Annotated in this window: 214 protein-coding genes, 2 tRNA genes, 1 other RNA gene, 2 pseudogenes and 1 other annotated feature (1 of these 220 running past the window's edge); of the genes and pseudogenes, 132 read left to right on the forward strand and 87 right to left on the reverse strand. The window is 50.9% G+C overall.

Annotation, left to right across the window (positions count from 1 at the left end; all coding sequences use genetic code 11):
* A protein-coding gene (gene pth / locus SK35_RS11275) for an aminoacyl-tRNA hydrolase (protein ID WP_048216236.1) crosses the window boundary here: on the reverse strand, window positions 1–444 show its 5' portion. 141 nt of this gene lie to the left of the window's left edge; the window shows 444 of its 585 coding nt (coding positions 1–444); it begins with the start codon at window positions 442–444; its stop codon lies beyond the left edge, outside the window.
* A gap of 274 nt (window positions 445–718) precedes the next feature.
* Here pth and ychH point away from each other — a divergent pair, with 274 nt between their 5' ends.
* Window positions 719–1000, forward strand: a complete 282-nt coding sequence (gene ychH, locus SK35_RS11280) for a stress-induced protein YchH (protein WP_003833480.1) — start codon at window positions 719–721, stop codon at window positions 998–1000.
* A 126-nt stretch (window positions 1001–1126) separates the two neighbouring features.
* Here ychH and lysC read toward each other — a convergent pair whose 3' ends face one another.
* Window positions 1127–2488 carry a lysine-sensitive aspartokinase 3 gene (gene lysC / locus SK35_RS11285; protein ID WP_048216237.1) on the reverse strand — a complete coding sequence of 454 codons (1362 nt, stop codon included), beginning with the start codon at window positions 2486–2488 and terminating at the stop codon, window positions 1127–1129.
* A 608-nt stretch (window positions 2489–3096) separates the two neighbouring features.
* On the opposite strand from lysC, the gene SK35_RS11290 reads away from it, so the two are divergent.
* Window positions 3097–4482, forward strand: a complete 1386-nt coding sequence (locus SK35_RS11290; protein ID WP_008784983.1) for a diaminobutyrate--2-oxoglutarate transaminase — start codon at window positions 3097–3099, stop codon at window positions 4480–4482.
* Window positions 4483–4497: 15 nt separating this feature from the next.
* Window positions 4498–5961 carry a pyridoxal phosphate-dependent decarboxylase family protein gene (locus tag SK35_RS11295; RefSeq protein WP_048216238.1) on the forward strand — a complete coding sequence of 488 codons (1464 nt, stop codon included), beginning with the start codon at window positions 4498–4500 and terminating at the stop codon, window positions 5959–5961.
* A gap of 97 nt (window positions 5962–6058) precedes the next feature.
* Here SK35_RS11295 and dauA read toward each other — a convergent pair whose 3' ends face one another.
* The 4 genes from dauA to lolB form a co-directional block, all read right to left on the reverse strand.
* Window positions 6059–7714 (reverse strand): C4-dicarboxylic acid transporter DauA, encoded by a 1656-nt coding sequence (gene dauA / locus SK35_RS11300; RefSeq protein ID WP_003833472.1) that lies wholly within the window; start codon window positions 7712–7714, stop codon window positions 6059–6061.
* Window positions 7715–7865: 151 nt separating this feature from the next.
* Window positions 7866–8813: a ribose-phosphate diphosphokinase gene (gene prs, locus SK35_RS11305; RefSeq protein WP_001518537.1), complete on the reverse strand. Its 948-nt coding sequence runs from the start codon at window positions 8811–8813 to the stop codon at window positions 7866–7868.
* 269 nt (window positions 8814–9082) lie between these two features.
* The gene (gene ispE, locus SK35_RS11310; RefSeq protein WP_048216239.1) at window positions 9083–9934 is read right to left on the reverse strand and encodes a 4-(cytidine 5'-diphospho)-2-C-methyl-D-erythritol kinase; all 852 of its coding nucleotides are present in this window, start codon (window positions 9932–9934) and stop codon (window positions 9083–9085) included.
* The gene (lolB, locus tag SK35_RS11315) at window positions 9931–10554 is read right to left on the reverse strand and encodes a lipoprotein insertase outer membrane protein LolB (protein ID WP_003833422.1); all 624 of its coding nucleotides are present in this window, start codon (window positions 10552–10554) and stop codon (window positions 9931–9933) included. The genes ispE and lolB overlap by 4 nt, the downstream gene beginning before the upstream one ends.
* Window positions 10555–10765: 211 nt before the next feature.
* Here lolB and hemA point away from each other — a divergent pair, with 211 nt between their 5' ends.
* The 6 genes from hemA to kdsA are packed head-to-tail and all read left to right on the forward strand — an operon-like array spanning window position 10766 to window position 16070.
* The gene (hemA, locus tag SK35_RS11320) at window positions 10766–12022 is read left to right on the forward strand and encodes a glutamyl-tRNA reductase (RefSeq protein WP_048216240.1); all 1257 of its coding nucleotides are present in this window, start codon (window positions 10766–10768) and stop codon (window positions 12020–12022) included.
* Window positions 12023–12063: 41 nt separating this feature from the next.
* A complete protein-coding gene (gene prfA / locus SK35_RS11325) occupies window positions 12064–13146 on the forward strand; it encodes a peptide chain release factor 1 (RefSeq protein WP_003020786.1) in 1083 nt (360 codons plus the stop codon).
* A complete protein-coding gene (gene prmC / locus SK35_RS11330; protein ID WP_048216241.1) occupies window positions 13146–13979 on the forward strand; it encodes a peptide chain release factor N(5)-glutamine methyltransferase in 834 nt (277 codons plus the stop codon). The genes prfA and prmC overlap by 1 nt, the downstream gene beginning before the upstream one ends.
* Window positions 13976–14368: an invasion regulator SirB2 gene (gene sirB2, locus SK35_RS11335; protein ID WP_048216242.1), complete on the forward strand. Its 393-nt coding sequence runs from the start codon at window positions 13976–13978 to the stop codon at window positions 14366–14368. Before prmC ends, sirB2 begins: the two co-directional genes overlap by 4 nt.
* A gap of 2 nt (window positions 14369–14370) precedes the next feature.
* Window positions 14371–15180, forward strand: coding sequence for an invasion regulator SirB1 (gene sirB1, locus SK35_RS11340; RefSeq protein ID WP_003020775.1), 810 nt, complete (start codon window positions 14371–14373; stop codon window positions 15178–15180).
* A 35-nt stretch (window positions 15181–15215) separates the two neighbouring features.
* Window positions 15216–16070: a 3-deoxy-8-phosphooctulonate synthase gene (kdsA, locus tag SK35_RS11345; RefSeq protein ID WP_003020772.1), complete on the forward strand. Its 855-nt coding sequence runs from the start codon at window positions 15216–15218 to the stop codon at window positions 16068–16070.
* 67 nt (window positions 16071–16137) lie between these two features.
* Here the strand turns inward: kdsA and bdcA are convergent, their stop codons facing one another.
* Window positions 16138–16851, reverse strand: coding sequence for an SDR family oxidoreductase (gene bdcA / locus SK35_RS11350; protein WP_048216243.1), 714 nt, complete (start codon window positions 16849–16851; stop codon window positions 16138–16140).
* A 72-nt stretch (window positions 16852–16923) separates the two neighbouring features.
* On the opposite strand from bdcA, the gene SK35_RS11355 reads away from it, so the two are divergent.
* Window positions 16924–17514 carry a TetR/AcrR family transcriptional regulator gene (locus tag SK35_RS11355; RefSeq protein ID WP_048216244.1) on the forward strand — a complete coding sequence of 197 codons (591 nt, stop codon included), beginning with the start codon at window positions 16924–16926 and terminating at the stop codon, window positions 17512–17514.
* 28 nt (window positions 17515–17542) lie between these two features.
* A complete protein-coding gene (locus SK35_RS11360; RefSeq protein ID WP_053069273.1) occupies window positions 17543–19234 on the forward strand; it encodes an amidohydrolase in 1692 nt (563 codons plus the stop codon).
* Window positions 19235–19288: 54 nt separating this feature from the next.
* Here the strand turns inward: SK35_RS11360 and chaA are convergent, their stop codons facing one another.
* Window positions 19289–20389 (reverse strand): sodium-potassium/proton antiporter ChaA, encoded by a 1101-nt coding sequence (gene chaA / locus SK35_RS11365; protein ID WP_048216245.1) that lies wholly within the window; start codon window positions 20387–20389, stop codon window positions 19289–19291.
* Between the two features lie 400 nt (window positions 20390–20789).
* Here chaA and chaB point away from each other — a divergent pair, with 400 nt between their 5' ends.
* Window positions 20790–21020, forward strand: coding sequence for a putative cation transport regulator ChaB (gene chaB, locus SK35_RS11370; protein ID WP_008784971.1), 231 nt, complete (start codon window positions 20790–20792; stop codon window positions 21018–21020).
* A gap of 196 nt (window positions 21021–21216) precedes the next feature.
* The gene (locus SK35_RS11375; RefSeq protein ID WP_016156738.1) at window positions 21217–21912 is read left to right on the forward strand and encodes a gamma-glutamylcyclotransferase; all 696 of its coding nucleotides are present in this window, start codon (window positions 21217–21219) and stop codon (window positions 21910–21912) included.
* A 54-nt stretch (window positions 21913–21966) separates the two neighbouring features.
* Here SK35_RS11375 and SK35_RS11380 read toward each other — a convergent pair whose 3' ends face one another.
* Window positions 21967–22212 carry a DUF1883 domain-containing protein gene (locus tag SK35_RS11380; protein ID WP_038641131.1) on the reverse strand — a complete coding sequence of 82 codons (246 nt, stop codon included), beginning with the start codon at window positions 22210–22212 and terminating at the stop codon, window positions 21967–21969.
* A gap of 261 nt (window positions 22213–22473) precedes the next feature.
* The gene (locus SK35_RS11385) at window positions 22474–22827 is read right to left on the reverse strand and encodes a DsrE/DsrF/TusD sulfur relay family protein (protein ID WP_048216246.1); all 354 of its coding nucleotides are present in this window, start codon (window positions 22825–22827) and stop codon (window positions 22474–22476) included.
* Between the two features lie 218 nt (window positions 22828–23045).
* Here SK35_RS11385 and SK35_RS11390 point away from each other — a divergent pair, with 218 nt between their 5' ends.
* The gene (locus SK35_RS11390) at window positions 23046–24431 is read left to right on the forward strand and encodes a YchO/YchP family invasin (RefSeq protein WP_048216247.1); all 1386 of its coding nucleotides are present in this window, start codon (window positions 23046–23048) and stop codon (window positions 24429–24431) included.
* A 21-nt stretch (window positions 24432–24452) separates the two neighbouring features.
* Here the strand turns inward: SK35_RS11390 and narL are convergent, their stop codons facing one another.
* Both narL and narX read right to left on the reverse strand, forming a co-directional pair.
* Complete coding sequence (narL, locus tag SK35_RS11395; protein WP_003833392.1) at window positions 24453–25103, reverse strand: two-component system response regulator NarL; 651 nt, start codon at window positions 25101–25103, stop codon at window positions 24453–24455.
* Window positions 25096–26892: a nitrate/nitrite two-component system sensor histidine kinase NarX gene (narX, locus tag SK35_RS11400; RefSeq protein WP_003833391.1), complete on the reverse strand. Its 1797-nt coding sequence runs from the start codon at window positions 26890–26892 to the stop codon at window positions 25096–25098. The genes narL and narX overlap by 8 nt, the downstream gene beginning before the upstream one ends.
* A 340-nt stretch (window positions 26893–27232) precedes the next feature.
* Here narX and SK35_RS11405 point away from each other — a divergent pair, with 340 nt between their 5' ends.
* From SK35_RS11405 to narI, 5 genes are all read left to right on the forward strand, one after another.
* Window positions 27233–28624, forward strand: a complete 1392-nt coding sequence (locus SK35_RS11405) for a NarK family nitrate/nitrite MFS transporter (protein ID WP_003833390.1) — start codon at window positions 27233–27235, stop codon at window positions 28622–28624.
* 395 nt (window positions 28625–29019) lie between these two features.
* Window positions 29020–32763: a nitrate reductase subunit alpha gene (locus tag SK35_RS11410; protein WP_008784960.1), complete on the forward strand. Its 3744-nt coding sequence runs from the start codon at window positions 29020–29022 to the stop codon at window positions 32761–32763.
* Window positions 32760–34298 (forward strand): nitrate reductase subunit beta, encoded by a 1539-nt coding sequence (gene narH / locus SK35_RS11415; RefSeq protein WP_003833388.1) that lies wholly within the window; start codon window positions 32760–32762, stop codon window positions 34296–34298. The genes SK35_RS11410 and narH overlap by 4 nt, the downstream gene beginning before the upstream one ends.
* On the forward strand, window positions 34295–35005 hold the full coding sequence (narJ, locus tag SK35_RS11420) for a nitrate reductase molybdenum cofactor assembly chaperone (RefSeq protein ID WP_048216248.1): 711 nt from the start codon (window positions 34295–34297) through the stop codon (window positions 35003–35005). Before narH ends, narJ begins: the two co-directional genes overlap by 4 nt.
* Window positions 35005–35682 carry a respiratory nitrate reductase subunit gamma gene (narI, locus tag SK35_RS11425; protein ID WP_003833386.1) on the forward strand — a complete coding sequence of 226 codons (678 nt, stop codon included), beginning with the start codon at window positions 35005–35007 and terminating at the stop codon, window positions 35680–35682. The genes narJ and narI overlap by 1 nt, the downstream gene beginning before the upstream one ends.
* A gap of 399 nt (window positions 35683–36081) precedes the next feature.
* Here the strand turns inward: narI and SK35_RS11430 are convergent.
* The 5 genes from SK35_RS11430 to SK35_RS11450 form a co-directional block, all read right to left on the reverse strand.
* Window positions 36082–36212, reverse strand: a non-coding RNA gene (locus tag SK35_RS11430) — RtT sRNA.
* A 44-nt stretch (window positions 36213–36256) separates the two neighbouring features.
* A tRNA-Tyr gene (locus SK35_RS11435) sits at window positions 36257–36341 on the reverse strand.
* 36 nt (window positions 36342–36377) lie between these two features.
* Window positions 36378–36462: transfer RNA gene (locus SK35_RS11440), tRNA-Tyr, on the reverse strand.
* Between the two features lie 156 nt (window positions 36463–36618).
* Complete coding sequence (gene purU, locus SK35_RS11445; protein ID WP_003020737.1) at window positions 36619–37461, reverse strand: formyltetrahydrofolate deformylase; 843 nt, start codon at window positions 37459–37461, stop codon at window positions 36619–36621.
* A gap of 55 nt (window positions 37462–37516) precedes the next feature.
* Window positions 37517–37972, reverse strand: a complete 456-nt coding sequence (locus SK35_RS11450; RefSeq protein ID WP_008784957.1) for a YchJ family protein — start codon at window positions 37970–37972, stop codon at window positions 37517–37519.
* Between the two features lie 111 nt (window positions 37973–38083).
* Between SK35_RS11450 and rssA the strand changes: the two genes are divergently transcribed.
* The 3 genes from rssA (at window position 38084) to galU (ending at window position 41212) form a co-directional block, all read left to right on the forward strand.
* On the forward strand, window positions 38084–38995 hold the full coding sequence (gene rssA, locus SK35_RS11455; protein ID WP_048216249.1) for a patatin-like phospholipase RssA: 912 nt from the start codon (window positions 38084–38086) through the stop codon (window positions 38993–38995).
* A 90-nt stretch (window positions 38996–39085) separates the two neighbouring features.
* Window positions 39086–40099, forward strand: coding sequence for a two-component system response regulator RssB (gene rssB / locus SK35_RS11460; RefSeq protein ID WP_032943688.1), 1014 nt, complete (start codon window positions 39086–39088; stop codon window positions 40097–40099).
* Between the two features lie 204 nt (window positions 40100–40303).
* A complete protein-coding gene (galU, locus tag SK35_RS11465; protein WP_003020727.1) occupies window positions 40304–41212 on the forward strand; it encodes a UTP--glucose-1-phosphate uridylyltransferase GalU in 909 nt (302 codons plus the stop codon).
* A gap of 136 nt (window positions 41213–41348) precedes the next feature.
* Here galU and hns read toward each other — a convergent pair whose 3' ends face one another.
* Window positions 41349–41762, reverse strand: a complete 414-nt coding sequence (gene hns / locus SK35_RS11470; protein ID WP_003020723.1) for a histone-like nucleoid-structuring protein H-NS — start codon at window positions 41760–41762, stop codon at window positions 41349–41351.
* A gap of 610 nt (window positions 41763–42372) precedes the next feature.
* Here hns and tdk point away from each other — a divergent pair.
* Window positions 42373–42990: a thymidine kinase gene (tdk, locus tag SK35_RS11475; RefSeq protein ID WP_008784954.1), complete on the forward strand. Its 618-nt coding sequence runs from the start codon at window positions 42373–42375 to the stop codon at window positions 42988–42990.
* Window positions 42991–43226: 236 nt separating this feature from the next.
* Here the strand turns inward: tdk and adhE are convergent, their stop codons facing one another.
* Entirely contained in the window at window positions 43227–45905 is a 2679-nt protein-coding gene (adhE, locus tag SK35_RS11480; protein WP_048216250.1) for a bifunctional acetaldehyde-CoA/alcohol dehydrogenase, read from the reverse strand.
* 487 nt (window positions 45906–46392) lie between these two features.
* Here adhE and ychE point away from each other — a divergent pair, with 487 nt between their 5' ends.
* The 7 genes from ychE to SK35_RS11515 all read left to right on the forward strand — a co-directional run bounded on the left by ychE (window position 46393) and on the right by SK35_RS11515 (window position 54427).
* Window positions 46393–47040: an NAAT family transporter YchE gene (gene ychE / locus SK35_RS11485; RefSeq protein WP_003020714.1), complete on the forward strand. Its 648-nt coding sequence runs from the start codon at window positions 46393–46395 to the stop codon at window positions 47038–47040.
* Window positions 47041–47811: 771 nt separating this feature from the next.
* Complete coding sequence (gene oppA, locus SK35_RS11490) at window positions 47812–49443, forward strand: oligopeptide ABC transporter substrate-binding protein OppA (RefSeq protein WP_048216252.1); 1632 nt, start codon at window positions 47812–47814, stop codon at window positions 49441–49443.
* 232 nt (window positions 49444–49675) lie between these two features.
* Window positions 49676–50596 carry an oligopeptide ABC transporter permease OppB gene (oppB, locus tag SK35_RS11495; RefSeq protein WP_048216253.1) on the forward strand — a complete coding sequence of 307 codons (921 nt, stop codon included), beginning with the start codon at window positions 49676–49678 and terminating at the stop codon, window positions 50594–50596.
* A 14-nt stretch (window positions 50597–50610) separates the two neighbouring features.
* Window positions 50611–51519: an oligopeptide ABC transporter permease OppC gene (oppC, locus tag SK35_RS11500; RefSeq protein WP_008784950.1), complete on the forward strand. Its 909-nt coding sequence runs from the start codon at window positions 50611–50613 to the stop codon at window positions 51517–51519.
* Window positions 51520–51530: 11 nt separating this feature from the next.
* Window positions 51531–52544 (forward strand): murein tripeptide/oligopeptide ABC transporter ATP-binding protein OppD, encoded by a 1014-nt coding sequence (gene oppD / locus SK35_RS11505; RefSeq protein ID WP_048216254.1) that lies wholly within the window; start codon window positions 51531–51533, stop codon window positions 52542–52544.
* Entirely contained in the window at window positions 52541–53545 is a 1005-nt protein-coding gene (gene oppF, locus SK35_RS11510; RefSeq protein ID WP_008784949.1) for a murein tripeptide/oligopeptide ABC transporter ATP-binding protein OppF, read from the forward strand. Before oppD ends, oppF begins: the two co-directional genes overlap by 4 nt.
* A gap of 45 nt (window positions 53546–53590) precedes the next feature.
* A complete protein-coding gene (locus tag SK35_RS11515; RefSeq protein WP_048216255.1) occupies window positions 53591–54427 on the forward strand; it encodes an ion transporter in 837 nt (278 codons plus the stop codon).
* A gap of 37 nt (window positions 54428–54464) precedes the next feature.
* Here the strand turns inward: SK35_RS11515 and SK35_RS11520 are convergent, their stop codons facing one another.
* Window positions 54465–54794, reverse strand: coding sequence for an HI1450 family dsDNA-mimic protein (locus SK35_RS11520; protein ID WP_003020691.1), 330 nt, complete (start codon window positions 54792–54794; stop codon window positions 54465–54467).
* 34 nt (window positions 54795–54828) lie between these two features.
* Complete coding sequence (gene cls / locus SK35_RS11525; protein WP_003020687.1) at window positions 54829–56289, reverse strand: cardiolipin synthase; 1461 nt, start codon at window positions 56287–56289, stop codon at window positions 54829–54831.
* 142 nt (window positions 56290–56431) lie between these two features.
* Here cls and SK35_RS11530 point away from each other — a divergent pair, with 142 nt between their 5' ends.
* Both SK35_RS11530 and SK35_RS11535 read left to right on the forward strand, forming a co-directional pair.
* Entirely contained in the window at window positions 56432–56605 is a 174-nt protein-coding gene (locus SK35_RS11530; protein ID WP_122984013.1) for a YciY family protein, read from the forward strand.
* 236 nt (window positions 56606–56841) lie between these two features.
* Window positions 56842–57456: a serine acetyltransferase gene (locus SK35_RS11535; RefSeq protein WP_048216256.1), complete on the forward strand. Its 615-nt coding sequence runs from the start codon at window positions 56842–56844 to the stop codon at window positions 57454–57456.
* Between the two features lie 277 nt (window positions 57457–57733).
* On the opposite strand, the gene SK35_RS11540 is transcribed toward SK35_RS11535, so the two are convergent.
* Together SK35_RS11540 and SK35_RS11545 are read right to left on the reverse strand one after the other, a co-directional pair.
* Window positions 57734–59743, reverse strand: a complete 2010-nt coding sequence (locus tag SK35_RS11540; protein WP_048216257.1) for an acyltransferase family protein — start codon at window positions 59741–59743, stop codon at window positions 57734–57736.
* A gap of 295 nt (window positions 59744–60038) precedes the next feature.
* Complete coding sequence (locus tag SK35_RS11545) at window positions 60039–60335, reverse strand: YciI family protein (RefSeq protein ID WP_003020675.1); 297 nt, start codon at window positions 60333–60335, stop codon at window positions 60039–60041.
* A 215-nt stretch (window positions 60336–60550) separates the two neighbouring features.
* On the opposite strand from SK35_RS11545, the gene tonB reads away from it, so the two are divergent.
* Complete coding sequence (gene tonB / locus SK35_RS11550) at window positions 60551–61279, forward strand: TonB system transport protein TonB (RefSeq protein ID WP_168978222.1); 729 nt, start codon at window positions 60551–60553, stop codon at window positions 61277–61279.
* A 64-nt stretch (window positions 61280–61343) separates the two neighbouring features.
* Here the strand turns inward: tonB and yciA are convergent, their stop codons facing one another.
* From yciA to SK35_RS26865, 4 genes and pseudogenes are all read right to left on the reverse strand, one after another.
* Entirely contained in the window at window positions 61344–61745 is a 402-nt protein-coding gene (gene yciA, locus SK35_RS11555; protein ID WP_008784945.1) for an acyl-CoA thioester hydrolase YciA, read from the reverse strand.
* A gap of 165 nt (window positions 61746–61910) precedes the next feature.
* On the reverse strand, window positions 61911–62450 hold the full coding sequence (locus SK35_RS11560) for a septation protein A (RefSeq protein WP_003020667.1): 540 nt from the start codon (window positions 62448–62450) through the stop codon (window positions 61911–61913).
* A gap of 54 nt (window positions 62451–62504) precedes the next feature.
* Window positions 62505–63248 carry a YciC family protein gene (locus SK35_RS11565; protein ID WP_048216258.1) on the reverse strand — a complete coding sequence of 248 codons (744 nt, stop codon included), beginning with the start codon at window positions 63246–63248 and terminating at the stop codon, window positions 62505–62507.
* Between the two features lie 28 nt (window positions 63249–63276).
* Window positions 63277–63354 (reverse strand): annotated as a pseudogene (locus SK35_RS26865) (YkgJ family cysteine cluster protein); the annotation flags it as partial.
* A 285-nt stretch (window positions 63355–63639) separates the two neighbouring features.
* On the opposite strand from SK35_RS26865, the gene ompW reads away from it, so the two are divergent.
* Window positions 63640–64278, forward strand: coding sequence for an outer membrane protein OmpW (gene ompW / locus SK35_RS11570; RefSeq protein ID WP_003833354.1), 639 nt, complete (start codon window positions 63640–63642; stop codon window positions 64276–64278).
* Window positions 64279–64706: 428 nt separating this feature from the next.
* Entirely contained in the window at window positions 64707–65423 is a 717-nt protein-coding gene (locus tag SK35_RS11575) for a YebC/PmpR family DNA-binding transcriptional regulator (protein ID WP_003020658.1), read from the forward strand.
* Between the two features lie 391 nt (window positions 65424–65814).
* Here the strand turns inward: SK35_RS11575 and SK35_RS11580 are convergent, their stop codons facing one another.
* Window positions 65815–66252, reverse strand: coding sequence for a hypothetical protein (locus SK35_RS11580; protein ID WP_223240868.1), 438 nt, complete (start codon window positions 66250–66252; stop codon window positions 65815–65817).
* Between the two features lie 259 nt (window positions 66253–66511).
* On the opposite strand from SK35_RS11580, the gene SK35_RS11585 reads away from it, so the two are divergent.
* Together SK35_RS11585 and SK35_RS11590 are read left to right on the forward strand one after the other, a co-directional pair.
* Window positions 66512–66787 (forward strand): hypothetical protein, encoded by a 276-nt coding sequence (locus SK35_RS11585; RefSeq protein WP_003833349.1) that lies wholly within the window; start codon window positions 66512–66514, stop codon window positions 66785–66787.
* Between the two features lie 186 nt (window positions 66788–66973).
* Window positions 66974–68446 carry a GGDEF domain-containing protein gene (locus SK35_RS11590; RefSeq protein WP_048216259.1) on the forward strand — a complete coding sequence of 491 codons (1473 nt, stop codon included), beginning with the start codon at window positions 66974–66976 and terminating at the stop codon, window positions 68444–68446.
* A gap of 32 nt (window positions 68447–68478) precedes the next feature.
* On the opposite strand, the gene trpA is transcribed toward SK35_RS11590, so the two are convergent.
* From trpA to trpL, 6 genes are all read right to left on the reverse strand, one after another.
* Window positions 68479–69285 (reverse strand): tryptophan synthase subunit alpha, encoded by an 807-nt coding sequence (gene trpA / locus SK35_RS11595; RefSeq protein WP_008784942.1) that lies wholly within the window; start codon window positions 69283–69285, stop codon window positions 68479–68481.
* Window positions 69285–70478: a tryptophan synthase subunit beta gene (gene trpB / locus SK35_RS11600; protein WP_003020645.1), complete on the reverse strand. Its 1194-nt coding sequence runs from the start codon at window positions 70476–70478 to the stop codon at window positions 69285–69287. Before trpB ends, trpA begins: the two co-directional genes overlap by 1 nt.
* Window positions 70479–70488: 10 nt before the next feature.
* Window positions 70489–71847, reverse strand: coding sequence for a bifunctional indole-3-glycerol-phosphate synthase TrpC/phosphoribosylanthranilate isomerase TrpF (gene trpCF / locus SK35_RS11605; protein ID WP_048216434.1), 1359 nt, complete (start codon window positions 71845–71847; stop codon window positions 70489–70491).
* Between the two features lie 3 nt (window positions 71848–71850).
* Window positions 71851–73446, reverse strand: a complete 1596-nt coding sequence (gene trpD, locus SK35_RS11610; RefSeq protein WP_048216260.1) for a bifunctional anthranilate synthase glutamate amidotransferase component TrpG/anthranilate phosphoribosyltransferase TrpD — start codon at window positions 73444–73446, stop codon at window positions 71851–71853.
* Window positions 73446–75008: an anthranilate synthase component I gene (gene trpE / locus SK35_RS11615; RefSeq protein WP_048216261.1), complete on the reverse strand. Its 1563-nt coding sequence runs from the start codon at window positions 75006–75008 to the stop codon at window positions 73446–73448. The genes trpD and trpE overlap by 1 nt, the downstream gene beginning before the upstream one ends.
* Window positions 75009–75031: 23 nt before the next feature.
* Window positions 75032–75126, reverse strand: a sequence feature (Trp leader region).
* Window positions 75103–75147: a trp operon leader peptide gene (gene trpL / locus SK35_RS11620; protein WP_012905981.1), complete on the reverse strand. Its 45-nt coding sequence runs from the start codon at window positions 75145–75147 to the stop codon at window positions 75103–75105. (Overlaps the previous feature by 24 nt.)
* A 135-nt stretch (window positions 75148–75282) precedes the next feature.
* Between trpL and rnm the strand changes: the two genes are divergently transcribed.
* The 3 genes from rnm to rluB all read left to right on the forward strand — a co-directional run bounded on the left by rnm (window position 75283) and on the right by rluB (window position 77754).
* A complete protein-coding gene (gene rnm / locus SK35_RS11625) occupies window positions 75283–76161 on the forward strand; it encodes an RNase RNM (RefSeq protein ID WP_008784938.1) in 879 nt (292 codons plus the stop codon).
* Window positions 76158–76778: an L-threonylcarbamoyladenylate synthase gene (locus SK35_RS11630; RefSeq protein ID WP_003833336.1), complete on the forward strand. Its 621-nt coding sequence runs from the start codon at window positions 76158–76160 to the stop codon at window positions 76776–76778. The genes rnm and SK35_RS11630 overlap by 4 nt, the downstream gene beginning before the upstream one ends.
* A 100-nt stretch (window positions 76779–76878) precedes the next feature.
* Window positions 76879–77754, forward strand: a complete 876-nt coding sequence (rluB, locus tag SK35_RS11635) for a 23S rRNA pseudouridine(2605) synthase RluB (RefSeq protein ID WP_003020625.1) — start codon at window positions 76879–76881, stop codon at window positions 77752–77754.
* Between the two features lie 83 nt (window positions 77755–77837).
* Here rluB and cobO read toward each other — a convergent pair whose 3' ends face one another.
* Entirely contained in the window at window positions 77838–78428 is a 591-nt protein-coding gene (cobO, locus tag SK35_RS11640; RefSeq protein ID WP_032943609.1) for a cob(I)yrinic acid a,c-diamide adenosyltransferase, read from the reverse strand.
* A complete protein-coding gene (locus SK35_RS11645; RefSeq protein ID WP_048216262.1) occupies window positions 78425–79186 on the reverse strand; it encodes a YciK family oxidoreductase in 762 nt (253 codons plus the stop codon). Before SK35_RS11645 ends, cobO begins: the two co-directional genes overlap by 4 nt.
* A gap of 221 nt (window positions 79187–79407) precedes the next feature.
* On the opposite strand from SK35_RS11645, the gene sohB reads away from it, so the two are divergent.
* A complete protein-coding gene (gene sohB / locus SK35_RS11650; protein ID WP_048216263.1) occupies window positions 79408–80454 on the forward strand; it encodes a protease SohB in 1047 nt (348 codons plus the stop codon).
* A gap of 108 nt (window positions 80455–80562) precedes the next feature.
* Here the strand turns inward: sohB and SK35_RS11655 are convergent, their stop codons facing one another.
* Entirely contained in the window at window positions 80563–80814 is a 252-nt protein-coding gene (locus tag SK35_RS11655; protein ID WP_003020616.1) for a YciN family protein, read from the reverse strand.
* 398 nt (window positions 80815–81212) lie between these two features.
* Here SK35_RS11655 and topA point away from each other — a divergent pair, with 398 nt between their 5' ends.
* From topA to acnA, 5 genes are all read left to right on the forward strand, one after another.
* The gene (gene topA / locus SK35_RS11660) at window positions 81213–83810 is read left to right on the forward strand and encodes a type I DNA topoisomerase (protein WP_003833325.1); all 2598 of its coding nucleotides are present in this window, start codon (window positions 81213–81215) and stop codon (window positions 83808–83810) included.
* Between the two features lie 208 nt (window positions 83811–84018).
* Window positions 84019–84993, forward strand: coding sequence for an HTH-type transcriptional regulator CysB (cysB, locus tag SK35_RS11665; protein WP_003020610.1), 975 nt, complete (start codon window positions 84019–84021; stop codon window positions 84991–84993).
* A gap of 322 nt (window positions 84994–85315) precedes the next feature.
* Window positions 85316–85456: a YmiA family putative membrane protein gene (locus SK35_RS11670; protein WP_213732144.1), complete on the forward strand. Its 141-nt coding sequence runs from the start codon at window positions 85316–85318 to the stop codon at window positions 85454–85456.
* A 2-nt stretch (window positions 85457–85458) separates the two neighbouring features.
* Complete coding sequence (locus SK35_RS11675; protein ID WP_165787407.1) at window positions 85459–85629, forward strand: hypothetical protein; 171 nt, start codon at window positions 85459–85461, stop codon at window positions 85627–85629.
* Window positions 85630–85937: 308 nt separating this feature from the next.
* The gene (acnA, locus tag SK35_RS11680; protein ID WP_048216264.1) at window positions 85938–88613 is read left to right on the forward strand and encodes an aconitate hydratase AcnA; all 2676 of its coding nucleotides are present in this window, start codon (window positions 85938–85940) and stop codon (window positions 88611–88613) included.
* A gap of 49 nt (window positions 88614–88662) precedes the next feature.
* On the opposite strand, the gene ribA is transcribed toward acnA, so the two are convergent.
* Window positions 88663–89253, reverse strand: coding sequence for a GTP cyclohydrolase II (ribA, locus tag SK35_RS11685; RefSeq protein WP_003020601.1), 591 nt, complete (start codon window positions 89251–89253; stop codon window positions 88663–88665).
* A gap of 201 nt (window positions 89254–89454) precedes the next feature.
* Between ribA and pgpB the strand changes: the two genes are divergently transcribed.
* From pgpB to yciH, 5 genes are all read left to right on the forward strand, one after another.
* Window positions 89455–90219 carry a phosphatidylglycerophosphatase B gene (gene pgpB, locus SK35_RS11690; RefSeq protein WP_032943604.1) on the forward strand — a complete coding sequence of 255 codons (765 nt, stop codon included), beginning with the start codon at window positions 89455–89457 and terminating at the stop codon, window positions 90217–90219.
* Window positions 90220–90368: 149 nt separating this feature from the next.
* The gene (locus SK35_RS11695) at window positions 90369–90677 is read left to right on the forward strand and encodes a LapA family protein (protein ID WP_003020595.1); all 309 of its coding nucleotides are present in this window, start codon (window positions 90369–90371) and stop codon (window positions 90675–90677) included.
* A 6-nt stretch (window positions 90678–90683) separates the two neighbouring features.
* Window positions 90684–91853 (forward strand): lipopolysaccharide assembly protein LapB, encoded by a 1170-nt coding sequence (gene lapB / locus SK35_RS11700; RefSeq protein WP_003833317.1) that lies wholly within the window; start codon window positions 90684–90686, stop codon window positions 91851–91853.
* 190 nt (window positions 91854–92043) lie between these two features.
* Window positions 92044–92781: an orotidine-5'-phosphate decarboxylase gene (gene pyrF / locus SK35_RS11705; RefSeq protein ID WP_156174809.1), complete on the forward strand. Its 738-nt coding sequence runs from the start codon at window positions 92044–92046 to the stop codon at window positions 92779–92781.
* Complete coding sequence (gene yciH, locus SK35_RS11710; RefSeq protein WP_003833315.1) at window positions 92782–93108, forward strand: stress response translation initiation inhibitor YciH; 327 nt, start codon at window positions 92782–92784, stop codon at window positions 93106–93108.
* A gap of 90 nt (window positions 93109–93198) precedes the next feature.
* Here yciH and osmB read toward each other — a convergent pair whose 3' ends face one another.
* The 7 genes from osmB to fabI all read right to left on the reverse strand — a co-directional run bounded on the left by osmB (window position 93199) and on the right by fabI (window position 101328).
* Window positions 93199–93417: an osmotically-inducible lipoprotein OsmB gene (gene osmB, locus SK35_RS11715; protein WP_003020583.1), complete on the reverse strand. Its 219-nt coding sequence runs from the start codon at window positions 93415–93417 to the stop codon at window positions 93199–93201.
* 268 nt (window positions 93418–93685) lie between these two features.
* Window positions 93686–94438 (reverse strand): DNA-binding transcriptional regulator YciT, encoded by a 753-nt coding sequence (yciT, locus tag SK35_RS11720; RefSeq protein WP_003020580.1) that lies wholly within the window; start codon window positions 94436–94438, stop codon window positions 93686–93688.
* A gap of 95 nt (window positions 94439–94533) precedes the next feature.
* Window positions 94534–94716 carry a YciZ family protein gene (locus tag SK35_RS11725; RefSeq protein WP_003833313.1) on the reverse strand — a complete coding sequence of 61 codons (183 nt, stop codon included), beginning with the start codon at window positions 94714–94716 and terminating at the stop codon, window positions 94534–94536.
* Between the two features lie 183 nt (window positions 94717–94899).
* The gene (pdeR, locus tag SK35_RS11730; RefSeq protein WP_048216266.1) at window positions 94900–96891 is read right to left on the reverse strand and encodes a cyclic di-GMP phosphodiesterase; all 1992 of its coding nucleotides are present in this window, start codon (window positions 96889–96891) and stop codon (window positions 94900–94902) included.
* Window positions 96892–97156: 265 nt separating this feature from the next.
* Window positions 97157–99091, reverse strand: coding sequence for an exoribonuclease II (locus SK35_RS11735; RefSeq protein ID WP_048216267.1), 1935 nt, complete (start codon window positions 99089–99091; stop codon window positions 97157–97159).
* Between the two features lie 89 nt (window positions 99092–99180).
* Window positions 99181–100326 carry a carboxymuconolactone decarboxylase family protein gene (locus SK35_RS11740; protein ID WP_048216268.1) on the reverse strand — a complete coding sequence of 382 codons (1146 nt, stop codon included), beginning with the start codon at window positions 100324–100326 and terminating at the stop codon, window positions 99181–99183.
* Window positions 100327–100539: 213 nt separating this feature from the next.
* Complete coding sequence (gene fabI, locus SK35_RS11745; RefSeq protein ID WP_020996373.1) at window positions 100540–101328, reverse strand: enoyl-ACP reductase FabI; 789 nt, start codon at window positions 101326–101328, stop codon at window positions 100540–100542.
* Window positions 101329–101770: 442 nt separating this feature from the next.
* On the opposite strand from fabI, the gene SK35_RS11750 reads away from it, so the two are divergent.
* Entirely contained in the window at window positions 101771–102463 is a 693-nt protein-coding gene (locus tag SK35_RS11750; protein ID WP_032943595.1) for an EAL domain-containing protein, read from the forward strand.
* Window positions 102464–102501: 38 nt separating this feature from the next.
* Here the strand turns inward: SK35_RS11750 and sapF are convergent, their stop codons facing one another.
* The 6 genes from sapF to SK35_RS11780 form a co-directional block, all read right to left on the reverse strand.
* A complete protein-coding gene (gene sapF, locus SK35_RS11755; RefSeq protein WP_003020558.1) occupies window positions 102502–103308 on the reverse strand; it encodes a peptide ABC transporter ATP-binding protein SapF in 807 nt (268 codons plus the stop codon).
* A 1-nt stretch (window position 103309) separates the two neighbouring features.
* Window positions 103310–104302 (reverse strand): peptide ABC transporter ATP-binding protein SapD, encoded by a 993-nt coding sequence (gene sapD, locus SK35_RS11760; RefSeq protein WP_003020556.1) that lies wholly within the window; start codon window positions 104300–104302, stop codon window positions 103310–103312.
* Entirely contained in the window at window positions 104302–105192 is an 891-nt protein-coding gene (gene sapC, locus SK35_RS11765) for a peptide ABC transporter permease SapC (RefSeq protein WP_048216269.1), read from the reverse strand. The genes sapD and sapC overlap by 1 nt, the downstream gene beginning before the upstream one ends.
* A complete protein-coding gene (gene sapB, locus SK35_RS11770) occupies window positions 105179–106144 on the reverse strand; it encodes a peptide ABC transporter permease SapB (RefSeq protein ID WP_003020545.1) in 966 nt (321 codons plus the stop codon). The genes sapC and sapB overlap by 14 nt, the downstream gene beginning before the upstream one ends.
* A complete protein-coding gene (gene sapA / locus SK35_RS11775; protein WP_003833288.1) occupies window positions 106141–107784 on the reverse strand; it encodes an ABC transporter substrate-binding protein SapA in 1644 nt (547 codons plus the stop codon). The genes sapB and sapA overlap by 4 nt, the downstream gene beginning before the upstream one ends.
* Window positions 107785–108122: 338 nt before the next feature.
* On the reverse strand, window positions 108123–108515 hold the full coding sequence (locus SK35_RS11780; protein ID WP_008784920.1) for a YdeI family stress tolerance OB fold protein: 393 nt from the start codon (window positions 108513–108515) through the stop codon (window positions 108123–108125).
* A gap of 248 nt (window positions 108516–108763) precedes the next feature.
* Between SK35_RS11780 and SK35_RS11785 the strand changes: the two genes are divergently transcribed.
* Window positions 108764–109672, forward strand: a complete 909-nt coding sequence (locus tag SK35_RS11785; RefSeq protein ID WP_048216270.1) for an SDR family oxidoreductase — start codon at window positions 108764–108766, stop codon at window positions 109670–109672.
* Between the two features lie 91 nt (window positions 109673–109763).
* On the opposite strand, the gene SK35_RS11790 is transcribed toward SK35_RS11785, so the two are convergent.
* Entirely contained in the window at window positions 109764–110408 is a 645-nt protein-coding gene (locus SK35_RS11790; protein WP_048216435.1) for a quinolone resistance pentapeptide repeat protein QnrB17, read from the reverse strand.
* A gap of 94 nt (window positions 110409–110502) precedes the next feature.
* Entirely contained in the window at window positions 110503–111492 is a 990-nt protein-coding gene (pspF, locus tag SK35_RS11795) for a phage shock protein operon transcriptional activator (RefSeq protein ID WP_161495982.1), read from the reverse strand.
* A 155-nt stretch (window positions 111493–111647) separates the two neighbouring features.
* On the opposite strand from pspF, the gene pspA reads away from it, so the two are divergent.
* From pspA to SK35_RS11870, 15 genes are all read left to right on the forward strand, one after another.
* Complete coding sequence (pspA, locus tag SK35_RS11800; protein ID WP_003020532.1) at window positions 111648–112316, forward strand: phage shock protein PspA; 669 nt, start codon at window positions 111648–111650, stop codon at window positions 112314–112316.
* Between the two features lie 54 nt (window positions 112317–112370).
* On the forward strand, window positions 112371–112595 hold the full coding sequence (gene pspB, locus SK35_RS11805) for an envelope stress response membrane protein PspB (RefSeq protein WP_048216271.1): 225 nt from the start codon (window positions 112371–112373) through the stop codon (window positions 112593–112595).
* Window positions 112595–112954, forward strand: coding sequence for an envelope stress response membrane protein PspC (pspC, locus tag SK35_RS11810; protein ID WP_040093158.1), 360 nt, complete (start codon window positions 112595–112597; stop codon window positions 112952–112954). The genes pspB and pspC overlap by 1 nt, the downstream gene beginning before the upstream one ends.
* Before the next feature lie 8 nt (window positions 112955–112962).
* The gene (gene pspD, locus SK35_RS11815) at window positions 112963–113193 is read left to right on the forward strand and encodes a phage shock protein PspD (protein WP_003833267.1); all 231 of its coding nucleotides are present in this window, start codon (window positions 112963–112965) and stop codon (window positions 113191–113193) included.
* Between the two features lie 163 nt (window positions 113194–113356).
* Window positions 113357–115063 (forward strand): sugar phosphorylase, encoded by a 1707-nt coding sequence (locus SK35_RS11820; protein ID WP_075551256.1) that lies wholly within the window; start codon window positions 113357–113359, stop codon window positions 115061–115063.
* 16 nt (window positions 115064–115079) lie between these two features.
* Window positions 115080–116372: an ABC transporter substrate-binding protein gene (locus tag SK35_RS11825; RefSeq protein ID WP_048216273.1), complete on the forward strand. Its 1293-nt coding sequence runs from the start codon at window positions 115080–115082 to the stop codon at window positions 116370–116372.
* A 20-nt stretch (window positions 116373–116392) separates the two neighbouring features.
* Entirely contained in the window at window positions 116393–117274 is an 882-nt protein-coding gene (locus SK35_RS11830) for a carbohydrate ABC transporter permease (RefSeq protein WP_042308518.1), read from the forward strand.
* Window positions 117261–118103, forward strand: a complete 843-nt coding sequence (locus SK35_RS11835) for a carbohydrate ABC transporter permease (RefSeq protein ID WP_003020474.1) — start codon at window positions 117261–117263, stop codon at window positions 118101–118103. The genes SK35_RS11830 and SK35_RS11835 overlap by 14 nt, the downstream gene beginning before the upstream one ends.
* A gap of 27 nt (window positions 118104–118130) precedes the next feature.
* Window positions 118131–119183: a zinc-dependent alcohol dehydrogenase gene (locus SK35_RS11840; RefSeq protein ID WP_048216274.1), complete on the forward strand. Its 1053-nt coding sequence runs from the start codon at window positions 118131–118133 to the stop codon at window positions 119181–119183.
* 16 nt (window positions 119184–119199) lie between these two features.
* Window positions 119200–119988: a sugar phosphate isomerase/epimerase family protein gene (locus SK35_RS11845; protein ID WP_048216275.1), complete on the forward strand. Its 789-nt coding sequence runs from the start codon at window positions 119200–119202 to the stop codon at window positions 119986–119988.
* A 10-nt stretch (window positions 119989–119998) separates the two neighbouring features.
* Window positions 119999–121054 carry a Gfo/Idh/MocA family protein gene (locus SK35_RS11850; RefSeq protein ID WP_048216276.1) on the forward strand — a complete coding sequence of 352 codons (1056 nt, stop codon included), beginning with the start codon at window positions 119999–120001 and terminating at the stop codon, window positions 121052–121054.
* A complete protein-coding gene (locus SK35_RS11855) occupies window positions 121051–123327 on the forward strand; it encodes a glycoside hydrolase family 65 protein (protein WP_156174799.1) in 2277 nt (758 codons plus the stop codon). The genes SK35_RS11850 and SK35_RS11855 overlap by 4 nt, the downstream gene beginning before the upstream one ends.
* Window positions 123324–123992, forward strand: coding sequence for a beta-phosphoglucomutase (gene pgmB / locus SK35_RS11860; RefSeq protein ID WP_048216277.1), 669 nt, complete (start codon window positions 123324–123326; stop codon window positions 123990–123992). The genes SK35_RS11855 and pgmB overlap by 4 nt, the downstream gene beginning before the upstream one ends.
* Window positions 123993–124002: 10 nt before the next feature.
* Entirely contained in the window at window positions 124003–125085 is a 1083-nt protein-coding gene (locus SK35_RS11865) for an ABC transporter ATP-binding protein (RefSeq protein ID WP_048216278.1), read from the forward strand.
* Between the two features lie 68 nt (window positions 125086–125153).
* On the forward strand, window positions 125154–126059 hold the full coding sequence (locus SK35_RS11870) for an OmpG family monomeric porin (RefSeq protein WP_048216279.1): 906 nt from the start codon (window positions 125154–125156) through the stop codon (window positions 126057–126059).
* 32 nt (window positions 126060–126091) lie between these two features.
* On the opposite strand, the gene SK35_RS11875 is transcribed toward SK35_RS11870, so the two are convergent.
* The gene (locus SK35_RS11875; protein WP_048216280.1) at window positions 126092–127102 is read right to left on the reverse strand and encodes a LacI family DNA-binding transcriptional regulator; all 1011 of its coding nucleotides are present in this window, start codon (window positions 127100–127102) and stop codon (window positions 126092–126094) included.
* A 228-nt stretch (window positions 127103–127330) separates the two neighbouring features.
* On the opposite strand from SK35_RS11875, the gene pspE reads away from it, so the two are divergent.
* The 4 genes from pspE (at window position 127331) to tyrR (ending at window position 131938) form a co-directional block, all read left to right on the forward strand.
* Window positions 127331–127648, forward strand: a complete 318-nt coding sequence (gene pspE / locus SK35_RS11880; protein WP_048216281.1) for a thiosulfate sulfurtransferase PspE — start codon at window positions 127331–127333, stop codon at window positions 127646–127648.
* 142 nt (window positions 127649–127790) lie between these two features.
* A complete protein-coding gene (locus SK35_RS11885) occupies window positions 127791–129188 on the forward strand; it encodes a YcjX family protein (protein WP_048216437.1) in 1398 nt (465 codons plus the stop codon).
* A complete protein-coding gene (locus tag SK35_RS11890; protein ID WP_032943592.1) occupies window positions 129185–130246 on the forward strand; it encodes a YcjF family protein in 1062 nt (353 codons plus the stop codon). Before SK35_RS11885 ends, SK35_RS11890 begins: the two co-directional genes overlap by 4 nt.
* Before the next feature lie 147 nt (window positions 130247–130393).
* The gene (gene tyrR / locus SK35_RS11895) at window positions 130394–131938 is read left to right on the forward strand and encodes a transcriptional regulator TyrR (protein WP_008784910.1); all 1545 of its coding nucleotides are present in this window, start codon (window positions 130394–130396) and stop codon (window positions 131936–131938) included.
* 53 nt (window positions 131939–131991) lie between these two features.
* Here tyrR and tpx read toward each other — a convergent pair whose 3' ends face one another.
* On the reverse strand, window positions 131992–132498 hold the full coding sequence (gene tpx, locus SK35_RS11900; RefSeq protein WP_003020437.1) for a thiol peroxidase: 507 nt from the start codon (window positions 132496–132498) through the stop codon (window positions 131992–131994).
* 115 nt (window positions 132499–132613) lie between these two features.
* Between tpx and ycjG the strand changes: the two genes are divergently transcribed.
* Window positions 132614–133579, forward strand: coding sequence for an L-Ala-D/L-Glu epimerase (ycjG, locus tag SK35_RS11905; RefSeq protein WP_048216282.1), 966 nt, complete (start codon window positions 132614–132616; stop codon window positions 133577–133579).
* Here ycjG and mpaA read toward each other — a convergent pair.
* The gene (mpaA, locus tag SK35_RS11910; RefSeq protein WP_048216283.1) at window positions 133554–134282 is read right to left on the reverse strand and encodes a murein tripeptide amidase MpaA; all 729 of its coding nucleotides are present in this window, start codon (window positions 134280–134282) and stop codon (window positions 133554–133556) included. The genes ycjG and mpaA overlap by 26 nt on opposite strands.
* Window positions 134283–134466: 184 nt before the next feature.
* Between mpaA and mppA the strand changes: the two genes are divergently transcribed.
* Window positions 134467–136080, forward strand: coding sequence for a murein tripeptide ABC transporter substrate-binding protein MppA (mppA, locus tag SK35_RS11915; protein ID WP_008784907.1), 1614 nt, complete (start codon window positions 134467–134469; stop codon window positions 136078–136080).
* A gap of 37 nt (window positions 136081–136117) precedes the next feature.
* On the opposite strand, the gene SK35_RS11920 is transcribed toward mppA, so the two are convergent.
* Window positions 136118–136681, reverse strand: coding sequence for a MarR family winged helix-turn-helix transcriptional regulator (locus tag SK35_RS11920; RefSeq protein WP_048216284.1), 564 nt, complete (start codon window positions 136679–136681; stop codon window positions 136118–136120).
* Between the two features lie 114 nt (window positions 136682–136795).
* On the opposite strand from SK35_RS11920, the gene SK35_RS11925 reads away from it, so the two are divergent.
* The gene (locus SK35_RS11925; protein ID WP_008784905.1) at window positions 136796–137026 is read left to right on the forward strand and encodes a glutaredoxin family protein; all 231 of its coding nucleotides are present in this window, start codon (window positions 136796–136798) and stop codon (window positions 137024–137026) included.
* 66 nt (window positions 137027–137092) lie between these two features.
* On the forward strand, window positions 137093–137377 hold the full coding sequence (locus SK35_RS11930; RefSeq protein WP_048216285.1) for a Rho-binding antiterminator: 285 nt from the start codon (window positions 137093–137095) through the stop codon (window positions 137375–137377).
* On the opposite strand, the gene SK35_RS11935 is transcribed toward SK35_RS11930, so the two are convergent.
* Window positions 137374–138144 (reverse strand): DeoR/GlpR family DNA-binding transcription regulator, encoded by a 771-nt coding sequence (locus tag SK35_RS11935; RefSeq protein ID WP_008784903.1) that lies wholly within the window; start codon window positions 138142–138144, stop codon window positions 137374–137376. The two genes, SK35_RS11930 and SK35_RS11935, sit on opposite strands and share 4 nt — an antisense overlap.
* 120 nt (window positions 138145–138264) lie before the next feature.
* Here SK35_RS11935 and SK35_RS11940 point away from each other — a divergent pair, with 120 nt between their 5' ends.
* The 4 genes from SK35_RS11940 (at window position 138265) to SK35_RS11955 (ending at window position 140987) form a co-directional block, all read left to right on the forward strand.
* On the forward strand, window positions 138265–138648 hold the full coding sequence (locus tag SK35_RS11940; RefSeq protein WP_048216286.1) for a VOC family protein: 384 nt from the start codon (window positions 138265–138267) through the stop codon (window positions 138646–138648).
* 173 nt (window positions 138649–138821) lie between these two features.
* Complete coding sequence (locus tag SK35_RS11945) at window positions 138822–139451, forward strand: carboxymuconolactone decarboxylase family protein (RefSeq protein WP_048216287.1); 630 nt, start codon at window positions 138822–138824, stop codon at window positions 139449–139451.
* 32 nt (window positions 139452–139483) lie between these two features.
* On the forward strand, window positions 139484–139891 hold the full coding sequence (locus SK35_RS11950) for a cupin domain-containing protein (protein ID WP_020996378.1): 408 nt from the start codon (window positions 139484–139486) through the stop codon (window positions 139889–139891).
* A gap of 43 nt (window positions 139892–139934) precedes the next feature.
* A complete protein-coding gene (locus tag SK35_RS11955; protein WP_032943579.1) occupies window positions 139935–140987 on the forward strand; it encodes an NAD(P)-dependent alcohol dehydrogenase in 1053 nt (350 codons plus the stop codon).
* A 38-nt stretch (window positions 140988–141025) separates the two neighbouring features.
* On the opposite strand, the gene SK35_RS11960 is transcribed toward SK35_RS11955, so the two are convergent.
* Window positions 141026–142057, reverse strand: a complete 1032-nt coding sequence (locus SK35_RS11960) for a mechanosensitive ion channel family protein (protein WP_020996379.1) — start codon at window positions 142055–142057, stop codon at window positions 141026–141028.
* A 245-nt stretch (window positions 142058–142302) separates the two neighbouring features.
* On the opposite strand from SK35_RS11960, the gene SK35_RS11965 reads away from it, so the two are divergent.
* Window positions 142303–142563, forward strand: a complete 261-nt coding sequence (locus SK35_RS11965) for a DUF2534 family protein (RefSeq protein WP_003020403.1) — start codon at window positions 142303–142305, stop codon at window positions 142561–142563.
* 48 nt (window positions 142564–142611) lie between these two features.
* On the opposite strand, the gene uspE is transcribed toward SK35_RS11965, so the two are convergent.
* The 4 genes from uspE to ogt all read right to left on the reverse strand — a co-directional run bounded on the left by uspE (window position 142612) and on the right by ogt (window position 146193).
* Window positions 142612–143562 carry a universal stress protein UspE gene (gene uspE, locus SK35_RS11970; RefSeq protein WP_003833229.1) on the reverse strand — a complete coding sequence of 317 codons (951 nt, stop codon included), beginning with the start codon at window positions 143560–143562 and terminating at the stop codon, window positions 142612–142614.
* A gap of 206 nt (window positions 143563–143768) precedes the next feature.
* On the reverse strand, window positions 143769–144584 hold the full coding sequence (locus tag SK35_RS11975; protein WP_048216288.1) for an APH(3')-I family aminoglycoside O-phosphotransferase: 816 nt from the start codon (window positions 144582–144584) through the stop codon (window positions 143769–143771).
* A 146-nt stretch (window positions 144585–144730) separates the two neighbouring features.
* Complete coding sequence (fnr, locus tag SK35_RS11980) at window positions 144731–145483, reverse strand: fumarate/nitrate reduction transcriptional regulator Fnr (RefSeq protein ID WP_003020397.1); 753 nt, start codon at window positions 145481–145483, stop codon at window positions 144731–144733.
* A 194-nt stretch (window positions 145484–145677) separates the two neighbouring features.
* A complete protein-coding gene (gene ogt, locus SK35_RS11985; RefSeq protein ID WP_048216289.1) occupies window positions 145678–146193 on the reverse strand; it encodes a methylated-DNA--[protein]-cysteine S-methyltransferase in 516 nt (171 codons plus the stop codon).
* A 225-nt stretch (window positions 146194–146418) separates the two neighbouring features.
* On the opposite strand from ogt, the gene smrA reads away from it, so the two are divergent.
* Window positions 146419–146982: a DNA endonuclease SmrA gene (smrA, locus tag SK35_RS11990; protein ID WP_048216290.1), complete on the forward strand. Its 564-nt coding sequence runs from the start codon at window positions 146419–146421 to the stop codon at window positions 146980–146982.
* 12 nt (window positions 146983–146994) lie between these two features.
* On the opposite strand, the gene SK35_RS11995 is transcribed toward smrA, so the two are convergent.
* Window positions 146995–148227, reverse strand: a complete 1233-nt coding sequence (locus SK35_RS11995) for a GGDEF domain-containing protein (RefSeq protein ID WP_048216291.1) — start codon at window positions 148225–148227, stop codon at window positions 146995–146997.
* 66 nt (window positions 148228–148293) lie between these two features.
* Entirely contained in the window at window positions 148294–150408 is a 2115-nt protein-coding gene (locus SK35_RS12000; protein ID WP_048216292.1) for a putative bifunctional diguanylate cyclase/phosphodiesterase, read from the reverse strand.
* A gap of 411 nt (window positions 150409–150819) precedes the next feature.
* Here SK35_RS12000 and SK35_RS12005 point away from each other — a divergent pair, with 411 nt between their 5' ends.
* The 4 genes from SK35_RS12005 (at window position 150820) to dbpA (ending at window position 154912) form a co-directional block, all read left to right on the forward strand.
* Window positions 150820–151929: a methyl-accepting chemotaxis protein gene (locus tag SK35_RS12005; RefSeq protein WP_048216293.1), complete on the forward strand. Its 1110-nt coding sequence runs from the start codon at window positions 150820–150822 to the stop codon at window positions 151927–151929.
* 154 nt (window positions 151930–152083) lie between these two features.
* Complete coding sequence (gene zntB / locus SK35_RS12010) at window positions 152084–153067, forward strand: zinc transporter ZntB (RefSeq protein ID WP_048216294.1); 984 nt, start codon at window positions 152084–152086, stop codon at window positions 153065–153067.
* A gap of 275 nt (window positions 153068–153342) precedes the next feature.
* Entirely contained in the window at window positions 153343–153510 is a 168-nt protein-coding gene (gene ynaL, locus SK35_RS27060; protein WP_095533097.1) for a proline-rich small protein YnaL, read from the forward strand.
* Between the two features lie 28 nt (window positions 153511–153538).
* Window positions 153539–154912 carry an ATP-dependent RNA helicase DbpA gene (gene dbpA / locus SK35_RS12015; protein ID WP_048216295.1) on the forward strand — a complete coding sequence of 458 codons (1374 nt, stop codon included), beginning with the start codon at window positions 153539–153541 and terminating at the stop codon, window positions 154910–154912.
* A 78-nt stretch (window positions 154913–154990) separates the two neighbouring features.
* Here dbpA and ttcA read toward each other — a convergent pair whose 3' ends face one another.
* From ttcA to nifJ, 5 genes are all read right to left on the reverse strand, one after another.
* The gene (gene ttcA / locus SK35_RS12020) at window positions 154991–155926 is read right to left on the reverse strand and encodes a tRNA 2-thiocytidine(32) synthetase TtcA (RefSeq protein WP_048216296.1); all 936 of its coding nucleotides are present in this window, start codon (window positions 155924–155926) and stop codon (window positions 154991–154993) included.
* Between the two features lie 198 nt (window positions 155927–156124).
* On the reverse strand, window positions 156125–156559 hold the full coding sequence (gene uspF, locus SK35_RS12025) for a universal stress protein UspF (protein ID WP_003833207.1): 435 nt from the start codon (window positions 156557–156559) through the stop codon (window positions 156125–156127).
* A gap of 81 nt (window positions 156560–156640) precedes the next feature.
* Window positions 156641–156853 carry a KTSC domain-containing protein gene (locus tag SK35_RS12030; RefSeq protein ID WP_048216297.1) on the reverse strand — a complete coding sequence of 71 codons (213 nt, stop codon included), beginning with the start codon at window positions 156851–156853 and terminating at the stop codon, window positions 156641–156643.
* Window positions 156854–156998: 145 nt separating this feature from the next.
* Entirely contained in the window at window positions 156999–158132 is a 1134-nt protein-coding gene (ompC, locus tag SK35_RS12035; RefSeq protein ID WP_048216298.1) for a porin OmpC, read from the reverse strand.
* 367 nt (window positions 158133–158499) lie between these two features.
* A complete protein-coding gene (nifJ, locus tag SK35_RS12040) occupies window positions 158500–162024 on the reverse strand; it encodes a pyruvate:ferredoxin (flavodoxin) oxidoreductase (protein ID WP_048216299.1) in 3525 nt (1174 codons plus the stop codon).
* A gap of 274 nt (window positions 162025–162298) precedes the next feature.
* On the opposite strand from nifJ, the gene SK35_RS12045 reads away from it, so the two are divergent.
* Window positions 162299–162565, forward strand: coding sequence for a putative hemolysin (locus SK35_RS12045; protein ID WP_003833199.1), 267 nt, complete (start codon window positions 162299–162301; stop codon window positions 162563–162565).
* Between the two features lie 13 nt (window positions 162566–162578).
* On the opposite strand, the gene hslJ is transcribed toward SK35_RS12045, so the two are convergent.
* Window positions 162579–162998, reverse strand: a complete 420-nt coding sequence (gene hslJ / locus SK35_RS12050; protein ID WP_048216300.1) for a heat shock protein HslJ — start codon at window positions 162996–162998, stop codon at window positions 162579–162581.
* Window positions 162999–163110: 112 nt separating this feature from the next.
* Window positions 163111–164100 (reverse strand): 2-hydroxyacid dehydrogenase, encoded by a 990-nt coding sequence (locus SK35_RS12055; RefSeq protein ID WP_003833196.1) that lies wholly within the window; start codon window positions 164098–164100, stop codon window positions 163111–163113.
* Between the two features lie 616 nt (window positions 164101–164716).
* On the opposite strand from SK35_RS12055, the gene SK35_RS12060 reads away from it, so the two are divergent.
* The 10 genes from SK35_RS12060 to SK35_RS12105 all read left to right on the forward strand — a co-directional run bounded on the left by SK35_RS12060 (window position 164717) and on the right by SK35_RS12105 (window position 173864).
* Window positions 164717–167356 carry a YdbH family protein gene (locus SK35_RS12060; RefSeq protein WP_048216301.1) on the forward strand — a complete coding sequence of 880 codons (2640 nt, stop codon included), beginning with the start codon at window positions 164717–164719 and terminating at the stop codon, window positions 167354–167356.
* Window positions 167353–167544, forward strand: coding sequence for a YnbE family lipoprotein (locus SK35_RS12065; RefSeq protein ID WP_008784882.1), 192 nt, complete (start codon window positions 167353–167355; stop codon window positions 167542–167544). Before SK35_RS12060 ends, SK35_RS12065 begins: the two co-directional genes overlap by 4 nt.
* 7 nt (window positions 167545–167551) lie before the next feature.
* Window positions 167552–167878 (forward strand): YdbL family protein, encoded by a 327-nt coding sequence (locus tag SK35_RS12070; RefSeq protein WP_048216302.1) that lies wholly within the window; start codon window positions 167552–167554, stop codon window positions 167876–167878.
* Window positions 167879–167985: 107 nt separating this feature from the next.
* The gene (locus SK35_RS12075; protein ID WP_048216303.1) at window positions 167986–168591 is read left to right on the forward strand and encodes a CDP-alcohol phosphatidyltransferase family protein; all 606 of its coding nucleotides are present in this window, start codon (window positions 167986–167988) and stop codon (window positions 168589–168591) included.
* A complete protein-coding gene (locus tag SK35_RS12080; protein ID WP_048216304.1) occupies window positions 168588–169505 on the forward strand; it encodes a phosphatidate cytidylyltransferase in 918 nt (305 codons plus the stop codon). The genes SK35_RS12075 and SK35_RS12080 overlap by 4 nt, the downstream gene beginning before the upstream one ends.
* 3 nt (window positions 169506–169508) lie before the next feature.
* A complete protein-coding gene (locus SK35_RS12085; protein ID WP_048216305.1) occupies window positions 169509–170150 on the forward strand; it encodes a lysophospholipid acyltransferase family protein in 642 nt (213 codons plus the stop codon).
* The gene (locus SK35_RS12090; protein WP_048216306.1) at window positions 170143–171903 is read left to right on the forward strand and encodes a bifunctional alpha/beta hydrolase/class I SAM-dependent methyltransferase; all 1761 of its coding nucleotides are present in this window, start codon (window positions 170143–170145) and stop codon (window positions 171901–171903) included. Before SK35_RS12085 ends, SK35_RS12090 begins: the two co-directional genes overlap by 8 nt.
* Window positions 171893–173197: a phosphatase PAP2/dual specificity phosphatase family protein gene (locus SK35_RS12095; RefSeq protein ID WP_251365190.1), complete on the forward strand. Its 1305-nt coding sequence runs from the start codon at window positions 171893–171895 to the stop codon at window positions 173195–173197. The genes SK35_RS12090 and SK35_RS12095 overlap by 11 nt, the downstream gene beginning before the upstream one ends.
* Complete coding sequence (locus SK35_RS12100; RefSeq protein WP_048216307.1) at window positions 173173–173574, forward strand: hypothetical protein; 402 nt, start codon at window positions 173173–173175, stop codon at window positions 173572–173574. Before SK35_RS12095 ends, SK35_RS12100 begins: the two co-directional genes overlap by 25 nt.
* Window positions 173575–173672: 98 nt before the next feature.
* A complete protein-coding gene (locus SK35_RS12105; protein ID WP_048216308.1) occupies window positions 173673–173864 on the forward strand; it encodes a hypothetical protein in 192 nt (63 codons plus the stop codon).
* Window positions 173865–173908: 44 nt separating this feature from the next.
* Here the strand turns inward: SK35_RS12105 and azoR are convergent, their stop codons facing one another.
* Window positions 173909–174514 (reverse strand): FMN-dependent NADH-azoreductase, encoded by a 606-nt coding sequence (gene azoR, locus SK35_RS12110; RefSeq protein ID WP_048216309.1) that lies wholly within the window; start codon window positions 174512–174514, stop codon window positions 173909–173911.
* A gap of 201 nt (window positions 174515–174715) precedes the next feature.
* Between azoR and hrpA the strand changes: the two genes are divergently transcribed.
* The 6 genes from hrpA to SK35_RS12140 all read left to right on the forward strand — a co-directional run bounded on the left by hrpA (window position 174716) and on the right by SK35_RS12140 (window position 186450).
* Window positions 174716–178618, forward strand: a complete 3903-nt coding sequence (gene hrpA / locus SK35_RS12115; RefSeq protein WP_032943558.1) for an ATP-dependent RNA helicase HrpA — start codon at window positions 174716–174718, stop codon at window positions 178616–178618.
* 475 nt (window positions 178619–179093) lie between these two features.
* Window positions 179094–181076, forward strand: coding sequence for a type VI secretion system Vgr family protein (locus SK35_RS12120; RefSeq protein WP_082193807.1), 1983 nt, complete (start codon window positions 179094–179096; stop codon window positions 181074–181076).
* On the forward strand, window positions 181073–181501 hold the full coding sequence (locus SK35_RS12125; RefSeq protein WP_187426954.1) for a DcrB-related protein: 429 nt from the start codon (window positions 181073–181075) through the stop codon (window positions 181499–181501). Before SK35_RS12120 ends, SK35_RS12125 begins: the two co-directional genes overlap by 4 nt.
* A gap of 23 nt (window positions 181502–181524) precedes the next feature.
* Window positions 181525–181872 carry a hypothetical protein gene (locus tag SK35_RS12130; RefSeq protein WP_053071032.1) on the forward strand — a complete coding sequence of 116 codons (348 nt, stop codon included), beginning with the start codon at window positions 181525–181527 and terminating at the stop codon, window positions 181870–181872.
* 2 nt (window positions 181873–181874) lie between these two features.
* Window positions 181875–186008 (forward strand): RHS repeat-associated core domain-containing protein, encoded by a 4134-nt coding sequence (locus SK35_RS12135; protein WP_187426955.1) that lies wholly within the window; start codon window positions 181875–181877, stop codon window positions 186006–186008.
* Window positions 186001–186450, forward strand: a complete 450-nt coding sequence (locus tag SK35_RS12140; RefSeq protein WP_020996382.1) for a hypothetical protein — start codon at window positions 186001–186003, stop codon at window positions 186448–186450. Before SK35_RS12135 ends, SK35_RS12140 begins: the two co-directional genes overlap by 8 nt.
* Before the next feature lie 47 nt (window positions 186451–186497).
* Here the strand turns inward: SK35_RS12140 and SK35_RS12145 are convergent, their stop codons facing one another.
* The gene (locus SK35_RS12145; RefSeq protein WP_020996383.1) at window positions 186498–186725 is read right to left on the reverse strand and encodes a SymE family type I addiction module toxin; all 228 of its coding nucleotides are present in this window, start codon (window positions 186723–186725) and stop codon (window positions 186498–186500) included.
* Here SK35_RS12145 and SK35_RS12150 point away from each other — a divergent pair.
* The 3 genes and pseudogenes from SK35_RS12150 to aldA form a co-directional block, all read left to right on the forward strand.
* A pseudogene (locus SK35_RS12150) lies at window positions 186724–186855 on the forward strand (ISAs1 family transposase); the annotation flags it as partial. The gene SK35_RS12145 and the pseudogene SK35_RS12150 sit on opposite strands and share 2 nt — an antisense overlap.
* 95 nt (window positions 186856–186950) lie before the next feature.
* A complete protein-coding gene (locus SK35_RS12155) occupies window positions 186951–187748 on the forward strand; it encodes a YdcF family protein (RefSeq protein ID WP_187426986.1) in 798 nt (265 codons plus the stop codon).
* 199 nt (window positions 187749–187947) lie between these two features.
* Entirely contained in the window at window positions 187948–189387 is a 1440-nt protein-coding gene (gene aldA / locus SK35_RS12160) for an aldehyde dehydrogenase (RefSeq protein WP_048214131.1), read from the forward strand.
* A 41-nt stretch (window positions 189388–189428) separates the two neighbouring features.
* Here the strand turns inward: aldA and SK35_RS12165 are convergent, their stop codons facing one another.
* Window positions 189429–190355: an alpha/beta hydrolase gene (locus tag SK35_RS12165; RefSeq protein ID WP_048214132.1), complete on the reverse strand. Its 927-nt coding sequence runs from the start codon at window positions 190353–190355 to the stop codon at window positions 189429–189431.
* 126 nt (window positions 190356–190481) lie between these two features.
* Window positions 190482–191483, reverse strand: a complete 1002-nt coding sequence (gene gap, locus SK35_RS12170) for a type I glyceraldehyde-3-phosphate dehydrogenase (protein ID WP_008784871.1) — start codon at window positions 191481–191483, stop codon at window positions 190482–190484.
* A 189-nt stretch (window positions 191484–191672) separates the two neighbouring features.
* Here gap and cybB point away from each other — a divergent pair, with 189 nt between their 5' ends.
* Entirely contained in the window at window positions 191673–192203 is a 531-nt protein-coding gene (gene cybB / locus SK35_RS12175; protein ID WP_008784870.1) for a cytochrome b561, read from the forward strand.
* Between the two features lie 38 nt (window positions 192204–192241).
* On the opposite strand, the gene SK35_RS12180 is transcribed toward cybB, so the two are convergent.
* A complete protein-coding gene (locus tag SK35_RS12180) occupies window positions 192242–193168 on the reverse strand; it encodes a DMT family transporter (protein WP_048214133.1) in 927 nt (308 codons plus the stop codon).
* A 260-nt stretch (window positions 193169–193428) separates the two neighbouring features.
* Between SK35_RS12180 and SK35_RS12185 the strand changes: the two genes are divergently transcribed.
* The 7 genes from SK35_RS12185 to SK35_RS12215 all read left to right on the forward strand — a co-directional run bounded on the left by SK35_RS12185 (window position 193429) and on the right by SK35_RS12215 (window position 200669).
* Window positions 193429–193848 carry a translesion error-prone DNA polymerase V autoproteolytic subunit gene (locus SK35_RS12185; RefSeq protein ID WP_003833182.1) on the forward strand — a complete coding sequence of 140 codons (420 nt, stop codon included), beginning with the start codon at window positions 193429–193431 and terminating at the stop codon, window positions 193846–193848.
* 2 nt (window positions 193849–193850) lie between these two features.
* Window positions 193851–195119 (forward strand): Y-family DNA polymerase, encoded by a 1269-nt coding sequence (locus SK35_RS12190; protein ID WP_048214134.1) that lies wholly within the window; start codon window positions 193851–193853, stop codon window positions 195117–195119.
* 150 nt (window positions 195120–195269) lie between these two features.
* Entirely contained in the window at window positions 195270–196316 is a 1047-nt protein-coding gene (gene ompA, locus SK35_RS12195; RefSeq protein WP_008784866.1) for a porin OmpA, read from the forward strand.
* A 185-nt stretch (window positions 196317–196501) separates the two neighbouring features.
* Window positions 196502–197290 (forward strand): hypothetical protein, encoded by a 789-nt coding sequence (locus SK35_RS12200; RefSeq protein WP_053071017.1) that lies wholly within the window; start codon window positions 196502–196504, stop codon window positions 197288–197290.
* Window positions 197291–197384: 94 nt separating this feature from the next.
* Entirely contained in the window at window positions 197385–197660 is a 276-nt protein-coding gene (locus SK35_RS12205) for a metal/formaldehyde-sensitive transcriptional repressor (protein ID WP_003833178.1), read from the forward strand.
* A gap of 32 nt (window positions 197661–197692) precedes the next feature.
* Window positions 197693–198811, forward strand: a complete 1119-nt coding sequence (locus tag SK35_RS12210) for an S-(hydroxymethyl)glutathione dehydrogenase/class III alcohol dehydrogenase (RefSeq protein ID WP_008784862.1) — start codon at window positions 197693–197695, stop codon at window positions 198809–198811.
* 169 nt (window positions 198812–198980) lie between these two features.
* Window positions 198981–200669, forward strand: a complete 1689-nt coding sequence (locus tag SK35_RS12215; protein ID WP_048214135.1) for a methyl-accepting chemotaxis protein — start codon at window positions 198981–198983, stop codon at window positions 200667–200669.
* Between the two features lie 40 nt (window positions 200670–200709).
* On the opposite strand, the gene pcaQ is transcribed toward SK35_RS12215, so the two are convergent.
* A complete protein-coding gene (gene pcaQ / locus SK35_RS12220) occupies window positions 200710–201633 on the reverse strand; it encodes a pca operon transcription factor PcaQ (RefSeq protein ID WP_003020288.1) in 924 nt (307 codons plus the stop codon).
* A 231-nt stretch (window positions 201634–201864) separates the two neighbouring features.
* Between pcaQ and SK35_RS12225 the strand changes: the two genes are divergently transcribed.
* The 4 genes from SK35_RS12225 to SK35_RS12240 all read left to right on the forward strand — a co-directional run bounded on the left by SK35_RS12225 (window position 201865) and on the right by SK35_RS12240 (window position 206471).
* Entirely contained in the window at window positions 201865–202767 is a 903-nt protein-coding gene (locus SK35_RS12225) for a manganese-dependent inorganic pyrophosphatase (RefSeq protein WP_048214136.1), read from the forward strand.
* Between the two features lie 120 nt (window positions 202768–202887).
* Window positions 202888–204231: a 2-oxoadipate dioxygenase/decarboxylase HglS gene (gene hglS, locus SK35_RS12230; protein WP_003020282.1), complete on the forward strand. Its 1344-nt coding sequence runs from the start codon at window positions 202888–202890 to the stop codon at window positions 204229–204231.
* 193 nt (window positions 204232–204424) lie between these two features.
* Window positions 204425–206080, forward strand: a complete 1656-nt coding sequence (locus tag SK35_RS12235; protein WP_047411098.1) for a glucan biosynthesis protein D — start codon at window positions 204425–204427, stop codon at window positions 206078–206080.
* Between the two features lie 166 nt (window positions 206081–206246).
* Window positions 206247–206471, forward strand: coding sequence for a YdcH family protein (locus SK35_RS12240; protein WP_048214137.1), 225 nt, complete (start codon window positions 206247–206249; stop codon window positions 206469–206471).
* Window positions 206472–206537: 66 nt separating this feature from the next.
* On the opposite strand, the gene alr is transcribed toward SK35_RS12240, so the two are convergent.
* Window positions 206538–207764 (reverse strand): alanine racemase, encoded by a 1227-nt coding sequence (gene alr, locus SK35_RS12245; RefSeq protein WP_048214138.1) that lies wholly within the window; start codon window positions 207762–207764, stop codon window positions 206538–206540.
* Between the two features lie 218 nt (window positions 207765–207982).
* Here alr and rimL point away from each other — a divergent pair, with 218 nt between their 5' ends.
* On the forward strand, window positions 207983–208528 hold the full coding sequence (gene rimL, locus SK35_RS12250; protein ID WP_048214139.1) for a 50S ribosomal protein L7/L12-serine acetyltransferase: 546 nt from the start codon (window positions 207983–207985) through the stop codon (window positions 208526–208528).
* Here rimL and ydcK read toward each other — a convergent pair.
* Entirely contained in the window at window positions 208520–209500 is a 981-nt protein-coding gene (gene ydcK, locus SK35_RS12255; protein WP_048214140.1) for a YdcK family protein, read from the reverse strand. The genes rimL and ydcK overlap by 9 nt on opposite strands.
* 113 nt (window positions 209501–209613) lie before the next feature.
* Between ydcK and tehA the strand changes: the two genes are divergently transcribed.
* From tehA to SK35_RS12270, 3 genes are all read left to right on the forward strand, one after another.
* On the forward strand, window positions 209614–210615 hold the full coding sequence (tehA, locus tag SK35_RS12260) for a dicarboxylate transporter/tellurite-resistance protein TehA (protein ID WP_008784854.1): 1002 nt from the start codon (window positions 209614–209616) through the stop codon (window positions 210613–210615).
* Window positions 210615–211211 (forward strand): tellurite resistance methyltransferase TehB, encoded by a 597-nt coding sequence (gene tehB / locus SK35_RS12265; protein WP_048214141.1) that lies wholly within the window; start codon window positions 210615–210617, stop codon window positions 211209–211211. Before tehA ends, tehB begins: the two co-directional genes overlap by 1 nt.
* Before the next feature lie 155 nt (window positions 211212–211366).
* Window positions 211367–212041, forward strand: coding sequence for a DUF3313 domain-containing protein (locus SK35_RS12270; protein ID WP_048214142.1), 675 nt, complete (start codon window positions 211367–211369; stop codon window positions 212039–212041).
* Window positions 212042–212078: 37 nt separating this feature from the next.
* Here the strand turns inward: SK35_RS12270 and SK35_RS12275 are convergent, their stop codons facing one another.
* Window positions 212079–212987, reverse strand: coding sequence for a DMT family transporter (locus SK35_RS12275; RefSeq protein ID WP_048214143.1), 909 nt, complete (start codon window positions 212985–212987; stop codon window positions 212079–212081).
* Window positions 212988–213171: 184 nt separating this feature from the next.
* Between SK35_RS12275 and SK35_RS12280 the strand changes: the two genes are divergently transcribed.
* Window positions 213172–214041: an AraC family transcriptional regulator gene (locus SK35_RS12280; RefSeq protein WP_048214144.1), complete on the forward strand. Its 870-nt coding sequence runs from the start codon at window positions 213172–213174 to the stop codon at window positions 214039–214041.
* On the opposite strand, the gene SK35_RS12285 is transcribed toward SK35_RS12280, so the two are convergent.
* Window positions 214024–215190 carry a benzoate/H(+) symporter BenE family transporter gene (locus SK35_RS12285; protein ID WP_048214145.1) on the reverse strand — a complete coding sequence of 389 codons (1167 nt, stop codon included), beginning with the start codon at window positions 215188–215190 and terminating at the stop codon, window positions 214024–214026. The genes SK35_RS12280 and SK35_RS12285 overlap by 18 nt on opposite strands.
* Window positions 215191–215295: 105 nt before the next feature.
* Between SK35_RS12285 and SK35_RS12290 the strand changes: the two genes are divergently transcribed.
* Both SK35_RS12290 and rlhA read left to right on the forward strand, forming a co-directional pair.
* Window positions 215296–215832, forward strand: coding sequence for a helix-turn-helix domain-containing protein (locus SK35_RS12290; RefSeq protein ID WP_048214146.1), 537 nt, complete (start codon window positions 215296–215298; stop codon window positions 215830–215832).
* A 79-nt stretch (window positions 215833–215911) separates the two neighbouring features.
* Window positions 215912–217873 carry a 23S rRNA 5-hydroxycytidine C2501 synthase gene (gene rlhA, locus SK35_RS12295; RefSeq protein ID WP_020996388.1) on the forward strand — a complete coding sequence of 654 codons (1962 nt, stop codon included), beginning with the start codon at window positions 215912–215914 and terminating at the stop codon, window positions 217871–217873.
* A gap of 3 nt (window positions 217874–217876) precedes the next feature.
* On the opposite strand, the gene SK35_RS12300 is transcribed toward rlhA, so the two are convergent.
* The 4 genes from SK35_RS12300 to SK35_RS12315 form a co-directional block, all read right to left on the reverse strand.
* Window positions 217877–218107 carry a DUF2554 family protein gene (locus SK35_RS12300; protein ID WP_003020233.1) on the reverse strand — a complete coding sequence of 77 codons (231 nt, stop codon included), beginning with the start codon at window positions 218105–218107 and terminating at the stop codon, window positions 217877–217879.
* A gap of 189 nt (window positions 218108–218296) precedes the next feature.
* Window positions 218297–218422 (reverse strand): DUF2474 domain-containing protein, encoded by a 126-nt coding sequence (locus SK35_RS12305; protein WP_003020230.1) that lies wholly within the window; start codon window positions 218420–218422, stop codon window positions 218297–218299.
* Window positions 218422–219432 carry a cytochrome d ubiquinol oxidase subunit II gene (gene cydB, locus SK35_RS12310; RefSeq protein WP_048214147.1) on the reverse strand — a complete coding sequence of 337 codons (1011 nt, stop codon included), beginning with the start codon at window positions 219430–219432 and terminating at the stop codon, window positions 218422–218424. The genes SK35_RS12305 and cydB overlap by 1 nt, the downstream gene beginning before the upstream one ends.
* Complete coding sequence (locus tag SK35_RS12315; RefSeq protein ID WP_048214148.1) at window positions 219432–220835, reverse strand: cytochrome ubiquinol oxidase subunit I; 1404 nt, start codon at window positions 220833–220835, stop codon at window positions 219432–219434. Before SK35_RS12315 ends, cydB begins: the two co-directional genes overlap by 1 nt.
* Before the next feature lie 213 nt (window positions 220836–221048).
* On the opposite strand from SK35_RS12315, the gene SK35_RS12320 reads away from it, so the two are divergent.
* The 7 genes from SK35_RS12320 (at window position 221049) to patD (ending at window position 229298) form a co-directional block, all read left to right on the forward strand.
* The gene (locus SK35_RS12320; RefSeq protein ID WP_048214149.1) at window positions 221049–222056 is read left to right on the forward strand and encodes a Stealth CR1 domain-containing protein; all 1008 of its coding nucleotides are present in this window, start codon (window positions 221049–221051) and stop codon (window positions 222054–222056) included.
* A 136-nt stretch (window positions 222057–222192) separates the two neighbouring features.
* Window positions 222193–223602, forward strand: a complete 1410-nt coding sequence (locus SK35_RS12325; protein ID WP_048214150.1) for an aminotransferase-like domain-containing protein — start codon at window positions 222193–222195, stop codon at window positions 223600–223602.
* Window positions 223603–223929: 327 nt separating this feature from the next.
* Complete coding sequence (gene ydcS, locus SK35_RS12330) at window positions 223930–225075, forward strand: putative ABC transporter substrate-binding protein YdcS (protein ID WP_008784842.1); 1146 nt, start codon at window positions 223930–223932, stop codon at window positions 225073–225075.
* A 16-nt stretch (window positions 225076–225091) separates the two neighbouring features.
* The gene (locus SK35_RS12335; protein WP_048214151.1) at window positions 225092–226108 is read left to right on the forward strand and encodes an ABC transporter ATP-binding protein; all 1017 of its coding nucleotides are present in this window, start codon (window positions 225092–225094) and stop codon (window positions 226106–226108) included.
* Window positions 226109–227053: an ABC transporter permease gene (locus SK35_RS12340; RefSeq protein WP_003833133.1), complete on the forward strand. Its 945-nt coding sequence runs from the start codon at window positions 226109–226111 to the stop codon at window positions 227051–227053.
* On the forward strand, window positions 227043–227849 hold the full coding sequence (locus SK35_RS12345; protein WP_003020204.1) for an ABC transporter permease: 807 nt from the start codon (window positions 227043–227045) through the stop codon (window positions 227847–227849). Before SK35_RS12340 ends, SK35_RS12345 begins: the two co-directional genes overlap by 11 nt.
* A 21-nt stretch (window positions 227850–227870) precedes the next feature.
* Complete coding sequence (gene patD / locus SK35_RS12350) at window positions 227871–229298, forward strand: aminobutyraldehyde dehydrogenase (RefSeq protein WP_003833127.1); 1428 nt, start codon at window positions 227871–227873, stop codon at window positions 229296–229298.
* A 193-nt stretch (window positions 229299–229491) separates the two neighbouring features.
* On the opposite strand, the gene SK35_RS12355 is transcribed toward patD, so the two are convergent.
* Window positions 229492–230619 (reverse strand): multidrug effflux MFS transporter, encoded by a 1128-nt coding sequence (locus SK35_RS12355; protein WP_048214152.1) that lies wholly within the window; start codon window positions 230617–230619, stop codon window positions 229492–229494.
* Window positions 230620–230686 lie beyond the last annotated feature (67 nt).

Below are 230686 nucleotides of genomic sequence, written 5' to 3' on the forward strand. Positions count from 1 at the left end.
TCCGACAACTTTGTTTTTATCGCCTGGATGGCCAATTCCAACGCGTAAACGATGAAAGTTGGGGTTATTACCTAACTTGCTAATGATGTCTTTCAGGCCATTATGTCCGCCATGGCCGCCGCCAAGCTTAAATTTGGCAACGCCTGGCGGCAGGTCTAACTCATCGTGTGCGACCAAAATTTCATCGGGGTTAATACGATAAAAACTGGCCATCGCACCGACAGCCTTGCCGCTCAGATTCATAAATGTGGTTGGCACCAGCAGACGGACGTCTTCACCTTCAAGCGTAACTCTGGAGGTGTAGCCGAAGAATTTCGGCTCATCGCGCAGGGGAGCGCGTAATCTTTCTGCCAGCAGATCGACATACCATGCGCCTGCATTGTGTCGCGTTGCCGCATACTCTGCGCCGGGGTTCGCCAGGCCGACAATCAATTTAATCGCCACGTGTTTTGTCCTGAGTGTTTCGATAAACGACGTGTAGTTTACTGTCTGACGCTGCTGTTGACAAAAAACTGCGTGCTTATCGCCAAAAGCTGAATAATTGCACAAATGGACTATTAGAAAATGAGTATGTTCAGTAGCTTATTTGTAAAGTTTTGTTGCATGAGTGTTTGTAATTGTGATCGCTCCCGCACTTGCGAACGGCAGTGTTGTCTATACTTTACACATAAGGATTAGGGGTATTCCCTGTAACAACCCAAAGTTCCGGAGGTGACACATGAAACGCAAAAACGCTTCGTTACTCGGTAACGTGCTCATGGCTTTAGGGTTGGTGGTGATGGTGGGTGGTGTTGGTTACTCTATTTTAAACCAACTGCCGCAATTTAATCTGCCACAGTTTTTCGCACATGGTGCCGTGCTCAGTATTTTTGTTGGTGGTGTCCTCTGGTTGGCGGGTGCCAGAGTGGGGGGGCACGAACAAATCAGCGATCGTTACTGGTGGGTGCGCCATTATGACAAACGCTGCCGTCGCGGTGATACCAATCATCGGCATAACTAAATAGCTCTCCCAGCTTGGAGGGCAGTTGTTTGAACACAAAGTCCTGGTTTAAAAACCAGGGCTCTGCTTGTTCGTCAGTACTGGGTTAAACGACTTCTACCCTTGGTGGCATACTACAAAGAAGCGTTATTCGAATAACCGATAATGTAACGCTTTGATCGCGCTGTCTGCATTGTCAGCCGGCAACAGGATGCTCAGGTTGTCGTTTGATGCCCCATGGCAAATCATTCGTACCGTATGCTCTTCAAGCCAGGCAAAAACGTCTTTGCAAACTCCCGCAGCCTGTGTGAGTTGATTCCCCACCAAAGTGACCAACGCCAGCCCGGTTTCCACTTCCACCCGACAGTGGGAGGACAATGCGGTAAACAATGCGGTGGTCAACACATGGTCTTCACCTGAGGTTGCATGAGTGGCGTCCAGCGCCAGCGCAATACTATTCTCTGAGGTTGTAACCAAATCCACCGTGACCGCATGGCGAGCTAAAATGGCGAAGGACTGCGCCAGGAAAGAACAGGAAGTTTGCTTCTCCAGACTGTGTAACCGCAACAGCGTCTGTTTACGACGCACGGCGAGCGCGCGATAGCGAGGTGGATTATCGGTGGTGTTGTGCACCAGCGTACCTCCGGCGGCAGTATCCTTACTTGAGCCAACAAAGACCGGAATGCTTTTACGCATTGCCGGGAGCAGTGTCGCCGGGTGGAGGACCTTCGCACCGTAGGCGGCCATATCGCTGGCCTCGGAAAATGAGATATGGTCGATTCGTTTGGCCCGCGGCGCAATGCGTGGGTCGGTGGTGTAGATCCCTGCGACGTCGGTCCAGATGTCAACGCGTGTGGCGTGAAGCGCCTCACCGAGAAGCGTAGCCGTGTAATCACTACCGCCGCGTCCAAGCGTTGTGGTGTGCCCTGCGGCATCACGCCCGATAAATCCCTGAGTCACCATAATCGCTTGCTCAAGACGAGGGCGCAGGTGAGTCTCCACCTGGTGGTGCAGTGTGCCAAGCTCGGGTTCGGCACAGCCGAAGTTCGAGTTAGTACGCATCACGCTACGGGCGTCAAACCACCCGGCCTCAGCATGCCGTTCACGTAACACTTCAGTAAACAGTAGCGAGGACATCAGCTCGCCATGGCTGACTAATTCATCGCTTAACGCATCAGACGGCGAAACCATCGCCGTTTGTGCAAGACGACGGATATTGTTTAGAAGATTATCGATTTCCGTGCTGATAACGGACGGCTGCTTCAGGCGGGAAATAATGTTGTATTGGATGGCGCGTAAAGTCTCAATCTTATCTAATTGTTGATGTGTTTCCAGACCTTCAGAAAGCTCAACCAGTAAGTTTGTCACGCCTGCTGAAGCAGACAAAACGACTAAACGGACATCTTGATCAGCAAGGACAATGCTGGCGCTGCGGTTCATCGCATCAAAATCAGCGACGCTGGTGCCGCCAAATTTGGCAACGACGGATGGTGGATAAATGCGAGTCATAACAATCTCATATCAGGGCGCCATAAAAGTATGGCTAGAAAATTTTCATTCTCGGCATAAGGGAACGAAGTTCGCCTTACGAAATGTCCGCCCGCGAACATTTCTGCTGACAACCCAGGGAATACCTGTTGTCGATAACGCGTGTCGCCTGTACGCGTTATCGGGTGCTGCGCATTAATTTTATCTACATAGCCTGCAAATAAGCGCGCCATACTAAGTGATTTATATTGAGGGATCGACTTTTTTATTCGATTTATCGACAAATAAGTGAAAAATCATGTCATCACAAGATATTGCGAGCATCATTAATGGTAAAAACGTGTAAAAAAATAATAAAAACACGAAAATTCCATGGTTTTTATTAGATTGTCTGCGTTGCAATTAGCTACAACATTGTTAATTAAATAGATATATTTCTTTAGGATTTAGTAATGGTAAATTGTTGTTACACTTTGAATTTAAAGGGGAAAGTTGTTATTTTTAATGCCGAAAAATAAATGATTGAGTCCTAAGCTAAAACAACATATATTAGCCGCGCTTTTTTACAGGTAATCCTTATAACCATTTATTCAATCAGGCGTTAATCTACACCTGGTTGTAGGAGTGATATGATGACGGATAAAGTCCGTATTGATACTTTAAGTGCTAATTCATTACCACAGAGCAATGATACCTTTTTAGCAAGACAGGCTGAGTTTGAATCTAATGTCCGCAGCTATCCACGTAAACTGCCATTAGCGATCGCTAAAGCGCAGGGCGTCTGGATTACTGATGTAGAAAATAATCAATATCTTGATTGCCTGGCAGGTGCCGGAACCCTGGCGCTTGGTCATAACCATCCTGAAGTGCTGCAGAGCATTCAAAGTGTCATCACAAGCGGCTTACCGTTACATACGCTTGACCTTACCACGCCGTTAAAAGATGAATTCTCATCTTATTTACTTTCTTTATTACCGGGTCAGGGCAAAGAATATTGCCTGCAGTTCACCGGTCCGTCCGGCGCAGATGCTGTTGAAGCGGCGCTGAAGCTGGCGAAGAAAGTCACCGGCCGTTCCAGCATCATCAGTTTCTCCGGTGGCTACCACGGGATGACCCACGGCGCGCTATCCGTGACCGGCAACCTGTCGCCGAAAGAAGCGGTCAGCAACATGATGGCGGAAGTGCAGTTTATGCCGTATCCGCATCAATACCGTTGTCCGCTGGGTATCGGCGGCGACGCTGGCGTTAAAGCATTAACCTACTACTTCGAAAACCTGATCAACGACGTTGAAAGCGGCGTGCGTAAACCGGCTGCCGTGATCCTCGAAGCGGTGCAGGGTGAAGGTGGCGTGAATCCGGCTCCGGTCGAGTGGCTGCAACGCATTCGTAAAGTGACGCAGGAACACGGCATTCTGCTGATCATCGATGAAGTTCAGGCGGGCTTTGCACGTACCGGTAAACTGTTCGCCTTCGAACACGCCGGTATTGAGCCAGATATCATCGTGATGTCCAAAGCGGTTGGCGGCGGTCTGCCACTGGCGGTGCTGGGCATTAAAAAGCAGTTCGATGCGTGGGCTCCGGGCCACCACACTGGTACTTTCCGCGGCAACCAGTTGGCGATGGCGACCGGTCTGACAACGCTGAAGATCCTCAAAGACGACAAGATTGCCGATAAAGTTGCTGCCCAGGGCGAGTGGCTGAAAGGCAAACTGGCTGACCTGCAGAAACGCTACCCGGTTATCGGCCAGGTGCGCGGTCTGGGTCTGATGATCGGCCTGGAAATCGTGAAGCCGAACGAAGCGCAGGATCACATGGGCTGCTATCCGGCCGATGGCGAGCTGTCCGCGTTGCTGCAGAAAAAATGCTTCGAAAATGGGCTGATTCTGGAGCGAGGTGGCCGCAACGGGTGCGTGCTGCGCCTGCTGCCGTCACTGCTGATCACCAACGCTGAGCTGGAAATCTTCCTCGATAAATTCGAAAACGCCCTGCTGGGCGCTGGCGTGAAGCCGGTTTAAACGGAGTTGGATCGAATGTCAGACGTAAACCCGATTCTGTCCGGCTCGGCGCAAAGCATTGCAGCTTATCAGGACGCTATCGAGCAGAGTACGCAAGCGGTCGTTGAATGGTTAAAGCAGCCTGAGATGTATCAGGGTAAAACCGTTGAGCAACTGCGTGAACGTATCAACCTGAATTTTACGTCTCAGGGCCTGGGCAACCAGGCCGCTATTGAGCGTGCGGTTGAATACTTTCTCAAAGACAGCTTGTTGGTTCACCATGCGCAGTGCGTGGCGCATCTGCACTGCCCGAGCCTGGTGATTAGCCAGGCGGCGGAAGTGCTGATCAACGCCACCAACCAAAGTATGGACTCCTGGGACCAGAGCCCGTCGGCCACCATCATTGAGATCAAGCTGATCGAGTGGTTGCGTGAGCAGGTTGGATACCCGGCAGGCGATGCGGGCGTATTCACCAGCGGCGGTACGCAGAGTAACCTGATGGGCCTGATGCTGGCGCGTGATGCTTTTTTCGCTCGCCAGGGGCACTCCATTCAGCAGGATGGTCTGACCGGTGATCTGAGTAAAATCAAAGTGTTCTGCTCTGAAAGCGCGCACTTCTCCGTGCAGAAGAACATGGCGCTGATGGGGCTGGGCTACCGTTCCGTCACCCAGGTGAAGACCGATGCGTTTTCACGCATGGATCTGGCTGACCTGAAAGACAAGCTGGCCCAGGCGAAAGCCAACGGTGAGCAGGTGATGGCAATCGTCGCCACTGCCGGTACTACCGATGCGGGCGCAATCGATCCGTTAGCGGATATTGCAGCGCTGGCTGCAGAACATCAGGTCTGGATGCACGTGGATGCGGCATGGGGCGGGGCGTTACTGCTTTCTGAGAAGTACCGTGACTTCCTGAACGGCCTTGAACTGGCAGATTCCGTGACGCTGGATTTCCACAAGCAGTTCTTCCAGACCATCAGTTGCGGTGCGTTCCTGTTAAAAGATGCGCGCCACTACGAGCTGATGCGTTACCAGGCGGCGTACCTGAACTCTGATTTCGATGAAGAGGCTGGCGTACCAAACCTGGTATCGAAGTCACTGCAGACCACGCGCCGTTTCGACGCGCTGAAGCTGTGGATGGGCCTCGAAGCGCTGGGCAAAAAGCAGTATGCCGAGATCATTGATAACGGTGTGACGCTGGCGCGTGATGTTGCTGAGTTTGTCAAAACCCAGCCACATCTTGAACTGGTGATGGAGCCGCAGCTGGCAAGCGTGCTGTTCCGCTTCCGCCCGCAACGTGACGACGTGGCGTTTGTCGCGCTGCTGAACCAGCGTATTGGTGACGTTCTGCTGGCTTCTGGTAGCGCCAACGTCGGCGTGACCGAAGCAGATGGTGTCACCTGCCTGAAGCTAACGCTGCTCAATCCGACGGTATGTCTGGAGGATGTTAAAGTCCTGCTGGCAAGCGTGAAGGCAACGGCTGAGCAACTGTTGAACGCGTAAGCAATAAGCTTGTTATAAAAATGGCTCCCAAGTAAGGGAGCCATTTTTTTGTCTGTCATTTGCAATCCGGCGGCGTTTCGCCTGGCCGGGCTACACGTTAGCGGATATCTGCTAGCGCAGCATCTTTATTCGGGAAGAACGTCAGGCGCCCGGCAATCGGCTGAATACCCGCGCGCGCCATGGTGCGTAGCGGCTGGAATTCCAGATTACTGATGCGTAATTCACAACCTTCCGGCAGACGTTTTACAAAGCGCTGGAAAGCGTCCAGACCACCGGCATCCAGTACCGGGACCGCGTCCCACTTCAAGACTACGATGCGTTTACCTTCAATACGCGACTCAAGATCGGTAAATAATCCTTCCGCCGCGGCAAAGAACAGCGGACCAATAACGCGCAGCACCAGCACATCGTCCGGTACGTCTACGTTGACCGGCGCCAGGCGAGTCATGCGCGCAATACGACGCATAAACAGCAGAGAGGCGAGAACGATACCGACGCTGATGGCAATAACCATGTCGAACAGTACCGTCAGCGACATACACATCAGCATGACAATGATGTCGTCTTTCGGTGCATGGCGCAGCAAATCCACCACTTTATGCGCTTCACTCATGTTCCATGCCACCATCAGCAGCAGGGCGGCCATGGCGGAAAGCGGTAACCAGGAAAGCAGCGGCGCAAGTACCAGCAGGGCAAGGATCACCAGAATCGCGTGGATAACCGCAGAGATTGGCGAGGTCGCCCCGGCGCGGACGTTTGCCGCAGAGCGGGCAATTGCCGCTGTGGCGGTGATACCGCCAAAGAACGGTGCCACGATGTTACCCAGCCCCTGGCCAATCAACTCGCTGTTAGCTTTATGCTTGGTGCCGGTCATCCCATCGAGTACGACGGCGCACAGCAGAGATTCAATTGCCCCCAGCATCGCCATCGAGAAGGCTGCCGGTAACAGCGCCTGTAACGAGCTCCAGCTCAGGGTAAAGTTTGATTCCGGCATATTCCACGGCAGGACCAGCTGCGGCAGCAACTGCGGGATACCATTACCCTGTGAGCCGTCAGCCAGAATGTAGTGGAACTGAGAACCAATGGTGGCGACATGGCCGCCGGTCAGGTTCACGATACCCATTACCGCACAGCCTGCCAGCAGTGCGGGAAGGTGACCCGGCAGTCGGATCCCCAGGCGCGGCCAGAAAATCAGGATCCCCAGCGTCACTACGCCAATGGCGGCATCGCCGAAATTGATGGTCGGCAAGGCCATAAACAGCGCACCAACCTTCTGCAGATAGTGCTCCGGGACATGGGCCATCTGCAGGCCAAGAAAATCTTTAATCTGCATGGTACCGATGGTGATACCAATACCCGATGTAAAACCTAACGTTACCGACACGGGGATATATTCGATCAGGCGGCCAAAACGAGCGAGGCCGAAAAGGATCAGGAATATCCCGGACATGAGCGTGGCAACCAGCAGGCCTGCCAGCCCAAACTGTTGCGACACCGGATACAGAATCACCACGAAGGCGGCGGTTGGGCCAGATACGCTAAAGCGCGATCCCCCGGTAAGGGCGATAACAATCCCAGCGACGGCTGAGGTATACAGGCCGTACTGCGGCGCAACGCCACTGCCTATTGCCAGGGCCATTGCCAGCGGAATGGCGATGATCCCAACGGTTATCCCGGCGATCAGGTCACGGGTAAAGCGAGAGGCAGTATATTTTTCTTTCCAACAAGCGTCGATGAGGGCGCGGAAAGGCATCACATGTGAGGAAAATAATCTGTTCACAATAATGTTTCATCCATGAGCGCATCATCTGTCAACTAAATGGCAGGTGAAGGAGGCATAAGTCATACAAATAAGTATTGCAGATAAAAAAACCCGCCGCAGCGGGTTTTTGAGCCGGGCTCGATTAATGCTCGAACATAGCAGAGATGGATTCTTCGTTGCTGATACGACGAATCGCTTCGGCCAGCATACCCGACAGGGTCAATGTACGCACGTTTGGCAGCGCTTTGATTTCGTCAGTCAGTGGAATAGTGTCACAGACAACGACTTCATCAATCACTGAGTTGCGCAGGTTGTTTGCCGCATTACCTGAGAAGATCGGGTGAGTGGCGTACGCAAATACGCGTTTAGCACCACGTTCTTTCAGTGCTTCTGCTGCTTTGCACAGCGTACCGCCGGTATCGATCATGTCATCAACCAGAACACAGTCACGACCTGCAACGTCACCAATAATGTGCATCACCTGAGAAACGTTCGCACGCGGGCGACGTTTGTCGATGATAGCCATGTCGGTATCGTTCAGCAGTTTAGCGATAGCGCGGGCACGCACGACGCCACCGATATCCGGAGAAACCACAATCGGGTTGTCCAGGTTCAGCTGCAGCATGTCTTCTAACAGGATCGGGCTACCGAATACGTTATCAACCGGTACGTCAAAGAAGCCCTGGATCTGTTCAGCATGCAGGTCAACGGTGAGGACGCGGTCAACGCCAACGCTGGACAGGAAATCAGCGACGACTTTAGCGGTAATCGGTACACGAGCGGAACGTACGCGACGATCCTGACGTGCATAGCCGAAGTAAGGAATAACGGCGGTGATACGGCCTGCGGAAGCACGGCGCAGCGCATCAACCATAACGACCAATTCCATCAGGTTGTCGTTAGTAGGGGCACAAGTGGACTGGATGATGAAAATATCACCACCGCGTACATTTTCATTAATTTGTACGCTGACTTCGCCGTCGCTAAAGCGACCTACAGCGGCGTCGCCGAGTGAAGTGTACAGGCGGTTGGCAATACGTTGTGCTAGTTCCGGGGTGGCGTTACCAGCAAAAAGCTTCATATCAGGCACGAGAAGAACCTCAGGCATGCGTCCATTGGTGGAAAGAATCTGCCGAAAACTGTGCGGGCCAGGCAGTATCCTCTCCATGCGGTGTATTAAAGAGCGCGATGCAACGTCTGGAACAGGGTGACGTTGTCACCGCAACTCAGCTTGCCCGGCTTACTCTTTATCTTTCGCGTTTCATTTGCGCTGGCATCAATTCCTCACACCAGTTACATACTGAAGTTGTATGCACCTGGCGATTCGTCATTTCGCCATCTTCCTGAAATCCGAAGGATTTAGAGTAACGCTCTGTGCAATGGGGAGAGGTTGACGCCTTTCGCCACAAAGCCTTTGAGCCATTCCGGGGCTTGCTCAAGCACCTGGCGAGCACGAGACTCAGTGTCAAATTCAGCAAAGACACAAGCCCCTGTACCAGTCAGGCGCGACGGCGCGTATTCTAACAGCCAGGAAAGCGCCGCATCAACCTCGCGAAAACGTTTTCTTGCGATAACCTCGCAATCATTGCCGAATTCACATTTTAGTAACGTTTTTATTGACCTTTTTGGCGTGTTGCGCGGGAGGTCGGGATCGTTAAAAATCACCGGTGTCGGAATACTGACTCCCGGATGAGCAACCAGATACCACTTTTCCTCAGGCTCGACCGGCGTCAGAATTTCGCCAACGCCTTCGGCAAAGGCCGCGTGGCCGCGCACGAATACGGGAACATCCGCCCCCAGCGTTAAGCCGAGTGCCGCCAGTTCATCAACCGAAAGTCCGCACTGCCAGAGATGGTTCAACGCCACCAGAACGGTTGCCGCATTAGACGAACCTCCGCCAAGACCGCCGCCCATCGGCAGGCGTTTGTCGATACTGATGTCCGCACCGCTCCCTTTGGGAAGGCAATTGCTTTCAGATGCCGCTTTCATCAGCAAACGTGCCGCACGGACGATCAGATTGTCTTCATGCGCAACGCCTTCCACTGGGGTTAACAGGTGAATTTCGCCGTCGCTACGCGGCGTAATATCTATCGTGTCGCCATAATCAAGAAACTGAAATAAGGTCTGCAGCGTGTGGTAACCGTCCGCACGCTGTCCGGTGATGTATAAAAACAAATTCAGTTTTGCCGGAGAGGGCCAATGGGTCATCATTTCACAATCCAGTTATCCATTTTCAGCTTAATACGCTGGGAGCCGTCGGACAGCTCCATGTTTGCTGGCATCGCTGGCTGGGTTTTGCTGTCGTAGGCGCTATAGACCACTTTCCAGTTTTTACCGTCTTTGCTGTAGTTCACTTCACTCAGACGATATTGGTCGTCGAGCTTATAATCGGTGGCGTCACCTGGCAGTCCAAGGATCCACTGGCGCAGGCTGTTTAATGGGATAGGCATGCCGGTCAGTTTGCCGATCATCTCTTCAGCATCGTCGGCGGTGTAATGCTTGCCTTTGTTATCGACCAGTTCGACGTTGCCAGGCTGCGCATTAAGTTCCAGTTCCGTGCTGCCCAGTGGGTTGGTCAGCAGGAGACGATAGCGATCCTGACCGGTTTGCTGCCAGAAAAAGCGGGCATACACTTTCTGTTGATCGGAAATATAGGCAAACGCACCACGCGTCTGATACTGGTTCAGGGCGCGAACTTCCTGTTGGTGCTGGCGCCACTGCGGAGAATCGGGGCTTTTACCGGGACCTTTAGGCGCGTTGAGCGTACAGGCAGTAAGAACCAGGGCCGCCAGCGGCAGCAGGCGAATCAGGCGAAAATCAGGCAGGGTCATAATGATGACAAATCCTTGAGATACGTTGCAGTTATAACTCTTAATGCTAGCGCCGCCATCAGACATCGTCTACGTTCAAGTTATCTTAAATCGCTTAAATTTGTGCACTAAGCTATTACTCCAAAAGGGGTCAGTCTCTTTTATTGACCGCACGCATCCTGTATGATGCACCCAGTCTAACCTTATCAACGCTGGTACTATTCCCGCACACATGACCCTTTTAGCGCTTGGTATTAACCATAAAACGGCACCTGTATCGCTGCGAGAACGCGTAACGTTTTCGCCGGATACGCTCGATCAGGCGCTGGACAGCCTGCTCGCGCAGCCAATGGTGCAGGGCGGGGTAGTGCTGTCGACGTGTAACCGCACGGAGCTGTACCTCAGCGTTGAAGAGCAGGATAACCTGCAAGAAGCGCTGGTTCGCTGGCTGTGTGAATACCATAACCTCAATGAAGACGATCTGCGCAACAGCTTGTACTGGCACCAGGACAACGACGCGGTCAGTCATTTGATGCGTGTTGCCAGCGGTCTGGATTCACTGGTGCTCGGTGAACCGCAAATTCTGGGGCAGGTGAAAAAAGCGTTTGCGGATTCGCAAAAAGGTCACCTGAACGCCAGTGCGCTGGAACGCATGTTCCAGAAATCATTCTCTGTCGCAAAACGTGTACGTACAGAAACTGACATCGGCGCCAGCGCTGTTTCCGTGGCTTTTGCCGCCTGTACGCTGGCGCGGCAGATATTTGAATCGCTCTCCACGGTAACCGTGCTGTTAGTCGGTGCAGGCGAGACCATCGAGCTGGTGGCGCGTCATTTGCGCGAACACAAAGTGAAGAAGATGATCATCGCCAACCGCACTCGCGAGCGTGCGCAGGTGCTGGCGGATGAAGTCGGCGCCGAGGTGATTTCACTGAGTGATATAGACGCGCGTTTACAGGATGCCGATATCATTATCAGTTCTACCGCCAGTCCGCTGCCGATTATCGGCAAAGGAATGGTGGAACGTGCGCTTAAAAACCGCCGTAATCAGCCTATGTTGCTGGTGGATATCGCCGTACCGCGCGATGTCGAGCCGGAAGTGGGTAAATTGTCTAACGCCTATCTGTACAGCGTTGATGACCTGCAAAGCATCATTTCGCATAACCTGGCCCAGCGCAAAGCGGCGGCGGTGGAAGCCGAAACGATAGTGGAGCAGGAAGCCAGCGAGTTTATGGCCTGGCTACGCGCCCAGGGCGCAAGCGACACTATCCGCGAGTATCGCAGTCAGTCAGAACAGATCCGTGATGAACTGACCGCCAAAGCGTTGGCCGCTCTTCAACAGGGCGGTGATGCGCAAGCCATTATGCAGGATCTGGCCTGGAAACTGACCAATCGCCTGATTCATGCACCAACCAAATCACTTCAACAGGCCGCCCGTGACGGGGATAGTGAACGCCTGAATATTCTGCGCGACAGCCTCGGGCTGGAGTAGCAGCACACCAATCTTATTTTTTACAGGGTGCATTTACGCCTATGAAGCCTTCTATCGTTGCCAAACTGGAAGCCCTGCATGAACGCCATGAAGAAGTTCAGGCGCTGCTCGGTGATGCGGGTACTATCGCAGACCAGGATCGCTTTCGTGCGCTGTCGCGCGAATATGCGCAATTAAGCGATGTATCTCGCTGTTTTACGGACTGGCAACAGGTTCAGGAAGATATCGAGACGGCTCAGATGATGCTCGACGATCCTGAAATGCGTGAAATGGCGCAGGATGAACTGCGCGAAGCAAAAGAGAAATGTGAGCAGCTGGAACAGCATCTGCAGGTCCTGCTATTACCTAAAGATCCCGATGACGAACGTAACGCCTTCCTCGAAGTGCGCGCGGGAACCGGTGGTGATGAAGCGGCGCTGTTTGCCGGCGATCTGTTCCGCATGTACAGCCGTTACGCAGAATCGCGTCGCTGGCGGGTTGAGATCATGAGCGCCAGCGAAGGCGAGCATGGCGGGTTTAAAGAAGTCATTGCCAAGATTAGCGGCGAAGGCGTTTACGGGCGACTGAAGTTTGAGTCTGGCGGCCATCGCGTGCAGCGCGTACCTGCGACGGAATCGCAGGGGCGTATTCATACCTCTGCCTGTACGGTCGCGGTTATGCCGGAACTGCCGGATGCCGAACTGCCGGACATCAACCCGGCCGATCTGCGTATTGACACCTTCCGTTCATCAGGCGCGGGCGGTCAGCACGTTAACACCACCGACTCCGCAATCCGTATTACCCACTTACCGACCGGTATCGTAGTGGAATGCCAGGACGAACGTTCACAGCATAAAAACAAAGCCAAAGCGATGTCGGTGCTGGGGGCGCGAATTCGTGCGGCCGAAGTGGCAAGACGTCAACAGGCGGAAGCCTCTGAACGCCGCAACCTGTTGGGCAGTGGCGATCGCAGTGATCGTAACCGTACCTATAACTTCCCGCAGGGTCGTGTGACCGATCACCGCATTAACCTGACGCTCTACCGTCTGGATGAAGCGATGGAAGGCAAACTGGATATGCTCATTGAGCCGATTGTCCAGGAATACCAGGCCGATCAACTGGCGGCATTGTCCGAGCAGGATTAATGGATTATCAGCACTGGCTGCGTGAAGCGATAAGCCAATTACAGGCAAGCGAAAGCCCGCGCCGTGACGCCGAGATTTTACTCGAGTTCGTTACTGGCAAAGGGCGCACCTTTATTCTGGCTTTCGGCGAAACGGAGTTAACCGAGGCGCAGCGTCAACAGCTTGATACGCTACTGGAGCGGCGTCAGCGGGGAGAGCCGGTGGCGCACTTAACCGGCGTGCGTGAGTTCTGGTCGTTGCCGCTGTTTGTGTCTCCAGCCACGCTTATTCCGCGTCCGGATACCGAGTGTCTGGTGGAGCAGGCGCTGGCTCGCCTGCCGGCCTCAGCGTGTCGTATTCTCGATTTGGGAACCGGCACGGGTGCCATTGCGCTGGCGCTGGCAACCGAGCGTCCGGATTGTGCAGTGACAGCTGTAGACCGCATGCCTGATGCCGTGGCACTGGCCATTCGCAACAAGCAGCAACTGGGCATCGACAATGTTTGCGTGCTGCAAAGTAACTGGTTCAGCGCATTGCAGGGACAGCAGTTTGACATGATTGTCAGCAATCCGCCGTATATCGACGAACAGGATCCGCACCTGGCGCAAGGCGACGTTCGCTTTGAACCGCTGTCGGCGCTGGTGGCGGGCGATCAGGGGTTGGCGGATATCGTGCATATCATCGACCAGTCTCAGCGCATGTTAACCCCCGGAGGCTATCTGTTGCTGGAACATGGTTGGCAGCAGGGCGAGGCCGTCCGTGATGCCTTTACTCGTGCGGGTTACCTGGCGGTTGAAACCTGTCGTGACTATGGCGGCAACGAGCGAATTACGCTTGGACGCATCCCATCATGAGTACCTTCGGTGTGTTACTCAACGTCCATCTCATCAGCATTGCGCTTTCGGTTGGTTTGCTGATGCTGCGATTTTGGTGGCGTTACACCGACTCGTGCCTTGCCTGCGCGCGCTGGACGCGCATCGTGCCGCCGGTTGTCGATACCGTTTTATTACTCAGCGGCGTAGCGTTAATGGTTAAAGCGCACATCCTGCCATTCACTGAGCACGGGACATGGCTGACTGAAAAGCTGTTTGGGGTTATCATTTACATCGTTTTGGGTTTTATTGCGCTCGATTATCGTCGGGCGCGCAGTCAGCAGGCGCGATTAATCGCTTTTCCGCTGGCGCTGGTGGTGCTGTACATCATCATTAAACTCGCCACCACAAAAATACCGTTACTGGGGTAAGCATGAGGTCGTTAGCTGATTTCGAATTTAATAAAGCGCCATTGTGTGATGGGATGATCCTGGCGTCGGAGTCTATCCGTCTGGATTTTCCAACACAAACTGTCTATGACGAACTGGAACGTCTGGTCAGTCTGGCGCAAGAAGAAATTAGCCAGCTCCTGTCTCAGGATGAGCAACTGGAAAAACTGCTGGCACTTTTTTACGGCGAATGGGGTTTTACGGATACCCACGGCGTCTATCGTCTTTCTGATGCACTATGGCTTGATCAGGTACTGAAAAATCGTCAGGGCAGCGCCGTATCCCTGGGTGCGATCTTATTGTGGATTGCCAACCGACTGGAGCTGCCACTGGTGCCGGTGATTTTCCCGACACAACTCATCCTGCGTATTGAATCGCTCGATGGCGAAATGTGGCTAATCAATCCGTTCAATGGCGAAACGTTAAATGAGCACACGCTGGAAGTGTGGCTGAAGGGGAATATCAGCCCGGTCGCGGAGCTGTTTAACGAAGACCTGGATGAGGCGGATAATGCAGAAGTAATTCGTAAGCTGCTCGACACGCTGAAATCATCGCTGATGGAAGAGCGGCAAATGGAGCTGGCGCTGCGTGCCAGCGAAGCACTATTACAGTTTAATCCTGAAGATCCGTATGAAATACGCGATCGTGGATTAATTTACGCGCAGCTGGAGTGTGAACATGTTGCGCTGACCGATTTAAGTTATTTCGTTGAACAGTGTCCGGAAGACCCGATCAGCGAAATGATTCGTGCGCAGATTAATACTATTTCGCACAAGCAAATTGTATTGCATTGATTAATGACACTTTACCTACCGTTTAAGGCGATCCTATGAAACAAAAAGTGGTTAGCATTGGCGACATCAACGTGGCAAATGACCTGCCGTTCGTGCTGTTTGGCGGAATGAACGTGCTGGAATCCCGCGATCTGGCGATGCGCATTTGTGAGCACTACGTAACCGTTACTCAAAAGCTGGGTATCCCTTACGTGTTCAAAGCCTCCTTTGATAAAGCCAACCGTTCTTCCATCCACTCTTACCGTGGGCCGGGCCTTGAAGAAGGGATGAAAATCTTCCAGGAACTGAAGCAGACTTTTGGCGTAAAAGTGATCACCGACGTTCACGAAGCCAGCCAGGCTCAGCCTGTTGCTGACGTGGTGGATGTGATTCAGCTGCCGGCCTTCCTCGCTCGTCAGACCGATCTGGTGGAAGCGATGGCGAAAACCGGTGCCGTTATCAACGTGAAAAAACCGCAGTTCGTAAGCCCGGGCCAGATGGGCAATATCGTGGATAAATTCCATGAAGGCGGCAACGACAAAGTAATTCTGTGCGACCGTGGCGCGAACTTTGGTTATGACAACCTGGTTGTGGATATGCTGGGCTTCAGCGTGATGAAGAAAGTTTCTGGCAACTCGCCGGTGATTTTTGACGTTACCCATGCGCTGCAATGCCGTGACCCGTTTGGCGCAGCAAGCGGCGGTCGTCGTGCGCAGGTTACTGAACTGGCGCGCGCAGGTATGGCGGTAGGTCTAGCCGGTCTGTTTATTGAAGCGCATCCTGATCCAGCCAATGCGAAATGCGACGGTCCATCCGCGCTGCCGCTGGCGAAACTGGAACAGTTCCTGACTCAGATTAAAGCGATTGATGACCTGGTTAAAAGCTTCGACGAGCTGGATACTGAGAACTAAGAAAGTGTTGCAGTCCGGAGAGATATCTCTTCGGACTGCTGTTTGAGAAAAGTGTTAAGGGTGGGCGTCAGGCGCCAAACGCACCATCAATTGTATGCATTGCCCCCGTCACAAATCCAGCCTCAGGGCCTGCAAGCCAGGCAACCATTCCCGCAACTTCCTCTGGACGGCCATGTCGTTTTAGCGCCATAAAACTGTGCATCACCTCTTTCAGCGGGCCATCTTCCGGGTTGGCATCGGTATCAATAGGGCCTGGTTGAACCACGTTTACCGTAATGCCCCGCGGTCCAAAATCACGTGCCAGCCCCCGGGCCAGCCCTTGCAGCGCTGATTTGCTCACCGCATAAGAGGCCAGGCCAGCAAGAGGCATACGGTCGCCATTCACAGAACCAATAATGATAATGCGTCCGCCGTCAGGCATCTGTCGTGCCGCTTCCACCGCCGCATAGTATGGGGAGTGAATGTTAATCCGGAACAGGCGCTCCACGTCATCCGGATCCTGCTCCAGCGCATCACCAAACAGAATAATGCCTGCATTAACTACCAGCACGTCCAGCGGGCCGCTTTCGCGTACCCGGTTGATGACGGCGTTACGATCGGCGCTATCGGTTTGCGCTGTCTGGGTACCCGTCTCATCAGCAAGCGCTTTGGCAGCGTCAGGGGAGCCTGAATAGGTAAAGGTAACCGATGCGCCATCCGCGGCAAAACGGCGCACGATAGCCGCGCCAATCCCACGACTGCCGCCAAGAACCAGAACTGACTTGCCATTAAAAGAAGACATGAGGTACTCCTTGAACAATTATGTAGTGATCGATATATAATAGGTGCACAGTTTTCTGTCAATGGATTTGTAATGAACACTACAAAATGCACTCGAGCACCTGGACGCCCACGTAATTTTGATCCAGAAATGGCCGTTGCCAAAGTACAACCCTTGTTTCACGCACATGGCTATGACGCCGTTAGCGTGGCGGATGTCACCGCAGCGTTGTCGATCAAGCCCCCCAGTTTCTATGCTGCTTTTGGGAACAAAATCGGTCTTTATGAACGCGTGCTTGGTCGCTATGTACAAACCGATGCGATTCCGTTTGATGATATTTTGCGCCCCGACAAACCCGTTTCTGCATGTCTTACCGATCTGCTTGAAGAGGCGGCGCGACGTTATGCCGCAGATCCGCATACGCCGGGATGTTTGGTCCTGGAGGGCACGCACAGTAACGATCCGCAGGCGCGGAAGGTCGCGCGGAATTTCTACTCGGCTGCCGAACATAAAATTCACGACTTTATCGCACAGCGGCATCCTAAAGAGGCTGACAGCCTGACTGATTACGTCAGTACCACAATGCTTGGCCTGTCGGGAAAAGCGCGTTGCGGGCATTCCTTCGAACGTCTGCTAGCCAGCGCGCGAATCGCCAGCGTAGCGGTGCGGCATCAGCTTTCCTGATTTTCATCACGTGAAAAGGTAGATAAATATGATGGGTAAACTGGGACTTCGCTTTAATACTCCCCCTCCGGCTATTCGCAAAGCAACGTTGGCCGCAATTCTGATCGGAACTTCATTTCTGGCGCATTCTCAGGACAAGGCCGATGTTATTTTGTATAACGGCAAGCTGATTACCATGGATGAACAACAACCCAACGCGCAGGCGCTGGCGGTAAAAGGGCGGCATATTATTGCGGTGGGTAATAATGAAACGGTGAAAAAATGGTCCGGACCGAACACGAAGGAAATCAATCTTACGGGGCAAACCGTTATTCCGGGATTAATTGATGCGCATCTGCATGGCATTCGGGGTGGGAGGACGTTTTTATTTGAAACCTACTGGTTTGATACTAAAAATTTACCCGATGCGTTAAATAAATTGTCGCAATCTGCGGCACAGAAAAATACTGCGCAATGGGTGGCGGTGGCTGGCTCATGGATACCTGAACAATTTGCTGAAAAACGGGATCCGACGGTTCAGGAACTGAATCAGGCGGTGCCTCAGCATCCTGCGTATATACAAAGCCTTTATGACTATGCCCTGTTAAATCAAAAGGCTATCGAGACCCTAAAACTTAATAGTCCACAGCCGGATGTTCCGGCAGGGATCGTGATAGAACGCGATGACAAAGGGCTGGCAACGGGGAAATTGCGCGGGACCATTGGCAGTTTTAACCAGCTTTTCGCCCAGATTAGCCAGACTTCCGATGTTGAAAAGAACCTTAACGCCTTTGTTCGTTATTTAAATAAACGCGGCGTGGTCGGGTTTATCGATCCTTCTGCCGGGCATGAGCAAGCTTATCGTGATTTCTTTAAACTTCAGCAGCAGCAACCTCTCAGGATACGTGTTGGATATCGTTTATCCGCACCGCCTGGTAATGAAACGGAATGGTTTAAACAACGTCTGGCATTTCGCCCGGCAATACACGATGACGGCAGAATAGCCTTTCTGGGCTTCGGTGAAAGCCTGGTGATGGCAATGAATGACGGCGTACGGATGTCATCTGGATTTAAGTCTTCTGCACAATCCCAACAAGAACAATTTAAGGTGCTCCAGCTTGCCGCCCAGGAAGGGGTCGCCGTAGAAATACATGCCTATACCGATGACAGTGCGGATGCGATTTTAGATCTCATTAGCGAGGTGGCTAAATCGTATGACATTGCTCCGTTACGCTGGTCTATTGCGCATCTCAATACCGGTACGCCAGAAACAATTACCCGCATGAAGAAACTCGGCTTGGCCTATTCTGTCCAGATGGGGCCATATTTTGAATCTCCCGCCATTGGACGCGCAAATGGTAAAACGGTGGCGGCACTCTCATCACCAGTTCAACCCGCGTTAGAGCAGGGGGTAATCGTTGCCGGCGGTACAGATGCGACGCGGATTGGCGTTGCGGGAGTGTGGCATGCCATTGAGTATCATGTCACAGGTAAAGCACTCGACGGCTCAGTACGCCATGACACCCGCCAATTAAGTCGGGAAGATGCGTTAAAAATGTATACCCGAAATGCCGCCTGGCTGGCTTTTGCAGAACAGCAGAGGGGTAGTTTGCGGGAAGGTAAGTTCGCCGATTTTGCGGTACTTAATCAGGATATTATGGCTATTCCGGCAGACAAATTGCACCAAACGGAGTCGTTATTAACGTTTGTCGATGGTCAACAGGTTTATCCGGAGCTGTGAGCGGTAAAAGAAAACGGCCCTGAGAAGGGCCGTGGGTTCTATCAGAAAGACTAATCAGGCAAATATCGTCATCAGATAGGCGATAAACAGCGCCAGATGCGCCGCACCGTTAAGCACGTTGGTGCGTCCGGTGGAGAAAGAGATGTGGCACAGTACCAGTGATGAAACCATCACAATCATCTCTGGCGCGCCCAGCGCAAAGACCAAATCATTCCCGGTTGCCCATGCGATCAGAGTCACTACCGGAACGGTCAGTGAAATGGTGGCTAATACTGAACCGAAAAACAAATTCATCGCCCGTTGTACCTGGTTGCTCAGAACCGCTTTCAGCGCACCCAGCCCTTCAGGAGAGAGGATCAGTAACGCTACCAGGAAACCGGTAAAGGCGACCGGCGCATTCAGTTCAGTCAGCAATGTCTCCAGCGGGCTGGCGTTCATCTTGGTCACAGCAATAACGGCGATCAGATGAATGATAAGCCAGGCAGCGTGCCATAAATTGCTATGTGCTGACGGTTTACCGTGATGCGGGTCGTCGTCGTCACCCTCGTCTTCATGCTCGTAAATGAACAGACTCTGGTGCGTTTTAGTTTGTATCAGCAAAAATACGCCGTACATCGCCGCAGAAATTAATGCCACTAATAGCGCCTGCGCGGTAGTGAAATTTGCACCCGGTAAAGCCATCGGGAACACCAGTACAATAATGGCCAGCGGAAACAGGGCGATTAAATACTGCTTAATACCAAACAGATTCATATACTGAGTGGCAAATTTACGGCCACCTAACAGTAATGAAAAACCGACCAGGCCGCCGGTTACGATCATAATGATTGAATATAGCGTATCGCGCATGAGCGTAGGCGCTGCATCGCCGGTCGCCATTAATGCGGAGATTAAGCTGACTTCAAGAATAACAACGGACAGGCTGAGGATCAGCGACCCGTAGGGTTCGCCAAGTCGATGTGCTAATACATCCGCATGACGGACAACACTGAATGCACTGCTTAATATACCAATAAGGGCCAGCGCATTAATGCCGATGACCACTGGTAGTGACTGACTGCTCCCCCATAAGAACAGTACTACCAGTGCCAAAATCGGGAAGACGAGAGAGGTCTCCTTGTGGCGGGTTTTTACCGCCTCATGTACGTGTGTCATTGAATTAATTCTCCGTCTCTGCAGGTATTTATACCCGTCATACTTCAAGTTGCTTATGCGTTGGCTACGCTCGCTCACCCCCGTCACATAGTTATCTATGCTCCTGGGGATTCACTCCCTTGCCACCTTTAAGCAACTCGAATTATTTAGGGTATATAATTATAAAAAGTATTAAAGAATGTAAAAAATAACAGAAAACCTGGTTTTGTAGGTGACATTTTACGAAATTTTACTACATCGCTTATTTTTCCTCTCAAAGCGGTCAAAAACAAAGTTCTAGTTTATAGACTGTTTAATTAACAGAAGGTTAGATGAAGAAATTTTCTATAAATGCCCATTATTGGCGCATCACCGCATTGTTAACCACACTTAAGGTTTAGCCTAAAAAGAGGAGTTCACAATGCCATATAAATCCAAAAGCGATCTGCCTGAAAGCGTGCAGCATGTTCTGCCAGCCCATGCTCAGGACATCTACAAAGAAGCTTTCAACAGCGCCTGGGAACAATATAAAGATAAATCTGACCGTCGTGATGATGCTACCCGAGAAGAGACAGCACACAAGGTGGCGTGGGCCGCGGTCAAAAATGATTATCAAAAAGGTGATGATGATAAATGGCATAAAAAGGCGTAACAGTATCAATTATAATGCCTTTATGAACTAGCTTGCATCAGGCGTTAGCGAATCGTGCTACGCCGCGCCGTTGCTGGCTTGCAAGCGAGCGGTGAATTGCCTATTGTCCAGCTATTGGTTTCAAAATGAGCAGTTAAAAAGCCCGGAAGGCGTCAAAAAAGTTGTCGCAGGGAAGCAGCAGTGGCGGAGGTGTAAGGTGTTAACGCGTGATTTTTTATTGAATGCCGACTGCAAGACGGCATTTGGTGCTATTGAAGAATCACTACTCTGGTCAGCGGAACAACGTGCAGCCTCACTGGCCGCCACGCTTGCATGCCGACCAGATGATGGACCGGTGTGGATCTTCGGTTATGGATCATTGATGTGGAACCCGGCCTTAGAATTTGAAGAGTCCTGTACCGGGACGTTAGTCGGCTGGCACCGTGCCTTTTGCCTGCGTCTGACGGCGGGGCGAGGAACGGCGTGTCAGCCAGGACGTATGCTGGCCCTGAAAGAGGGCGGACGCACCACCGGTGTGGCCTACCGTTTGCCGGACGCGTCCCTGGAACAAGAGCTTTCACTGCTGTGGAAGCGAGAAATGATCACCGGCTGTTATCTGCCGACCTGGTGTCAGTTGGCGCTTGATGACGGCAGGACGGTGAACGCACTGGTCTTTATTATGGATCCGCGTCATCCGCTGTTTGAGTCAGACACGCGCGCGCAGGTTATTGCGCCGCTTATCGCCGCGGCGAGCGGACCTTTAGGCACCAACGCCCAGTATCTGTTCTCACTGGAACAGGAGCTGGTCAAGTTGGGGATGCAGGATGATTGTCTTAACGATCTGGTGATCACGGTCAAACGATTGTTGGGAGAGAATCTGCCGGAAGGTGTTATGCGTCCAGGATTTGCCTAATATCGCCCGATGTTGTATGCCCGATAAGCCAGGTGCTTATCGGGCGTTTAACGCTTAGGCTGCAATAAAACTTATCGAATGCTCAAGCGACTGGCTATGGCTGTCGATCAGCACATTCCAGACGCCGGTATACGGTACGGTTAACCATGCGTTATCACGATCCTGCACGCTTAAGATGTCGGACTGCGTGTCTTTGACGTGATTTTTCTCGCTCATCAGGTGGATGTGGCAACGCTCAGAACAGCGCACGACTACCGTATCACCACCAAATAACTTTAAACTCGCCTTCACTAATGCCATTTTTCACCCCGTTCTTGAAAACAACGTACTTTCTGTCGAAAGTGCTGCGTGATGTTGTTCACATTTCACTCATTGCATAACACCAAAGGGGGGGCAACAGGATGCTGATTTTGATCAAAAAATGGCATAACGATTAAACAAAAGTGACAAAATCCCTCAAAAGGGTTGAAAAGGCGTGCTAACGTTCAACGAAACCGCGCCCATCTACGATTAAATCCGGAAATTATCGACACTTTCAGTGAGCTTGCCTGAAGCGGTGTATCAGAAGGTTAATACTTTATCTGCAGCCAACGTCCATTGAGCCAGTTCAACCAGCGTGCCGACGGCTACTCCGTCAATTAACGGTAGCGTCGTGATCCCACGGCCATCGGTACAGGTTTTACACAGTTTGACCGGCACATTTTGCGCTGTCAGGATCTCCAGCATTTGCTGAATATTATATCCTTCCGCAGGTTTTTGACCGCTAAGCCCCGCCGTTACCGCGTCCGACATTAAAAACAGACGCAGGTCGAGATCCGCTTCCTGTTCGCGCAGGGCGATGGCCAGACGCAGGCTATTAAATAACGATTCGCTTCCATAGGCCGCACCGTTCGCGACGATCACTATCTTTTGCATTATTACTCCTGTTGTCAGATGGAAGGGATAATTCCTGGCGTGTATGTTACTCCCTGTTCCTGATGTGGGAAAGAAAGCATGGTTGCAGGAGTGGGTACCTCTAATTATCCATGTCAGAAAATCCCGAAAACGGGGATAAAGGCTGCAATTAACAGCCGAAGACGTTATGGTTTAGGTTAAGTGTGTCTAATTAATTGATATAAGAGACAACTGACGATTTGAGCCGTAATATTTATTTTTCTCTCGCTGTATTCTCACTCTTGCCATTGGCAGGCGGTATTGCCAACGCACGGACATCTTTTATTCACCAGGCTGAAAACCCTTTCGATAACAATAGTGATGGCTTACCCGATCTCGGTATGGCGCCGGAGTCGCGGGCAGGCGAAAAGCACTTTGCTGAAATGGTCAAAGCGTTTGGTGAAGCCAGCATGACCGATAACGGGCTTGATACGGGTGAACAGGCGAAGCAGTTCGCGTTTGGTCAGGTGCGTGACACGGTCAGTGAACAGGTTAATCAGCAACTGGAATCCTGGCTCTCTCCCTGGGGAAACGCCAGCGTTGGATTGCAGATGGATAACGAAGGCAGCTTTACCGGAAGTCGGGGAAGCTGGTTTATCCCATGGCAGGACAATCAACGATATTTAACCTGGAGCCAGTTGGGGCTGACGCAACAGGACGAAGGTTTAGTCAGCAATGCGGGGATTGGGCAGCGCTGGGTACGCGACGGCTGGTTTCTGGGTTACAACACCTTTTATGACAACCTGTTGGATGAAAATCTGCCCCGGGGAGGACTTGGCGCCGAGGCGTGGGGTGAATTCTTGCGCTTATCCGCTAACTATTACCAACCGCTGTCCTCCTGGCAGGAGCGTTCCGCAACCCAGGAACAACGGATGGCCCGCGGCTACGACCTGACTGCGCAAATGCGCATGCCGTTCTATCAACACCTCAATACCAGCGTCAGCGTGGAACAGTATTTTGGCGACCGGGTGGATCTGTTTCATTCCGGAACCGGGTACCACAATCCTGTGGCGGTGAATCTGGGATTGAGCTATACCCCGGTGCCGTTGATTACCGTGACGGCACAACATAAGCAGGGCGAAAGCGGAGTCAGCCAGAATAACCTCGGCTTAACACTGAATTACCGCTTTGGCGTGCCGCTAAAAAAACAGCTGATGGTCAGCGAGGTGGCAAACAGCCGATCGCTGCGCGGCAGTCGTTATGACGATCCGCAGCGTAACAATCTGCCGACGCTGGAATATCGCCAGCGTAAAACATTGTCGGTATTTTTGGCCACGCCGCCCTGGGATCTCAAGTCTGGTGAGACGGTGGCGCTGAAGCTGCAGGTGCGTAGTTTGCATGGGATCCGCCATTTGACCTGGCAGGGTGATACTCAGGCGTTGAGTTTAACGGCGGGTAGCGATAACCGAAGCACGCAAGGTTGGACGATTATTATGCCGAAGTGGGACAGCAGCGAAGGCGCGACAAACCGCTGGCGGTTGTCTGTGGTGGTAGAAGATGAGCAGGGTCAGCGTGTCTCTTCCAATGAGATCACGCTATCACTGACCGAACCGTTTATTACCGTTTCGGAAAATGATCCTCGTTAGCAATGAAGCATCAACGCGTTATCAGAAAATGCGTTCCTGATGTACCCATACCGCGGCTTCGACGCGTGATTTGAGCTTCATTTTCTTCAACATATGCTTCACATGGACTTTTACCGTACTTTCAGTGATGTCCAGACGGCGGGCGATCATCTTGTTCGGCAGCCCCTGGGCAATGAGCTTGAGAATGTCGCGCTCACGCGGTGTCAGTTGGGTGACATCACGGTCCGACGTTGCACGATTAGCACGCAGGCTGGCGGCCAGAACCGGCGTTAAGGCCTCACTCAGCACCATTTCACCGGCCGCTGACTGCTGTAAGGCTTTGAGTAAATCTTCAGGCTCCATATCTTTCAGCAGATAACCGTCAGCGCCGCGTTTCAGTGCGGTAACTACGTCTTCTTCATGATTGGATACGCTAAACACAACGATACGGCCCGACAGTGACTTTTCACGCAGCTTATCGAGAGTTTCCAGGCCGTTCATGCCGGGCATGTTGAGATCAAGCAGGATCAGATCGGGATCAAGGGATTCAGCCAGCTCGATACCCTGCTCACCATTGCTGGCTTCGCCGACAACGGTAATATCGGGCGCCATGCTGACAAGCTGTTTTACACCGGTTCGCAGCATCGGATGATCGTCGATCAACAGGATGGTTGCCGGTTCCAGATTACTCATGGGTATCTCCTTGGACTTCTGTGAAGTTTGTTTCGGGAATAAAAGTGACAGCAACTTCAGTACCGCCCGTCTCGCGACGGCGTACGCGGCAATCGCCGCGCAAGCTCTGCGCACGGTCGCGCATTATAATCATGCCGTAGTGGTTACTGCGTTCGGCGTTTTCCGGTACGCCGCAGCCGTTATCTTGCACTGTTAGTTTGACCTGCTTGCCATTTTGCACCACCGTCACGACCACTTCATTGGCCTGAGAGTGTTTAAGTGCATTACTCAGGGCTTCGCGCGCAATTTGTAGCAGGTGAATCGCCTGATGCGAAGGGACCAGGCGTGGCGGTAGCTGATAATCCAGCTTAACCGTAAATCCAAAACGGGCGCTGTACTCCTGACAGCTGGCTTCCAGCGCCGGTCGTAATCCAGGTTCCGTGAGCTGTAAACGGAAGGTGGTTAACAGCTCACGCAGTTGTGCCCATGAAGCATTCAGCTCGTTACGTATCTGGCTGAGCAACTCGCGACAGTTATCTGAAAGCGCATCGCCCTGCATCTGCAAACAGCTAACCTGCATCTTCATACAAGAGAGCGATTGTGCAATAGAATCATGAAGTTCGCGTGCAATGGTGGCACGCTCTTCCATCACGATCAACTGCTGTTGACGCTCCTGATGTCTGTCGAGCGCGAGCGTTGCGGTCAGTTGCTCAACCAGGGTATCAACCAGCTGTTGCTGATCGTGGCTGAGATGGCGTCCGTTCGGCAAGGTGGCGAGCAGAATACCATATTGGGTATGCGCATCGGTCAGCCGCCATTTCAATGTGATCCCGCCGTCAATCGCGGGCAGCGTGCCGCGAGGACACAGATGGCAACCTTTTTCATCACAGCTGGCATTGGACTGACAGGTAAATTCCTGATGATTGTCTTCATCTTCCAGGTCGTAAACCCGGAGTTCAATATCATGTAGCAAGGTCAAATTTTGCAGACCGTTCAGCACCGGAGAGAGGCGTTCGCACAACGGCACCTGAGAGTGCAGGCGGCGGTTGGCTTGCCACAGAAAAGAAAGGATCTGATTTTTGTGCTCCAGACCCGCCGTTTTCTCCTGTACCCGCTGTTCCAGCACGGCGTAACTTTCGGCCAGTTCTTCCGACATATTATTCAGTGCCGAACCCAGAGCGGCCATCTCATTACGCCCGCTGATACGCGCGCGTTGGGTAAAATCACGTTGGCTGACGGCTCGCGCCATCGCCAGCAGCTGTTTCCACGGCTCTAACAGGCGCACGCGCAGCCAGATAATGGTGAAAACCAGCAGCAATGCCATAAATATGGCCATCAAGCGATGCAGCAGGACGACGCGTTCAATGCGTAATTCGGTGGTATGGTCAAAGGCGGTAACCAGCTTATCCAGACCGCCTACAAAGCGCGTCACATCTTGCGCTACCGCATCAGGCGTTTGCGCATGCGCAAGCCCCGGCGCCAGTTCAGTGTGCCAGTAATCCTGTAGTGCTTTTAACTGCGCCTGTTGTCCGTCTCGCTTTGCGGCACGCGTCAACTCCGGGCTAAACGCCGTTTTCTCCATTTCATCCAGAAGCGGTTGATCGCTAGCGTCCAGCGGTACGGCTGCCAGCAGGCGATAACTCTGCATGCGCAGCGATCCCGCTTTGTTGATTGCATGGGCGCTACCCTGAACGCCCTGAACCAGCCAGCCGGAGACAGCCATACCCGCCACGCCGATGGCTGTGGACAATAAAACAATCAGCGCCACCTGGTTGACCAGCGTAAGCGGGGAGAGACAACGTTTAAACATGGTGACTTGTTCCTTCGGGTTTTCGTCGAACAGAAAACCTTATTGAATGACGATTCTGCTGCAGGCAGTGGCGTTATTCTCGGCGATACACTGGAGTATACCCATACCTCAAACGGGCTACCTCTTAATTGCCAGCGGAGGGAGAGATCCTGGGCGAGGGGGAGTAGGGGGCGACAGAAGCGTGAAAAACCACATCTTTTTTACCGAAGTTATGTACTCATTTAGGGTAATGATAAATTTTAGGCATGAATAATGACACCTTTTCCTTTGATTTATATCAACTTACCTCCAGCTGTAAACCCTAATGTTGCAGGCATCGAAACAAGTATCAGAGGTGTCTATGAGTCACTCATCTGCCCCGGAAAGGGCATCTGGAGCTGTAATTACCGAATGGCGGCCGGAAGATCCCGCCTTCTGGCAGCAGCGTGGTCAACGAATCGCCAGCCGTAACCTGTGGATTTCAGTCCCTTGCTTGCTGCTGGCGTTTTGCGTGTGGATGTTATTTAGCGCCGTGGCGGTGAACTTACCGAAAGTCGGTTTTGATTTCACCACTGAACAGCTGTTCATGCTGACGGCATTACCTTCGGTGTCAGGCGCGCTGCTGCGTGTTCCGTACTCCTTTATGGTTCCCCTGTTTGGTGGACGTCGCTGGACAGCGTTTAGCACCGGTATCCTGATCATTCCTTGCGTATGGTTAGGTTTTGCGGTGCAGGATACCTCCACGCCGTTTAGTACTTTTATTATTATCTCTCTGTTGTGCGGTTTCGCCGGTGCGAACTTTGCGTCCAGCATGGCAAACATCAGTTTCTTCTTTCCAAAACAGAAACAGGGTGGTGCGCTGGGTCTGAACGGTGGCCTGGGCAACATGGGCGTCAGCGTGATGCAGTTGGTTGCGCCGCTGGTGGTTTCACTGTCAATCTTTGCCGCATTTGGTAGCCACGGGGTTGAACAACCGGATGGTACGCAGCTGTATCTGGCAAACGCCGCATGGATTTGGGTACCGTTCCTTGCGGTGTTAACGCTGGCTGCATGGTTTGGTATGAATGAACTGGCAACCTCAAAAGCGTCGCTGAAAGAGCAATTGCCGGTGCTGAAACGTGGGCATCTGTGGATTATGAGCCTGCTGTATCTGGCAACCTTCGGTTCATTCATCGGTTTCTCTGCCGGTTTTGCCATGTTGTCAAAAACGCAGTTTCCTGAGGTACAGATCCTGCATTACGCCTTCTTTGGACCGTTGATTGGCGCGCTGGCTCGTTCAGCGGGTGGCGCAATCTCTGACCGTCTGGGCGGAACCCGTGTAACGCTGGTGAACTTTGTGCTGATGGCTATTTTCAGTGCCTTACTGTTCCTGACGCTGCCATCAAACGGCGTTGGCGGCAACTTTATCGCCTTCTTCGCGGTGTTCCTGGCATTGTTCCTGACGGCTGGTCTGGGGAGTGGTTCAACCTTCCAGATGATCTCCGTTATCTTCCGCAAGCTGACGATGGACAGAGTGAAAGCTGAAGGCGGTTCAGAAGAGAAAGCAATGCGCGAAGCAGCAACCGACACCGCGGCAGCGTTGGGCTTTATCTCAGCCATTGGTGCGATTGGCGGCTTCTTTATCCCGAAAGCATTTGGTACGTCTCTGGCGTTAACTGGTTCGCCGGTCGATGCGATGAAAGTCTTTCTGATCTTCTATGTCGCTTGTGTGGTCATCACCTGGGCGGTATACGGACGTCATTCTAAAAAGTAAAAAAGTAGTAGCAGTTGATTATCCATTGCGCGGCGTTAGACCGCGCTTTTTTTTGCTTTAAATTAGTTACAACATACTTATATGTGAGCTCATGACGAAAGTCTGCGAAAACGGTGCTGGTAATATGCCTGGCAGGGGGGATACCCCTTAATACCCACTTATAAAGAATTTAACATTTGTATGATAAGTGATTTTAATAAAATCATTTAAATTCAATATGTTGACTGTTTTATTAATATCCTACTAAGGGGGTATGTGAAAATCGACCCTCTGTTTTCATCCCTGCATGCCTTGATCGTTATCAATTCTCACGCCCTTTCAGAGCGTTACCTTCGCTCTCAATCAAGCAATGTCGATTTATCAGAGAGCCGTCAGGCTCCTACAGGAGAAAACCGATGAGTAAATTCCTGGACCGGTTTCGCTACTTCAAGCAGAAGGGCGAAACCTTTGCCGATGGGCATGGCCAGCTTCTCAATACCAACAGGGACTGGGAGGACGGATACCGCCAGCGTTGGCAGCATGACAAAATCGTGCGTTCAACCCACGGGGTAAACTGCACGGGCTCATGCAGCTGGAAAATCTATGTGAAAAATGGTCTGGTGACCTGGGAGACCCAGCAAACTGACTACCCACGCACGCGTCCAGATATGCCTAACCACGAGCCTCGCGGCTGCCCACGTGGTGCAAGCTATTCCTGGTATCTCTACAGCGCTAACCGTCTGAAATACCCGCTGATGCGCAAACGTCTGATGAAGATGTGGCGCGAAGCAAAAAGACTGCACAGCGATCCGGTAGATGCATGGGCATCCATCATCGAAGACGCCGACAAAGCAAAAAGCTTCAAACAAGCGCGTGGTCGTGGTGGATTTGTTCGTTCTTCCTGGCAGGAAGTGAATGAACTGATTGCTGCATCTAACGTTTACACCATCAAAACCTATGGCCCTGACCGCGTTGCAGGCTTCTCTCCGATTCCGGCGATGTCGATGGTTTCTTATGCTTCCGGCGCACGCTATATGTCGCTGATTGGTGGTACCTGCCTGAGCTTCTACGACTGGTACTGTGACCTGCCGCCGGCTTCCCCGCAAACCTGGGGCGAGCAAACCGACGTACCGGAATCTGCCGACTGGTATAACTCCAGCTACATTCTTGCATGGGGCTCTAACGTACCGCAGACCCGTACTCCGGATGCGCACTTCTTTACTGAAGTTCGCTATAAAGGAACCAAAACGGTAGCGATTACTCCGGACTACGCAGAAATTGCCAAACTTTGCGACCTGTGGCTGGCACCGAAGCAGGGAACCGATGCGGCGATGGCAATGGCGATGGGCCATGTCATGCTGCGCGAGTTCCACCTCGATAACCCGAGCCAGTACTTCACCGACTACGTTCGTCGTTATACCGACATGCCAATGCTGGTGATGCTCGAAGAGCGTGACGGCTACTATGCTGCTGGTCGTATGCTGCGTGCGGCGGATCTGGTCGACTCTCTGGGCCAGGAAAATAACCCAGAATGGAAAACTGTCGCTATCAACAGCAACGGCGAAATGGTTGCGCCAAACGGTTCAATTGGTTTCCGTTGGGGCGAAAAGGGCAAATGGAACCTTGAGCAACGCGACGGTACGTCCGGTGATGAAACCGAACTGCAACTCAGCCTGCTGGGTAGCCAGGACGATATCGCTGAAGTGGGCTTCCCGTACTTTGGCGGCGAAGGTACCGAGCACTTCAGTAAAGTAGAGCTGGAAAATATTCTGCTGCACAAACTGCCGGTTAAACGCCTGCAGTTGGCCGATGGCTCTACCGCGCTGGTGACCACCGTTTACGACCTGACCATGGCTAACTATGGCCTGGAACGTGGTCTGAACGACGAAAACTGCGCGACCAGCTACGATGACGTGAAAGCGTACACGCCGGCATGGGCAGAAAAAATCACTGGCGTATCACGTTCTCAGATCGTGCGCATTGCCCGTGAATTTGCGGATAACGCCGATAAAACACACGGTCGTTCGATGATCATCGTCGGTGCGGGCCTGAACCACTGGTACCACCTCGATATGAACTATCGTGGCCTGATCAATATGCTGGTGTTCTGCGGTTGTATCGGTCAGAGCGGCGGCGGTTGGGCCCACTACGTCGGCCAGGAAAAACTGCGTCCGCAAACCGGCTGGCAGCCGCTGGCGTTTGCTCTTGACTGGCAGCGTCCGCCTCGTCATATGAACAGCACTTCCTACTTCTATAACCACTCCAGCCAATGGCGCTATGAGACGGTTACTGCGCAGGAACTGCTTTCCCCGATGGCAGACAAATCCCGTTACAGCGGTCATTTGATTGATTTTAACGTTCGCGCTGAACGTATGGGCTGGTTGCCATCTGCGCCGCAGTTAGGGACTAACCCACTGCGTATCGCCGAAGAAGCGCAGAAAGCAGGTATGACGCCGGTGGATTACACCGTTAAATCCCTGAAAGAAGGTTCTATTCGTTTTGCGGCAGAGCAGCCGGAAAACGGTAAAAACCATCCGCGCAACCTGTTTATCTGGCGTTCTAACCTGCTCGGTTCTTCCGGTAAAGGCCACGAGTACATGCTGAAGTATCTGCTGGGTACTGAACATGGTATTCAGGGCAAAGATCTCGGCCAGCAGAGCGGCGTGAAGCCTGAAGAAGTGGAATGGCAGGATAACGGCCTGGACGGCAAACTGGATCTGGTTGTCACGCTGGACTTCCGTCTGTCGAGCACCTGTCTGTATTCCGACATCGTGCTGCCGACCGCAACATGGTATGAAAAAGACGATATGAATACCTCGGACATGCATCCGTTTATTCATCCTCTGTCTGCGGCGGTTGACCCGGCCTGGGAATCGAAGAGCGACTGGGAAATCTACAAAGCCATCGCCAAGAAATTCTCTGAAGTTTGCGTGGGTCATCTCGGTAAAGAAACTGACGTCGTTACGCTGCCAATTCAGCACGACTCTGCCGCAGAACTGGCACAACCGCTGGACGTGAAGGACTGGAAAAAAGGTGAATGTGACCTGATTCCTGGTGTTACCGCACCGCACATCATGACCGTTGAGCGTGATTATCCGGCAACCTACGAGCGTTTCACCTCCATCGGCCCGCTGATGGAAAAAATCGGTAACGGCGGTAAAGGGATTGCCTGGAATACCCAGAGCGAAATGGATCTGCTGCGTAAGCTCAATTACACCAAGGCTGAAGGTCCGGCAAAAGGCCAGCCTTGGCTTAATACCGCAATTGATGCAGCCGAGATGATCCTGACGCTGGCGCCGGAAACTAACGGTCAGGTAGCCGTTAAAGCCTGGGCTGCGCTGAGTGAATTTACCGGTCGTGACCATACGCATCTGGCGCTGAATAAAGAAGACGAAAAAATTCGCTTCCGCGATATTCAGGCGCAGCCGCGCAAAATTATCTCCAGCCCGACCTGGTCAGGACTGGAGGATGAACACGTGTCTTATAACGCCGGCTATACCAACGTTCACGAGCTGATCCCATGGCGTACACTGTCTGGTCGCCAGCAGTTGTATCAGGATCATCAGTGGATGCGTGACTTTGGTGAAAGCCTGCTGGTTTACCGTCCGCCAATCGACACCCGTTCGGTGAAAGCGGTGATCGGCGAGAAATCTAACGGTAACCCGGAAAAAGCGCTCAACTTCCTGACGCCGCACCAGAAATGGGGTATCCACTCCACTTACAGCGACAACTTGCTGATGCTGACGCTGTCACGCGGTGGCCCGATTGTGTGGATGAGCGAAGTCGATGCGAAGGATCTGGGAATCGAAGATAACGACTGGATCGAAGTCTTCAACAGCAACGGTGCGCTGACGGCACGTGCAGTTGTCAGCCAGCGTGTACCGGCCGGGATGACCATGATGTACCACGCGCAGGAACGTATCGTTAACCTGCCGGGTTCAGAAATCACCCAGCAGCGCGGTGGGATCCACAACTCGGTGACCCGTATTACACCGAAACCGACCCATATGATCGGCGGCTATGCGCAGCTGGCCTACGGCTTTAACTACTACGGCACCGTCGGTTCAAACCGTGATGAGTTCGTAGTTGTACGTAAGATGAAGAACATTAACTGGTTGGATGGCGAAGGCAATGACCAGGTACAGGAGAGCGTAAAATGAAAATTCGTTCACAAGTCGGCATGGTGCTGAATCTCGATAAGTGCATCGGCTGCCACACCTGTTCAGTGACCTGTAAAAACGTCTGGACCAGCCGTGAAGGTATGGAGTACGCCTGGTTCAACAACGTCGAAAGTAAGCCTGGCGTTGGCTTCCCGAACGACTGGGAAAACCAGGAAAAATGGAAGGGCGGTTGGATCCGTAAAATCAACGGCAAACTGCAGCCGCGCATGGGTAACAAAGCGCTGCTGTTGGGTAAAATCTTTGCTAACCCGCATCTGCCGGGCATGGATGATTACTACGAGCCGTTTGATTTTGACTACCAGACGTTGCATAACGCCCCGGCAGACAGCAAAGCGCAGCCGATTGCTCGTCCACGCTCGCTGATCACCGGTCAGCGAATGGATAAAATCACCAGCGGTCCTAACTGGGAAGAAATTCTGGGCGGCGAGTTTGAAAAACGCGCCAAAGACCAGAACTTCGAAAACATGCAGAAGGCGATGTACGGTCAGTTCGAAAACACCTTCATGATGTACCTGCCGCGTCTGTGTGAGCACTGCCTTAATCCGGCGTGTGTGGCGACCTGTCCGAGCGGCGCTATCTACAAGCGTGAAGAAGATGGCATCGTGCTGATCGACCAGGACAAGTGCCGCGGCTGGCGTATGTGTATCACCGGCTGCCCGTACAAGAAGATCTACTTCAACTGGAAGAGCGGGAAATCTGAGAAGTGCATTTTCTGCTACCCGCGTATCGAAGCTGGTCAGCCGACCGTTTGCTCCGAAACCTGTGTAGGTCGTATCCGTTACCTCGGCGTACTGCTGTATGACGCAGATGCGATCGAAAGCGCGGCCAGCACCGAGCACGAGAAAGATCTGTACCAGCGTCAGCTGGACGTGTTCCTCGATCCGAACGATCCGGCGGTTATTGAACAGGCGCTGAAAGATGGTATTCCGCTGAGCGTCATTGATGCCGCACAACAGTCTCCGGTTTACAAAATGGCGATGGACTGGAAGCTGGCGCTGCCGCTGCATCCGGAATACCGCACATTGCCGATGGTCTGGTACGTGCCGCCATTGTCACCGATTCAGTCTGCCGCTGACGCGGGCGAGCTGGGCAGCAACGGTATTCTGCCGGATGTTGACAGCCTGCGTATTCCGGTTCAGTACCTGGCGAACCTGCTGACTGCAGGTGACACCCAGCCGGTACTGTTGGCGCTGAAACGTATGCTGGCGATGCGTCACTACAAACGTGCGGAAACTGTTGACGGCAAAGTTGATACCCGTGCGCTGGAAGAGGTGGGCTTAAGCGAAGCGCAGGCACAGGAAATGTATCGTTACCTGGCAATCGCGAACTACGAAGATCGTTTCGTGGTACCGAGCAGCCATCGTGAACTGGCGCGTGACGCGTTCCCGGAGAAAAGCGGTTGTGGCTTTACCTTCGGCGACGGTTGCCACGGTTCTGATACTAAATTCAATCTGTTCAACAGCCGCCGCATCGACGCTGTCGATGTGACCAGCAAAACGGAGCCGCACCAATGATTGAACTCGTCATTGTTTCGCGTCTGCTCGAGTACCCGGATGCTGCCTTGTGGCAGCATCAGCAGGAACTTTTCGATGCACTCGCGTCATCTGAGAACCTGGATAAAGAGGATGCCCAGACTCTGGGCGTTTTCCTGCGCGATCTAACCGCGCAGGACATGCTGGATGTGCAGGCCGCCTACAGCGAACTGTTTGACCGTGGCCGCGCGACATCGCTGCTGCTGTTTGAACATGTTCACGGTGAATCCCGCGATCGCGGTCAGGCTATGGTTGACCTGATGGCACAGTATGAGCAGCACGGTTTGCAGCTCGACAGCCGCGAACTTCCCGATCATCTGCCGCTGTATCTGGAATACCTTGCGCAATTGCCGAAAAGCGAAGCGCTAGGTGGCTTACAGGATATTGCGCCGATTCTGGCGCTGCTCAGCGCTCGTTTGCAACAGCGCGAAAGCCGTTATGCGGTGCTGTTCGATCTGCTGTTAAAACTGGCGAATACCGTTATCGACAGCGATAAAGTGGCTGAAAAAATTGCGGATGAAGCCCGTGATGATACTCCACAAGCGCTGGATGCGGTCTGGGAAGAAGAGCAGGTGAAATTCTTCGCCGATCAGGGGTGTGGCGAGTCGGAAATCTCCGCTCACCAGCGTCGTTTTGCCGGGGCCGTTGCGCCGCAGTATCTGAATATCACCACCGGAGGACAGCACTAATGCACTTCCTGAATACGTTCTTCTTTGACATCTATCCGTACATCGCGGGTTCTGTCTTTCTGATCGGCAGCTGGCTGCGTTATGACTATGGGCAATATACATGGCGTGCGGCTTCCAGTCAGATGCTGGATCGCAAAGGGATGAACCTGGCGTCAAACCTGTTTCACATCGGGATCCTGGGAATCTTTGCTGGGCACTTCCTTGGCATGTTGACGCCGCACTGGATGTATGAAGCCTGGCTACCGCTTGAAGTGAAACAAAAGATGGCAATGTTTGCGGGCGGTGCCAGTGGCCTGATGTGTCTGATTGGTGGCGTACTGCTGCTGAAACGTCGTCTGTTCAGCCCACGCGTGCGGGCCACCACCACCGGAGCGGATATTCTGATCCTCTCACTGCTGGTGATCCAGTGTGCGCTGGGCCTGCTGACCATTCCGTTTTCCGCCCAGCATATGGACGGTAGCGAGATGATGAAGCTGGTGAACTGGGCGCAGACAGTGGTGACCTTCCAGGGCGGAGCGTCTCAGTATCTCGATGGTGTTGCGTTCATTTTCCGTATGCACCTGGTGCTGGGTATGACGCTGTTCCTGTTGTTCCCATTCTCTCGTCTGGTACACATCTGGAGCGTCCCGGTCGAATATCTGACACGCAAATACCAGATTGTTCGCGCGCGTCACTAATCGTATATTTGAGAATGACAAAACCCTGCTTCGGCGGGGTTTTTTTATGCCTGTTTGCCGGATGGCGGCGCAAGCGCCTTATCCGGCCTACGAAGGTATCAGCGAGCGCTGTAGGCCTGATAAGTGCAGCGCATCAGACAAATAGCGGGCACGTATCGAGTTCGTAGGCCAGATAAGTGCAGCGCATCAGACGAATAGCGGGCACATGTCGAGTTAGTAGGCCTGATAAGCGCAGCGCAGCAGACAAATTGTGGGCACGTGTCGAGTTCGTAGGCCTGATAAGCGCAGCGCAGCAGACAAATTACGGGCACGTGTCGAGTTAGTAGGCCTGATAAGCATAGCGCATCAGGCAAATAAAAGGCATTGCTGAGGAATTGAGTGTGTTGCTTTATGAAGTGATGGTGGTGGGGGAAGGATTACTCAGCGCTACGCGCTTCGCCCTTCGGGTCGTTGCCTGCGGCAACGCTTTCTCGCTACGCTCGAATCGAACCTTAGTCGAAGCTTCTCATCCTTCCCACATGGGCAGAATATGGGGCATTAGAGATTGATTTGCTGTTGGTGCTTTATGAAGTGATGGTGGTGGGGGAAGGATTCGAACCTTCGAAGTCGATGACGGCAGATTTACAGTCTGCTCCCTTTGGCCGCTCGGGAACCCCACCAGGGGTATACTAATTTTATGAATCTACAGGAATGAATGGTGGTGGGGGAAGGATTCGAACCTTCGAAGTCGATGACGGCAGATTTACAGTCTGCTCCCTTTGGCCGCTCGGGAACCCCACCACGGGGTAATGCTAATTACTGGCCTGCTTCCGTTGGAAGCGGGGCGCATCATATCAAATGATGCGCCCCTGTAAAGCATTCCGTTGATAAAAAAGAACTGGTTGCCTGATTTTTACACGTAAAGATGTAAAGGTAACCAATTAACTTCTCAATCGATTACAGAATAATCGTTCGGTTACCGTAAACAAAGACGCGTTGAGCCAGAACCTGATATAGCGCACGGCTTAATACATTTTTTTCAACGTCGCGACCCGCGCGCATCATATCTTCGGCAGTGTAGGTGTGATCAACATGGATCACGTCCTGCATAATGATTGGGCCTTCATCGAGGTTATCATTCACGTAGTGGGCCGTCGCGCCGATGATCTTCACACCACGCTCATAAGCCTGATGGTACGGACGAGCACCAATGAATGCTGGCAGGAATGAATGGTGAATATTGATAATTTTATTCGGAAAGCGTGAAACAAATGTCGGGGTCAGAACGCGCATGTATTTAGCCAGCACGACATAATCCGGCTGGTGGGCGTCGATAGCATCAGCCATTTTCTGATCATGTTCGTCACGTGTTAAACCTTCATGGCTCACCAGCTCAAACGGAATATCAAACCGTTCAACCAGAGGACGCAAGGTCTCGTGATTGCCGATCACAGCGGCGATTTCAACATCCAGCCCGCCATAATTGGCCTTCATTAATAAATCGCCCAGACAATGCGCTTCCTTGGTGACCAAAATGACGATGCGGCGGCGGCCTGCTGGGGTTAATTCACGAATCGAGCCTTCAGGTAAGGCGCTGTCCAGATCGGCAAGCAGCGTGACGTCGTTAAAAATGCCCTCCAGTTCGGTGCGCATAAAAAAGCGTCCGGTACGGTGGTCCACAAACTCATTGTTCTGCACGATGTTCAGTTCATGCTTGTAACAGATATTTGTAATGCGCGCGATCAGACCTTTTTGGTCCGGGCAAATAGTACGCAGCACTTTTCGTTGTAATGAATGCATTTGCAGCGGTGATCCTGTTGAGAATGTTTGCAAAATTGATACTGTCGGGCGTTGATTAGCCGCAGCACTTTTTAAATTTTTTACCTGAGCCACAAGGGCAGGTATCGTTTCGTCCAATTTGAGGGCGTGTACCGTCTATATAGTACCACTGACCGTTTTCTTTTAAAAAACGAGAGCGCTCGATAATTGCACCTGTTTTACCTTGTTCAGAAAACCGTGCGACAAAACTGACATAGCCGATATTTTCTGTGTCTGCCGTCTCTTGTTCAAAAACGGTCAGTCCAAGCCATTCGGTATGAGTAAATCCTGCGATAATGTCGTCGCGAAACTCGGCCGCATGACAATCCGGATGCCAGGTCCTGATAAGGTAATCTGCGTCTTTCATCACAAAAGCACAGTAACGAGAACGCATGAGGTGTGACGGCGTAGGTGCTACTTGCGCGCCGGACACATAACGGTAGCAACATAGGCTATACTCGACAGCGCTACCACAGGGACAAAGCTGAGACACAAAGTACTCCCTGGAATATAAAAACGGCGTAAAAACGCCAGAGTGGCACTATGTTAACTGAGCGGTAGCGATGTTGCTACGTCTGCAAGCCAGGGGAAGTTTGTACGTATAATGAGAAAAATAAAAATTGGGCTGGCGCTAGGTTCCGGCGCAGCGCGAGGTTGGTCGCATATTGGCGTTATTAAAGCCCTTAAGCATATGGGCATTGATGTTGATATCGTGGCAGGGTGCTCCATCGGTTCGTTGGTTGGCGCTGCCTACGCCTGCAATAAGCTGCCTGCTCTCGAAAAGTGGGTCTGTTCTTTCAGCTATTGGGATGTTTTACGGCTGATGGATCTCTCGTGGCGCAGGGGAGGTTTACTGCGCGGTGAACGGGTATTCAATCAGTACCGTAATGTGATGCCGGTAGAAGCAATTGAGCAATGTACTCGCCGTTTCGCAACAGTGGCCACCAATCTGAGTACGGGTCGGGAACTTTGGTTCACCGAAGGTGATTTACATCTGGCTGTCCGGGCCTCCTGCAGTATTCCTGGCCTGATGTCACCTGTGGCGCACAATGGTTACTGGCTGGTCGATGGTGCGGTGGTGAATCCTGTCCCTGTCTCCCTGACTCGCGCGTTGGGGGCCGATATTGTTATTGCGGTCGACCTGCAACACGATGCGCATCTCATGCAACAAGATTTACTCTCCTTCAACGTCAATAGCGATGCCGAATCGGGTGATGATGCTGACGAACTCTCATGGCATGCCCGTCTGAAAGAACGCTTGAGCAACATTACTGCCAGGCGTTCAGTAACTGCGCCCACGGCGATGGAGATTATGACGACGTCTATTCAGGTTCTGGAAAACCGACTGAAACGTAACCGCATGGCCGGTGACCCTCCAGACATTCTGATTCAGCCGTTTTGTCCACAAATATCCACGCTGGATTTTCACCGCGCCAGTGCGGCAATTGCTGCCGGGCAGTTAGCGGTCGAGAAGAAAATGGATGAGCTTCTACCCCTGGTGAAAACCAACGTCTAACGCATTTTTTATCAACACTTAAGCTAATTCTGACAGGCGTGAGTGGCAATAGCATGCCACTATTTATTAAAGCCAGTCAGGGGGGAGAATATGACGCAGCCATTGGTCGGAAAACAGATTCTTATCGTTGAGGATGAGCCGGTATTTCGCTCACTCATGGACTCATGGTTTTCCTCTTTGGGAGCGACAACGGCGGTAGCTGGTGACGGACTTGAAGCACTGGACTTGCTTGGGCATTTTAAACCCGACCTGATGATCTGCGACCTGGCTATGCCAAGAATGAACGGTCTCAAACTGGTTGAGTATTTACGCAATCGTGGCGATCAGACCCCAATACTGGTGATTTCTGCGACGGAAAACATGTCCGACATAGCCAAAGCGCTACGACTTGGTGTGGATGACGTCCTGTTGAAGCCGGTGAAAGATCTTAATCGCTTGCGAGAAACCGTCTTTGCATGTCTTTATCCCAACATGTTTAATTCACGCGTGGAAGAAGAAGAACGGCTGTTTCGCGACTGGGATGCGATGGTGGACGATCCTGCTGCAGCTGCGAAGTTGCTAAAAGAATTACAGCCTCCAGTGTCGCAAGTGATCTCGCACTGTCGCATTAACTATCGACAATTGGTGGCAGCCGACCAACCGGGGCTGGTGTTGGATATTGCTCCGCTGTCTGATCATGACCTTGCATTCTATTGCCTTGATGTGACGCGGGCAGGGGATAATGGCGTGCTGGCTGCATTATTACTGAGGGCGCTATTTAATGGTTTACTGCAGGAGCAACTGACACAACAAAATCAGCGACTGCCAGAGCTAGGTACGTTATTGAAACAGGTAAATCATCTGTTGCGACAAGCCAATTTACCAGGGCAGTTTCCCTTGCTGGTGGGGTATTACCACAGCGGATTAAAAAATCTGATTCTGGTATCGGCAGGGCTGAATGCGACATTAAATACAGGTTCCCACCAAGTGCAAATCAGCAATGGCGTTCCGCTGGGTACCTTAGGTAATACGTATCTTAATCAGCTGAGCCAACATTGTGAGTCATGGCAATGCCAAATTTGGGGGGCGGGAGGTCGCCTGCGCTTGATGTTGTCTGCAGAATGAACAATTGAGAGGCGTGTAAATGAAATTGGTTCACCCTCCCCATGCTGTGAGTGCTACTATCAGCGCCAGTTTTATTCGTATTTATCTTAATTATACCGACGCGCGTCCTTTTCAGACCAGAAGCTTGTCGCTGTACTGATATACTCGGATGCGATACAGAATGATGAACACGTTCAATACATGAACAGTCCAGGAGAGTTTTAAATGGCTGCCCTTAATTCAAAAGTCAAAAAAGCCGTTATCCCGGTTGCGGGATTAGGAACCAGGATGTTACCGGCTACGAAAGCAATCCCGAAAGAGATGCTACCGTTGGTTGATAAGCCATTAATTCAGTACGTCGTAAACGAATGTATTGCTGCGGGCATCACTGAAATTGTACTTGTAACTCACTCGTCTAAAAATTCCATTGAAAACCACTTTGATACCAGCTTTGAACTTGAAGCGATGCTGGAAAAACGTGTAAAACGCCAGCTTCTGGAAGAAGTTCAATCTATTTGCCCGCCACATGTGACTATTATGCAGGTGCGTCAGGGGCTGGCTAAAGGTCTGGGCCACGCGGTATTGTGCGCGCACCCTGTGGTTGGCGATGAACCGGTAGCTGTAATCCTGCCGGACGTAATTCTTGACGAATACGAATCTGATTTATCCCGCGACAACCTTGCCGAAATGATTCATCGTTTTGATGAAACAGGTAGCAGCCAGATTATGGTTGAACCGGTAGAAGATGTTACGGCTTATGGCGTTGTTGATTGTAAAGGTGTTGAATTATCCCCGGGCGAAAGCGTCCCGATGGTTGGCGTGGTTGAAAAACCAAAAGCTGATGTTGCGCCTTCTAATCTGGCCGTTGTGGGTCGTTACGTTCTTAGTGCCGATATCTGGCCTCTGCTGGCTAAAACCCCTCCGGGAGCGGGTGATGAAATTCAGCTGACAGATGCTATCGATATGCTGATTGAAAAAGAGACGGTTGAAGCTTATCACATGAAGGGCAAAAGCCATGACTGTGGTAATAAACTGGGCTATATGCAGGCGTTCGTTGAATATGGTATTCGCCATAATACTCTCGGCGCCGAATTTAAAGCCTGGCTGGAAGACGAGATGGGTATTAAGAAGTAACCTTCTGGTATTATCTGGTCAGAACGGCGCTGTATTAACAGCGCCGTTTTTTTATACCTAATCCGGGTAGGGTTGAGCGAAGTACCGGTAAAAAAAATCCCGCCACTGGCGGGATTTTAAGCAAACTATTTCTGAATTATTCCTTGATCAGGAAATCGTCCAGTTGTTTACCTTGTTCTTCCATCGCTTTTTTGATCACTGCCGGTGTACGACCCTGGCCAGTCCAGGTTTTAGTTTCACCGTTTTCGTCAACATAGCTATATTTAGCCGGGCGTGCAGCGCGCTTAGCTTTGGTGCCAGATTTAACAGCAGCCATGCTATTCAGCAATTCGTTCGGATCAATGCCGTCAGCGATCAGCATTTCACGATATTGTTGCAGTTTACGAGTACGTTCTTCAACTTCAGCAGCAGCAGCGCTTTCTTCTTCGCGACGCTCGCTAACTACAACTTCTAATTTTTCCAGCATTTCTTCAAGCGTTTCCAGAGTGCATTCTCTTGCCTGCGCACGAAGAGTACGGATGTTGTTCAGAATTTTAAGTGCTTCGCTCATTGTAGTAATCTCAAACTTATATTGGGGTGGTTTGTTGAGCTAATAATAGAGCGATAAATTCAGTTGTGCAATAGCCAGGAATGTAAGGAATTCAAAATTGCGCTTTATTTAGTATCAGAATTAATTCTCCTGTCTTAAATTCCCCATGATGTTGGGCATAAAAAAGGCTTATTGGCGAGGGGACTTCTCAGCGGCTGAGAGTAAAAATTCAAGATTCAGGTCACATTTTATGGTGTACAAATAGTATCTCTTTGCAGTGATTTCAACCTTTTGTATTAGTTTTGCTTACGTGAATTCGCTAATACATGGCGACAGTGGGTAGATTCAATAACAATATGGGAAGGGTTTCTTTATTGCCGTATGATGATAAGTGACATTGATAAATTTCATGAGCACTATTTGTGAAAGAGTGTGTATATACGCGTCCGAGCACAGGCTGTTTGGTCGATAGTTGTATGCTCTCTCACTATCCGTTACTTAAATTCAGGCGGCACTGTGCGAGCTTGCCCGCTCATTTATACGCCTTTGCGGCCAACGCTACACCGACATGTTCGTGAAATATGATACAATCCAGCCCATATTCATTTCCCCTCGTGAGGGCCTTCGGTCAATGGCACAACTATATTTTTACTATTCTGCAATGAACGCAGGTAAGTCGACTGCCTTGTTGCAATCTTCGTACAATTATCAGGAACGTGGGATGCGTGCCGTTGTATATACAGCGGAAATTGATGACCGTTTTGGTGCTGGAAAAGTAAGTTCACGTATAGGTCTGTCGTCACCTGCAAAATTGTTTAACCAAAATTCATCATTGTTCGAAGAGATTCGCGCTGAGAATGCGCAGCAAAGAATTCACTGTGTACTGGTCGATGAGTCTCAGTTTCTGACCCGACAACAGGTTTATGAATTATCTGAAGTTGTCGATCAACTGGATATTCCTGTTTTGTGTTACGGCTTACGCACTGATTTTCGTGGTGAGTTATTTGGTGGCAGCGAATACCTGCTTGCGTGGTCAGATAAACTGGTTGAATTAAAGACCATTTGTTTTTGTGGCCGTAAGGCCAGCATGGTATTACGCCTTGATCAGGCTGGAAGACCTTATAACGAGGGCGAGCAGGTGGTTATCGGCGGGAATGAACGCTATGTGTCGGTATGTCGTAAACACTACAAACAAGCGCAGTCTGAGGGCTCTCTGACGGCGATACAAGAACGACACAGCCACGATTAACCCTGTACGCTTCTGAGCGCTTATAAACACAGGGTAGGCCGGAACCTTCGTCAATGTTCTCTACCCTGTCAGACTCTTTTCTGACGGCTGGTCTCACATCTTCCTGAATAAATCTCTTACACTGCCATTCTATTCACATGGTTAAATTGTGTATTCCCCGATTTTCATAACACAAGACGAAAAAAACGGCCCCAATTGGGACCGTTTATGATGAAGCTAAAACTTATCTGAGCAAATTAAGCGGATTTCTTCGCTTTCTTTTCTGCTTTCGGTGCAGCTACTGCTTCAGTCTTAGCGGCGGTCTGACCTTCGCTATACTCACGACCGTAGTAGGTATCCAGCAGGATCTGTTTCAGTTCAGAAATCAGCGGATAACGTGGGTTAGCACCAGTACACTGGTCGTCAAACGCATCTTCAGACAGTTTGTCCACGTGTGCCAGGAAGTCAGCTTCCTGAACGCCAGCTTCACGGATAGACTTAGGAATACCCAGTTCAGCTTTGATTTCTTCCAACCAGCCCAGCAGTTTCTGGATTTTCGCGGCAGTACGGTCACCCGGTGCGCTCAGACCCAGATGGTCTGCGATTTCAGCGTAGCGACGGCGTGCCTGCGGACGGTCGTACTGGCTGAATGCAGTCTGTTTAGTCGGGTTGTCGTTCGCGTTATAACGAATAACGTTGCTGATCAGCAGGGCGTTCGCCAGACCGTGAGGAATGTGGAACTGAGAACCCAGTTTGTGCGCCATTGAGTGACATACACCCAGGAAGGCGTTAGCAAACGCGATACCGGCGATAGTTGCTGCACTGTGTACACGCTCACGCGCTATCGGGTTCTTAGAACCTTCATGGTAAGACGCTGGCAGGTTTTCTTTCAGCAATTTCAGCGCTTGCAGAGCCTGACCGTCAGAGAACTCAGAAGCCAGTACTGAAACGTAAGCTTCCAGAGCGTGAGTGACGGCATCCAGACCACCGAACGCACACAGTGACTTCGGCATATCCATAACCAGGTTGGCGTCAACAATCGCCATATCCGGAGTCAGCGCATAGTCTGCCAGCGGGTATTTCTGCCCAGTTGCATCGTCGGTAACGACCGCAAACGGAGTCACTTCAGAACCGGTACCGGAGGTGGTGGTAACTGCAACCATCTTCGCTTTTACGCCCATTTTCGGGAACTTGTAGATACGTTTACGGATGTCCATAAAGCGCAGTGCCAGTTCTTCGAAGTGAGTTTCAGGGTGCTCGTACATAACCCACATGATTTTCGCGGCGTCCATCGGGGAACCACCACCCAGTGCGATGATTACGTCTGGTTTGAAGGAGTTAGCCAGCTCAGCACCTTTGCGAACAACGGTCAGAGTCGGGTCAGCTTCAACTTCAAAGAACACTTCGGTTTCAACGCCAGCAGCTTTCAGAACGGAGGTGATCTGGTCTGCATAACCGTTGTTGAACAGGAAGCGGTCGGTCACGATCAGCGCACGTTTGTGACCATCGGTAATCACTTCATCCAGTGCGATTGGCAGAGAGCCACGACGGAAGTAGATAGATTTCGGAAGTTTGTGCCACAACATGTTTTCAGCTCGCTTAGCAACGGTTTTCTTGTTGATCAGGTGCTTAGGACCAACGTTTTCAGAGATGGAGTTACCACCCCAGGAACCACAACCCAGTGTCAGGGAAGGTGCGAGTTTGAAGTTGTACAGGTCACCGATACCACCCTGAGAAGCAGGGGTGTTGATCAGGATACGTGCGGTTTTCATCATCTGACCGAAGTAAGCAACACGCTCTGGCTGGTTGTCCTGGTCAGTGTACAGGCAAGAGGTATGACCGATACCGCCCATCGCAACCAGTTTTTCAGCTTTGATGACTGCGTCTTCGAAGTCCTTCGCACGGTACATTGCCAGCGTCGGAGACAGTTTCTCGTGAGCAAACGGTTCGCTTTCGTCAACAACCTTCACTTCACCGATCAGGATCTTGGTGGTTTCTGGTACGGAGAAGCCTGCCAGTTCAGCAATCTTGTATGCCGGCTGACCAACGATAGCTGCGTTCAGCGCGCCATTTTTCAGGATAACGTCCTGAACTGCTTTCAACTCTTTGCCCTGCAGCATGTAGCCGCCGTGAGTCGCAAAACGCTCACGTACTGCATCATATACGGAGTCAACCACGACGACAGACTGCTCAGAAGCACAGATTACGCCGTTATCGAAGGTTTTAGACATCAGAACAGATGCAACAGCACGTTTGATATCAGCGGTTTCGTCGATAACCACAGGGGTGTTACCTGCGCCTACGCCGATAGCTGGTTTACCGGAGCTGTATGCCGCTTTAACCATGCCTGGACCACCGGTCGCAAGGATCAGGTTGATGTCCGGGTGGTGCATCAGCGCGTTAGACAGTTCAACGGAAGGTTGATCGATCCAGCCGATCAGATCTTTCGGTGCGCCAGCAGCGATTGCTGCTTGCAGAACGATGTCAGCTGCTTTGTTAGTTGCATCTTTTGCGCGCGGATGCGGAGAGAAGATGATGGCGTTACGGGTCTTCAGGCTGATCAGTGATTTGAAGATTGCAGTAGAAGTCGGGTTAGTGGTTGGAACGATACCGCAGATGATACCAATCGGTTCAGCAATGGTAATGGTACCAAAAGTGTCGTCTTCAGACAGCACACCACAGGTTTTTTCATCTTTGTAAGCGTTGTAAATGTATTCAGAAGCGAAGTGGTTTTTAATCACTTTATCTTCGACAATACCCATGCCGGATTCGGCAACGGCCATTTTCGCGAGAGGAATTCGAGCGTCTGCGGCAGCCAGAGCGGCGGCACGGAAGATTTTGTCAACCTGTTCTTGAGTGAAACTGGCATATTCACGCTGGGCTTTTTTTACGCGCTCTACAAGTGCGTTAAGTTCAGCGACATTAGTAACAGCCATGATGCTCTCCTGATAATGTTAAACTTTTTTAGTAAATCATCTGCTCGATACGAGAGTATAGACAGACCGACGAAAATTTGTGTAATGGTTTGAAAATCAAACGGTTAATTAACGTCCACTTTACTTTGATTTACTAAAAGAGCTTATACGCTAGCGCCTGTTAACTCTAACGCGTTACCTCCAGGTGGCGTAAGCAAGATTACTCACTTCTGAGTAGTAATTGCGTGATCTGGATCAAAAATTCGCAAAGCTGACACCTTTCAGCAGACCCTTTTAGCGTTTCTCGTTAAGTGTTAATAAATTGACGTAATGAATGCTAATAACATTAGCATATTTAATACATATTAATAACAATGAGTATTGGTAGCGTATTTACATTGATATACGCAGATAGAAGGTGAAGTATGCTGACAAAAGGCGTATCTTCAGCGCGGATTTTATCAATTTTTATGACTCATTTTATCCGGCTAACGCTTCGGAGCTAACCGTGATCCAAACGCTATTTGATTTTCCTGTCTATTTTAAATTTTTCATTGGGTTATTTGCGTTGGTCAACCCGGTAGGGATCATCCCCGTCTTTATCAGTATGACCAGCTATCAAACTGCCGCAGCACGAAACAAAACCAACCTCACGGCAAACCTATCGGTCGCAATCATCCTGTGGACTTCGCTGTTTCTTGGTGATGGTATTCTGCAACTCTTCGGCATCTCAATTGACTCGTTCAGGATCGCTGGCGGCATTCTGGTTGTGACTATCGCGATGTCAATGATTAGCGGAAAACTAGGGGAAGATAAACAAAACAAACAGGAAAAATCAGAAACCGCAATCCGTGAAAGTATCGGCGTTGTGCCGTTGGCATTACCGTTGATGGCGGGGCCGGGGGCGATAAGCTCAACTATTGTTTGGGGTACGCGGTATCATAGCGCGATTAACCTGTTTGGCTTTTTTGTAGCGATTGCGTTGTTTGCTCTGTGCTGCTGGGGGCTGTTCCGCATGGCACCATGGTTAGTGCGTCTGTTGGGCCAAACCGGTATCAACGTCATTACGCGTATTATGGGACTGCTGTTAATGGCTTTGGGTATCGAATTTATCGTTACAGGCATCAAATCCATTTTCCCTGGTTTGCTGGCCTGAAACCTCTCTTCTGTGCAAACGGAGTCGTGTCCGGCTCCGTTTCCTTTCATTATCAGTAAAACTTCTCACTAAAGTTGAAAATCAGCAGAGCAATAATAAAAAATGCTGATGATTAACTCTCCTGTTAGCCATTGATTCTAAAGATATAACACGTCCCAGTACGCCCGGCGAAGACCGATACTGCTGTTATTTTATTAACATCATACTCTGGGGCTTGCTGAAGGATTATCGAAATGTTATTAGTTATTTCAGCCTTTATTTCAGATGAATGTGCTAATTAATAACCAATTGTTAAATTTATGTGCATTTTGACATGGCATTGACTTCGGACAGGATGGTTAACACCATAGCCGACATAATGCATTGATTTTTGTGAACTTTCCATAATAAATCTTCATTCGTAAGACTTTTTAAGTGAGATTTATTTCCAATAAAAGAGAATTGGTTAACAAATTTGTAAAATGTATTGGCGGTTAAGAAACGCATTTGATACTTTCCGGCCAAGTATTATGCAGAAGAATTCACGTTGATGAGAATCATTTGCAGTTAGTTTCTCTCAACTGGGTAATAGCGTGTTTCCGGCAGGGGAGGCACGTAGAGAATCGACGCAAGGCGGTCATACGAATCGCCAGAATAAATAAAGTCGGTGATAGCAAGCAGTAAAACAATAAACCACCTGACGGCAGAAAATCTCCGGTGCCGTACAGGGATCCTGACAGGATTAACAGTCTGGTTAAAAAACCAGCCATAATAATGAGGGAGTACAACACAATGACTAACATCACTAAAAAAAGTTTAGTAGCTGCGGGGATCTTAACTGCGCTAGTCGCTGGAAATGTTGCCACGGCGGCAGTAGTGCCAGCGGGTGTGCAGCTTGCTGAAAAGCAGACTCTGGTGCGTAATAACGGTTCGGAAGTGCAATCACTCGATCCCCACAAAATCGAAGGTGTACCTGAATCCAACATTAACCGTGACCTGTTTGAAGGTTTATTAATCAGTGATGTCGATGGCAAACCATCGCCTGGCGTGGCTGAAAAATGGGAAAATAAAGATTTTAAAGTCTGGACATTCCATCTGCGTAAAGATGCTAAGTGGTCTGACGGCACGCCTGTTACCGCGCAAGATTTCGTGTATAGCTGGCAACGTTTGGCTAATCCAAATACTGCATCACCGTATGCCAGTTATTTGCAGTACGGTCATATTGTCAACATTGATGATATTATCGCCGGTAAAAAGCCGGTCACCGATCTGGGCGTAAAAGCTCTCGACGATCATACTTTTGAAGTTACCCTCAGCGAACCAGTTCCTTATTTCTACAAACTGCTAGTGCATTCTTCCGTTTCACCGGTTCCCAGAGCGGCTGTTGAAAAATTCGGCGAGAAGTGGACCCAGCCCGCTAACATCGTTACTAACGGTGCGTATAAACTGAAAGACTGGGTTGTGAACGAGCGCATTGTGCTTGAGCGTAATACCAACTATTGGGACAACGCCAAAACGGTTATTAACCAGGTAACCTACCTGCCTATTTCTTCTGAAGTGACTGACGTTAACCGCTATCGCAGCGGTGAAATCGACATGACCTATAACAACATGCCGATTGAGTTATTCCAGAAACTGAAAAAAGAGATCCCGAACGAAGTCCACGTTGACCCGTATCTGTGCACCTATTATTACGAAATCAACAACCAGAAAGCACCGTTCAACGATGTTCGTGTTCGTACCGCCCTGAAGCTGGCGTTGGATCGTGACATTATCGTCAATAAAGTGAAAAACCAGGGTGACCTGCCAGCATATAGCTTTACTCCTCCATACACCGATGGTGCGAAACTGGTTGAGCCAGAGTGGTTCAAGTGGTCTCAGGAAAAACGTAATGAAGAAGCGAAGAAACTGCTGGCTGAGGCCGGATATACCGCTGAGAAACCGCTGACCTTTGATCTGCTGTATAACACCTCAGACCTGCATAAGAAGCTGGCTATTGCCGCGGCATCTATCTGGAAGAAAAATCTGGGTGCTAATGTGAAGCTGGAAAACCAGGAATGGAAAACGTTCCTCGATACGCGCCATCAGGGCAACTATGATGTTTCACGTGCGGGCTGGTGTGCGGACTATAACGAACCGACGTCCTTCCTGAATATGGTGCTGTCCGACAGCTCCAATAATACCGTCCACTATAAGAGCCCGGCATTTGATAAGCTGATTGCGGATACGCTGAAAGTGACGGATGAAGCGCAGCGCAGCGAACTGTATTCGAAAGCGGAACAGCAGCTGGATAAAGATTCTGCGATTGTACCGGTTTATTACTATGTTAACGCCCGCCTGGTGAAACCATGGGTTGGCGGATACTCCGGTAAAGACCCGATGGATAATATCCACGTTAAAGACTTGTATATTATCAAGCATTAATGGCAAGACGTGGGGCAATCATGTTGCCCCACAGTGTCTTTTTCTTCGAACTATATATACCTCTTTAGACAAAGAGAGGTATACCCTAAATAATTCACGTTGCAGGAAGGCGGCAACGCAGCGAATCGCCAGGAGCTTACTTAAGTAAGTGACTGGCGTGAGCGAGTAAAGCCAACGCATTTGCAGCTTGAAGTATGACGGGTATAAAGGCACACGCCAGAAGGTACGGGCAATGTTAAAATTTATATTACGTCGCTGTCTGGAAGCGATTCCGACGCTGTTTATTCTTATTACGATTTCATTCTTTATGATGCGCCTTGCGCCCGGAAGCCCATTCACTGGGGAACGCGCGTTACCGCCAGAGGTGCTGGCGAATATTGAAGCGAAATATCATCTTAACGATCCCATCTCGACGCAGTACTTCAGCTATCTGAAACAGCTGGCGTACGGCGATTTTGGACCATCCTTTAAATATAAAGACTACACGGTTAACGACCTCGTTGCCTCGAGCTTTCCGGTTTCTGCGAAGCTGGGTGCGGCAGCCTTTATTCTGGCGGTACTCGTCGGTGTTAGCGCCGGAGTGATAGCCGCGCTGAAGCAAAATACACGTTGGGACTATACGGTGATGGGGGTGGCAATGACCGGGGTGGTTATCCCCAGTTTCGTGGTCGCTCCCTTATTGGTCATGATATTTGCCATAACCTTGAAATGGCTACCCGGCGGGGGCTGGAACGGCGGGGCGCTGAAATTTATGATCCTGCCGATGGTGGCCTTGTCACTGGCCTACATCGCCAGTATTGCCCGTATTACTCGCGGTTCGATGATTGAAGTACTGCACTCTAACTTTATTCGTACCGCACGCGCTAAAGGGCTGCCGATGCGGCGGATTATTTTCCGCCATGCGTTGAAACCTGCGCTGTTGCCAGTGTTGTCCTATATGGGACCGGCATTTGTCGGCATTATCACCGGTTCGATGGTTATTGAAACCATTTATGGTTTGCCGGGTATTGGCCAGTTGTTCGTCAATGGGGCGTTAAACCGCGACTATTCGCTGGTTCTTAGCCTGACCATACTGGTGGGTACGCTGACCATCGTGTTTAACGCGATTGTCGATGTGCTGTATGCCGTTATCGACCCGAAAATTCGTTACTGATACTGGAGCTCGCTATGATGTTAAGTAAGAAAAACAGCGAGGCGCTGGAGAATTTCAGTGAAAAGCTGGAGGTCGAAGGCCGCAGCCTGTGGCAGGACGCGCGTCGACGCTTTATGCATAACCGCGCGGCGGTAGCAAGCCTGGTGGTGCTGGTGATTATTGCGCTATTTGTGACGCTGGCGCCAATGCTGTCGCAGTTTACCTACTTTGATACCGACTGGGGAATGATGTCCAGCGCGCCGGATATGGAGTCCGGCCACTATTTCGGTACTGACTCGTCGGGACGCGACCTGTTGGTTCGCGTGGCGATTGGCGGGCGTATCTCGCTGATGGTCGGCATTGCCGCGGCGCTGGTCGCGGTAGTAGTCGGTACGCTGTACGGCTCTCTGTCGGGCTATCTCGGCGGTAAAATCGACTCGGTGATGATGCGTCTGCTGGAAATCCTCAACTCCTTCCCGTTCATGTTCTTCGTGATTCTGCTAGTGACCTTCTTTGGACAAAATATCCTGCTGATTTTTGTCGCTATCGGAATGGTCTCCTGGCTGGATATGGCGCGTATCGTGCGTGGACAAACGCTGAGCCTGAAGCGCAAAGAGTTTATTGAAGCGGCGCAAGTCGGCGGGGTGTCTACCGTGCGTATCGTTATCCGCCATATTGTGCCGAACGTGTTGGGTGTGGTGGTGGTTTACGCTTCATTGCTGGTGCCTAGCATGATCCTGTTTGAATCCTTCCTGAGCTTTTTGGGACTAGGTACGCAGGAACCGTTAAGTAGCTGGGGCGCGCTGCTCAGTGATGGTGCCAACTCTATGGAAGTCTCACCATGGCTGCTGCTGTTCCCGGCAGGTTTCCTGGTGGTCACTTTGTTCTGTTTTAACTTTATTGGCGATGGCCTGCGTGATGCCCTCGACCCGAAAGACCGTTAAGGAGTGCAGCCATGAGCGTAATTGAAACCTCAACCGCGCCGCTCGCGCAACAACAGGCTAACGCACTGCTGAACGTAAAAGATCTGCGCGTGACGTTTGCTACCCCCGACGGCGATGTAACTGCGGTCAACGATTTAAACTTTTCTCTGCGAGCCGGAGAAACGCTGGGTATTGTCGGGGAATCCGGTTCGGGTAAATCGCAGACGGCCTTTGCCCTGATGGGGCTGCTGGCGGCGAATGGTCGTATCGGGGGCTCCGCAACGTTCAACGGGCGTGAAATTCTGAATTTACCGGAACGTGAACTGAACAAACTGCGCGCCGAGCAAATCTCGATGATTTTCCAGGACCCGATGACGTCTCTCAATCCGTACATGCGGGTCGGGGAGCAGTTGATGGAAGTTCTGATGCTGCATAAAGGCATGAGCAAAGCGGAAGCTTTTGACGAGTCGGTCAGAATGCTGGATGCGGTGAAGATGCCGGAAGCGCGTAAGCGTATGAAAATGTATCCGCATGAATTCTCCGGTGGTATGCGTCAGCGCGTAATGATCGCCATGGCGCTGCTGTGCAGGCCCAAATTACTGATTGCCGATGAACCAACCACTGCGCTCGATGTGACGGTACAGGCGCAAATTATGACGCTGCTGAATGAACTGAAAAGTGAATTCAACACCGCGATTATCATGATCACCCACGATCTGGGGGTTGTTGCCGGTATTTGCGATAAAGTCCTGGTGATGTATGCCGGACGTACTATGGAATACGGCAGTGCGCGGGATGTCTTTTATAAACCCGTTCATCCGTATTCGATTGGTTTGCTAAATGCCGTACCTCGTCTGGATGCCGAAGGGGAAGAGATGCTCACTATCCCTGGCAACCCACCGAACCTACTGCGTCTACCAAAAGGTTGTCCATTCCAGCCGCGTTGCCCGCATGCGATGGAAATCTGTAGCAGTGCTCCGCCACTGGAGGAATTTAGCCCAGGCCGTCTGCGTGCCTGCTTTAAGCCGGTGGAGGAACTGGTATGAATACGGTGACCGAACAACGTAAAGTGCTCCTTGAGATTGCCGACCTTAAAGTCCATTTCGATATTAAAGATGGCAAACAGTGGTTCTGGCAACCGTCTAAAACCCTGAAGGCGGTTGATGGCGTAACCCTGCGACTGTATGAGGGCGAAACCCTGGGCGTGGTCGGTGAATCAGGCTGCGGGAAATCGACCTTTGCCCGTGCGATTATCGGCCTGGTGAAGGCCACCGATGGAAAGGTTGCCTGGCTGGGTAAAGATTTACTGGGTATGAAACCCGATGAGTGGCGGGAAGTGCGCAGCGATATCCAGATGATTTTCCAGGATCCTCTGGCATCGTTAAACCCGCGCATGACCATTGGTGAAATCATTGCCGAACCGCTGCGAACTTATCATCCGAATCTTCCGGGTCAGGAAGTCCGCGACCGTGTGAAGGCGATGATGATGAAGGTTGGACTACTACCTAACCTGATTAACCGCTACCCACATGAGTTTTCCGGTGGCCAGTGTCAGCGTATTGGTATTGCCCGCGCGCTGATCCTCGAACCGAAGTTGATTATCTGTGATGAACCGGTTTCAGCGCTGGATGTATCAATCCAGGCCCAGGTGGTTAACCTGCTGCAACAGCTTCAGCGCGAAATGGGATTATCGTTAATCTTCATTGCCCACGACCTCGCGGTGGTTAAACACATCTCCGACCGTGTGTTGGTTATGTATCTCGGACATGCGGTGGAATTAGGGACTTATGACGAGGTGTACCATAACCCGCTGCATCCTTATACCAAAGCGCTGATGTCTGCGGTGCCAATCCCCGATCCGGATCAGGAAAGGAATAAGGTTATTCAGTTGCTGGAAGGCGAGTTACCGTCCCCGATTAATCCTCCTTCCGGTTGCGTGTTCCGTACGCGCTGTCCGATTGCTGGACCGGAATGCGCAAAAACGCGCCCGGTTCTGGAAGGAAGTTTCCGACATGCAGTTTCCTGCCTGAAAGTAGACCCGCTATAATCCTGAGGGCTGACAAAGGTCAGCCCTTTTTTTGGTGAGGTATCTGTGCCAGGTTTAGTCTCTTCTGTCCGCCGTGCGCTCTATCGCAAATTATTTGATTTAAATACCCGTTCAGGGCGTCGCTTTGAAGGTATGTGCGCGCTATTTGCCTTGCTCAGCGTTATCGTTATCTTCATTGAGTCCGGAGTAGGGACGCAATACCATTTAACCTTTGAGGAATGGCGCGTTTTTGTCTGGCTTGAGATCTTTATTACTCTGGTCTTCACCCTCGAATATCTTCTGCGCTTATGTTGCTGGGCCAACCCCGCTAAATATGTGTTCAGCTTCTGGGGGATAATTGACCTTGCCACCATTCTGCCGCTGTATGTGATGTGGCTATGGCCGGAAATCAGTCTGAGCTATGTTTTCGCCTGGAGAGCGATGCGTGTCCTGCGCGTCCTGCGTATTCTCAAGCTGCTGCGCTTTATGCCTTCTCTGCGGGTGTTCTGGAATGCGTTAAAAAGCGCCCGACATCAGCTGATGCTGTTCTATTCCTTTATTGCCATCCTGATGGTGGTTTTTGGCGCGATGATGTATCTGATTGAAGGGCCAAAATATGGGTTTACTACGCTGAATGCGTCGGTGTATTGGGCGATTGTTACTGTAACCACCGTCGGCTATGGCGATATCACGCCGCACACCCCGTTGGGGCGCATGGTGGCGTCCGTGCTTATCCTGATTGGTTACTCGGTGATTGCGATACCGACGGGATTGATTACCACGCACATGAGCAGTGCGTTCCAGCAGCGCGGGCACCAACGAAAATGTCCGCAGTGCCAGCAGACGCAGCACGAACATAGTGCGCAATTTTGTAACCGCTGTGGAAGTAAACTGCCGGGTTAAAAATGAAAAAAGCTGCGAGAGCAGCTTTTTTGTTTGATTATTCTCGCCAGAGAATATGGCAGAGCTTATGATCTTTTTCGCGACATAATAAAACGCGCGCGAAAATATCGTTAATCTCGCCGTCTTCTGTATCTGCCAGACCAATCACGACCTCGGCAAAGAAGTCAGGGTTCAGGTCAAAATCAACATGCTCCTGCCAGTCTTCTGCCGGATCGAACAACTCGGCACCGCCACGCTCTTCAAACTGCAAATTGAACAGAATGATGTCGGCTGGATCCAGATTGTCCGCAGCCAGTTCGAGAAAAATGTCGTAAGCCTGCTCAAGCGTTTCGTCTTCGGTCAGGCGATTGTTCAAATCCATATCCATAATGACTACCTGTTTACTGTCTGATGGGCACGTTTTACAGCAACGGACTAAAGAAGTAAAACAGTCGCTCTGCTATCCGCTGCCAGAGTGGTCGTTTTACCCACAAACGGGCATCAAGCAGGCGGGAACGCGAAATATAATCATCCTGCACTGCCGCGAGATCGCCACCGAATCCGGCATCATCAATGACCAGCGTGATTTCAAAATTGAGCCACAGACTGCGCATATCCAGGTTAACCGTACCGACCAGGCTCAGCTCGCCATCGACCAGTACGCTCTTGGTGTGCAGCAAGCCACCTTCGAACTGATAAATTTTAACGCCAGCCGCCAGCAGCTCGGTGAAAAAGGCCCGGCTTGCCCAGCCAACCAGCAGGGAGTCATTTTTACGTGGAAGAATGATACTGACGTCAACCCCACGCTGCGCCGCCGTGCAGATCGCGTGCAACAGGTCGTCGCTGGGGACGAAGTAGGGGGTGGTCATAATTAAATATTCACGCGCTGAATAAGCAGCGGTTAGCAGCGCCTGATGAATCAAATCTTCAGGGAAACCAGGACCCGAGGCGATAGTGTGAATGGTGTGGCCGCTGGCCTGCTCAAACGGCATGATATTGACGTCCGGTGGCGGAGGCAAAATGCGCTTTCCGGTCTCAATTTCCCAGTCGCAGGAATAGACAATGCCCATAGCAGTGGCGACAGGACCTTCCATTCTCGCCATTAAATCAACCCATTGCCCGACGCCCGCATCTTGTTTGAAGAAACGCGGGTCGACCATGTTCATGCTGCCGGTATAAGCAATGTAGTTATCGATCATGATCATTTTGCGGTGCTGACGCAGGTCCATACGGCGTAAAAATACACGCATCAGGTTCACCTTCAGCGCTTCTACAACCTCGATACCTGCGTTACGCATCATCGCCGCCCAAGGGCTGCGGAAGAACGCCACGCTGCCGGCGGAGTCCAACATCAGGCGACAGTGAATGCCACGCCTCGCGGCAGCCATTAACGACTCGGCTACCTGATCGGCCATACCGCCTGGCTGCCATATGTAGAACACCATTTCGATGTTGTGGCGCGCCAGTTGAATATCACGGATCAGCGCCTGCATCACGTCATCTGAACTGGTGAGCAACTGCAGCTGGTTTCCCTTTACGCCGGCTATTCCCTGACGACGCTCGCACAGTTTAAACAACGAAGAGGCGACGCTGCTGTTTTCCTGGGCAAAAATATGCTTGCAGGCCTTGAGGTCGTTCAGCCATTTGGCTGTTGAAGGCCACATCGCCCGGGCGCGTTCGGCACGTCGCTTACCCAGGTGAAGTTCACCAAAAGACAGATAAGCAATAATTCCTACCAATGGCAGAATGTAGATGATCAACAGCCAGGCCATTGCGGAGGGCACTGCGCGTCGCTTCATCAGAATGCGTAACGTTACGCCAGCAATGAGTACCCAGTAACCCAGAATGACCAGCCAACTCACCACGGTGTAGAAGGTTGTCATAAATTTAAAAATCCTTTTGAAAGCGTATTGTTAAGAGTTTACGCATCAGGATTAATCTGGCAAATAAAAACACGGGAAAACCACTGGTCTGCATTCGGTCTGGCGTTATAATGGCCGCTCAGTGACTGGAAGAGTAGTTAACATGAAGCGTAGTAGAACGGAAGTGGGACGCTGGCGGATGCTGCGTCAGGCTAGCCGCCGTAAAGCACGTTGGCTTGAAGGACAATCGCGTCGTAATATGCGTATCCATACCATCAGGAAGTGCGTTCTCAACCACCAACGTAACTCGTTGTTGTTTGCGATCCACAGCATCTGATCCCAAAAGGGCACCGCTGGCGGTGCCCAATGTCTGCTTTTCCGTATTGATTCTTAAATACTTTCCTGGCTGCCATTATTGTTTTGGTCCAGGTAAGAGATAGCCATTTCATTATTTATATTATTGTCATCTTTCAGGTGCCGTATCTACTCGAAAAAAAGAATGCTGGTGACAAGAAAATATGTTTTTATTTCAGTGAGAACTGATACATTTTAACGATTAAACAATGAGACAGTATGATGGCATTCGACAAAATTAAAGCCGATACCCACCGTGAATTTGGTTATTTCTCATGGAGTAAACTAATAATTGGTACAGTAATTAGCAGAACATTCCGTATCATTGTGATGATGCGTTTATGCCAATACTGTGCGGTTTCGCGCACACCGCTGCGTATCATGCTCTATCCATTTAAGATCTTGCATCGGTGTGCTGCTCACATGGGCTCGATGGATTTTCCATCGAGCACGCAGGTTGGTGCCGGGTTGGCTATCACTCATGGCTGGGGGATAGTGATATCGCCGAGTGCAAGAATTGGAAAGAACGTTACCTTATTTCATGGTGTAACCATCGGTCAGCGAGATACTATTCGGGGAGCAGGAACCCGCATCACGGGTTACCCCATTATTGAGGATGAAGTTTGGATTGGTCCAAATGCTGTCATCGTCGGCGGGGTCATCATTGGACAAGGGAGTAAAATTGCTGCCGGGGCGTTTGTGACCGAAAGTATCCCGCCTTTTTCTGTCGTTGTTGGTAATCCTGGCGTGATTGTTAAAACCGGGTGCATCCCAGACGTAATGAATAAAGCACCGTTGTTTCAAGAAAGAACTGTTGAAAAAACGGCAGCGTAAATTTCTCGCTGATTATACTTTTATTTTTATTATCAATACGATGATTCTACATTCTGGGGCTAGTGGTTCATAATAGTGTGGTCAGGTATTACTCGTTATCCTATTCTGTTAGTTTATTGTCTTTTGAGGGAAGTCATTATGTGTACAAATCTTTTTGACAACGCTCGTCGCTACACTGACGAGAAAAAGTAACAACCAAAGCCGCTATCTGCGGCTTTTTTACTTGAGTGAATATTAGTATCCGAATGGATATGATTCCCATAGTTCTGGTCAAGCGTCAAAGTTGCAGGGCGTTAGTTGCCTCGGTATGTTCTGCTTGTTTAAATGCGCGTTGAAACATGGGGAGTAAAAGCCTACTGCCAAATGCACTTAGGTGGTTACTGTCTGAGTAAAGTGGACGTCCACCAGCATCTCCCCAACACCGCCCATCCTTGCAAAGATAGGGTAACGGATTGAGAATATTGACGCCGCAGCGCAGGGCCGCCTCATCTTGTGCTGCCCAAATGGCTGTTTGTCGCTGGTAATATTTATCGAGAGAAATAGATACTGTACTGTCTGACTTACCAAACATCAGTGCCCTGGCCATTGTATTAGGCACATCGACTGCCATTTCAGGAATAGGGCGGACCAGAAATACCCTCTGACTATTCTCTATGGAACACAGAGTTTTTACGAGTTGCTGGCTAAACTGCTGTGTTAAATTCTGATTGGGGTGTTCATTCGGCGTATCAAAAAATCCCATAGGAATATTAAAAAAATCGTCCTTTTCATTTTGTCCCAGGATAGCGAGGCTGCTTCTGTTGGCGATAAAGACGAGTTTATTTTTATATTCATTATTTAGTAAATTAATAGCTCGATCATTAAATAGTTTACAGTCATCATTAATATCCTCTCTTCGTTTCATGCCTAACACTGTCGGACAGCTCGCATAGGTCATCTCAACCACCGCACCGGGTGCAGCCTCTGCGACAGCTGAAACCAGCATGCTTGCATGACTGTCTCCAAGGACAATGGCCGTTAACTCTCCTTTGCCATATCTGCACATAGGAGACTCGCTTCCTTTACCCGGCGCGAGCAGACATTTTTCAAATCGGACTGCGTAATCAAGTTTCGGGATCATCGCTAATTCAATTGCCGGGTTAATTCTGCCGTCGACTTGCTGATAACGAGCCCCTGCGGCCAATCCACCAGTGCTCAAAATTAACAGTAATAGTACCCAGCTCTGTTTGCGTGCAGGGGTTAGCGCAAGCTGTTTGCGTGTCGGAATCTCTACGAGCAATAAAGAGGTCTTTCCCAATAGCAAACTCATTACGATGCCAGTAGCAATCCACCAGGGATTGTCCTGTTTGTCGGCATAACTGAGCAGCACCGCCAGCGGCCAGTGCCACAGATAAATTGAATAAGAACTGGCACCTATCTGGCGAAAAATTGCCGTAGATGTAAAAAATGATCGCTGGCGATTAGCCGCAAGAACCAGCACGGTCCCCAACACAGGAACCACGGCATAACTTCCCGGCCATGGTCGTGTCGCATCCAGGAGTGTGACTGACAGGGCAATTAAAATAAAACCCACCAACTCTAGTATCCGGGCTGGGCGTTGCGACATAGAATGCCGACGAGTTAGCCACCATACAGCTCCTCCAGCTAATAATTCCCAAATGCGGGTGGGGAGTAGGTAAAACGCACTACCTGGGAGTCGAGGGCTCACGTAAATTGATAGAGCTAATGACAGTACGCCTGCGGCGATAAGTGCAAACTTAACACCCTGCAGGCCAAACCAGCGCCAGAGTAAAATGCAGCCAACAGGCAACAAAATGTAAAATTGCCACTCCACCGAAAGAGACCATGTGTGCAGCAACCAGTTTTCTCTGGAAGTGATATCGAAATAACCCGCTTCACGCCAAAACTTGAGATTGGAAACAAAAGTAAGCGCTGTGATCGCATTGAGTGCCAGCACATGATAATCAGCGGTGGGCAACCAAAACCAACCCAAGAAAAGTAATGTGCTACATAATACAATTAAGGCAGGAATAATTCGTCTGGCACGTGCCAGATAGAAACTCCATAATGAAAAATTGCCACGTTCAAGGCCGTTCACGATGATGGCGGTCATCAGGAAACCTGATATAACAAAAAAAACATCAACGCCGATAAAGCCACCGCTAAATCCGGGTACGCCAAAGTGATAAAATACGACCGCTAATACAGCCCATGCTCGCAGGCCATTGATATCATGGCGGAATGCTTTAGGAGAGGGAGAGGCGGGACGGAACGAATCAAAAGCCATAATTGACTAAAATCCCGTATAGCGTAACAACGCAGCCTGTCTGCATTGTGACAAATTAATCTCGACAGATAATAAAATACACTGAGGTTGAGTAAGAAACAATCAATGACACGCTAATAAACGGTCGTTGCTACCTTTTATAAGGGTACTTATCATTGCTTTGATATGCTGAATTAATGCATAGAGACGAGAAGTGAGGGCGTTTAGACTAATGTGCACCTAAATGCGCCCTCAATGGCTATGTATTTTGCTTACAGTTCAGTATTTTTATAAATGAAAATGGCCTTTTGTTTTGTCAAAATACTTTCTTGTAAGGTTTTACTGAAACCTGCGCATATACGCCCGCCGCAACATACGGATCGGCTTCTGCCCAAGCCTGTGCCGCCTCCAAAGATTCAAATTCGGCAATCACCGTCGAGCCGGTAAAACCCGCCGCACCGGGATCGTTACTGTCGACCGCTGGCATAGGGCCCGCCGTGAGCAAACGACCTTCGTCATGAAGGAGTTGCAGGCGAGCCAGATGAGCAGGGCGCACGGAAAGACGTTTTTCGAGAGAGTCTGCGATATCTTGAGCGTAAATAACATACAGCACGGGTAGAGCTCCTTGAACGGTAAAAGTCGTTAATAACGTTATTGGAAAGGCCTAACAACTGCAACGGAAAGATAACTGATATGTTAAGGCCATACTCCGAAAGTGGTTTTTTATCATAAAATCGCGTATTAAATGTCAGTTAGCACCACGGGCTTATTGAATATGATTGCTATTTGCATTTAAAATCAGGGCCTGGTTTTTTTACTGAAACGATTATGACTTCAATGACCCTTGATTTACCTCGTCGCTTTCCCTGGCCAACGTTACTGTCTGTCGGCATTCATGGTGCCATAGTGGCTGGTTTGCTGTATACCTCGGTACATCAGGTTATTGAACTACCTGCGCCAGCGCAGCCGATCTCTGTCACGATGGTCGCGCCTGCCGATCTCGAACCGCCTCAGGCCGTTCAGCCGCCGCCGGAACCCGTTGTCGAGCCTGAACCGGAACCTGAACCGATTCCAGAGCCACCAAAAGAGGCGCCGGTGGTGATTGAAAAACCGAAGCCCAAGCCTAAACCGAAGCCAAAACCGGTGAAAAAGGTGGAAGAGCAACCGAAACGCGATGTTAAACCAGCAGAACCGCGCCCGGCCTCCCCGCTGGAAAATACGGCACCTACGCGCACAATGACCAATACCGCGCCGGCAACTACCAGCAAACCGGTGGTCAGTGCGCCATCGGGTCCACGTGCTTTAAGCCGTAATCAGCCTCAGTATCCGGCGCGAGCTCAGGCGCTGCGCATTGAAGGCCGGGTAAAGGTCAAATTTAACGTAACGCCGGATGGCCGGGTTGAAAATGTGGAAATCCTGTCTGCACAACCTGCCAATATGTTTGAACGTGAAGTGAAAAACGCGATGCGTAGATGGCGTTATGAAGCTGGTAAACCCGGTTCCGGACTTGTGGTGAATATTGTTTTCAAATTAAACGGCACAACGCAGATCGAGTAAGCATCAGGCCGTCCGGCAATGATCAAGAGTGATGATTGCCGGATAGCAGTACTGACGTGTGCTATCAGACCAACGTGGGAATTGGACGCGGTTTCCCGTCTTTATCAACGGCAACGTAGATAAACAGAGCTTCGGTGGCCTTATAGCGCTGCCCAATAGGTTCAGAAGCGACCTTCTTCACCCAAACTTCAATATTGATGCTGATCGAGGTTGTCCCGCGTTTCACACAGCGCGCATAGCAACACACCACATCACCTACGGCGACCGGGCGCAAAAAGCTCATCCCTTCCACTCGCACCGTTACCACACGACCATGTGCGATCTCTTTGGCCTGAATCGCGCCACCTATATCCATTTGTGACATCAGCCAGCCGCCAAAAATATCACCGTTCGCGTTGGTATCGGCAGGCATGGCCAGAGTGCGTAAAACCAGTTCACCCTGGGGAGTGTTATTCGTTGTTGTCATTGTAGAACCGACTATAGAGAAAGATTACAGGCGCGATGCTACTAGAATTTGTGCGTTGAGAACAGAGGTGATGCGGCGTGCAGAGCAGATGTAAGTCAGGTTGTCAGCTCTATGGAACGCGAAGGGATAAAAATTCGCCAGATCCGCAGATCTGGCGAGCATGTATTACGATTTATCTTCTTGCGGCAGATGACGGTAAATATAGACCCCACTCAGCAGCGTAAAGAATAAAGTCAGGGCGGTCAGGCCGAACACTTTGAAGTTGACCCAAATGTTCTGCGGTAGCCAAAATGCAATATAGATATTCGCCAGGCCACACAGGATGAAAAATACGGCCCAGGCTAGATTAAGTTTCGACCACACCGGCTGCGGCAGGGTCAGCTCTTTACCTAACATGCGTTGAATCAGCGGCTTTTTCATCACCCACTGGCTAACCAGCAGAGCACCAGCAAACAGCCCGTAAATCACCGTTACTTTCCACTTAATGAATTCATCGTTGTGGAAAAAAATAGTCAAACCACCAAATACGGCCACCAGGACAAAGGTGATTAACGCCATCTTCTCGACCTTGCGATAGCGAACCCAGCTGTAAATCAACACCACAGCCGTCGCGACAATCAGCGCCGAGGTCGCCGCATAGATGTCGTAAAGCTTATAAAAAGCAAAAAAGACAACCAGCGGTAAAAAATCAAGAAACTGCTTCATTCTTCGATTCCGTAATCAAAAGCACCGGGTACAAGCCCGGAATGCGTTCAGGGTTTATTGGCGAATCAGCATGTACAGGCGGAACAAATAGATCAGCAACACGGCGGAGATCATATTGCTCAGCGTATTCGCCAATACCGCGCCTACATTCGGCGTAAGTACTGCAAAACTTGGCGCAAAAAGCAACAGCAGCGTTTTTGCCAGCAACCAACCGATCACTGCCGGCGCAACTAGTCGCATATTCGACCACGCCAGACGCATACTGTTGCGCATCGCGGCAAAGACACCCATTTTGTCCTGTACCAACATCACCGGTGCGAGTGCCAGCAGGATCGCCAGCAGAATACCGGGAACAACAACCAGCATAATACCGATTTGCACTAGCAGAGTAGTCAAAAAAATCAGAATAAACAGCTTCGGTAACAGTGGCGCACTGGCGCCGATAGCACGTAATGCGCTGACGCGATGACCCGCTGAAATCAGCTGAATCATCAAGATGACGCCCCCGGCGAGGATGGCATTACCAATCAGACCGGAAAACGTCGACGCCGCGGAAGCGCGTAGCAAAATTTGCTGTTGCTCCGGGGTCATGTTTTGCACCAGATCGAACAGCCCCACGCTGCTGGTTAACTGATCGCCTTCACTGAGTTGCGCAATTTGTGCGTCAGTGGGGGAAAAGGCATGCCCTAACACCACTGTGATAAACGCGCACAACAACGATACCAGCAAGATGGTAATGAATTGATTACGGAAAAAGTTTCCCGTGTCACGGTAAACGGATTTCGCCGTGATAGACATGCACTCTCCTTGAGTTTTGCAGGTGTTCATTTGCGGGCAATTGTACCCTGGATAACTCTACAGTGGCAGCATCGCGCGATGTATGGAAAAGCATATCTTTGTAAAGCTGAAGTAATTTTTGGCTACGACTTCAGCGTCGTGCATGAACGCTGTTTGTTATCTGCGCATCACGCGCAGATATCCATCACCCATCAGCTGGAGGTACTTGCACATTGAAAATATATCAAAATTGATCTGAATTAATTTAACCAGGATTTTGAATGCAAGTTCTAACTTAATCTGGATCAATAAATGTTAAATTATCAAAGTCAATGTGATCCATGTTAGATCACTTATTACTCCAATGTGGGTATATTCGTTCCGCTTTTATAACCATAACGATGGAGCGGACATGAAAAAATTAACAGTTGCAGCATTGGCTTTAACAACTCTTCTCTCTGGTAACGCATTTGCGCATGAAGCTGGAGAGTTCTTTATTCGTGCAGGTTCAGCCACCGTCAGGCCGACGGAAGGTGCAGGTGGTACGCTGGGCAGCTTAGGTGGCTTTGATGTCAGCAATAACACGCAGTTGGGCCTGACATTTACCTACATGGCAACCGACAATATCGGTGTTGAATTACTGGCAGCTACGCCGTTCCGCCATAAAATCGGCACTGCTGCAACGGGTGATATTGCCACCGTACATCATCTACCGCCGACGTTAATGGCGCAGTGGTACTTCGGTGACTCCAGCAGTAAACTGCGTCCGTACGTAGGTGTTGGGGTGAACTACACGACCTTCTTCGATGAAGGCTTTAACGACAACGGTAAAGAAACGGGGTTATCGGACCTGAGTCTGAAAGATTCCTGGGGCGCAGCAGGGCAAGTCGGTATGGACTATCTGATTAACCGTGACTGGCTGATTAACATGTCGGTGTGGTACATGGATATCGATACCACCGCAAGCTATAAAATGGGTGGCGTCCAGCAGCGAGACAGTGTACGCCTCGATCCGTGGGTGTTTATGTTCTCTGCGGGTTATCGTTTTTAAGTTCTTCTGCAAAATCCCTGTAAAACTGGTCATCAAATGGCCAGTTTTTTTCATTCTTTTCCGCGCGTGTCGTTGTCTTGAACGGCCATTATTTTGCGCCTCTGGCCTGACAAAATTTGTGTGTCGATACCTCGCTATAAGCAGTACTGCGCTAACTATAATAGCCAGTGTGTTTATCTGGAATATCACTTTTGTTTCTCTTCTCTTATGCATTATTGTTGCGGTTCATTTATTACGCACAAAAAAACCTGAAGATAGTCAGGGGATAATTTATCCAAAATGTTAACTATTGATAAAATTAAAGTAACATATCGTAAAATTTGGATATTTTATTTTTCATGGACGAGGATTTATACATCATGATATAATGTAATGCTAGGTTATTTACCTGTCGACTATGTAAATGAATTTTCGAGGAGATCATTCCAGTGGGACGTAAGTGGGCAAATATTGTTGCTAAAAAAACAGCTAAAGACGGTGCAACGTCTAATGTATATGCAAAATTCGGTGTAGAAATTTATGCAGCTGCTAAACAAGGCGAACCAGACCCAGAATTAAATACATCTTTAAAATTCGTTATTGAACGTGCGAAACAAGCGCAGGTTCCAAAACACGTTATTGATAAAGCCATTGATAAAGCCAAAGGCGGCAGCGATGAAACGTTCGTGCAAGGGCGTTATGAAGGCTTTGGTCCCAGTGGCTCACTGATTATCGCTGAAACATTGACTTCAAATGTTAACCGTACGATTGCTAATGTCCGCTCAATTTTTAATAAAAAAGGTGGGAATATCGGGGCGGCTGGTTCTGTCAGCTATATGTTTGACAATACCGGAGTGATTGTATTCGAAGGAACAGATCCTGATCATATTTTTGAAATTTTGCTTAATGCTGAAGTAGATGTTCGTGATGTAACCGAAGAAGAAGGAAACATCGTTATTTATACTGAATCTACAGATCTTCACAAAGGCATTGCAGCTCTAAAAGCAGCAGGGATTACTGAATTCTCTACCACAGAATTAGAGATGATTGCTCAATCAGAAATTGAACTTTCACCAGAAGATTTAGAAGTCTTTGCAGGGCTTGTTGATGCCCTTGAAGATGACGATGATGTTCAAAAAGTATATCATAACGTTGCAAATCTCTAATGATAGATTAAAGGAATCTGTCATTATGGCAGATTTTTTTAACTCATAGAGTTGTTATGAAGAAGAATGTCTGGCCAGATATGTCTATTCTAAAAAATAGATAAAAACCACTATCTTAAAAAAGAAAATGTAATAATTAAAATCTCTGGCCTTAACTTTATAAGTACGCGATATCCTGCATCCACTCAGCGCCGCTATGAACAATTGAGATGTTAACTCCATCATTCCAGATCATTCTGATGCAAGCACAACGTGAGTTCCTCACTTATCGCTGTCCCGACATTATGAGTGAAGCTTTTCATCAGATAGTGTGGTCCGCTTCACGCTCAGAGTCGTCCAGCGATTGACAGTCTCAGGCAGTATGGAAACAATGAGTACAAGTACACTGTTATTACAAACTCGGATATTTTCCATCGTCATCAACTAAAAAAATCTGAGATAGATACCAGGTATCATTTTCTTTGGACAACTGATATTCATAAATAGGTGAATAATACTGCCTTGATAATTTTGTCGTTACGACCGCTATTTTTTCAGTAATCTGAACCGATATGATCTTCTCTTGCTCAGGGTCATGACTAGACTCAGAACCAAAAGCTATAGGCTCGCCCTGAAAACCAGGTTTTGTATATTTTTTCAAAAGCTCATTCCAACCCTTCTGGGCCTGGAGCATAACTTCTTGCTTTCCATCGTTCTGATTTCTCTGAAATGACTGGTCATTCCAATATTTATAATCCCTCTGGAAAGCGGTGACTACCTGTTCCGGAGTATTTGCCAGTATGTCCCCAGCGCTTAAAAATCCAACGCTTAACACAACTAATTTAATCAACAGATGTCTCAACCAGTTCACCCATATTTGGTATGCTTTAAAGCAGTGTCTCGCAAGGGACTTTTTGAAGTCAACTTAATTAATAGCTGCACAACCAGGATGATTGAACTGTATAGATTCCGAGCATGCCTGACAGTGGTTAGCAACCAGGAAACATTCCCCTCGTTCTTCATTTAAACATTCTGGGGAAAACATCGAGCCTTTCTCCCCTTTGATGTAGTGCTACTCTTTAAGCAAACCAACTTTGAGGGTATTGCTGATGATGTTGACCCGCCATCTGCTACAGCAAAAAATCACACTTCTGGAACCGTTCTCCGAAGACCAAACGGCAGCGTTTGCCGTGAGTGCTGCACGTGAGTTATTGCTTTACATGGATAAAATTGAGGCTCTGGAGAAAATTATTGCGACTCCGGTTACACTACCTTATTGCAGCGCAAGTCCGGTTTGTGAGATTGAGGCGGGCTATGCCGCAGGCGTAAACGACTGCCGCGAGGCCATTCGACGGGCAGGGTATCCTATTGAAGGTGATGATTAGTTTGCGCTTATGTTAACAAATATGTGCTTTTAATGTATAAATCTGTAACCTAAGCGCGCGACTGCGGGCTACATCAACTTACCTGCTTCGGAGTGGCAAACATTCTCTATCAACGTACAACGCTGTTATGCAACAACATAAACGGGTAACCGATTTGGCAATACTGTTAACTATCAGGGTGGACTCGTGAAGATTGTGCAGGATAAGCTCAGAAACAGGCAGGCACTGCTGGTATCAGGGCTCATTACGTTGATATTTACTTCGTTGTTTCTGTTTATTATTTATGAACAGCGAATGGCCGCTGCCAGCGAAGGTGTCAACCGCCTGCAAGCGCGCATGATGGACATTTTTAACGATAACGAGCTGATCGCCGATGCGATTGGTGAGCGTTATCACCATATCAAAACGGGGGAACAATGCGGCGATATTTCAAAATTTGTTCTCCGGGATGAGGATGAATGGGGAATTAACGCCGACCCAAAGCGGCTGCATTCGGCGACCGGGACAATGGTTGCCCAGCAAACCAGCCACAACGCGCTGTGTATGTATACAGCGGCTGAATTTATTCGTGGTATGGTCAATGAGCTAAACCCCGGCAGCTTCGATGCACATCGTTATATCATCGCCAAAAATTCAGATTATTTTTACTGGTTTATGGCTTCCGATTCGCGCAATTTCAGTTTCTCTAATTCTGAAATGGCACGGGATATCACCAACTTTTTCTATCCTCCGGTCGATTTCTATACTCGATTACTGCAAAAAAACGTCAAAAACAAAGCCCTTAGTTCGACGAATTTTTATACCGATAAAATTACCGGTGAAAAAGCTTACAGCGTGGTGAGTTATATCTACGATCTGTCTGGCAAAGAGATATCAGACCAAATCGTAGCCTATCTGGTCTATGACCATTCAAAGCCCGAATTGCAGGAAGCGTTAGCCCAGGCATTTGACAACCAAATTCCACCGGAGCTGAATGTGGAGTTGGTGAATTTAACAAACCATGAGAGTCTCTGTTTATCCGGTAAATGTACCGGTCAATCCCGCTTTATGGTGCGCAATTTTTCGGAGAAATATGCGCTGCACTATTCGCTTTCATTAGGCCGTTTTATGGCGCGCGACGCACATGCCGGGATTGTTATCCTGCTGGCGCCGTTCTTTTTCATCATCATTAGCTTCTCGTTAAAGTCATGGCTAAACGAAAGCGACCTAAAAGTTTATATCGATACTCTGACCGGCTGTTTTAACCGCCGAATTCTCGACATCATCAAGCGTCGGGATTTATCACACTGCTCGGTGGTGCTACTTGACTGTAATAAGTTCAAGGCCGTCAATGACACCTGGGGCCACGCGGCAGGCGATCGTGCGCTGCAAATTATCGCCAACAGAATGCTGTCAAACACCCGCACCAGTCACGATATTGTGATTCGTACCGGCGGGGATGAATTTATGATCCTGCTGTTTCGATCGCAGGCAACTGACGCTATAGCAATCGCGCAACGTATTAGTGGGCAGGTGACCAGCCATGTGTTTGTGGTGGATGGCCATACCGTGCCATTGTCAGTATCGTGGGGGATTGCAGAGGTGAATGGTGAACTTGATGCGGCCATTCAGAATGCGGATAGCGCTATGTATAGAATGAAGCACACGAAAGAAGGATAAAACCGCCAGAAATTTCTGGCGGTTGATTTAGCTTACTGGTGGGTGGCGGCTTTCATCGTGCTGACAAACGCTTTCAGCTCAGCCAGCATCTGTTCCGGTGCCGCAACATTTTTCTCAATGATTTTCACAATTGCCGAGCCGGAAATTGCACCGGCGGCACCGGCTTCAATAGCACCAGCGACCTGTTCAGGCGCAGAAATACCAAAGCCCTGTAAAGAAGGTGGCGCACCATATTCTTTCAGCTTTTCGACCAGATGATGCAGCGGTAATGCCGCACGATTTTCGGCACCGGTCACACCTGCACGTGAAAGCAGATAAGTGTAGCCACGACCATAAGAGGCAATCTGGCGTAGCAGTTCTTCATCAGCGTTCGGCGGGCAGATGAAAATCGGCGCGATGTTGTGGCGCAGCGCTGCAGTTCTGAACGGAGCTGACTCCTCAACCGGCACATCGGCTACCAACACAGAATCCACACCGACTTTCTCACAATGGGCGTAAAATTCATCAATGCCCTTACTAAAGACCAGGTTGGCATACATCAGCAACCCAATGGGAATCGTCGGATGCTTCTGGCGAATCAGCGCCAGCATTTCAAAGCATTGCGACGGTGTAACGCCGGCGGCAAACGCTCGCAGGGTGGCTTCCTGTATGGTCGGACCGTCTGCCAGCGGATCGGAGAACGGAATGCCGAGCTCAAGCGCGTCGGCACCGGCTTCAATCAGCGTATCAATGATTTTCAGTGACTGCTCAACAGACGGATCGCCCAGGGTTACGAAGGGGACAAAAGCGCCTTCTTTGCGGTCCTTCAGCTGTGCAAACAGGTTTTCGTAACGTTCCATCAGATTTCCCCTCGCGCTTTCAGAATATCGTGTACGGTGAAAATGTCTTTGTCTCCGCGACCGGAGAGATTAACCACCAGTAACTGCTCTTTTTCCGGATTCTCACGCATCATTTTCAACGCGTGCGCCAGGGCATGGGAGGACTCCAGTGCCGGAATAATTCCCTCGTGCAGACACAGCGTTTTGAAGGCTTCCAGTGCTTCATCATCGGTGATTGAAACATAATCAGCGCGACCAATGCTGTTCAGGTACGCATGCTGTGGCCCAACTGACGGGAAGTCCAGTCCTGCAGAAATAGAGTAAGACTCTTCAATCTGTCCTTCTTCGGTCTGCATCATCGGGGACTTCATGCCGAAGTAAATCCCGACACGACCATGCTTCAACGGCGCGCCGTGTTCTCCAGACTCAATCCCATGACCGCCTGGCTCTACGCCAATCAGACCGACGCTGGTTTCATTGATAAAGTCGGCGAACATACCGATGGCATTAGAACCGCCGCCCACGCAGGCGATAACGGCGTCCGGCAGACGACCTTCTTTTTCCAGAATCTGCGCCTTGGTTTCTTCACCGATCATGCGCTGGAATTCACGCACAATGGTCGGGAAGGGGTGCGGGCCAGCCGCCGTACCGAGCATGTAGTGCGCGGTATCGTAGCTGCCAGACCAGTCGCGAAGCGCTTCGTTACAGGCATCTTTAAGCGTTGCGGAACCGCTGTGAACGGGGATAACTTCAGCGCCCATCAAACGCATACGGAAAACGTTAGGCGACTGACGTTCAACATCTTTCGCGCCCATATAAATACGGCATTTCAACCCCAGCAGTGCGCTGGCGAGAGCAGATGCAACACCGTGCTGACCCGCGCCTGTTTCGGCGATGATTTCCGTTTTACCCATGCGCTTCGCCAGCAACGCCTGACCCAGCACCTGGTTGGTTTTGTGCGCGCCGCCGTGCAGTAAGTCTTCACGCTTGAGATACAGCGTTGTGTTGGTGCCTTGAGTAATGTTCTGGCACTTGGTCAGTGCGGTTGGGCGACCCGCATAGTTTTTCAGCAGATCTGTAAACTGCGCCTGAAATTCAGGATCCTTTTGTGCGCTGACAAAAGCTTCTTCCAGCTGGCGCAGGGCAGGCATCAGAATCTGTGGCACATACATACCGCCAAATTCACCAAAGTACGGATTGAGTAATGTTGTCATGTCCTTTTCCTTAATATGCGCGCAGCGTCTGAAAGACCGAAGCCAGAAGACGTGCATCTTTGATGCCCGGCTGTGACTCTACGCCAGAATTGAAATCGAGACCGGCACAGCCGGTTTTTGCCGCGTCAACGCAGTTATCTGCGCCGAGTCCGCCAGCCAGTAAAACGTTATTCAGCGATTGTCCGCCTAAAAGTGACCAGTCGAAGCGTTGACCGCTGCCGCCCTGGCCGTTGTCGAAGACGTATTTATCGACATGCTGATAATCACGGGCTGGCAACGTCTCGCTGACGCTGAGTGCCTTCCAGATTTGCACCTGTGCGGGCAGTAAGTCGCGCAGGGCGTCAACATAGGACTGGTCTTCGTTACCGTGCAGTTGCACGGCAGTTAGTCCCAGCTCCGCCGCTGTTGCGCTCACGTCGGCAATATCTGAGTTGCGAAACACCCCGACGTATTGCAGCGGCGCGCCGGTCATGACCTCTCGCGCCTGTGCAACGTTGACCGCGCGCGGTGATGTGGGGACAAAAATCAAGCCGCCGTAAATGGCGCCTGCTTCGTATGCCGCATTTGCATCCTGAGCCCGGGTTAAACCGCAGACTTTATTCTCGCCGAGCAGTACGCGACGCACGGCGGTATGCAGATCGTCATGCGACATCAGCGCAGAGCCAATCAGAAAACCGTTGGCGAAGTGGCTGAGCTCGCGCACCTGACCGTAAGTATTGATGCCGGACTCGCTGATGACGGTCACACCGTGACCCAGACGCGGTGCCAGTTGACGAGTGCGATTCAGATCAATCGACAGGTCGCGTAAATCACGGTTGTTGATACCAACGACTTTGGCGCCCAGTGCGATAGCACGCTCCAGCTCTTCTTCGTTACTGACTTCGGTCAGTACGCCCATTTTCAGGCTGTGGGCGACGGCGGCGAGTTGACGATATTGCTCATCATCGAGCACCGACAGCATCAGCAAACAGGCGTCCGCCTGGTAGAAACGCGCCAGGTAAATCTGGTAAGGATCGATAATAAAGTCCTTGCACAGAATCGGCTGCGGTGCGATGCGGCTGACGATAGGCAGGAAATCAAAGCTCCCCTGGAAATACTTCTCATCGGTCAGTACGGAGATCGCGGAAGCATAATGTTTATAGATGCTCGCAATCTGTGCCGGATCGAAGTCATCACGGATCACGCCTTTTGATGGAGATGCTTTTTTGCATTCCAGAATAAAGGCGGTGCGTGCACCTTGCAGCGCATCGTAGAAATCACGTGAGCCAGGCTGAACATCATTTTGAAAGCTGGCCAGCGGTTGTTGCTGTTTGCGGGCTTCTACCCAAATCGCCTTGTCTGCGACAATTTTCGCTAAAACGGTTTGCATCATTTACCCTCTTGCTGCCAGTGCAGTGACGCGGTCATAGGCCGCACCGCTACGCAGTACATTAATCACGGTTTGCGCATTGGCTTTTAAATCTTCTTCACCGTGCAGGCGCATTAACATGGCGACATTCGCGGCAACAGCAGCTTCATGAGCGGCTTCACCTTTACCTTGTAACAAGCGACTAAGAATGTCACGGTTTTCTTCCGGCGTGCCGCCAGCCAGCTGTTCCTGGTGGTAAGGCGTCAAACCAAAGTCTTCTGCCGTCAGTTGATAACTCTTGATTTCCCCATCCTGCAGCTCTGCCACAATGGTCGGCGCATGCAGCGAAACTTCGTCCATGCCACCACTGTGCACCACGGCTGCTCGTTGATATCCCAGCACACGCAGCGTTTCAGCAATCGGTAGCACCAGTTCCGGGCTGTAAACGCCGATCAACGCCAGCGGCGGATGCGCCGGGTTAATCAACGGGCCGAGCACGTTAAACAGCGTGCGGGTTTTCAACTGCTGGCGTACCGGCATGGCATGGCGAAAACCGGTGTGATATTTCGGCGCAAACAGGAAGCACACCCCGAGGTCGTCTAGCGCCTCACGGGATTTATCAGCGTTCATATCCAGATTGATGCCAAATGCCGCTAACAGATCCGAAGAGCCAGACTTGCTGGAGACGCTGCGGTTGCCATGTTTGGCAACTTTCAGTCCGCAAGCTGCCGCAACAAAGGCGCTGGCGGTAGAAATATTGATACTGTTGCTGCCGTCGCCGCCGGTACCGACAATATCGGCGAACAGATAATCAGGACGCGGGAACGGCGCGGCATTTTCCAGCAGCGCGGTTGCTGCACCGGCAATTTCATTCGGGTGTTCGCCACGAATTTTCATGCTCACCAGCGCCGCAGCCAGTTGTTCCGGCTTCAGTTCACCGCGAACGACTGCGGAAAACAGCTGGTGGCTTTCCTGCTGGGACAGCGTCTGGGCCTGATACAGTTTCTCCAGAATGGGTTGCAGCGTATTAGTTTGTTCAAGCTTCTGTTGCGCCCATGCCAGCGTTTGTTCCAGCAAACGCGCGCCTTGGGTGGTCAGAATTGATTCCGGATGGAACTGGAAGCCGCAGACGCGATCGGTATCGTGACGCACCGCCATCACCATGCCGTTAAAGTGGGCGTTAATGGTCAATCCAGCAGGTACGTTGCTGCCAACCAGCGAATGATAGCGTGCCACCGGCAGCGGATTCGCCAGACCAGCAAACATCGCCTGACCGTCGTGTTCAATGCTGGACGCTTTGCCGTGCAGGATCTCTCCGGCCTGGCCCACATATCCACCATAGGCTTCAACAATGGCCTGGTGTCCCAGACAAATACCGATGATTGGCAGCTTGCCGCGTAAACGGGTTAACAGCTCCGGCATGCAACCTGCTTCGCTTGGCGCACCTGGTCCTGGAGAAAGCATCAGCACCGGATTTTTCATGGTTGCTAAGCGGTCAATCAACGTCTGGGCCGGAATATGGTTGCGGTAAATCACCACGTTGTGACCATTAGTACGCAGCTGATCCGCCAGGTTGTAGGTAAAAGAATCGATGTTATCAAGCAGCAGAATGTCAGCCATTAGAAGGTCTCCTGTGCGTGGTGCGCGGTAGCGATAGCACGCAGAACCGCACGCGCTTTATTACGGGTTTCATCGGCTTCAGACTGCGGTACAGAATCCAGAACAATCCCGGCACCTGCTTGTACGGTGGCAATACCGTCTTCCACGAGGGCGGAGCGAATGACAATACAGGTATCCAGATCGCCATGCGCCGTGAAGTAACCTACCGCACCGCCGTAGCTGCCACGGCGACGACCCTCTGCCTCGGCGATAAGCTGCATGGCGCGAACTTTTGGCGCTCCGCTTAACGTGCCCATATTCATACAGGCGCGGTAAGCATGCAGAACATCCAGATCGCTACGCAATTCGCCGACCACGCGCGAAACCAGGTGCATAACGAAGGAGTAACGATCGACTTTTGTGAGGTCAGCAACATAGCGGCTGCCAGGCGTACAGATGCGCGCCAGGTCGTTACGCGCAAGGTCAACCAGCATCAGGTGCTCAGAAAGCTCTTTATGGTCGGTACGCATCTCCAGCTCGATACGGCTGTCGAGATCGCGATCAAGCGAACCGTCCGCACGACGACCGCGCGGGCGAGTACCAGCAATCGGGTAGATCTCTATCTGGCGGCTGGTGGCATCATATTTCAGCGAGCTTTCCGGGGAGGCGCCAAACAGCGTGAAATCGTTGTCCTGCATGAAAAACATGTATGGGCTGGGGTTACTTTTCTTCAGCACATAGTAGGCCGCCAGAGGAGATGGGCAGGGCAGCGAGAAACGGCGGGATGGCACCACCTGGAAAATTTCGCCTGCGCGAATCGCTTTTTGCATGCCACGAACTACGGCGCCAAACTCTTCATCGCTCTGATTACACTCGCAGCGCATCTGCGGGACTTCAGTGACCGGCAACGGCGGCGCAGGCTCGGTAAGCTGCTGGCTCAACTGCGCCAGCCGAGCGTTAAGACGCTGTTTTTCCGCATCATTGGGGGTAAAAATACTGGACTGAATACGCGTGCTTTTTTTCTGGTGGTCGATAACCATCAGCGTTTCTGCCAGATAGAAGCAGTAGTCAGGGCAACGGTTGCCCGCTTCAAGCTGAGGTAAATCTTCAAAACCGGCAACCAGGTCGTAGGAAAAAAGACCGCCGAAGAACATCGCTTCACGTTCTTGCACAGGAACATTCACCAGCTCCTGCAATAAACGGAATGCATCAAATACGGACAGGGAGCATAAGCGGGCGTCTTCATCGAGCAGTGGGCTGACGGCAGGGAATCGCAGATGACGACCATTCGGCTGTTGTTCGTTCTCAACGCCAGCGGGCAGGGCAGCATCCAGCAGGGGCAGCAGCGATGCGCCGTTTGCGGACAATGCCTGAATAGTGACAGTGTCACCGAGAGCGGTAATGCGTAATGCGCTGTCAACCAGCAGCAGGCTCTTCAGATCGTCTTTGCTGTCGATGTCTGCAGATTCCAGCAGCAGTGTTGCTGGACGTGCGCCACACACCTGATGAAACAGCGCCGTCGGATTCTCACGGTAGGCGGCATCGCAGGCAAGCAGTTCGAGTGTCGGTTTTTGAGTTTGCATCGTTATTCTCATTAATTTTGTTCAAAAAAAAGCCCGCTCATTTGGCGGGCCGGGTATCTGGTTGCATATTGCAGACGTAAGACACTGCCCGAAATCAGGAAGTGCGCCACCAACCGTGCAGAACAAATGTTGCTTTCATCTCAGATACCTTCTTCATGTGAACTTGCGTACTAGTTAACTAGTTCGATGGAATAAAGTCAACACCTGATTTCAGTATATTTGTCGAAACCGCTATGATGGGCGTGATACGACATTTATTGAAACGGGAGCCGCCTTGAGCGACACGAATTACGCAGTGATTTATGACCTGCACAGTCATACTACAGCCTCCGATGGGCGGTTAACGCCAGAAGCCTTAGTACACCGTGCGGTAGAGATGCGAGTCGGTACACTGGCGATCACCGATCATGACACCACGGCCGGCATTGCGGCGGCAAGAGAAGAAATTTCACGTTCAGGTTTAGCCTTAAATTTGATCCCTGGCGTAGAGATATCAACGGTCTGGGAAAACCATGAGATCCATATAGTGGGTCTGAACATTGATATCGCCCATCCCATGATGTGTGAGTTTCTGGCGCAACAAACGGAACGTCGTCAGCAGCGTGCGCGCCTGATTGCCGAACGACTCGACAAAGCGCATATCCCCGGCGCGTGGGAAGGGGCGTTACGCCTGGCTGATGGCGGGGCGGTTACGCGGGGCCATTTTGCGCGTTTCCTGATGGAATGCGGAAAAGCCACAACCATGGCGGATGTCTTTAAAAAATATCTTGCCCGTGGGAAAACCGGTTACGTTCCGCCACAGTGGTGTACAATAGAACAAGCTATTGATGTCATTCATCATTCTGGCGGTAAGGCTGTTCTGGCTCATCCTGGGCGGTACGATCTTAGCGCTAAGTGGCTGAAAAGACTGGTTGCGCATTTTGCTGAACATCGCGGCGACGCGATGGAAGTAGCACAGTGCCAGCAGTCGCCCAATGAACGCACCCATCTGGCGACGCTTGCGCGTTCGCATCAACTGTGGGCATCGCAAGGGTCTGATTTTCATCTACCCTGCCCATGGATTGAGTTGGGTCGTAAACTTTGGTTGCCCGCAGGCGTAGAAGGCGTCTGGCAACTTTGGGAGCAGCCCGAGATCACAGAGAGGAAAGTATGAGTCAGTTTTTTTATATTCATCCCGAAAACCCGCAGCAGCGACTGATCAATCAGGCCGTTGAAATCGTGCGTAAAGGTGGGGTGATCGTCTATCCAACCGATTCCGGCTATGCGTTGGGCTGCAAAATTGAAGATAAAGGCGCCATGGAGCGCATTTGCCGCATCCGTCATCTGCCGGACGGGCACAACTTTACGCTGATGTGTCGTGACCTGTCCGAACTGTCGACCTATTCTTTTGTCGACAACGTGGCATTCCGTTTAATTAAAAACAACACGCCGGGTAACTACACCTTCATCCTGAAAGGGACGAAAGAAGTTCCGCGCCGTTTGTTGCAGGAAAAACGTAAGACCATCGGCCTGCGTGTGCCATCGAATCCGATTGCGCTAGCGCTGCTGGAAGCACTGGGCGAGCCGATGCTCTCTACATCGCTGATGCTGCCGGGCAGTGAATTTACTGAGTCAGACCCGGAAGAGATTAAAGACCGTCTGGAAAAACTGGTGGATTTGATTATTCACGGTGGCTATCTCGGTCAGCAGCCGACCACAGTCATCGATTTAACCGACGATTCCCCGGTGGTGTTGCGTGAAGGCGTCGGCGACGTTAAACCTTTCTTATAAGGGCGCGAACCGCTATACTACGCGGCCTTAAAATGGCGCTGACTGGCGCCGTTGATTCTCCTGTTCGACGCCTGTGAAGGCGACATCTAAAGGAAGCTCTATGAGCGAAAAGTTACAAAAAGTGCTGGCGCGCGCTGGCCACGGTTCTCGCCGTGAAATCGAATCTATTATTGCCGCAGGTCGCGTGAGCGTTGATGGCAAAATTGCCACGCTCGGCGATCGCGTTGAAGTCACTCCGGGTCTGAAAATCCGTATCGACGGTCATCTGATTTCGGTTAAAGAGTCTGCAGAGCAAATCTGCCGCGTTCTGGCCTATTACAAACCAGAAGGTGAACTGTGTACCCGCAACGACCCGGAAGGTCGTCCGACCGTGTTCGATCGTTTGCCAAAACTGCGTGATGCTCGCTGGATTGCCGTAGGGCGTCTGGACGTGAATACCTGCGGTTTACTGCTGTTTACCACCGATGGTGAACTGGCTAACCGTCTGATGCACCCAAGCCGTGAAGTTGAACGTGAATATGCGGTACGTGTGTTTGGTCAGGTTGATGATGCAAAACTGCGCGATCTGAGTCGTGGCGTACAGCTGGAAGATGGTCCGGCGGCATTTAAAACGATCAAGTTCAGCGGTGGTGAAGGGATCAACCAGTGGTATAACGTCACGCTGACCGAAGGGCGTAACCGTGAAGTCCGTCGCCTGTGGGAAGCTGTAGGTGTACAGGTAAGCCGTCTTATTCGTGTTCGTTACGGTGATATCCCGCTGCCGAAAGGCCTGCCGCGTGGTGGCTGGACCGAGCTTGACCTCGCGCAGACCAACTATCTGCGTGAACTGGTGGAACTGAAGCCGGAAACGACATCTAAAGTTGCCGTCGAGAAAGATCGTCGTCGCATGAAGGCAAATCAGATCCGTCGTGCGGTGAAGCGCCATTCACAGGTCGGTAGCAGCCGTCGTCCGGGTGGTCGTAGCAACAACGGTTAATTATGACCAGGCCTGATAAGCAAAGCGCCATCAGGCCTTAGCGTGGAGCCGGATGCGGCGCAAGCGCCTTATCCGGCCAACTGTCAGTAATCAATCCCTATCTGGGCCTTCACGCCCGCTTCAAACGCATGCTTGACCGGGCGCAACTCGCTGACCGTATCCGCTAACTCCAGAATATCGCGATGACATCCACGGCCGGTGATAATCACCGTTTGATGGGCAGGGCGCGCGTTTAGGGCAGTGATGACCTCTTCAAGCGGCAGATAGTCGTATGCCACCATATAGGTCAGCTCGTCCAGCACCACCATATCCAGTTTATCGTCGGCCAGCATCCGCTTACCGTGTTCCCACACGGCCATACAGGCCGCGGTGTCGGACTCACGGTTTTGCGTTTCCCAGGTAAATCCTGTTGCCATAACCTGAAACTCTACGCCGTGGGGTTCAAGTAAGTTACGTTCTCCGTTTGGCCACGTACCTTTAATAAATTGTACGACGCCGACTTTTTTACCGTGGCCCACCGCGCGCGTGGCGGTACCGAATGCGGCGGTGGTTTTACCCTTACCATTTCCGGTGAATACGATGATGATCCCGCGCTCGTCCGTAGCGGCGGCAACGCGTGCGTCAACCCGATCTTTTACGCGCTGTTGACGTTGCTGATAGCGTTCTTCACTCATTGGGCAATTCCTGGTTTACGGCCCGGCTGGGCGTCAAAAGTCATACCGGTTTTACGGCGGCTGTCATCGCCCATCAGCCACAGGTAGAGCGGCATAATATCGGCGGGAGTTTTCAATTTTTGTGGATCTTCCGTGGGGAATGCACTGGCTCGCATACCTGTTCGTGTTCCACCAGGATTGATACAGTTTACGCGCAGATGACGGTTTTGATACTCATCAGCCAGAACCTGCATCATCCCTTCGGTTGCAAATTTTGAGGTGGCATATGCACCCCAATTGGCGCGTCCCTGGCGGCCAACGCTGGAAGAGGTAAAGACCAGCGATCCGGCATCGGATTTGAGTAACAACGGCAGCAATGCCTGAGTCAGCATAAAAGTGGCATTCACATTTACCTGCATCACATCCTGCCAGACCAGCGGGTTTTGTTCACTCATTGGGCAAATATCGCCGAGTAATCCGGCGTTATGCAGTACGCCATCCAGACGCGGGAAATGTGCGGCAATGCGTTGCGCAAGCTGGTGACATTCTTCAGAGGTACAGGTCAGTAAATCCAGTGTAAACCACTGTGGTTGTGTTCCGTTTTCATCGGCGATAGTGCGGGCAACCTGACGCAGTTTTTCTTCGTTACGCCCAAGCAGGATAACGGTCGCGCCATAGCGTGCATAGGTCTGCGCGGCTTCGCGTCCGATACCATCGCTGGCACCGGTGACAAGAATAATGCGGCCCTGTAAAAGGTCTTGTTTAGGTTGGTAATGCACGGCTACTCCTCGGCGACGCCCTGGCCATCTCGTTCGCAATAACTTTTGGGCTTTATGCCTTAAACCCTGTTCTTTTTCAATCAGCCAAAGGCAATAACACCGCAAAATGAACGCTTTGTCATGCTTTTTACTGATTCAGCACTGGATGTATGAAGCAAGACGAGGTGACACACCTGTTGTACACTGAGCGGAAGTCGCGTTGTTTAACCAAGGTGGGTCTTGTGGAATTGTTGTCTGAATATGGGCTGTTTTTGGCAAAAATTGTCACTGTCGTGGTGGCTATTGCAGTGGTGGTGATGCTGATCGTAAACGCGACACAACGCAAACGTCAGCGTGGGGAATTGCGGGTTATTAACCTCAGCGATCAATATAAAGAGATGAAGGAAGATCTGTCGCTGGCCTTATTGGATGGGCATCAGCAAAAATTCTGGCATAAGGCGCAGAAAAAGAAACAGAAGCTGGAGGCGAAGGCCGCCAAGGCAAAAGCGAAACTGGGTGACAGTACGTCATCAGATAAACCTCGTGTATGGGTGCTTGATTTTAAAGGCAGTATGGATGCCCATGAGGTCAGCGCATTACGTGAAGAGGTGACGGCGGTGCTGGCGGTTGTTAAACCTCAGGATCAGGTGGTGGTTCGTCTGGAAAGCCCGGGCGGTGTGGTACATGGTTATGGCCTGGCTGCGTCCCAGTTACAACGCCTGCGCGATAAGCAGATCCCACTGACCGTCACGGTAGATAAAGTCGCTGCGAGCGGCGGATATATGATGGCCTGCGTGGCAGATAAAATTGTTTCGGCGCCGTTTGCTATCGTCGGCTCAATTGGCGTGGTGGCGCAGATCCCGAACTTTAACCGCTTCCTGAAAGGGAAAGATATTGATATCGAACTGCACACCGCCGGACAGTACAAGCGTACGCTGACGTTGCTTGGCGAGAACACGGAAGAAGGGCGGCAGAAATTCCGTGAAGATCTGAACGAAACACATCATTTGTTTAAAGATTTTGTCCATCGTATGCGCCCGACTCTGGACATTGAGCAGGTTGCCACGGGTGAACACTGGTTTGGTCAACAGGCGCTGGCAAATGGGCTGGTGGATGAGATCAATACCAGCGATGAGGTGATCCTCGGGCTGATGGACGGTCGTGAAGTGTTGAACGTTCGCTATCTGCAGCGTAAAAAGCTGATGGATCGTTTTACCGGTAGTGCGGCGGAGAGCGCCGATCGTTTGCTGATGCGCTGGTGGCAGCGGGGGCAGAAGCCACTGATGTAAAATTGTCATTGCCGGATAGCGATGCTCACATATCCTATCCGGCCTACAAATAGGCATCAATGTAGGCTGGATAAGGCGTTGCCGCCATCCGGCAAATTATTTCTCGAGTTAATCGATCAAGTGATACTTTTCAGAAAGTACGTGCGCCAGGTGTTTAAACATATTAAACACAGCCGTACTTTTGGGCGTTGGTAGCCCTTGCTCGTCTAAAAAGTAATCTCCGCTGAAAACCAGCACGCCGTTTCGCTGCGTAACGCCGGTGGCGACAATCCCCGCCAGCGTGTCCTCATGCTCACGAATGATTTTGTTGGCTTCAATCAGCAGTGTTTCGCGATCGATGGGTTGAGTGTCTTTATGCATGATTTACTCCTTAAACAAGGACATTAGTCTACGCTGAGCCCGCCTTATGGGCAAATATTCCCTGACATAAATGAAGGTTTTACGACAGTGTTACAACTGGCGAGATTTGTTTTTGCATGCTAATAAAGTTGCGTAACGCATTTTATCAGGTACAGTGTGACGCTTTCGTCAATCTGGCAACAGATTTGCTTGACATTCGACCAATACTTCGTCGTGCTAGAGCGTTTGTGAGAAAAAAAGCCTGTTAACTCAGTTACATGAGAGTTACATTACAAGCGCGAAACAGTTTAAGGGGTTGATATCCGCCGACGCAGAGACCATATCGATGTCTCGTCGCCAGTGGAAGGTGAATCAACGTGCGACGCATTCTGGAAGAATCAAATTAGGTAAAGGTGAATATGGGTAAAGCTCTTGTCATCGTTGAGTCCCCGGCAAAAGCCAAAACGATCAACAAGTATCTGGGTAATGACTACGTGGTGAAATCCAGCGTCGGTCATATCCGTGATTTGCCGACCAGTGGCTCAGCAACTAAAAAGAGCGCCGACTCAACCTCCACCAAAACGGCTAAAAAGCCCAAAAAGGATGAACGTGGCGCTCTCGTCAACCGTATGGGTGTTGACCCGTGGCACAACTGGGATGCGCGCTATGAAGTGCTGCCTGGTAAAGAGAAAGTTGTTTCTGAACTGAAGCAACTGGCTGAAAAAGCCGACCACATCTATCTCGCAACCGACCTTGACCGCGAAGGGGAAGCCATTGCATGGCACCTGCGGGAAGTCATCGGTGGCGACGACACCCGCTACAGCCGCGTGGTGTTTAACGAAATTACCAAAAATGCTATTCGCCAGGCGTTTGAAAAACCGGGCGAGTTGAACATCGATCGTGTTAATGCGCAACAGGCGCGCCGCTTTATGGACCGTGTTGTGGGTTATATGGTGTCGCCACTGCTGTGGAAAAAAATTGCGCGTGGTCTGTCTGCCGGTCGCGTACAGTCTGTGGCTGTGCGTCTGGTGGTTGAGCGTGAACGCGAAATCAAAGCATTTGTTCCAGAAGAGTTCTGGGAAATTGATGCTAACACGACCACGCCGGGCGGCGACGCGTTGCCGCTTGAGGTGACGCATCAAAATGACAAACCGTTCCGTCCTGTAAATCGGGAACAAACGCTTGCCGCTGTTAGCCTGTTGGAAAAAGCGCGCTATAGCGTCCTGGAACGTGAAGATAAACCGACAAGCAGCAAGCCGAGCGCACCGTTCATTACCTCCACGCTACAGCAGGCTGCGAGCACGCGTCTGGGCTTTGGTGTGAAGAAAACCATGATGATGGCGCAGCGCTTGTATGAAGCGGGTTACATCACTTACATGCGTACTGACTCAACCAACCTGAGCCAGGATGCTGTCACCATGGTTCGCGATTACATCAGTGATAATTTTGGCAAAAAATATTTGCCGGAGAGCGCGAACCAGTACGCCAGTAAAGAGAACTCGCAGGAAGCACACGAAGCTATCCGTCCTTCCGATGTCGCCGTACTGGCGGAGTCGCTGAAAGATATGGAAGCCGATGCGCAAAAACTGTATCAGCTGATCTGGCGCCAGTTTGTAGCTTGCCAGATGACGCCAGCGAAATATGACTCTACCACCCTGACCGTGGGTGCGGGTGATTTCCGTCTGAAAGCGCGTGGTCGTATTCTGCGTTTCGATGGTTGGACCAAAGTGATGCCAGCACTGCGTAAGGGCGATGAAGATCGCATCTTACCGGCGGTGGACAAAGGCGATACCTTGACGCTTATCGAGCTGACACCTGCGCAGCACTTCACCAAGCCGCCTGCACGCTTCAGTGAAGCTTCGCTGGTTAAAGAGCTTGAAAAGCGTGGCATTGGTCGTCCATCCACCTATGCGTCGATCATCTCTACGATTCAGGATCGCGGTTATGTTCGCGTTGAAAACCGTCGCTTCTACGCTGAAAAAATGGGTGAAATCGTCACCGATCGTCTGGAAGAAAACTTCCGCGAGCTGATGAACTACGATTTTACCGCGCAGATGGAAGACAGCCTCGACCAGGTGGCGAATCACGAAGCCGAATGGAAGGGCGTACTCGACAACTTCTTCACTGATTTTACTCAGCAGTTAGATAAAGCCGAGAAAGATCCTGAAGAAGGCGGTATGCGTCCGAACCAGATGGTGCTGACCAGCATTGATTGCCCGACCTGCGGACGCAAGATGGGTATTCGTACCGCCAGTACCGGCGTTTTCCTTGGTTGCTCCGGCTACGCACTTTCCCCGAAAGAGCGTTGCAAAACCACCATTAACCTGGTGCCGGAAAACGAAGTATTGAACGTGCTGGAAGGCGATGACGCGGAAACGAACGCATTGCGCGCCAAACGCCGCTGCCAGAAGTGCGGTACGGCAATGGACAGTTATCTCATCGATCCTAAGCGTAAATTGCATGTGTGTGGTAATAACCCAACCTGCGACGGCTACGAGATCGAAGAGGGTGAATTCCGTATCAAGGGTTATGACGGTCCTATCGTAGAGTGCGAAAAATGTGGTTCTGAAATGCACCTGAAAATGGGACGTTTCGGCAAATACATGGCGTGTACCAACGACGAGTGTAAAAATACCCGTAAGATCCTGCGTAACGGTGAAGTTGCTCCGCCGAAAGAAGATCCGGTTCCGCTACCGGAACTGCCGTGTGAAAAATCTGACGCGTATTTCGTGTTACGTGATGGTGCTGCAGGTATCTTCCTGGCGGCCAATACGTTCCCGAAATCACGTGAGACTCGTGCGCCGTTGGTGGAAGAGTTGTACCGCTTCCGCGATCGCCTGCCGGAAAAACTGCGTTATCTGGCAGATGCGCCGCAAACTGACCCGGATGGTAACAAGTCTATGGTTCGTTTCAGCCGTAAAACCAAGCAGCAATACGTTGCCGCTGAGAAAGACGGTAAGGCGACTGGCTGGTCCGCGTTCTTCGTTGACGGTAAATGGGTAGAAGGGAAGAAATAACAGCGTTTCGGCTGAATTTCTCCTCAAAGGGTCGCGTAAGCGGCCCTTTTTGTTTCTGGCATATTATTTTTTGTCATACCTATACAGCGTACATATAAATGATATAGTGGTTATAGTTAACAGACTTTTTATTATTAAATCGTATTAGCAGCGCCCACGAGCCTGCACTGAAACGATGATTTGATGGCGCGAATCGGGATGGCATAACATGAAATTACAGCAGCTTCGCTACATTGTTGAGGTGGTGAACCACAACCTTAATGTCTCCTCAACGGCGGAAGGGCTTTATACCTCTCAGCCCGGTATCAGTAAGCAAGTTCGTATGCTGGAAGATGAACTTGGCATCCAGATTTTCGCCCGTAGCGGTAAGCATCTGACCCAGGTTACGCCTGCGGGGCAGGAAGTTATCCGTATTGCGCGCGAAGTACTGTCTAAGGTAGATGCTATTAAGTCCGTTGCTGGCGAACATACCTGGCCGGATAAAGGCTCGCTGTATATCGCCACCACGCACACCCAGGCACGTTACGCTTTGCCGAACGTGATTAAAGGTTTTATTGAGCGATATCCTCGTGTTTCATTGCATATGCATCAGGGATCGCCGACGCAAATTGCCGAAGCCGTCTCGAAAGGGAATGCGGATTTTGCCATCGCGACGGAAGCCCTGCATCTGTATGACGATCTGGTGATGTTACCTTGCTACCACTGGAACCGTTCGATTGTCGTCACGCCGGATCATCCGCTGGCGGGAAAATCCTCGGTTTCTATTGAGGAACTGGCACAGTATCCACTGGTAACCTACACCTTTGGATTTACCGGGCGTTCGGAGCTGGACACCGCGTTTAACCGTGCGGGTCTGGAGCCGCGTATTGTTTTTACCGCGACCGATGCCGATGTTATTAAAACCTATGTCCGTCTGGGGCTCGGCGTGGGTGTAATTGCCAGTATGGCGGTTGATCCTGTTTCCGATCCTGACCTGGTACGTGTGGATGCGCACGATATCTTCAGCCATAGCACCACCAAAATTGGTTTTCGTCGCAGCACCTTCTTACGCAGTTACATGTATGATTTCATTCAACGTTTCGCGCCGCATCTGACGCGTGATGTGGTGGACACGGCGGTGGCTCTACGTTCCAACGATGATATTGAAGCCATGTTTAAAGATATTAAATTGCCTGAGAAATAATAACGGTTGTTACCTTGTCGGTATCCGTAAGCCGTAAGCATAAAGTGATACCGACGGGAGAGTCTTAATTTATTCATTATTTCTCCTCCTATATATTAACCATATATTATTTATGGAAAAAGTTCTCTAAAGTAGTTTCAAATTAGTCAGCTTGCCAAAAATCACTCTCAAATATTCATAATTGATCAAACAATTGATTTATTTATCAGATCGAGTCCGAAAATTAACTGGCTTTTTTTCGCCTTTTTTATTAGGATTCCTCCTATCTGATGATTAATTGTACCAATTGTTTGGTGCCTAAATGATAAGTGATTTCGATAGTATGAGGTTAGCGATGCCTTCAGGAAACCAGCCTGCACGCCGGGATCCCGCGATGAAACGTAAAGCCTGGTTCGCCGTGTTTCTTGGCTCTGCGATATTCTGGATTATTGTCGCACTCGTGGCCTGGAACGTGTGGGGGTAAGTATGTCCGCACCGGAGCAGCACTCTACCGTGACGCCAGCGTCTCATGACCATGAGCAAGAGAGCAAAACCGTAGCCGAGAAGGATCCAAAGATACCCGAATCCTGGAATCTTTCTCCTGAACAACAGGCGTTTATTGATCTGTTAACCGATGATGATAAACAGAAACAATAATTCGTACGTATTTTATAATAATAACGATTACCTCGTGGCCTTAAATATCGAATCGTTTATCCCATGTATTCACCATCAGCCACCTAATCAACGTATTATCGATTGCGCTATTGCCTGCTGAATATTCATCCTATTCATCTACACGGCTAGACCTTACTCCCTACCATTGACCTCACTTCGCGCTTTTGTATCGCGCGCTACTTTTATCAATTTGAGTTGTTATCAAAGCGTTACATTTTGTTTGTGTTATCTTTAATACTAACCCTGAGGAAATCAGGGGATCCAACCCTGTCATTTAAGGAGGAGCTATGTCGTCGACCCTACGAGAAGCCAGTAAGGACACATTGCAGGTTAAAGACAAAACCTACCGCTACTACAGTTTACCTCTGGCCGCTAAATCACTGGGTGATATCACCCGACTACCCAAATCGCTGAAAGTGTTACTGGAAAACCTGCTTCGTTGGCAGGATGGTAATTCCGTAACCGAAGATGATATTCATGCGCTCGCGCATTGGCTGAAGACTGCCCATGCCGATCGTGAAATTGCCTATCGACCCGCTCGTGTTCTGATGCAGGATTTTACCGGCGTGCCGGCGGTGGTCGATCTGGCCGCCATGCGCGAAGCGGTGAAACGTTTGGGCGGAGATACAGCAAAGGTGAATCCGCTTTCGCCAGTGGACCTTGTCATTGACCACTCGGTAACGGTGGACCGTTTTGGTGATGATGATGCTTTCGAAGAAAACGTACGCCTGGAAATGGAACGTAACCATGAGCGTTATGTGTTCCTGAAATGGGGACAGCAGGCATTTAGTCGCTTCAGCGTTGTACCACCAGGAACGGGGATTTGCCACCAGGTTAACCTTGAATACCTCGGCAAAGCCGTCTGGAGCGAGTTACAGGACGGTGAGTGGGTGGCTTACCCTGACACGTTGGTCGGAACCGATTCCCATACGACAATGATTAATGGTCTCGGTGTGCTGGGATGGGGCGTTGGAGGCATTGAGGCCGAAGCAGCAATGCTGGGTCAACCGGTCTCTATGCTTATCCCGGATGTTGTGGGCTTCAAACTGGTGGGAAAACTGCGGGAAGGCATCACCGCTACTGACCTGGTTTTAACCGTCACCCAGATGCTGCGTAGGCACGGCGTGGTCGGTAAATTCGTTGAATTCTACGGTGATGGGCTGGACACCTTACCGCTGGCCGATCGGGCAACCATTGCGAACATGTCACCGGAATACGGCGCAACCTGCGGTTTCTTCCCGATCGATAGCATCACTCTTGAATATATGCGTCTGAGTGGGCGCAGTGAGGAGCAGGTTGAGCTGGTCAGCGCCTATGCCAAAGCGCAGGGAATGTGGCGTAATCCTGGGGATGAACCCGTATTTACCAGTTCACTGGAGCTGGATATGGGCAGTGTAGAAGCTAGCCTTGCCGGACCGAAGCGTCCGCAGGATCGGGTGGCACTGGCTGATGTCCCGAAAGCGTTTTCGGCGAGTAATGAACTCGAAGTGAATAGCTCGCTGAAAGATCGCCAGCCAGTGGACTATGCAATGAACGGTCACCAGTACCAGCTGCCGGATGGTGCTGTGGTTATTGCAGCGATCACTTCCTGTACCAACACCTCTAACCCAAGCGTATTGATGGCGGCGGGGCTGCTGGCGAAAAAAGCAGTGACGCTTGGTCTGAAACGTCAGCCATGGGTGAAAGCCTCGCTGGCGCCAGGATCGAAGGTGGTGTCTGATTATCTGGCGCAGGCAGGGTTCACGCCGTACCTTGATGAGCTGGGATTTAACCTTGTAGGTTATGGCTGTACCACCTGTATCGGTAACTCGGGTCCGTTACCCGATCCTATCGAGACTGCTATCAAAAAAGGCGACCTCACCGTTGGTGCTGTGCTTTCCGGCAACCGAAACTTTGAGGGGCGTATCCATCCGCTCGTGAAGACCAACTGGTTGGCGTCTCCGCCGCTGGTGGTGGCCTATGCGCTGGCGGGGAATATGAACATCAATCTGACTAAAGATCCGTTAGGGCATGACAGAAAGGGCGATCCCGTATATCTGAAAGATATCTGGCCGACGGCTCAGGAAATTGCCCGTGCCGTGGAGCAGGTTTCTACCGCCATGTTCCATAAAGAGTATGCTGAAGTGTTTGAAGGCACGCCTGAATGGAAAGCAATCCAGGTCGATCGGGCTGATACCTATGGCTGGCAGTCTGACTCAACCTATATCCGCTTGTCGCCGTTCTTCGATGGTATGCAGGCGACGCCGGATCCGGTCCAGGACATTCATGGTGCGCGTATCCTTGCAATGCTTGGAGATTCCGTCACCACCGACCATATTTCTCCTGCAGGTAGTATTAAGCCGGACAGCCCGGCGGGGCGTTATCTGCAAAGCCACGGCGTAGAGCGTAAAGATTTTAACTCCTACGGTTCGCGGCGCGGGAATCATGAAGTAATGATGCGCGGTACCTTTGCCAATATTCGTATTCGCAATGAGATGGTGCCCGGCGTGGAAGGTGGGATGACGCGTCATTTGCCGGGAACTGAGGTAGTGGCTATCTATGATGCGGCTATGCAATATCAACAGGAGAATATTCCCTTGGCGGTTATTGCCGGGAAAGAGTATGGCTCTGGCTCCAGTCGCGACTGGGCGGCAAAAGGCCCGCGCTTGCTGGGGGTTCGCGTGGTTATCGCTGAATCCTTTGAGCGAATTCACCGTTCTAACCTGATTGGTATGGGGATTTTGCCGCTGGAATTCCCACAGGGCGTCACGCGTAAAACGCTGGGACTAACCGGTGAGGAAGCGATCGATATTACGGATCTGCAAAACATCAAACCGGGTGCAACAGTGCCGGTGAGTATGGTTCGCTCGGATGGACGTAAAGAAGTTGTTTTATGCCGCTGCCGTATCGATACCGCGACGGAGCTAACGTACTACCAAAACGATGGCATTCTGCACTACGTGATTCGTAATATGTTGAGCTAGAATGTAAAAAGCCTGCGAGAGCAGGCTTTATTATCGGCGGTAACAACTATTACTTGCCCAGCAAATGTCCCATCTTGGCGGCTTTGGTGTCCAGGTAATGTTCATTGTTCGGGTTACGACCCACAATCAGCGGCACGCGTTCAACAATATTGATTCCCGCTTCGGTCAGAATTTCCACTTTTTTCGGGTTATTGGTCAGCAAACGAACTTCGTCCACACCAAGCAGCTTGAACATATCCGCACACAGCGTGAAATCACGCTCATCTGCCGCAAAGCCCAACTGATGGTTAGCTTCAACGGTATCATAACCCTGGTCCTGCAACGCGTAGGCGCGGATTTTATTGAGCAGGCCGATATTGCGTCCTTCCTGACGATGATAAAGCAGGATACCGCGCCCTTCTTCAGCAATATGGGTGAGAGCCGCTTCGAGCTGGAAACCGCAATCGCAACGCAGGCTAAACAATGCATCGCCAGTCAGACATTCGGAGTGGACACGGGCCAGGACAGGCGTTTGGCCTGTGATATCGCCAAAAACCAGTGCGACGTGATCGTGTCCGGTTGCCAGTTCTTCAAATCCCACCATCAGGAAATCACCCCAGGGGGTTGGCAGTTTGGCTTCTGCCACACGTTTAAGCTGCATGTAATTCTCCAGATTATGCTGGCACTGTCGTGCCGTCGCCTGTTGGCTTCTGTTCTATATTGCACTATTTTGCCATAAGGCAACGATGTTCACCTAATCGCGACAACGGATTCGCTTTTGGAATGGCACAAAATTGTCAATTTCCCCGGCATGCGCTTTTTTCAGTTATGATTGTGAGACTTATCGACGAAAGGAGAGGCAATGCTGTCAATTGCAAAGCGCACTGCGGTCGGGGCCGGGCTGCTACTTATTATGCCGGTTGCCGTATGGGTATCGGGCTGGAGCTGGCAGCCGGGACATAACGTTTGGTGGCTAAAATCTCTGTACTGGATAACGGAAACGGTGACGCAGCCGTGGGGCATTATCACTCACGTTGTTCTCTGTGCATGGTTTCTGTGGTGTCTGCGTTTTCGTCTGAAAGCTGCGGTAATGCTGTTTGCGATCCTGGCTGCGGCCATTTTAGTCGGTCAGGGCGTGAAGTCCTGGGTTAAAGACAGGGTGCAGGAACCTCGGCCCTTTGTCGTGTGGCTGGAAAAAACGCACCATATTCCGGTTGATGAGTTCTACACTTTAAAACGTAAAGAACGTGGTCACTTAGTTAAAGAGCAATTGGCCGAACAACAGGATATTCCGACGTTTCTACGTAAGCACTGGCAAAAAGAAACAGGGTTTGCCTTTCCGTCAGGGCATACGATGTTTGCCGCCAGTTGGGCTTTACTGGCCGTAGGGCTGTTATGGCCACGCCGACGTACGCTGACAATTGTGTTTTTACTTATCTGGGCTACGGGCGTTATGGGCAGTCGCTTGCTATTAGGCATGCACTGGCCCCGTGATTTGGTTGTTGCAACGCTGATTTCATGGTTGCTGGTAACGCTGGCGACATGGCTTGCGCAGCGGGTATGCGGACCATTAACGCCGCCAGTGCAGGAGGAAAAAGAAATCGCTCAGCGTGAACAAGAAAGTTAGCCATGATTGATTTTTCGAATTTTGCCCTTAAATCAGAAAGGGGAAAGCGCTTTTCCGTTTCGCACTCGTTGTGAAAATGGTAATTTAAAGGGCTCAACGCGGTAAGTTGTACACGATTTATTCGCTCAAACCACATAACGGGAAGTAATGTGAAATATTTACTCATTTTCTTACTGGTGTTGGCGATTTTTGTTATTTCGGTGACATTAGGTGCGCAAAACGATCAACAGGTTACGTTTAATTACCTGCTGGCTCAGGGTGAGTATCGTATCTCTACGCTGCTTGCTGTATTGTTTGCCGCAGGTTTTGCGATTGGTTGGTTAATTTGCGGCCTTTTCTGGCTGAAGGTTCGTGTGTCTCTTGCGCGTGCCGAACGTAAAATCAAACGACTGGAAAACCAGCTTACGCCTGCGACCGACGTTGCGGTTTCTGCCGATTCGTCGGTTGTGAAGGAATAATTATTTATGTTGGAGTTGTTGTTTCTGCTTTTGCCTGTAGCCGCTGCCTATGGGTGGTATATGGGTCGCAGAAGTGCGCAACAAACCAAGCAGGATGAAGCTAACCGTCTTTCCCGTGACTATGTCGCCGGGGTTAACTTCCTCCTGAGCAACCAACAAGACAAAGCGGTGGATCTGTTCCTCGATATGCTAAAAGAGGATACGGGCACCGTTGAGGCTCATCTCACCCTCGGAAACCTGTTTCGCTCGCGCGGTGAAGTCGACCGCGCAATCCGCATCCATCAAACGTTAATGGAAAGTGCTTCGCTGACCTACGAGCAGCGTTTGTTGGCCGTACAACAGCTGGGGCGCGACTACATGGCCGCAGGTCTGTACGACCGCGCGGAAGACATGTTTAATCAGCTTACCGATGAAACAGATTTTCGCGTCGGTGCATTACAGCAACTGCTGCAAATTTATCAGGCGACCAGCGAATGGCAGAAAGCGATTGATGTCGCAGAACGCCTTGTGAAGCTCGGTAAAGATAAACAGCGTATTGAGATCGCCCACTTCTACTGCGAACTGGCCTTACAGCAGATGGGCAGCGACGATATGGATCGCGCCATGACGCTGTTGAAAAAAGGGGCTGCGGCAGACAAAAATAGTGCCCGGGTTTCCATCATGATGGGCCGGGTGTACATGGTGAAAGGCGATTATGCGAAGGCCGTTGAATGTCTACAACGCGTGATTTCTCAGGATAAAGAACTGGTCAGCGAAACGCTGGAAATGCTGCAAAGCTGTTACCAGCATCTTGGGAAAAACGATGAGTGGGCCGAGTTTTTACGTCGGGCTGTTGAGGAGAATACTGGCGCCGCCGCCGAGCTGATGCTGGCCGATATTCTTGAAGCGCGTGAGGGGACTGATACCGCTCAGGTTTATATTACCCGCCAGCTACAACGCCATCCTACGATGCGCGTGTTCCACAAGTTGATGGATTACCATCTTAACGAAGCAGAAGAAGGGCGCGCGAAAGAGAGCCTGATGGTTCTGCGCGATATGGTTGGGGAGCAGGTGCGCAGCAAGCCGCGCTACCGTTGCCAGAAGTGCGGATTTACCGCATATACACTGTACTGGCACTGCCCATCCTGTCGCTCATGGTCAACCATTAAGCCTATTCGCGGACTTGATGGGCTGTAATTTTTAAAAAAACTTCACTTTAGTTACAACATGCTAATGATGTGTAACCAATCCATCCTCAACCTCCGTTGCCAAATTCGCCTGGCAGAAATGTAATCGCGCCTGTTAATTTTCTATTGCCGCAGGTAGAATGCACGCCGTTTACCCATTTTGCGCCGCTGATGGCGCCCATCCTCAGGAAGGTCTGGTCATGACGTTTACTGCTTCATCTTCTTCTCGTGCTGTTACTGATTCTCCTGTCGTTGTCGCTCTCGATTATTCCAATCGTGATAAAGCATTAGCTTTTGTCGACAGAATTGATCCTCGTGATTGCCGTTTGAAAGTGGGCAAAGAGATGTTCACGCTTTTTGGACCTCAGTTGGTTCGCGATCTACAACAGCGTGGCTTTGACGTCTTTCTTGATTTGAAATTTCATGATATTCCCAACACTACCGCGCATGCCGTTGCGGCAGCTGCCGAGCTTGGCGTGTGGATGGTTAACGTTCATGCTTCAGGTGGGGCGCGTATGATGACCGCTGCACGTGAAGCCCTGGTGCCTTTTGGTAAGGATGCGCCGCTGCTGATTGCAGTAACAGTTCTGACCAGTATGGAAGCCAGCGATCTTGCCGACCTTGGCGTGACGTTGTCACCTGCGGAGCATGCGGAAAGGCTGGCGCGCTTAACCCAACATTGTGGTTTGGATGGCGTCGTATGCTCCGCGCAGGAAGCGGTGCGATTCAAGCAGGCATTTGGCCAGGCATTTAAACTGGTAACGCCGGGTATTCGCCCTGAAGGTAGCGAGGCAGGCGACCAGCGTCGTATTATGACGCCGGAACAAGCACAGTCAGTTGGTGTGGATTATATGGTTATTGGTCGTCCAGTTACGCAGTCGGCAGATCCGGCGCAGACGCTGAAGATGATCAATGCCTCCCTGAAACGAGGTGCGTAAATGAACGACTCAAATTCTCGTCTGGTCTACTCAACTGACACCGGGCGTATTGATGAACCGAAAGCCGTCCCAGAGCGTCCCAAAGGCGACGGCATTGTCCGTATCCAGCGACAGACCAGTGGCCGCAAAGGTAAGGGCGTGTGCCTGATTACTGGAATAGATCAGGACGATGCTGAACTGACCAAATTAGCTGCGGAACTGAAGAAAAAATGTGGTTGCGGCGGGGCAGTGAAGGATGGCGTGATTGAGATACAGGGTGATAAACGCGACCTGATTAAATCGCTGCTGGAAGCCAAAGGAATGAAAGTTAAATTGGCTGGCGGTTAATAAAAAAAGCCACGGAATTTTCCGTGGCTTTTTAATAATACAGACCTGAAAAAGTAAACGTATTATTATATCGAGCCGTTTAACCGTAAATTATTTACCCACCTGGTGGCCAATAATACCACCTACTGCAGCACCACCCAGCGTGCCCAGCGTGCTGCCGTCAGTCAGGACTGCACCACCGATTGCACCAGCACCAGCACCAATTGCGGTGTTACGGTCACGTTTGGACCAGTTAGAGCAGGCACTCAGCGACATTGCCAGAGTAATCGCCAAAATGGCAGCGGTCATTTTTTTGCTCGTTACTAACATAATACTTTCTCCTGAATTATTGATTCACGGAATCCAGTTTTCTTTAAGAATAGCGCTAAATTTAGGCTAACGAAGATATTTCCGTGAAACCGTTTAGCGAAGGCATGACAAACACTATCCTGAGATTGGAGGTTCGTTCCTGTTATATCGCTAACATTAATTTTACGACTTAATCCTGTTAACGACAGGTAAAAAGTCTTAATTGGACTGTCAGATAACTCTCAGAGAGGAGATGATTTGCCGACTGACAAATCATCTGCTGAAGATTTTATGCGTGCGCATCAATGATATTGACGGTTAATCCTGAATGCTCGAGCTGCATTTGTACGCTGGCGCTGAGTCTGGAATCCGTGACTACGCGGCTGAATCGCTCTAATGGACCCAGCGTGTAAGGGTGAATGGCTTCGAATTTTGAGCTGTCAGTAAGTACAATAACTTCTGCACCTTTTTCCAGCACCGCGTTAACCACATCAGAACGCATCATGTCGCGTCCGGTGAAGCCGGTGTCAGCCTGCCAGCCATCAATGCCGATAAAGGCCTTGCTGAAGTGTACCTGCTGGATGAACTGGCGAGTTAAGGGCCCCACCATGCTTTCGCTTTTTTTCTGATAGATGCCGCCAAGGAGAATCACTTCGCAGGGGGTTTCTTTCAGCAGATGGGCTATATAGCTGCTGACGGTAATGATGGTGACATCTTTTTGCTCCGCCAGCGTTCTGGCCAAGAGCGCATTGCTGCTGCCGTTTTCAATGAATACGGACTCGCCAGGGCTTACCAAAGATGCGGCAAATTCGGCCAGCTCACGCTTCAGCGTAAAATTAGTCATCATGCGCGTTTCCACATCATCACTGTTCAATGAAACAGCAAAACCGTGCGCACGGCGTAAATAGCTCTGTTTCTCCAGTGTGTTCAGATCCTGTCGAATCGTCACTTCTGAGACACCGGTGATTTTTGCCAGTTCGGCAACGCTCATCTGACCTTTATCAGTCACCATCTGCAAAATAGATTGTTGTCGGGAATTCATAATATTAATTTTATTGCGATATCGTATCGGAAATTAAACGGAAACTGCCTCATATGCAGTTTGCTGATAGCAGCGACATTAAAGGGTTAATGTCATCAGATCTCCCAGGGAGCCTTGTGCTTTTTGGGCAAAGACTCGGCATCTTCTTTGGCCGTGTCTAGCAGCTCAGCCTTCAGAATTTCGAGATTGTGGATGGCTGAGTGGTAATCACCTGCAACGAGGATATCCAGCACGGTATCAATGCGTTCGGCCAGACGCTGAGCGTCGATATCAGACATGGTTATCATCCTAATGGCAATCGAGTTTGAATTTCATGATGCAGAATTTCATGGCAAAAGAGAAGGGAAAAATAGTATTAACTATCAATGATAGAAGAATATTATATATTCCGTGATTACATGCAGATAGGATCGTTACGTTATGTCCATTTATGGCTATTAACGACGTTTGATCCCACTGCGTTAGCGCGTTTTTTTATTCAGATGTCGTCGATACCAACGTTCAAATGCAGCCGCTGGCATTGGTTTGGCAAACAAAAAACCCTGACGTTCGTTGACGCCATTTTTGGTTAAAAAGGCATCCTCTTTCGCGCTTTCAACACCTTCGGCGATGACCTGCAGATTGAGTGCTTGTGCGACCGCAACAATGGCACGTACAAGCGACTGCGAAATAGGTTGTTTGTGTACATCCCTGACAAAGGTTTGATCCAATTTAATTGCATCAAGCGGGAAGCGGGCCAGTTGAGACAGTGACGAATATCCAGTACCAAAATCATCCAAATGGATTTGCGCCCCCAACTGGCTAAACTGCTGAATGACGGACAGTGCCAACTGCTCATTTTCAATCAAACTGCTTTCCGTTAACTCGACATCAATGGGGCAATATTCAAAGTCGAGTTCATGAAGCACCTGTTTGAGATCGGTAAATAGTGTCTGATCGGCGAGCTGGCGGGCAGAAACGTTTACCGCCACGCGCAGATTGATTCCCTTGGCGCGCCATTTTGCGACCTGACGCACAACGTCCAGAATAACCCAGCGACCCAGCGGAACAATAAGCCCTGATTCTTCGGCGTAGGAGATAAATTCCAGTGGTGGAATGAGGCCGCGTTCCGGAGACTGCCAGCGTACCAGCGCCTCCAGGCTGCGCACTTCGCCTCGCCAGGTTATCTTTGGCTGATAATGGATAACCAGTTGATCGTTTTCCAGCGCCTTGCGCAGGTTAGTATCCAGCCACAGGTATTCAAATACCCGCTGATTCATTTCCGGAGAGAAAACACAAAACTGTCCGCGGCCGCCTTCTTTCGCGGTGTACATGGCCGTATCGGCGTTACGAATGACGCTCTCGCAGTCCTGACCATGCTGTGGAGCGAGGGAAATACCAATAGAGCAGCCGGTATAGACTTCAATCAGGCCAATGCGAAAGGGTTGACGCAGGCGTGTCAGAATGCGCGATGCGGTAGCTTCCAGAGTGCTCTGGGACGTTTCAGTGGCAAGGACGATAAATTCATCACCGCCAAACCGAGCCAATAGCTGGTTGTCGTCAAGACAACTGAGAATTGCCAGCGACACGCTCTGCAACAGCTGATCGCCAAACATGTGCCCGTAGGCATCGTTCACCTTTTTGAAGTTATCCAGATCGAGATATACAATCCCAACCTGAGTATCACCTGCGTTCTCAATCGCATCGCTTATCAGCTCATGAATGGCGTTGCGGTTCGGTAATCCGGTGATGGAGTCGGTATTAGCCAACATCCGCAGTCGTTCCTGCGCGCGACGTTCTTCAGTGATATCGGTGCCGGAACAGATCAGAAATATTTCGTTCTTGCCGCTACCGTTATGTACAAACTTATTGCGAAAAAGAAACAGGCGCTGACCTTTGCAGGTCTTCACCCATCGTTCGACCTCATATGAGTTACCTTCGCGAAAAAAGACCTCGATGTTGCGTCTGGAGGCTGCGGCTTCACGTCGACTCATAAATAATGTGAATACACTTTGGCCAATAACTTCACGTTCTTTGAGGCCGGTGTACTCTTCACACAGGCGATTAAAACGCTGAATGTTGCCCATGCGGTCAAGAATGACAATAACGGAATTGGCTTCAGAAACGACCTGTTCGGCAAAAGAGAGCCCGTGAGCCAGGTCGCGGGCGACGGAAGGGGTGTCATCCCAGGCGGATGCGCTACCGGCCCATTCGCGTTTATTGATTTTTCGACCGACCAGATGCACAGATATGTCGTCATCTTCAATGGGTAACGTCATTAACAGACTTGACGTAATCACCGTCATCTCGCGAATGCGGTCGGCCTGCTCGGGTGATAATTCGATGGTCTGCTCAGCTTCTGCTGTTTCATCAATAGAGAAATGCAGGATGTTGCAATCCTCTGACAAACGCCAGTAGGGGTTATGAGTGCCCACATAGCTATACAACGTAACCAGCTCCCGGACGTCTTTCATGATGTGTACTATCCCGTTTAAAGCGCATAGAGCCTCAAAAGTAAGGGTAGCCATGATTCATTCAGGGTGATTATGGCTGAACGTATTGTTTTTTTTATATATTTATGTGTAATCCAGAATCCGTAAAAAGCAAAGCAAACGGAACTGAAAATAGTAAAAAAATAATTTTGACCGATTGAAAGAAGTGTAGTGCCTGGTGGGAATTTGGGCGGAAAAAAGAAAACGACCTTTCACAAAATGAGAAAGGTCGCTGGGTTACGACATTTTACATAGCGGGACGTGCGATAACGCTGCGGGTTTCCATGCGAACTTCGGCGATAGTTACGTCAATCACATCTGTGACTTTGTAAACCACTTCACCTTTGATTTGTACGGTACCACTTTCCTGGCTGCAGACCAGTTCGTCACGCACGGCGTGCAGGAAGGGGGCAGGAATAAAGGCAACAGCGCCATTATCAACCAAACGTACGCGCATGCCGCCGCGGCTGACGTCGATGATCTCGGCCGCAAAGCGGGTGTCGGTTCCGGCTTTATCACTCAGGAAACGGGCGTATAGCCAGTCACCCACGTCACGCTCAGCCATCCGGTTCAGGCGACGACGTTCCGCCATTTGCACAGTGGTATCATCCTGAGGTCGAGCGACGGTTTCGCCTTTGATGACAGCCTTAAGCAGACGGTGGTTGATCATATCGCCGTACTTACGGATTGGGGAAGTCCAGGTGGCATATGCCTCCAGACCAAGCCCAAAGTGTGGACCTGGCTCAATACTAATTTCAGCGTAAGACTGGAAGCGGCGAATTCGGCTGTCGAGGAAACCGGATGGCTGAGCATCTAGTTCGCGGCGCAGTTTGCAGAAACCTTCCAGTGTTAGTACTTCTTCGGCATCGACGTGCATACCGTGGGTTTTCAGCAGCGAGGCCAGAGCGTCGGCGTTGGCCGGGTCGAATCCCATATGGACGTTATAAATACCGAAGCCCAGCTTGTCGCGAAGCACACGGGCGGCGCAAATATTTGCCGCAATCATGGATTCTTCCACGATACGGTTTGCGATGCGGCGTGGCTCAGCGACGATGTCCAGTACTTCACCTTTTTCACCGAGAACGAAACGGTAATCCGGGCGATCTTTAAAGACCAGCGCGTGGTTATGACGCCACTCTCCTCGGCTCAGGCAAATACGGTGTAGCAGACGGATTTGTTCCGCAATCGCGTCGTTTTCTGGTTGCCACTCGCCAGTACCTTCCAGCCAGTCGGAAACATTGTCATAGGCCAGCTTCGCTTTAGACTCGATGGTTGCGGCGAAGAAGGTGATGTTGTCTTCAATCGTGCCATCGGCGGTAATGCTCATACGACAAGCTAAAACCGGGCGCACTTCGTTCGCGCGCAGAGAGCAGAGATCGTCAGACAATTCACGTGGTAACATCGGGATATTGAACCCCGGTAAATAATTGGTGAACGCGCGAATTTTTGCCGTTTTATCCAGCTTGCTGCCTTCTGCAATCCAGGCTGTTGGGTCGGCAATGGCGACGGTTAATTGTAGCGAGCCGTCAGCTTGTTCTTCAGCATACAGCGCATCGTCCATATCTTCGGTGCTGGCGCTGTCGATGGTGACGAAATTGAGGGCGGTTAAATCTTCACGAACCAGGCCTTCGTCCAGCATTTCGGTTGCTACACCGTCTGGGGCTTCTTTTTCCAGATTATGGCGTGCCAGTGTGACCCACCACGGGACAAAGTGGTCATCAGCAAAAGTGATAAATTGGGTTAACTCGGCGTAGAAGGTGCGATCGCCTTTCAGCGGATGGCGGCGCATTTCTGCAACAGCCCAGTCGCCTTCTTTAAATTCATGTTCAACGCCGCGGGTTGCACGACAAGGAATAGCATCTTTCAGTAACGGATGATCCGGCACAATGGACAGACGGTCATTTTTGCCCTGAACTTTACCCACGAAGCGCGTCAGGAAGGGTTCGATCAGTTCTTCCGGCTCAGCAGACTCACGATCTTTTTCTGTATGGATAACCGCAACAATACGGTCGCCATGCATCACTTTTTTCATCTGCGGCGGTGGAATGAAATAGCTTTTTTGTGCATCGACTTCCAGGAAGCCAAAGCCTTTTTCCGTGGCTTTTACCACCCCTTCAGCACGTGGCGTCTGGGAATGTAGTTGCTGTTTAAGCTGCGCTAGCAGCGGGTTGTCCTGAAGCATAATTGTCTATTTTCGTGGCTAAAAGAGCGGCTGACAGTTTTACGCGATTCTGCCAGTGGCAGCAAGCGCTCTTTCAGTAAGTGGATCGGTTAATCAGTGTCGCCCAGCGCGATTTTCAAGCGATTCAACCATCCGCACAATCCACTCCAGGCTAGCAGGTTAATGGCCTGCTCTGAAGAGATTCCCTGATCGAACAAAGGCGTTAACAGTGCGGTGCTAAAGCGGTCGGGCGCCCGGGTCAGCCATTGTACCGCCTGTAGGGTGACGCGCTCAACCGGATGTCGTTGTTCCCAACGTTGTAATTCACGTTCATCCTGACGAAGAACGGTAATGGCCTCGTTTAATTCATGAGCTGAATACGCATGTTCATTAAAACAGGCCACGCTGCCATTAATCCGTGAAGTCATCAGCGTCGCCAATGAAAATGCCTGCACTGGTATTCCGCTATGTTGCGTGCTGGAAATGAGCGACCCGAGTAAATCCAAAATGACGGGGGAATGTATCAGTAATGGCAGTAACGCTTGCAGTTCCTCGGGATAACGTCTGTCTATCGACTCATCATGATTAAGATGTTTTTCTATCGGGAATGGCGCAGCGTGCCAGGTTGTGTTTGTTGCATTAAATGGCGCAGCGTGAGCGAATTGTTGTATATCGAGACCCGGAATTCGGCGCACCGGATGTCCACACCAGGCCTGAAACAGGGCCACGATACGGGCCTGAAAACCGACGAATCCGATAATTTGATTCATCAGAATGCTATCGCTGGTGGTTAGCCCGACTGCATCCAGATGCTGGCGATCGCGCGCGCCTATCACGGCTGGAGAGCTGGCAAGTTGACGAGCATATTGGGTGATTTGCGCCAGTCGATGGTTACTTTCCCGCGAGGAGTCCGGCCCAGGAAGCGGTGTTAGACGCGCGGCATAGTGATTACATAATCGCTGGACGCCATATACCTGAGCGACGGTTAACGCCGTACTCATCCGTTCATAGGCACTGAATGTGTGCATCTGACTCAGATTTACGTGGGTCGGGAAGAGGGTCTGTGCAAGTTTACGGGCAGGGATTAACCAGGATTGAAAAGGTAAAAGGGCGTCATCAGATATCGCCAGATCCAGTAAAAAGCAGTCGTCGACATGAGCGGCTTCCGGCACCAGCGGCAGAACATCTTGTGGATACATGCTGGATTGCGTCTCATGATACCAGTGGCTTTTGCCTTCAATTCGGCGTTGTTCCATGGGCGGTCCTTGGTCTAAAAAGTGGCGACCCGGACACGTCGTCATACCACTACGCCGGATCGTTTGCGCTGCAATATCCTGACGTAAGCAGAAGAGGGGATGAAAGATTGTTACGTGATAATAAATATCAGAAAAGCATATATGGGACAGGGTAGAGGGGAATTAAAAACGAGCATCATGGGCGACAGTGGGCCGCCCAGAAAGAGTGGAAGATTATTTCAGTTCTAGTTCATTCATTGCAGCGATGCTGAAACCACCGTCAACGTGTACGACTTCACCAGAGATACCGGCAGAAAGATCGGAACACAGGAATGCCGCAGAGTTGCCCACATCTTCAATGGTAACAGTGCGGCGAATCGGCGTAACAGCTTCGCAATGGGCCAGCATTTTACGGAAATCTTTGATACCGGAAGCGGCGAGGGTGCGGATTGGACCTGCGGAAATTGCGTTTACGCGTACGCCTTCAGGCCCCATTGCGTTAGCCATATAACGGACGTTTGCTTCCAATGAGGCTTTCGCCAGGCCCATCACGTTATAGTTAGGGATTGCACGCTCTGCGCCCAGATAGGACAACGTCAGTAGTGCAGAACCAGGGTTTAGCATGGAACGACATGCTTTTGCCATTGCAACAAAGCTATAAGCGCTAATGTCATGCGCAATTTTAAATCCTTCGCGGGTAACTGCGTTCACATAATCGCCATCCAGTTGGTCAGCAGGTGCGAAGCCGATGGAGTGTACGAAACCGTCGAATTTCGGCCAGGCTTTGCTCAGTTCAGCAAACATGGCGTCAATGCTGGCATCTTCAGCTACATCACACTGCAAAACAATGTTGGAGCCTAACTGCGCTGCAAATTCTTCCACACGACCTTTCAGCTTGTCGTTCTGGTAGGTGAACGCCAGTTCGGCACCTTCGCGATGCATCGCCTGAGCGATTCCCCATGCGATAGACAATTTACTGGCAAGGCCTGTCACCAGAATGCGCTTACCTGATAAAAAACCCATGGCTTTAATCCTTTTGGTTAACACTTATCTTTTATCAATCAGTGAGTTATGATTGACACATTAAACACACTCGAAATTGGCCTGAAATTACATCCCACGCTTTTTCCCTGGAGAATGGTTATCCGCCTCACGTGACCTGTCACTTCATTACATGTGAGGAGTATATCATCCCCCTCCGCTTATGCTTCGTTCAGGCATCTAACGTCGGTGAATCAGAGAAAATACGAGGTTTCAAAGGCATTGAAATGGTATTATTTCATTGCTAGCTGATGTTAATAAACATAGCAAGGTAGGAACTTTCTTAAAACAAAAAATATGACAATATTCAGCTTGTTATGATATATTGTTTTTATCGATCAATATCGATTCATTGATCGATATTATTGATTGATTGTGATTAGAAGTGCATTATCAGGATGTTATGATCAATTGGAGTGGTCTTATGCACTATCATTTCATCGCGGAACCGATGAGAGACACAACAGATAAATTACTGGGTGTAGAGATTAACGCCCGGTTTACTTCAGATACGGTTCACCCGTTGCATCCAGATTTCATCATTTCAGCGTGGGATAGCGAACAAAAGCGTAATTTCATGCTCGAGCAAATTCGACTAATTGCCGAAAAGCGTGACTGGTTTGAGCGCAACAGCCTTATTTGCACCCTGAACCTCATTGACGAAATGGCACTGCTGGCGATTGGTGATCCAGCCATCAAGTCGGCCTTACATGCTCTACCATTTATTGCACTGGAACTTTCAGAACGTTTTCTGTCGAATACCGTGTGCCTGAATAATTTGCTGATTAATTCACTTCGCGACGGCCCAAACGCATTGTGGTTGGGCGATCTTGGCTCCGGCAGCGTAGGGGCCAGTCCGCTGGTTTGCGGTCATTTTGACGTTGTGAAACTGGATCGCGGTTTCTTCCTGGAACAGGTAGAAAAACCGATGTTCCCGGTGCTTATCAAAAATATCAGGGAATATTGCGACCGTGTTGTGGTGAAGGGAGTAGAAACAGTACGACTTATCGACGAGGCCAGTACCGCAGGTGTCTGGGCAATGCAAGGTGGTGCCCTTTACCCGTCAGTCGCGTTTACCGAAGTTGATACGCTGCTCTTACCTACGTTGTGTCACTGATGGCAGATTGCCCCCCGGTTGAGGAGGGCAGCCGTTTGCTAACGATCTTTTCGCCAGGCATCAGCGGTGAGCGCTTCGCCGAAATGACCTGCAATCAGGCGGCGGGTAAGTTCATGAAGAGGGGACGCCAGAACATCCGCTGTACTGCCGCGTTCTACCACTTCGCCCTGATGCATGACTAATACCTGATCGCTGATGTGCTTCATCATGCCAATATGTTGGGTCACATAGATATACGAAATCCCCTGTTTTTCCTGCAATTCCAGCATCAGATTGATGAGCTGCGAACGCATCGACATGTCCAGAGAGGCCAGGGCTTCGTCGGCGATAATGACTTTGGGGCGTAAAATGAGCGCACGGGCAAGGCCCAGACGCTGTTTTTGCCCTGGGGCCAACATATGTGGGTAATAGCTTACGTGATCGGGTAGCAGCCCGACCATGCGCATGGTCTCCACGATCTGTTTACGACGCTGCTCAGGCTCGAGGTCGGTATTCAGACGTAGCGGAAAATCGAGGATCTGCGAGATACGTTGCCGCGGGTTAAGCGATGTTGACGGATCCTGGAAAATCATACGGATCCGCTGACTACGAAATGAATAATCGCCATATTTTAGCGGATGATCGTCAATCAGCAGCTCACCGCTGGTGGGTTCAATCATACCCGCCAACATTTTAGCCAGCGTAGATTTCCCCGAACCGTTTTCACCAATGACGGCGAGCGTCTGACGTTCACGCAGGGTGAAACTCAGGGGCTTAACGGCCTCAACGGTCTGGCGGCGAAATAAACCTGTCCGGTAGCGAAAGGTTTTGCTCAGATTACGAACTTCGAGCAGGGTTTCTACCATCTCACTCTCTCTCCATGTTCAGCGGGAAATGACAGGCGTAGAGATGATTTTTTGCTCCGGTCAGTCTTGGGGTTTCAATACATTCGCGTTGTGCATAAGGACAGCGTGGCCCCAGACGGCAGCCGATGGGTAATTGTTCCAGCAATGGAATAGCTCCTGGCATGGTATTCAGGCGGCTTTTGTGCGGCATTGCGCTACCAAAATCCGGAATAGCGCGAATCAACGCTTGAGTATAAGGATGATGCGGAATTGTCACCAAATCTTTACTTGGCGCGGTTTCGACCGTTTGTCCGCAGTACATCACGTTGATTTTGTCAGCCCACTGGCTGAGCATTTGCAGGTCATGGCTTATCAACAAAATGGTAGTATTGCTGTTTTGATTCAGACGGGTTAGCAGACGGAAAATTTGCGCCTGGGTGGTTGGCTCCATCGCGTTCGTTGGTTCATCGGCAATCAGCAAACGCGGCTGATTCGCTAATGCGATAGCGATCATGACCTTCTGGCATTCGCCATCGGTCAGCTCATATGGAAAGCTGCGCATGGCGTCTTTATGGTCTTTTATCCCGACGCGGTGCAAGAGTTCAATCGCACGGCGTTTGCGCCAACCGATGCGCTGCCACCAGCGACCTTTGTAGGTCCATGCCGGAATATTTTGCATCAGTTGACGTCCGATACGCTCGGACGGATCGAGACATGACTGCGGCTCCTGAAAGATCATGGAGACGTTATGACCGACCAATTTGCGTCGTTCACGCGCCGAAAGGCGTAGCAGATCTATATCATCAAAACGCATACGGTCTGCGGTTACGCGCCAGTTATCTTTAGCAACCCCGCAAATGGCCTTAGCGATCAGACTTTTGCCTGATCCAGATTCACCGACCAGCCCGCGGATTTCACCCTCATTCAAGGTCATGCTGACACGATCAACAGCCTTAACCCAGTCGTCACCGGTTCTGAATTCAATGGTCAGGTTGCGGATATCCAGTAATGGCATTACTCCACCCCCGCAATAATTGCGCGGCGCACGCCGTCACCCAGTAGGTTAACCAGCAACACGCTTATCATAATTGCCGCGCCTGGCAGCATCACCGTCCACGGTGCGACATAAATCAGCTCCAGCGCGTCGCCGAGCATGGCTCCCCATTCCGGGGACGGCAGCTGTGCGCCAAGGTCGAGAAAACCCAGCGCGGCGATATCCAGAATCGCCATCGACAGTGCGCGGGTGATTTCAGTAATAAGGCCAGCGGTAATATTGGGCAGAACGGCGAACCACAGAATATTCAGTGTGGTTGCACCGTCCAGGCGAGCGGCAATGACGTACTCTTTCTCCAGTTCGTCATGCACCATGCTGTAAACGGAGCGCACCATGCGCGGCAGCAGCGCCAGCCAGACGGCAAACATGGCGTGTGTCAGATGCGGCCCGGCAAAGGCCACCACAATAATCGCCAGCAGCAGAGAAGGGATCGACAGCAGGGTGTCCAGAATGTGGTTCAGCACCGCAGAGCGCAAGCCGTGCGTCGCACCGGCAACTACGCCCAATACCAGGCCACACAGCGTGGCGGCAAGAGTAACGACAAACGCGCCGCCAACGGTCGGGGCCGCGCCGCTGAGCAGACGACTTAAAACGTCACGTCCCAGATCGTCAGTCCCGAGGAAGAATGAGACTTCGCCATAGCGCGACCATGACGGCGGTAAAAGCTGATAGCCGAGAAATTGCTGATCGATGCCGTAAGGGGCAAACCAACCACCAAGAATACACAGAATAGCCAGTCCCGCACAGCCGTACAGGCCAATCATCGCAGTCGCATCGCCATAGAAATTGCGCCATGCGGTGCGCAACGTACCTGGCGGGCGTTTTTCGCTATAGACGCTATCGTAAGGCATACCATTCCTTATGTTTCAGAGGGTTAGCCATAGCACCCAGAATATCAGAGATGACGTTAACGATGATAACCAGTGAACCAATCACCATCACGCCCGCTGAAATCGCCGCGTAATCCTGCTGGCGAATCGCGTTAATCAGCCAACGACCAAGACCTGGCCAGCTAAAGACCATCTCGGTGATCATCGCCAATGTCAGCATGGTGGAAAACTGTAAGCCCAGACGCGGGATCACCGGCGGAAGGGCATTGTGCAGGACGTGACGACGCAGAATCGTTAATCGTGACAAACCGCGCGTGGCCGCCGCTTTGACGTAGTTCTGATCAAAGACCTCAATGGTGCTGATACGCATCAGGCGGATGACTTCGGTGGTGGGCGCAACGGAGAGCGTCAGCACCGGGAGCACCATATGACGGATAGCGCTGACCAGCATTTCATCGCGCCAGGGAGAGTCGGAGATCCACGCATCAATAATGGCAAAACCGGTAACGGGTTTCACCTCGTAGAGAAGATCAAAACGCCCGGAAACGGGTAACCAGCCGAGGGTGAGCGAGAAGAGCAATGTCAGCAGCAGCGCCAGCCAAAAAACGGGGATAGAAAATCCCATCAGAGCCAATGCGCTGATGCAGCGGTCCTGCCATTTGTTCCGCGTGATACCGGCCAGCATACCAACGGGGATCCCAACCATTAGTGCAAAACCAAAGGCAAGAATGCACAGTTCCATTGTGGCCGGGAACACCTCTTTCAACTGCTCTGAGATTAACTGACCGTTGATACTGGATACGCCGAAATCCCAGTGAATGAGACCATTGAACCAGAATACCCATGCGTTCCACAGCGATGCACCCTGTAACGGCGCATGAGGCGTGAAGTAGCTCAGGCTGAAGCCAATAAAGGTCAGGAAGAACAGGGTTACCAGTAGCAATAAGAATCGACGCAAGGTGAAGATAATCATGGTTTTTTCACCTCATCTTTCTTTTCCCTGGACACGCCGGCAAAAGAGGCATTACCGAATGGACTGAGCACCAACCCTTTGATGTCGTAACGATAAGCCTGCAGACGCAGTGAAGAGGCCAGTGGCAGGATCGGTAACTCTTGTGCAAGAATATTTTGCGCTTCGTCATAGGCATCAATTCGCGATGATAGCTGCTGCGAAGAGAGGGCCTTGCGCAGAATGCTGTCAAACTGTGGATTACACCAGTGGGCAAAGTTGGTCTGCGAATTGATGGCGGCACAGCTGAGCAACGGCCGGAAAAAACTGTCAGGATCGTTACTGTCCGTTGCCCAGCCGGATAACGTCAGATCATGGTTCATATCCATTAATCTCGCCTCCTGAAAACGACCTTCTACCGGGATGATCTTCACTTTCACACCCACCTGAGCCATATCTGCCTGAATCAGCTCGGCGGTTTTCAGCGGACTGGGGTTCCAGGCCTGAGAGCTGGTAGGGACCCAAAGTTGTAACGTCAGATTCTCCAAACCCAGCGCTTTTAGCTGCTCGCGCGATTTTGCCGGGTTGTATTCTGTAATTTTAGCTTCGTTATCATAAGCCCACGAGGCGCGAGGCAAAATAGATGCCGCGGTTTCTGCCGTCCCGTAGTAGATAGACTGCATTAAGCGCTGGTTGTTGATCGCTAGCGCCAGCGCATGCCGCACGGCAGGATTATTCAACGGCGGTTTATTGGTGTTGAACGCCAGATAGGCAATGTTCATCCCCGGGCGCAGCGTCAGACGCAGGCGAGGGTCATCACGCAATATGCTGAGCTGGCTGGCGGCAGGCCAGGCCAGGACGTCGCACTCGCCAGTGAGTAATTTAGATAATCGTCCGGTTCCACCAGAGCCGAGATCCACTACGACCTGCGGCATCAGGGGGGTACCACGCCAGAATTTTTCATGTCGCTGCAACCGAATATATTGGCCGGCACGATTCTCCGAAAGCTGGTACGGGCCTGTGCCAACGGGTTGTCTGTCGAGCAACTCCTGGCGATCCTGTTTTGCCAGGTTAGCGGCATATTCGGCCGACATTACGGAGGCATAGTGTGTGGCAAGGTGCCACATAAAGGAGGCATCCGGTTGCGTTAAGCGGAATTCAACGGTGTTGTTGTCAAGTTTGCGCACACTTTGGACGTTATCGGCAAACTGCAGGCTGTCGAAGTAGGGGAAACTGCTGCCGTTCACATTGTGCCACGGATGGTGGCGATCAAAGATGCGCTCGAAGGTAAACACCACATCGTCTGCATTTAGTTTGCGGGTGGGGGTGAACCAGGCAGTCTTCTGAAACTGAACGTCACGACGCAGATGGAAGCGGTAGGTTGCGCCGTTATCAAGCACCTCCCAGCTTTCAGCCAGCTCAGGCACCAGCCGATAGGTGTAGGGATCTACATCAAGCAGTCGGTCATACAATTGGGCCGCTAACGTGTCGACGATGAGACCGCTGCTCGTTTTTTGTGGGTTGAACGTATTGACCTGCCCGCTGACGCAATAGACAAACCCACTGTCACGAATATCAGCGTGCGGAGCTTGCTCAGGCGCAGCAGCAGCCTGACCACTCAGAAATCCAGCCATCACGATCAGAGATGATAAAACCAGGCGCATAATTTTAATGGATTATATAAAGAGGCTATCTTACTAATACTTAATGACATTTGCCATTACCGTTTGTTTTTGGGAGTAACAGGCTCGATAAGCGCGAGTTCAACACCGCGATATGGTCAAAATTTATACCCGCTATCCACTTTGAATCTACTCTGTTAACTATCTTAGCATTTTCATGGCCCATCTGACTTGCTATAAACGCGTGATTCGCGGGTAGAAAGAAAAATGTGAGGGGAAAGAGGGAGGAAATGACCATGACGGGCAGAAGAGAGCATTCGCAAAATCGTGGGAATAAAGAAAATCGACCGGGAAGAGCGGCTTTCTTCCCGGTTATTGCGTTACTTCTGGATCTTATTTACGCGTACTACTGGTGGTTGCATTTTAGCGTCGAGGCTACCGTTAATACTGATCATTTGATCGGGTTTAACCGTTCGACCATCGAAAACCGCGTGTGGAATTAAAGTCAGGATACTGCCGGTTTTATCACGAAAGACAAATTTGTCTCCATCTTGATCCTCGATGAGATTACCTCGCAGAGAAATGGTCGCACCGTCATGCATCGTTTTGGCCTGTTCGACAGTCATGATTCTTGCATCTTCAGTCCCACGATAACCTTCATCCAGAGCGTGGGCTGGCGGTGGAGCTGTATCATTTTTCAACCCGCCGTTATCATCAGCAAGCGCTGGCGACAATAAAAAACAACATAATAATGGCGTTATGGATAATTTCATACGTTCTCCTTTTGCCCAGATTGAGATGTTAAGTGTGGTTGCTATTTATTAACACTGCGAACTGGATAAGTCTCAAATAATATTTTTTAAATTAAATCTAACGTTGGTGGGGATATAAGCGCAACGGTAGAGGAAAGTAGGGAGGGTAATATTCCGAGAAAATTAAGTGTAGCTGGATAATATAGGTCATGCCATTCATTTTGGTCTACGCTTATTAGTCTTTGTGATAAATAATGAGAGGTAATTGAATGGCTGGCTTAAACAAGGAAAAAAAGACCATTAATAAAACCAATTCTGCGCGTTTTCCGGCGCCGCCTTTTCAACAGCAGCAGCAGCCCTTTCCCGGGCTGGCGGGGAAAATGCAACCGCGCCCCGATCATGGAGAAGACAGCTATCAGGGAAGCGGTCGCCTGAATGGGCGCAAGGTATTAATTACCGGTGGGGATTCAGGGATTGGTCGTGCTGTTGCTATTGCCTATGCTCGTGAAGGCGCTGATGTTGCGATTAACTATTTACCTGAAGAAGAAGACGATGCGCGTGAAGTGGTCGATCTGATAAAAAAAGCAGGCAGAAATGTTTTGGCCATCCCCGGAGATATCCGTGATGAGGCTTTTTGCGGTCATCTGGTAACACAGGCGGTAAAAAGACTGGGAGGGTTGGATATCCTCGTCAATAATGCGGGTCGTCAGCAATTTTGTGAGTCAATTGAGGAACTCACCACAGAAGACTTCGACGCAACATTCAAAACCAATGTTTACGCTATGTTTTGGATCACCAAAGCGGCCATACCCCATCTTTCACCAGACAGCGTGATAATTAATACCTCCTCCGTACAGGCTTATGAGCCAAGTGAAATCTTGCTTGATTATGCTCAGACTAAAGCAGCTATCGTGGCATTTACTAAATCGCTGGCGAAACAGCTGGCCCCGAAAGGGATCCGTGTCAATGCCGTCGCGCCGGGTCCATACTGGACTGTACTGCAGTGCTGTGGTGGTCAACCGCAGGAAAAGGTGGAGAAATTTGGGGCAAATGCGCCGCTGGGACGCCCTGGTCAACCGGTGGAAATCGCGCCGCTTTATGTCACCCTGGCCGCTCGGGAGAACAGCTATACGTCTGGTCAGGTCTGGTGTTCTGATGGGGGGACCGGAACCCTCTAACGTTTACGCTCTGTGCGTCGAAAGTGACTTTTAAGGCAAGGGCGGACACTATTGTATAAGGGCGGGAGCGGTACTTACCGCTCCGTGAATGCTAACCAATCACCGCGATGCCAAGCCGCTCCATGAGCAACGATGCCTGGTAGTTGTCCAGCTTAACGCCTTGTAAATCAACGCCCCGAATATCTAAGTCACCCAACTCCGAATTGGTCAGATCGCAATGTGTGAAGTTCGCTGCTCGCCAGTCGAAAGTCGAAAACTCGCCGCCGGAGAGATCTGAACCACTGAACGTCGCGCCCAGTACCTGGGCACCCATCCAACGGTTTTCCCACAGCTCACACTTTTCCAACACGACTTTCGAAAAATTGGCGTAGCTTAGATTGGTATTCGTGATATATGCGCTACAAAACCAGGTGCGCGTGGTGATCATATTCATAAAGCTTGCGCCGCGGAAATCTGCGCCTTGTGCGCGGCAGTGGCGAATTTCAATGCCCAGCGCACTGGAATTGCGAAAATCCGCCATGGATAAATCACAGCTTTTAAAAATGGCATCTTTCAGCATCGCACGACTAAAATTGCACCCTTTCTGGCTTTCACGATCATAGAACTGACAGCCGATAAATTCAGTGCCGCTCAGGTCGGCACCTGAAAAATCACAGTTAAAAAATGTACTATTTTCAATTTTCTCACCGGTGAAACGGTTTCTGTCAATTTTTTCGCCAACGAGTGCCAGAGCCATATTTGTACCTGTTTTTTTATACAGTGATGGCGTCATGGTAAACCCTGATGGGGTTATGCGTCAAATCCACCAATATGACATCTGCAAATGTGCGTTAAATCTGGTGTTTTTTCAGCAAAGCGCGAAGCTGATGGTAAGTCAGCCCCAGTAATTCAGCGGCTTTTTTCTGGTTAAATTTTGCCTGCTGTAAGCTGGTTTGTAGAAAGTCTTTCTCTTGCTGCTGCTGGAATTCACGCAGATCCAGCGGTAACCCTACAGACATCGGTTTAGTTTCCGGCGCCTGCGGCTGCGTAGTGTGGCGGCGGAAGGGGTCAATGATTATCTCATCCAGCGGGTAATCACTGGTTCCATGCCGGTAAACGGATCGCTCCACGACGTTTTTCAGTTCACGAATATTGCCCGGCCAACGGTAGTGGAGGAGCGTTTCTCTGGCCTCGGCACTAAAACCCGGAAACAGAGGTAATCCGATCTCGCGGCACATCTGAATGGCAAAATGTTCGGCCATTAACATAATGTCACTTTGACGCTCGCGTAACGGTGGGAGTTGCACCACGTCAAAGGCCAGGCGATCCAGCAGGTCCGCGCGGAAAGTGCCTTCGCTAACCATGCGAGGTAAGTCGGCATTGGTCGCACAAACAAGTCGTACGTTAACCTGTAATGGTTGGCTACCACCTACGCGCTCCAGCTCGCCATATTCAATAACGCGCAGCAATTTTTCCTGTACCAACATCGGGGCAGTTGCCAGTTCATCGAGAAACAGCGTACCGCCGTCGGCGCGTTCGAAACGTCCTGGATGGCGTTTTTGCGCGCCGGTAAAGGCACCCGCTTCGTGACCAAACAGTTCGGAATCAAGCAAATTTTCGTTTAGCGCCGCGCAGTTAAGCGAAATAAACGGGCCTTGCCAGCGGGTGGAGAGGTAGTGCAGGCGGTTGGCGATAAGTTCTTTCCCGGTCCCGCGCTCACCTATAACCAGTACTGGTTTATCCAGCGGCGCGAGATGAGAAACCTGCTCCAGCACTTCAATAAAGCTGTTCGCTTCGCCCAGAAGATTATCTTTGTATCCTGCCATGATGAAATTCACCATTTGTTAGTGTTATTCACCAATCTACCCTAATTTTCGCAACAGGTAAAATTAGATATAATTAATAGAATCAATTAGATAAAAAGTTGGCACGCCCCGTGCATTACGAAAATAGCAGGGCATTGCCCGATATCAGAACAGTAAGTGAGGATTACATTATGGGTATTTTTTCTCGTTTTGCCGACATCGTGAACGCCAACATTAATGCGTTGCTGGAAAAGGCTGAAGATCCGCAGAAACTGGTGCGGTTGATGATCCAGGAAATGGAAGACACGCTGGTTGAGGTACGTTCTAACTCAGCGCGTGCGCTGGCAGAAAAGAAACAATTATCTCGCCGTATCGAACAGGCCAGTGCCCAACAGGCAGAGTGGCAGGAAAAAGCAGAACTTGCGCTGCGTAAAGAGAAAGAAGATCTGGCGCGTTCTGCGTTAATTGAAAAGCAGAAACTGACCGATTTAATTGCCTCTCTGGAGCATGAGGTGACACTGGTTGACGATACGCTGGCGCGTATGAAAAAAGAGATCGGTGAGCTGGAAAATAAACTCAGTGAAACCCGTGCTCGTCAGCAGGCGTTGATGTTGCGTCATCAGGCAGCGAGTTCTTCGCGTGATGTTCGTCGTCAACTGGACAGCGGCAAACTGGATGAAGCGATGGCGCGCTTTGAATCTTTCGAGCGTCGTATCGATCAGATGGAAGCCGAGGCTGAAAGCCATAACTTCGGTAAACAGAAGTCTCTGGATCAGCAATTTGCTGACCTGAAAGCAGATGATGAAATCAGCGAGCAGCTGGCGCAACTTAAAGCCAAAATGCAGCAAGACAAGCAATAATAACATCTGGCGGCGCCCGAACGCGCCGCCGCTCATCACCTGTAAGGAGTACTCATGAGCGCGCTATTTCTGGCCATCCCGTTAACCATCTTTGTGTTGTTCGTTTTACCGATTTGGCTCTGGCTGCATTACAGCAACCGTTCCAGTCGTGGTGAACTGTCGCAAAGTGAACTGCAACGCCTGGTTGAACTCAACGATGACGCACAGCGGATGCGTGAGCGCATTCAGGCGCTGGAAGACATTCTTGATGCTGAACATCCAAACTGGAGGGACCGCTAATGGGAGGCGTTAATCTGAATAAAAAACTGTGGCGTATACCGCAGCAGGGCATGGTGAAAGGGGTTTGCGCGGGTATTGCGCATTATCTCGATGTGCCTGTGAAACTGGTGCGGATCCTGGTGGTACTGTCCATCTTTTTTGGTCTGGCCTTTTTCACCTTTGTCGCCTACATCGTGCTGACGTTTGTGTTGGATCCGATGCCGGACAACGTGGTTTCCGGCGAGCAGCAGCCATCAAGCGGTGAGCTGTTGGATGCCGTCGATCGCGAGCTGGCGGCAAGTGAAAAGCGTTTACGTGAAATGGAACGTTATGTGACGTCCGATACTTTTTCCTTACGTAGTCGCTTCCGTCAATTGTGAGGACAGAAATGAACAATCGCTGGCAACGTGCCGGGCAAAGGGTTAAGCCGGGCTTTAAAATAGCAGGTAAGCTGGTGCTTCTGACCGCGCTGCGCTACGGCCCGGCGGGTGTAGCAGGGTGGGCGGTGAAGTCCGTCGCCCGACGCCCGCTAAAAATGCTGCTGGCGTTGGTTCTGGAACCGGTGTTGAGTCGGGCTGCGGCAAAATTGTCGAAACGTTATTCAGGTAATCAACCCTGATATTTGAATCAGCAAAAGCAAGCAACAATTAATCAACATTCCCTCAGTTAATTTGCGGCAGCTCACAAATACGATTTTTGGCTGCCAAAATTCTTTTTTAACCCCCCTCAAGACCACCTTAGCTGATTGACAGCTTATTTCCTGCAGAGTAGTCTCTTGATTCATGGGACCGCTACCACGAGAATCGAAGGTGAACCAAAAAATCCAAAAATGCCTGACAGAAGTTTATGGTCATACATTTACTTCATGCCACTATGAAGTGCTGTTTGCACGTTTAGAGAAATCACAGGGATTAATTAAAAAAATCCGTAAAGCGCATTGGGACGAGGGCGATGTGGTGCTTATTACCTACGCCGATCAATTCCACGGGGCTGGTAAAAAACCGCTACTGACGTTTAATCAGTTTTATAATGAATGGCTTAAATCGACATTTTCTCATGTGCATCTGCTGCCATTTTATCCGTGGTCATCGGATGATGGTTTTTCCGTGATTAATTACCATCAGGTTGCCAAAGAAACCGGTGACTGGAATGATATTAAGGAATTAGGTGAATCCAGTCGACTGATGTTTGATTTTGTTTGTAACCATATGTCAGCTAAAAGCGAGTGGTTTAATAATTATTTGCAACAGCTTGACGGTTATGAAAATTTCTTTATTGCAATGGATCCTGATACGGACCTGAGCAACGTCACACGTCCACGCGCATTACCGTTACTGACACCTTTTACGCTAAAAGATAACACCGTGCGTCACTTATGGACGACGTTCAGCGATGACCAGATCGATCTCAACTATGCCAACCCGGTGGTGTTACTGGCGATGGTTGATGTGCTGCTAAGTTATCTTGAGCAGGGCGCAGATTATGTTCGCCTGGATGCGGTTGGCTTTATGTGGAAAGAGCCTGGAACGAGCTGTATTCATCTGGAAAAAACGCATCAGCTTATCAAACTATTACGCGCTATTGCTGACTGCGCGGCGCCTGGTACGGCGATTATTACCGAAACTAACGTCCCGCATAAGGATAACGTGTCCTACTACGGTAATGGCCATGATGAAGCGCATATGGTGTACCAGTTTTCGCTGCCGCCGCTGGTGCTGCATGCGGTACAACGCCAGGATACGTCGACATTGTGCCAGTGGGCGCAATCACTGCAGCTGCCGTCTGGTGAGACGACCTGGTTTAATTTTCTCGCATCGCATGACGGCATTGGTCTCAACCCATTACGCGGTTTGTTGCCTGAAGACGAGATCATGCGGCTGGTGACGGAACTACAACAGGAAGGCGCGCTGGTTAACTGGAAAAATAACCCTGATGGCAGTCGCAGTCCGTATGAAATTAACGTGACATATATGGATGCGCTAACGCCTGGTAATTGTAGCGATGCCGAACGGTTTTCTCGCTTTATTCTCGCACATGCCATTTTGCTGAGTTTTCCAGGAGTGCCGGCGGTTTACATTCAAAGCATCCTTGGGTCACGCAATGATTATAAAGGTGTTGAGACGTTCGGTTATAACCGTGCGATTAACCGCAAAAAATATCAGGTAAGACAAATAGAAACGGAGCTGAAAGATGAAACCAGTTTGCGTCACGCTATTTATCATGAGTTATCCCGACTAATTGTAATACGTCGCAATAATAAAGCATTTCATCCTGATAGTGATTTTCAAATTAGCAGTATTACACCGGCCGTAATGCAAATTAAACGTATGGCGGAAACAGGTGAGCAAGTTATCGGATTATTTAATGTCAGCGGTCATACTCAAACCATTCGTATTGAAATTGAAAATGGAGTTGATTTGATTAGCGGTAAAACTATTTCAGGTAAGGAATTAACGTTGTACGCCTGGCAGGTCATGTGGGTTAAGTAATAAAAAGGAACATTTCATGCTTAAAGCTAAAATTGTGCTGATTTCAGCACTGGTTTCCTGCGCTCTGGTTTCCGGGTGTAAGGATGATAAAAAGTCCTCTGTCGCGATTGAATTTATGCACTCTTCTGTTGAGCAGGAGCGGCAAGCGGTTATCGCAAAACTGATTGAGCGTTTTGAAAAAGAAAACCCGGGCATCAGCGTCAAACAGGTCCCTGTGGAAGAAGATGCTTACAACACCAAGGTCATCACCCTGGCGCGCAGTGGTTCACTGCCTGAAATCATTGAAACCAGCCATGACTACGCGAAAGTTATGGACAAAGAGTCCCTCATCGACCGTAAAGCGGTAGCGCAGGTCATCAACGGCGTAGGTGAGGGTACTTTTTATGATGGCATCCTGCGTATTGTACGCACTGAAGACGGTAGTGCATGGACCGGGGTTCCGGTCAGCGCCTGGATTGGCGGGATCTGGTACCGCAAAGATGTGCTGGCAAAAGCGGGACTGGAAGAGCCAAAAGACTGGCAGCAATTGCTGAACGTGGCGCAGAAGCTCAACAATCCTGGCAGTAAGAAATACGGCATTGCGCTACCTACGGCAGAAAGCGTTCTGACCGAACAGTCATTCTCCCAGTTCGCGCTCTCTAACCAGGCCAACGTTTTTGATGCGCAGGGAAAGATTACGCTCGACACACCTGAAATGGCGCAGGCGTTGCAGTATTACCGCCAACTTGCCATGAACACCATGCCTGGCTCGAACGACATCATGGAAGTCAAAGATGCTTTCATGAACGGCACGGCGCCAATGGCGATTTATTCCACCTATATCCTCCCGGCGGTGATCAAAGAGGGCGATCCTAAAAATGTTGGCTTTATGGTGCCGACGGAAAAAGATTCCGCTGTTTACGGCATGCTGACGTCGCTAACCATTACCGCAGGTCAAAAAACCGAAGAGACAGAAGCGGCAGAGAAATTTGTCACCTTTATGGAGCAGGCAGACAACATTGCGGACTGGGTCATGATGTCGCCAGGGGCGGCGCTGCCGGTCAACAAAGCGGTGGTGAATACTTCGACGTGGAAAGATAACGCCGTCATTAAAGCGCTGGGTGAGTTACCCAATCAGCTGATTGCCGAACTACCGAATATTCAGGTCTTTGGCGCAGTCGGCGATAAGAACTTTACCCGCATGGGCGACGTAACCGGTTCCGGCGTCATAAGCACCATGGTGCACAACGTCACGGTAGGAAAAGCTGACCTTTCAACGACGATGAAGGCCAGCCAGACCAAACTGGATGACCTTGTTGAACAGCGCTAATGGGGAAATGGAAAGCCGTGATGAATAAGTTCTTTTCAGGTCGATCGGACATGCCATTTGCCATGTTGCTGCTGGCGCCTAGCTTACTCTTGTTGGGGGGGTTAGTTGCATGGCCGATGATATCTAACATCGAAATCAGCTTTATGCGTCTGCCGCTCAATCCGCAAATTGAGTCAACATTTGTCGGCCTGAGTAACTATATCCGTATCTTAACCGATCCCGGATTCTGGCATTCGCTGTGGATGACGGTCTGGTATACCGCGCTGGTTGTTGCCGGGAGCACGGTGCTGGGGCTGGGAGTGGCGATGTTTTTTAACCGTGAGTTTCGTCTGCGGAAAACGGCGCGCTCACTGGTGATCCTCTCTTACGTAACGCCATCTATTTCGCTGGTGTTTGCCTGGAAATACATGTTCAACAACGGCTACGGCATTGTGAACTATCTCGGCGTGGATCTGCTGCATCTGTTCGAGCAGGCGCCGTTATGGTTCGACAATCCCGGCAGCAGCTTCGCACTGGTCGTGCTGTTCGCCATCTGGCGCTACTTCCCGTATGCCTTTATCTCGTTTCTGGCGATTTTACAGACTATTGATAAATCGCTGTATGAAGCGGCGGAAATGGATGGCGCGAACGCCTGGCAACGGTTTCGTATCGTCACGCTGCCAGCGATCATGCCGGTGCTGGCGACCGTAGTCACGCTGCGTACGATCTGGATGTTCTACATGTTCGCTGATGTTTATCTGCTGACCACTAAAGTCGATATTCTCGGGGTCTATCTCTATAAAACAGCGTTTGCATTTAACGACTTAGGCAAAGCGGCCGCAATTTCCGTCGTCCTCTTCGTCATCATTTTCGCTGTTATCCTGCTGACCAGAAAACGGGTGAACCTCAATGGCAACAAATAAACGCACGCTTGGCCGCATCGGCTTTTACTGTGGATTAATTGTCTTCCTGGGCATCACGTTATTTCCGTTTTTTGTGATGCTGATGACCTCATTCAAAAGCGCAAAAGAGGCGATCTCGCTGCATCCCACGCTGTTACCTCAGCAATGGACGCTGGAACATTACATCGACATTTTTAACCCGATGATCTTCCCGTTTGTTGACTACTTCCGTAATAGCCTGGTGGTATCGGTCACGTCATCGGTGGTGGCGGTGTTTCTCGGCGTGCTCGGGGCGTATGCGCTTTCCCGTCTGCGTTTTAAGGGACGGATGACCATCAATGCCAGTTTTTACACGGTGTACATGTTTTCGGGGATTTTGCTGGTGGTGCCGCTTTTCAAAATCATTACGGCCCTCGGCATTTATGACACCGAAATGGCGTTGATTATCACCATGGTGACACAAACGCTGCCGACAGCCGTGTTTATGCTGAAAAGCTACTTCGACACCATTCCGGATGAGATAGAAGAGGCCGCGATGATGGATGGTTTAAATCGTCTGCAAATTATCTTTCGCATCACCGTGCCGTTGGCCATGTCCGGTCTGGTTTCAGTCTTTGTGTACTGCTTTATGGTTGCGTGGAATGACTATCTGTTCGCCTCGATTTTCCTCTCCAGCGCCAGCAATTTTACCTTACCGGTCGGTCTGAACGCGCTGTTCAGTACGCCTGACTATATCTGGGGACGCATGATGGCCGCGTCGTTAGTCACCGCATTGCCGGTTGTCATTATGTATGCGCTTTCCGAACGTTTTATTAAAAGTGGTTTGACCGCAGGCGGCGTGAAAGGCTAAGCGGCCAGTTTAATTAAGGAGTTGTAAATGAAGAAGTTAGTTGCCACCGAACCGCGTGTTGCAGCGCTGGTGGAATATGAAGACAGAGCAGTTTCCGCCAATGAAGTGAAAGTCCGCGTACGTTTTGGCGCACCGAAACATGGCACCGAAGTGGTCGATTTTCGCGCTGCCAGCCCGTTTATTGACGAAGATTTTAACGGTGAATGGCAAATGTTCATGCCACGTCCGGAAGGTGCACCGCGCGGGATCGAATTCGGTAAGTTCCAGCTTGGCAACATGGTAGTGGGCGATGTCATTGAGTGTGGTAGCGATGTGACCGAATACGCCGTTGGCGATTCAGTTTGCGGCTACGGTCCTCTGGCAGAGACGGTTATTTTTAATGCGGTGAACAACTACAAACTGCGCAAAATGCCTGAAGGCAGTTCGTGGAAAAATGCTGTGTGCTATGACCCAGCACAGTTCGCCATGAGCGGTGTGCGCGATGCCAATGTGCGCGTCGGCGACTTTGTTGTCATCGTCGGGTTAGGGGCAATTGGCCAGATCGCCGTACAACTGGCTAAAAAAGCGGGTGCGTCAGTGGTTATTGGCGTGGATCCGATTGCCCATCGTTGTGATATCGCGCGTCGCCATGGGGCTGATTTCTGTCTGGATCCGATTGGCACCGACGTGGGCATGGAAATTAAAAAGCTGACTGGCAAACAGGGCGCGGATGTGATTATCGAAACCAGCGGCTATGCGGATGCGCTGCAATCGGCGCTACGCGGTCTGGCTTATGGCGGAACTATCTCCTATGTCGCCTTCGCCAAACCTTTTGCTGAAGGGTTTAACCTGGGCCGTGAAGCGCACTTCAACAACGCCAAAATAGTCTTCTCCCGGGCCTGCAGTGAACCAAATCCAGATTATCCGCGCTGGAGCCGCAAGCGCATTGAGGAGACCTGCTGGGAACTGTTGATGAACGGTTATCTGAACTGTGAAGAGCTTATCGATCCGGTAGTCACCTTCGCCAGCAGCCCGGAAAGCTATATGCAGTATGTCGATCGCCATCCGGAACAGAGCATCAAAATGGGCGTGACGTTTTAATTAAGGAATACAGAAAATGAAAATCGGAACACAGAATCAGGCTTTTTTCCCGGAAAATATTCTCGAGAAATTCCGTTACATCAAAGAGATGGGTTTTGATGGTTTTGAAATTGACGGCAAATTGCTGGTCAACAATCTTGAGGAAGTGAAAGCGGCGATCAAAGAAACGGGTCTGCCTGTTACCACCGCCTGCGGGGGGTATGACGGCTGGATCGGTGATTTTATCGAAGAACGTCGTTTGAATGGTTTACAGCAGATTACCCGCATTCTCGAAGCGCTGTCCGAAGTAGGCGGGCAAGGCATTATTGTCCCTGCCGCCTGGGGCATGTTTACCTTCCGCCTACCGCCGATGACCTCTCCGCGTAGTCTGGAAGGCGATCGCAAAGCCGTCAGTGATTCATTGATTTATCTCGATAAAGTTGCCGAGCGTACGGGGACGGTGGTGTATCTCGAGCCGCTCAACCGCTATCAGGATCATATGATCAACACCCTGGCGGATGCTCGCCGCTATATCGTGGAAAACAACCTGAAGCATGTGCAAATCATTGGTGATTTTTACCATATGAATATCGAAGAAGATGATATGGCACAGGCGCTGCATGACAATCGCGATCTGTTGGGACACGTGCATATTGCGGATAACCATCGTTATCAGCCGGGGAGCGGTACGCTGGATTTCTCTGCGCTTTTTGACCAACTGCGTGAAGATAATTATCAGGGCTATGTAGTGTATGAAGGGCGCGTACGGGCGGAGAACCTGCCGGAAGCATACCGTCAGTCGCTGGCCTGGCTGCGTACCTGCTAAGAGGATTTCCGTGAAAAGTGCACTGACAAGCGCTCCGCTACGTGTCGCCATTATCGGCGCCGGGCAGGTAGCGGATAAAGTTCATGCTTCGTACTACTGCACCCGCAACGATCTGGAACTGGTGGCTGTCTGTGACAGCCGCCTGTCACAGGCGCAGGTGCTGGCAGAGAAATACGGTAATCCGCAGGTTTGGGACGATCCTCAGACGATGTTACGCGAGGCTAAGCCAGATATCGTCAGCATCTGTTCGCCCAATCGTTTTCATTACGAACACACCATGTTGGCGCTAAACGCCGGCTGTCATGTGATGTGCGAGAAGCCTCCGGCAATGACGCCAGACGAGGCGCTGGAGATGTGTCAAACGGCGCGGCGTATGGGGAAGGTACTGGCTTATGATTTTCATCATCGTTTCGCACTGGATACACAACTGCTTCGCGAACAGGTAATGAGCGGCGTGTTGGGTGAAATCTATGTCACTAATGTCCGCGCCTTGCGCCGCTGCGGCGTACCCGGCTGGGGTGTTTTTACCAACAAGGAACTGCAGGGCGGCGGGCCGCTGATTGATATCGGTATCCATATGCTTGATGCCGCGATGTATGTGTTGGGCTTCCCGGCGGTAAAGCGCGTTAACGCGCATAGCTATCAACGTATTGGTACGCGTAAGAACAGCGGCCAGTTTGGGGAATGGGATCCCGCGACGTACACCGTTGAGGATTCTCTGTTCGGCACGATCGAATTTCATAACGGCGGGATCCTGCGCCTTGAGACCTCTTTCGCGCTGAATATTCCTGAACAATCGATTATGAACGTCAATTTCTGTGGCGATCTTGCCGGGGCGACCTTATTTCCGGCGCAGGTATATACCGATCGTGACGGGACGCTGGATGTGCTGTTCCAGCGCGAAATAGCCGATGACAATCGTCATTTTCGCAGCATGGAGGCCTTCGTGAATCACGTTCAGGGCGAGCCTGTCGCTATTGCAGACGCAGAGCAGGGCGTCGTTATTCAACAACTGGTTGCCGCACTGTATGAATCGGCTGAAACAGGAACATATGTAGACTTATGACGGAGCCAGTAATGCTAACCGAACCGGCTTTTTGCCCACACAGTCTGAATAAATTCGCTTCACTCATGACGACCGGCAACGGTTATATGGGAATTCGCGCCAGCCACGAAGAAGCCTACACCTTACAAACTCGCGGCATGTATCTGGCTGGACTGTATCATCGGGCAGGGAAAGGCGAAATTAATGAACTGGTTAATCTGCCTGATGTGGTGGGCGTGGAGATTACGCTTAATGGCGAGATTTTCTCGCTAACCAGCGGCGTGATTGAGCGCTGGCATCGTGAACTGGATTTTGCCAGCGGAGAATTACGCCGTACCCTGGTCTGGCGAGCGCCCGGCGGCGCACGTTTCGCTATTGAGAGTCGGCGGTTTGTCTCGGCGCAAAAACTGCCGCTGTTTGCTATGGAAGTTGCCGTTACCCCGCTGGATGGTGATGCGAGCATTGGCATCTCAACCGGGATTGATGCCACGATCACCAATCATGGACGTCAGCATCTGGATGAAACGCAGGTCCGGGTATTTGGTCAGCATCTGCTGCAAGGCATTTACACCACCCAGGACAATCGCAACGATATCGCGATCACGACGTTTTGCGACGTAGACGGTACGGCGCAGCGCTGCTTCACCGCGAAAGAACGTCGGTTGTTACAACACAATAGCGTGCAGGCGAAAACTGGACAACGCGTTACGCTGACGAAAATTAGCTGGCTCGACTGGGCGAGCGAGCGCAGCCTGTCGCTGGAAACCTGGGGACGCCAGTCGCTGCGTAATCTGGAAGCGTGCGCCCAGCAGGGATATGACGCGCTGCTGGCGGAATCGACCGCTAACTGGCATGCCTGGTGGCAAAGCCATCGTGTTCAGGTCACCAGTAATGATATGAGCGATCAGCGAGCACTGGATTATGCGCTCTATCATTTGCGTGTAATGACGCCAGATCACGATGAGCGCAGCAGTATTGCGGCGAAAGGTCTGACGGGAGAAGGGTATAAAGGCCACGTTTTCTGGGATACCGAGGTCTTTCTGTTACCGTTCCATCTCTTCACCGAGCCGAAAACTGCAAGAGGTTTATTGCGTTACCGCTGGCATAATTTGTCGGGCGCGCGTGAGAAAGCCCGCCGCAACGGTTGGCAGGGGGCGCTGTTTCCCTGGGAGAGCGCGCGCAGCGGTGAGGAGGAGACGCCTGAATTTGCGGCGATCAACATCCGTACCGGACTGCGGCAGAAAGTGGCCTCCGCCCAGGCTGAGCATCATCTCGTGGCGGATATTGCCTGGGCGGTGATCAATTACTGGCATGCCTCCGGGGATATGAACTTTATGTCTCGTGAAGGTATAACGCTGCTTCTGGAAACAGCGAAGTTCTGGATAAGCAGGGCTGTCATGGTCAACGATCGTTTAGAGATCCACGATGTGATTGGTCCGGATGAATACACTGAGCATGTGAACAACAATGCGTTCACCAACTACATGGCCTGGTACAACGTAGAGCAGGCGCTCGGTTTTGCGCGTCGCCTGGGCTGTAACGATGAGATCTTTATTCATCGTGCTGAGCATTTTTTACGCCATCTCTGGCGTCCGGAAGCGTTGTCCGATGGTGTGTTACCTCAGGATGACACCTTCCTGAGCAAACCGGTTATCGATCTGTCCAGTTACAAAGCGAAAGCGGGCAAGCAGACGATTTTGCTCGATTACTCCCGTGCAGAAGTCAACGAGATGCAAATTCTCAAACAGGCCGATGTCGTGATGCTGACTTACATGCTGCCGGAGCAATTTAGCCCGCAAACATGTCTGGCTAACCTGCGTTATTACGAGCCACGCACGATTCACGACTCCTCTTTGAGTAAGGCGATTCATGGGATTGTAGCTGCGCGTTGCGGTGATTCGGCTCAGGGGTATCGGTTCTGGCGCGAAGGTTCGCTTATCGATCTCGGGGATGACCCGCACAGCTGCGATGATGGTATTCATGCGGCGGCAACGGGGGCCATCTGGCTGGGCGCAATCCAGGGATTTGCCGGAGTGAATATTCGCCATGGGGAGTTACATCTTGCCCCTGCATTACCGGAACATTGGCAAACACTGTCTTTCCCACTGCGCTGGCAGGGTTCCACTATGCAGATAACTATCAACGCTGCCGAAATCCGTATTCGCAGTGCTGAGCAAATTATCCTTTGGATTAATGGCGAAAAAGTCTCCGTGCAGGGGGAGGCCGTAATCTGCTATGACGCCATTATTTCGCCCACCTATGGGACCGCTACCACTAGAAGGGGCGATGAATGATATTCAAACCACAGGCCATCATTTTTGATTTAGATGGCGTGATTACCGACACTGCTCATCTGCATTTTCTCGCCTGGCGGCAGGTAGCCGGTGAAATAGGAATTGCGATTGACGAAACATTTAATGACAGCCTGAAAGGGATTAGTCGCGGCGAATCGCTACAGCGTATTTTGCAATATGGCGGGAAAGCGGGGGAATTTACACCTGAAGTTTGCGCACAATTGGCCGAGAGAAAAAACAGGCTGTATGTCCATTCTTTGCGCCAGTTGACGGTGAACTCGGTACTGCCGGGAATACGTGAGCTGCTGATGACGCTGCGGGAAGAGCGGATTCCGGTGGGGCTGGCCTCCGTGTCGCTCAATGCGCCCACTATTTTACAGGCGCTTGATCTTAGCGCTTGTTTTGACTTTTGTGCGGATGCGGCGCTGATTACCCATTCAAAACCGGATCCGGAGATTTTTCTGGCGGCCTGTGCGGGGCTTGGCGTTGACCCGCAACAGTGCATTGGCATAGAAGATGCACAAGCAGGAATTGATGCAATCAACGCCTGCGGCATGCTTTCTGTCGGCATCGGTACGGGGCTGAACGGGGCAAGCCTGCAACTTCCTTCAACCGAATTTCTGACGTGGCCGTGCTTATCGGCTCTCTGGCAACACGACAAGTAAAGGATTCAACATGGCACAGCTTTCGTTGCAGCATATTCAAAAAATTTACGACAACCAGGTACACGTCGTTAAAGACTTCAATCTGGAAATCGAAGACAAAGAGTTTATTGTTTTTGTTGGGCCTTCCGGTTGCGGGAAGTCAACGACGTTGCGCATGATCGCCGGCCTGGAAGAGATCAGCGGCGGCGATCTGCTGATTGACGGTAAACGGATGAACGATGTGCCGGCGAAATCGCGCAACATTGCGATGGTTTTTCAGAACTACGCGTTGTACCCGCACATGACAGTCTATGACAACATGGCGTTTGGCCTGAAAATGCAGAAAATTGCCCCTGCCGTGATTGAGGAGCGTGTCAACTGGGCGGCGCAAATCCTTGGCCTGCGCGATTATCTGCAACGTAAACCGGGTGCGTTATCCGGTGGTCAGCGTCAACGTGTGGCACTGGGGCGTGCGATTGTTCGTGAGGCAGGGGTCTTCCTCATGGATGAACCCTTATCGAACCTCGATGCCAAACTTCGCGTACAGATGCGGGCAGAAATCAGCAAGCTGCATCAGAAACTCAATACCACCATGATATATGTTACCCATGATCAAACCGAAGCCATGACCATGGCGACGCGTATTGTGATTATGAAGGATGGCATTGTTCAGCAGGTTGGTGCGCCGAAAACAGTTTATAACCACCCAGCAAATATGTTTGTCGCAGGATTTATTGGCTCACCGGCCATGAACTTTATTCGTGGCACGATTGACGGTGATAAGTTTGTTACTGAAACACTGAAATTAACGATTCCAGAAAATAAATTAACACAATTAAAACTACAGGGTTATGAACATCAGGCGGTCACGCTGGGAATTCGTCCTGAAGATATACATCCGCAGGTTAATAATAAAAATAGTGTGTCGGCAAAAATTAGCGTTGCAGAATTAACTGGCGCTGAATTTATGCTTTATACCATTGTTGGGGGGCATGAGTTAGTGGTCCGTGCTGGGGCAGTGAATGATTATCACGCAGGAGAAAAAATCACTATTCATTTTGATATGGCGAAATGCCATTTCTTTGATGCTGAAACTGAAGTGGCTATTCAATAAAATTCCGGGGGGATAATAATCCCCCACGCCTTGGGGCATTTTTGCGAGTATTTTAACAAGGAATAATAATGAAAACCCTACTGTCCGCTACTGCGCTGATTATGAGCGCAGGAATGGCCTGCGCGCAGGCTGCTGAAAAGAATGACTGGCACTTTAACATCGGTGCTATGTACGAAATAGAAAACGTTGAAGGTCAGGGCGAAGATATGGATGGACTGGCTGAGCCGTCCGTCTATTTTAATGCGTCCAATGGGCCGTGGAAAATATCGCTGGCCTATTACCAGGAAGGGCCGGTTGATTACAGCGAGGGTAAGCGCGGTACGTGGTTTGACCGACCTGAACTGGAAGTCCGCTATCAATTCCTCGAAAGCGAGAATGTTAATTTCGGCTTGACAGGTGGCTTCCGTAATTACGGTTATCACTATGTGAATGAACCCGGAAAAGACACAGCTAATATGCAGCGCTGGAAAGTGCAGCCAGATTGGGATGTTAAACTTACCGATGACCTGCGCTTTAGCGGCTGGTTTGCGATGTATCAATTCGTTAATGATTTGAGCACCACCGGCTACTCTGATAGCCGCGTCGAAAGTGAGAGCGGGTTGAATTATACGTTTAACGAAACAGTAGGGTTAACTGTGAACTATTACCTTGAACGCGGCTTTAATCTGGCAGATTCGCGTAATAATGGTGAGTTCTCAACCCAGGAAATTCGTGCTTATTTGCCTCTGTCCTTCGGCAATACAACCCTGACGCCGTATACCCGCCTGGGGCTTGATCGCTGGTCAAACTGGGACTGGCAGGATGATCCTGAACGCGAAGGCCATGATTTCAATCGTCTCGGTTTACTGTATGCGTATGATTTCCAGAACGGTTTATCAATGTCTCTGGAGTATGCTTATGAATGGGAAGATCATGACGAAGGCGAAAGCGACAGGTTCCATTATGCTGGTATAGGCGTGAACTACGCATTCTAAAAAAGAACAGGGGCATTATTATGCCCCTGTTTTTACACCAGTGAGTCGGCCAAAGATATTTGCGTGCTTACAGTTATATTCTGTAATCCTTTCTCACCTGCAATCAGATTAAATAATAAATTACAACTTTGTTCACCCAACTGCTGAGTAGGTACATCAATTCCACCAGGAACTGGTGTGAGCATAAAAGAAAGTAGCTCATTACTATAGCCTACAACGGCAAGTTGTTGTGGGATGTCAATGTTTTTCTCGGCCGCCACGCGATATAAGCTCATTAACTTTAAGCTGTCTGTCGCAAATACGGCATCGGGTAGCGGCTGCTGGCTCAGTAATTTTCGAGAAGCAAGCAAGGCGGTTTCATGAGTATACCCGCCGTCAATAACCCACTCATCGCGCATTTTAATGTTATGTGCCTGAAGGCTGGCTTTATAACCGTTAACGCGGTCGATAGAAACATGGACGTCAAGCGGTGCATGCAAACAGGCTATATTACGGTGGCCACTCTCAATCAGTGCATTTGTCAGCGTAATACTGTCGCGATAATTATCGGTGTCTACAGAATAGACATTGGCGTAGTCACCTTCAACTTTCCCAATAACCACAACCGGTACGTTGTATTTATCCAGACTAGCAAAAAATGATTCATCGGCAGGAGAGCTCAGCATAATGATCCCTTTGATCAACTTCTGCTTAATTTTGCTCTCACATTTTTGTAAATCATCTTCGGTGCTTCGCGACGTCTGCAATATGACATCAAAACCGACTTCTTCAGCCTTGGCAGTAATTGCATGCAACACTTCAGAGAAAAACGGATTACCGGCAGTTGTTTTTGCAGAACGGGTAGATATCACCATTATTGCATCAAACCCGGAAGAGGTCAGCGCGCGAGCAAGTTTATTAGGCTGATACTGTAACTCATCAATTGCGCGCAGCACCTTTTCAAGCGCTTCCGGCGAGATGTTGGTTTGCTTATTAAGCACGCGCGATACCGTGGATTTTGATACGCCAGCGGCTCGTGCAATATCATAAATGGTAGGAGACATAGATCCCAAGCTCCGTCCGAGAGTCAATGGCGGACATATTATGGAGTTAATTGACGAATGACAACAATCTCGGAATGCGGTTAGAAAAATCAAAAGGCTAACTGCAGCATGGGTAACCTGAGGAACAATCGTCCGCGCCTGCAGGCGGTGATAATGCGGTCGCAATATTTTCTTAAGAACAGGCGTATAGTGTGGTGGTTAAATCCAACAATCAGTCGGGAAGATATTATGTTGAAAAAAGGCGTATTAGCGTTGGCACTGGTCATCGGCATGCCGGTTTATGCAGTTGAACACTGGATTGATGTTCGCATTCCTGAACAGTACCAACAGCAGCATATTCAGGGGGCCGTCAACATTCCGTTGAAAGAGATGAAGACGCGTATCGCAGCTGAAGTGCCTGATAAGAACGACACCGTGAAGCTGTACTGCAACTCCGGGCGTCAATCGGGGCAGGCGAAGGATATGTTAACTGAAATGGGCTATACGCAGGTGACGAATGAAGGTGGCATCAATCAGATAGCGCTTCCTAAAGTAGAGAATAAATAAACCGCCCGCATTCATTCTGCTACAGGCGGTAAGAATAATGCCGCCTGATACAGCACAGGTAGTTGATAAGTAAGAATTGGCCCCTATCTTTACTTCCTGTTTGTTATAATTTCTTCGGTTCCTTCAGCAAAACGGGATGGCGATGAAGCGACTTAAAAATGAACTCAATTCGCTGGTTAATCGCGGGGTAGACCGGCATTTACGCCTGGCTGTTACCGGACTTAGCCGCAGCGGTAAGACGGCGTTTATCACCGCGATGGTAAACCAGTTACTCAATATTCATGCCGGTGCGCGCTTGCCGTTGCTCAGTTGCGTGCGCGAAGAGCGTCTGCTTGGCGTGAAACGGGTTCCTCAACGCGATTTTGGCATTCCGCGCTTTACCTATGATGAGGGACTGGCACAGCTGTACGGTTCTCCGCCGACCTGGCCGACCCCTACGCGTGGCGTGAGTGAAATACGTCTGGCGCTGCGCTATAAATCCAATGACTCTTTACTGCGCCACTTTAAAGACACCTCCACGCTGTACCTGGAGATCGTCGATTATCCGGGGGAGTGGCTGCTCGATTTACCGATGCTTGCCCAGGATTATCTGAGCTGGTCGCGGCAAATGACCGGATTATTGCAGGGGCAGCGGGGCGAATGGTCGGCAAAATGGCGGCAGTTATGCCAGGGGCTGGATCCGTTGGCGCCTGCTGATGAAAACCGTCTGGCGGAAATTGCTGCCGCCTGGACGGAGTATCTGCATCAGTGTAAACAGCAGGGCCTACATTTTATTCAACCGGGCCGTTTTGTCCTGCCCGGAGATATGGCGGGCGCGCCTGCGCTGCAATTCTTCCCGTGGCCGGATGTCGATGCCTGGGGTGAATCAAAGCTGGCGCAGGCTGACAAACACACCAACGCGGGCATGTTGCGCGAAAGATTCAATTATTACTGCGAAAAGGTCGTCAAAGGGTTTTATAAGAATCACTTCCTGCGCTTTGACCGCCAGATTGTGCTGGTCGATTGCCTGCAGCCGCTCAACAGCGGGCCACAGGCGTTCAACGACATGCGCCTGGCGCTTACCCAGTTGATGCAAAGCTTCCATTACGGGCAGCGTACGCTGTTTCGTCGGTTATTTTCTCCAGTGATCGACAAGCTGCTGTTTGCCGCCACCAAAGCCGACCACGTCACGGTCGATCAGCACGCCAATATGGTGTCGCTTTTACAGCAGTTGATCCAGGATGCCTGGCAAAACGCGGCGTTCGAAGGTATCAGCATGGATTGTCTGGGGCTGGCATCGGTGCAGGCAACCACCAGCGGCTTGATCGATGTGAAAGGTGAAAAGATCCCGGCGCTGCGTGGCAATCGTCTGAGCGATGGCGAACCGCTGACCGTTTATCCTGGTGAAGTGCCTGCGCGACTGCCAGGACAGGCGTTCTGGGACCGCCAGGGATTTCAGTTTGAAGCATTTCGCCCGCAGGCTATGGATGTCGATAAACCCTTACCACATATCCGCCTCGATGCCGCGCTGGAGTTTTTAATAGGAGATAAATTGCGATGAGCGAGCCGTTAAAACCGCGTATCGATTTCTCAGGTCCGCTGGACGTGGAACAAAACACGGCGTTTAAAGCGCAGCAAATGTTCAACGAAACGGAGGCGCAGACTTTTTCTCCGGCGAAAGTGGATGAACCCCTGGAAGACGAAGGTCAGGCGGAGGCCGTCATTGATGCGGCCTTACGCCCCAAACGCAGTCTGTGGCGCAAGATGGTGATGGGCGGGCTGGCGCTGTTTGGCGTGAGCGTTGTTGCTCAGGGTGTGCAGTGGACCATGAACGCCTGGCAGACTCAGGACTGGGTCGCGCTAGGAGGATGTGCCGCAGGCGCATTGATTATCGGCGCAGGTGTCGGATCGGTGGCGACCGAGTGGCGCAGATTGTGGCGATTGCGTCAGCGCGCGCACGAACGTGATGAAGCGCGAGACTTGCTCCACAGCCATGGAACCGGAAAAGGTCGTGCATTTTGTGAAAAACTGGCGCAGCAGGCGGGTATCGATCAGTCTCATCCAGCATTGCAGCGTTGGTATGCCTCAATTCATGAAACACAGAACGATCGCGAAGTGGTCAGCCTGTATGCCCATCTGGTGCAGCCGGTGCTGGATGCGCAAGCCCGGCGTGAGATCAGTCGTTCAGCGGCAGAGTCCACGCTGATGATTGCCGTCAGCCCGCTGGCACTGGTGGATATGGCGTTTATCGCCTGGCGCAATCTGCGCCTGATTAATCGCATTGCATCGCTGTATGGCATTGAACTTGGTTATTACAGCCGTCTGCGCCTGTTCCGCCTGGTGTTGTTGAATATCGCTTTTGCCGGGGCCAGTGAGCTGGTGCGGGAAGTAGGGATGGACTGGATGTCGCAGGATTTAGCCGCCCGCTTATCAACGCGTGCCGCACAGGGCATTGGCGCGGGGTTATTAACGGCGCGTCTGGGCATTAAAGCTATGGAGCTTTGCCGACCGCTGCCGTGGATCGATGATGATAAGCCACGACTGGGCGATTTTCGCCGTCAACTGATTGGTCAGGTGAAAGAGACCTTACAAAAGAACAAATCTCCGCGCGAAAGTTAGCTATAAAACAGGCGCCGATCGTATAACTTTACGCCCCGGCGCCTAATTTTCCAGCGCGCTGTCAATATTTGTTGACAGAGTTCTTCCTGCAAACCAAATACTGTCTTATCATTTAACACATAATCCCTTGTCCAGGTGAAGGTTCCTATGCGTTTGGAAGTCTTTTGTGAAGACCGTCTTGGTCTGACCCGCGAATTGCTCGATTTACTGGTGCTGAGAAGCATTGATTTACGCGGTATCGAGATTGACCCCATCGGGCGAATTTACCTTAATTTTGCGGAGCTGGAGTTCACCAACTTCAGCAGTCTGATGGCTGAAATCCGCCGTATTTCAGGGGTTACGGATGTGCGTACCGTACCCTGGATGCCTTCCGAACGTGAACATCTGGCGCTGAGTGCTCTGCTTGAAGCGTTGCCAGAACCGGTCCTTTCTCTTGATATGAAAAGCAAAGTTGAGATGGCGAACCCTGCGAGCTGTCAACTTTTTGCGCACACCCAGGAGCGGATGCGCAACCATACCGCAGCCCAGTTAATCAATGGGTTTAACTTTCAGCGCTGGCTGGAAAGCAATCCGCAGGATTCCCATAGCGAACATGTCGTGATTAACGGGCAGAATTTCCTGATGGAAATTACGCCTGTCCATTTGCAGGGCGAAAATCAGGAGCAGATGCTGACCGGCGCGGTGGTGATGTTGCGCTCCACCATCCGAATGGGGCGTCAGCTGCAAAATATGACAACGCAGGATCTCAGCGCGTTTAGCCAGATTATTGCCGTCAGCGCCAAAATGAAACACGTCGTAGAACAAGCGCGCAAGCTGGCGACGCTGAGCGCACCGCTGCTGATTACTGGTAATACCGGCACCGGCAAAGATCTTTTTGCTCATGCCTGTCATCTGGCAAGCCCGCGTGCGTCGAAACCGTATCTGGCGCTGAACTGTGCGTCAATCCCTGAAGATGCGGTTGAAAGCGAGCTGTTTGGCCATGCGCCGGAAGGCAAAAAAGGGTTCTTTGAGCAGGCGAATGGCGGTTCGGTTCTGTTAGATGAAATTGGCGAAATGTCGCCGCGTATGCAGACCAAATTGCTGCGTTTTCTCAATGACGGCACGTTCCGTCGCGTGGGAGAAGATCACGAAGTTCATGTTGATGTCCGTGTGATTTGCGCGACGCAAAAGAACCTTGTGGAGCTGGTGCAGAAAGGACTTTTCCGTGAGGACCTCTATTATCGTCTGAATGTACTGACGCTAAACCTGCCGCCGCTGCGCGATTGCCCACAAGATATTATGCCGCTTACCGAACTGTTTGTGGCGCGTTTTGCCGATGAACAGGGCGTGCCACGTCCGAAGCTGTCCGCCGATCTCAGCACGGTGTTAACCCGTTACGGTTGGCCGGGCAACGTGCGTCAGCTTAAAAACGCTATCTACCGGGCGCTGACCCAGCTTGAAGGTTATGAGCTGCGGCCGCAGGATATTTTACTGCCGGATTATGATGCGGCAACGGTTGCGGTCGGAGAAGAGGTAATGGAAGGGTCGCTGGATGAAATTACCAGCCGCTTTGAACGCTCCGTGCTGACGCAGCTGTATATGAATTATCCCAGCACGCGCAAGCTGGCCAAGCGCCTCGGCGTTTCGCATACCGCGATTGCCAATAAATTGCGCGAGTACGGCCTGAGCCAACAGAAAAAAAGCGAAGAGTAATGCCGTAAATGAAAATGCCTCCATCCGGAGGCATTTTTGTATGCAAACGCAGCTTACGCTTTCAGTACGTCCAGCGCCGCTGTGTAGTCTGGTTCGTTGGTGATTTCATTGACCAGTTGGCTGAAAACAACATTGTCATTTTCATCGATAACAACTACGGCACGTGCGGCCAGACCTTTCAGCGGGCCTTCAGCGATTTCAACACCGTAGTTTTTCAGGAATTCTGCGTTGCGCAGGGTGGACAGCGTGATAACGTTGCTCAGACCTTCCGCGCCGCAAAAACGAGAGTGGGCGAATGGCAGGTCGGCCGAAATACACAGTACGACGGTATTGTCGATTTCTGTCGCCAGTTGGTTAAACTTACGTACCGATGCCGCGCAAACGCCAGTATCGATGCTTGGGAAAATATTCAGCACTTTGCGCTTGCCTGCAAACTGGCCCAGCGTAACGTCAGACAGGTCTTTAGCCACAAGGGTAAAAGCCTGAGCTTTGCTTCCAGCCTGAGGAATGGAGCCGGCAACTGCAACCGGGTTGCCCTGGAAATGAACGGTTTGTGACATGGTTATCTTCCTGTTTACATATAGTTAACGTCGAGGCTAGTTTATGCCATCAACAGTTAACACGGCAAACGCTATTTGCGGATATCCGCTTCAGGGACTGCATTAAGGAAAACAAATGAGAACAGTTAAGGTATATGAGGAAGCCTGGCCGCTGCACACTCCCTTTGTCATCGCCCGTGGGAGCAGGACCGAAGCGCATGTGGTTGTCGTCGAATTGACAGAAAATGGCGTCACAGGTATTGGCGAGTGCACACCGTACCCGCGCTACGGTGAAAGCGATGCCTCTGTCCTGGCGCAAATTATGAGCATTGCACCACAACTGGAAAACGGACTGACGCGTGAAGAGCTGCAAAAACTGCTGCCAGCAGGAGCTGCGCGAAATGCCGTAGACTGTGCGTTGTGGGATCTGAGTGCGCGTCAACAGCAGAAGTCGTTGGCGGAATTGGTGGGAAGTGAACTGGCGGAAGTGGTGGTGACGGCGCAAACCGTGGTGATTGGCTCGCCGGAACAAATGGCCGCGAGCGCGGCTGCGCTGTGGGGAAATGGCGCAAAACTGCTGAAAGTTAAACTGGATGCTCGCTTAATTAGTGAGCGGATGGTTGCCATTCGTGCGGCTGTTCCTGACGCCACGATTATTGTCGACGCCAACGAATCCTGGCGGGCAGAAGGCCTTGCGGCACGCTGTCAGCTTCTGGCTGATTTAGGGGTGGCGATGCTGGAGCAGCCGCTGCCGGCCCAGGATGATGCCGCGCTGGAGAATTTTGTGCATCCGCTGCCCATCTGCGCAGATGAAAGTTGCCACACTCGCAGTAGCCTGAAAGCGCTGCACGGACGCTATGAAATGGTCAATATCAAACTGGACAAAACAGGCGGTCTGACGGAAGCACTGGCGCTGGCAACGGAAGCCCGCGAGCAGGGATTTGCGCTGATGCTGGGCTGCATGCTGTGTACCTCCCGGGCTATTGGTGCGGCGTTACCGCTTACGCCGCAGGTTAACTTTGCCGATCTTGATGGTCCTACGTGGCTGGCCAGCGATGCGGAGCCAGCCCTACATTTTACGACCGGGCAGCTCCATCCCTAGGGTGCCAGCGCAGCAGATTGGACATGGCCAGCAGGTATTTTTCGCTCGCTTCATCCGATGAAATGGGCGGAAATTCGGCGGTTATGCAGTGTAAATTCAGGTCTGCGCACCAGCTCCCAAAAGAGCCGGGCGTTTCATAACCTACGCTGGTGACCAGAGGCAATTCAAACGACTGTGCCAGCCACGAACCCAGCTCGCTGCTTCTGGGATCTTCAATACAGGCCAGTGGATCGTGAAAAGAGACTACCCAGGCGGGATGAATTCGGTGAATAAGCTGACACAACGCCTGGGTTTCTGGTTCCGAACCCGGACTTTCGCCGGTCAACAACACCACATCACGCTCTTCTGCGCTACTGTTCCAGCGATACACCGTTTCTCCCGCTTTCCAGTTTGCGGCGGGAAAATTACGGTTCAGATCGACGCCGTTCGCATTTGCGCGCAGTCCAAGCTGGCAACCGTCAGGGTTTACGGCCAGCACTACATGGTGGCGACGCAAGGAAGGGTTAAGCGTACGCAATGCGCAAGAAAGGGTAACGATCGAGGAGTTTTCGTCGCCGTGTGTTCCCGCCAGTATCAGGCCGCTTTCACGATCGGCTGCCAGTGCAGGAAACCAGATTAGCGGTGCGCCTAACAATGAACGTCCGTAATGTTCGGTTCCAGGTGGGAATGCGCCGCGCTCGGCACGGGGACGGGTAACGGTCATAGTCATCTCTGAATGCTTGGATTGTTACTCGCAGTGTTGTGCAAAATGTATGGATAATCAAATCGTTTTCACACACTTATCTTTTCAGGTGTAATATCACTTTCTTGTCGGAAGTTAATTGCATTTCCTGCTGGCGATACAAATAATTACACATTCACTTAGTAGCCGGAATTGAGGGTATCTTATGCAGCATTCTGTTTCAGTAACCTGTTGTGCGTTGTTGGTTAGCAGCATTTCTTTATCCTGGGCTGCTGATGTTCCCAGCGGAACGGTACTGGCAGAGAAACAAGAACTGGTGCGTCATATAAAAGACGAACCGGCGTCGCTTGATCCGGCAAAAGCCGTAGGGCTGCCTGAAATACAGGTTATTCGTGATCTATTTGAAGGGCTGGTCAACCAGAATGAGAAGGGTGAGATCGTGCCTGGCGTCGCTACCCAGTGGAAGAGTAACGATAACCGCATCTGGACGTTTACGCTGCGTGACAATGCGCAATGGGCGGATGGTACGCCGGTAACGGCGCAGGATTTTGTCTATAGCTGGCAGCGTCTGGTTGACCCAAAAACGCTGTCGCCGTTTGCCTGGTTTGCTGCGCTGGCGGGTATTAATAATGCTCAGGCTATTATCGATGGCAAAGCCACGCCTGATAAACTTGGCGTTAGTGCTGTCGATGCACGGACATTGAAAGTTCAACTGGATAAACCGCTGCCCTGGTTTGCCAATCTGACAGCGAGTTTTGCATTCTATCCGGTACAAAAAGCTAACGTTGAGAGCGGCAAAGAGTGGACCAAACCAGGCAATCTTATTGGTAACGGCGCCTATGTGCTCAAAGATCGCGTCGTGAACGAAAAACTGGAAGTGGTGCCGAACACGCATTATTGGGATAACGCCAAAACAGTGTTGCAAAAAGTCACCTTCCTGCCGATCAACCAGGAATCAGCTGCGACCAAGCGCTATCTTGCGGGTGATATTGATATCACGGAATCCTTCCCGAAAAATATGTACCAGAAACTGTTGAAGGATATCCCGGGTCAGGTTTACACCCCGCCGCAGCTTGGTACTTATTATTATGCTTTCAATACCCAGAAGGGACCGACCGCCGACTCACGCGTGCGGCTGGCACTCAGCATGACTATCGATCGTCGTCTGATGGCGGAGAAGGTATTGGGTACAGGTGAGAAGCCGGCATGGCATTTTACGCCGGATGTAACGGCAGGATTTGTGCCGGAACCTTCACCGTTTGAGCAAATGAGTCAGGAAGAACTGAACGCGCAGGCAAAAACGCTGCTGCGTGCGGCGGGCTATGGCCCACAGAAACCGCTTAAACTGACGCTGCTGTACAACACCTCAGAAAATCATCAGAAGATTGCTATCGCAGTGGCTTCTATGTGGAAGAAGAACCTCGGTGTTGACGTAAAATTGCAGAATCAGGAATGGAAAACGTATATCGACAGCCGTAATACCGGTAATTTTGATGTGATCCGCGCCTCATGGGTGGGTGACTACAATGAGCCTTCTACGTTCTTGTCGCTATTAACATCGACCCATACGGGCAATATCTCCCGATTTAATGATCCGGCGTACGACAAAGTGTTGACCCAGGCAACTCTGGAGAATACAGAGAAAGCGCGCAATGCCGATTATAACGCCGCGGAGAAAATTCTGATGGAACAGGCACCTATTGCACCGATTTATCAGTATACCAACGGGCGTTTAATTAAACCGTGGCTGAAAGGGTATCCGATTACTAACCCTGAAGATGTGGCCTATAGCCGCACAATGTATATCGTTAAGCACTAACAGAGATAATGGCTGGTGGAAAATCACACCAGCCATTTTAAGTTTCCGGGGGCTGGTGCTCCCGGCAAATCAGCAACGCATCCTCTTCACTCAATCTCTCTTTCGTCAGATTACAATATCCCTGACCACCCGTTTTTTGGTGGAAGCGACAGCTATGGCAAAGACCAAAGCCAGGTACATTGTTGGTCCTCTGGATCCCACGTAAAAGTTCAAACAGTAGCTCCTTAAGTACAGTCGCGCGTTCACCCATCGCCGTTTCACCCGCCACCAAAAACGTTGGCGGGAGCAGGGCGTCCAGTAACGTACTGGCTGATTCAGTTAACTGTAAATGTACGCTGCGTTTATCGCGGGCATCCTGCTTACGAACAATCAGTCCTTTGCTTTCTAGCAGCTTCAGCGATTGCGATACGGTGCCTTTGGTGAGGCCGAGGTAGTCCGTTACGCCAAGCGGCGTATTGGAATAACGGTTGCAACGGGCCAGATACATTAACGCGCTGAGTTGTACTGGCTGTAGATCCGCCAGTAAAGGGTGCTGGCGAAACCACATCCTTGTAAGGCTGGAAAGCCGGTCAAGTACGTCGAAAAGTGACATGTCGGGCATAACAAATCCTCCTCGGTATATAGTATCGATTAAAAACTATATTGACAAAGGGGAAAAGCAGCGTAGCATGAATTATAGTATCGAATCGATACTATAATTTAAAGGAGATGTATCATGACTAAAGCTCGTTTCTATCATGCAGGTTGCCCGGTTTGTGTTTCCGCAGAACAGACTCTTCTGCAGCATTTGTCTGCGGATGTTGAAATCGATGTGGTTCATCTGGGAGAGCAACCTGATCGGGTTGCTGAGGCTGAAGTGGCTGGCGTGAAATCTGTTCCGGCGCTGGTGATTGACGGCAATGTGCTGCATATTAATTTTGGCGCTCCCATTGAAGCGTTGAAATAGCAGGATAGGTCGGGAAGTTGCGTTGGCGATTTCCCGAATATACAAGACGTTGGGGAAGGTAGTGTGATGAAAACGACCGAAGAGTATCACCCGATAGATTGCGATCTTCATGATTATCTGGAAATCGCCTGCATGTACCACTATTGGTTGCACATTGAACTAACGGATGGCACATGTTTTGATGCTAAAGCGCTGACGACGTGTACCACCGTGGAAAAAGAAGAATTTCTGGTAGTGGAGCAATCTGAAAACCAGCAAAAAATCCGTCTGGATTGTCTGTCAGCGATCACCGCGCTGACGCCCGGAGCGACGTTTAGCACAGTTAGTTTTCAGCGAGCCTACCGCGGTTAGACTGTATAAATTCGAATGTCGTGCGCCTGGAACGCTGTGGCGTACTCTTTGCTGATGTTGTCCTCTACAACAATCACATCGATATTGCTGCTTTCGGTAACGACATATCGGGCGACGGCTGGGATTTTTTCAGCCGTTAGCGCGACGATAGTTTCATTACATTGTTTAATCACCGCTTTTTTGAACTCACAATCCGCATAATCAAATCCCGTTAAGCCGGATTCAGGCGACATCGCGCAGCCGCCAATAAATCCCTGATCGAATAAAATGTCCTGCACTTGCGCGATGGCGGAAGCTCCCACGCACCCACCTGAAGATCTCTGCACCACGCCACCCAGCATAATGACTTCAAACAGCGGTTTTTTTAGCAAAACGGCGGCAATCTCCGGTGAATTTGTCACCACGGTTAACGCCAGTTCGGCGGGCAGAGCTTCTGCCATTGCCAGATTGGTGCTACCCGTGTCGATAAAAATACAGCTTCCAGATTTGACCAGTCGGGCACATCTCTGCGCGATGTTGCTCTTTTTGGCTACATTAATACTCTTGCGTACGTCGATGTCTTCGGATTCAGGGAGTGTAATGACCGCGCCACCATAAACTTTTTTACACACGCCATCTTTGCTCAATTCATGCAAATCACGACGAATTGTATGTTCAGAAACGCCTAATCGGTTAGCGAGTTCAGAACAAATGACCCTGCCGTTTTCTTGCAGGATCTGAAAGATAAGCGCCTGGCGCTGTTCCGGGAATGCGGCGTAATCGAGCATAGATACTCCAGGTGAAATTAACATCGAGCAATAGAGTGCATGATCGTGCATTATGATTAACGATGTCAACATCCCTTACAGGGGCCGTACTATTCTGGATACAACGGGAAGAGGTTAGCTATGAAGATTGCGCATATGGCGTTATGGACACAGGATCTCGAGCAGCAAGCTCGCTTCTGGATCTCGTTTTTTGACGGCAAGATCAACGAGAAATACCGCAGTAAAACCAATCCTGGGTTTGAATCTTATTTTGTCAAAATTGGCGAGGAAATTGCGATTGAGTTAATGACCAAACCGGGTCTTATCGGACAGCAACCTGACAATAATCGTTGCGGATGGGTACACCTCGCCATTTCTGTTGGCGGCAATGAAAATGTTGATGCCATTGCATTGCAAGCGCAGGAACAGGGGATATTAGTCTCAGGTCCGCGCACTACTGGCGATGGTTATTACGAAGCGGTGATAAAAGATCCTGACGGCAATTTAATCGAGATTGTGGCGTAAGTCTTCAATCAGTTACCTGCAAATAATGAGTACCTGCTGCTCATTATTGATGAGCACAGCTCATAAGTTTGTCCTTCTTTTCCTCTCTAATCACCGACACGTCGAGTCTCTATAATTTTTACTGTTTTCAGCCCCCGGTGGTGCAATGTTGCCACCGTTTTGGAGAGTCGAATATGCAATACCAACTGGATGCCAGACAACAGGCAATCATCCCCATTGCGGCATTCACTGCCACAGGACAGATGGAAAAGTTGGACGTCGCGCTCAACGCCGGACTGGATGCAGGACTCACGCTCAATGAAGTAAAAGAGATCCTGCTACAGCTCTACGCATACTGCGGTTTCCCTCGCAGCCTGAACGGTCTGTCCTGCTTTATGTCGGTGGTGAAAAGTCGAAGCGAGAAAGGGCTTTCAGACGACGAAGGTAGAACGGCCACGCCGCCACCTGCAGACTGGAACAGTGTTCAGGCTGGGAGCCTAACTCAGACGCAACTGGTTGGACAGCCTGTAAGCGGTCCGCTGTTTGACTTTGCACCCGCTATTGATGTCTGGCTTAAAGCACATCTGTTTGGCGATATTTTTCAGCGAGCTGTACTTGACTGGCAGGACCGTGAATGGGTGACCGTTTCGGCGCTGGCCGTTCTGGGCGGCGTTAACAGCCAGCTGAAAAGCCATTTTGCGATATGCCTTAACATCGGGATCCTCCCTGAGCAACTTAGTGAGTTTATTACGATACTCGAACAGCACTGTGGAGCCGGGATTGGGGAAAATGCCCGTACGGTTCTTGATGAATGTCTGGTATGAACACCGCGGACATTATCCATACTGGAGTCACTATGAACGAACAATTTGATGGTAACAGCGTCTTTCCACGTGGAGAGAAAAATGAAGCGTATGCGAAGTATTTCACTGGCGACAGCTATCTGACCATGCTCTCCATGGAAGGCGTGGTAATTGGCAATGTCGCATTTGAACCGGGTTGTCGTAACTTCTGGCATGTTCATCATGAGGGTGGACAAATATTGCTGGTGACCGGTGGCAGAGGCTGGTATCAGGAGTGGAATAAACCGGCACGTGAGCTGAAAACCGGCGATGTCGTGCACATTCCGGCGGGAATGAAACACTGGCACGGCGCCGCGCGTGATAGTTGGTTTGCCCATATCGCCGTGGAAATCCCGGCCCCTGGCGCGTCGAACGAATGGCTGGAACCGGTTAGCGACGCTGAGTACAACCTGCTGCCCTGAACTATGCTGGTTCTGGTAACACCTAATCCCTGAGGAGATCTCAATGGTCATGAATGTGAAGGGTTATGCTGCTCTGGCGGTGAAAGAAGATTTAGTCCCCCATAATTTTGTTCGTCGCGATCCGCGTGAAGATGATGTGGTTATCGATATTTTATACAGCGGTGTATGCCACTCGGATATTCACAACGCCTACAACGATTGGGGCGGTGCTAAATATCCGATGGTACCAGGGCATGAGATCATTGGCCGCGTGGTGCATGTTGGTAAGTCGGTAACAAAATTCAAAGTGGGCGATCTCGCAGGGGTCGGCTGCATGGTTGATTCGTGTCAACACTGTAGCGCCTGCGAGCAGGGGCTAGAGCAGTATTGCGAAGAAGGTAACACGCTAACGTATAACGATATCGACCGTCATGACGGTCTGCCTACTTTCGGCGGCTATTCTGACAAAATTGTCGTTACCGAAAAGTTTGTGGTGAAGGTCCCTGAAGGGATCGATTTACGCGGTGCGGCGCCGCTGCTTTGCGCCGGGATCACAACATGGTCGCCTCTGCGCCACTGGCAGGTAGGCGAGGGCAGTAAAGTCGCGGTTGTCGGTCTGGGTGGACTAGGGCATATGGCAATCAAACTTGCTAATGCGCTGGGCGCGGAAGTTACGCTGTTTACGCGTTCACCGGGCAAAGAAGCTGATGCCAGACGTTTGGGTGCCAGTCACGTTGTGCTTTCCACTGACAGTGAACAGATGAAAGCGACAGCGAATCAGTTTGATCTGATTATCGATACTGTGCCCTACGTTCATGACCTGAACCCTTATATCCCAACCCTGGCGCTAAGCGGTACGCTGGTGCTGGTCGGTTATCTTGGTGCGTTGGATCCGTTTCTGAATACGGTTCCCCTGATCCTTGGGCGTAGGTCTGTGGCGGGTTCAGTTATCGGCGGCATTGCTGAAACGCAGGAGATGATGGATTTTTGCGGTCAGCATGGTATTACCGCCGATGTCGAAGTGATCGATATTCAGGATATTAATCGTGCCTGGCAGCGGATGTTGAAAAGCGATGTGAAATACCGCTTTGTAATTGATATTTCCTCATTGAAATAAGTACAAAAAAGACGCGGATTTCCGCGTCTTTTCTTTTGTTAGTGTGTCGATGGCGATGCTTCAGGATTATCCATATACAGCGTCTGGCTGGGGAATGCAAAGTCGGCGCCGTTTGCCTGGACTATCGTGATAATCTTTAAATAAACGTCTTGCTGTACCGCGAGCCATTCCTTCCAGACGGTGGTTTTCGTGAAGCAATACACCATGATATTCAACGATGAATCGGCAAATTCATTAAAATAGACCAACAGAGTTTGTTTCTGGTCTATTCCAGGATGGCTTTGCAGCATTTCTCTGACCGACTCGACAACGGCACCGACTTTATCGGCATCCTCATATCGTAACCCGATCACCGTTTTAATTCGCCGGTTGGTCATGCGCCCTGGGTTTTCTACGCTGATGGAGGAGAAAATCGAGTTTGGCACATACAACGGACGATGGTCGAAGGTGTTTATTTTAGTCATTCGCCAGCCAATTTCTGCTACCGTGCCTTCAATATTGCGGTCCGGGGAGCGGATCCAATCGCCTATGCTAAACGGTCTGTCGAAATAGAGCATAATGCCTGAGAAAAAGTTGCTCAGAATATCTTTCCCCGCCATACCCACTGCGATACCGCCAATACCGCCAAAGGTTAACAGACCGGATAAGCTCATACCGAAGTGTTCGCCATACAGTAAAATGATGGCAACCACGATGGTAATCTTGATGATACGCGACAGGATCCTCGCGCTGGTGATATCTCTGCCTTTATTAATCTGCGTCTTTTCAAACTGATTAATCACCAGAAAAAGTTTGATGGTCAGGATCAACGCAATCAACGAGGTGCAGATAAAGTCGACCACGCTGGGGGAGATAAATTTCAGGCTGTAACTTTCGATAACGTTATTAGCAATGCTGCCAAACGTCCCAATGATAATGGCATAGACAAAAAATTGTGCGGCATGAAATATGAATCCTTTGCAGCGACGCTCTCCACGATGATACCAGACGCTCATCAGGACCAGCGCGGCACAGCAGCTAAGAATTACCGTCAAATTAAACGCATTATTCATAAACAGTTCAGCGATCATGATTCTTCCTGGCAACTCCGTGTTAGCTAAATATCATCTGACATCCTAATCCCCAGATATTTTACTCAGTTAAGGCGGTCAGATCATTAATCAAAAGGAGAGATAAATAATGCAATCAGCGCTATTTTCAGCGAAATAACGTTGACGTCAACCCTGTATGCGGTTTATGTAGCAGACAGTCAGTTGATGTCATGGTATTGTTAGCGCAAAGTAACAAGGTTTTTCATTTGCAAAAGGACAGTACTATGATCATGGCTAAGCTGAAAACAGCGAAGGGACGGAAGTTTCTGTTGTGCCTGCTTGGAGTGTTTATTATCGCAGCGTCGGTCGTGACGCGAGCGACGATTGGTGGCGTTATTGAACAGTATGACATTCCGCTATCCGACTGGACCGCTTCAATGTACGCCATTCAATCTGCAATGATTTGTGTCTACAGCATGGTGTTTACGATTCTGTTGGCTATCCCGCTAGGTATCTATTTCCTCGGTGGTGAGGAGCAACACTAGGCGTTTAAAATGCCGGATGATATCGCCATCCGGCATTTCATTGAGTGGTTAATCGTCTTCTTCGTCGTCCAGTTCAACTGGCGTTTGATATTCATCCGGCTTGATGACCAGCAGGTCACAGCGTAGATGATCGATAACCTGTTCCGCGGTATTACCAAGAAACGCAGCAGAAATACCGGTACGTCCGACGGTCCCCAATACCACAATACCCGCCTGCAAGTGCTCGGCTAAATCAGGAATGACCTCTTCAGGTAAGCCTTTTTCAACGTGCGTCACTTTCTCATCAATACTGAATTTCTGGCGTAGCGCCTTCATGGCCAGCAGATGCTGTCCACGGATTGCGTCGTTATAAACGCTGGGATCAAATTCAGGCAGTTCAATCGCGATGTTGATTGGTGTGACAGGGTAGGCGCCAACCAGATGCACTTCGGTATGGTTAACCTGTTCTGCAAGCTGTAGCGTCTCTTTGACCAGTTTTTCATTGAGCGCGTTGTGATAAGCCTCTTCACTGGCGAGGTTTACGGCAACCAGTGCTTTACCCCCTTCAGGCCATGGCTGGTCTTTCACCATCCATACCGGACTTGGACATTTACGCAATAAATGCCAGTCGGTTGGCGTAAATATTACGGCTTCGAGGCGGTCGTGTTGGTGCGCCATCTTGAGGACCAGATCATGCCTGGCACTGATGACTTCCTGGATGATGGCTTCAAAGGGTCGGTTATGCCAGACCACTTTAATCTCCAGAGGGATCCCTGCTTCGATGTAGTATTTCGCTTGTTCACGTATCCATGCAGTTCGCTGGCTGATGACCCCCTGACGCATTGCCGTACGCTCATCAGGCGACAGCAGGGTAGTCATCTCATAGGAAAAGTCATAGATCGGCAAAAAGGCTTTAATTTTGCCACCAATCCGTTGATGCAAATAAACAGCTCGCCGTAATGCTGGTTGATCGTCCTGGTTAGGGTCGATGACGACCAGCATATTTTTATACATAGCCATACAGGGTCTCCTTACAACTGTCATCGCAGTTTGTAACTAAAAGAGTAACCCAATAATGTGGTTTGAAACAGGGGAGAACCTCTAGCCAGATCAATAAATTGGGGAAATCTCCAGCTTTTATCTACATCCCGCTCAATTTAAACAATTTTTCTCAGCCTGTAGTGCACCGAATCTTCCGCTCGCTTTGGCAGTAATGCGCTGTAAATTTAAAAAAACTCATCAAGCATCAAGTGAAACTGCAATTTTTTCTCGTCGGGTTGAGGAATGCCATATTGTTGAAAAAGCCTGTTTTGCAGTGAATGTGAAAATTCACCGAGGCAGTTCCAGAGAATAGCGAGATCCTGGTATTGATCGGCGATGCCAACTCGTCCCACATCAAGACACCCCACTATTTCATCATTACAAAAAATAATGTTATCCAGTGAAAAGTCACCGTGAGTAACAACAGGAACAGATGAGAAGGGCAAAAGAGTGTGCATCTTTTCCCAGACCTGTTCAACAGAACAGCCATTGCGTTCATCATCAAAATCCTCGGCATCAACAAGATTATTTTTCATCCGGTTTTGTGCCAGTGTGAGACGAAATTGGTGATTGCTGTTAAAGGGGCAACTATTTACTGGAATGGCATGTAACCGACGCAAAAATGTCGCCAAAGCGTCAACAATATCATTACTCATATCAGGGTGCTCTTCTAACATCTGGAAGGCAGTTTTCCCTGGTATTGCCGTGGTGACTAGCAATGCTACGTCAGGCGTTCGGGAAAAATGCTTAACGTTTGGCAGCGGGATGTAATCTTTCAACCAGATGAGCCTGACCATTTCATCCGTAATATCATTGGCAACGCTACCGTTACCTTGCTTCAGATATAATTCAGGGGCATCCACTTTGTCGTAAAGTCGGTAGATGGCAGCACCAGATTGACCGACATGGTCACGTGCCCATTTATAGCCATCAAGCTCATGGTCCAGGCTTGAGTTTAATTGCAAACGCGCGCAGGTGCTTTCCCTGTGAATATGATTCATAACATTCCTTTGTCTGAGTATGGATAAACGGCGGGTGCACACATTACAAGTTGATTATTAAAACAGGGAATAACCTCCTGCCAGATCAATAAATCGGGAAAATTTAGCGATTTGACAGAAGGATAACAGAGAGGCTTGCGGAAAGATTACGCAACGTTACGCGTGTGGCCGGCAAGAACTGCCAGCGCGTCGCTGTTCTCAATAGTGATATATTTGCCTTTCACCGCCAGCATGCCGCTTTTCTGGAAACGACCCAGCAGGCGGCTGATGGTTTCAACCGTCAGACCGAGGTAGTTACCGATGTCGCCACGGGTCATGGTCAGGCGGAATTCACGAGGCGAGAACCCACGCTGGGCGAAGCGACGAGACAGATTGTAGATAAAGGCCGCCAGGCGCTCTTCAGCGTTTTTCTTCGACAGCAACAGGATCATATCCTGGTCGCCTTTGATTTCGCCACTCATCAGACGCATCATCTGCTGACGCAGGTTCGGCATCTTACCGGACAGGTCATCAAGGGTTTCGAAAGGAATTTCGCATACCATTGAGGTTTCCAACGCCTGAGCAAAGCTCGGGTGATGGCCGCTGCCAATGGCGTCAAAACCTACCAGGTCACCCGCCAGATGGAAACCGGTAATTTGCTCATCGCCTTGTTCGGTAATGGTATAGCTTTTTATCGTTCCGGAGCGGATAGCGTAGAGTGATTTAAGCTCATCACCTGCTTTAAAGAGCGTCTGCCCTTTTTGGATAGGCTTTTTGCGCTCGATGATGTTATCGAGCTGGTCAAGCTCATGCTCGTTAAGTGTGAACGGGATGCAAAGCTGGCTGATGCTGCAATCCTGGCAATGGATAGCACAACCGCCAGACTGAATGCGCCGTATAATTCGCTTTTCCGGGATCATAGGTCTGCTCAAGCCGTAATTGATATTTGTCAATTTTAACATCTTTTTGGTGAGCACGTAAGCCTGAGCTACTCCCAATAGAGAATAATTCAGGCATAACTGGAGCGAATGTTTGTATCTGCTTGATTAACCACACTTAATCTGGGGCCGCATTATGCGGAAGTGTGATGAATAAGGCATTAATTGCCTGGAATCTAGAGTAGCAAATAACCTTCGTGGCGCAATAACCACTCTTTTCGTTGTACACCGCCGGCATATCCGGTCATGGTGCCGTTACGTCCAATGACGCGATGACAGGGGACCACAATGCTTACTGGATTGGAGCCATTAGCAGCGCCGACGGCTCTTGCAGCGCCGGGGCGCCCCAACTGTTCGGCCAACTGACCATAATGCATGACCTGCCCGCAGGGGATAGTGCGTAATGCTTGCCAGACTTCACGCTGGAAAGGCGTCCCAGCGGTTGCCGTTTCCAGCGTGTCAATTATGCTGAGGTTTCCGGCAAAATACTCAGAGAGTTTGTCGCTTAATCCACCAGGATTTTTGGCGGTAATGCGCTGATAACCTTCTGTACGGTAATGAATATCAAGCAATTGTGCCATGCGATCGCTGTGCTGATCCCATTCCACTGCGCGCAGGCGAAATTGCTCATCACAAATAACCCACAGCGGGCCCAGCGGCGTGTCGATGGTGTCTTCCAGTAAGTTAAGCATCCGTTTCTCTCATTACAGCATTCAGGCGAGGCTACACATTATCACGCCAGTGACCGTCGCAGCTATACCCCTAAAAACGGATATCAATTTGTCGTGAGTAGGTCGGTTCAGCGCGGAGGGTCCGGTTAATTATTGGAAATAACCGTAAACCGTTACCGGTATAGTTGTCGGTATAATAGTGCGCGGTTATGATAATGCTCGTCGCAATACGCTGGAGGATGAAACATGAACCTTGATGATGCATCGCTGTTTCTTGACGCTATGGGGGATGTTCAACCGCTGAAAAAACATGCCGATGTGCACTGGCAGCCCATGCGCAATCTTCGCACTCCGGCGCGTATTGATACGCTTCAACTGGATAATTTTCTCTCGACGGGATTTCTCGATATTGTCCCGTTGAATGTGCCGCTTGAGTTTCGTCGCGAAGGTTTACAGAACGGCGTGACTGACAAGCTGCGAAACGGAAAATACCCGCAGCAGGCGAGCCTTAATCTTATTCGCCAACCTGTTGAAACATGTCGCCAGATGCTCTTTAGCTTTATTCTGCAGGCGCAGCAGGAAGGGTTGCGTAACGTGTTGGTGATACACGGCAAGGGACGTGACGATAACTCCCATGCCAATATTGTTCGCAGCTACGTGGCGCGCTGGTTGACGGAATTTGACGACGTGCAAGCATACTGCGCCGCACTGCCGCATCACGGCGGCAGCGGGGCATGTTATGTGGCATTGCGTAAAACCGCACAGGCAAAACAGGACAACTGGGAGCGTCACGCTAAACGCAGTCGCTGAACGACGTAAACATCAGGCGGCCAGCACTCTGTTCCTGCCTTCGTTCTTGGCTTTGTACAACGCGTCGTCAACGCGTTTGAATAACTCATCGATGCTTTCATTTGTTTCGTGCCGAGCTACGCCAATGCTGACGGTAAAGCGGGGAAGGCCAGGGAGAGTCACTTTGGCCACTGTCGCCCGTATCACTTCTGCGAGATTGAGGGCAATATCTAACGAGGTTCGCGGCAGCAGCAGCACAAATTCTTCACCTCCCCAGCGAAAAATCAGATCGTCCTTTCTTGCACAAGATTCCAGTGTGCGTGCCAGAGCGCAAAGTACCTCATCACCTTTTAAATGACCAAAAAGATCGTTAATGCTTTTAAAGCGATCGGTGTCGATCAACAGCAGGCTGTAATCCTGTGTCAATGACATCGCGTGGGTCTGTTCCGGCTCGGTTACCTGATAAAAATGTCGGCGGTTAAGCAATCCCGTTAAGGCGTCACGCAGGGCCGCACGCTCAAGCTCCTGTTCCAGCCGCTTTTGCTCGGTAATATCATGAATAATGCACAACATGAGCTTATTACCGTAGATTTCGATTGGCCCGGCGTAGGTTTGTACGTGACGGGATGTGCCGTCTGCCAGTTTATGCACAAAATGCAAAGGCTTATGGCCACCGGGAAGATGGGCGATTTCATGCATCACCGGGAGTATATGACGGCCCAGCGTATTGATTTCCCATGTATGTTTCTGGCACATCGTATCATGGTTATAGCCATAAAAATTTAGCGCACTGAGATTTGCATCAACGATCAGCCCATCACGGGACGGATCGATAAGCAACATTGGGGCCGAGTTAGTCTGGAAAAAACGCGCGTAAAATCCCTGTTTTTTTCGCTGATAATTCGCTGAACGGCTCGCTTTCAGACCTTGCGAAGTCGGTGTTTCAATGCCTTCGAAAAGAATGACGTCACCTGATTCCGGCAGAGAGCGGATGGACAGGCGGCTGGCCATCGCGACGTCTTCACCTTCGCGGCAAACCGTAAGGATTTCTACAATGTCGTGATGATTTCTCAAATCGCTGAGATACATGGTTAAATCATTCTGGGCATGAGTTGAAAATATGCCCTTGCGGAGTAGAGAAAAGCAGGGGGCCTGCATCAGTTCCCGTGCAACGGTATTAGCGAACACCAGTTCTTCGGTATGCGGCGAAACAATCCACACCGGCAGGGTTAATAAATCCAGTGAATGCAGCTCGGTTGTGCTCATCGATAATCCCGTTATCTTTATCTGCTGTGTTGCCCGTTTAATGGCATCTGTTTTTATATTACAGTCTCATAATGTTATTGATTGTTGAGGAGACAAAGACTGTACGATTCGCTGCTGCTTAATGTTGCTTTCCGTTGGAATCAATTCATGGATCTGATGCGCAGGCAACGGTTTTGCAAACAAGAAACCTTGCAGCACACCACATCCCATCTGGGTCAGGAGTATTTCCTGCTCCTGGGTCTCTATTCCTTCAGCCACCACTTGCATATTCATGGAGTGGGCTATGTCAATAATAGTAGACACAATCTTTGTATTTTTGCTGTTCTCGCTGATATCTTTAACAAATACTCTGTCAATTTTTAATTCCCGTGCCGGAAGAGACTTCAACATCAATATATTTGAATAACCGGTACCGAAATCATCAATAGAAACGGTGATCCCTAAAGCTGAAAATGCATTTAAGACTTCAGCGCTACGTTTTAAATTTTTAAGTGCTGTACTTTCAGTCAATTCCAGCGTGAGATATGCAGGTGACAGTTGATATTGTGCAAGGGCGCTGCAAACCACATCAACGATGTCATGTTGTTCAAACTGGGAAGGGGAAAGATTAACGGCGAGGGTCCATTCCGCATGGCCCTGTAACTTCCATTGATGTAACTGCTGGCATGCCTGCTGGATAACCCATTTACCGACCGGAATGATAAGCCCTGTTTCTTCCAGCGCAGGCAGAAACTCTGCGGGTAACAGCATGCCGCGTTCCGGGTGATGCCAGCGTAATAACGCTTCAAAACCGGTCAGGGAATGATCTCCGGCGGTGTATTTGGGTTGGTACCAAAGCTCAAATTGATCGTGTTCCAGAGCTTGTGACAGTTCCTGTAAAAATGTCGGCGGTGTATCGGCGATAGCTTCCATTTCTGGGCTATAAATAGCCCAACCGTTTCTGCCAGCCTGTTTGACATGATACATCGCCATATCAGCCTTTACTTTTAACTCATGCAACGTGGAACCATGCTCAGGATAAATACTGCTTCCCGCACTTAACGAAACCCGAATGGTGTACCCAAAAAGCGTGAAAGGATCGCCAATCGCAGCGGCAATCCGGGTCAGCAGAGCGGTGATATGCTCTTTATTGCAGTCAGGAACCAGAAGAATAAACTCATCTCCCCCCAGCCTCGCCAGCGTCATGGTGTCATCAAGGCAGCTGTAGATTCGCTGCGTACTGGCGATCAGCAACTGATCGCCGATGTGATGTCCCCAGGTATCGTTAACGACTTTGAAGCGATCGAGATCGATGAATACCAGAGCAAATTGATGCTGATGCAGTTTGGAATGCTGCAGACAGGCCTGTAAGCAGGCATCTATCTGTGTGCGATTGGCAAGTCCGGTCAGCGCATCGAAGTGGACCTGATGCTCAAGCTGGCAGTTAAGTTGATGTAAGTTGTCTGCCAGTCGGGAGGTACGCAGTTGCGAATCCACCATCGACACCACCAGCATGATACCCAAAATAACCAGCGTGACGGCGCAGACCCAGACAGAGAGTTCCAGTGTGCTGAGTCCATTGTGTACCGTGTGTCCAAAATGGGTGAATGTTGCCGCTCCCATCCCGGTGTAATGCATAGAGGCAATCGCCAGCGCCATAATAAGGGCGGCGACAAGCCGATTGATCAGGGCTCGACGGGTATTTTGGCGTAAATGAAACGCCAGCCACAAACCCACACCAGATGCAACGATGGCAATCATCACTGAGAGCAGTATCAGCGAATGACTCCATAGGATGGCAACATGCTCAATGATGGCATACATGCCAACGTAGTGCATGGTGACGACACCGGCGCTTAATATTCCTGTGGCTACGACTAATCGTTTTGTTGAAAGCGTATTACCGGAAATGGCGATATTAATGGCGAGAGTTGCAGAAATGAGCGCAATAAAGAAAGAAAATGCCGTGAGCGAAAAATGGTAATTGATCGGCATACTCATTTTCATGGCCAGCATACCGATAAAATGCATTGACCATATCCCCATCCCTAGCGTAGCCCCGCCAGACAGGCGCCAGAAGGTTGATTCACGTCGATTGGAGATTGCCACCTTGCCCGCACTATCGAGAGCAATAAAAGAGGCAATAAACGCGACAACAAAGGAAATCCCAATCAATACAGGGTCCCACGACACGTTCAACATCATACTACCTATCGAAAAAAAGCCGTGGTAATAAATCTAGCAGGTTTTGTCCAGTTAACATGATAAAACCGGGAATGTTCTTATGTTTTTACACTGGTATTAGAGGAAACAGGAAGATAGTGAAAATAACGAGCCATTACTTATATAAACATTCACCAAATTTATAGTTCTGTGTGTTTTATGCTCTCCATGTGCTTGTCATCACAATAACCTGATGACTGGCGCCATCACAGCCATTTGACGGAATAAAACACTGAACTAACGGGAATAAAAGGTGTAATTTCTTGCCTTAAGTAAAAGGATTGCAGGCTCTCATTGAAAGTTCAGCTTTCGTCGCAGAGCAATGGCATTCTGCATTGCAGGTGCTATAAAAAATAATATCTACATAATTTCTTAGTGCACAGGACTAAAATGTTAAATGATATTAGCGTCAGAACCTTTATTATTTTATTTCTGCTCATTTCGGCGGTTGCTCTCAATATTGTTGAGATGATTTTCTCGGCCACGTCGGAAATTATAATTGGTACGAATGTGGTAAGCGTTATTTCTATATTATGCTTATGGTGGTATATGACGAAATACCTGGTCATGCCGATCAATACGGTAAAAAGGAGCATTGAGGAAGTGACGTCTGGGAATCTGGCGATCAGTATTCCTGAGTTTGGTAATAATTGTGCGGGTAGACTAATACCGGGCATCAATAGTTTATCGAGTAATATTTCAACACTCGTTAATGAGATCAGAACATCCTCACAAACGGCGATGGCGCTCTCTGAACAGCTTGCGGAACGCAGCGCCGAGCTTTCAGTGAAAACGGAACAACAATCCGGAGCATTGATGCAGACGGCTGCTAATATGGATGAGATAGCCGTTAATACGCGAAATAATGCTGAAAACACGCAAATCGCCAGCGTCCAGGCAACAGTTGCCACGCAATGCGCCATTCAGGGTGGCGAATTAATGGTGCAGGTTGCGACAAATATGCGTTCAATCACCGAATGTGCACAGCAGATGACGGAAATTATTACGCTAATTGATGGTATCGCATTCCAGACAAATATTCTGGCATTGAATGCTGCCGTGGAAGCGGCGAGGGCCGGTGAACATGGCAAAGGTTTTTCCGTGGTGGCCGGTGAGGTCAGAATGCTTGCACACCGAAGTGCGGATGCCGCTAAGAATATTAAGCAGCTGATTGCGCAAACCCATCAAAATGTTCAGCAAGGTGCAGCTATTGTGCGTGAAGCAGAAAAAAATATGCATGATATTGTCGGTGGTGCCGGTCAATTAAACCAACTGATGGGCGAGATATTAACCACTACACAGGAGCAGGAGAAAGGAATTATCAGAATTACTCATGCACTGGCCGAACTGGAGAATGTAACCCAAAGTAATGCCATTATGGTTGATGAGCTTTCTGATTCCTCAGGTATCCTGAAAAACCAGGTGATTGATCTCCAGTCGCGAACACATAAATTTCGCTTAAGTAACGCTCTTGAGTCAGCGAGATGGCAGCGGGCTTAACCGGACATCTCGATGCAAGCGTCGCAATCGTCGGCGCTTTTTGTATTATCAGATATTTTCATGAATCATTTCAGCACAATGGGACAATGAGATATTGCTTAACATATTCTGACAGCTAGACTAACGAAAAAAGCTGAATGTTTGTGGAGGCGCTGTGGAAGCCATTAAGGGAACGGATGTTAATGTGCCGGATGCCGTGTTTGCCTGGCTGTTGGATGGCCGGGGTGGGGTGAAACCCTTGGAAGATAACGATGTTATCGATAGTCAGCATCCCTGCTGGCTACATCTTAATTATACCCATCCTGAAAGCGCCCAATGGTTGGCGACAACACCTCTTCTTCCCAACAATGTGCGTGATGCGCTGGCAGGCGAAAGCACACGCCCACGCGTCAGTAGAGTCGGGGAAGGTACGCTGATTACACTGCGCTGTATTAACGGCAGCACCGACGAGCGTCCTGACCAACTTGTGGCGATGCGTTTATATATGGATGAACGTCTGATTGTCTCAACCCGCCAGCGCAAAGTGCTGGCACTGGATGATGTGGTCAGCGATCTCCAGGAAGGGACAGGACCGGCTGATTGTGGCAGTTGGCTGGTGGATGTGTGTGATGCGCTAACCGACCATGCCAGCGAATTTATCGAACAGCTGCACGACAAGATTATTGATCTGGAAGATAACCTGCTCGATCAGCAGATCCCACCGCGTGGTTTTTTAGCTTTACTGCGTAAGCAGCTAATTGTGATGCGCCGTTATATGGCACCACAGCGTGATGTCTATGCCCGTCTGGCGAGTGAACGTTTACCCTGGATGACCGACGACCATCGGAGACGGATGCAGGATATCGCTGACAGGCTGGGGAGAGGGCTGGATGAAATAGACGCCTGTATTGCCCGGACCGGTATTATGGCGGATGAAATTGCGCAGGTGATGCAGGAGTCTCTGGCTCGCCGAACGTATACAATGTCATTGATGGCTATGGTTTTTCTTCCCAGCACATTTTTAACCGGGCTTTTCGGCGTTAACCTCGGCGGTATCCCCGGCGGTGGTTGGCAGTTTGGTTTCTCGCTTTTTTGTATTCTGTTAGTGGTCCTGATTGGTGGTGTTGCTTTATGGTTGCACCGTAGTAAATGGTTGTAACAACAACGTTTTTTAGTGGCTTTTGCGCATGAAAACGTCCTGATTTTTGAGCGAAGTCAATAAACCATCTACCTATTCGGGGCAATATCTCTCTCGCAGGTGAATGCAACGTCAAGCGATGGGCGTTGCGCTCCATATTGTCTTACTTCCTTTTTTGAATTACTGCATAGCACAATTGATTCGTACGACGCCGACTTAGATTAGTCGGCTTTTTTTTGCCTGCAGGAAATCAGCGTCTACCCTAAAAGAGTCAACCTGAATGACTGGAGGGGTATATGACCTGTCTGATTGCAACGTCGAACACTGATTCGCTACCGACCGATCCGGTTCCCATTCCCGATCCCATACCTCGTCCGCAGCCCATGCCGGATCCGCCGCCGGATGAAGAACCGATTAAATTGTCGCATCACGGGCACAGATCTGCGAGGATACGCGCCTGCTGAATGTGAGTTTTTACCGCGAGATTAAATTGTGACCGCTTTTTCAACCCTGAATGTTTTACCTGCTGTTCAACTCGAGAATCTTAACGAGCTGGGCTATCTTGAAATGACGCCTGTTCAGGCTGCTGCGTTACCGGCAATCCTGGCGGGTAAAGATGTTCGCGTGCAGGCTAAAACCGGCAGTGGCAAAACGGCTGCTTTTGGTCTTGGGCTATTACAGCATATTGATGCCGCGCTGTTTCAGACGCAGTCTCTGGTGCTGTGCCCAACGCGCGAGCTTGCCGACCAGGTGGCGGGTGAACTGCGTCGTTTAGCGCGCTTCCTGCCAAACACCAAGATCTTAACGTTGTGCGGTGGGCAACCCTTTGGCGCACAGCGTGACTCCCTGCAACATGCACCACATATTATTGTTGCCACACCGGGTCGTTTACTTGACCACCTGCAAAAAGGCACCGTTTCTCTGGATGCCCTGAATACGCTGGTTATGGATGAAGCCGACCGCATGCTGGATATGGGCTTTAGCGATGCGATTGATGATGTCATTCGCTTTGCGCCTGCGTCACGTCAGACTTTGCTGTTTTCCGCAACCTGGCCGGAAGCCATTGCTGCTATCAGTGGCCGGGTACAGCAAAATCCATTAACGATTGAAATTGATACGGTCGATGCGTTACCGGCGATTGAACAGCAGTTTTTCGAAACCTCCAGCCACGGAAAAATTCCGCTGCTGCAAAAGCTACTCAGCCAGCATCAACCCGCATCGTGCGTTGTTTTTTGTAACACCAAAAAAGATTGTCAGGCTGTTTGTGATGCACTGAATGCGGCAGGGCAAAGCGCATTGTCATTACATGGCGACCTGGAACAACGCGATCGCGATCAGACGCTGGTTCGTTTTGCCAACGGTAGCGCGCGCGTCCTGGTCGCAACCGATGTGGCCGCACGTGGCCTGGATATCAAATCACTTGAGCTGGTAGTTAACTTCGAACTGGCGTGGGATCCGGAAGTCCACGTCCATCGTATCGGACGTACCGCGCGTGCCGGCAACAGCGGTCTGGCGATTAGCTTCTGTGCGCCGGAAGAAGCGCAGCGTGCCAACATTCTTTCTGAAATGCTGCAACTGAAGCTAAACTGGCTAACTGCGTCAGCTAACGGCTCAATCCTGCCGCTGGAAGCAGAGATGGCGACGTTATGCATTGATGGCGGTAAAAAAGCGAAAATGCGTCCTGGCGATGTTCTGGGGGCTCTGACCGGTGACATTGGCCTGGATGGCGCCGATATCGGCAAAATTGCCGTTCATCCTGCACACGTTTATGTCGCCGTCCGCCAGAACATAGCGCACAAGGCGTGGAAGCAATTACAAAACGGTAAGATTAAAGGCAAGACTTGCCGGGTCCGGTTATTGAAATAACTACCCGTTGGGGCGCCTGATGGCGCTCCGCTTATCAGGCCTACAGGCGCTGATGCACGTTGTAGGCCTGACAGACGCTTACTTCACTTCCACCACGTTCAGGCGTAATTCATCCAGTTGAGCATCATCTTCTTCTGGCTGCCAGCCCGCAGGCTGCAGCGGGATCTCTTCACGATCGAACGCTAAATCACCGCCGTTCACAACCTCTGAGCCGTGCTTAATGCCTTTAAAATCGAACAGATTGATATCGCTCAGATGTGAAGGTACAACGTTTTGCATTGCGCTGAACATGGTTTCAATGCGGCCTGGATAGCGTTTGTCCCAGTCACGCAGCATGTCGGCAATGACCTGACGCTGCAGGTTAGGCTGTGAGCCGCACAGATTGCACGGAATAATCGGGAAACCTTTCGCCTCGGAGAAACGCTCGATATCTTTCTCACGGCAGTAAGCCAGCGGGCGGATCACGATGTGCTTACCGTCATCACTCATCAGCTTCGGCGGCATGCCTTTCATTTTCCCGCCGTAGAACATGTTTAAAAACAGCGTTTGCAGGATGTCGTCGCGATGGTGGCCGAGCGCAATCTTGGTGGCACCTAACTCGGTTGCCGTACGGTACAGAATGCCGCGACGCAGGCGAGAGCAGAGCGAGCAGGTCGTTTTGCCTTCTGGGATTTTGTCTTTGACGATCCCGTAGGTGTTTTCTTCGACAATCTTGTACTCAACGCCCAGCTGTTCCAGATACTCTGGCAGAATGTGCTCCGGGAAACCGGGTTGTTTTTGATCGAGATTAACCGCAACTAAGGAAAAACTGATCGGGGCGCTTTGCTGCAAATTACGCAGGATCTCCAGCATGGTATAGCTGTCTTTCCCGCCGGAAAGGCACACCATAATGCGATCGCCGTCTTCAATCATATTGAAATCGGCAATGGCTTCGCCCACGTTACGACGCAGACGTTTTTGCAATTTGTTCAGGTTGTATTGTTCTTTCTTGCTAATATCTTGATTTTGCGACATTTAATAGAGGCTCAATTCATAGTGTGGCATCAGAAGAGTATGCATCACGCCGGATAGTCCGGCAAAAGAAGTCTGATATAAAAACTGTGGCGTGTATGGTACGGATAAGCGGGAAAAATGTCAGCACATTTAGGACAGGAATCGAGGGGGATAAGGGGTAGATGCAAAAAGCCCGCAACGATGTGCGGGCCAGACAGCTTAGCGGACTACCAGTACCGAACACTCCGCGTGACGCACTACAGCCGCGGCGTTAGAGCCCAGCAGGTAGGTGGTGATGTCAGGTCGGTGTGAGGCAATAATGACCATATCGGCCGGTAATTTTTTGGCGATCTCCAGAATCTTGTCTTTCGGCGCACCTTCTGCGACATGAACGTGCACTCTGTCCGTTGGGATATTGAACTTCTTGATAATCTCTTCCAGTTGAGATTTCGCTTCGGCTTTCAGATCGTCCATGGCCGGTAACTCTGCCGAGTAGGCCAGTCCCAGGGAAGCGTAATAGGGCAATGACGGAATGACGGTCAAAAAATGAACCTGTGCATCGTCGATCTTTGCTTCTGCTTCAACATGGGCAATAACGCGTTGAGTTAATTCTGAGTCTGAAATATCGATGGGTACAAGAATCGTTCTGTTCATAAAACCTCCTGTTTAAGTATCCACCTAAAGCTTACCGCGTAATGGCACTTTATGTACAATGACAACGATCACATTTTGGCATCACTTTATTTTGATTTCAGGAAATTTGCCTTTTATTACCCCATCGTAAAATCGGCCTTTAGAGACCACGATCAGGAAATCACGAAAAATACGGGCAGGGACCTGCTGATATTGCAAGGTCGTCAACTGGTGAAAGCGAATTTCTAGGGTGCAAGAGGATTCGTCATAGCCGACGGATGCAATACGGGATGATTTTACAGGATGATGATTCATTGCAGGTATCCTCTACTACAGACCTTAATGCAAGATATCATCTATCAGAGATGTGTTTTAACGCAACAGATATAATGTTTTGAATGAGATAAAACAGAATTATTAGAGCGTAAAGAGAGCCCGCCGTTGCCAGCGGGCTGACGGATTAGAACTGGTAAACCATACCCAGTGCTACAGTGTCATCGGTAGAGATGTCATTGGCAGTGTAGAAGGTTTTGTCTTCATCAAGCAGGTTGATTTTGTAATCAACGTAAGTGGAGAAGTTTTTGTTGAAGTAATAAGTGGCACCTACGGAGGCATATTTAACCAGATCCTGGTCACCGTCTGATCCGTTTACACCCAGATCTTTACCTTTAGACATCAGGAAAGAAACTTCCGGACGCAGACCGAAGTCGAACTGGTATTGTGCAGTGACTTCAAAGTTCTGAGTTTTGTTGGCAATAGTATTATCACTACCGTCAGAACCACCATACGGGGTCATATTGCGGGTTTCAGAGTACATGGTTGCCAGGTAGATATTGTTCGCGTCGTATTTCAGACCAGCAGTCCATGCGTCAGCCTTATCACCACCTGCGGTAGAATGGTTTACCTGCTCATTAGTACGGTCAGAAGAGGTGTATGCCGCACCGAAGCTTACGCCCATACCCAGATCGTAGGTAGAGGAGATACCGAAGCCGTCACCGTTAGAGTTCTTCATGTTACGATCGTCGCCACCGTTATTGGTGCCTTCTTGCTCTGGTGACTGATTTTCGTTCGCACCCTGGTACTGCAGTGCAACGTTCAGACCGTCAACCAGACCAAAGAAGTCGGTGTTACGGTAGGTTGCAACACCGTTTGCACGACCGGTCATGAAGTTGTCTGCTTTGGTGTAAGAGTCGCCACCGAACTCTGGCAGCATATCGGTCCAGCCTTCAACGTCGTACATGACGCCGTAGTTACGGCCGTAGTCGAATGAACCGTAGTCGCCGACTTTAATACCTGCGAATGCCAGACGAGTCCAGGAGTCGCCTTTATCACCTTCGGTGCCGTTGGCCTGAACCTGATATTCCCACTGGCCATAACCGGTGATCATATCATTAACCTGTGTTTCGCCTTTGAAGCCCATACGCATATAAGTCTGATCGCCATCGCTGTTAGCGTCGTCAGAGAAATAATGCAGGCCGTCTACTTTTCCGTAGAGATCTAATTTGTTGCCGTCTTTATTATAAACTTCTGCAGCGTGAGCAGCGCCTGCAGCCAGCAGGGCAGGAATTACGAGAGCCAGTACTTTTCTGTTCATTGAAATAATCCTTTAGTTTTTTTATTAACCTGTGACTACCCATATAGGGAGTAAAAGCATGCTAAAGGAGAAGTTCCGTAAAGAGATAAATATGAATTGTTACGTCTTAAGTAAAACCTTAAACAAATGATTCTACGGAAATGATAATAATTGGCATGAATGGATTAATGAAAATATATATAAAATAAAAATTATACAATTGAATTTTGTTGGGCTATTCTGCGCGTGTTATATGCCTTTATTGTCACGTTTTATTTTTCGTTGGTATATTGATGGCAATTATTAATTAGCCAGCGAATAAATTGACAAGCCCGAACAACTGTTCGGGCTTTTTTTTTGATTCCAGCTTAATGCTGAACGAAAGGTGTTACTCGGTACTGCTCTTTTCCGCTTTGCCTGCCAGTTGGGCCAGGAAGTCGTAGCGTTTTTGCAAATCAGCCGTCGCATCCTTCCACAGCTGTTCTGCAACTTCTGGCTGTTGGGCGTTCAGGCGGCGGAAACGCTGCTCGTTAAGCAATGTTTCGGCCAGCGCATCTGACGGTGGGCGCGAGTCGAGCGCCAGCGGCAGCTTACCTTCGTCTGCTCGGCGTGGGTCAAAGCGGTACAGCGGCCAGAATCCGGTAGCCGTGAGTTGACGCATCTGATCGTGGCTTAGCGCGAGATCATAGCCATGCTCCTCACATGGGCTATACGCGATAATCAGCGACGGGCCGGGGTAGGATTCAGCTTCCTGGATAGCTTTGACCGTCTGATTCAACTGGGCGCCCAGAGAAATCTGTGCGACATAAACATGCCCGTACATCATCATGCTGACGCCAAGATCTTTGCGAGCCTTGCGCTTGCCATGCTCACCAAACTTGGTAACCGCCCCAAGCGGCGTGGCTTTCGACGCTTGTCCACCCGTGTTGGAGTAACACTGGGTATCCAGCACCAGAATATTGACGTTCTCGGTCAGACTCAGGACGTGATCCAGTCCGCCAAAACCAATATCATAAGCCCAGCCGTCGCCGCCAATCAGCCAGATGGACTTCTCGACCAGCGCGTCGGCATCGGTTAACAGTTGCTGTGCACCTTCGACATCTTTCAGATGCTGGCGCAGCGCAGCAACTTGCTCACGGCGTACTTCTGGCGTCGCTTCAGCATGCAGGGCGTCATTCAGTTCAGACGGAATATTATCCGCAAACTGCTCCAGCAAACGCATGACGCGCACACGGTGTTGATCCACCGTCAGGCGGAAGCCCAGACCAAACTCGGCGTTATCTTCGAACAGAGAGTTTGCCCACGCAGGTCCACGACCATTGACATCGGTCGTATACGGCGTTGAAGGGAGGTTACCGCCATAAATCGATGAACAGCCGGTCGCGTTAGCGATCAGCATGCGGTCGCCATACAGCTGCGTAAGCAGTTTGATATACGGTGTTTCACCACAACCAGAACAGGCGCCGGAATATTCAAACAGCGGAGTGATTAACTGCGAGGTACGGATATCAATGCGTTCAAGCTTGCTGCGGTCGATCTCCGGCAGATTGAGGAAGAAGTCATAGTTAACTTTTTCTTCTTCAACATGCTCAAGGCGCGACATCATATTGATGGCCTTGATTTCCGGGTTTTGGCGATCTTTTGCCGGGCAAACTTCGACACACAGATTACAGCCAGTGCAATCCTCTGGTGCAACCTGCAGTACATACTTCTGACCGCGCATATCGCGTGATTTCACATCCAAAGAATGCAGACTAGCAGGGGCGTTTTCCATCGCTTCAGGTGAAACCACTTTGGCGCGGATTGCCGAGTGCGGGCAAGCGGCAACGCAGTGGTTACACTGGGTACACAGTTCTTCCTTCCAGATGGGGATCTCTTCGGCGATATTGCGTTTTTCCCAACGCGTGGTGCCCATTGGCCAGGTACCGTCTGGCGGCAGCGCGGATACGGGGAGGGCATCACCCAGACCGGCGAGCATTGCCGCGGTGACGGTTTTCACGAAATCAGGTGCGGCATCAGAAACCACCGGTGGGCGGTTTGCGCTGTGCGGATCAACCGGCTGGAGTGCTACTTCGGCGACGGATTCGCGCGCCAGGGCCAGAGCCTGCCAGTTACGTTCAACCAGGTCCTGTCCTTTACTGCTGTAACTTTTCGCAATCGCCCCCTGCAATTCAGCCAACGCGCTGTCGCCGGGTAAGATTTGCGTCAAATGGAAGAAGGCCATTTGCATAACGGTGTTAATACGCGCTGCCAGACCGCATTCGCGGGCGATTTTGGCCGCATTAATCACGTAGAAATGGGCTTTCTTCTGATTCAGTACCGCCTGAACTTCCTGTGGCAGACGACCCCAGACTTCATCCACACTGTATGGCGTATTAAGCAGGAAGATACCGCCTGGTTTCAGGCGCTCGGCCATCTGATACTTATCGATAAATTGCAGCTGGTGACAGCCAACAAAATCGGCTTGTGAAACCAGATACGCTGATCGAATAGGCTGCTCGCTAACGCGCAGGTGGGAGACTGTCAGACCGCCTGCTTTTTTCGAGTCGTAGACGAAATAACCTTGCGCATACCATGGCGTCGAGTTACCAATAATTTTGATATTGTTTTTGGTGGCTGACACGCTACCGTCGCTGCCCAGCCCGTAAAACAGCGCTTCGAGCTTAGCCGTACCGGGCAGGGTGTTTTCCGGTAACGGTAGCGACAAGTTGGTGACATCATCATAGATACCGACCGTAAAGCGAGGTTTCGGCTTCGCGCTGCTCAGCTCATTAAAGACTGCCATCACGCAGTCTGGACCGAACTCTTTGGAAGAAAGGCCATAACGTCCGCCAATCACGCGCGGTAGCGTTTCTCGCTCGCCACAGTTAAAGGCTTCTGCTAACGCGGTCATTACGTCCAGATACAACGGTTCTGCCTGTGCGCCGGGTTCTTTGGTGCGATCCAGGACGGCGATGCTGCGTACGGTTTCCGGCAGCGCGCGCAGTAAATGTCTGGCAGAGAATGGACGGAACAGACGCACTTTCAGAACGCCAACTTTCTCGCCACGTGCCAGCAGATCTTCAACGACTTCTTCGCAGGTTCCAATCGCCGAGCCCATTAAGATAATGACGCGCTCAGCCTGAGGATGGCCGTAATATTCAAATGGCTGGTACTGGCGACCTGTCGCTGCGGCGAAATCGTTCATCGCCTGTTCTACATGATCGTAAACCGCGTTGTACCACGGGTTTGTTGCCTCGCGTGACTGGAAATAGGTGTCCGGGTTCGCAGACGTACCGCGAATAACCGGATGCTCAGGATTAAGCGCCCGAGCGCGATGAGCATCGATTTCCGCCTGCGGCATCAGTCCGAGGATCGTGTCGTCGGCCAGTGGCACAATTTTATTGATTTCATGGGATGTACGGAAACCATCAAAGAAATGAATAAACGGAACCCGGCTTTTCAGGGTGGCTATTTGCGAAATCAGCGCAAAGTCCTGTGCTTCCTGAACGCTGCTGGCACACAGCATCGCACATCCTGTCTGGCGCACCGCCATCACGTCGGAATGATCGCCAAAGATTGATAATGCGTGAGTAGCAATTGTACGAGCCGCAACGTGCAGTACAAACGGGGTCAACTGACCGGCCAGTTTGTACAGCGTTGGGATCATCAGCAACAGGCCCTGCGATGAGGTAAACGACGTAGAGAGCGCACCGGTCTGCAACGCGCCATGAACGGTTGCGATCGCGCCACCTTCTGACTGCATTTCTACGACGCGAGGGGTATCCCCCCACACGTTCTTAAGCCCGTTCCCGGCCCAGGCATCTGCCTGTTCAGCCATCGTCGAACTGGGCGTAATCGGGTAGATGGCGATAACCTCGCTGGTACGAAATGCGACTGAAGCAACCGCACCATTACCGTCAATTGTGATCATACTGACACCCTTACATTGCGCAAAAAGAGGGACACGCGTAACAGCGGCGAGTCCTGTAGTTATCTTTCTATTTTAGCAAAAGCGCTAAAGACAGATTTTCGCTTTTGTGTCCCTGGAATAAACAGAATGAATGGTTTGATCAAAGGAGCAGGCAAAAAATTGCCAGAAAATGTAAACAGTACGCATAAATGCGTATTTTGCCTCTCGACGGCGGTGTTTCCGCTGCCTATTATTTATGGCTGTGTCGTTTGGTTAATATTCAGAGGGGAGTAAGATGCGCGCAGCGTTTTGGGTAGGATGTGCCGCGTTATTATTATCGGCTTGTAGCAGCGAACCTGTTCAGCAGGCAACCGCCGCGCATGTCGCACCGGGCATGAAGGCAGCAATGTCCAGTTCAGGAGAAGCTAATTGCGCCATGATTGGCGGTTCGCTCTCTGTTGCTCGTCAACTGGATGGTTCTGCTATCGGGATGTGTGCGCTACCCAACGGCAAACGCTGTAGTGAGCAGTCGCTTGCCGCCGGAAGTTGTGGGAGCTATTAAGCCACCACGTTTCCTACATTAAATCCGCGAGTTTATACGTCAGCGTTTGTTCTGCTGTCGCCAGCGTTAACTGGTCAGCAGTCAGATCGACCTGTGCGCCTTGCTTAAACATTTCGCTGACGATCCCGTCGAGCGCGTTAAGCTGTGGATCGGCGCACATCATACGCGTCATCGCCATATCTTTTACCTTCAACTCACCGTCGGACAGCTTGCCCTGGCCGTGGAATTGATTACACATCTTTCCTGATACCGTCATGTTTTCGCCAAAACTTAACTCAGGTGGGTTGTTGGTGGCGGTGACGGCTTTACCATTCACGCTTTGCAAAACGAAGCGGTGATGCTGCAACTGTTCGCGATTGACGGAAACTTTTCCATTGCTCACACAGCCAGCCATCAGCATGCTGAGCGCAATCAACGTGACAACTTTCTTCATTAAATTTCTCTACGTTTGCGACGGGAATACATTCAATATAATAATGATACTGAATGTTTTATCATCGGTGATTGTCTGAAAATGCTCCCCTGACGCCAGGGGAGCACAGGTATTAGAAGAGGGCGTTTGGACAGGTCTCGCCTTTAGAGATTTGGGCCAGATTCTGCAGCGTGGTCTCAGAAATGCTGGTTAACGCTTCTGCGGTCAGGAATGCCTGATGACCGGTAAACAGCACGTTATGGCAGGCTGACAGACGACGGAATACATCATCCTGAATGACATCATTAGATTTATCTTCAAAGAACAGGTCGCGTTCGTTCTCATACACGTCCATACCCAGAGAACCAATTTTCTGGTTTTTCAGCGCATCGATAGCGGCTTGTGAGTCGATCAATGCACCACGACTGGTATTAATGACCATCACGCCGTTTTTCATTTGCTCAAAGGCTTCGTGATTGAGCAAATGATAATTCTCCGGTGTTAACGGGCAGTGCAGAGAGATGACATCTGACTCTGCAAACAGCGTTTTAAGATCGACATATTCAACGCCTAACTCCAGCGCAGCAGCGCTCGGGTAAGGATCGAACGCCAGCAGACGCATACCAAAACCTTTCAGGATCCGCAGCGCAGCGATACCGATTTTACCGGTACCGATCACCCCAGCGGTTTTGCCATACATAGTAAAACCGGTCAGCCCCTCAAGAGAGAAGTTGGCATCACGGGTACGCTGATAAGCGCGGTGAATACGGCGATTCAGCGTCATCATCATGCCAATCGCATGCTCAGCGACGGCCTCTGGTGAATAAGCTGGAACACGAACCACCTGCAGACCCAGCTCTTTTGCTGCGTCGAGATCGACGTTATTGAACCCGGCACAACGCAGCGCAATGTATTTCACGCCATGCTTTTTCAGTTCTTCCAGAACGGGGCGGCTGCCATCGTCGTTGACGAAAATGCACACAGCTTCACAGCCATGGGCGGTTTTCGCTGTTTTTTCCGTCAACAGAAAGTCAAAGAATTCAAGTTCAAAACCAAAAGCCTCGTTAACCTGCTGCAGATACTTCTTGTCGTACTGTTTTGTACTATAGATGGCGAGTTTCATAAGACTTTCTCCAGTGATTTTGACGTCACATTAATCCAATTCAAATTATTTTACAAAATCTAAAAAGTTATTGATAGTCATAGGCGTAATGAATAATTTCAGCGTATCTGTTGTTAGTGTGGGCAGGTTACACAATTTCAACAACTGGATATTTTTCTATCCAACTCAACACCTGAATATCGCGGCAGGTAAAAAGCCAGCCGAATCACATCCGGACAGCTACGCTTATACAGGTAGCAATTATCGGGAGGGGTTATGCTGACTCACTCTGAAGCAAAACGATGGGCCACCCTAATGCTCAAGGCGGCATTATGCGATGGTATGAAACCTGATGAGATTTCCCGGCAGGTACATCTGGTCTGCGATCATCATGGTAGGGAGTGCCTCGAAGAACTCATTGAGGAAATTCTGATAGAAGCAGGTCGTATCGGACCTAAACATAGCGATGGACAACTTAGGCCTCATTGAGTCTGAATCTTAATATCCCAGACGGCACGTGTAACAGCGTGCCTAGAAATCGGTTATCTATCCTTAATGTGGGCATATCCAGTTAAACATGCCACAATACAGGCCTAAACCGGCTTAAATTTTTGCTAAATCAGGATATTAACTACCCATGAAGGGTAAATATAAAGCCGTTCTGGCACTCCTCTTATTATTGATTCTCGTGCCGCTGACGCTAGTGATGACGCTTGGCCTGTGGGTGCCTACGTTGGTGGGTATCTGGTTACCCGTTGGAACACGCATCGCGCTGGATGAAAGCCCGCGGCTGACACGGCATGGGTTGCATATACCTGAACTCCGCTATCTGGTTGAAGATTGCCCGCTAGCACGCATCACTCAGGCGGATCTGTCTCACCCCAGCCGCTGGTCGCTGAATGTCGGGACCATTGAGTTGGATTCAGCTTGCCTGGCCAAATTGCCGCAGGCAGAGCCATCGCCGGCAGCGCCTAAAACGCTGGCTGAATGGCAGTCAATGCTGCCCAATACCTGGATTAACATCGACAAACTTATTCTTTCTCCATGGCAGGAATGGCAGGGAAAACTGTCACTCTCGCTCACTCCCACCACTCAACAGCTGCGTTACCAGGGTGAAAAAGTTAAATTCCAGGGGCGTTTGCACGGGCAAAACCTCACGGTAACTGAGCTGGATGTTGCGGCATTTGAAGGCCAGCCGCCGGTAAAACTGGTCGGTGAATTTACTATGCCACTGGTTCCCGATGGGCTACCGGTAAGCGGTCATGCGGTTGCGACGTTAAGTCTGCCGCAAGAGCCTACGCTTGTGGACGCCGAACTGGAGTGGCAAGAAAACAGCGGACAACTGATTGTCATGGCGCGTGATAATGCCGATCCGCTGCTGGACCTTCCGTGGGAAATAACACGCCAGCAACTTACCATCAGCGACGGACGCTGGAACTGGCCTTATCAGGGATTCCCGTTAAGCGGGCGGTTGGGCATAAAAGTTGAAAACTGGCAGGCCGGACTGGAAAACGCGGTGGTGAGCGGGCGTCTGAACGTTCTGACGCATGGCGACGCCGGTAAAGGAAATGCCGTATTAACGCTGGGGCCGGGTAAGCTTGGCATGGATAGTAGCGAGATGCCGCTACAGTTGACCGGTGAAGCGAAACAGGGCGATCTGATCTTCTACGCGAAATTGCCCGCCAGACTTACCGGAAGTCTGAACGATCCACAATTGGCTTTTGAGCCAGGAGCGCTGCTGCGCTCACGTGGGCGGGTGATTGATTCGCTGGATATTGACGAGATTCGCTGGCCGCTGGCAGGCGTAAAAGTCACGCAACGTGGTGTGGATGGGCGTCTGCAGGCTATTTTACGTGCGCATGAAAACCAGATGGGGGGCTTTGAACTGCATCTGGATGGCCTGGCAAATGATTTTCTTCCTGATGCCGGTCGTTGGCAGTGGCGATATTGGGGGGAAGGCAGCTTTACGCCGATGCATGCCCGTTGGGACGTTGCGGGTAAGGGAGAATGGCATGACAACACCCTGAAGCTATTTGATCTTTCTACCGGATTTGATCATCTGCAATACGGCACGATGAAGGTGGAAAATCCGCGTCTGGTGATGGACGAACCGATAGTTTGGGTGCGGGATGCAACCAAACCGACATTTAGCGGCGCGCTGTCGCTGGACGCAGGGAACACCACCTTCACCGGGGGAAGCGTGTTACCACCATCGACGCTGAAGTTCAGTGTGGAAGGTAGCGATCCGACAACTTTCCAGTTCAAAGGCCAGCTTCACGCAGGGGCGATTGGGCCCGTACAGCTGAATGGTCGTTGGGACGGTATCCGCCTGCGCGGACAGGCCTGGTGGCCAAAACAATCGCTCACCGTATTCCAACCTCTGGTTCCACCTGACTGGAAAATGAAGCTACGTGAAGGTGATCTGTATGCGCAGGTCGCGTTTTCGGCAGCCCCGGAGCAGGGCTTTGAAGCAGGCGGTCATGGGGTGTTAAAAGGCGGTAGCGCCTGGATGCCCGATAACCAAATCAACGGTGTCGATTTTGTATTGCCTTTCCGGTTTAGTGAAGGCGCATGGCAACTGGGTACGCGTGGACCTATTTCACTGCGTATTGCGGAAGTGGTGAATCAGGTGACGGTGAAGAATATCGCCGCCGATCTGCAGGGGGCGTACCCCTGGAGTGAAAACAACCCGTTACTGTTGAGCGATGTCAGTGCCGACCTGCTGGGTGGCAAAATCATCATGCAGCAACTGCGGATGCCGCAGCACGACCCGGCCTTATTGCGGGTGCAGAATATCTCTTCCAGCGAGCTTATCAGTGCGGTTAACCCCAAACAGTTCGCCATGTCTGGCCCGGTCAGTGGTGCGTTGCCATTATGGCTGGACAACGAAAAATGGATCATTAAAGACGGCTGGTTGACTAATCCAGGGCCGATGACGTTGCGTATTGATAAGGACACAGCGGATGCGGTCGTCAAAGATAACATGGCGGCGGGGGCGGCCATTAACTGGCTGCGTTATATGGAAATAAGCCATTCGTGGACGAAAATAAATCTGGATAACCTCGGTGTCTTAACCATGCAGTCAACCGTGACTGGCAATAGTCGGGTAGATGGCAAAGTAGGTACGGTTAATTTGAATTATACCCACGAGGAAAACGTCTTTACGCTATGGCGCAGTTTGCGTTTTGGCGACAATTTACAGGCATGGCTTGAACAAAATGCAGCGCTGCCGGAAACCCATTGCCCGGAAGGCAAGGAATGTGAGGAACAACAATGAAAACGATAGCTGCCATGCTGGGTCTGCTGACTTCATCTCTGCTGGTAGGGTGTACTCCCAGAATCGAAGTGGCTGCGCCAAAAGAGCCCATCACCATTAATATGAACGTCAAAATCGAGCATGAGATCCATATCAAAGTTGATAAAGACGTCGAAAGTTTATTGAAATCGCGCAGCGATTTGTTCTGAGGTCATGATGAGAAAACAGTTTGCAGTGGCGCTGGTCGTCCTAAGTTTACTCAGCAGCAATACGTGGGCATTGACCCTGAATGAAGCCAGAACTCAGGGGCGAGTAGGGGAAACGCTCAATGGCTATCTGGTCGCATTGCAAACCGATGCCGAAACGCAGGCGCTGGTGAGTGAGATTAATAAAGCGCGCAACGCCAGCTATCAGCAACTGGCAGAGAGCAATAATATTCCGCCAGATGAAGTGGCAAAAATGGCCGGGCAAAAGCTGGTTGCTCGCGCTAAACCGGGAGAGTATGTGCAGGGTATAAATGGTAAGTGGCTGAAAAAACAATAGAGTATTTTAATAAGCTCGATTTATTTAGTTACTCCCATAAAAAGTAATAGGCGGCAACGGTTAATTAATCCACTATATTTAAATCAACAAATTATCAAGGAGTGATGATGACGCTTTATCAGATAAAGCCCGCCTTTCAGGCGCTTTTGCGGCCTCTCATGTTCTGGCTACATAAAAAAGGCGTCACAGCGAATCACGTTACTCTTGCCGCGATGGCGCTTTCTTTTGTGACCGGTGCAGTGCTGGTTATTTTCCCCCAACCTGAATTTTTTGTTCTCCTGCCCATCGTGTTGTTTATACGGATGGCGCTCAATGCACTGGACGGCATGCTGGCGAGGGAATGCAACCAACAATCGCGACTTGGGGCCATTCTTAATGAAAGCGGAGACATTCTTTCCGACATTGCGCTTTACTTGCCGTTTATGCTGCTCCCCGACAGTAACGTATTACTGGTTTTGGTGGTGCTGTTCTGTGCGGTGATGACGGAGTTTTGCGGCGTCCTGGCACAAACGATTAATGGCGTCCGCAGCTATGCCGGACCGCTGGGTAAAAGCGACAGAGCGTTGGTATTTGGCGCGTGGGGTCTGGCGCTGGCGCTGTGGCCGCAGGTTGCGCAGTGGAACAATGTGCTCTGGGGTATTGCTACGCTCTTACTGTTATGGACGGTGATTAATCGCTGTAAAAGTGCATTGCGTGAAGAGGCCGTGAAATGATGCTGTTAGAGAGGTCACTCGCGGTCATTTTTGCGCTGCTGTTGGTTGCAACGGTGGTGAATGGATTACTGGTGTGGCGACGACCGGGCAAAGACTGGCGGGAACTGACATTACGCATTCGCACCTGGTGGGTAATCATCTTATTGTTTTCTCTGGCTATTTTAAGTCCGCGCTGGCTGGCGTTAACCTTTTTTGCGCTGGTGAGTTTCATGGCGCTAAAGGAGTTTTTGACGCTGGCTCCGTCGCGTCAAACCGACCGCATGCCGCTGCTGTGGATGTTCGTTGCTATTCCGATTAACTACTGGTTGATTGGCATCAACTGGTACGGCATGTTTGTCGTTTTTATCCCGGTCTATGCATTCTTATTCTTACCTGTTCGTATGGTGATTGCGGGTGATACGCAGGGCTTCTTACGTTTTGCCTCGCAGCATCACTGGAGCCTGATGACCACCGTATTTGCGTTCAGCCATGTCGCGTTTTTGCTGGTACTGCCTGATGATGGCAAACAAACCGGCGCATTGCTGGTGCTCTTCCTGGTAGGTTTAACGGAATTCAACGATATTGCGCAGTACCTGTGGGGAAAATCGATTGGGCGTATGAAGGTTATGCCTAAGGTCAGCCCTAACAAGACGCTGGCGGGACTGATCGGCGGCGTGGCAACGACTACGCTGATGGCGGCACTGCTTGGGCCTATGATGACGCCATTAAACTTACCGCTGTCGCTGCTGGCGGGTTTTATTATCGGTCTCAGCGGTTTTTGTGGCGATGTGGTGATGTCGGCAATAAAACGTGATATCGGCGTGAAGGACAGCGGAACACTGTTGCCAGGCCACGGCGGTATTCTTGATCGACTGGATTCTCTGATCTTCACCGCCCCCGTTTTTTTCCACTTCATCCGCTACTTTTGCTACTAACTTATGATGAGCTTAATTTTGCGAACGCTGTTTACGCTTTGCATTGTCTGGCCAGTGATATGGCTGTGGCTTGGGCTGCGTATCAGGCATCGGGATCGTCTGCCCATTCGAGGCCCGGCGATTATTGTCGCTAATCACAACAGCCATATGGACGTGTTTGCACTCCTTTCGCTCTTTCCGCTGCGCCGCCAGGCGTCCATTCATCCGGTGGCTGCTGCTGATTATTTCCTGCGTAATAAGGCGATGGCCTGGTTTGCGCTGAATATTCTCAACATTATTCCCATTTCGCGTAAGGGCGGAGAAACCAATCCGCTGGCGCAGTGTGAACAGGCATTACGCGACGGCAAGATCCTAATCCTCTTCCCTGAAGGGACGCGCGGTGAGCCGGGAAAACTGTCACCGCTGAAATCCGGGTTATGGCATCTGAGCCAGCGAGTGCCGGACGTGCCGATTATTCCCGTCTGGCTACGTGGGACGGAACACGTAATGGCTAAAGGGAATCGTATACCGCTGCCGTTGTTTATTGACGTCAATATTGGCAGAGCATTGCGTTTTCATGATGATAAACACCGCTTCATGGACGAACTCAGGCAGCAGCTGTTGCTGCTACAGCAACAAACCACAGGAATGCAGCCACATGAATAATATACGCGTGCCAGACGAGCGACATTTTTTGACCAGCGATAACACCGTGCTGTTTTATCGTCACTGGCCTGCGCCTGCGCCAGGCATGACACCCAAAGTGATTGTTCTGTTCCATCGTGGACACGAACATTCCGGGCGGCTGCAGCATATTGTGGATGAACTGGCGATGCCAGACACCGTATTTTATGCCTGGGATGCACGTGGTCACGGGCACTCGCCGGGTCAGCGTGGTTATAGCCCCTCGCTGGCGCGCTCGGTGCAGGATGTTGAAGAATTTGTACGTTTCGCCGCAGCAGACAGCCAGGCCGCAATGGAAGATGTGGTCGTCGTAGCCCAAAGCGTAGGCGCGGTACTGGCTGCAACCTGGGCACATGACTATGCGCCTGATATTCGTGGACTGGTGCTGGCGTCACCGGCTTTCAAAGTGAAATTGTATGTGCCGTTTGCCCGCCAGGGGCTAACGTTACTGCACCGGCTACGTGGCCTGTTTTTCGTTAATTCTTATGTTAAAGGCAAATACCTGACGCACGATGTTGATCGCGTGGCCAGCTTTAACCTTGATACTCAGATCACCCGTGCCATTGCGGTGAACATCCTGTTGGATCTCTACAAAACGGCAGAGCGAATTGTCAGCGATGCCGCTGCTATTACGTTACCTGTGCAGTTGCTGGTGTCCGGGGATGATTTTGTTGTGCATCGCCAGCCGCAGATTGATTTTTATCAGCGCCTGAGGAATCCCCTGAAAGAATTGCACGTGCTGCCGGGTTTTTACCACGACACGTTAGGCGAAAAAGATCGGTACCTGGCATTCGATAAAATGCGCGATTTTATTACGACGCTCTATGCTACGCCGGTGCAGCGTTTTGATTACAGTAACGAAGACCGCTGGAGCCCGGGTGCGGATACCTGGCGGATGCTCAATGGCGGACCTGCGCCGTATTCTTTTGAAGATCTTGCGTACCGCGGTTTGCGCTATGGCATGAAGCTTCTGGGGACGCAATCTACGGGTGTACGTCTGGGGTTTGACACCGGTTTTGATTCCGGCAGTACGCTGGATTATGTCTATCGCAACCAGCCTCAGGGTAGCAGTGCGCTGGGGCGTTTAATTGACAAGAACTACCTGAACAATGTCGGCTGGCAGGGGATCCGCCAGCGTAAGGTTCATTTGCAGATGCTGATTAGCCAGGCAGTCGCTCAGTTGGCGGAGCAGGGCACGCCGGTGCATGTGGTGGATATTGCTGCCGGACATGGACGCTATGTACTCGATGCGCTGGAAGGCGAACCGGCGGTAAGTTCAATTTTATTGCGCGATTACAGTGAGCTGAACGTGAATAAAGGTCGCGAAATGATCGCCAGCAGAGGCATGACTGACATTGCGCACTTTGAACAAGGTGATGCCTTCAACCGCGAACAATTGGCAGCGCTGGAACCTTGTCCCACATTAGGGATTGTCTCCGGTTTGTACGAACTCTTTCCTGACAACACGCTGGTCAAAAACTCTTTGTCCGGGTTGGCAGAGGCGATAGCGCCGGGGGGCGTGTTGATCTATACCGGGCAACCCTGGCATCCACAGCTAAAAACGATCGCCTGGTCGCTGACCAGCCATAAAGATGGTAAAGCGTGGGTGATGCGCGTACGTACGCAGGGGGAAATGGATGCGCTGGTTCGTGACGCGGGCTTTGAGAAGTGTACACAGCTGATTGATGAATGGGGTATCTTCACCGTTTCTATGGCGGTGCGTCGTGCCTCCTGAGCAGCGTAAAGTCATGGTGCAGGCAGCAGGTTGGTTACTGCTGCTGGCACCGTTTTTTTTCCTTACGTATGGCAAGGTAAATCAGTTTACCGCCTGGCAAGACGCGCAATATCAGAACGTTGGAAGTATCGTTTTTGACTGGGAGTCGGCCATTCCTTTTATTCCGTGGACCATTCTTCCTTACTGGAGCCTGGATCTGTTTTACGGATTATCTCTGTTTGTTTGCACCACGCGTTTCGAACAGCGTCGACTGGTGCTCCGGCTGGTACTGGCATCGGTGATTGCCTGCGGTGGTTTTTTACTGTTTCCGTTGCAGTTTAGTTTTACGCGTCCCGAGGTGGCGGGGGCGGCGGGTTGGCTGTTTGCGCAACTGGAGCAGTTCGATCTGCCTTATAACCAGTCGCCATCACTGCATATTATTCTCTGCTGGCTGCTGTGGCGGCATTTCAGTCGCTATCTGTCAGGCGGTTGGCGCAGGCTCTTTGATAGCTGGTTTTTGCTGATTGCTATCTCTGTTCTTACCACCTGGCAACACCATTTTATCGATATTATTACCGGACTGGCAGCAGGAATGCTGATTGACTGGATGGTTCCGGAACAACGCCGCTGGCGCTGGTGTAAACCGGATGCAGCGCGCATGAGGTTGATGCGGCGATACCTGACAGGGGCGGCAGTATGCTTCATTTCAGCAGTGTTGCTGACGCCATGGTTGTTATGGCCTGCGCTGGCGTTGTTGATCGCCGGGTGCGGCTACGCTGGATTCGGTGCAGCAACGACGGCGAAAGATTCGCATGGCCGATTCCCTCCCGCTGTTTACTGGCTGTCATTGCCGTGGCGAGCAGGAATGTGGCTGTCGATGCGTTGGTTTACCCGCCGTTTGCCTGCGGTAAGTTCGGTGGCACCTGGCGTGTATCTTGGTAGTTTTCCGCGCCAGGAGCCAGCACAAAATGCGGTACTGGACGTGACCTTTGAGTTTCCTCGTGGACGGGCGACGGCTTCGCGAACGTATCACTGCGTACCAATGCTGGATTTAGTGATCCCGAATGAAGCTGAACTTCAGCAGGCGGTGAGCAGTCTGGAGACCCTGCGTGAGACACAGGGCACGGTGCTGGTGCACTGTGCTTTAGGACTATCGCGTAGTGCGATGGTGATTGCGGCGTGGTTGTTACTCCATGGTAATGCAACTACGGTAGAGCAGGCCGTGGCACAGATCCGTGCGTGCCGCCCACAGGTGGTGCTGACTGATAAACATCTGGAGATGCTGCAACAATGGCAACGGAAAGTGACAACGTAACAGAGGGGGAGGCGCTTCGGCATGACTTGTTGCGGAACACGCTGGCAAGCTGGCGCTTCATCCTGCTTTTTTCCCTCCCGCCGATGGTGTGGGTGCTCTTTGTCGCACCGCCTGGCGTCCTGCGTGCCATTATCGCGCTGCTGTGCGCCATTGTCTGGTTTGGCTGCTGGCGATTATGGCTTGATGAGCGCTATTTTTCGCTAATCACTGTACATAACAATGTACAGGCAGGCGATGCGCTGTGCTTTATCTGGCGTCGTGAGCGACTGAAAACGCTCACGTTGGCCGAGCGCCAGTCCGGCGCATTGCAACAGTGTCGGCATACGCTCTGCCTGGCAGCTATTCTGTGGGCTGTCTGGCTGGTACTGCTTGTGTAGCATTCATCTGGATTAATCGTTGACGTCGCAATAGTTGCCACACGGCATAAAATGGATGCTGGTATAGTCCAACACCGGTCGCGTCGTAGGGTGAAATCATGTGGCTTTTCAAGTGGTATGTCTGGAATCGTTGGGTATTCAAGCTGTTAAGCCGGGATGTCGCGGAACCGGAACAGTTTTTGCTTCATTGTTGGGAAGAGAATCTGGCGAAATGCAGGGATTATGCAACCATCTGGCGTGATATTAATCGCATTCACGGCAAACAGATACAGATGCAGGGAAAGAAGTAAGTGTCGGAGAAACCCTCCCACCGGATGGTGAGAGGGGGGAATTATCAGGCAGCTACCACGCTGTCGATAGCGGCTTTCGCGTCGGACTGTGCTTTAGACGCCACTTCCGGGCCGTAAGCAATACCTTCAGCAAAGACAACATTCACGTCGGTGATGCCGATAAAGCCCAGGAATACGTTCAGGTACGGCGTGATCAGGTCGGTTGGTGTGTCTTTATGAATACCACCACGGCTGGTCAGCACCACCGCGCGTTTACCTGTCACCAGACCTTCCGGGCCTTTCTCGGTATAACGGAAAGTCACACCTGCACGGGCAATCAGGTCAAAGTAGTTTTTCAGCTGCGTTGGGATGTTGAAGTTGTACATCGGCGCGGCGATAACAATCACATCATGCGCTTTCAGCTCAGCAATCAGCTCATCGGACAGCGCCAGCGCTTCTTGCTGACGCGGCGTCAGCGGTGTATCGCTCGGGCGCATCGCATCCACCAGTTCGCCATCCAGTACCGGTACAGGATTTGCAGCCAGGTCACGGACAGTGATTTCATCAGCAGAGTGCTTTTCACGCCACTGTTCAACAAAATAATCAGACAACTGACCTGACTGAGAGTACCCTGCCAGAATACTGGATTTAAGAACTAATACCTTGCTCATGGGTGTTTCCTTTTATGTGTTTGAAGGGGTGGTGCCCCGTTGCTTGTTGACACTTTATTCACAATCCTGTCGCAGTGATAGCGCAATATATCGAATCCTATGTTCGAAATTATTGAACAACACATGAAAAGCGCCGATGTGGTACTCTATACCCATCATCTAAAAGAGATTTAACCCGGCAGAGCACTGCCTTTTAACGCTATGACAGAACAACAAAAATTAACCTTCAACATGTTGCAGCAACAGCTGGACTCACTGATGCTGCGTGACAGACAGCGTTTTGCCCGCCGCCTGCATGGTGTGAAGAAGGTTAAAAATCCTGATGCACAACAGGCCATTTACCAGGAGATGGCGAAAGAGATTGAGCTGGCAGCCGGTAAAGTTGTGCTGCGTGAAGCTGCGCGTCCGGAAATCCGCTACCCGGAAAACCTGCCCGTCAGCCAGAAAAAACAGGATATTCTGGAGGCAATCCGCGACCATCAGGTGGTGATTGTCGCCGGTGAGACCGGTTCGGGGAAAACCACCCAGTTACCCAAAATATGTATGGAACTGGGGCGCGGGGTAAAAGGGCTGATCGGCCATACCCAGCCGCGTCGTCTGGCGGCGCGCACCGTGGCGAACCGTATTGCGGAAGAGCTGCAGACCGAGCCGGGCGGCTGTATCGGTTATAAGGTTCGTTTCAGCGATCATGTCAGTGATAACACCATGGTCAAGCTGATGACGGACGGTATCCTGCTGGCAGAAATCCAACAGGATCGGCTGCTAATGCAGTACGACACCATCATCATCGATGAAGCGCATGAACGCAGTCTGAATATCGATTTTCTGCTCGGCTATCTGAAAGAACTTCTGCCGCGTCGTCCGGATCTAAAGATTATCATCACTTCGGCGACCATTGACCCGGAACGCTTTTCTAAGCATTTCAACAATGCGCCGATTATCGAAGTCTCCGGCCGAACGTATCCGGTGGAAGTGCGCTATCGTCCAATTGTTGAAGATGCAGATGACACTGAGCGTGACCAGCTGCAGGCAATTTTTGATGCCGTAGATGAACTGGGGCGTGAAGGGCCAGGCGACATTCTGATCTTCATGAGCGGCGAACGTGAAATTCGCGATACCGCCGATGCGCTGAATAAGCTGGATTTGCGCCATACCGAAGTGCTACCGCTGTATGCGCGTCTTTCAAACAGCGAACAGAACCGCGTGTTCCAGTCGCACAGCGGTCGCCGTATCGTGCTGGCGACCAACGTGGCGGAAACGTCGCTGACCGTTCCGGGAATCAAATACGTAATTGACCCGGGCACCGCGCGTATCAGCCGTTACAGTTACCGCACCAAAGTTCAGCGCTTGCCGATTGAACCGGTGTCGCAGGCCTCTGCTAACCAGCGTAAAGGCCGCTGCGGTCGTGTTTCGGAAGGGATCTGTATTCGTCTGTATTCCGAAGACGATTTCCTGTCGCGTCCGGAGTTTACCGATCCGGAGATCCTGCGTACCAACCTGGCATCCGTTATTTTGCAGATGACCGCGCTGGGGCTGGGCGATATCGCGGCGTTCCCGTTTGTTGAAGCGCCGGATAAGCGCAATATTCAGGACGGGGTGCGCCTGCTCGAAGAGTTGGGGGCGATAACCACCGACGAACAGGCAACCGCATACAAGTTAACGCCGTTGGGCCGTCAGCTGTCGCAACTTCCGGTGGACCCACGGCTGGCGCGAATGGTGCTGGAAGCACAAAAACATGGTTGTGTCCGCGAAGCGATGATCATCACCTCGGCACTGTCCATTCAGGATCCGCGCGAGCGTCCAATGGACAAGCAGCAGGCATCCGATGAGAAGCATCGCCGTTTCCACGACAAAGAGTCTGATTTTCTTGCATTTGTGAACCTGTGGAACTATCTCGGCGAGCAGCAAAAAGCGCTGTCGTCAAACCAGTTCCGTCGCCAGTGCAAACTTGATTTTCTGAACTACCTGCGCGTGCGTGAGTGGCAGGATATCTACACGCAACTGCGCCAGGTGGTGAAAGAGTTGGGTATTCCGGTCAACAGCGAACCTGCTGAATATCGGGAGATCCACGTCGCGTTGCTGACCGGTTTACTGTCGCACATCGGGATGAAAGATACCGATAAACAGGAGTTTACCGGGGCGCGTAACGCTCGCTTCTCGATCTTCCCGGGTTCAGGTTTATTCAAAAAACCGCCGAAGTGGACGATGGTCGCGGAGCTGGTGGAAACCAGCCGCCTGTGGGGACGTATTGCCGCGCGTATCGATCCCGAATGGGTGGAACCGGTAGCCCAGCATCTGATCAAACGTTCATACAGTGAACCGCACTGGGAACGCGCGCAGGGTGCTGTGATGGCGACAGAAAAAGTCACTGTCTACGGCTTACCGATTGTTGCGGCCCGTAAGGTAAATTACAGCCAGATCGATCCCGCGTTGTCGCGTGAACTGTTCATTCGTCATGCGCTGGTGGAAGGCGACTGGCAAACGCGCCATGCGTTTTTCCGTGACAATCTGAAGTTACGGGCTGAAGTGGAAGAGTTAGAGCACAAATCACGCCGTCGCGACATTCTGGTCGATGATGAGACGCTGTTTGAGTTTTACGACCAACGCATCAGCCATGACGTGGTTTCTGCTCGTCACTTTGATAGCTGGTGGAAAAAGGTCAGCCGTGAAACGCCGGATCTGCTCAACTTTGAAAAGAGCATGCTCATCAAAGAGGGCGCGGAGAAAATCAGTAAGCTGGATTATCCGAACTTCTGGCATCAGGGTAACCTTAAGCTGCGCCTGAGCTACCAGTTCGAACCTGGAGCCGATGCGGACGGTGTGACCGTACATATTCCACTCCCGCTGCTTAATCAGATCGAAGAGAGCGGTTTTGAATGGCAAATCCCGGGGCTGCGCCGCGAACTGGTGATCGCCCTGATTAAGTCGTTGCCAAAACCGGTACGACGCAACTTTGTGCCCGCGCCGAACTATGCGGAAGCGTTTTTAGGCCGCGTCACACCGCTGGAACTGCCGCTGCTGGACTCGCTGGAGCGTGAACTGCGCCGCATGACCGGCGTTACCGTTGACCGTGAAGACTGGCACTGGGATCAGGTGCCCGATCACCTAAAAATCACCTTCCGGGTGGTGGATGATAAAAATAAGAAGCTACAGGAAGGACGTTCGCTGCAAGATTTGAAGGATGCGCTGAAGGGTAAAGTTCAGGAAACATTGTCTGCGGTGGCTGATGACGGCATCGAACAGAGTGGGTTGCACATCTGGAGCTTCGGTCAACTTCCGGAAAGTTACGAACAAAAACGCGGTAACTATAAGGTGAAAGCGTGGCCGGCGCTGGTCGATGAGCGTGACAGCGTTGCCATCAAACTGTTTGATAATCCGTTGGAACAACAGCAGGCGATGTGGTGCGGTTTACGCCGCCTGTTGCTGCTGAATATTCCTTCGCCAATCAAATATTTGCATGAGAAGCTGCCCAATAAAGCCAAGCTGGGGCTGTACTTTAACCCATACGGTAAAGTTCTGGATTTGATTGACGACTGTATCTCCTGCGGTGTGGATCAGTTAATTGACGCCAACGGTGGCCCGGTGTGGACTGAAGAAGGCTTTACCGCGCTGCATGAGAAAGTGCGGGCTGAACTGAACGATACGGTGGTGGAGATTGCGAAGCAGGTCGAACAGATCCTGACCGCAGTGTTTAATATCAATAAACGTCTGAAAGGGCGCGTGGATATGACCATGGCTCTGGGTCTCGCGGATATCAAATCGCAAATGGGCGGACTGGTGTATCGCGGGTTTGTTACCGGCAATGGTTTCAAACGCTTGGGCGATACGTTGCGTTATTTGCAGGCTATTGAAAAACGTCTGGAAAAACTGGCTATCGATCCGCACCGTGACCGTGCACAGATGCTGAAAGTGGACAGTGTGCAGCAGGCCTGGCAGCAGTGGTTCAATAAACTGCCTCCCGCGCGCCGTCAAGATGCCGATGTCAAAGAGATCCGCTGGATGATAGAAGAGCTGCGCGTCAGCTATTTTGCCCAGCAGCTTGGTACGCCGTATCCGATCTCCGATAAACGTATTCTGCAGGCGATGGAGCAGATTAGCGGCTGACTACGTTATACATTTTCTTGCTCTTTAATAAACCCGGTTAGCATAAGCGCCGGGTTTATTTATGAATTCTGAAAATAATACGAAGTATGTTGAATAAAATATAATAAGAGTATGCTGCCAGGGTGCAGATAGATAATCATGGTGTGGCGGTAGCATTGTATATATAGATGGCATTTATTTATATACTTAATATTGTTTCCTTTTGTTCTGTGAATCCGATTTTTAAAAGTCTGTATTGCAATGATTTCATTTATTTAGTGAATGAAAAGATTATTTTTTATAATTATACTCAACGTCATTATGTAACGTAATTTATATGTTTTTTAATAATTCATTAAGTTGTTTTTTAAATATTCTCATGATGAATTTATTCGGGTTGCATATAAAAAGGTTAACACTCGAAATAGTAAATAAAAATCACTCACAATAGCTTTCGATATGAGTGTGTTTACTGCTTTATCCCAGGAGTTTCTTTATGTCTACAGGATTACGTTTCACACTGGAGGTGGACGGCCTGCCACCGGATGCGCTGGCCGTGGCGTCCTTTCACCTGGAGCAGTCCCTTTCCTCGTTGTTCACCCTCAATATTTCGCTGGTCAGCCGGCAGCTTCTCAGCATTGATTTCTCTCAGGTACTGGAAAAAACAGCCCATCTTAAAATCTGGCAGGGCACGGAGATACAGCGCCGGGTGAACGGTATTGTGACCTGGTTTGAGCAGGGGGAAAACGACGGACATCAGATGCTGTACAGCATGATTGTCCGGCCACCGGTGTGGCGAGCCTCCCTGCGGCAGAACTCCCGTATTTTTCAGAATGAGGACATTAAAAGCATTCTGGGAACGATATTGCAGGAAAACGGGGTGACGGACTGGAGTCCGCTGTTCAGTGAGGCGCATCCGGCGCGGGAATTCTGCGTGCAGTACGGTGAAACGGATTATGACTTTCTGGCGCGGATGGCGGCGGAGGAAGGGCTGTTCTTCTACGAAGAGCACTCGCCTGACAGCGACGACCAGAGTCTGGTGCTGTGCGACACGGTGCGCTTTCTGCCGGAGGCGTTTGACATCCCGTGGAACCCGAATACCCGGACCGAAGTGAGTACGCCGTGCATCAGCCAGTTCCGCCACAGCGCGCAGATACGCCCGTCTTCTGTCATCGGCAAGGACTACACCTTTAAACGCCCCGGCTGGGCGGGGCGCTTTGAGCAGCAGGGGCAGAATCTGGATTACCAGCGTACACAGTATGAAGTGTTTGATTATCCGGGGCGCTTCAAGGACGGCCACGGGCAGAACTTCGCCCGCTGGCAGGTGGAGGGCTGGCGCAATAATGCCGAAGAGGCGCAGGGAAAAAGTCGTTCTCCGGCAATATGGCCGGGACGGCGCATTCAGCTGACGGAACATCCGCAGGCGGGCCTGAACCGGGAATGGCAGGTGGTGAGCAGCGATTTGCAGGGGAAACAGCCGCAGGCGGTGGCGGGGCGTTCCGGCTCAGGGACCACCCTTGAGAATGATTTTACGGTGATGCCGGCGGACAGGACGTGGCGACCCCGGCCAATGGAAAAGCCGTCAGTGGACGGCCCGCAGTCAGCCACTGTCACCGGCCCGGAGGGGGAGGAAATTTTCTGCGACGAGCATGGCCGGGTGCGGGTGAAGTTTAACTGGGACCGGTATAACCCGGCGAACCAGGACAGCTCGTGCTGGATACGGGTGGTACAGGCGTGGGCGGGACCGGGGTTCGGCAACCTGGCGATACCGCGGGTGGGACAGGAGGTGATAGTGGACTTCCTGAACGGGGACCCTGACCAGCCGATAATCATGGGACGGACGTACCATGCGGATAACCCGCCGCCGGGGGGGCTGCCGGGGACGAAGACGCAGATGACGATACGGTCGAAGACGTACAAGGGGAGCGGGTATAACGAGCTGATGTTCGAGGATAAAACAGGTCAGGAACTGTTGTCGATGCATGCGCAGAAGGACATGAAGACGACGGTACTCAACGATCAGGGTACGGCGATCATTCGTAACCAGAGTCTGGTAGTGGGCAATAACCGGCTGAAAGTCGTGACCGCCAACGAAGATGTCAAAATTGATGGGCACCAGCTGCTCAATATTCGGCAGTTTCAGGAAGTGAATGTCAAAACCGATGTGACCTGTTTTAACGGCGGCGACAGGATAATGCAAAGCGCGGGAAACGTGGTCATCGGCTCAGGTTCCATGATCCGGCTGGAATGTGGGGAGAGCGCACTGGAGTTGCATGCCGGGGGTGTGATTAACCTTAAGGGCAAGGCGTTTAACATCGTGGCTGAGGGTAACAGTCTCATTACGACAGGCACAGCTATGCTGGGCCTGAATCCGGAAGAGCCCGCCCCGGCTATTGGCGTTGTCGGTAAAAACCATAAAAAAGACTTAACCAGCATTATACAGGGATTATTCCCCGAAGAGACGGGGGGCGGAAAATGAACGCCATTTACCGCATGAATGAAGGCCATCTGGCGCTGACCGGAGAAGACTGGCTTGACTGCACGATGCAGGTTATTCGCAATACCCGTACTCACACTTCACTGGTGATCACCCGTGCAGTTATCCCCGAAGACAGAACGTTTGATGATGAACTGACATTTCAGTGGGCGCAGGTGGCGGCGCAGATCAATAACTTTCAACAGACGCCGCCTGTCGTATTAACGCTGCCTTTATTGCCTGACTGTCCCGCCCGGGAAACGACGGCTACATATCTTCGTGAACCTTATTTTTGTTGCCAGCGCCAGCTGGCCGTACTGATGCCAGAACGGTGGCTGCTGATGCTGACCTGCACCGCACTGAATACCTTCAGCGAAGAGGACGAACGGTTCTGGCTGCAGGTTAAAAATACACTGGACAGGGACTGAGATCAGACAGAGGACGTTTTGCCATGAGCAATCCGAACGCAGCCCGTCTGGGCGACGACATCATTCATACCAGTATTCTGGCCGATATACTGGGAGGGGTTTTTGAAGCGGCTATTTGCGTTGCTGTTGGGGCCGTCGTGGTTGCCGCTGCTGCCCCTCTTGCCGCCGCGGCGGCAACTGCTGCAGGCGTGTCAGCTGCGACGGTTGCGGCAGCGTCAGCCGCCGCAACAACCTGTACAGCCGCGGGTATTGTCGGAGGGCTGACCGTTTCGTTATCGGGGGCCGCTGAGGTTGTCGGCGATATTGCTCAGGGCGCGGCAAACTTTATCTCCCCCCGTCACCGCAGGGGAAAATTGCGACAGGCTCTTTAAATGTGCAGACCAATGGTCTGCCTGCCGCCAGAGCTGCGGGGCGTCTGATGACCGCCGCCGAAAATGCCACGCGGGAAAAAATGGAGGCGGAAGAGAAGACGCGGCGGGAAGAAGAGGACGCCCGGATGTCCACAGGGATGAAAGTGCTGAACGGGGTGTCTGCACTGTTCAGCTATGGCAGCGAACTGCTGGGTGAGTTGATTAACCCTGTCGTGGCCGGGCCGTCAGGCGGGGTGGTGGAAGCTGAGCACGATGTGGTGCTATGCGAAAAACACCCACCGAACCCCATACAGTTTATGGCCGAAGGCTCCTCTCAGGTCAGTATCAATGGTCTGCCTGCCGTCCGCACCGGAGACCGGACAACCTGCGGCGGCACCGTTTCCACGGTGGTCTCTCCCAACGTCATCATCGGGGGGAAACCGGTTGTGGTTCGCCCTATTCATAGCGGCAAATCACCCGGCGTGGAAACCGCGCTGCTCGCGCTTTCCGTCCTGACGTGCCGCCCCACTAAGCTACTGAAACAGCTTCCCTGCATGATAATGGGGATGGCGGCGGCAATGCTTGCCAGTAAGATTGGCGAATCTGTGCGGGCACTGTGGAATCCGGTACATGCCGCGACGGGCGCGAAGGTTCTGAGCGGGGAAGAGGACTGTGATTTTGAGCTCCCGGCCCGTTTCCCTCTCATCTGGCAGCGCATCTACAACAGCCGTAACCCGCATGAAGGGCTCTTTGGTCGCGGCTGGCGCACCGCATTTGAAACCCGCGTGGTCAGGGAGGAGGAATACACCTGCTTCCATGATGAAGGGGGACGCGAACTCCGTTTTGTCTGTCCCCCGCCGGGTGAGGCAGGATTCAGTCCCGATGAAGGACTGTTATTTGCGCAGAGCGAACAGGGCATGGTGGTGATTGGTGATCTGGACGGCGCCACCTGGCGGCTCTATCTTCCGCACCCGTCAGCGCCCTCGCAACTGCGCCTGCACCTGCTGTCGGATAATTATGGCAATGGCTTGCGGCTCCATTATGACGAACAGGATCGCCTGCATGCGATTACTGATACCCAGGAAAGCCTGCGGGTGGTGCTGCATTATCAGGACTTACACTCCCCGCAGCGTCCGACCCGGATCACTGAGCATATGCTCACCCCGGACACCCCCGGTGGCGAGCCGGTTCATCGGCTACTGATGTCCTACGACTACACCCCGCAGGGGGAACTGTGCCGTGTGACCGATGCGGATGATGTCTGCCTGCGTGAATTTGATTACACCCCGGACGCCCTGATGGCAGGGCACCGGATGCCCGGCGGGGCCCGTCACCGCTATCAATGGAAAAAGTTCAGCGACGGCTGGCGGGTGGTGGCCTATGAGTCCAGCGGAGGTGACAGCGCCACGATTGGTTATGACCTGACACAGGGCGTGACCATCGTCACCCATGGCGGTGGCGAAACGCACCGGCATGAATGGGATCATCGCTATCTGGTGGAGAAGTACACCGATGAATCCGGGCAGGTATGGGGCTATGAGTGGAACGAGGACGGGCAGCTTTCGCGTACCGTCGACCCGTTGGGTGCCAGCAGAGCATATCACTATGATAATGCGGGAAACATGATTCTGGAGACCGACCCGCTGGGCCGGGCCGTTTGTACACGCTGGCTTGAAGACCGGGCGCTGCCTGTTCAGGCCAGCGGGCCGGAGGGAAGCGTACACCAGTATTTTTATGATGCGAACTTTGGTCTGCGTGCAGAAATCAATGCACTCGGGCTGTGCTGTTATTACCGTCGTGATGAATGGGGCCAGGTCGTCGAATTCACAGATGAAAAGGGCGGCGTACAACGCTTTAGCTGTAATGAGCGTGGGCAGCTTATCAGCGTTCAGGACTGTTCCGGGAAAACAACGCAGTACCGGTACGATGCGGCTTACCGGCTGGCCGAAGAGGTGGATGCGGCCGGGGAGAGTACCCGCTATGTTTACAGCCCGGCAGGCAGGCTAAAAACGGTTTCCGGTGCCGAGGACTGGACGGCCAGCCTGTCCTGGACGGCACAGGGGCTGCCGGAAAGCTACCGGGTGGGACACAATAATCCGGTGCGCTGGCAGTATGATGCCTGTGGTCGGGTGAGCGTGGTGACTGACCCGCTGGGCCATACCGTGCGGCGTGAATATGACGCGCGCAACCGGCTGACGCGTTTGTATAACGAAAGTGGTGAGCTGTACCGGTTTATCCACGGCATAAATGGGCATCTGACGGAAGAGCGGGGTCTGGATGGTGTTATCACCCGCTACGAATACGATGTCTGTGACCGGGTGGTCAGTAAAACCTGGGCGGCCGGCACGCCGGATGCGCTGACGCACCGCTGGCAGTATAACGCAGCCGGGGAAGTGACCGATAAGCAAACGCCGGACGGGCACACGGTCTACCGGTACACGACGGGAGGGACTCTGCAGGCGGCGCTGTTTTATCCGCCGGGAGCAGAGAGTCCTGCACAGCGCGTGCTGCTGGAGCATGACCTGCTCGGCCGGCTGACGGAGGAGGAGAACGACTCTGGCCGGGTGAGCTACAGCCTGGATGAACTGGGTAACCGGACATCCGTTCAGCTGCCGGATGGTCGCAGCCTGAAGACGCTGTATTACGGCAGCGGTCATGCGCTGAGTATCAGCCTGGATGAGCGGCTGATTACGGAATTTACCCGTGACAACCTGCACCGGGAAATCAGTCGAACGCAGGGCGGCCTGACGACACGTACGCGTTATGATCGACTGGGGCGGCAGGCGCGCCGGGAAATCTACCGCAAAGAGAACGGGATGCGGCCGGTGGAGGCGTGGCACTGGCAGTACGACAGCCGTCACAACCTGCTGAGTGAAACGCAAATCAGCGACTACCGCTATCAGGGCTACCATTACGATGACGGTGACCACGTCTGTCGCCACGACACCAGTTTTCGTGGGGTGACGCATCATACGTACGATGCGGCAGGTAACCTGCTGACTGCCCCGCAGGCAGGGCAGTCGCTGACACATAACCGGCAGACGCAGTGCGGTAATGGTGCGTGCAGGTATGATGTTTACGGCCGGATGGTGCAGAAACCGGGCCCGGGTGGCCTGTGGCGCTACGGTTATGACAGTGAACACCGGATGACGGAAGCGGTGCTGGACACGCCGGACGTAACCGGGGCCGGAAATACGCGACACCGGGTGATTTTTACCTACGACCCGTTTGGGCGGCGAACAGAAAAGCGCAGCGAGGTGACGGTATCTGCGCCGGATGACGGGCGTGTCACCGGGGCGCAGGAGGTGACAACCTTTGTGTGGGAAGGGTTCCGGCTACTGGCGGAGACCCGCAACGGACAGTCGCTGGTGTACGTGTACGAAGGGGCGGGGAGTTACACGCCGCTGGCGAGGATTTACGGTACCGGCGACAAACAGCGTGTGGACTACTACCGCTGCAGCCATAACGGTATGCCGCAGGCGCTGACGGATGAGGACGGGAAACTGCACTGGCGTCAGGATGTGGAGACGTGGGGAGAAACGCGGTCGGAATACGCGGATGAAGAGGGAAGCAGGTGGCGGAAGATATGGGGTGGTGCGCCGGAAGAAAACCTGCGGTTCGCGGGTCAGTATCTGGACAGGGAAACGGGACTTCACTATAATACATTCAGGTATTATGCGCCGGATATGGGACGGTTTATTACGCCGGACCCGATAGGGCTGGCGGGGGGGATAAATCTCTATAGTTACGCGCCTAATCCGCTGAGCTGGATCGATCCGCTTGGATTATTAAAATGTGGACTTACTGGTAATGAAGTCGGTGATGCTTCAAATCTGCCTGTAATAAAACCCGGCACTAAAGAATGGAAACTGGCTGTTGATACGATGAGGAATAATGGCAGTGGCAAACCTAATTTTAGGGTTGCTGATAGAAATGCCGCAGAAAAATTATTGAAAGATGCTAATCCAAAAATACCAGAGTATGGTCAATATACAGGGTCAAAGAATTATCGAAACAAGGCCGGATATGAGCATCATCCTAATGAATCGCATACAGCAAATGCACCAGAAAATAATTTACCACATGTGAAATGGTCTGATTATAGTGCGGGTAAAAAGGCTCCAGGCAGCGGAAAAGGACATATCTTTTATGATTAATGATATCATTTTTGATGAGGCTCTCTATCCGATGGCCTGGCGTCTGAACTCTGAGGATTGTAGGCTCACTTCAGAAGATAAAAGGAAGGTAGTTTTTCTTGGTGAGGTTGAATCTGAAAATCTCTGGGATTTATTTTTTCCGTTTAAAAAGTTAATGGATATTGATTACTCATTTATGTCCCTCTTAGAAAAAAGAGAATTGGACTTCGATGAAGTGAAGGAGTCAGCAATATTTTTCTCTGATAAATTAAATGATGTATCAATATTATTCTTCTTCTGGGGGAGAAACGATTGTGCTATTATTCCATCAGATGTCCTTATAAAAGCATGGGATGATTTTTTCTATCCTAGCGATGAAACGTGTATTATTTTAATTCCAAATAGAGATAAAATTATTTACTCTTATGAGGAAAATTTCTTTTACGCAAGAAAAAATGGGTGATTTCATCAGAGCCGGGAGATATTAAATCTTCCCGGCTTTTTTATTATTTAGCCCTCGTTCAGCACACTAAACATCCCGTTCTTAATTCCCCTAACCACCTGTTTAGCCTGATAAAGCTGCTCGCGCAACTCCTGCACCTCGTTATTATCCGCCATCAGCACAATACATCCGTCTGAAATTTTCACCGTCACGCCGCGTCCGGTCTCAAATCCTGCCTCTTTCAGCCAGTCGCCCTTGAGGTGCAGGCTGGGATGCTGTGAGTAATATGTGGTCATATTTTCTGGTATAAGACATATTGCGGTAAATATTTTGACAGAAAATAAGGAATTCAAAGCAGGGCTGAGAAGAGCGACGATGGACAGAGAGTACCTCGCGTCAGTCCTTGTGGGGCGCGGGGTTTCGTAATCTTGCCCTACTTGGCTCCCTTTTCGTCTTTCAGCGCTCTCACCTGGCCATTGTGATAGAGTGCCGTATTCTGCGACGAATAAACACCAGGAGTCATCAATATGAGTCAGCTTCCGACACTTTCCGCAACCACCCTTGCGGCTATCAATACCGTAGGGCGATGGCTGGCGCAGAATGATTTTACGGGGAATATCACCGTTCAGTCAGATTGCGTGATTCTGGCAGGAAACGCGGTTATTCCTACCATCGACGCCGCCTGTCGGATCGCGAAAGAGCAACAGGTTCCCTTGCTGATTAGCGGTGGTATCGGTCATTCCACGCGCTTTCTGTATGATGCGATTGCCCAGCATCCGCGTTATAACATCATTCGTACTACCGGACGCGCGGAAGCGGCGATCCTTGCCGATATTGCTCACCAGTTCTGGCAAATTCCGGGTGAGAAAATTTGGGTGGAAGATCAGTCGACAAACTGCGGTGAGAATGCCCGGTTTAGCTGTGCATTACTGAATCAGGCGGCAGAAAGTATTCATACCGTCATAGTGGTGCAGGATCCCACTATGCAACGCCGCACAATGGCCACGTTTCAGCGCGTCACCCGCGATGAGCCGCATGCGCCGCGCTGGTTGAGTTTCCCTGGTTTCATCCCTGAACTGTCTCAACAGCACAACGGCGTGGATTTTGTGCCTGCCGCAGAAGGTCTGTGGTCGGTAGAACGCTACCTTTCTCTCATTACCGGTGAACTTCCGCGCCTGCGTGATGATGCAACCGGCTACGGGCCCTGTGGACACGATTTTATCGTACATGTTGATATACCCCAGGACGTCGAGCAAGCCTGGCAGCAGCTAAAAAATGATACCGCGCTGACCGACTTACTGGAGAGCCGTTCTCTGTAATTCTTGCTGCCCGTTTGTCGGCGTTTTACGGCAAACGGGCAGAAAGCCCACCTGGTTTTTCTCTTTATTCTTACTTTTCCAGACGCTTTTATGAAGCAGTTCACAGAACCGCCACTCCAGCGATAATGCGTCATGCATGATTGATATTAATTAACAATAGTTTTACTTGTTAAAAACAAATCAATCACAGGAGAGCCGCATGTCAGTACCCGTACAACATCCTATGTATATCGATGGGCAGTTTGTGACCTGGCACGATGACGCCTGGATTGATGTCGTCAATCCGGCCACGGAAGAGATTATCTCGCGTATTCCCGATGGGCGTGCCGAAGATGCGCGTAAAGCGATCGATGCCGCGGATCGCGCTCAGCCGCAATGGGAAGCGTTGCCTGCCATTGAACGGGCAAACTGGTTACGCAAAATTTCTACAGGTATCCGCCAGCGAGCCGATGAAATCAGCGCGTTGATTGTGGCGGAAGGTGGAAAAATTCAACAACTGGCTGACGTTGAAGTCGCGTTTACCGCTGACTATATCGATTACATGGCGGAGTGGGCGCGTCGCTATGAAGGCGAGATCCTGCAAAGCGATCGCCCAGGTGAGAATATATTGCTGTTTAAGCGTGCACTGGGCGTGACGACGGGCATTCTGCCGTGGAACTTCCCGTTTTTCCTGATTGCCCGCAAACTGGCCCCCGCCTTGCTGACAGGAAATACCATCGTCATTAAGCCGAGTGAATTCACACCGAATAACGCCATCGCCTTTGCCAAAATTGTTGATGACATTGGTTTACCGCGCGGAGCCTTTAACCTGGTGCTGGGACGCGGTGAAACGGTCGGGCAGGAGCTGGCCGGAAACCCGAAGGTCGCCATGGTGAGCATGACCGGTAGCGTCGGTGCGGGTGAGAAAATTATGGCCGCAGCGGCCAAAAACATCACCAAAGTTTGTCTGGAGTTGGGTGGCAAGGCCCCGGCTATCGTGATGGACGATGCTGACCTTGAGCTGGCGGTGAAGGCTATTGTTGACTCGCGGGTGATCAATACCGGACAGGTATGCAACTGTGCCGAGCGCGTATACGTTCAGAAAGGTATCTATGACCAGTTCGTTAATCGTCTGGGTGAGGCGATGAAAGCCGTGCAGTTTGGCAATCCGGCCGAACGCAATGACATTGCGATGGGGCCGCTGATTAATGCCGCTGCGCTGGCGCGTGTAGAGCAAAAAGTCGAGCGAGCGGTTCAGGAAGGCGCCCGTGTGGTGCTGGGTGGTAAAGCCGTTGCTGGTAAAGGTTATTACTATCCGCCGACATTACTGTTAGACGTGCGCCAGGATATGGCGATTATGCACGAGGAGACGTTTGGTCCGGTGCTGCCGGTGGTGGCATTTGATACGCTGGAACAGGCGCTGACAATGGCCAATGACAGCGACTACGGACTGACCTCATCGATCTATACGCAGAATCTGAATACGGCAATGAAGGCGATTAAGGGGCTGAAGTTTGGCGAAACCTATATTAATCGCGAAAACTTCGAGGCGATGCAGGGCTTCCACGCTGGCTGGCGCAAGTCCGGGATTGGCGGGGCAGATGGTAAACACGGTCTGAATGAATACCTGCAAACACAGGTAGTGTATTTGCAGTCTTAAGTTTTTCGCCGGGTGAGCCTGTACGCCACCCGGCGCAATTCTCACACTTTGGTGGCGATCCAGTTCATCATCATTTCCGGCCAGATGGCCAGCGGTAACCCTTGCGCATCGCGAATACCAAATCCGTGCTTACCGCGTTCAAACAGATGCATTTCGACCGGAACGCCCAGCCCACGTAGCGAATTAAAGAAAACCAGGCTGTTTTCTACTTTCACCGCCGGATCGTCGATGGCGTGTAGCAGGAATGTCGGCGGTGTCGTGTTATCCACTCGCTCTTCCAGAGAATAGTGGCGCAGATCTTCCTTTTCGGGCGTAGCGCCAACCAGCTCAAGACGAGAGCCCGGGTGGCCGATGTCTTCACGCAGAGTAATCACCGGGTAGACCAACGCCATGAACGCAGGACGCGTTGGTTGCTCGTCTATGCTATCAATCGGTGTATAAACCGGTTCGGCAAACCGGGTTCCCAGACTGGCGGCTACGTGACCACCGGAAGAGAAGCCCAACACACCGATACGATCAGGGTTAATTTTCCATTCATGGGCGTTGGCGCGAATGTAGCGCATGGCGCGCTGGGCATCGGCCAGCGGCGCGTTTGCACCTTCCTCATGGCCATCACCTGGCATGCGGTAGGTCATCACAAACAGGGTATAACCGCGGGCGTTAAAGAATGGTGCCAGTACGCTGCCTTCTTTATCCATCACCACGCGACGGTAAGAACCTCCCGGTGTAACAAGGATCCCTACGCCGTTAGGTTTTTCGGGGGCATAAACGGTAATTTCCGGGGCGCGAATACCGGTGACAGCACGATCATACTGAGATGTTCCTGTATGTCGGGGTTCTGGCGTAAAGACCGCATCGCTGTTTTTTGCTCCGGGGGCTTCACTCTGCGGCCAGAATGAGACGGTGGTTGCGTGGGCAACGGCTTGCTCCATCATGTTTTCTAACGTTTCACGACTCAGTGCTTCCATTACTATGCTCCCTCAGTGGCAAAGGTTAGCTATAGCACAGTCAGTGAATTGAAAACGGGGAGAGACTCACAACGTATTGAATTCGCGGGAAATGAAAGAGGGCGGAGGCAGGCCTCCGCCAGAACATTAGAGCTTGATAAATTTATCCAGCGTACGAATAAGCTGGGTGACAAAACCGTATTCGTTATCGTACCAGGCGACGGTTTTTACCAGTTGCAGATCGCCCACTTCGGTAATCTCGGTTTGTGTTGCATCAAATACCGAACCGAAATGCGAGCCAATGACATCTGACGAGACGATTTCCTCGTCGGTATAACCAAACGACTCATTATTTTGCGTGGCTTTTTTCAGCGCGTTGTTGACCTCTTCAGCAGTGACTTTTTTCCCCAATATCGATACCAGTTCCGTGACAGATCCTGTTTTCACCGGAACACGCTGGGCATGGCCTTTTAATTTTCCGCTCAACGCCGGAATAACCAGACCAATGGCCTTGGCGGCACCAGTGGTATGGGGAATGATGTTCTCTGCTGCTGCCCGCGAGGCGCGCAGATCTTTCCCGCGTGGACCATCAACCAGCGACTGCGTTCCCGTGTAGGCGTGGATGGTGGTCATAGTGCCAAGCTGAATACCGAAGCTATCGTGCAGCGCTTTCGCCATCGGTGCCAGGCAGTTGGTGGTGCACGATGCGACCGAGATAATCCGATCGTTCGCATCCATTGTGTCGTCGTTGACGTTAAAGACAATGGTCTTCATGTCGCCAGCCGGGGCGGATATCAGCACTTTTTTGGCACCTGCATCCAGGTGCGCGTTGGCTTTTTCTGTCGAGGTATAAAAACCGGTGCATTCGATGATTATCTCAGCGCCAGTGGTTTTCCACGGGATATTTTTGGCCTCTTTTTCTGCGTAAACCGCGATTTTTTTACCGTCGACAATCAGCGCGTCTTCGGTAAAGTCGATGCTCCAGGGAAACGGGCCGTAGTTTGAATCGTGCTTTAACAGATAGGCGAGAATTTTGGGCGAGGTGAGGTCATTAATGGCCACAACCTCCACGTTGCTTTTGACTTCCAGTAGCCGACGCAATACCAGACGGCCGATACGACCAAAACCGTTAATGCCAATTTTACTCATGGTTTTCTCCTGTCAGGATTAGGCGGTACGACATATTTTCCTTACCAGGCTTAGTCCAGACAGGCATCCTCGGCAATAGCGGTTCTTGCGGTTAAGCGTAAGCGACTGAAAATGGGTGAACAAAAGTTAATGAATTTTTAACAAAAGCCCGTTATGTTGACGCATTATTGTTTTTATTCAGGAAGTGTTATGGGGAATAAGTATTCTGGCCTGCAAATCGGTATTCACTGGCTGGTCTTTTTGTTAGTTATTGTGGCCTATAGCGCCATGGAGTTTCGCGGATTTTTCCCGCGCAGCTATCGTCCCTTATTCAACATGGTGCACGTATCCTGTGGTATCACGATATTAACGCTGATGGTGGCGCGTCTGCTGGTCAGGCTGAAATATCCGGCACCGCCGATTGTGCCAAAACCAAAGCCAATGATGACCGGCATGGCGCATCTGGGGCATCTGGTTATCTATCTGTTGTTTATTGTGCTGCCTATTATTGGGCTGGTGATGATGTACAACCGGGGTAATCCGTGGATTGCATTCGGCATCGTTATGCCGCATGCGGCAGAGGCTAACTTTGATTTAGTGGATATGCTGAAGTCCTGGCACGTGACGCTGGCAAACCTGGGTTATTTTGTTATTGGTCTGCATGCCGTTGCCGCCCTGATGCATCACTATTTCTGGAAGGATAATACGCTGTTGCGCATGATGCCGCGTAAACGCTCCTGAGGTAATGCCCCGCAAATGCGGGGCATTTTTTTAGCCGATTAATTTTCGCAGGGTGGTGCTTTTCGTACGCTTTGAACCTGGGAGACGCGTTTTTTCAGGCTGACGATAGCCAGCGCAACAACAATCAGCACAATACCGCAGCCTTCAACAACGCCAGGCTCTTCACCCAGTAACCACCAGGAAAACAGAACGCCACAGACAGGTACCGCCAGCGTACTTAAGCTGGCAATACTGGCTGGTAAGTTACGCAACACAAACAGCCATAAACTCCATGCCAGCGCCGTCGCCAGCACGGCGCTATAAGCTAATGCCCAGAAAACGACAGGTTGCCAGTCTGGATCTCGCTGTGGAACCAGCCAGGCCACCAGGCTCATCACCAGCGCGGCATACAGCATCTGCCATGCGGTCAACGCTAACAGATCGATATTCGGATGGCGGGTATACATTCGCTTGGCGACAATCGCGCTGGCCCCCCAACTGATCCCAGAAAGGATCGCCAGTAGCGCGCTCTGCATTGAGGCAAAGTTCAATTGCCATGGCTGTAAAACCAGCAATAATCCCGCAGCTGCCACGGCAATGGCGAAATACTGTAAACGCCGCATGCGTTCACCGAGGAAAATGGCGGCCATAATCACCACCCAGAATGGCATGGTATAACTCAGTATGGCTACTTTACCTGCGCCGCCGCTGACTAGCGCCCATTGTGATAATCCAACCATGCCGCATGTTTGTAGCAAGGCGATCGCTAACGTATAGCCGAAAGGTGTCGGGCGCATTCCTCGGCCACGCAGTAACAGAACGATGAATAACAATAATGCGCCAAAAGAACAGCGTAGTGCGGTAAAGTCGAACGCGCCGATGTAGTGCGTGACCTGTTTCATCGCGATCCAGCTGTAGCTCCAGATGAGCGTTAAGGTGATGAGGCCGCCAATGGCCAGCGGATGACTTTTCCCTGCGGTGGTCATAATGTGTCCGTTTTAATGATTTTAGTACGCCACTATACGCGCTTTCAGGGCGCCGTAGTCGTTATCATTCCGGCTGAGTACATGTCGCGAAAATTTGTACTTTCTTCTGTGGAATAAAACCGAAAATTATTTTTCCAGATAGCATAAACGCTTACCGGCAAGATGATTAAACAACGCTCAGTTCGCCACGTCTGTCACTTGATCACTGTCCTCATTAAAACTACTGTATATAAATACAGTTATATGAGAGGCAGATTATTATGTTGTTTTTCCAGCCAGTTGAACATCCCGAAATCAAACACTTCCCGCTATTTAGCGATCTCGTGCCCTGCGGTTTTCCTTCTCCGGCGCAGGATTACGTTGAGAAACGTATCGATCTTAACGACCTGTTGGTGCAGCATCCCAGCGCAACCTATTTTGTAAAATCGTCTGGCGACTCCATGATGGGGGCAGGGATCGGTGCTGGCGACTTGTTGGTAGTCGACAGTGCCAGAAAAGCGGCCCACGGAGACATTGTGATTGCTGCTATTGAAGGCGAATTCACCGTTAAGCGCCTGCAATTGCATCCGGTGGTGATGTTGAAGCCAGAGAACAGCGCCTACGCACCGATCATGATCGGCAGCGAGGACACGCTGGATATATTTGGCGTGGTGACATTTATCATTAAATCCGCGGGCTGATCATGTTTGCGCTGGTGGATGTTAATTCGTTTTATGCCAGTTGTGAATCGGCATTCCGACCGGACCTGAAAGGTAAACCCGTTGTTGTTCTTTCAAATAATGATGGCTGCGTCATTGCCAGCAGCGCGGAAGCGAAGGCGCTTGGCGTCAATATGGGAGCACCATACTTCAAACAGAAAGATCTGTTCAGGCGCTGCGGCGTGTTCTGCTTTAGTTCGAACTACGAGCTGTATGCGGATATGAGCAGCAGGGTAATGTCGATTCTGGAGGAGCTGTCTCCGCGCGTGGAAATGTACAGTATCGATGAAGCCTTTTGTGATTTAACTGGCGTGCGAAACTGCAGGGATCTTACAGATTTTGGTCGTGAAATCAGAGAAACCATTTTACAGAAAACGCGCCTCACGGTTGGGGTCGGTATCGCCCAGACCAAAACCCTGGCCAAGCTGGCGAACCATGCTGCCAAAAAGTGGCAGGAACAGACTGACGGGGTGGTGGATCTCTCGAATATTGAGCGTCAGCGTAAGCTGATGGCTGCGCTCCCGGTTGATGAAGTCTGGGGTGTCGGACGCCGTATCAGTAAAAAACTGGACGCTATGGGCATTAAAACGGTCTGCGACCTAGCGGATACCGATATTCGCTTTATCCGCAAACATTTCAACGTTGTGCTTGAGCGCACTGTGCGGGAATTGCGCGGTGAACCGTGCCTGGCGTTGGAAGAGTTTGCGCCAGTTAAGCAGGAGATCATTTGTTCAAGATCGTTTGGTGAAAAACTCACGGATTACAATGCGATGAGAGAGGCTATTTGTACCTATGCTGCACGTGCTGCGGAAAAATTACGCAGAGAGCACCAGTTCTGCCGGTTTATCTCTACGTTTATCAAAACCAGCCCATTTTCCCTGAATGAACCGTATTACGGTAACAGCGCATCGATAAAACTGCTGACACCAACCCAGGATAGTCGGGAAATTATAAGGGCGGCCACACGTAGCCTGGACGCAATATGGCGGGAGGGGCTGCGTTATCAAAAAGCAGGGGTCATGCTGGGCGATTTTTTTAGTTCTGGCGTTGCGCAGTTGAATCTGTTTGATGACAACGCCCCACGGCATAACAGCGATAAGCTGATGGCCGTTCTGGATACGCTCAATGCTGAAAAAGGTAAAGGAACGCTCTATTTTGCCGGACAAGGTATACAACAACCGTGGGCAATGAAGCGAGATATGCTTTCACCACGTTATACAACGAGATATAGCGATTTACTGCGGGTGGGATAGCTATTGTTATCGTAAATAAGCGTCCAGAGCGATTCTAAAACTGTCCAGAAATAAATAAAAAAACGATTATCAGCCTTCATTAAAAATCTTATTGTAGCGCCGACTAACAGATAACTAACTGACAAACGGCAAGTCTATAATAGGAAATTTATGAAAAAGACGCTTATTACACTCATTATTGCAAATGCACTGACCGCGACTACGGCATTTGCCGCAGCGGATGCGGGAACCTGGTATGCTGGTGGGAAATTTGGTTGGTCGCATTACTTTGATACCAGCGCAAGCCAGCAAACGGGGGCTAATGGTAATAAATATGGTGATGTTGGTTTTGATAGCGATAACGTCGGTGGTGGTGTATTTACAGGCTATCAGATTACTCCATGGCTGGCAGTTGAAGGCGGTTATGACTATTTAGGCAACATGCAATTCAACGGTAAAAATGGCGCATCTGGTTCTCAAATGAAAAGTCAGGGCCTGCAATTATCTCTGAAGGCAAGTTATGGTCTGACAGATAATTGGGATCTCTACGGCCGTGCAGGGGCAATGGGATATCGCGCGGAGTCAGATATTAAAGGCAATAACCGCTTTGATACCGGTGTGCGTCCGGTTGTGGCTGTTGGTACGGAATATGCCTTTAACAAGAACTGGGCTGGCCGCGTGGAATATCAATGGGTGAGCAATGTGGGTAATGAAAACCAGATTGGCGTATCAAGCGATGTTAGTTCCGTTACCGCTGGGTTGTCATATCGCTTTGGCCAGCATGACGATGCGGAGGTTACGCCTGCACCGGCAGTTGCCGCAACTCCTGCGCCTGAACCTCAGCGTTTTAACTTAAAATCTGATGTGATGTTTGGTTATGATTCAGCAGCATTAACCCCAGAAGGGAAAGCGGCGATTGCGCAGTTATACCGAAATCCTGGTCTGCAACCGGCCAAAGACAAAGCGACCGTTGTTATTGGCTATAGCGATCGCACCGGAGCCGCAGATTATAACCAGCAACTGTCAGCCCAGCGCGCGCAGGCTGTTGCCGATGAATTAGTCGCGTTAGGCATGCCAGCTGCAAATATTACTGCACAAGGACATGGTTCGAGTGATTCTGTCACGGGATCCAGTTGTGATGGGCAGACCGGACAGCAGCTGATTAATTGCCTTGCTCCAGATCGCCATGTCGTTGTTGAGATCACTGATAAGCACTAAATCGGTGTACAAAAGCCCTCCTCATTATTGAATGGGGAGGGCTTTTTTATTCGCACAGTGAACTATCATTAACTGTGACAAATTAAAGATGTTAGAGCGTAATTATGTTCATAGAATCCTTAGTTTCGAGAGCTAAAGGTAGATTATGGCGTTATTTTCTGCCACGGTTTACTCTGAAAAATCATGTGGATGATCAAGTATATAATTACTATGGTGTTTATTTTTCGGATGTAAAACAAGAAAAATATCAGCTTGTGAGCCTAAGAGGCAAAAATGTTGTGCTTGAAAAATGGCATGCTGATCAGCACGCCTATATGGAGAAAATAAACCTTCCACTCAATGATATTGAAAAAATGAATGTTGAGATTATTCATTGGAGAAAGCAAGGTCCATTAAGGTTTGATTCGATTTTTCTTTTTGCAATAAATTATTTCACACGTATTGCTTATGCAAAAAATGCTCTGACGAGAGCAAAAAGCAATCTCTTTTCTTCATTCGCCAGTAACAAGTCGTTGAGTGGACTTGATCGTATAATGTTGCTACAGATGCTGGTGAACGAATATGTACATCAATCGCCAGAGAAAACTCACACTGGAGTAACATGTGATGAGGTTATTGATCTATTGTACGGGACGCTTTGGTATAAACATATCAAGAATGAAGATTTCAGGAGGAAGGTCTTTCTGCTGCTCCAGTCACTTGTAATTACAGAGGATGTCAGATTTAGTGATGAAAAATATTATATACAAGGCAAGGCTATTTCAACAATTGTCACATGGGAATCTGAGGAGAGAAGGGACAAGCAACAGTTCAGGATCCAACGAAACATTAACCGCTTAATGCTTGTAATTACTGCATCCACATTGATGATCACGATAGCAATATTAGCTCAGGCAGGTCTTATTAATTTACATAATCTTTGGGAGCATCTTACACAATTAAAACCCATCCGTGTGTTGTTCAAACTAATATAATAAAAATCAATGCGTTAACATAATCAGCACTCATATATTTTACAGCCAAATAACAAATCTGATAGCATACCCCCCTATAGTATCTGGAGGGCGTATGCCGCATTCACCTGAAGACAAGAAACGCATTCTCACCCGTGTACGCCGTATTCGCGGTCAAGTTGATGCGCTTGAGCGTGCACTGGAATCTGGCGAACCGTGTCTGGCAATCCTGCAGCAAATTGCCGCCGTGCGCGGTGCATCCAATGGCCTGATGGGCGAAATGGTTGAGATCCATCTGAAAGACGAGCTGGTCAGCGGAGAAACAACGCCAGACCAGCGTGCCGTGCGCATGGCTGAAATCGGCCATCTTCTGCGTGCTTATCTAAAATAACATCATCACCTCGCAATAATGGGAAGAGACAAATGAAATCACGTGCAGCAGTTGCATTCGGCCCCGGCCAACCGTTAAAAATTGTCGAAATCGACGTCGCACCGCCAAAGAAAGGTGAAGTGCTGGTTAAAATTACCCATACCGGCGTGTGCCACACCGACGCCTTTACGCTCTCTGGCGACGATCCGGAAGGCGTATTCCCGGCGGTACTTGGCCATGAAGGTGGCGGCATTGTGGTTGAAGTAGGCGAAGGCGTCACCAGTCTGAAACCGGGCGATCATGTGATCCCGCTGTACACCGCAGAGTGCGGCGAGTGTAAGTTCTGTAAATCGGGTAAAACCAACTTGTGCCAGGCCGTACGTGCGACCCAGGGCAAAGGTCTGATGCCGGATGGCACAACGCGCTTCTCGTATAACGGTGAGCCGATTTATCACTATATGGGCACCAGCACCTTCAGCGAATACACCGTTTGCGCGGAGATCTCTCTGGCGAAGGTTAACCCGCAGGCCCCGCTGGACAAAGTGTGTCTGCTGGGTTGTGGCGTGACCACCGGTATCGGAGCAGTCCATAACACCGCAAAAGTGAAAGAAGGCGACACCGTCGCCGTATTTGGTCTGGGCGGTATTGGTCTGGCGGTAATTCAGGGCGCGGTGCAGGCGAAAGCCGGGCGTATTCTGGCCGTTGATACCAATCCGGAAAAATTTAAGCTGGCAGGTGAAATGGGCGCGACTGATTTCATCAACCCGAAGGATTACGACAAACCGATTCAGGATGTGATCGTTGAGCTGACCGATGGCGGCGTGGATTTTAGCTTTGAATGTATCGGCAACGTTAACGTGATGCGCGCGGCACTGGAATGTTGCCATAAAGGATGGGGTGAAAGCATCATCATTGGCGTGGCGGGAGCAGGGCAAGAGATCAAAACGCGTCCGTTCCAGCTGGTTACCGGGCGCGTCTGGCGCGGTTCCGCGTTTGGCGGCGTGAAAGGGCGTACTCAACTTCCTGGCATGGTTGAAGAAGCAATGAGTGGGAAAATTCAGTTGGATCCCTTTATTACCCACCGTTTACCGCTGGAGCAGATTAACGAAGCGTTCGATTTAATGCATCAGGGTAAGTCCATCCGTACCGTTATCCACTTTGGCGATAACTGATTCATTGGCCAGCGGATTTAACCGCTGGCACTTTCCTGAATTTTTTAGAATTATGTTGTGAAAGTGTGACGAATCCGGCGCTTTTCACGGTAAGTAAACTTCCCGGATTGCCGATGACTATCTAACGGGCGTGTTTTCACGCATAAACCCTACAAGAGAGTCGACGGTCATGGACAACACTACATCGATGCAAGCCCAGCATAAACTGGGCTTTCTGCATCAAATCCGGCTGGTTCCGCTGTTTTCCTCCATTCTCGGTGGCATCCTTCTGCTGTTCGCCTTAAGTTCCGGACTGGCAAGCTATTTTCTTATGCAGGCCGATCGCGATCAGCGCGACGTGACCGATGAGATTCAGGTCAGGATGGGGTTATCTAACAGCTCTAACCATTTACGTACCGCACGTATCAACATGATCCACGCCGGCGCGGCGAGCCGTATTGCCGAAATGGATGACATGAAGGCCAATATTGCCGAGGCCGAAAAACGGATCAAGCAGTCGCAGGACGGTTTCAATGCTTATATGTCACGCGCGGTAAAAACGTCTGCCGATGAAGCGTTAGATGCTGAACTGAGCGCCAGCTTCAAAGCCTATATCGACGGCTTACAGCCTATGTTGAAGTACGCTAAAAACGGCATGTTTGAAGCGATCATCAACCATGAAAATGAACAGGCCAGACCGCTGGACTCTGCTTACAACAAGGTGTTGTTAAAAGCGATCGACATTCGTACCGCAAGGGCGAACCAGTTAAGCGAACAGGCGCACCAGCGTACACAGCTCGGCATGGCTTTTATGCTGGGTGCATTCGTTCTTGCGCTGGCGCTGACCGTAATGACGTTCATTGTTCTGCGCCGCACGGTCATTCATCCTCTGTTACGCGCGGCCAAGCGTATTGAGCAAATTTCCGCGGGCGATCTGACCATGCAAGATGAACCGACCGGGCGCAGCGAAATTGGTCGCCTGAGCCGCCATCTGCAGACAATGCAACGATCGTTGGGGAAAACGGTGGGTACGGTACGTCAGGGTGCGGAAGAAATATACCGCGGTACCAGTGAGATTTCGGCGGGTAATACCGATTTGTCTTCACGTACTGAACAACAGGCCGCAGCGATTGAACAAACGGCAGCCAGCATGGAAGAGCTGACCGCCACGGTGAAGCAAAACGCCGACAACGCGCATCACGCAAGTAAGCTGGCGGAAGATGCGTCCGGTAAGGCCAGTCGGGGCGGTCAGATGGTTTCTGGCGTGGTGAAAACCATGGGCAATATCTCAACGAGCTCGAAGAAAATCTCCGAAATCACAGCCGTGATTAATAGCATTGCTTTCCAGACCAATATCCTGGCGCTGAACGCGGCGGTTGAGGCGGCGCGGGCAGGAGAGCAGGGGCGTGGATTTGCCGTGGTCGCCAGTGAAGTCCGTACGTTGGCAAGCCGCAGCGCTCAGGCGGCAAAAGAGATTGAAGGATTGATCAGCGAATCGGTCCGACTGATTGACCAGGGCTCCGGAGAAGTCGTCGCGGCGGGCAATACGATGACGGATATTGTCGATGCGGTAAAACGCGTGACCGATATCATGCTGGAAATCGCGGCGGCTTCTGATGAGCAGAGCCGGGGTATCGTACAGGTGAGCCAGGCGATATCAGAAATGGATAAAGTTACGCAGCAAAATGCCTCGCTGGTTGAAGAAGCATCGGCTGCGGCGGCCTCTCTCGAAGAGCAGGCGGCGCGCTTAACGGAAGCCGTAGGTACATTTCGCTTAACGGGAACGAGTGCAATTAAACGCCCTCCCGTAACCACTACGCCTGACCATTCGCGTCCGCAGACGGCAACGGCCAGTGGCGATAACTGGGAAACGTTTTAACAATAAATTAAGGGACCTGATGGTCCCTTAATATTTGGCATCAAAACGGTACGGTTTTGCGTATTGCGGCGATGAGGATCTGCGCGGCCTGAGAGAGTTGCACATCGACACGGGTAAGAATACCGATGGGTTCACCCGCACCATGGGTAGGTATCGGCAACGACACCAGCGTCGCCTGGCGTAAATCCTCTCTAACCGCGCCTGAAGGGACAAACCACACATAGTCGTAATCAACCGTCAGCTGGCGGGAAAGCGATGCTGACAGCGTTTCAATGCAGCCTGGCGGCATTTTACAACCCTGACTTTGCAACAATGCTTCTGCGTGCTGGCGAGGCGCGGTTCCTTTTGGCGAAACCACCACCGGCCACTCCATTACCCGACTTAACGTGATGGTTTCCTGCAACAGCGGATGATTAGGGCGCACGACCAGTTTAAGTGATTCCAGAAACAACAATTCATAGTTCAGACCGACCATTAATTCCGGATCGGCCATGCGACCAATGCCAAGATCGATTTCCCCGGATTTTAAACCTGCCAGAATCATCGGATTGCTCATGGTGGCGACCTGTAGCGTGGTCTCCATTTGCTGCTTGTGGAAAGGACCAATTACCGCAGGCAGAATGCCCAGTGCCGCGGTGGGTAAGGCCCCGATCCGTACGACATCAGTCTGCGATTCTTCGCGCTGATTTAACGCTTGTCCGGCGGTGTTGAGCGCATCCAGCACTCTTACCGCGTGGGTAAGAAACTGTTCTCCGGGCAGCGTTAACTGCGCGCCAAGGCGGCCACGTTCAAAGAGCCGGGTACCGGTCAGTTGCTCCAGTTCATTTAGCGTTTTGGAGAGAGCCGGTTGGCTCAGGTTAAGGGTCTCAGCCGCGCGCCCCAACGTTCCCTGCTGTGCAACGGCGACAAAAGTATGAAGGTGGCGCAAGCGAATGCGCTGATTGAACAGAACATTTTTTTCCATAAGCGATGTTAAAAACAGAGCCGTATCGGTGACAAGTAAAGTTGTTTGTTTTTGATAACCTGATAGCAAAATATTATTAACATTTATCATGTTTTACTTACAACTGATTTATTTTGCTTATGTTTTGTACAGCATTGCTGGGTGGTGGGATCATGGAAGGGAGTGTGCCCAGTCGTTATACTTTGGTGATTGTTTACTTTTGAACGATTTCTCTTCACAAGGCACTGATGAATGATACATGTAATAGGGCACCTTAATCCCGATAGCGATGCCATCTGCACCGCCGCAATGACGGCGCGTTGGCTTAGTTTACGTGGCCAGCAGGCGACGGCATGGCGTTTGGGCGAGCCTAATCGCGAAACGCAGTTTATCTTTGAGCATGCGGGGCTGACGATGCCTGAACGGTTGACGTTTGAACTGACCGATCGTGATGTCTGGCTGGTCGATTTCACCGAGCCGGCCCAGGGACCGGAATCGTTAACAGAAAGTAACGTGGTTGGAATTATCGATCATCACCGACTTGGTGGGTTAGTCACCCGTCTGCCACCGGAAGTGTGGGTGAAGCCTGTCGGCAGTAGCGCAACCCTGCTGTGGCAACTGATGACGGAGGATGAACGCAACCAGTTATCTTCCGCTGAGGCTGTTTTACTGCTCGGCGCCGTATTGAGTGACACTGTCACGCTTCGTTCACCAACGACGACCACTGACGATCGCCAGGCGGTTGATGCGCTGGCCCAAAAAACCGGAGTGGATCTTGACGCTTTCAGTCGCGACCTGCTGTCAGCCAAAACAAGCGTGGAAGGGATGAGCGCCCGCGAGCTTCTGCAGAAAGACATTAAAACCTTCACCATCCATGGGCATTCAGTTTGTGTAGCGCAGCTTGAACTGTATGCGCTGCAACAGGTGGATGCGGTGCTGGACGATCTCCGTCAGGAAATGGCGCGCTATGCAGAAGAAAAGAACGCTGCGTTAGTCGTGCTGATGCTCACTGACATCAATCTGGGTGATACCAGCTTATGGTTTGCTGGAGCAGAACTTTCAGACATCCCGCAGCCTTGCAAGGTAGAAGGTATGCTTAGCCGTAAAAAACAGATGCTGCCCTGGCTGGAAAGTCATTTGAAACCACGCCAGTAGGTACTGTTCATCGTTTGTATGGGTGGGAAGTTTACGCGGGGTCACACTTTGTAAATTCTTCCCACCGGAGTCAGCGGCGTTTTCTACACTCCAGGTAATATTCACTGGAGGCATGACATTATGGCGAACACCATCACGGCAGATGAGATTCGGGAACAATTTTCGCAGGCAATGTCAGCAATGTACCAGCAGGAAGTCCCGCAGTACGGCACGTTGCTGGAACTTGTCGCTGATGTGAATCTGGCGGTACTGGAAAATAATCCGACGCTGCATGAAAAACTGGCGAATGCGGATGAACTGGCCCGGCTAAACGTTGAGCGTCATGGCGCCATTCGAGTGGGTACCGCGCAGGAGCTTTCTACGCTGCGCCGGATGTTTGCCGTTATGGGCATGTATCCGGTGAGTTATTACGATCTCTCCCAGGCGGGCGTCCCCGTACATTCCACAGCCTTTCGTCCCATCGACGATGCCTCGCTATCGCGCAACCCGTTTCGGGTATTCACCTCGTTATTACGGCTCGAACTAATCGAAAACGCCGCGCTGCGGCAAAAAGCCGCTGAGATCCTCGCGAAACGCGATATTTTCACTCGCCGTTGCCACGAACTGCTGGATGAATTTGACGCGCAGGGCAGTTTTACATCTGAACAGGCGCAAGAATTTGTGCATGAAGCGCTGGAAACATTCCGCTGGCATCAGCACGCCACGGTCGATGAAGAGACCTATCACGCATTACATAACGAACACCGGCTGATTGCTGATGTAGTGTGCTTCCCCGGTTGTCATATCAACCATCTGACACCGCGAACGCTGGATATTGACCGGGTGCAGTCGATGATGCCGGAATGCGGCATTGAACCGAAAATACTGATTGAAGGGCCGCCGCGCCGCGAGGTGCCCATTTTATTGCGTCAGACCAGTTTCAAAGCGCTGGAAGAACCGGTGTTGTTTGCCGGTGAAATGCGCGGCACTCACACGGCACGTTTTGGTGAAATCGAACAGCGCGGCGTGGCCCTGACACCGAAAGGCAGAGCGTTGTACGACGAATTGCTGAATAAAGCGGGAACGGGGAAAGACAATCTGACGCACCAGCTACACCTTCAGGAAGTATTCAAGGCCTTCCCGGACAGCGAATTCCTGCTGCGCCAGCAGGGGCTAGCCTGGTTCCGCTATCGTCTGACGCCATCGGGTGAAGCGCATCGGCAGGCGATTCGCCCGGATGACGATCCGCAGCCGCTTATTGAACGGGGCTGGCTGGTTGCGCAACCCATCACCTACGAAGATTTTTTACCGGTGAGCGCCGCAGGAATTTTCCAGTCCAATTTGGGTAATGAAACACAGGCTCGCAGCCACGGAAATTCCAGCCGCGACGCGTTTGAACAGGCGCTGGGTTGCGCGGTTTATGATGAGTTTGCGCTGTATCAGGAGGCTCAAGAGCGAAGTAAACGTCGGTGTGGTTTACTTTAATGGAATTTACATGGGATTCGGTCTGTTCCCATCGACATAAAATATTTTCGATTTTGTACAGATAATCGGCGACCAACAATTGGATTATTAATGAATTTTGTCTAGAGTGAGCGGTCAGAAATGTGCACTCTCATGCCGCAGATTTTGACCGGCGCGGGACCATTTACACGACCAGAAGGACTCACTTTCAGGCATGAATCGCAGACGATTTATTAAAGGTTCAATGGCAATGGCCGCCGTGTGCGGAACCAGTGGTATTGCATCACTCTTTTCCCGCGCCGCCTTTGCGGCAGAGTCTGACATTGCAGACGGAAAAACCGTACGTTTTGATTTTTCCGTTCTGCAATCGATGGCCCATGACTTAGCACAGAAACCCTGGGGCGGCGCACCACGCGCGTTACCGGACACGCTGGCGAAACTGACGCCGCAGGCCTACAACAGCATTCAATATGACGCAGAGCAGTCTCTGTGGAACAATGTTGAAAATCGTCAGCTTGATGCGCAGTTCTTTCACGTGGGAATGGGCTTCCGTCGCCGTGTACGCATGTTTTCAGTTGATGGTAGTACGCATATGGCGCGTGAAATTCACTTCCGTCCGGAACTGTTTAAATACAACGACGCGGGTGTGGATACCAAACAATTGGAAGGGCAGACTGACCTCGGATTCGCTGGATTCCGCGTGTTTAAAGCGCCAGAACTGGCCCGCCGCGATGTCGTTTCTTTCCTGGGCGCCAGCTATTTCCGCGCCGTGGATGACACCTATCAGTACGGTTTATCGGCCCGTGGTCTGGCGGTAGATACCTACACCGACAGCAAAGAAGAGTTTCCTGATTTCACCTCTTTCTGGTTTGAAACGGTTAAACCGGGCGCAACCTCCTTTACCGTGTATGCGCTTCTCGACAGCCCAAGCGTAACCGGCGCATTCAAGTTCGTGATCCACTGCGAGAAAACGCAGGTGATTATGGATGTACAAAACCACATCTATGCGCGCAAAGACATCAAGCAGCTCGGCATTGCGCCGATGACCAGCATGTTCAGCTGCGGCAACAATGAGCGTCGGATGTGCGACACTATTCACCCGCAAATCCATGACTCAGATCGTCTGGCGATGTGGCGGGGCAATGGCGAGTGGATCTGCCGTCCGCTGAATAACCCGCAAAAGCTGCAGTTCAACGCCTATACCGATAACAACCCGAAAGGGTTTGGCTTGCTGCAACTCGATCGCGACTTCTCCCATTATCAGGACATCATGGGCTGGTATAACAAGCGCCCAAGCCTGTGGGTCGAACCGCGCAACCAGTGGGGCAAGGGGACCATCGGTCTGATGGAGATCCCGACGACCGGCGAAACGCTGGATAACGTTGTCTGCTTCTGGCAGCCGGACAAGAAGATCAAAGCCGGCGATGAGCTGGAATTCAAATATCGCCTGTACTGGAGCGCTCAACCGCCGGTGCGTTCACCGCTGGCTCGCGTGATGGCGACCCGGACAGGCATGGGCGGTTTCCCGGAAGGATGGGCACCGGGCGAGCATTACCCAGAAAAATGGGCGCGTCGTTTTGCCGTTGACTTCGTTGGTGGCGATCTAAAAGCGGCTGCGCCGAAAGGCATTGAACCGGTGATTACGCTCTCCAGCGGTGAAGCGAAACAGATTGAGATCCTCTACGTGGAGCCTATCGATGGTTATCGCATTCAGTTTGACTGGTATCCGACCTCTGACTCAACCGATCCGGTAGATATGCGTATGTTCCTGCGTTGTCAGGGTGACGCCATCAGCGAAACCTGGCTGTATCAGTACTTCCCGCCAGCGCCGGATAAACGTCAGTACGTTGACGACCGCGAGATGCGTTAAGCCCCCCTTTACGGCTCTCCTGATGGGGAGCCGTATCTGCATTCATCCTCATAACGACTCTGTACACTATTTACTCGATCCTGTTCGCATTTTTCTGTATGGCAAATGGGTACTCTGTGGGTGTGTATTTCTTATACACGTTCTTGTCCACTAACAGGGAGAAAGTATGTTTCCAGAATACAGAGAGCTTATTTCCCGACTGAAATCCGAGAACCCTCGCTTTCTGTCCTTATTCGAAAAACACAACAGCCTTGATCATGAGATCTCCAGACTGGAAGGTTCGGATGGTCGGGGGTATAGTTTGGACATTGTTCGTCTTAAGAAACAGAAACTCCACCTGAAGGAAGATCTGCTCAAAATATTGCAAAAAGAGAGTGTCAGTGAGAGCTAAGTAGAACGGCGCTTGCTGTGTAAAAGGGCTTCCTGCGAGAAACGGAAGCCCTTCCTGTTTTAGGTGTTAATCGACCATCACGCGTTTGTTCGTCGCCCCCCAGAGGATCGACATTTCAGTGAACAACGCGCCGCTAATTTCTTCGACTTCTTCTGCACTAACCTGCGCATTTCCCTGTTTACCGAACAGCACCACTTCATCACCGGATGCAACCTGCGGCAAATCGGTTACATCGACGATCACGGTATTCATGGATGTTTTACCCAGTACCGGAACCCGCTGGCCGCGGATCAGCACGTGCCCTGCATTACTGAACACACGGCGATAACCATCGGCATAACCTGTCGGGATATTGGCCAGAACGGAATCACGTTTAAGGGTATAGGTTCTGTCATATCCGACGGTGTTTCCTTTGGGGTAATGGTTTACCGACGCGATGGCAGATTTAAACGTCATGACGCGTTTGTATTCGGTGCTGGCGATGGTATCGCCATAGAAAATACCGCCAACACGCACCATGTCGAGCCAGGATTCTGGAACGGTCAGGGTAGCGAACGTATTCGCGACATGCAGGGTGACATCTTCGCGCTTAAGCCCGGTAATTTTCAGTACCTGGGCTGATTGCGTATTGAAACGGGCCAGATCGCGTTTTACCACTGCCGCATCTTCTTCCGGGAAATGCGACATGATGCCGACAATTTTCAGGCCGGGTAATGCGGAAATAGCGCGTGCTTCTTCCAGACCTGCAGCGGTACTGACTTCCAGACCGTTACGCGACATACCGCCAGAGTTCAGCGCAAGATGGATACGAATAGTTTTACCTTTCTCTTGAGCGATTGCACTTAGACGCTTAGCCATATCCAGATTACCGATAAGCTCTTCGGTATCGAAATCCGCCGCCTGGCGCATCTCTTTTTCCGTCGCATTACGCACGCGCATGAGCTGCGATGTATAGCCTGACTGGCGAACGGTACTAATCTCCTCGTTGCTGGCGATGCCAATACATTGTACGCCGTTTTGCATCATCACCGGTGTTACCAGTGAGAGATCGTGGCCATACGCGTCGCCTTTAAGAATGGCGCACATCCGGGTTTTATCTCCCAGCAGTTGCTGAACTTTATGAATGTTATATTCCAGCGCGCTACGGGAAATTTCCAGCGTGGTATTATCCACGGCCTGTTGCTTATTGACGGCAAAGGGAACGGGGCCCGCTTGCGTGGTAGAAACAGGTTGGTGACAGGCGGTAATCAGTAAAAGCGGAATAAGTGCTAAACGACCCAAAGGTGCTGCCATGCTTGCTCCTTAGCAATAGAATGAAAGTGTTATTGTCATCATTACGGTCTATCCATGAGGGGATACCCGGATCACCAGAGTAACGGGTTCCACGCCAGAGATTCTTTCTAAGTGATTGCTGTTACAGCATAAAAATAAGACATCCCCGGCGCTAAACAGAGTAATATCGGCTACTGCCAGTCAGAAATGCCCCGTTTACGATCGCAAAGGAGATAAACATGTCAGAAATAATTATCGTTAGTGACGCGCTGGAACTGCGGGCGGTAGAAGAACACCACGTCACCCTTTTGCATCAGTTGGTGCTTAAAAATAAAACCTGGCTCCAACAGTCACTGAACTGGCCGCAGTTTGTCGAATCTGAGGACGACACGCGTAAGAACGTGCAGGGGAATATGATGTTGCACCAGCGCGGCTACGCCAAAATGTTCCTTATTTTCGAACAAGGGGAGGTGGCTGGCGTTATCTCGTTTAACCAGATAGAGCCGCTGAACAAAGCCGCTTATATTGGTTATTGGCTGGGTGAAGAGCACCAGGGCAAAGGCATTCTGTCTCAGGCGCTACAGGCAATGATTCATCATTATGCGCAGCGCCAGGAGATTCGCCGCTTCGTGATTAAATGTCGTGTAGATAACGTCAAGAGCAACCAGGTTGCACTGCGCAATGGCTTCCGACTGGAAGGATGTATGCAACAGGCGGAGTTCCTTAATGGCGATTACCATGACGTGAATCTCTACGCCCGCATCATTGATGGCTCTTCAGAATAAACCGGCGATAGGGGTGCGCGTGATACGTTGTTCGCCGTTGATCACTTTTGGCCCGCGCAGATGGATCGCATCGCCATCAAAGGCTTCAACTTGGGCCTGATCGGTTATCTCAATATGATGCTCGATCAGCACTTCACCCAGAATACAGGCATAGCCTTCAATCAGGATGTGACCGTCAAGCTGGAGCGGTCCGCCACGTAATTGCGCATGCCCCCCAACCAGCACGTGGTGTTTCAGCACGCAGTTACCTTCAACCACCGCGTGTTCCGCCACCTGCGAGCTGTAGCGCAGGGTAGGAATGGCGTCTTCATCCGTTCCGGCGATGACGCGTGCATGCCCATAGACTTTGGCGCAATCGCAGATCCAGACATTATTCTCTTCGTTGCCTTCTATCCGTGCAAAATCAAAAACTTCAGCCCGATGTTCTATAAAGGCATAATTGATCATCGCATCGCCATAGATTTGCGCCTGATGCACCACGCGTGAATTGCTGACTGCCGCCCGCTCGTAAATTTGCAGGAGCTGGTCGCTTTCACGGGTTAACCCTCTGGCCGCAATGATTTCAGAGTCACACACAATGCGTGCATCACCGCAGATGAGGCACTCACCGCGAACAACAGAATCCTGAATGGTGACGTTGTCACGTATTTGCGCGTTATGGCTGATTTCTGCTCGGTCAATCCAGACGGCATCACCAATTTGCGCGCCATCTCTGACCACGCTTGCCTGTGTAATACGGGCGTCTCCGGTTATCGTCGCGCCGGAAAACGCGAGCGCATTCTCATCGTATATCCAGCAATTACCGCTTTGCGACAGAACGCTTTCATCATCAATCCAGCCGCCGGGCGTACCGGATCTAACATCATTAAAATCAATGAGTGCGATGATTTGGCGTAGTAATACACTTTTTTTATTGCCATTATCCAGGTAACTAAAGGAGCGAGATTCATCGCTTAGACGGTATTTGGTCATAGCTCATTTCCATGTTGCGCACCTTAGTTAAACGTAGCAAAGTTTTCTGCACTGGCTAAACCGGCAGATATTCCATAAAATGCATTTCAAATATACTTTAAAAAATAAACAAAATGAGTAAGAACAAACAGAGTGAACGGGTCCTCAATCTTCCGGCCGGTTATTTTGGCATGGTACTGGGTACAATTGGGATGGGATTTGCGTGGCGTTACGCCAGCCAGGTGTGGCCGGTGAGCCACTGGATTGGTGATGGCTTAGTCATCCTTGCAATGGTCATCTGGGGATTGCTGACGCTGGCCTTTCTGAGCCGTTTACTGCGTTTTCCGCATAGCGTACTGGCGGAAATTCGTCATCCGGTGATGAGTAGCTTTGTCAGTCTGTTTCCGGCCACCACGATGCTGGTCGCGATTGGATTTGTTCCGTGGTATCGACCGCTGGCGATTGGGTTATTCAGTATTGGCGTGGTCATACAGCTGGCATACGCAGCCTGGCAAACGGCAGGGCTGTGGCGTGGGGAGCATCCGGAAGAGGCCACCACGCCGGGTCTGTATCTGCCAACCGTTGCCAATAACTTTATCAGCGCCATGGCCTGTGGTGCACTTGGGTTCAACGATGCCGGATTGGTGTTTTTGGGCGCCGGGGTATTTTCATGGCTCAGCCTGGAGCCAGTGATTCTGCAACGTTTACGAAGCTGCGGCGAGCTGCCGACGGTTTTACGGACTTCACTTGGTATTCAGTTGGCACCCGCGCTGGTCGCCTGTAGCGCCTGGCTTAGCGTCAACGGTGGCGAGGGGGATACGTTAGCCAAAATGTTGTTCGGCTATGGTTTGCTGCAACTTCTGTTCATGCTACGCCTTATGCCGTGGTATTTGTCACAGCCATTTAATGCGTCTTTCTGGAGCTTCTCGTTTGGCGTGTCGGCCCTGGCGACAACGGGATTGCATCTTGGACACGGCAGCGAATCAGGATTTTTTCATACGCTGTCTATCCCACTGTTTATTTTTACCAATTTTATCATTGCATTATTACTGATACGTACGTTTGCATTGCTGATGCAGGGGAAACTGCTCATCCGCACGGAGCGTGCTGCATTACTGAAATCTGAGGATAAATAATGACCCTTTGCGACGAAAACTACTTTACTGAAAAATATGATTTAACCCGTACGCATTCCGATGTCGTTGAAGCGGCAAAAGTGGTTGCGCCAGGTAAAACGTTAGATCTGGGCTGCGGTAACGGCCGAAACAGCCTGTACCTGGCGGCAAATGGCTATGACGTTACCGCATGGGATAAAAACCCCATGAGCATCGCTAACCTTGAGCGCATCAAAGCGGCTGAGGGGCTGACCAACCTGAACGCGAAGGTCGCTGACCTTAATGCGTTGCGTTTTGAGGGTGAATACGATTTTATTCTTTCTACCGTTGTACTGATGTTTCTTGAAGCCAAAACGATCCCTGGCCTTATTGAGAATATGCAACGTTGTACTAAACCGGGTGGATATAACTTAATCGTCGCAGCGATGGATACTGATGATTTTCCGTGCACCGTTGGTTTTCCGTTTGCGTTTAAAACCGGAGAATTACGCAACTATTACAGTGGGTGGGATCTGCTGAAATATAACGAAGACGTAGGTGAACTTCATCGTACAGATGAAAACGGTAATCGAATTAAACTGCGCTTTGCCACCATGCTGGCACGCAAAACTGTCTGAACCTCGCGTCTGGGTTAACTCTTTCTGCGTTCAGCATTTTTTGTGCTGAGCGCAGAGATAAAATTGTGCGGTGCTTACCATTTTTAGTACATCCAAAATGAAACTGTTTTGCTATCCTTTTTAGGCATCATTGCGAAAACTAAAGGGATCGTTTCATGCGTACTCAAACTTTATTTAAAGTTGCAGCGCTTACTGGCTTGTTGGCATTATCCGGCTGTGCGTCAAAAGTGACCGAGCCGGATAAATATTCTGGGTTTTTAAAAAATTACTCTGATCTGAAGGAAACAAAATCAGCCTCGGGACAAACGGTACTCCGTTGGGTTGACCCGAGCTACAACGAATCCAAATATGACAACATCGTGTATAACCCGGTAACGTATTATCCGGTTCCGAAACCTACTACGCAGGTAGGGCAGCAGGTTCTTGATCAATTACTGACCTATACCAATACACAGTTGAAATCCGCCATCAGCAAGCGTAAGCCTCTGGTTACGACCCCTGGACCGCGTAGCCTGATTTTCCGCGGGGCGATTACCGGTGTAGCGACCAGCAAAGAAGGACTGCAGTTCTATGAAGTGGTCCCGGTTGCACTGCTCGTTGCGGGAACGCAAATGGCGACGGGTCACCGTACCATGGATACCAACCTCTATTTCGAGGGTGAGTTGATTGATGCAGCGACCAATAAACCGGTGATTAAAGTTGTACGTAAGGGTGAAGGTAAAGACCTGAACAACGAAAGTACGCCGATGGCGTTCGAAACGTTGAAGAAAGTTGTTGATGACATGGCGACCGATGCCTCCATGTTTGATGTGAACAAAAAACCACAATAAAAATGATGAACGCACCATCTCAGGATGGTGCGTTTTTTTATGCCACACGACGACGATAGAGTAGTTTACCCATCAGCGCTTCCGGTCGGGCAAACATCACCAGATTTCCCAGTAAGATCAACACCAATCCGGCAATTGCATTAACTTGCCAGATGTATCCTTCATACAATGTTGACAGCGTCAGCGCCACCAGCGGGAACAGCAGCGTGCTGTATGCCGCCTTACTGGGACCAATGCGACCTACCAGCGTGAAATAAGCGCCAAAGGCAATCACTGAGCCGAAAATAGCAAGATATAACAGCGCGCTAAGATAGCTGAATGTCCACTGTGGCGTGAAGTTGTCGCCGTGCACCAGAGCAATGGCCGCGATCAGCAATGTGCCGTACAGCATGGCCCAACTGTTGGTGGTCAGTACTTCCAACCCTTTTTTCTGGTGACGCAGACTGATCATATTACCCAGTGAGAAGCCGAAGGTTCCCAGAGCGCTCAAACCGATGCCCAGCAGCAGTGAATGATTAAACCCGCTGTTGAGCAAATCCTGCCAGAACAGAGTCACGATGCCCGTCAGTCCCAGACCCGCTGCAATATAGAAGCGCAGCGGTGGTTTTTGACCAAAAAAGATGAAGCTATTGACTGCATTGAACAGGACGGCCATTGAGAAAATCACCGACTCCAGGCCGGTATTAATCCACGCCGCAGCCGTATAAAAACACCAGAAGTTAAAGCAAAAAACGCATCCACCCTGTAACAGACAAAACAGATGATCGCGACCAGACAGTTTGCGTAATTTACCGCTTAGCAACAGGATCACTATCATCACCGAGCTGGCAACGGCGAAGCGCCAAAAGATAGAAACCGGTGCAGAAACCGGACCTTGCTGCAAATAAATCGCAATCCATGTCGTTCCCCAAATAACCACCACCAGGCAGTACAACAGTGCGTTCATACGACTCTCTCTTTATGCTTTCAGACTTACACTGTGTCACGACGGAATGCAGGAGACTTTCATCGGCTTGCGGTGGACTTGCAAAATCTTGCGCTTTTTTTAGCGTAATAGTGAAAAGGCAGCTGTTAACGATATGTAGCTGATATAGACTGAAAGCCTGCTAACTTATTTTGAATGTGATGGTATGTCTCAGCCCTACGGTGCCTTTGAAAACTTGCGCAAACATAATGCCGTGCTGCATGAATCGGTTGCGTTACATTCAGGGATCCAACTGGCGGCCTGGTCGAACAAACGCGATACCATCACCCAGTATTGCGATCATCATACGCTCAGTTTATACATCGCAGATGGTTACGAGAGTTACCACAAGACGGCGGGAGGCTGGAAGAATGGCGGGGGACCAGACCGTTTTTGCCTGATGCCGAAGGAGAGTGAGTCCAGTTGGGATATTCGTGACGATCTTTCCTTTGTTCATCTCTATTGTACAGACGCCCATTTGCGCGAAGTGGGTGAAAAAGTTTGGGACAAAAGCCCCTATAGTTTCACGCTGGACGAGCATACGTTTGGCAGTGACCCGGGGATCACGGCGGTTTACCGTCAGTTTTTGCTTGGTAACGACTGGCAGCAACCGGCCAATCACCTCACGCTTAGCGCGGCATCTTCACTACTGTTAACGCATCTGATCCAGCATTACAGCAATGTGCAATGGCGACTTCCCGTTGTCACCGGAGGGCTTGCGCCTGCCACATTGCGCAACGTGCTGGCCTATATTGAAGCACATCTGGCGTATCCCATAACGTTGAGCGATCTGGCAGGTGAAGCAGCGCTAAGTGAATTCCATTTTGCCAGAATGTTTCGCCAGTCGATGAATATGGCGCCTCATCAGTACGTCATGCAACGCCGTATGGCGCTGGCGCAGCAACTGGTCTGTTGTTCATCACGCAGCCTGTCGGATATTGCAATGGCCTGTGGGTTCAGTTCGGCGAGCCATTTCAGTAACCGGTTTAAACAAGTGACGGGTAAAACGCCAACGCAGCTACGCGCGGCGAAATAACGTCAACACTGAGTAGCAGATACCGCCGACGACCAGCCCCCAGAATGCAGACCCAACACCAAATACCGTCAGACCACTGGCCGTAACCAGAAAAGTCACGATGGCCGCATCGCGTTCTGCTTCATTATGTAAGGCTTGATATAAACTACCGCTAATCGTGCCAAGCAATGCCAGACCAGCAAGCATCTGGATCCAGCTTACGGGCAGGGCTGCCATCAGTCCTGTGACCGAACCGCCAAACACCCCAGCCAGAATGTAAAAGACACCCGCTGCCGCTGCGGCGAGCCAGCGTCGATTTGCATCTGGATGGGCTTCGGGGCTTTGGCAAATTGCGGCGGTTATGGCGGCGATGCAGATGGAATAGACGCCAAACGGCGAAAATAGAAATGCCAGCAGACCCGTAAAAACAATCAGGGGTGAAACGGGTAACGAATATCCCGATGCTTTCATGGTCGCAATACCGGGGGCATTTTGCGAAGCCATAGTAACCAGAAACAGCGGTAGCGCAATACTGATACTGTGGGCTAATGAAAAGTGTGGGGCAATAAACGCTGGCAATACCGGTGACAGATTAACACTATCGGTGACAATGTCACCTTTAACCAGGGCGATGGCTATACCTACCAACATTGCGGCGATTACGGCATACCTTGGGGCAATCACTTTTAGTACTAACCACGCCAGCAGCATGCTGCCGCACAAGATAAGCTCACTGTTCAGGCTATTGAACGCCTGCAAACCAAAACGCAGCAAGATCCCGGCCAGCATGGCCGATGCCAGCGAGTGGGGAATAATTTTCATCAGGCGGGCAAACAGCCCGGTTATACCGCACAGCACAATCAATGCATTAGCTACGATAAAAACACCGATTGCATCCTGAATCGATACCCCTTGCAGGCCCGTCACCAGCAGCGCGGCACCGGGCGTTGACCATGCGGTGAGTACAGGGGCGCGATACCACAATGTCAGCACCAGCGTACTGACCCCCATTGCTAGCCCCAGTGCGGTCATCCAGCCTGCGATTTGTCCGGTCGTCGCACCTGCGGCGAGCGCCGCTTGCCAGATAATGGCCGCTGAACTGGCGTAGCCGACCAGGACAGCCACAAAACCCGACAAAACTGTAGGCAAGGGGATGGAAAATGTGCGCATAGCAACTCCGCGTGCGTTATAACGGTCAGTCACTGTAGCACTGTGCGTTATAGCGTACAAGTGCTAAGCTGTAGCCCCGAGAAAGGAGAGCGACGAAGGAGAAAAATGGACAACTTAACCCACTATCTGGCCACAACGCTCAAGACGCTACGTCACCAGCGTGAATGGAGCCTTTCGCGTCTGGCGGAGGAAACTGGCGTCTCAAAAGCGATGCTGGGGCAGATTGAGCGCAACGAATCCAGTCCAACGGTGGCGACATTGTGGAAAATTGCCACTGGACTGAACGTCCCGTTTTCAACGTTTATTTCACCACCAGAGTCAGAAGGCACGCTAACATTCGATCCCCAGCAGCAGGCGATGGTCGTCACGCCGTTGTTCCCGTGGGATCCGCAACTGTGCTTCGATCATTTTTCGATACTGCTGGCACCCGGCGCGCTCAGTGAATCTACTCCGCATGAAACCGGCGTAATTGAGCACGTGGTGGTGATTAGTGGTCTGCTGGATATGTGTATTGAGGGGCAGTGGCGCACCCTTAAATCCGGTGAAGGTGTCCGTTTCGCCGGAGATACGGTACATAGCTACCGTAACAGTAGCGAGCAAACGGTTCATTTTCACTCGCTGATCCATTACCCACGCGGTTAATCGGGAAAACTATTTCGAAACGCCGCGCTTGTGACTACAATAACCGCCATTTTTACCGCTTGTGGATGGTAACAACTGTATGCGCCAGCAGCCTCATCACCTTGAATTGTTAAGCCCGGCTCGGGATACCGCCATTGCGCGCGAAGCCATTTTGCACGGCGCAGACGCCGTTTACATTGGTGGACCAGGTTTTGGCGCGCGTCATAACGCCAGTAATAGCCTGAAAGATATTGCTGAATTAGTGCCTTTTGCCCATCGTTATGGGGCAAAAATCTTTGTGACGCTAAACACGATCTTGCATGATGATGAGCTGGAGCCCGCACAACGGTTAATTACCGATCTGTATCAGACCGGCGTTGATGCCCTGATCGTGCAGGATATGGGGATTCTTGAACTGGATATTCCCCCGATTGAACTGCACGCCAGCACCCAGTGCGATATTCGCAGCGTTGAGAAGGCGAAATTTCTATCCGATGTGGGATTCACCCAGATTGTGCTGGCGCGCGAACTGAGCCTTGAGCAGATTAGCGCTATCCATCAGGCTACTGATGCGACCATTGAGTTTTTCATTCACGGTGCGCTGTGCGTTGCCTATTCAGGGCAGTGTTATATTTCACATGCGCAAACCGGACGCAGCGCTAACCGCGGCGACTGTTCCCAGGCTTGCCGTCTGCCGTATACCCTGAAAGACGATCAGGGACGCGTGGTGTCCTATGAAAAACATCTGTTGTCGATGAAAGATAACGATCAGACCGCCAACCTGGGCGCGTTGATTGACGCAGGTGTGCGTTCCTTCAAAATTGAAGGGCGCTATAAGGACATGAGTTATGTGAAGAATATTACCGCGCATTATCGCCAGATGCTCGACGCCATTATTGAAGAGCGCGGCGATCTGGCCCGTTCATCAGCGGGACGTACCGAACATTTCTTTACTCCATCCACAGAGAAAACCTTCCATCGCGGCAGTACCGATTATTTTGTGAATGCCCGTAAAGGGGATATTGGCGCATTCGACTCACCAAAGTTTATCGGTTTGCCGGTCGGCGAAGTCCTGAAGGTGGCGAAAGATCATCTCGATGTTGAGGTGACTGAACCGCTGGCAAACGGGGATGGCCTGAACGTGTTAATCAAACGTGAGGTTGTTGGATTTCGCGCCAACACCGTGGAAAAAACGGGGAACAATCGTTATCGGGTCTGGCCGAATGAAATGCCTGCCGACCTGCACAAAGTGCGTCCGCATCATCCGCTGAATCGCAACCTCGATCATAACTGGCAGCAAGCGTTAACAAAAACTTCCAGCGAACGCCGTGTTGCGATCGATATTGAGCTCGGCGGCTGGCAGGAGCAGTTGATTCTGACGCTCACCAGTGAAGAGGGCGTGAGTATCACCCATACGTTGGACGGCCAGTTTGAGGAAGCGAACAATGCGGAAAAAGCGTTGAGTAACCTACAGGACGGACTGGCAAAACTTGGTCAGACGATGTACTACGCCCGTAATATTCAGATGAATCTGCCGGGCGCACTGTTTGTGCCAAACGGTCAACTAAATCAGTTCCGGCGTGAAGCCGTTGATATGCTGGATGCAGCGCGCCTGCAAAGCTATCAGCGCGGTAGCCGCAAACCGGTATCTCAGCCAGCGCCGGTTTATCCACAAACGCACTTGAGTTTCCTGGCTAACGTCTACAACCAAAAAGCGCGTGAGTTTTATCACCGTTATGGCGTTCAGTTGATTGATGCAGCCTATGAAGCACATGAAGAAAAGGGCGAAGTGCCGGTGATGATCACCAAACATTGCCTGCGTTTCGCCTTTAACCTGTGTCCGAAACAGGCGAAAGGTAACATCAAAAGCTGGAAAGCAACACCGATGCAACTGGTTAACGGCGATGAAGTCCTGACGCTGAAATTTGATTGCCGACCGTGCGAAATGCACGTAATCGGCAAGATGAAGCACCACATTCTGAAGATGCCGTTGCCGGGCAGCGTCGTGGCTTCGGTCAGTCCAGAAGAACTGATGAAGACACTGCCGAAGCGCAAAGGTTAATCGTTAGCTCAGATGTGTATCGGGTTTGCGTGATTTTTGCCAGTGATGGTGTTCACGAAGATCGGCGGCGGATTCTTCCGCCGTCACTCGCAGCTCATCGCTGTCGGCCGTGTGTCGTAGTAAGTGATCGGCATCCTGCACCTGAAGATATTCATGTCCCTGATTAGTAGCGAAAAGTTGACCGGAAAAAAGCGCGCTGGCCAGCAATAACACCGTTAACCCTTTCTTAAACATCATGCACCCTCTGGTACGTTAGCTGCGGAATTGGCGATAATTTCGCCTGGTGACTATTCAATATTTTAATCGGGTTAATGACAATCTCTGTTTTGCCATTTCGATGTTTTTTACATATTTGTTTAGCCAGTGTTGGGATTTGTCACAACCGGGCAATACAGTGCTGCCCGGTTGTTTGCAAGGAGAGTATCAGGACTTAAATCCGGCGGCTGTCATCAGGAGACGAAAGAACATACCAACGGCGGCCAGGGCCAGCACGCTGCCGCCCCAGAGGATCACCAGCCACATCAGGCGTTTCCAGATTGTTTGTTGCATCAATGATACCCCTCACCATGTTGAACTTTCCCGCGGAAAACGTAGTAGCTCCAGAAGGTGTACACCAGGATTATCGGGATAATCAGCAGTGCGCCAACCAACATAAAGCCCTGACTTTGTGCCGGAGCCGCCGCCTGCCATAGCGTAATAGACGGTGGAATGATATGTGGCCAGATACTGATCCCCAGCCCGCTAAACCCGAGAAAAATCAGCCCCAGCGTTAATACAAAAGGCAGTGTATGGCAGTTATGTTGCCCCAGCGAACGCCACAGCCAGAGACTGATAAGCGCAACCAGCAGCGGAACAGGCATCAGGAACCACAGGTTGGGCAGGCTAAACCAACGCTCGGCAATCGCGCTATGTGCCAGTGGTGTCCACAGGCTGATAATGGCAATCACAACCAACATTGCCAGCAGCAGTTGTTTGGCCACACTGCGCATTTTATCCTGCAACGGATTTTCGCTTTTCATCACCAGCCATGTCGCCCCCAGCAGGGCGTAAGCCACGACCAGACCAACACCGCAGAACAACGTGAACGGGGTCAACCAGTCGAAAGGACCGCCGCTGTAGCTGCGTCCGGTAACGGAAAATCCGTTAAGTACGGCGCCCACCACGACACCTTGCGTGAATGTCGCGAGGATTGAACCGCCGAGAAAGGCTTTATCCCAGAATGGTCGGTGAGCCGGTGTGGCTTTGAAGCGAAACTCGAACGCGACGCCGCGAAAAATCAGGCCGATTAGCATCAGGGTCAACGGGATCGTCAGCGCATCGACAATCACCGCATAGGCCAGGGGGAAAGCGCCGAATAATCCGGCTCCGCCCAACACCAGCCAGGTTTCATTGCCGTCCCATACCGGGGCGACGCTGTTGACCATAACATCGCGGTCGTCAGCGTCCTGAATCGCTGGGAATAAAATGCCAATCCCGAGATCAAAACCGTCCATCACGATATACATCAGCGTGGCGAAGACGATAATCACAAACCAGATAACTGATAAATCGATACCCATTAGCGATGTGCCTCCGGTTGAGAATCGAGGACGGCGGCTGAAAGCGGCCGGGCAGGCGTGCCTGTTGGCGGAATGGTCGGGTCATCTTCCTGTGGCCCTTTACGGATCAGGCGGATCATGTAGCTGTAACCCACGCCAAACACTGAGCTGTACACCACAAAGAAGGACAGCAGGCTGATGCTCATATGTAAATCGCCATGTGCAGAAACCGCATCCGCCGTACGTTGCAGACCGTAAACCACCCAAGGCTGACGGCCAACTTCAGTGGTCACCCAACCGGCAAGGATGGCAATCAGACCGGAGGGGCCCATCCATAAGGCAAAGCGCAGAAAAGGGCGCGAGGTGTATAAACGCTGCTTATAGCGCAGCCACAGGGCAAACGCGCCCAACAGGATCATCAGCATGCCTAGCCCGGCCATTATGCGAAACGACCAGAACACCATGGTGGAGTTGGGCCTGTCTTCTTTAGGAAACTCTTTTAGGGCCGGGACCTGTTTGTCCAGACTATGGGTCAGGATCAGACTGCCCAGCGCCGGGATTTCCAGCCCATAGCGGGTGCGTTCCTGCTCCATATCCGGCCAGCCGAACAGCAGCAGCGGAGTCGGTTCACCGGGGCGATTTTCCCAGTGTCCTTCAATCGCAGCAATTTTTGCCGGCTGATGCTTCAGCGTATTCAAACCGTGCATATCGCCAATCAAGGCCTGCAATGGAGCGACGATTAATGTCATCCACAGCGCCATCGAAAACATCGCTCGAATTGCTGGTGTGTTATTCCCGCGCAGCAAATGCCATGCCCCCGAGGCGGCAACAAACAACGCGCTACTCAGGAAGGCGGCAACCGACATATGCAGCAGACGATAGGGGAACGAAGGATTGAAAATAACGGCGAACCAGTCGACGGGAACGACCTGGCCGTTAACTATTTCATAGCCTTGCGGTGTCTGCATCCAGCTGTTGGAGGCGAGGATCCAGAAGGTTGAAATAATGGTACCCAGTGCGACCATGCAGGTGGCAAAGAAATGAAGTCCTGGACCAACCCGATTCCAGCCAAACAACATCACCCCAAGGAAACCAGCTTCGAGGAAGAAGGCGGTTAATACTTCATAGGTCAGTAACGGCCCAGTGATACTCCCGGCGAACTCGGAAAAACCACTCCAGTTGGTGCCGAACTGATAAGCCATCACCAGCCCGGAAACTACACCCATACCAAAATTTACGGCGAATATTTTCGACCAGAAATGGTACAGCGATCGCCAAATGGGATTTTTCGTTTTTAGCCATAGCCCTTCCAGCACAGCCAGATAACTGGCGAGCCCGATAGTAATAGCCGGAAAGATGATGTGAAAGGATACCGTAAACGCGAACTGGATCCTTGCCAGGTGAAACGCGTCAAGACCGAACATGCTTAACTCCGCAGGCAAAATTGATTTAGCGCAATTCTAAGTCTGAGGAGCAGTGGAAGGCAGAAACAGAACAGTTCTTTTTAACCATAACAGTTGCACAATTGCTATAGCTTTCACAAAAGATGGAATCCTCAATATTGATGCCTTGATTAGTTCAAACATTGAATTGGCACTTTGTTATATTCGCCGAAAATTATTCATTGGAACAATAAAATGAGCGGAATCGACTTTGTCGTTTTGTGGGTTGACTCAAGTGATTTAGCTTGGCAGGCGAGTTTTGCCAAGCATAAAGCGGCGGGTTGCCATGATGAGGGGGCTAGGCATCCGGCGCGTTTCAGAGATATGGGTATTTTTAATTATTGGTTCAGGTGTGTGGAAAAATATGCGCCATGGGTAAGAAAGATACATTTAGTTACATGCGGACAGATTCCCGCATGGCTTAATGTGAATCATAAAAAGTTAAACATTGTTTTTCATGAACAGTTTATCGAAAACAAGTACTTGCCTACATTTAACTCTAATGCGATAGAGCTTAATATTCATAAGATAAATGATCTGAGCGACAAGTTTGTCTTGTTTAATGATGATATGTTCATTACGGCACCGCTGGCTGAAGATTTCTACTTCGATAATGGAAATCCAAATGACTTTTTGATTTTAAAGAAAAATCCTCCAACCAACAAAGATAATCTCATCATGGCCTCATCAGATTTTCTCAACATCAGCATATTAAATAGCCACTTTAGCAAGCGTGTGATGATGCAGGAAAATAAGAATAAATATTACAGCATGTGTTATAAAAGACGGCTACTGAAAAATTTCGCTAACCGAAAAGAAAAGTTTTTCGAAGGGTTTTATAGTCGACACATTCCGCAACCATTTTTGAAAAGTACGTTCAATGAGATATGGCAGGTGGAAGAACAGTTGCTGAGGGAAACAGTCAGTAAGAAATTCCGCGAGCCTTTGTGCTTAACGCAATACTTATTCCGATATTGGCAGTTGGCGAATGGGAAATTTAACCCTAAAAACCCTATAAAGAGAGGTAAGTATTTCAATTTATCCTCTAAAAGCATAAACGATGCTATCAAAACACTAACCGATGGAACTGCTCAAACCTGTTTTAATGACACCGAGATACTCAACGATTTTGATGCGGTGACCGACAAATTGCGCACAGCATTTGAAAATGTGTTTAGTGAAAAGTCAGGATATGAGATTTAAGACAATAACAGTTTAGGTTTCACTTGGCAGGCTGCAACTTCGGCATTGAAACAAAGCTATTCATAACAGTTAGTAAAAATGTAGAGATTATGTAAACTGATATACATGATGGTGGTTACCTGAACGGATTTTCAGAATGAAAAAGTACCAGCGACTGGCAGAGCAAATTCGCGATCAAATTGCGTCTGGCGTATGGCAGCCAGGCGATCGCTTGCCATCCTTGCGTGAGCAGGTGGTCAGCAGCGGAATGAGTTTTATGACCGTCGGACACGCATACCAGTTGCTGGAAAGCCAGGGTCGGATTATTGCCCGACCGCAGTCTGGTTATTATGTCGCCGCGCGCCCCGAACGTGAACTTGCTGCGCCACAGGTGCAGGTCATGCGCGATGAAGCGGTGGATATCAATACCTACATTTTTGATATGTTGCAGGCCAGCCGGGATGCGTCAGTGATGCCCTTTGCCTCCGCATTCCCCGACCCGCGTCTGTTTCCACTTCAGCAGTTGAACCGCTCGTTGGCGCAGGTGAGTAAAACTGCCACCGCCATGAGCGTGATTGAAAACCTGCCGCCGGGGAATGCTGAGCTGCGTCATGCCATTGCCCGTCGCTATGCTCAACAGGGGATGACCATTTCACCGGACGAAATCGTCATCACCACCGGCGCGATGGAAGCCCTCAACCTGAGCCTGCAAGCAGTCACCGAACCGGGTGATTGGGTAATTGTCGAAAACCCCTGTTTTTACGGGGCGTTGCAGGCCCTGGAGCGATTACGTCTGAAGGCGCTTTCGATTGCCACCGACGTAAAAGAGGGGATCGATCTCACCGCGCTGGAGCAGGCGTTGCAGGAGTACCCGGTAAAAGCCTGCTGGCTAATGACAAACAGCCAAAATCCACTGGGTTTTACGCTCAGCGCAGAGAAAAAGGCGCGTCTGGTTGCCTTGCTGGAAAAATACCACGTAATACTGATTGAAGATGATGTTTACAGCGAGCTGTACTTTGGCCGCGAAAAACCGTTGCCCGCCAAAGCCTGGGATCGCGCCGACAGCGTTCTGCATTGTTCGTCCTTCTCGAAGTGTCTGGTACCAGGATTTCGTATTGGCTGGGTGGCAGCAGGGAAACATGCCCGGCGTATTCAGCGACTCCAGCTAATGAGCACCTTATCTACCAGTTCGCCCATGCAGCTTGCCCTTGTTGATTATCTTTCAACCCGGCGCTATGACGCGCATTTACGGCGCTTGCGTCGGCAACTGGCGGAACGTAAACAACAGGCCTGGCAAACGCTGCTGCGTCATCTTCCGGCGGAAGTCAACATTCACCACAACGACAGTGGTTATTTTCTGTGGCTGGAGCTGCCGGAACCGCTTGATGCCGGTGTGCTCAGTACCCATGCGCTGGCGCACCACATCAGTATTGCGCCGGGGAAAATGTTCTCGACCTCGGGAAGCTGGACACGTTTTTTTCGTTTTAATACTGCATGGCACTGGGGAGATCGCGAAGAGCAGGCCGTAAAACAGCTTGGTAAATTAATTCGTGAAATGATGAAATAAACCATAACGCGCTATTCAATATAAATGAATAGCGTGTTCTTATTTTCGAAATAGTGAATGCTGAACCACGGTATTATTTATATCGGGTGCGTCCATACAAAATATCAATAGTTAATACTATTGCCACCTCTGCGTCTAACTCCTTGTCTATACTCCGGAAGATTACCCCCAGGTCAGAGTCTGTAGCGTAATGAGCGTTAGCTCACAACCTGATTAAATTTCCTTGCGCCAACAGGAACGCTTACAACACCCCGACTATTTTTAGAAAAGGACATATATTTACGGCAAGGCTGCCGCTCAATATTTTTTAGACAGGAGTAAGACGTTATGAGCAAGCAGTTTGCCCTCAGTAGCCTGTGCGCACTCAGTATGACGCTGATGACTGCGCAGGCAGCCGAACCCCCCACATCATTAGATAAACCGGAAGGCCGCCTGGATATTATTGCCTGGCCGGGTTATATCGAACGTGGGCAAACCGATAAACAATATGACTGGGTCTCACAGTTTGAGAAAGATACCGGCTGCGCGGTTAATGTAAAAACGGCAGCCACATCTGATGAAATGGTCAGCCTGATGGCAAAAGGCGGCTACGACCTGGTTACCGCTTCTGGTGATGCCTCACTGCGCCTGATTATGGGAAAACGCGTTCAGCCAATTAATACCGCGCTGATCCCTAACTGGAAAACCATCGATCCACGCGTGGTAAAAGGCGAATGGTTTAACGTTGGCGGAAAAGTTTACGGCACACCGTACCAGTGGGGACCAAACCTGCTGATGTATAACACTAAAATTTTCCCAACGCCGCCGGATAGCTGGAGCGTGGTGTTTGTTGAGCAAAAACTTGAGGATGGGAAAAGCAATAAAGGGCGCGTTCAGGCCTACGATGGCCCGATCTATATTGCCGATGCCGCGTTATTCGTTAAAGCCACTCAGCCGCAGTTGGGTATTACCGATCCCTATCAGCTCACTGAAAAACAGTATCAGGCGGTGATCAAAGTCCTGAGCGATCAGCACGCGCTGATCCATCGCTATTGGCACGATACCACCGTGCAAATGAGCGATTTCAAAAACGAAGGCGTGGTAGCGTCAAGCGCCTGGCCTTATCAGGCTAACGCCTTGAAAGGCGAAGGTCAGCCAATTGCAACGGTCTTCCCAAAAGAAGGGGTTACCGGATGGGCTGATACCACCATGCTGCACAGTGAAGCGAAGCACCCGGTTTGTGCTTACAAATGGATGAACTGGTCATTAACCCCGAAAGTACAGGGCGATGTAGCGGCCTGGTTTGGTTCTCTGCCAGTGGTGCCTGAAGGTTGTAAAGCCAGCCCGTTACTGGGTGAAAAGGGTTGTGAAACCAACGGCTATAGCTACTTTGACAAAATTGCCTTCTGGAAAACGCCGATTGCCGAAGGTGGAAAATTCGTTCCTTACAGTCGCTGGACGCAGGATTACATCGCCATTATGGGCGGTCGTTAATTCCGCTGGGGGTTTTATGACGTACGCAGTGGAGTTTCATAACGTCTCGCGTTTGTATGGGGATGTTCGTGCAGTTGATGGGGTAAGTATTGCGATTAACGACGGTGAGTTTTTCTCTATGCTGGGGCCATCCGGCTCCGGCAAGACCACCTGTCTGCGCCTGATTGCCGGGTTTGAGCAACTGTCAGGCGGCGCAATTACCATTTTTGGTAAGCAGGCCAGCGAATTACCGCCCTGGGAACGGGACGTCAATACGGTATTTCAGGATTACGCGTTGTTCCCGCACATGTCGATTCTCGACAACGTCGCCTACGGGCTGATGGTCAAAGGCATCGATAAAAAACAGCGCCACGCGAAAGCACGTGAAGCGCTGGATAAGGTCGCACTCGGCTTTGTGCATGAGCGTAAACCGTCGCAGCTTTCCGGTGGGCAACGTCAGCGCGTGGCGATTGCCCGGGCACTGGTCAATGAGCCGCGCGTCCTGCTGTTGGATGAGCCGCTCGGGGCATTGGATCTTAAATTGCGTGAACAGATGCAGCTGGAACTGAAAAAATTACAGCAATCTCTTGGCATCACGTTCATTTTTGTTACTCACGATCAGGGTGAAGCCCTGTCGATGTCCGATCGTGTGGCGGTGTTTAATAACGGTCGCATTGAACAGGTAGATTCTCCGCGTGAACTGTATATGCGTCCACGTACGCCGTTTGTGGCAAGTTTCGTCGGGACGTCAAATGTCTTCGATGCGACGATGTCGGCGAACGTTTGCGGGCTACAGGGGATGTTCTCCCTGCGTCCGGAACATATTCGTTTGAATGATGCCGGGGGAGAAGTCCAGGCTCCGGGAGTTATCCAGGCGGTGCAGTACCAGGGCGCGGCGACGCGGTTTGAGCTAAAACTCGCCGGAGGGGAAAAATTGCTGGTTAGCCAGGCGAACCTGACGGGAGAAATGCTACCGTCAACGTTGTCGCCAGGTCAGCAGGTGATGGCATCCTGGTCACGCGACGTGATGGTACCGCTGGTTGAGGAGAGGTGAATGGCTATGAACGTCTTACATTCGCCTCCACAGTCGACCAACCTGAATCGGATCTCAGGTTACTTCTGGCGTAATCCGGGGCTGGGGTTGTTTTTGCTGCTCCTCGGACCGCTGATGTGGTTTGGCATCGTCTACTTTGGCTCATTACTGACGCTGTTGTGGCAAGGTTTTTATACCTTCGACGATTTCACCATGTCGGTCACACCAGACCTGACGCTGGCGAATTTGCAGGCGCTGTTTAATCCCGCTAACTACGACATCATTTTGCGCACTCTGACGATGGCGGTAGCGGTCACCATCGCCAGCGCTATTCTGGCGTTTCCGATGGCGTGGTATATGGCTCGCTATACCAGCGGCAAAATGAAGGCTTTTTTTTACATTGCCGTAATGTTGCCAATGTGGGCCAGCTACATCGTTAAAGCCTATGCGTGGACGCTGCTGTTGGCTAAAGACGGCGTGGCGCAGTGGTTTTTAACCCACCTTGGGCTGGAGCCGTTGCTGCTTTCGTTCCTGACATTGCCTGCGGTAGGCGGCAATACGCTGTCGACTTCAGGGTTAGGGCGTTTCCTGGTGTTCGTCTATATCTGGCTGCCGTTTATGATCCTGCCGGTACAGGCCGCGCTGGAGAGACTTCCGCCGTCGCTGTTACAGGCTTCTGCTGATTTGGGCGCGCGTCCGCGTCAAACCTTCCGCTATGTGGTGCTTCCATTGGCGATACCGGGTATTGCAGCGGGTTCGATCTTTACCTTCTCTCTGACGTTGGGTGACTTTATTGTGCCGCAACTGGTGGGACCGCCGGGTTATTTCATCGGCAACATGGTGTATTCGCAACAAGGGGCGATCGGCAATATGCCGATGGCGGCGGCATTTACTCTGGTGCCGATTGTGTTAATCGCACTGTATCTGGCGTTCGTGAAGCGTCTGGGAGCTTTCGATGCACTCTGAACGCGCACCCTGGCTACTCAAACTGGCGGCATGGGGCGGGGTTATTTTCCTGCACTTTCCCATCCTCATCATCGCCACCTATGCTTTTAATACTGAGGAGGCTGCTTTTAGTTTTCCACCCCAGGGATTAACGCTGAAGTGGTTTAGCGTTGCTGCGCAGCGTAGCGATATCCTGGAATCTGTGACGTTGTCACTTAAGATCGCTGCGTTGTCGACAGCTATTGCCCTTGTTCTGGGGACGCTGGCCGCGGCCGCGCTGTGGCGTAGGGATTTTTTTGGCAAAAGTGCAATATCGCTGTTGCTACTGTTGCCGATCGCGCTGCCGGGCATTATTACCGGCCTTGCGCTGTTGACGGCGTTTAAAACCATCAACCTGGAACCAGGTTTTCTCACGATCGTAGTGGGCCATGCGACGTTTTGCGTGGTGGTGGTGTTTAACAACGTTGTGGCGCGTTTTCGCCGTACCTCATGGAGTCTGGTCGAAGCGTCTATGGATCTTGGCGCCAATGGCTGGCAAACCTTTCGTTATGTCGTGCTGCCAAATCTGGCATCGGCACTTCTGGCGGGGGGGATGCTGGCGTTTGCCTTGTCGTTTGATGAAATCATCGTGACAACGTTCACCGCCGGACATGAAAGAACACTTCCTCTGTGGTTGCTCAATCAATTGGGCCGTCCACGGGATGTGCCTGTCACCAACGTTGTGGCATTGCTGGTAATGCTGGTGACAACACTGCCAATTTTAGGGGCCTGGTGGCTAACGCGTGAAGGCGACACTCTCGCCGGAAACGGTAAATAAACGACGATATGGGAAATTGCTATGCAACATCAATTACTGATTAATGGCGAGCTGGTCAACGGTGAAGGTGAAAAGCAGCCAGTCTATAACCCTGCCACTGGTGAACTCATTCTGGAGATTGCTGAGGCGTCAGCCATGCAGGTTGATGCCGCTGTACGTGCGGCAGACGCCGCGTTTGCCACCTGGGGGCAAACCACGCCGAAAGTCCGCTCTGAACTGCTGCTGAAACTGGCGGATGCTATTGCTGATAACGCGCAAACCTTCGCTGAGCTGGAATCACTTAACTGCGGTAAACCGCTGCACTGTGTTCTCAACGATGAAATTCCCGCTATTGTCGATGTTTTCCGCTTCTTTGCCGGTGCGGCGCGTACCCTGCAAGGACAGGCGGCCGGTGAATATCTGGAAGGGCATACCTCGATGATTCGCCGTGATCCGCTGGGTGTGGTGGCTTCTATTGCGCCGTGGAACTATCCGCTGATGATGGCGGCGTGGAAGCTGGCTCCAGCGTTGGCGGCGGGGAACTGCGTGGTGATTAAACCGTCAGAAATTACTCCGCTGACAGCGCTTAAATTAGCCGAATTCGCCAAAGACATTTATCCGGCTGGCGTGATTAACGTGCTGTTTGGTCGCGGTAAAACGGTGGGCGATCCGCTGACCGGTCATGAAAAAGTGCGTATGGTTTCGCTGACCGGCTCCATTGCAACCGGCGAACACATTATTCAGCACACCGCGCCGTCAATTAAGCGTACGCATATGGAACTGGGCGGAAAAGCTCCGGTGATCATTTTTGATGATGCCGATCTGGATGCAGTGGTGAGCGGCGTGCGGACCTTTGGTTATTACAACGCCGGGCAGGACTGTACCGCCGCTTGCCGAATCTATGCCCAGAAAGGCATTTATGATGCACTGGTCGAAAAACTTGGCGCCGCCGTTGCCAGCCTGAAAATCGGTCCGCCGAATGATGAATCGACCGAGCTGGGACCAGTGAGCTCGCAGGCACATCTCGATCGCGTGACTAAAGCGGTCGATGAGGCTAAAGCGTTGGGCCATATTAAGGTCATCACCGGCGGTAAAAAAGTGGATGGTTCAGGCTACTATTTTGCCCCGACGCTGCTTGCTGGGGCGAAGCAGGACGATGCCATCGTACAGCGGGAAGTTTTCGGTCCGGTGGTCAGCGTGACCGTATTTGATGATGAAGATCAGGTGCTGGCATGGGCCAACGATTCGAAATACGGCCTGGCATCCTCCGTCTGGACCCGGGATGTTGGGCGAGCGCATCGCTTTAGCGCTCGCCTGCAATATGGTTGCACCTGGGTCAATACCCATTTCACGCTGGTTAGCGAGATGCCGCACGGTGGGCAAAAACAGTCCGGCTATGGAAAGGATATGTCGGTTTATGGGCTGGAGGATTACACGGTTATTCGCCATGTTATGATCAAGCATGAGTAATATCTTAAGCGCGATCGGCGAATGGGGCACGGATAGCTAAATATTGGCATACGTGTGTCTATACTATTCGCGCCACTGGCCTCGTCGCCATCGGACGGCGGTAAGTTGGAAATATCCGCGAGGTCAGGCTAATTGATACAACAAAGCCCCAGCATATAGCCGGGGCTTTGTGCTTTCAGGATCGCCATCGGGTTTATCTGCGGCCCAGGCTGCAAAGCCAGGCGAGTAGGGCACAGACGCTCAGAACCAGCCCCAGTTGCTGCACCATGCCTGCTAAACCCAGCATCATCCCAAGTAACAGGTAATAGCTTAATCCGAACAAAGCACCGGCGGCCCCGACCTGTTCACGGTAGTGACGCAGCGCCTGACTCAGCACATTGGGAATGGCGATACCATAGGCAATCACCACGCCGAACACCGGAATCAGGATCCACGCGGAGTGCTGTAAACACCATGCGACGAGACCTGACAACACTGCCAGCACACAGGCATAACGTACCAGTCGCTCCGGCGTCAGACCTGTCGTTAACAGTCTTCGGTTCAGCAGGCTACCTGACAGAGAAGCAAACGCAAGTAGCAACCCCGTCCAGCCAAAGGCTCTGGAGCTCCATCCTAATTGCCCAAAAAGAAACGGTGCCAGGCTGTAATAGCTAAACAGCATGGTGTTCAGCAGGGCAACCAGCATGGCGTTTTTCCGCAACTCACTGTCCCGCATCATGCGGGAAAATAGCGCGGCAAGCTTCGGGCTGAGCGTATGTTCGGGCCGGGTTTCTGGCAGCATGGTCGCTGTCAGTATTAGCAGTAGCAACGCCAACAGCACAAGGGCAACAAAGACACCGGTATGGCCGTACAGACTCACTAACCAACCTCCGCTTAGCAGGCCAAAAACCGGACTCAATGCCAGCGCGGCCCCCATCACGGAAAAGACGCGCGATAGCGCAGTTGATTCATAACTGTCCCTTAGCATGGTCTGTACCACGACCGACCCCGCAGCCGCACCGACGGCGGAGATCATCCGTGCCAGCAGCAAAACGCTGAAGTCGGTGGCAACAACGGCCAATGCGCAACCTGTTCCATAGCAGATAAGCCCTGCCAACATCGCCCAACGTCGTCCGATGCAGTCACTTAGCCAACCCCATATCGCTACGCCGACGGCAAAGGCAACAAAATAAACGGAGAGTGTTTGAGCCGCGCGCTCACTGCTTACGTGAAAAGAGGTAGCGATACCCGGCAATGCCGGGCTGTAAATGGTTTCCACCAGTTGTGGAAACATAATCAGTAGCGTAAGAAGCCACAGCGATGGGCGACGAAGTGTGTTCATAGCAATATCCAGAGAGACAGAAAACAGGCGGGCATTATTGCTGAAAGGGATATGTCGTATTACCATT

Origin of the sequence: Citrobacter sp. MGH105 (assembly GCF_001037485.2) — a bacterium.
In the GTDB taxonomy this organism is placed as follows: Bacteria; Pseudomonadota; Gammaproteobacteria; order Enterobacterales; family Enterobacteriaceae; genus Citrobacter; species Citrobacter portucalensis.

Coding starts and splice junctions, on each gene's coding strand:
- ychH (WP_003833480.1), top strand. CDS start 719: ATGAAACGCAAAAACGCTTCGTTACTCGGTAACGTGCTCATGGCTTTA.
- lysC (WP_048216237.1), bottom strand. CDS start 2,488: ATGACTCGCATTTATCCACCATCCGTCGTTGCCAAATTTGGCGGCACC.
- SK35_RS11290 (WP_008784983.1), top strand. CDS start 3,097: ATGATGACGGATAAAGTCCGTATTGATACTTTAAGTGCTAATTCATTA.
- SK35_RS11295 (WP_048216238.1), top strand. CDS start 4,498: ATGTCAGACGTAAACCCGATTCTGTCCGGCTCGGCGCAAAGCATTGCA.
- dauA (WP_003833472.1), bottom strand. CDS start 7,714: ATGCCTTTCCGCGCCCTCATCGACGCTTGTTGGAAAGAAAAATATACT.
- ispE (WP_048216239.1), bottom strand. CDS start 9,934: ATGATGACCCATTGGCCCTCTCCGGCAAAACTGAATTTGTTTTTATAC.
- lolB (WP_003833422.1), bottom strand. CDS start 10,554: ATGACCCTGCCTGATTTTCGCCTGATTCGCCTGCTGCCGCTGGCGGCC.
- hemA (WP_048216240.1), top strand. CDS start 10,766: ATGACCCTTTTAGCGCTTGGTATTAACCATAAAACGGCACCTGTATCG.
- prfA (WP_003020786.1), top strand. CDS start 12,064: ATGAAGCCTTCTATCGTTGCCAAACTGGAAGCCCTGCATGAACGCCAT.
- prmC (WP_048216241.1), top strand. CDS start 13,146: ATGGATTATCAGCACTGGCTGCGTGAAGCGATAAGCCAATTACAGGCA.
- sirB2 (WP_048216242.1), top strand. CDS start 13,976: ATGAGTACCTTCGGTGTGTTACTCAACGTCCATCTCATCAGCATTGCG.
- sirB1 (WP_003020775.1), top strand. CDS start 14,371: ATGAGGTCGTTAGCTGATTTCGAATTTAATAAAGCGCCATTGTGTGAT.
- kdsA (WP_003020772.1), top strand. CDS start 15,216: ATGAAACAAAAAGTGGTTAGCATTGGCGACATCAACGTGGCAAATGAC.
- bdcA (WP_048216243.1), bottom strand. CDS start 16,851: ATGTCTTCTTTTAATGGCAAGTCAGTTCTGGTTCTTGGCGGCAGTCGT.
- SK35_RS11355 (WP_048216244.1), top strand. CDS start 16,924: ATGAACACTACAAAATGCACTCGAGCACCTGGACGCCCACGTAATTTT.
- SK35_RS11360 (WP_053069273.1), top strand. CDS start 17,543: ATGATGGGTAAACTGGGACTTCGCTTTAATACTCCCCCTCCGGCTATT.
- chaA (WP_048216245.1), bottom strand. CDS start 20,389: ATGACACACGTACATGAGGCGGTAAAAACCCGCCACAAGGAGACCTCT.
- chaB (WP_008784971.1), top strand. CDS start 20,790: ATGCCATATAAATCCAAAAGCGATCTGCCTGAAAGCGTGCAGCATGTT.
- SK35_RS11380 (WP_038641131.1), bottom strand. CDS start 22,212: ATGGCATTAGTGAAGGCGAGTTTAAAGTTATTTGGTGGTGATACGGTA.
- SK35_RS11385 (WP_048216246.1), bottom strand. CDS start 22,827: ATGCAAAAGATAGTGATCGTCGCGAACGGTGCGGCCTATGGAAGCGAA.
- narL (WP_003833392.1), bottom strand. CDS start 25,103: ATGAGTAATCTGGAACCGGCAACCATCCTGTTGATCGACGATCATCCG.
- narX (WP_003833391.1), bottom strand. CDS start 26,892: ATGTTTAAACGTTGTCTCTCCCCGCTTACGCTGGTCAACCAGGTGGCG.
- SK35_RS11405 (WP_003833390.1), top strand. CDS start 27,233: ATGAGTCACTCATCTGCCCCGGAAAGGGCATCTGGAGCTGTAATTACC.
- SK35_RS11410 (WP_008784960.1), top strand. CDS start 29,020: ATGAGTAAATTCCTGGACCGGTTTCGCTACTTCAAGCAGAAGGGCGAA.
- narH (WP_003833388.1), top strand. CDS start 32,760: ATGAAAATTCGTTCACAAGTCGGCATGGTGCTGAATCTCGATAAGTGC.
- narJ (WP_048216248.1), top strand. CDS start 34,295: ATGATTGAACTCGTCATTGTTTCGCGTCTGCTCGAGTACCCGGATGCT.
- narI (WP_003833386.1), top strand. CDS start 35,005: ATGCACTTCCTGAATACGTTCTTCTTTGACATCTATCCGTACATCGCG.
- purU (WP_003020737.1), bottom strand. CDS start 37,461: ATGCATTCATTACAACGAAAAGTGCTGCGTACTATTTGCCCGGACCAA.
- rssA (WP_048216249.1), top strand. CDS start 38,084: ATGAGAAAAATAAAAATTGGGCTGGCGCTAGGTTCCGGCGCAGCGCGA.
- rssB (WP_032943688.1), top strand. CDS start 39,086: ATGACGCAGCCATTGGTCGGAAAACAGATTCTTATCGTTGAGGATGAG.
- galU (WP_003020727.1), top strand. CDS start 40,304: ATGGCTGCCCTTAATTCAAAAGTCAAAAAAGCCGTTATCCCGGTTGCG.
- hns (WP_003020723.1), bottom strand. CDS start 41,762: ATGAGCGAAGCACTTAAAATTCTGAACAACATCCGTACTCTTCGTGCG.
- tdk (WP_008784954.1), top strand. CDS start 42,373: ATGGCACAACTATATTTTTACTATTCTGCAATGAACGCAGGTAAGTCG.
- adhE (WP_048216250.1), bottom strand. CDS start 45,905: ATGGCTGTTACTAATGTCGCTGAACTTAACGCACTTGTAGAGCGCGTA.
- oppA (WP_048216252.1), top strand. CDS start 47,812: ATGACTAACATCACTAAAAAAAGTTTAGTAGCTGCGGGGATCTTAACT.
- oppB (WP_048216253.1), top strand. CDS start 49,676: ATGTTAAAATTTATATTACGTCGCTGTCTGGAAGCGATTCCGACGCTG.
- oppC (WP_008784950.1), top strand. CDS start 50,611: ATGATGTTAAGTAAGAAAAACAGCGAGGCGCTGGAGAATTTCAGTGAA.
- oppD (WP_048216254.1), top strand. CDS start 51,531: ATGAGCGTAATTGAAACCTCAACCGCGCCGCTCGCGCAACAACAGGCT.
- oppF (WP_008784949.1), top strand. CDS start 52,541: ATGAATACGGTGACCGAACAACGTAAAGTGCTCCTTGAGATTGCCGAC.
- SK35_RS11520 (WP_003020691.1), bottom strand. CDS start 54,794: ATGGATATGGATTTGAACAATCGCCTGACCGAAGACGAAACGCTTGAG.
- cls (WP_003020687.1), bottom strand. CDS start 56,289: ATGACAACCTTCTACACCGTGGTGAGTTGGCTGGTCATTCTGGGTTAC.
- SK35_RS11530 (WP_122984013.1), top strand. CDS start 56,432: ATGAAGCGTAGTAGAACGGAAGTGGGACGCTGGCGGATGCTGCGTCAG.
- SK35_RS11535 (WP_048216256.1), top strand. CDS start 56,842: ATGATGGCATTCGACAAAATTAAAGCCGATACCCACCGTGAATTTGGT.
- SK35_RS11540 (WP_048216257.1), bottom strand. CDS start 59,743: ATGGCTTTTGATTCGTTCCGTCCCGCCTCTCCCTCTCCTAAAGCATTC.
- tonB (WP_168978222.1), top strand. CDS start 60,551: ATGACTTCAATGACCCTTGATTTACCTCGTCGCTTTCCCTGGCCAACG.
- yciA (WP_008784945.1), bottom strand. CDS start 61,745: ATGACAACAACGAATAACACTCCCCAGGGTGAACTGGTTTTACGCACT.
- SK35_RS11560 (WP_003020667.1), bottom strand. CDS start 62,450: ATGAAGCAGTTTCTTGATTTTTTACCGCTGGTTGTCTTTTTTGCTTTT.
- SK35_RS11565 (WP_048216258.1), bottom strand. CDS start 63,248: ATGTCTATCACGGCGAAATCCGTTTACCGTGACACGGGAAACTTTTTC.
- ompW (WP_003833354.1), top strand. CDS start 63,640: ATGAAAAAATTAACAGTTGCAGCATTGGCTTTAACAACTCTTCTCTCT.
- SK35_RS11585 (WP_003833349.1), top strand. CDS start 66,512: ATGATGTTGACCCGCCATCTGCTACAGCAAAAAATCACACTTCTGGAA.
- trpA (WP_008784942.1), bottom strand. CDS start 69,285: ATGGAACGTTACGAAAACCTGTTTGCACAGCTGAAGGACCGCAAAGAA.
- trpB (WP_003020645.1), bottom strand. CDS start 70,478: ATGACAACATTACTCAATCCGTACTTTGGTGAATTTGGCGGTATGTAT.
- trpCF (WP_048216434.1), bottom strand. CDS start 71,847: ATGCAAACCGTTTTAGCGAAAATTGTCGCAGACAAGGCGATTTGGGTA.
- trpD (WP_048216260.1), bottom strand. CDS start 73,446: ATGGCTGACATTCTGCTGCTTGATAACATCGATTCTTTTACCTACAAC.
- trpE (WP_048216261.1), bottom strand. CDS start 75,008: ATGCAAACTCAAAAACCGACACTCGAACTGCTTGCCTGCGATGCCGCC.
- SK35_RS11630 (WP_003833336.1), top strand. CDS start 76,158: ATGAGTCAGTTTTTTTATATTCATCCCGAAAACCCGCAGCAGCGACTG.
- rluB (WP_003020625.1), top strand. CDS start 76,879: ATGAGCGAAAAGTTACAAAAAGTGCTGGCGCGCGCTGGCCACGGTTCT.
- cobO (WP_032943609.1), bottom strand. CDS start 78,428: ATGAGTGAAGAACGCTATCAGCAACGTCAACAGCGCGTAAAAGATCGG.
- SK35_RS11655 (WP_003020616.1), bottom strand. CDS start 80,814: ATGCATAAAGACACTCAACCCATCGATCGCGAAACACTGCTGATTGAA.
- topA (WP_003833325.1), top strand. CDS start 81,213: ATGGGTAAAGCTCTTGTCATCGTTGAGTCCCCGGCAAAAGCCAAAACG.
- cysB (WP_003020610.1), top strand. CDS start 84,019: ATGAAATTACAGCAGCTTCGCTACATTGTTGAGGTGGTGAACCACAAC.
- SK35_RS11670 (WP_213732144.1), top strand. CDS start 85,316: ATGAGGTTAGCGATGCCTTCAGGAAACCAGCCTGCACGCCGGGATCCC.
- SK35_RS11675 (WP_165787407.1), top strand. CDS start 85,459: ATGTCCGCACCGGAGCAGCACTCTACCGTGACGCCAGCGTCTCATGAC.
- acnA (WP_048216264.1), top strand. CDS start 85,938: ATGTCGTCGACCCTACGAGAAGCCAGTAAGGACACATTGCAGGTTAAA.
- ribA (WP_003020601.1), bottom strand. CDS start 89,253: ATGCAGCTTAAACGTGTGGCAGAAGCCAAACTGCCAACCCCCTGGGGT.
- pgpB (WP_032943604.1), top strand. CDS start 89,455: ATGCTGTCAATTGCAAAGCGCACTGCGGTCGGGGCCGGGCTGCTACTT.
- lapB (WP_003833317.1), top strand. CDS start 90,684: ATGTTGGAGTTGTTGTTTCTGCTTTTGCCTGTAGCCGCTGCCTATGGG.
- pyrF (WP_156174809.1), top strand. CDS start 92,044: ATGACGTTTACTGCTTCATCTTCTTCTCGTGCTGTTACTGATTCTCCT.
- yciH (WP_003833315.1), top strand. CDS start 92,782: ATGAACGACTCAAATTCTCGTCTGGTCTACTCAACTGACACCGGGCGT.
- osmB (WP_003020583.1), bottom strand. CDS start 93,417: ATGTTAGTAACGAGCAAAAAAATGACCGCTGCCATTTTGGCGATTACT.
- yciT (WP_003020580.1), bottom strand. CDS start 94,438: ATGAATTCCCGACAACAATCTATTTTGCAGATGGTGACTGATAAAGGT.
- SK35_RS11725 (WP_003833313.1), bottom strand. CDS start 94,716: ATGTCTGATATCGACGCTCAGCGTCTGGCCGAACGCATTGATACCGTG.
- pdeR (WP_048216266.1), bottom strand. CDS start 96,891: ATGAAAGACGTCCGGGAGCTGGTTACGTTGTATAGCTATGTGGGCACT.
- SK35_RS11735 (WP_048216267.1), bottom strand. CDS start 99,091: ATGCTTCAGGACAACCCGCTGCTAGCGCAGCTTAAACAGCAACTACAT.
- SK35_RS11740 (WP_048216268.1), bottom strand. CDS start 100,326: ATGGAACAACGCCGAATTGAAGGCAAAAGCCACTGGTATCATGAGACG.
- fabI (WP_020996373.1), bottom strand. CDS start 101,328: ATGGGTTTTTTATCAGGTAAGCGCATTCTGGTGACAGGCCTTGCCAGT.
- SK35_RS11750 (WP_032943595.1), top strand. CDS start 101,771: ATGCACTATCATTTCATCGCGGAACCGATGAGAGACACAACAGATAAA.
- sapF (WP_003020558.1), bottom strand. CDS start 103,308: ATGGTAGAAACCCTGCTCGAAGTTCGTAATCTGAGCAAAACCTTTCGC.
- sapD (WP_003020556.1), bottom strand. CDS start 104,302: ATGCCATTACTGGATATCCGCAACCTGACCATTGAATTCAGAACCGGT.
- sapC (WP_048216269.1), bottom strand. CDS start 105,192: ATGCCTTACGATAGCGTCTATAGCGAAAAACGCCCGCCAGGTACGTTG.
- sapB (WP_003020545.1), bottom strand. CDS start 106,144: ATGATTATCTTCACCTTGCGTCGATTCTTATTGCTACTGGTAACCCTG.
- sapA (WP_003833288.1), bottom strand. CDS start 107,784: ATGCGCCTGGTTTTATCATCTCTGATCGTGATGGCTGGATTTCTGAGT.
- SK35_RS11780 (WP_008784920.1), bottom strand. CDS start 108,515: ATGAAATTATCCATAACGCCATTATTATGTTGTTTTTTATTGTCGCCA.
- SK35_RS11785 (WP_048216270.1), top strand. CDS start 108,764: ATGGCTGGCTTAAACAAGGAAAAAAAGACCATTAATAAAACCAATTCT.
- SK35_RS11790 (WP_048216435.1), bottom strand. CDS start 110,408: ATGGCTCTGGCACTCGTTGGCGAAAAAATTGACAGAAACCGTTTCACC.
- pspF (WP_161495982.1), bottom strand. CDS start 111,492: ATGGTGAATTTCATCATGGCAGGATACAAAGATAATCTTCTGGGCGAA.
- pspA (WP_003020532.1), top strand. CDS start 111,648: ATGGGTATTTTTTCTCGTTTTGCCGACATCGTGAACGCCAACATTAAT.
- pspB (WP_048216271.1), top strand. CDS start 112,371: ATGAGCGCGCTATTTCTGGCCATCCCGTTAACCATCTTTGTGTTGTTC.
- pspC (WP_040093158.1), top strand. CDS start 112,595: ATGGGAGGCGTTAATCTGAATAAAAAACTGTGGCGTATACCGCAGCAG.
- pspD (WP_003833267.1), top strand. CDS start 112,963: ATGAACAATCGCTGGCAACGTGCCGGGCAAAGGGTTAAGCCGGGCTTT.
- SK35_RS11820 (WP_075551256.1), top strand. CDS start 113,357: ATGGGACCGCTACCACGAGAATCGAAGGTGAACCAAAAAATCCAAAAA.
- SK35_RS11825 (WP_048216273.1), top strand. CDS start 115,080: ATGCTTAAAGCTAAAATTGTGCTGATTTCAGCACTGGTTTCCTGCGCT.
- SK35_RS11830 (WP_042308518.1), top strand. CDS start 116,393: ATGAATAAGTTCTTTTCAGGTCGATCGGACATGCCATTTGCCATGTTG.
- SK35_RS11835 (WP_003020474.1), top strand. CDS start 117,261: ATGGCAACAAATAAACGCACGCTTGGCCGCATCGGCTTTTACTGTGGA.
- SK35_RS11840 (WP_048216274.1), top strand. CDS start 118,131: ATGAAGAAGTTAGTTGCCACCGAACCGCGTGTTGCAGCGCTGGTGGAA.
- SK35_RS11845 (WP_048216275.1), top strand. CDS start 119,200: ATGAAAATCGGAACACAGAATCAGGCTTTTTTCCCGGAAAATATTCTC.
- SK35_RS11855 (WP_156174799.1), top strand. CDS start 121,051: ATGACGGAGCCAGTAATGCTAACCGAACCGGCTTTTTGCCCACACAGT.
- pgmB (WP_048216277.1), top strand. CDS start 123,324: ATGATATTCAAACCACAGGCCATCATTTTTGATTTAGATGGCGTGATT.
- SK35_RS11865 (WP_048216278.1), top strand. CDS start 124,003: ATGGCACAGCTTTCGTTGCAGCATATTCAAAAAATTTACGACAACCAG.
- SK35_RS11870 (WP_048216279.1), top strand. CDS start 125,154: ATGAAAACCCTACTGTCCGCTACTGCGCTGATTATGAGCGCAGGAATG.
- SK35_RS11875 (WP_048216280.1), bottom strand. CDS start 127,102: ATGTCTCCTACCATTTATGATATTGCACGAGCCGCTGGCGTATCAAAA.
- pspE (WP_048216281.1), top strand. CDS start 127,331: ATGTTGAAAAAAGGCGTATTAGCGTTGGCACTGGTCATCGGCATGCCG.
- SK35_RS11885 (WP_048216437.1), top strand. CDS start 127,791: ATGAAGCGACTTAAAAATGAACTCAATTCGCTGGTTAATCGCGGGGTA.
- SK35_RS11890 (WP_032943592.1), top strand. CDS start 129,185: ATGAGCGAGCCGTTAAAACCGCGTATCGATTTCTCAGGTCCGCTGGAC.
- tyrR (WP_008784910.1), top strand. CDS start 130,394: ATGCGTTTGGAAGTCTTTTGTGAAGACCGTCTTGGTCTGACCCGCGAA.
- tpx (WP_003020437.1), bottom strand. CDS start 132,498: ATGTCACAAACCGTTCATTTCCAGGGCAACCCGGTTGCAGTTGCCGGC.
- ycjG (WP_048216282.1), top strand. CDS start 132,614: ATGAGAACAGTTAAGGTATATGAGGAAGCCTGGCCGCTGCACACTCCC.
- mpaA (WP_048216283.1), bottom strand. CDS start 134,282: ATGACCGTTACCCGTCCCCGTGCCGAGCGCGGCGCATTCCCACCTGGA.
- mppA (WP_008784907.1), top strand. CDS start 134,467: ATGCAGCATTCTGTTTCAGTAACCTGTTGTGCGTTGTTGGTTAGCAGC.
- SK35_RS11920 (WP_048216284.1), bottom strand. CDS start 136,681: ATGCCCGACATGTCACTTTTCGACGTACTTGACCGGCTTTCCAGCCTT.
- SK35_RS11925 (WP_008784905.1), top strand. CDS start 136,796: ATGACTAAAGCTCGTTTCTATCATGCAGGTTGCCCGGTTTGTGTTTCC.
- SK35_RS11930 (WP_048216285.1), top strand. CDS start 137,093: ATGAAAACGACCGAAGAGTATCACCCGATAGATTGCGATCTTCATGAT.
- SK35_RS11935 (WP_008784903.1), bottom strand. CDS start 138,144: ATGCTCGATTACGCCGCATTCCCGGAACAGCGCCAGGCGCTTATCTTT.
- SK35_RS11940 (WP_048216286.1), top strand. CDS start 138,265: ATGAAGATTGCGCATATGGCGTTATGGACACAGGATCTCGAGCAGCAA.
- SK35_RS11945 (WP_048216287.1), top strand. CDS start 138,822: ATGCAATACCAACTGGATGCCAGACAACAGGCAATCATCCCCATTGCG.
- SK35_RS11950 (WP_020996378.1), top strand. CDS start 139,484: ATGAACGAACAATTTGATGGTAACAGCGTCTTTCCACGTGGAGAGAAA.
- SK35_RS11955 (WP_032943579.1), top strand. CDS start 139,935: ATGGTCATGAATGTGAAGGGTTATGCTGCTCTGGCGGTGAAAGAAGAT.
- SK35_RS11960 (WP_020996379.1), bottom strand. CDS start 142,057: ATGATCGCTGAACTGTTTATGAATAATGCGTTTAATTTGACGGTAATT.
- SK35_RS11965 (WP_003020403.1), top strand. CDS start 142,303: ATGATCATGGCTAAGCTGAAAACAGCGAAGGGACGGAAGTTTCTGTTG.
- uspE (WP_003833229.1), bottom strand. CDS start 143,562: ATGGCTATGTATAAAAATATGCTGGTCGTCATCGACCCTAACCAGGAC.
- SK35_RS11975 (WP_048216288.1), bottom strand. CDS start 144,584: ATGAATCATATTCACAGGGAAAGCACCTGCGCGCGTTTGCAATTAAAC.
- fnr (WP_003020397.1), bottom strand. CDS start 145,483: ATGATCCCGGAAAAGCGAATTATACGGCGCATTCAGTCTGGCGGTTGT.
- ogt (WP_048216289.1), bottom strand. CDS start 146,193: ATGCTTAACTTACTGGAAGACACCATCGACACGCCGCTGGGCCCGCTG.
- smrA (WP_048216290.1), top strand. CDS start 146,419: ATGAACCTTGATGATGCATCGCTGTTTCTTGACGCTATGGGGGATGTT.
- SK35_RS11995 (WP_048216291.1), bottom strand. CDS start 148,227: ATGAGCACAACCGAGCTGCATTCACTGGATTTATTAACCCTGCCGGTG.
- SK35_RS12000 (WP_048216292.1), bottom strand. CDS start 150,408: ATGTTGAACGTGTCGTGGGACCCTGTATTGATTGGGATTTCCTTTGTT.
- SK35_RS12005 (WP_048216293.1), top strand. CDS start 150,820: ATGTTAAATGATATTAGCGTCAGAACCTTTATTATTTTATTTCTGCTC.
- ynaL (WP_095533097.1), top strand. CDS start 153,343: ATGACCTGTCTGATTGCAACGTCGAACACTGATTCGCTACCGACCGAT.
- ttcA (WP_048216296.1), bottom strand. CDS start 155,926: ATGTCGCAAAATCAAGATATTAGCAAGAAAGAACAATACAACCTGAAC.
- uspF (WP_003833207.1), bottom strand. CDS start 156,559: ATGAACAGAACGATTCTTGTACCCATCGATATTTCAGACTCAGAATTA.
- SK35_RS12030 (WP_048216297.1), bottom strand. CDS start 156,853: ATGAATCATCATCCTGTAAAATCATCCCGTATTGCATCCGTCGGCTAT.
- ompC (WP_048216298.1), bottom strand. CDS start 158,132: ATGAACAGAAAAGTACTGGCTCTCGTAATTCCTGCCCTGCTGGCTGCA.
- nifJ (WP_048216299.1), bottom strand. CDS start 162,024: ATGATCACAATTGACGGTAATGGTGCGGTTGCTTCAGTCGCATTTCGT.
- SK35_RS12045 (WP_003833199.1), top strand. CDS start 162,299: ATGCGCGCAGCGTTTTGGGTAGGATGTGCCGCGTTATTATTATCGGCT.
- hslJ (WP_048216300.1), bottom strand. CDS start 162,998: ATGAAGAAAGTTGTCACGTTGATTGCGCTCAGCATGCTGATGGCTGGC.
- SK35_RS12055 (WP_003833196.1), bottom strand. CDS start 164,100: ATGAAACTCGCCATCTATAGTACAAAACAGTACGACAAGAAGTATCTG.
- SK35_RS12060 (WP_048216301.1), top strand. CDS start 164,717: ATGAAGGGTAAATATAAAGCCGTTCTGGCACTCCTCTTATTATTGATT.
- SK35_RS12065 (WP_008784882.1), top strand. CDS start 167,353: ATGAAAACGATAGCTGCCATGCTGGGTCTGCTGACTTCATCTCTGCTG.
- SK35_RS12070 (WP_048216302.1), top strand. CDS start 167,552: ATGAGAAAACAGTTTGCAGTGGCGCTGGTCGTCCTAAGTTTACTCAGC.
- SK35_RS12075 (WP_048216303.1), top strand. CDS start 167,986: ATGACGCTTTATCAGATAAAGCCCGCCTTTCAGGCGCTTTTGCGGCCT.
- SK35_RS12080 (WP_048216304.1), top strand. CDS start 168,588: ATGATGCTGTTAGAGAGGTCACTCGCGGTCATTTTTGCGCTGCTGTTG.
- SK35_RS12085 (WP_048216305.1), top strand. CDS start 169,509: ATGATGAGCTTAATTTTGCGAACGCTGTTTACGCTTTGCATTGTCTGG.
- SK35_RS12090 (WP_048216306.1), top strand. CDS start 170,143: ATGAATAATATACGCGTGCCAGACGAGCGACATTTTTTGACCAGCGAT.
- SK35_RS12100 (WP_048216307.1), top strand. CDS start 173,173: ATGGCAACGGAAAGTGACAACGTAACAGAGGGGGAGGCGCTTCGGCAT.
- SK35_RS12105 (WP_048216308.1), top strand. CDS start 173,673: ATGTGGCTTTTCAAGTGGTATGTCTGGAATCGTTGGGTATTCAAGCTG.
- azoR (WP_048216309.1), bottom strand. CDS start 174,514: ATGAGCAAGGTATTAGTTCTTAAATCCAGTATTCTGGCAGGGTACTCT.
- hrpA (WP_032943558.1), top strand. CDS start 174,716: ATGACAGAACAACAAAAATTAACCTTCAACATGTTGCAGCAACAGCTG.
- SK35_RS12120 (WP_082193807.1), top strand. CDS start 179,094: ATGTCTACAGGATTACGTTTCACACTGGAGGTGGACGGCCTGCCACCG.
- SK35_RS12125 (WP_187426954.1), top strand. CDS start 181,073: ATGAACGCCATTTACCGCATGAATGAAGGCCATCTGGCGCTGACCGGA.
- SK35_RS12130 (WP_053071032.1), top strand. CDS start 181,525: ATGAGCAATCCGAACGCAGCCCGTCTGGGCGACGACATCATTCATACC.
- SK35_RS12140 (WP_020996382.1), top strand. CDS start 186,001: ATGATTAATGATATCATTTTTGATGAGGCTCTCTATCCGATGGCCTGG.
- SK35_RS12145 (WP_020996383.1), bottom strand. CDS start 186,725: ATGACCACATATTACTCACAGCATCCCAGCCTGCACCTCAAGGGCGAC.
- aldA (WP_048214131.1), top strand. CDS start 187,948: ATGTCAGTACCCGTACAACATCCTATGTATATCGATGGGCAGTTTGTG.
- SK35_RS12165 (WP_048214132.1), bottom strand. CDS start 190,355: ATGGAAGCACTGAGTCGTGAAACGTTAGAAAACATGATGGAGCAAGCC.
- gap (WP_008784871.1), bottom strand. CDS start 191,483: ATGAGTAAAATTGGCATTAACGGTTTTGGTCGTATCGGCCGTCTGGTA.
- cybB (WP_008784870.1), top strand. CDS start 191,673: ATGGGGAATAAGTATTCTGGCCTGCAAATCGGTATTCACTGGCTGGTC.
- SK35_RS12180 (WP_048214133.1), bottom strand. CDS start 193,168: ATGACCACCGCAGGGAAAAGTCATCCGCTGGCCATTGGCGGCCTCATC.
- SK35_RS12185 (WP_003833182.1), top strand. CDS start 193,429: ATGTTGTTTTTCCAGCCAGTTGAACATCCCGAAATCAAACACTTCCCG.
- SK35_RS12190 (WP_048214134.1), top strand. CDS start 193,851: ATGTTTGCGCTGGTGGATGTTAATTCGTTTTATGCCAGTTGTGAATCG.
- ompA (WP_008784866.1), top strand. CDS start 195,270: ATGAAAAAGACGCTTATTACACTCATTATTGCAAATGCACTGACCGCG.
- SK35_RS12205 (WP_003833178.1), top strand. CDS start 197,385: ATGCCGCATTCACCTGAAGACAAGAAACGCATTCTCACCCGTGTACGC.
- SK35_RS12210 (WP_008784862.1), top strand. CDS start 197,693: ATGAAATCACGTGCAGCAGTTGCATTCGGCCCCGGCCAACCGTTAAAA.
- SK35_RS12215 (WP_048214135.1), top strand. CDS start 198,981: ATGGACAACACTACATCGATGCAAGCCCAGCATAAACTGGGCTTTCTG.
- pcaQ (WP_003020288.1), bottom strand. CDS start 201,633: ATGGAAAAAAATGTTCTGTTCAATCAGCGCATTCGCTTGCGCCACCTT.
- SK35_RS12225 (WP_048214136.1), top strand. CDS start 201,865: ATGATACATGTAATAGGGCACCTTAATCCCGATAGCGATGCCATCTGC.
- hglS (WP_003020282.1), top strand. CDS start 202,888: ATGGCGAACACCATCACGGCAGATGAGATTCGGGAACAATTTTCGCAG.
- SK35_RS12235 (WP_047411098.1), top strand. CDS start 204,425: ATGAATCGCAGACGATTTATTAAAGGTTCAATGGCAATGGCCGCCGTG.
- SK35_RS12240 (WP_048214137.1), top strand. CDS start 206,247: ATGTTTCCAGAATACAGAGAGCTTATTTCCCGACTGAAATCCGAGAAC.
- alr (WP_048214138.1), bottom strand. CDS start 207,764: ATGGCAGCACCTTTGGGTCGTTTAGCACTTATTCCGCTTTTACTGATT.
- rimL (WP_048214139.1), top strand. CDS start 207,983: ATGTCAGAAATAATTATCGTTAGTGACGCGCTGGAACTGCGGGCGGTA.
- ydcK (WP_048214140.1), bottom strand. CDS start 209,500: ATGACCAAATACCGTCTAAGCGATGAATCTCGCTCCTTTAGTTACCTG.
- tehA (WP_008784854.1), top strand. CDS start 209,614: ATGAGTAAGAACAAACAGAGTGAACGGGTCCTCAATCTTCCGGCCGGT.
- tehB (WP_048214141.1), top strand. CDS start 210,615: ATGACCCTTTGCGACGAAAACTACTTTACTGAAAAATATGATTTAACC.
- SK35_RS12270 (WP_048214142.1), top strand. CDS start 211,367: ATGCGTACTCAAACTTTATTTAAAGTTGCAGCGCTTACTGGCTTGTTG.
- SK35_RS12275 (WP_048214143.1), bottom strand. CDS start 212,987: ATGAACGCACTGTTGTACTGCCTGGTGGTGGTTATTTGGGGAACGACA.
- SK35_RS12280 (WP_048214144.1), top strand. CDS start 213,172: ATGTCTCAGCCCTACGGTGCCTTTGAAAACTTGCGCAAACATAATGCC.
- SK35_RS12285 (WP_048214145.1), bottom strand. CDS start 215,190: ATGCGCACATTTTCCATCCCCTTGCCTACAGTTTTGTCGGGTTTTGTG.
- SK35_RS12290 (WP_048214146.1), top strand. CDS start 215,296: ATGGACAACTTAACCCACTATCTGGCCACAACGCTCAAGACGCTACGT.
- rlhA (WP_020996388.1), top strand. CDS start 215,912: ATGCGCCAGCAGCCTCATCACCTTGAATTGTTAAGCCCGGCTCGGGAT.
- SK35_RS12300 (WP_003020233.1), bottom strand. CDS start 218,107: ATGTTTAAGAAAGGGTTAACGGTGTTATTGCTGGCCAGCGCGCTTTTT.
- SK35_RS12305 (WP_003020230.1), bottom strand. CDS start 218,422: ATGCAACAAACAATCTGGAAACGCCTGATGTGGCTGGTGATCCTCTGG.
- cydB (WP_048214147.1), bottom strand. CDS start 219,432: ATGGGTATCGATTTATCAGTTATCTGGTTTGTGATTATCGTCTTCGCC.
- SK35_RS12315 (WP_048214148.1), bottom strand. CDS start 220,835: ATGTTCGGTCTTGACGCGTTTCACCTGGCAAGGATCCAGTTCGCGTTT.
- SK35_RS12320 (WP_048214149.1), top strand. CDS start 221,049: ATGAGCGGAATCGACTTTGTCGTTTTGTGGGTTGACTCAAGTGATTTA.
- SK35_RS12325 (WP_048214150.1), top strand. CDS start 222,193: ATGAAAAAGTACCAGCGACTGGCAGAGCAAATTCGCGATCAAATTGCG.
- ydcS (WP_008784842.1), top strand. CDS start 223,930: ATGAGCAAGCAGTTTGCCCTCAGTAGCCTGTGCGCACTCAGTATGACG.
- SK35_RS12335 (WP_048214151.1), top strand. CDS start 225,092: ATGACGTACGCAGTGGAGTTTCATAACGTCTCGCGTTTGTATGGGGAT.
- SK35_RS12340 (WP_003833133.1), top strand. CDS start 226,109: ATGGCTATGAACGTCTTACATTCGCCTCCACAGTCGACCAACCTGAAT.
- SK35_RS12345 (WP_003020204.1), top strand. CDS start 227,043: ATGCACTCTGAACGCGCACCCTGGCTACTCAAACTGGCGGCATGGGGC.
- patD (WP_003833127.1), top strand. CDS start 227,871: ATGCAACATCAATTACTGATTAATGGCGAGCTGGTCAACGGTGAAGGT.
- SK35_RS12355 (WP_048214152.1), bottom strand. CDS start 230,619: ATGAACACACTTCGTCGCCCATCGCTGTGGCTTCTTACGCTACTGATT.